This is a genomic window from Amycolatopsis roodepoortensis, assembly GCF_024628825.1.
In the GTDB taxonomy this organism is placed as follows: domain Bacteria; phylum Actinomycetota; class Actinomycetes; order Mycobacteriales; family Pseudonocardiaceae; genus Amycolatopsis; species Amycolatopsis roodepoortensis.
Genome location: NZ_CP102415.1, coordinates 3912394 through 4138752, shown reverse-complemented (window position 1 = coordinate 4138752; position 226359 = coordinate 3912394). Strand labels below are relative to the sequence as shown.

Sequence of the window (226359 nt, the reverse complement as noted above, 5' to 3'; positions counted from 1 at the left end):
TCCGGCGAGCGCGACGATCATCGGGGCGGGGTCGCGGTCGTTCGCGGGCGGCAGGTCCGCGGGCAGCTGGACCGGCTTCGCTTTGTCCGCCTCCGACGGCACGATCGCCGTCAACGCCGCGATCGGGTCGATGACACCGAAGCCGACGAAGTTGTCCCGTCCGCCCGGCGCCGCAGGGTGCTGCGCCGTCGCCTGGATCCGGGTCATCACCTCACGGGCGTTCAGCTCCGGGAACTTCTGGCGCACAAGCGCGGCCACACCGGCGACGTACGGAGCCGCGAAGCTGGTCCCTTGGATGGGACCAGGATCCTTGCCGCCCTCGATGGTCAGGTTGGCCAGGCTGCTGGACCCCTCTGCGGGATCCAGCGAGATGATCTTGGTGCCCGGCGCGGCGACGCTGACCCACGGCCCGTGGACGCTGAACTGCGCGACACCGCCGGTCTCGTCGATCGCCGCGACCGACAGCACGTCTTCGGAGAACCAAGGCGGAGTGACGATCGTCTTGGGCACCTTGGGGTCCGGTTGATCGTTCTGCACGCATTTGTCGCCGACGTTGCCCGCCGCCGCGACGACGACCACATTGCGATTGACGGCGTAGTTCACCGCCGCTTGAAGCTCCTGCTCGCGCGGAGTGATGGTGCCGGTGGCCGTGCGGCAGTTGTCGACAGACATGTTGATGACGTTGGCGCCCTTGTCGACAGCGCGGACCACAGCCTGCGCGAGTGTGGTCAGCGTGCCCGCGGTCTTGCCCTGCTCCTGCTGACGTCCGCCCTTGTCCTGGCCAGGCGCGGTCCCGTCCGCGGCGCCGCCGACAGCGCCGTTCCCCTGGGAGGACGGCGGTAGCTGCGATCCCGGATTGTTCGACGAGGAAGGGGGAGCCGGGTTGTTGGAAGAAGCCGGCGGCTCTTCCTTCTTCTCGACTTCTTCGTAGTTCTGGCTGGACTGCCGGATCGACAGGATCGTGGCGTCCGGCGCCACCCCTCGGAACCCGATGCTCGAGTCGGGCGGGTTCGCGGCGATGATCCCCGCTACTTCGGTGCCGTGACCATCGCAATCTTCGAGCCCAGGCGGCTTGCCTCCGCCGGGTGTCGCGACGTAGTCACCACCCGATTCGACACGGCCCCCGAAGTACGGGTGCGCGGAGACGCCGGTGTCGATCACGGCGACCTTGATGCCGCCGCCGACCGACTTCTTGGCGCCGCGCATCAGCTGATGCACCTTTTCGATCTGCAGGTACTCCTGGCCCCAAGGCCGGTTCTTGATGTCGACCTGGTCGCCGCCGAGCTTGCTGCGCTGGACGCACTCGGTCTTCTTCTCGTAGGTCTTGTCCGGCTTGCCCGTGTCGGCCGGCTTCTTGGACGGGTCCACCCGGGGCGGGATCGCGTAGTAGCCGCCGGCGTCCGGCGCGATGCTGCTTTGCTGCGCCCACGCGGGAAGAGCCACCGACGCCGGCGAGAGAACACCGATTCCGGCCGCCAGCAGCACCGTTCCGGTACGTGCGGCGAGGCCGAGGTGGCGGACGCGCGTCCCCCTGGACTTCCGCGCTACGGCCATCAGAGCATCATCCGATCGGGTCGTCACTTGAAGTTGAGGTGGCGCAGCGTCGTGTAGAGATCCATGACGCCGAGCGCCAGCGGGAGCACCGTCGCGATGAAGACGGCCTCGAAGATCTCCACCGTCCGCCGCAGCGGCGGCGAGAAGCGCTGGTTCGGGAAGATCACGCCGACCACGAGCGCGCCGGCGCCGATCAGCAGCAGCGCGCCGAACACGAACAGGACGCGGTTCAGCGGGCTCGCCGACCACATCCAGCCGAGCAGGATGCCCGCGCCGGACACCATGCCGGTGGTCAGCAGGGCGATGGCCTGCGCGCCGTTCGCGTACGCCCGCGCCCTGAGGAGCAGGACCAGCGTGGCGATCACGCCGAGGATCGGGCCGAAGACCGTCGGGGAAGTCGAGGCGATGATCGCGAACAGCGCCGTGGCCGCGCCGCAGCCGGTCAGCAGGCCGGTCATGTACTCGTGGGCGACCGCGGTGCGGCGTTCGATGGCGCGGTAGTCCGGGAAGCCCGAGTCTTCCTTGAGCTCCTCGGCGCTGCCGGGGACGTGCGGCGTCGGAAGGGCGGCGAGCTTGATCGTCGCGCGCGGCAGGAGCGAGATGCAGGCCAGCGAGAACGCGGTGGCGCCGGCGGCGATCCCGGCGATCGGGGTGTCGATGAGGGTCGCGGCCAGGAACGTCAGCGCCGAGATCGTGGCCGTCGTGGCGGCCGCGATGAAGGTGGTGATCCCGTGTCCGATGACGAGGATGCAGACCGCCGCCACGATGATCACGAGGGCGCTCGCGAGCAGCAGGTTCGCCCACACGGACAGCCCCGGCACGATGTAGAACCCGCTGACGAAGGCCAGCGGCAGACCGCCCGCGGCGGCGATCAGCACGCCGGTCGCCTCGGCCTGGTAGGCCTTGGCCAGCGTCGCGCCGATGGCGACGCACGCGATCGCGCCGACACCGCCAGCGATCGCGGCGGCGAGCGCGTTGCCGCCGTAGAGCGAGCCGCTGGTGAAGAGCGCGAGGGCCGCGAAGAACAGCGCCAGGCCGCCCGCGATGTGCCCGAAGCGGCGGGCCGTCTCCTTGGTCCACGGACGGAAGCTGTCCGGGGACGACTCGGCGATCGCGTCGACGACGTCGTCGTACAGCGGGGGCGGCGGGTTCTCGTTGCGCTTGCGCAGCTGCAGCAGCTCGCCGTCGACCACGCCGAGGGACGCGAGGGTCCGGCTCGGGTCGAGCGGCGCGTCGCCCAGCTTCGCCAGCGCCCAGCCGCCGTGGCGGGCGCCGCCGTCCGGCGTCGCCTCCTTCGCCATCTCCAACAGCATGGGCAGCAGGTCCGCCACCGCGACGTCAGCCGGCAAAGCCACGTCGATCCGGGTGCGTGGAGCGACCACCGTCACCCTGCTGAATACCGTCGTGCCCGTTGCCACTGCCTTCCCCCTGCCCTGAGAGTCTGCTCCCGGGGGAACCTATACCGAACCCGGGTGCCCACATCATCGACTGTCGGAAAAAGACCGGCAAAAGTAAGAGAGACGACCTCCGGGGGCCCTCCGACCGGCTGCCGGCGCGTCGACTTTAGCGGGCTAATCGTGACGCGACGGAGCCCTGGGCCCTCAGGTGCCCCAGACCCCCGGATCGCGATTAGGGGGCTAAACGCACGTCGGGCGTCTGGGCGCCGGATCGCAGTTAGGCCGCTAAACGCACGTCGGCGGAGCCGGAGCCCTACACTCCCGACATGCGTACGGCCCCGGCCGGGGCCGTTCTCGGCGTTGTCCGGATTTCACCGGCCACGTTCGATAGGTTGTCTCGCGCACCAGTACGCGCACCAACGGTGGCCGCCATCGTCGAGTTTGAAGAGGGGTCCTTCGATGAGCACGCTGCAGTTCAAGAAGTCACCGCGTCTGGCGGCGCCGCGGCCGCCGGGCGGCGAGGTGCATCTCGAACCGCCGCCTGAGGTGCCGCGCACCATCCCGGGCAACATCGTCATGAAGCTGCTTCCCGCGGTGATGATCGTCGCCTCCATCGGCATGATGATCTTCATGTTCACCACCGGTGGACGCAATCCCATGATGATGATGATGGGCGGCATGATGGTGCTCAGCACCGTCGGCATGATGGCAGGCGGCGCGGGCAAGGGCGGCGGCGCCAAAAAGGCCGAGATGGACGAGGACCGCAAGGACTACCTGCGCTACCTCGGCCAGATGCGCGACAGGGCCCGTGAGGCCATGGTCGACCAGCGCGCCGCTCTCGAATGGGTCCACCCCGACCCGCAGACCCTGTGGTCCCTGGCCGCGAGCCGCCGCATGTGGGAACGCCGCCAGAACGACCAGGACTTCCTCCACCTCCGCGTCGGCCGCAGCTCGCACCGCCTCGCGACGCGGCTGGTGCCGCCGCAGACCGGCCCGGTCGACGAACTGGAGCCGATCGCCACGCTCGCGCTGCGCCGGTTCGTCCGCGCGCACTCGATCGTCCCGGACCTGCCGACCCAGATCACCCTCCGCGGTTTCGCCGCGGTCAGCATGCAGGGCGACCGCGGCCTCACCCGTGGCCTCACCCGGGCGATGCTGGCCCAGCTGGTCACCTTCCACAGCCCCGACGACGTCCTCATCGCGGTCGCCACGGCGGGCCGCGCCAAGGAGGAGTGGGAGTGGGCGAAGTGGCTGCCGCACGCCCAGCACCCGGCGCTCGCCGACGGTATCGGCCAGCTGCGGATGATGGCGGGCTCCCTCGCGCAGATCGAGCAGTGGCTCGACGAGGAGCTCCGTGACCGCCAGCGCTTCTCCCGCAACGCGACGCCCGCGCCGGACCAGCCGCACGTCGTCATCGTCGTCGACGACGCCGAGGTCACCCGCGAAGAGCAGATCATCCTCGAAGAGGGTCTGGTCGGCGTCACCCTGATCGACCTTTCCGACTCCATCGGCAACCTCGCGGCCCGTCGTGGTCTGCGGTTGGTCGTCGAGGAAGACCGCCTCGGCGCGCGCAGCGCCGGCGGCGTCGAGTGGTTCGGCCGTCCGGACACGCTGAGCGTGGTCGAGGCCGAAGCGCTGGCACGCCTTCTCGCGCCGTACCGCGTCGGCACCGCCGCGCAGGACGCCGCCGAGGAAGAGCCGCTGCTGTCCAACCCCGGTCTGCTCGAACTGCTGGGCATCCCCGGCGACCCGATGACCTTCGACGTCCAGCAGGCCTGGCGGCCGCGTCCGGTGCGAGACCGCTACCGCGTCCCCTTCGGCGTCGGCGAGTACGGCCAGCCGGTCGAGCTGGACATCAAGGAAGCCGCGATGGAGGGCATGGGCCCGCACGGCCTGTGCATCGGGGCGACCGGTTCCGGTAAGTCGGAGTTCCTCCGCACCCTGGTGCTGGGCATGCTCGCCACGCACTCGTCGAGCACGCTGAACTTCGTCCTCGTCGACTTCAAGGGTGGTGCGACGTTCCTCGGTCTGGACGCCGCGCCGCACGTCTCCGCGGTCATCACCAACCTCGCGGACGAGGTCACGCTGGTCGACCGCATGAAGGACGCGCTGGCGGGCGAGATGAACAGGCGCCAGGAGGCGCTGAAGAACGGCGGTAACTTCAAGAACGTCTGGGAGTACGAGAAGGCCCGCGAGAACGGTGCCGACCTCGACCCGCTGCCCGCGCTCTTCATCGTCTGTGACGAGTTCTCCGAGCTGCTGGCCGCGAAGCCGGACTTCATCGACCTGTTCGTCGCCATCGGCCGTCTTGGCCGGTCGCTGCAGATGCACATGCTCCTCGCGTCGCAGCGGCTGGAAGAGGGCAAGCTGCGCGGTCTCGACTCGCACCTTTCCTACCGCATCGGTCTGAAGACCTTCTCCGCCGCGGAATCCCGCGCCGCGATCGGCGTGCCCGACGCGTTCGAGCTGCCGTCGGTGCCCGGTGGCGGTTACCTCAAGTACGACACCTCGACGCTGGTCCGCTTCAAGGCCTCGTACGTGTCGGGTCCGTACCGTCCCGCGGGCATCAAGGCCGCCGGCCCGGTCGCGACCGTGGTCCGCGCGGACAAGCGCCCGCAGCTGTTCGTCCCGGACTTCGTCGAACTGCCGAAGGAACCGGAGCCGCAGCAGATCGAGGCCGCGCCGGTCGAGGAGGCCAAGTCGGAGGAGGCCGTCGAGCCCAGCGAGCTCGACGTGATCGTCTCCCGGCTGATCGGCCAGGGCCCGCCCGCGCACGAGGTCTGGCTGCCGCCGCTCAAGGAGCCGAACTCGCTCGACACCCTGCTCCCGAACCTGAACCCCACCGACGACCGCGGTCTTTCCCCGGTCGGGTTCTTCGGCAACGGACGGCTCCAGGTGCCGATGGGCATCGTCGACCGACCGTACGAGCAGCGTCGTGACCTGCTGTGGGCCGACTTCTCCGGTGGCGCCGGGCACGGTGTGATCGTCGGCGGTCCGCAGTCGGGCAAGTCGACCATGCTCCGGACGCTGATCATGTCGATGGCGCTGACCCACACCCCCGAGGAGGCGCAGTTCTACGCGCTCGACCTCGGTGGCGGTACGTTGGCCGGTCTCCAGGGCCTGCCGCACGTCGGTGGCGTGGCCGTCGCCCGGCGCGAGCCGGACAAGGCCCGCCGGATCGTGGCCGAGCTGACCACCCTGCTCACCGAGCGGGAAGGCCGGTTCGGTGCGATGGGCATCGACTCGATGAACGAGTTCCGCAACCGCAAGCGGCGGGGCGAGATCAAGCCCGAGGAAGACGCCTTCGGTGACGCCTTCCTGATCGTCGACAACTGGAAGGCGCTGCGGGACGACTTCGACGAGCTGGAGACCTCGATCACCAAGCTCGCCACCCAGGGTCTTTCCTACGGTGTGCACGTCATCATCGCGGCGAACCGGTGGGCGGACATCCGGCCGGCGATCAAGGACATGATCGGTACCCGGTTCGAGCTCCGCCTCGGTGACCCGAGCGAGTCGGACATCGACCGCCGGGTCGCGGTGAACGTCCCGGCCGGGCGCCCCGGCCGCGGTCTCACCAGGGACAAGCTCCACCTGCTGACCGGTCTTCCGCGGATCGACGGATCGAGCAACCCGGACGACGTCGCCGCCGGTGTCGCCGACGCGGTCGCGAAGATCAAGGCCGCGTGGAAGGGCCGCCCGGCGCCGCAGGTCCGCCTGCTGCCCGAGATGGTCACCTACGACGAGGTCCTGTCCATCGACACCAAGCGCAACACGAAGCTGGTGCCGATCGGCGTCAACGAGGAAGACCTCCAGCCGATCTACCTGGACTTCGCGGCCGATTCGCACTTCTACGCGTTCGCGGACGGCGAGTCGGGCAAGACGAACCTGCTGCGCCAGATCACCAGGGGCATCACCGAGCGGTACACGACGCAGGAAGCGGTCATCATCCTCGTCGACTACCGGCGCACGATGCTCGGCTTCATCGGCGGGGACCAGCTGCTCGGCTACGCGGTGTCCGCCGCGCAGCTGGAGAGCATGGTCAAGGACGTGCACGGGTCGATGACCCGGCGCCTCCCCGGTCCGGACGTCACGCAGGAACAGCTCAAGACCCGGTCCTGGTGGACCGGTCCCGAGCTGTTCGTCATCGTCGACGACTACGACCTGGTCGCCACGCAGACGAGCAACCCGCTGAAGCCGCTCGCCGAATTCCTCGCGCAGGCGAAGGACGTCGGTCTGCACATCGTCGTCGTGCGCCGCAGTGGTGGCGCGAGCCGGGCGATGTTCGACCCGATCCTCGGCAAGCTCAGGGAGATCGCGGCGCCCGGTATGGTCATGAACGGCTCGCGGGACGAGGGCAACCTGGTCGCCAACGTGAAGCCGAGCCAGATGCCGCCGGGCCGAGGCAACCTCGTGACCCGGAAGCACGGCAAGCAGCTCATGCAGGTCTCGTGGATCCAGCCGGACTGACCTCCCGCGGAACCAGGTGAGGCAAGGGCCGGGCGTGGGGTGACGACGACGATCTGCGGGAGTGGCTTGTGACAGTGCGGGTAGCGGTGGACTTCGGGACATCGAGCACCTGCGTAGTCGCTTCGATCAACGGCCGCGAGCCGCAGGTCGTCGTGGTGGACGGGCAGCCCTTGATGTCGTCGGCGGTCTACGCCGCGCCGGACGGGACGCTGTTCGTCGGCCAGGAGGCGGAGCGGCAGGCGGCGGTGGATCCGTCGCGCTACGAGCCGAATCCGAAGCGCCGGATCGACGAAGGCGACCTGCTGCTGGGCGACAACGTCCTGCGCGTGACCGACGTCGTCCACGCCGTGCTGAAACGCGCGGTGACCGAGGCGCGGCGGCTCGCCGGCGACGCCGAGGTCGAGCTGCTCGTGCTGACCCATCCCGCCGATTGGGGCGCGACCCGCACCCGGCTGCTCCGGCAGGCGGCGAGCGGGCTCGCGCGTCAGGTCGCGCTCGTGCCGGAGCCGGTCGCCGCGGCGGTCTATCACGCGGCGACGTTCGCCCCGGCCGACCTCAATTCCGAACGCACCGTCGAGTTCAGCGGCCGCCCTGGCGACGCGCTGGCGGTCCTCGACCTCGGCGGCGGCACCGTCGACGTCTCCGTGGTGCAGCGCATGCCCGGCAGCCCGGCGGATCGCAGTTCGCCCGCTAAACGCGCCGGGTTCCAGGTGCTGGCCACCCGGGGCGATCCGAGCTTCGGGGGAGCGGACGTCGACCAGGCGCTCCTGGAGCACGTGGGTTCGCTGGTGTCGTCGGCCGACCCGCCGGAATGGCGGAAGCTCGTCGAGGGCCGCGAGCTCACGGACAGACGGCGGCGCCGGGTGCTGCGGCAGGACGTGCGCGGCGCGAAGGAGACGCTCTCGCGGCACGCGTACACCGACGTCCCGATGCCGCCGCCGTTCGCCGACGCGCATGTGACCCGGGAAGACCTCGAGCGGCTCATCGCGGGCCCGCTCGGCCGCGCGGTCGAGCTGACCGTGGCCGCGATCGGCGATTCCGGGCTGCGGCCGAAGCAGCTGACGGCGATCTTCCTCGTGGGCGGGTCGAGCCGGATCCCGATGGTGTCCCGGCTGGTGCACGAGCGGACCGGTGTCGTACCGACGACCCTGGATCAGCCGGAGACCGTGGTCGCCCGAGGTGCCCTGCGCGCGGTGCTGATCGACCCGGACCGGACGGGTTCCCTCGCGGGTTCGGCGGTCTCCCGGGCCGGCGGCGGTCCCGCTCCCGTCGACCGGCGTCCCGAGGCCCCACGCCCCCCGTTCCCTCCCGGCCCGCCCCCGCAGAGCGCGTTTAGCCCGCTAAACGCGACGCGGCAGCAGGGGCCGCCGTCGCCTCCGATGGGACAGCAGGGGATAGCGGCACCCCCGCCGCCGTGGCGGCCGGGTGAGCCCGCCAGGGAGCCCAAGGCCGCCGAGAGCGGCGGGAAGAACAAGAAGCTGCCTTGGATCATCGCGGGGGCCGTGGTGGCCGTCGCGGCGGTTGTCGGAGGCATCCTCTTCGCCGTCAACAGCGGGGAGGCCGAGCCGGAGGGCCGCACGCTCGCCCAGTACGACTACCGCTTCATCGCGCCGCCGGACTGGACACAGACCGACGACCGCGTCGCCAAGCGTCAGGTGGTGATCCACCCCAGCGAATCCCTCACCGGCGACGACCTCGTGGTCGCCCAGGAGAACGTGATGGACTACGACGCGACGGCCGACAGACAGCGGCTCGTCGACGAACTCGCCGCGCTGGCGCGGCTGGAGCCGGACAAGTACAGCGGCTTCAACGGCAACGCGCAGTACGCCGGCAAGACCGTCATCTACTACCGCGAGACCAAACCGAGCGCGCGCGTCGACTGGTACGTCGTCGCGCAGGGAAAGACTCGCGTCCACATCGGGTGCCAGTACGGCACCGGCTCACCGCTCGAACAGCGCGTGAGCGCGGCCTGCGAGCAGGTCGTCAAGACGATGGTGGTCATCAACTGAAGGGGGAGGCATATGCCACCCGAACCCGAGACCGCCGCCGAACACTTCGCGCGTACAGGGCGCGACGCGGTCACCTATGCGCGGCAGGTCGCCCGCACGGCCAAGGCGCGTTACGAACGCCGCCGGGGCGAGAACGCCGAACTGGCGAAGCAATTCGGCAAGGGGCGGCTCGCGGGCGGCGAGACCGCGCCGACCCCCGCCGCCCTCCGGAACGCCGCGAAAAGGTTCCGCGTGGGCGCCGGTCTTCCGGTTCCCGCGTTGCCCTCCGCGGCGGACTTGGTTCCCCTTCGGCCAGAACCGGCGCCCCGACGGCCACGTGTGGGTGACGACGACGAGGACTTTTCGCAGTCGCGAATCATGAGCCGCGGCGATTGAGCCGCCTGTGTGCGTTCGCTAAATCGCGTGGTGAGAGCCATTTTCTCCGCGGGAAACGCAGCGCGCGCGCCGGGTTCCCGCGTCCGGTTCCCGCCGGGAGCGTTAACGCAAGCAACTACTTGAAACCAACGAGCGACAAGAGGGAACCAGACGTGGCAGTGTCTCCGTCGTAGGTCCGTACCAAACGAACTTCACCAAGTACGGATAACCACGAACGAAGGGGGTAGCTCCCATGGCTGGCGGTTTTCAGGGGAATGTCGAGCAGTTCACCCAGGCTGAGAAGCGGGTGACCGAGGTTCGCGTTTCGATGGACCAGAACCTGAGCAAGCTTCGCGACAACATCGAGGCCACCCGCGCGGGCTGGACCGGCGACGCCTCGATCGCGTTCAACAACGTGATGAAGCGCTTCGACGAGGCGGGCCGTGGGCTCAACCAGGCCCTCCAGAACATCGGTGACCTGCTCGAGCAGGCCGGCTCGAAGTACAACGCTTCCGAGCAGCAGCAGCAGGAACTCATCAACTCGGTCAACAAGGGCTTCGGCGTCCTCGGCTGATCTGGCTCCACCCCGCAACAATCCGAGACTTTTCTTTAATCACTGGAGGAATTCATGGGCGAGATGAAGGTCGATTACGCCACGATCCACGCGGCGGCCGACGACTGCAAGAGCACCGGTGGCGAGCTGGAGTCCCTCTTCGGTCAGCTGAAGAGCGACCTCGCTCCGCTGGTCAACACCTGGCAGGGTGACGCGCAGACCGCGTACATCGCCGCGCAGACCGAGTGGGACAACAAGTTCGAGGAGCTCAAGCAGCTGCTCGCGCAGGTCGCCGGCGTGCTGCCGCAGCTGGCCGACGGTTACCAGGCCACGGAACAGGGCGTCACCGGCCTGTTCTGAGTCTTCCGGCTCCGAACGAGCAACGGCGGGCAGGCATCTTCGGATGCCGAGCCCGCCGTTTCGTTTGTGTCAAAGGAAAAGCCGCGACGGGATCCGTCGCGGCTTTTCCTGTCCGGTCGCGGGGTCAGTGCGGCGCGCCGACCTCGAATTCCGGGCTGGTGTTCAGCACCCGGACGGTGACCTTCTTCTGCTGCCCCGAAAGGTCGATCGAGCAGTCGAACGTGGTGCCGTTCTCCACCGGTTGGCCGGAAGGACAGCTCACGTTCTTCACGTCCGGCTCCCCGTAGTGCTCGCTGAGCACACGGACGACACCGTCCTGGACCGACTTCTGGTCGAGCGTGTCGCCCGAGAACGCGCCGAGCAGCCAGGCACCGACGCCGCCCGCGATCACGACGGCCGCCGCGACCCCGCCGATCAGCAACGTCTTCTTGGACGCCTTGGGCTTCTTCGGCTCCGCCCCGAAAGCACCGAGCCCGCCGTACTGGGAAGACTGTGCCTGCTGGGCGGGCTGGAACCCGCCGCCGTACTGTCCCTGCGGGGGAGCGCTCGGAACCTGTTGCTGCGCCTGCCAATCCTGCTGCTGCGGCACAGGCTGCTGCTGCGGTTGCTGCCACGCCGTACCGGGCGCGGGGGCGCCGCTTTGCTGCCAGGGCCCGGAAAAGGAGCCGGTGACGCCGGGCTGCTGCTGCCACTGCCCCGTATAGGAACCGGTGGTCGCCGCGTTCGGGTCGTTCTGCTGCCACTGCCCGGCGTGCGGTCCGGTGGCCTGGCCTTCCTGTTGCCAGCCCTGCTGCTGGTTCGCGGGATTCGCGGGCGGCTGCCACCACTGCTGCGGCTGCTGTTCGGGGGGCTGGCTCATCGGTGGTCACCTCGGGACTTCGGGAACTTCACGGCGTCGGGACGAAAGCGGGCCATGGCTCAGACGCCCTTCAACTCGCTGAAGCGGCGGTTGAAATCGTCCTTGGCCGCCTTGTCCGGCAGCACGGTGATCTGCGAGGCGTCGGGCAGCTTGGGCAGATCCTGCGCGCTCGCCTTGCCGGTGAAGCGGAAGTCGTAGCGCAGCTCGATCTTGTGCCCGCCGCCCTCGATCTTGGCGTCCATCACGATCTGGTTCAGCGTGCCGTCCGAGTTGAGGGAGACGGTGGTGTGCACCGGCGCCTTCTTCATCTCGGCCGTGACCGCCCCGCTGATCGACGGCGGCAGGATCTCCACCCGCCGTTCCATGAACTTCCCGAACGGGATGTCCGCGGTCAGCTCGATCCGGTTCTCCGGAAGGCTTTTGGCGCCCTTCACGATCTTCTTGTCCGCGTTGTAGGACACGGCGATCGCGTCGGCCATCTTGCAGGCGGTGATGATCCCGACCCAGGCGCACGGGATCGCCAGCCCCGCCTCCGACTTCGGCATCGAGACCCAAGGTGTCGGGGCGAGGCTCTTGTAGACGGGGCCGAGGTACACGTACTCGACGGTCCCGTCGGCGGGGGTGTACCAGTCGATGCTGTCGTCCGGGTTCTTCTGCGAGCGCTGACGGCTGACCCGGCCCTCCGGCGAACCGGTGCGGGCCGAGGAGATCGTGCTCCGGATGTACTTCTCGTCGAACCGGAAGTACGCGCCCGACTCGCTGGTGACGTCGCGCTGCTGGCCGATGGTGTCCTGGAGCTTGTTCATCGCCGTTTCGAACTTCGTGCCGACGTAGGTCGCCGCGTCGTCACCCTTCGGCACGGCGGTGCCCGCCCGCCCCTGGCCGCAGGCGGTGGTGAGGGCCAGCACGGCGCTCAGCACGCACAAGATGGTCGTTGGACGTTTGTTCATCGCCGTTCCCCTGAATCGAGTCCCCGCGCGCGGTGCGCGTCCGGATCGTCTCATCCTCTCCCGCGAAGGACGATGCCGTGGGCGGTTCCGCCACACCGGCGGGGTACAGTTGCGGGGCGCCCGCCGGGCGCCGGTCCTAGTATGGGACCCCGGACCGACCCCCGCTTCGCAGTAGGGTCGGGCGTGGGGGTATCTTCATATGTCGTTGTGCGCTGCGGCGCGTAAGCGCTAGGCCCGCACAGAACCCACACGCAATGTTGACGACGAGGTAGACCCTTGCCCACGTACAGCCCCAAGCCCGGCGACGTCACTCGTGCCTGGCACGTGATCGACGCCGAGGATGTCGTGCTCGGCCGGCTCGCGACCGAGGTCGCCACGCTGCTGCGCGGCAAGCACAAGCCGACCTACGCCCCGCACGTGGACACCGGTGACTTCGTCATCATCGTCAACGCCGAGAAGGTCGCGCTCACCGGTAACAAGCGCGAGCAGAAGTTCGCGTACCGGCACAGCGGTTACCCCGGTGGTCTGCGTAAGCGCTCCTTCGGCGAACTGCTCGACACCAAGCCCGAGCACCTGCTCGAGAAGGTCGTCAAGGGCATGCTCCCGAAGAACAAGCTCGGCCGCGCCCAGGCGAAGAAGCTCAAGGTCTACGCCGGTGCCGAGCACCCGCACGCCGCGCAGCAGCCGCAGGCGCGCGAGATCACCAAGATCGCGCAGGTCGCGCAGTGAGTGAGGAACAGTCTGTGACCAGCACCGAGACCGAGGCCGTCGAGGCTGTCGCGACCACGGAGACCGCTCCGGTCGGCGACGCCGTCGCGACCAGCGAGACCCCCGCCGCCCCGCGTCCGTCGCGTGCCGCCGGTGGCAACGCCCAGACCGTCGGCCGCCGCAAGGAAGCCGTCGTCCGGGTGCGCGTCGTTCCCGGTACCGGTGAGTTCAAGCTCAACGGCCGCACGCTCGAAGAGTACTTCCCGAACAAGGTGCACCAGCAGCTCATCCGTGAGCCGCTGGTGACGGTCGACAAGCCCGACTCGTTCGACATCTTCGCCAACCTGCACGGTGGCGGGATCTCGGGCCAGGCCGGCGCGCTCCGTCTGGCGATCGCCCGTGCGCTCGTCGAGGTCGACGCCGACGACCGCCCGGCCCTGAAGAAGGCCGGCTTCCTGACCCGTGACGCCCGCGCCACGGAGCGGAAGAAGTACGGCCTCAAGAAGGCCCGTAAGGCTCCGCAGTACAGCAAGCGCTGATCGCGCCTCTGGCGCAACCCGCGGAAGCGCCCATCCGTCTCTCGGATGGGCGCTTCCGTGTTTCCGGGGTCCTTCGGTCCCCGCTCGCCCCCAGCCCCACCCGTCACACCCGCCCCATGCGCCCCACCCGTGTCACGTTTAGCCCGCTAAAGTCGCGCGCGTCGCGATTAGCCCGCTAAAGGCGAAGCCGGGGGCGCGGGGAGACGGGCAGGGGGACTGGCTAGGTTGTCGTGGTGGTTTTTCAAGGAGGTCGACAGATGGCACGTCTATTCGGTACCGACGGCGTACGTGGCCTCGCCAACGAGGAGCTGACCCCGGAGCTGGCGCTCTCGCTCGCCGCCAGCGCCGCCCGCGTCCTCGCGGCTCACGACCGTTCGCACCGCCCGGTCGCCGTCGTCGGCCGTGACCCGCGCGCCAGCGGCGAGATGCTCGAGGCCGCCGTCGTGGCGGGCCTCACGTCCGCGGGCGCCGACGTGCTCCGCCTCGGCGTCCTCCCGACGCCCGCCGTCGCGTACCTGGTCGGCGCGCTCGAAGCGGATCTCGGCGTGATGATCTCCGCCTCCCACAACCCCATGCCCGACAACGGCATCAAGCTTTTCGCGGCGGGTGGCCACAAGCTGCCGGACGGGATCGAGGACGAGATCGAAGCCGGTCTCGCCGCTCCCGTCACCCGCCCGACCGGTATCGGCGTCGGCCGGGTGAAGGACGTCCCCGACGCGGGTGACCGCTACGTCGAGCACCTGCTGTCGGCCACCCCGCACCCCCTCGCGGGCCTGCGCGTCGTCGTCGACTGCGCGAACGGCGCCTCCTCCTTCGCCGCTCCCGAGGTGTACCGCAAGGCCGGCGCCGAGGTCATCGCCATCCACGCCGACCCGGACGGCGTGAACATCAACGAGCACTGTGGGTCGAATCACCCGGAAGCGTTGCGCGCCGCCGTCGTCGAGCACGGCGCCGACCTCGGGATCGCGCACGACGGCGACGCCGACCGCTGTGTCGCCGTCGACGCCGCCGGTGAGCTCGTCGACGGCGACCAGATCATGGCCGTCCTCGCGCTCGCCCTCGCCGAGACCGGTGAGCTGACGAAGAACACCCTGGTCGCGACCGTGATGAGCAACCTCGGGCTCCACCTGGCGATGCGCGCGCACGACATCAACCTCGTCACCACCGCCGTCGGCGACCGCTACGTCCTCGAGGAGCTCCGCGCGAGCGGGTTCGCGCTCGGCGGCGAGCAGTCGGGCCACGTCGTCCTTCCCGCCTACGCGACCACCGGCGACGGCCTCCTCACCGCGCTGCGTGTGATGAGCCGCATGGCGTCGACCGGCAAATCGCTCGCCGAGCTCGCCGCGGTCATGAACCGCCTGCCGCAGGTGCTGGTGAACGTCCCGGTGGCGGACAAGGCGGCGGTCGCCGTCTCGGCCGCGGTCCGCGACGCCGTCGGCGCCGTCGAGGCCGAACTCGGCGAGGAAGGCCGTGTCCTGCTGCGCCCGTCGGGCACCGAGCAGCTGGTCCGGGTCATGGTCGAGGCCACCGCGCACGACACCGCACAGGCGGCAGCGGACCGGCTCGCGGGAGTCGTCTCCTCCGCCTCGTAACCCCTCTCACGATCTCCCCAAGTCGCTGCGCCGGTGTTACCGGCCCGGTACATTCCGTGTGCGGATACCTAGGGGAGGGTGACGGTGGCCGGTAAAGGGCACAAGGTCGATCCAGCGCAGCTGAACGAGGCAGCGAAGGTCTTGCAGGACTTGCCCAAGCAGGCCTGCGAAGGGCCGATCGGGGCGGTCGAGCAGATCAACCTGAGCGCGGCGAGTTTCGGCCCGGCGCACGGGGACTGCTTCAGCGGGTACTCCGCGAGCATCCAGCGCCTGGCGAAGTGCGCGCGCAGTTATCTCGCGGCTTCGGACGAGTTCGGCCGCAAGCTCGCGGCGTCCAAGGACCTCTACCAGTCCAATGAGGACTCCAACGCCGCCGAGATGAGGAAGCACTGATGCCTCTCGCGGACGTCGGTGGCGACACCGGGCACGACATTCCCAGCCGGGCCGAAGTCGAGAAGATCCTCAACGACCCGAACATCGATCGCGACACCAAACGCGAGCTCGCCCTCAACTACATCGACTACATCGAGGACGAGACGCCGGAAAGCTGCGGGTTCGCCAGCGAAGCCGAGCGGAACGGCTTCCGGGACTACATCAAGTCGATGAACGGTGACTGGATCACCGAGGGCGACCTCAACCTCAATGACGGTTCCCTGGTAGAGGTCCAGGCGGCTTACAAGACCGCGCACGAGAAGTACGACGCGAACCAGGCCGCGGGGCGGCAGGGTGATCGCGACGCGCTGAACCGGGACGCGGCGAAGACCCAGGAAATCGCCGGGCGCGCCACCGAGACGGACCCGGGCTGCGCGAATTCGAACGACATCATGGTCCCCGGCCTGTCGGGGTTCAAGGTCTACGAGATCTTCCACCCGCTCTACGTCCGCGCGCTGAGCCTGGCGGGTGGCGGAGCGGCGGTTTCCCTCAGCGAGCTTCAGCGGCTGTACCACGAGCAGGACAACATCCCGTTCAACCTCTTCAAGACGAGCGCGGAGGAGCTGACCGCGGTCGGCGCGGCCGTCACCGGGTCCGCGCAGGACGTCTCCGGAAAGCTGGGGAATTCGCTCGGCACCTGGGAAGGCGCCGCGGCCGAACAGGCGCGCGCCTACCAGAAGGCCTATTCGGACAAGACCGGTCTGGTCGCCGAAGCCTTCAAGGCCGCGGGTGACGGTCTGCTGCGGACCACCGCTTCGGTGGGCAAGTTCTGCCGCGAAAAGGTCGAGTGGCTGCAGAAGTGGTTCACCGACAACATCGACGGTGCGACGGCGCAGGACATCGAGCGGATCATCCGCATCGCCGACGGCTCGTGCAGCCACAACGACATCGTCCATTGCATCAAGTTCCTGAGTATCGACGCCAAGAACGCCTACAACAAGGACTGGGGCGACATCGACCAGAGCACCATCGACGAGGTCCTCAAACCTCAGGCGGTGGCCTGGCTGAAGAACGTCTTCCTCGGCTGGTTCGGCAAGCACATCGAGAACTTCCAGCTGGTGTGCAAGAACACGCGCGACGCGATCAACGGCGCGTGGAAGGCGTACTTCGATTCGCTGGGCCAGGTGGTCGAGAATCCGTTCGCGGATCTGGGCAAGACCCCGGAAACGGGCGGCGAGAAGCCCGTCGAAAAGCCGGTCGAGAAGGGCGGTGGCGGCCCGCCCGCCAGTGGTGGCGGCGGCCCGTCGCCCGGTGCTGGTGGCGGCCCCGGGCGCATGACGCCGAGCAACACCGTGCTCCCGGAGCCGGAAAAGCCCGAAGTTCCCGGCCAGGAGAAGAACCCGGTCACGGACAAGCCGCTCGACCTCGACCCGGCCACCGGCCAGCCGTATCCGATCGACCCCCGCACGGGTGAGGCGATCAAGAACGGCACTGACGCCGTGCGGCCGGAGCCGGTGACGGTCGAGCAGGGCGACCGCAAGATCTCCATGGCCGAGCCCGGCCCCGACGGGAAGATGGGCATCTCCGTCCAGGACGGCACCGGCCAGGTCAAGGACTACGACCTCGACTTCGGCGACGGCAAGGCCACGCCGGACGCGGCGGGCGGACCCGCGCCCCGGGACGGCGCCGAACAGCTTCCGCCGGCGACACCTGGCCCGGACGGCAAGATCCACATCGAGGACGGCGGCCTCAAGATCACCGCGGAACGGCCGAACGGTCCCGACGGGCCGACGCTGGTGACCGTCGACGACGGTTCGGGACAGCCGTCGAAGTACACGTTGGGCGAGGACGAGTCCGCGGGTGGCCGTCACGCGAGCCAGGACTCCGCACCGCAGCCTGCCGGAAGGCATGCCGCGACACAGCCTGTCGAAGAGCAGGCTGTTCGCTCGCACGACGGCACGTCCGGTGGGGCCGGCGGCGGAGCACCCGCGCCCGGTCAGCAGACCGAACCGGTGGTGGCGGCCGCGGACGGCGACTCCGAATCGACGACCGCCCAGTCGCTGAGCGACCCGTTCGAAGGCGGGGACAACGGTCTTGGTGACACGTCGGATCCGGCTGGGACCGGTGGCGGCGGGGCCGCTCCCTCGACGTCGTCCGGGCTCGGCTCCGCTCCGGGAGGGGGCGCCCAAGATCCGGCCGCGGCCGGTGCGGGGATGATGGGCGGAATGGGCATGATGGGCGGCGGCGCGGCCGGAGGCGGGCAAGGTTCCGGCGAAGACCAGCAGCGCACGTCCAGCGGATACCGGGTCGACGGGGGCCTGTTCGACACCGCGACGACGACGGGCAGCCGGATCAGCGGCTCGCTCGACGACGACGGCGTCATCGGCTTCCGTTAAGGGGAGGGGTCAGTGAATCCTGAGGAGGATCTCGCCGGACTCCGGCACAAGCTGGCCGGGCTGGAGCGCGAGAACGGCGACCGGATGTACCTGGTCGACAACCGGGCGGCCAAGGCGATCGAGGAGACCAAGGCGGCGGGCGAGCAGCTCAAGCAGGAAACGGGCGCGGCGCTCGCGGCCCGGAGCGAGCAGAAGCGGCGCGCGGAGGCCGCGGGTGGCTGGGAGACCGAGTCGACGCTCAGCGAGAAGGTCGAGGACGACGGCGACTTCGGGTTCGAGGAGGACGAGGCCGAGAACGAGCGCCGTGCCGGATATCGGACGGCCGAGGAGCCGCCGATCGCGTATCGGCCGCCTGCTCCGTCCGTTCCCGCGCCGCCGCAGCCCCCTCCGCCTCCGCCTGCGCCGGAAGAGCGTCCGGCCGGGCGGCATCGGCGAGCGGCCGCCGCGCGGGGTGATGACGACGATTTCGCCAACACCGACTGGCTGGCGACCTGAGCGGTCAGGTTCGCAGCGCCACGACGGCCCGCTCGACGCCGTGGAAGACGGCGTGCGTCTTGTACCGCACCTCCTCGGCGACGTGGTCGGGAGTCAGGATCTCGGCAAGGGCGCGAAGCGTGACTTCGCCTTCGGCGACCGCGATTCGCGAGCCGGGGCAGGTGTGCCGGCCGAGGCCGAAGGCGAGTTCGGCGTCGGGGCCCAGCGGGATGGCCAGTTTGTCGCCGGCCGTGAAGTCCTTGCCCGCCAGGGAGAACGGCGTGGTCACGCGGCGGGCGGCGAAGCGGGTCGGGGCGATCTCGTGGATCAGCCCGCGTACGTCGTCGAGGACGTCTGGACGGCGTAGGAGTTCGAGACCGGCGAGGGCGAGGAAGTTCATGGAGTTCTCGTACGCCGCGTGGGCGAGCATCACCGGCGTGATCATCAGCTCGTCTTCGGTGATCCGGCCTGCTTCGTGCGCTTCGCGGAGCAGGGCCAGCCCGCCGCCTTCGACGGCCGTCGCCTTGAGGAAGAACATCGCGACCCTGAGCGCGGCGGTGTCGGCTCCGGCGGGCCCACCCGACCAGACGTCCAGATTCGCGGCGGTCTCCGAAAGGTTCGTCAGCAGCTTCTCGCCGAGTGGCTCGACAGTGCCCAGCACCGCCTCCGTCACCTTGGCCGCCACCGGCCTGGCGAAGTCGGCCACCAGGTCGAAGCGCGCACTCGACTTTAGCGGGCTAATCGTGACGCGCAGGTCTGTGAGCAGGGCATTCGGGAGGGGTTCCACCAGGGCGATGACCTCCTTGACGACCGCGCGGAGCCGCCGGTGGTCCGCGCCGTCCATCAGCAGGAGGTTCGGCGTCTCGGCGGCGGCACCGCCCGGGTTCGAGCTGAGCTCGCGGTCGCGCAGGGCCTTGACGCGATCCGCCGGATCGTCCAGCACGAAGAAGTCGTCCACGTTCGTATGATGCCCATGCGCGGCCGGAGGATGTGCCAGTGCCTTCAAAACCGTCACCAGAAGTGCCCGAGGAAGTGTTGCGGACGCCGCTCGTGCTCCGCCTGCTCGAACGTGCCGACGTCGATCGGCCGGCGTACACGCACCTCGACTGCTCGAACCGGTACGAGCCCGTCGAGGACACCCTGACCTGGGCCGAACTGCTCGTCCACATCCGCGCTGTCGCCGCGAAGCTGCGTGACGTGATCCAGCCGGGAGACCGCGTCGCGATCACGGCGCGGCAGGACCTCTCTTATGTCGTCGCTTTCTTCGGTGCCCTGTACGCCGGCGCTGTCGCGGTGCCGCTGTCCGCGCCGGACGTCCGCGCCCACCGCGAGCGGCTCGTCGGTGTCCTCAACGACTGCGACGCCGACATCTGGCTCACGTCGGAGGCCCTGGTCGAGCGGCTGGCGGAGTTCGCCGCGGCCGAGCCGGTTCCGGCTCCCCGCGAGATCATCGCCGTCGACACCCTGCCGCTGGACCCTGCCGACCAGTCGCCGCCGTCGCCGGTCTCCCCAGAAGACCCCGCTTACCTGCAGTACACCTCCGGCACGACGCGGTCACCAGCAGGCGTGATCATCACGCATCGGGCGTTGTCGGCCGCCTGCTGGCAGATCTGCGACGCCTACGACGTCGACGAGCGGATCACCTGCGTCGGCTGGATCCCGTTCTTCCACGACATGGGGCTGGCGCAGTTGCTCGCCGGGACGATGCACTCCGGCGGCCGGACGGTGTTCATCGCGCCGCTGGAGTTCATCCGGCGCCCGGAGCGCTGGCTGCTGCTGATGTCGTCGTATCCGAACACGCTCACCGCGGCCCCGAACTTCGCGTACGACCTGGTGACCGAGGCCGTGCCCGAGTCGAAGCGCGCCGAGTACGACCTCTCGACGGTGTCGATCGCGCTCAGCGGCAGCGAACCGGTCCGGGCGGCGACCGTCCGGGACTTCCTCGCCGCGTACGAGCCCCACGGTTTCCCGAGGGGCGCGTTCCGGCCGTCCTACGGTCTGGCCGAGGCCACGGTCTACGTCGCCAGCGGCGACTCCAGCGGTCCCGTGGTGACCGAAGTGGACGGCCGGGAAATCGTCGAAATCGGCTGGCCCAGGGGTCAACGGGTCCGCGTCGTGCCCCCGCCGGATCGCGTTTTGCCCGCTAAAGTCGACGCGGGCGAGATCTGGGTCAAGGGGCCCAACGTGGCCGCCGGGTACTGGCGCCGTCCGGAGTTGACCGCGGAGGTGTTCGATGCCGAGCTCGACGGCGAAGGCGGCTGGCTCCGCACCGGCGACCTCGGCATGATCCGCGACGGCAGGCTTTCGGTGACCGGCCGGATCAAGGACCTGATCATCATCGACGGCCGCAATCACAGCCCCCACGACATCGAGGAGACGGTCGCCGCCGCGCACCCTCTTCTCGGGCCCGACCGAGTCGCCGCGTTCTCGGTCGACGGCGATGAGGGGGAGGGCGTCGTCGTGGTCGCCGAACGCGCGCGGAAGGCCCCGGACTTCGACGAGGCCGTGATCGCCCGGGCCGCCACCCGCGCCGTCGCCGAGCGGCACGACGTGCGGCTTCGTGCTTTCTTCCTGGTGAAACCCGGCGGCCTGCCGAGAACCTCCAGCGGCAAGGTCGCGCGTTCCGCGGCCAGAACGCGGTACTGGACCGCGGATGGGACAGAATTCCCCCATGGCAGCTGACGGGAGCGAGTACGTCGACGAGATCAAGGCCCTCGTCTGCGAAACCTTCGACGTCGATCCGGACACCATCGACGAGAACACGCCCTTCGCCGAGATGGGCGTCGACTCCCGGCGTCGCGTCCGGCTCCTGGCGACGGTCGAGGTGGAGTTCGGCATCGACATCGACCTCGACGAGCTGGATCGCCTGGTCGACATCCGCGGCGCGGCCACCGTGCTCGCCGAAGCCGTCGAAGCGGGCGCGAAACCGCGAAAACGCGGTCTACCAGGCTTCTTGCGCCGAAATCGTTTGAGTTAGCAAAGGTGTGAATGTTCCTGCGGTCCGGATGACCGGTGGGTACATTCTGTGTGCATATGCGACGGCACCTGATGCCGCCGGCGTGCGTCGTAGGTAGGACAACGAGGCGGATACAGCGGGACGAAGGGGGCACCGGTCATGCCGGACGGGGGCTACAAAGCCGATTCAGAGGCGATGCTCACGGCGTCGACGTCGTTGGAGCGCGCGGCTGAGAAAACGACGTCCGAGGCGGGGAAGGTGGGGCCGACCCAGGTCGGGCCCGAAAACTTCGGCCGGGTCCACAAGGACTACCAGAAGGGCTACGCCACCGGGATTCTCGCCATTTCCGACGCGATGAAGGGGTACGCGGGCCAGCTCACCCAGCTCGCCGGCGGCGTCAGCACCGCGTCGACCCGCTACACCTCGTCCGACCAGGCGAACGCCGCGGCTGCCAACAAGGCGGGAGCCCAGTAATGAGCCAACCGACGCAAGCACAGATCAACGAGATCCTGAACGACCCGTACGTCACGCAGGGCACCAAAGACGCCTTGCTGATGCCGTTCGGCAACCGGGAAGAGGCGTACAAGAAGGCCGTCGCCGAACGTGACTCGAACGCCGCGGGGGACAAGAAGCAGGCGGCCGACACGAAGCAGGCCGACAAGGACCTCGACGCGATGTCCCGGCCGGCCGCGGGTGGTTCCACCACCAAATCCGACCAGGTGCTCGACCTCGGGAAGCCGGCACTGGACTTCTTCTCCGACTGGGCCGAGCAGGTCTGGAACAAGATGCCGGAGAAGTCGGGCGAAATCAGCTACAAGACCGACATCTGGGACCGGTTCCACGAGAACCGTGAGATCAACTTCCAGAAGATGTTCGACGAGGTCGAAGATCTCGCCGACGCGAAGAAGGTCGTCGAGCAGACCCAGAAGGACGCGACGGCGGCACTGACCACGCTCTTCCACGACTGGAAGGGCGAGGGCGCGACAGCCGCGAAGGTCAAGTACGAGCAGCGGATCCAGCCCGACGCGAAAGAGCTCATCGCGCAGATGGACGGCGCCATCAAGCTGGTGCCGTCGACCATCGACAAGATCTACAGCGCGCTCAAGCTGAAGGTCGACGAAACGCTGAAGCTCCGGGTCGACAAGGTCGCCACGGCGCCGTTGTACATCGCGAAGCAGGTCGTCGAGATCGCGAACGGCAAGGTCGACTCCAAAGAAAAGCTCATGGACGTCGCGTACTGGCTCGATTCCGCGTGCCCGGGCAACAACCTCGCCGAACGCCTGCGTCACGACGACTGCGATCTGAACGACGAGAACAAGGATTACGCGATCGGGGCCGCGAAGCAGTGGCTGAAGGGCTCGTTCGCCACCGAGTTCGGTGAGCGCTTCGAGAACTTCAAGAAGCTCTGCAAGAACGCGACCGAAACGATCAACACGCAGTACCACGAGCTTTCGCGGTTCATGGAGGACTACACGAACCCGTTCCCCGCGCCGGGGTCCGAGAAGCCGCCCATCGACGACGGCAAGGGCAAGGACAAGGGTGGCGGCGGTGACACCGGTGGCGGCACCGGCGGCGGTACGGGTGGCGGAACCGGAGGTGGAAGCGGGAGCGGCGGCGGTGCCAGCACCCCGCCTGCCGCCACGGTCCCCGAGACGCCGAAGCCGGAGGACAAGCCCGCCGAGGGCATGAACCCGGTCACCGGCAAGCCGCTCGAGCTGGACCCCGAGACCGGCAAGCCGTACCCGATCGACCCGGCGACGGGCGAGGCGATCAAGGACGGCATCGACGGTCAGGACACCATGACCGTCCAAAAGGGCGACAACAAGATCGAGATGACCGAGCCGGACAAAGACGGCAAAATGGACATCAAGGTCGACGACGGCAAGGGCAACGAGAAGGACTACAAGCTCGACTTCGACGACCCGAAGGGCGAAGAGGGCAAGGACGGCAAGCCCGGCGAAGAGGGTAAGGACGGCGAGTTCGGGCCGAAGGGCACGGTCAAGGAGGGCGAGCCCGGCCCCGACGGCGTCTACCGGCCCGGCCCGGACGGCAAGATCCACATCCAGGACGGCAACCTCAAGATCACCGCCGAGCAGCCGCAGGGCCCGAACGGCCCGACCGTGGTGACCGTCGACGACGGCAAGGGCGAGCCGACCACCTACACCCTCGACGAAAAGGGTGAGAAGAAGGAGCTCAAGCCCGGCGACACCCTCGAGACCGACGACATCAAGAACGGCCTCGACGACCGGAACCCCGGCAACCCGCAGCCCGGCAAGCCCGAAGACGTTCGTCCCATGCCCGCCCCGGCTGACGGCATCGCCCCTCCCGGTGGCGGCGGTGGCGGCGGCTTCAGTGCTCCCGGCGGAGTCGAGGTCGGCGTCGGCGTCGGTGCTGAAGGGACCGCTTCGGTGTCCGCGGAGGCCGAAGCCGCTGCGGGCGGCGCGTCGGGTTCCAGCGGCGATGGCACCGTTCCGACCGCCGGTGGCGGTGGCAGCTTCGAAAGCGCGATCGGCAGTCCGCTCGAAGGTGCTTCGGCGGGGTCGCTGAACGAAGCGGGTTCGCTGGAAGCGGGCATGCAGTCCGGAGGCGGCGCGCAGCCGGCCGGGGCCGAGGGCGGTCTCGGGATGGCTCCCGGCGGGATGGACCCGGCGCCCGCGAACGCCGGTGCCGCGAGCTCGCCCGCCGGAATGGGCGGCATGATGGGTGGCATGGGCGCCATGGGCGGCGCGGCCGGCGGTGGCGGAGGTGACACGCAGCGCGGGTCGAGCCAGTACCGCGTCGAGGGTGGCATTTTCGAGACCAGTGGCGCGGGCGGCCGGATCAGCGGATCGCTCGACGACGAGGGTGGCGACCGTTCGATCAGCTACGAGCGATGATCGGTAGCCGGGGAACGAGGGAGGACCGATGAGCGCTGTTGACCGGCTGGCGGCCGCCATGTCCAGGCAGGACGCCGCCATCACGGAGCAGTTGGAGCAGCGCGGGCTGCGGGAGCGGCATCTCGCCGACGCCAAGGCCCAGGCGGTGGACACCATGCAGAAGGACGCCGCCATCCATGACAAGTACGCCGCGCACATGCAGGAGCTGGGGAAGCGGAGCAAGGAGGCGGGTGGCTGGCTGACCGGCAAGACGACCGCCGACCGCAGCCACACGATCGGCTTCGACATCGAGGACGACGAAAAGCCGGACGCCCGGTTCGCCGAGTTCGGTGCCCGTGCCGACGTGTCGCGGCCGGCGCCGCCTCCGCCGCCGATTCCGGTCGCGCCGGGGGTGCCCGGAATGCCGGCGACGGTGGACGTCCCGCCTGCGGCGCCGACGCCCGCTTCCAGCGCCGCGGCGCCCGAAGAACCCGGCTCGCCCGCGCGTCGCCGCGGTCGTCACGCCCGTGACGACAAGGGATTCGACGACGACGATTTCTCGAACAACTCGTGGATGGTCGACTGACCGGCTTCACGCACTTCAGGGCCCGGCTCGCTTCCCGCACTTCAGGGCCCGGCTCGCCATAGCCGGGCCCTTTCTTTTGGCCTTCTGGCGCCGCGTCGCGTTTAGCGGGCTAATCGCGATCTGGGCGCCGGGCCGCCAGGGTGCGGGATCGCCTTTAGCGGGCTAAACGCGATCCGGGGGCGCGTCGCGTTTAGCGGGCTAAACGCGATCTGGGCGTCAGGCGGCGGGTTCGTCCTGGAGCTCGATGGGGGCGCGTTTGACGTCGGCGTCCAGCAGGGGCTGGTACTTCGTCGTCCCCGTCAGGTGAGTAAGGAAGAACGCCGTGAACAGCGCCCGCGTCAGCTGCTGGGTCCCGCGGTGCGGCTTCCCGTGCAGCAGCAGCTGGCTCCAGTGCCTGCCCTCGGTGACGCCGAGATGCGACGACTTCCCGAGCGTCCGCAGCTGCACCGGCCCGCCCCACGCGTCCGCGATGGCCTCGGCGTGCCCGACGGGCGGCGCGACCAGGTCTTCGCCCGCCGCGAGGTGCAGGCCGGGCGCGGTCACCGAGCGGGCCGACACGGTCGCCGGCGGCAGCGTCTGCGCTGGGGTGATGGTCGCGACCGCGCGGATCTCGGGCCGCTCGCCGTTCTCGGCGGCCTGCGCGGCGGCCAGTACCGCCGAGCCGCCGCCGGTCGAATGCCCGGCAAGGCCGAGTTTCGCCGGGTCGACGCTGATGCCGTCCGGTCCGAGGCGGACCGTCGTGATCAAGTCGAGCGTCGTGAGCAGGTCACCGGCCAGCAGTCGGTGCGATGGCAGCGGACCGCGCTGGGTGGCCGGGGCCGCCGCGACGATGCCCCAGCTCGCGAGGTGCCGGAGCAGATGCCGGTAGCTCCCGGTCGGCTGCAACCAGCCGTGCCCGAACGCGATCGCGGGCAGACCGAGGCCCGAACGGGGGGTGAACACGACGCCGGGCAGTCCGACCAGGGCGAGGTTGCCGCGCAGAACCTCGTGCGGACCTGGGTGGGACAGCTCCGCGAGCAGCTGCTTGGGCTTGCTGGCCATGCTCGTGACCTTACTGCCCGCGCCCCCGTCCGGCCCGCGCGCCGCCCCGGCGTTCGCCTTTAGCGGGCTAATCGCGCTGCTTAGCGTGCCTAAGCGTCGCGTTTAGCCCGCTAAACGCAGGTGCGGGCGCCCGGGCGAAGGGGCCGAATTTCCGTCGTTAGGCTGGTGGCCGTGTGTGGAATCGTGGGATACGTCGGACACCGCCCGGCCCTGGACGTCGTCATCGGCGGCCTGCGCAGGATGGAGTACCGCGGCTATGACTCGGCAGGCGTCGCGGTCCTCGACGGCGCCGGCGCGCTGAACGTCGAGCGCAAAGCGGGCCGCCTGGCCAACCTGGAGACCCAGCTCGACACGGTCGGCAGGGACACCTTCGCCGGCACCGCCGGGATGGGCCACACCCGCTGGGCCACCCACGGTGCCCCGGTCGACCGCAACTCGCACCCGCACCGCGACGCCTCCCAGCGCGTCGCCGTCGTGCACAACGGCATCATCGAGAACTTCGCCGCCCTGCGCGCCGAGCTCGAGGCCGAAGGCGTCGAGATGGCGAGCGACACCGACTCCGAGACCGCCGCGCACCTGATCGCCCGCGCGTACACCGAGGGCGACACGAAGGGCGACTTCGCGGCGAGCGTCGCCGCGGTCTGCCGTCGTCTCGAAGGCGCGTTCACCCTGGTCGTGACCATCGCCGACCAGCCGGACACCGTCGTCGCCGCCCGCCGTTCTTCGCCGCTGGTCGTCGGCGTCGGCGAGGGCGAGCACTTCGTCGCCTCCGACGTCGCCGCGTTCATCGAGCACACCCGCGAGGCGGTCGAGCTCGGCCAGGACCAGCTCGTCGTGATCACCCGCGACGGCTACGAGGTCACCGACTTCCACGGGGACGCCGCCCAGGCCAAGCCGTTCACCGTCGACTGGGACCTCTCGGCCGCGGAAAAGGGCGGCCACGAGTATTTCATGCTCAAGGAGATCGAGGAGCAGCCGGAGGCGCTGGCGAACACGCTGCGCGGCCACTTCGACGGCGGCCGGATCATCCTCGACGAGCAGCGCATCTCCGACCAGGACCTGCGTGACGTCGACAAGGTCTTCGTCGTCGCCTGTGGTTCCGCGTACCACTCGGGCCTCGTCGCCAAGTACGCCATCGAGCACTGGTGCCGTCTCCCGGTCGAGGTGGAGCTGGCCAGCGAGTTCCGCTACCGCGACCCGGTGCTGGACCGGGCGACGCTGGTCGTCGCCGTGTCCCAGTCGGGCGAGACCGCGGACACCCTCGAGGCCGTCCGGCACGCCCGCGAGCAGAAGGCCCGCGTCCTGGCGGTCTGCAACACCAACGGCGCGCAGATCCCGCGCGAGTCCGACGCCGTCCTCTACACGCACGCCGGCCCGGAGATCGGTGTCGCGTCGACGAAGGCGTTCCTCGCGCAGATCGCGGCGAACTACCTGGTCGGCCTGGCGCTCGCGCAGGCCCGCGGCACCAAGTACCCGGACGAGGTCGCCCGCGAGTTCGCCGAACTCGAAGCGATGCCCGCCGCGGTGCAGAAGGTCCTGTCCACTGTGGACCAGGTGCGCGACCTCGGCCGCCGGATCGCCGACTCGAAGGCCGTGTTGTTCCTCGGCCGCCACGTCGGTTTCCCCGTCGCCCTCGAAGGCGCGCTGAAGCTCAAGGAACTGGCGTACATGCACGCCGAGGGCTTCGCCGCGGGCGAGCTCAAGCACGGCCCGATCGCGCTGATCGAAGAAGGCCTGCCCGTCGTCGTGGTGATGCCGTCGCCCAAGGGGCGCGCGGTGCTGCACTCGAAGCTGGTGTCGAACATCAGCGAGATCCAGGCGCGCGGCGCCCGCACGATCGTGATCGCCGAAGAGGGTGACGAGACCGTCCGCCCGTTCGCCGACGAACTGATCGAGATCCCGGCCGTCCCGACGCTGCTCCAGCCGCTGGTCTCCACGGTGCCGCTGCAGGTGCTGGCCGCCGAGATCGCCCGCACGCGCGGGTACGACGTCGACAAGCCGCGTAACCTGGCGAAGTCGGTCACCGTCGAGTAAGAGACCGGAGGCGTCGTGCAGGGAATCTGGACCACGGAACGGATTCGCGCGGCGGAGGACCGGTTGCTCGCCGTCACTCCCGACGGCGAGCTCATGCGGCGCGCGGCTTTCGGCCTCGCGGTGCACGCCGCCGAAATGCTGGCCGAGCACACGGGTTCGGTGTCCGGACGGCGGGTGACGTTGCTCGTCGGGTCGGGCAACAACGGCGGTGACGCCTTGTGGGCGGGCGCGTTCCTCCGCCGCCGCAATGTGGCCGTTTCGGCGATCCTGCTGAAGCCCGAACGTGCGCACGGCCCGGGTTTGGTCGCCCTGAAGCGTTCCGGCGGCAAGATCGTGTCCCTTGAGGACGGTCCACAGTGGATCAAACGGGCCGACCTCGTCGTCGATGGGATCGTCGGTATCTCGGCGCGTGGGCCGTTGCGGCCGGACGCCGCCGCGCTGCTGGAGCATGTGAGCTCGCCGGTGCTCGCGGTCGATCTGCCGAGTGGGGTCGATCCGGATACCGGCGCGGTCGACGGCCCAGCGGTCGTGGCCGATCGGACCGTCACCTTCGGCGCGCTCAAGCCGGTGCACGCCCTCGCGCCCGCGTCCTGCGGCGAGGTGTCCCTGGTGGACATCGGACTGCGGCTCAGCGAGCCCGATCTGCAGCGGCTCGACACGGCGGATGTCGCCGCCGCGTGGCCGGTGCCCGGGCCGGGCGACGACAAGTACAGCCAGGGCGTGGTCGGGATCGCCGCCGGGTCGGCGACGTATCCCGGTGCGGCGGTGCTCGCGGCCGGGGCGGCGGTGCGGGCGACGTCCGGGCTGGTGCGGTACGCCGGTCATGCGGCGGACGTCGTGCGCGGGCAGTGGCCCGAGATCATCGCGACGGGGTCGGTGACCGACGCGGGCCGGGTGCAGGCCTGGGTGGTCGGGCCGGGGATCGGCACCGGCAACGAGGGGCGGGACGTGCTGCGGTTCGTGCTCGGCCGCGGCGTGCCGGTGTGCGCGGACGCCGACGCGACGACCATCATCGCGCGGTCGCCCGACGTGCTCGACGCACGCGATCCGGACACGCCGCTCGTGCTGACGCCGCACGCGGGGGAGTTCGAACGGCTCATGGGTGAGCCGCCGGGTGCGGACCGGGTCGCGGCGGCGCGGTCGGCCGCGCGGAAGTACGACGCCGTCGTGCTGTTGAAGGGGCACTGCACGGTGGTCGCGGCGCCGGACGGGCGGGCGCTGGTGAACACGCCGCGGGGGTCGTGGCTCGCGACGGCCGGTTCGGGGGATGTGCTGTCCGGTCTGGTCGGCGCGTTGCTCGCCTCTGGACTCGACCCGTGGCTGGCGGCCGGTGCGGCCGCGTACGTCCATTCCCTCGCCGGATCCCTCGCCGCCGATGGCGCCCCGACCTCGGCCTCCGGCATCCTCGCCGCGGTCCCGGACGCCATCCGGTCCGTCCGCTCCCTGACCTCCTGACCAGGGCCACGACCTGCGTTTAGCCCCCTAATCGCGCTCTGCGGGCGGGTGCCCTCAGAGCGCGATTAGGGGGCTAAACGCAGGTCGGCCGGCCGGGGGAGGAAGGTGGCAAGAAATTCGGGAGTTATCGAGTTATGTGTTAACTCCGGGCGAATAATCTGGTAAGAAGCAGGTGTGAGCGCCGACACCCACCCCGCCGAGACCGCGATGGTCCGCGTCGTGAACGGTGTCGCCCATGTCTAAGACCAGGCCCTCGGACGCCGCCGTCGAGCACCGGCGCCAGGAGATCCTCGACCACGTCATCGCCACCGGCGAGGTCCGCATCGACGACCTGACCGCCCGCTTCGGCGTCAGCCTGATGACGATGCACCGCGACCTCGACGACCTCGCCGACCGCCGCCTCCTCCGCAAACTTCGCGGCAAGGTCGAGGCCTACCCCGCGACGACCATGGAGTCCGCCGCCCGCTTCCGCGACACCTTCAACCAGGCGACGAAGGACGCCCTGGGCGAGGCCGCCGCGGCGCACGTCCACCCCGGCCAGACGGTCTTCGTCGACGACTCGACCACGCTCTTCCCGCTCGTCCGCCGCCTCGGCCAGGTCGAAGACCTCACCGTCATCACCAACTCGCTCGAAGCCGCCCGCATCCTCGGCCCGGCCAAGAGCGTCGAGGTCGTCCTGGCGGGCGGCCGCTACCACCACGAGTTCGACTCGTGCGCCGGCCCGGACGTCGTCGGGTTCCTCGACCGCACGCACGCCGACATCGCGTTCGTCTCGGTCGCCGCGGTCGCGGTCGGCCGCCTGTTCCACCCGGTCCAGGACTATGCGGAGCTCAAGAAGGCCGCACTGCGCACGGCCGATCGCAACGTCCTGGTCGTCGACAACTCCAAGTTCGGCCGCACCGCCACCTACGCGTACGGCGACATCGGCGACTACGACCTCCTGATCACCGACGAAGAGGCGCCGACCGAGGAGATCGAGGCGGCGTTGACCGCGGGAACCGCCATCGAGCAGGTCGAATGCGCACCGGAGGGCCCGGAATATGAGTTCTGATCTGGTGGCCGGAATCGACTCGTCGACCCAGTCGACGAAGGTCGTCGTCTGCGACGCGAACACCGGCGAGATCGTCCGCACCGGCCGCGCCTCGCACCCTGACGGCACCGAGGTCGCCCCCGCCGCATGGTGGGACGCGTTCCGCGAGGCTACGGACGGCCTGCTCGACGGCGTCGGCGCCATCGGCATCGGCGGCCAGCAGCACGGCATGGTCACCCTCGACGAGGCGGGTGAGGTCGTCCGGCCCGCGCTGCTGTGGAACGACACCCGGTCGGCGAAGGCAGCCGAAGACCTCAGCGGCGAGCTCGGCCCGGAGAGCTGGGCGAAGTCCGTCGGCTCGGTGCCGGTCGCCAGCTTCACCGTCACGAAGCTGCGCTGGATGGCGGAGAACGAGCCGGAGCTGGCCGATCGCGTCGCCCGCGTCCTGCTCCCGCACGACTGGCTGACCTGGCGCCTGCTGGGCGACGGCGCCGAGCCGGTCACCGACCGCGGCGATGCTTCCGGCACCGGATACTTCTCGCCCGCCACCGGCGAATACCGCCAAGACCTCCTCGCGCACGCCTTCGGTGGCCGCACACCCGAGCTGCCCAAGGTCATCGGCCCCGCCGAAGCCGCCGGCCACACCCCGGACGGGGTCCTGGTTTCGGCCGGAACCGGCGACAACATGGCCGCCGCGTTCGGCCTCGAACTCGCCCCTGGCGACGTCGTCGTCTCGCTGGGCACCAGCGGCACAGTCTTCGGCGTCTCCGAAACCGCTAGCGCCGACCCTTCCGGCATCGTCGCGGGCTTCGCCGACGCCACCGGCCGCTTCCTCCCGCTGGCCTGCACCCTCAACGCGGCCCGCGTGCTCACGGCCACGTCCGCGATGCTCGGCGTGGAACTCGCGGAGTTCGACAAGCTGGCGCTCGCCGCCACACCCGGTTCCGGCGGCCTCACCTTCCTTCCTTACCTCGACGGTGAGCGGACGCCGAACCTCCCGGACGCCAAGGGCACGCTCTTCGGCCTCACCCGCGCGAACATGACGCCCGAGAACCTCGCCCGCGCCGCGGTCGAAGGCATGCTGTGCGGCCTCGCCGCCGGTCTCGACGCCCTGCGCGAGCAGGGACACGAAGTCCGCCGCGTGCTCCTGATCGGTGGCGGCGCGCAGTCGGCCGCCGTCCGCGCGGTCGCGCCGATCGTGTTCGGCGTGCCCGTCGTCGTCCCCGAAGTCGCCGAGTACGTCGCGGTCGGTGCCGCGCGGCAGGCGGCCTGGGCCCTCGCTTCCAGCACGGAACCTCCCCGCTGGCAGGAACAGCACGGCTACACCCCACTCGAGCCGACCGAGGCGGACCGCGCCGAGGGGCACCGGATCCAGCAACGGCATCTCGAAGCCCGCGAACTCGGGCACGGCATTTCCGCGAAACCGAAAGAGGACTGAACCGATGGCCACGATCACCTACGACAAGGCGACCCGGCGCTACGCGGGCTCCGAGCGGCCCGCCGTGGACGCACTCGACCTCGAGATCGCCGACGGCGAATTCCTCGTGCTGGTCGGGCCTTCCGGCTGTGGCAAGTCCACCAGCCTGCGGATGCTCGCCGGCCTCGAGGACATCGACGAAGGCGCCGTGTGGATCGGCGACCGCGACGTCACGCAACTGCCGCCGCGTGCCCGCGACATCGCGATGGTGTTCCAGAACTACGCGCTGTACCCGCATATGACCGTGGGCCAGAACATGGGCTTCGCGCTGAAGATCGCGGGCCGCCCGGCGTCGGAGATCAAGCAGAAGGTGCTCGACGCGGCCAAGCTGCTCGACATCGAGCAGTACCTCGACCGCAAGCCGAAAGCGCTCTCCGGTGGTCAGCGCCAGCGCGTCGCGATGGGCCGCGCCATCGTGCGTGAGCCGCAGGTCTTCCTGATGGACGAGCCGCTGTCGAACCTCGACGCGAAGCTGCGTGTCTCCACCCGTACGCAGATCGCCGCGCTGCAGCGCCGCCTCGGCGTCACCACCGTGTACGTCACGCACGACCAGGTCGAGGCCATGACGATGGGTGACCGGGTCGCGGTCCTGTCGGACGGTCTCCTGCAGCAGTGCGACACCCCGCGCGCCCTGTACGACCGGCCCGCAAACGCTTTCGTCGCCGGTTTCATCGGCTCGCCCGCGATGAACCTGGTCACCGCGAAGCTCACCGAAGACGGCGCCGAGCTGGGCGGCGCGCGGGTGCCGCTGACCCGCGAGATCCTCGCCAAGGCCGACGGCGACACGGTCACCCTCGGCTTCCGTCCGGAGTCGCTCGAGGTGACCACCAGCGAGGACGGCACCGTGCCGGTCAAGGTCGACCTCGTCGAGGAACTCGGCTCGGACGCCTACGTGTACGGCAAGCTGGCCGAGACCGACGCCGAAGGCACGAAGTCGAACGTCGTCACCCGCGTCGACCCGCGCAAGCCGCCGGCCATGGGTGACACGCTGCACCTGCGGATCCGTCCCGACGAGCTGCACGTGTTCTCCGCCACCGACGGGGCGCGCCTGTCCTGAGCCGGTTCGTGGGAAACTGGTGGTCGTTATGACCGCCAGTTTCCCGCGTGCCGAGGTCGTCATCGACCTGTCCGCCATCCGGCACAACGTCACCCTGCTCGCATCCCGCGCTCCCTCGGCCCAGACCATGGCCGTGGTCAAGGCGGACGGCTACGGGCACGGAGCCCTCGAGGTCGCCCGTGCCGCCGTCGAGGGCGGGGCCACCTGGCTGGGCACCTGCTCCCTCGGCGAGGCGCTCGCGCTGCGCCGGGCTGGGATCGGGGTCCGCCTCTTCAGCTGGCTCGATACTCCCGAAACCGATTTCGCGCCCGCGGTCGCCGAAGACATCGACGTCGCCGTCAGCTCCCTCGACGAGCTGGCGCGCGTGGCCGACGGCGCTCGCCGGGCACGCGACTTTAGCGGGCTAAACGCGATCTGCCGGGTGCACCTCAAGATCGACACCGGGTTGTCCCGAAACGGCTGCCCACCTGCGGAATGGCCGGCCTTGGTCAAGGCCGCGGCGGCCGCGAAGCCGCTCATCGAGGTCGTCGCGATCTGGTCGCACCTCGCCTGCGCCGACGAGCCCGGCCACCCGTCCATCGACGCGCAGGCCAAGCGATTCGACGAGGCCTACGACATCGCGCGCGCCGCCGGCCTGAACCCGATGCGGCACATCGCGAACTCCGCCGCCGTGCTGACCAGGCCCGACCTGCACTTCGACCTCGTGCGCCCCGGGATCGCGATCTACGGGCTGAACCCGGTGCCCACCGGCGACGATCTCCGCCCGGCCATGACCTTCAAGTCGTCGGTCGTGCTCACGAAGCGGATCCCGGCAGGCGAATCGGTCTCGTACGGCCACAGCTGGACGGCCGAACGCGACACCACCCTCGCGCTGGTCCCCGTGGGTTACGCCGACGGCGTGCCGCGGTCGCTGTCCGGACGGATGGACGTCCTGCTCGGCGGAAAGCGACGGCCGGTCGTCGGCCGCGTCTGCATGGACCAGCTCATCGTCGACTGCGGAGACGACGAGCCGTCCATCGGCAGCGAAGTGATCCTTTTCGGCAAGGGCGCGTTTGGCGAGCCCACGGCGCGGGAATGGGCGGACAAGCTGGGGACGATCGACTACGAGATCGTGACTTCGATGTACCGCCCGCGTGTCCACCGGACGTATCTGGAGGCAGGCTCGTGACACCTTCACGAAGACTGCTGGCCATCGTCGGCGGCGTCGGGGCCGTGGCCACCGGCACCGCCGCGGCGATCGCCGTCGCCGCACAGCAGCGGCGGCAGAGTGAGGATCCGTTCGTGGACGAGCCGTTGGGGGATCTCGCACCGGATCGGACGTCGACAGTGGCGGCGGAGGACGGCACGCCGCTCGCGGTCGAGGAGATCGATCCGGGCGATGGGGGAGAACCGGAGCTGACCGTCGTCGGTGTGCACGGTTTCGCGTTGTCGAAGCGCTGCTGGCATTTCCAGCGGCGAGACCTCGCGTCGCTGAGGCTGCCGCGGGTGCGTCAGGTGTACTTCGACCATCGCGGGCACGGGCAATCCGGCGCCGCGACCGCCGAGACCAGCACCATCGAGCAGCTGGCGCGCGACCTCGACATGGTCCTGCGTTCGGTGGTGCCGGAGGGGCCCATCGTGCTCATGGGGCACTCGATGGGCGGCATGGTGATCATGGAGCTCGCCGCCGAGCATCCCGAGCTGTTCGAGGACCGTGTCTGCGGCGTCGCGTTCATCGCGACCGCGGCGGGCGAAGTCGGCGCTCGGGGGCTTCCGAGATCACTGCTCTCGAAGTACAACCCGCTCACGCGAGGCGTCGGCGGGCTGGCCGGGTGGCAGCCGGGGCTCGTCGAATTCGTGCGCGCGGCAGGCGGGCAGCTGACCCGGCAGGCCGTGCGCAGGCTGGCCTTCGGCAGCCGTGACGTGTCTCCTCGACTTGTCGACTTCATGCTGGAAATGCTCGAAGTCACGCCGGTGCGCGGGCTCGTGAACTTCGTCGACACGCTCGGCAGCCACAACCGGTACGCCGCGCTCGCCGGGCTGAAGCACGCGCACGTGCTGGTCGTCGGCGGGGATTCCGACCGGTTCACGCCGATCGCGCACGCCGAGCGGATCGCGGCGGAGCTGCCGGACGCGGAGCTGGTGCGCGTCCGCGGCGCGGGGCACATGGTGCAGCTGGAACAACCCGAACTGGTGAACAGCCACCTGATCGACTTGGTGCAACGATGCACCGGCACCGATGGTGAGACTTCCGAACGGCGGACCTGGTGGTGGCAACGCTGATGAATTTCGCTTTCCCGACTCCCGAAGCGACGATGGAATTCGGGCGGGAGCTGGGACGTTCGCTGCGCGCGGGCGACCTCGTGCTGCTCGCCGGGCCGCTCGGGGCGGGCAAGACGACGCTGACCCGCGGGATCGCGGACGGTCTCGGGGTCGGCGGGCGGGTCAGCTCGCCGACGTTCGTGCTCGCCAGGGTGCATCCGGCTGGGGCTTCTGGGGTCGCGCTGGTGCACGTCGACGCGTACCGGCTCGGCGGGGATCTCTCGCAGCTGGACGATCTGGACCTCGACACCGAACTGGAGCGGTCCGCGTTGGTCGTCGAGTGGGGTGAAGGCTCCGCCGAGCGTCTGTCGGACGACTACCTCGTCGTGCGTCTGGAGCGCCGCGAAGACGATGTCCGCATGGTCACCCTGGAGCCGCACGGCACCTGGACGTCCCGCACGCCCGACCTGCGTTTAGCGGGCTAATCGCGATCCGCGGGGCGACTTGCGTTTAGCGGGCTAATCGCGATCCGGTGCCACAGATCGCGATTAGGGGGCTAAACGCAGGTCGGCGCGGGACCGACGACGGAGCGCGCGATTCCCAGGTCCACCAGGTCTTGGGGGCGCAGGCGGAGCCGGTCCGCGAGGGCGGGGACCTCGTCGGCGGGCAGTTTGAGGATCGCCGCGGCCGCCTCGGGCGACGTCACCGAGAAGTAAGCGTTGGGCGTCACCCACGTCGACCCCGGCGCCGCGAACGCCAGCGCGCCCCCGGAACCGCCTTCCCCGATCACGAGGGTCGTGATCGGCACGGCCGCACTCGCGACCGCCTCGAACAACTCCGCGATCGCCCCGCCGGCCCCGGCCCGCTCGGCCGCCTCGTCGTTCGCCGCTCCGGGAGTGTCGACGAGGGTGAGGACCGGGATTCCGAGCCTCGACGCGAGCCGCACCAGACGCGCCGCCGTCCGAAAACCCGCGGGTGACGTCGGTGTCCCGCACTGCGCCGCGTACGCGATCGCTCGGCCGCCGCGCCAGCCGAAGCCACACAAGACACCGGAGTCGACTCCGCCGCATCGATCGCCCGAGACATCCTCGCGCCAGTCGAAGTACACGTCGAGATACTCCGCCGCCCTCGGCCGCTCGGCGGAGCGCGCGGCTTGGACCGCATCCCACCCGCTGTCGGGCAAGTCCGTCGCTCCGAGCGCGCCCGGCGGCTCCGCGGCTTCCGGCGTCGGCGAAGTCAGAAGGCGTAGCCACCGGTCCAGTGCCGCGGGAAGGTCGGCCGACCCCACGATCTGGTCGACCTGGCCCCACGCGAGCTTCGCTTCGGCCGTGTACGCCCCTGGAGAAGCGTCGGCAGGCCGCACGCGGGAACCGGCGAAACCGACCTGCGCCCCGGGCAGCGCGAGAACGACGTCGGCGCTCGCACCGAGAGTCGCCCAGCCGCCGCCCGTCGTCGGGTCGCGCAGCACCGAGATCTGGGGCACCGACCGGGCTCCGGCCGCAGCCCGCGCGATGCGCTGCAACTGCGAAAGCGCCCGCATCCCGTGCTGCATGCGGCTGCCGCCGGTCGCGATCAGCGACACCACCGGCAACCGGGATTCGACCGCCCGCGCGAACGCCGCTTCGACGCGATCACCGGTCCGCTGACCGATCGACCCGCCCAGGAAGCCGAACTCGAACGCGATCACGACCGCCTCGACGTCACCGATCCTGGCGGTCCCGCAGACCACGGACTCGTCTTCTCCGGTCCGCTCTTCGGCGGCTTCGCGTGCCGAGCGGTAACCCGGCCAGCCGATCGGCCCGTCGTCCGGTTCCTCGGAACGCGGAACCTCCAGATCCTCGAAACCGGTCGCGATGTCCTTGATGACGGACCGCGCCGAGGACCTGCTCATCCGAGCGCCCGCTTCATGACCTTGCCCATGTCGTTGCGCGGCAACGCTTCCAGGTAACGAACCACGCGAGGCCGTTTGTGCGGCGACAACAGGCGCGAGACGTGGTCGGCGAGTTCGGACTCCGCCGGGCGTTCTCCGTCGGGCACCACCCAGGCCACGATGCGCTCGCCGAGGTCGTCGTCGGGCTCGCCGGTCACCGCCACCTCCGCGACGCCGGGATGTTCCATGAGCGCGTTCTCGATCTCACCCGCGCCGATCTTGTAGCCGCCGCTCTTGATCAGATCCGTCGCCTTCCGGCCGACGATCTTCACGTACCCGGCCGCGTCGCGCGTCGCCATGTCGCCGGTCCGGAACCAGCCGTCGTCGAAGGCGGCTTCGGTGGCGTCGGGGCGGTTGAGGTACTCGGTGAACAGGTTCGGACCGCGGACCTGGATCTCGCCGACGGTCTCGACCTCCTCGACGGGCTGGCCCGCTTCGTCGACCAGCCGTAGATCGACGCCGCGCAGCGGGACACCGACCGTGCCGGGGACGTGCTCGCCGTCAGCGCGGATGCTGGTGTTCATGAGGGTCTCGGTCATCCCGTAGCGCTCGATCACGCGCCGGCCGGTCGCCGCGGTGATGCGCTGATGGTCGTGGACGGGCAGCGCGGCCGATCCGGAGACGAGCAGCCGGGCGCTGCTGAGCGCTTCGGAGAGCGACGGGTCTTCGCCGACTTCGCCCGCGATGCGGTGGTACATGGTCGGGACGCCGAACATCATCGTCGCTCCGGAGGCGAGTTCGCGTGCGACGCCTTCGGTGGAGAAGCGACCGAGATGCCGGACCGAGCCGCCGCGCCGGAGCGGTCCGAGGATGCCGAGGATCAGGCCGTGCACGTGGAACAGCGGAAGACCGTGGACCAGGACGTCGTCGGCGGTCCATGCCCAGGCGTCCTCGAGCGCGTCGAGGGTGGTCGAGATGGCGCGCCGGGGGAGGACGACGCCCTTGGGCGGGCCGGTGGTGCCGGAGGTATAGACGATCAGCGCCGGGGCTTCGGGGTCCGGTTCCGCGGGGAGATCGACGGGCGTGCCTTGGAGGACGATGTCGCGGCGCGGCAGGCCGCTTAGTCCCGTGGGCAGGTCGGCGCCCGGTTCGGCGAGAACGAGGACGGGCTCGCTGTCGGTGAGGATGTGCGCGAGCTCGCGCTCGCCGATCTTCGGGTTGAGCGGGATGGCGGGGACGCCGGCGAGCAAGGCGGCGACGACGGCGACGCTGGTGTGCACCGACGGTGTCGCCCAGACGGCGACACGGCCGCTCGGGAGGTCGCGGGCGAGAGTGCCGGCGACGGCCGCGAGGTCGTCGTAGGTGAGGGAGGTGTCGCCGAAGCGGAGCGCCTCCTTGGCCGAGCCGCTCGCCAGCGTGGGGAACAACCGATCGGGCACCGTGTGACCTCCTGCTCGACTCCGCCGGCCGGGCGCGTGGCCCTCGCCAGGACCGTACCGCGCTGCCCACCCGCACCCCTGCGACCTGCTTCACACAGTGGACCGACCTGCGTTTAGCCCCCTAATCGCGATCTGTGGGTCTGGCGGGCCAACGTCCACCGGATCGCGTTTAGCGGGCTAAACGCGATCCGGCGCAGGGGGAGCGGTCGCGCCACCCGATCGCGTTTAGCCCGCTAAACGCGCTCCGGGGCGCTGGTCGTAGGCTGGGTAACCGTGCTGGTACTGGCCATCGACACCTCGACCCCGGCGGTCACCGCGGGCCTCGTCGCCCTGGACGGCGACGTCCTCGAGTCGCGCGGCGACCGCGTCACGGTCGACCCGCGCGCGCACGGCGAGCTGATCACGCCCCACGCCCTCGAAGCCGTCAAGGCCGCGGGCGTCACGCTTCGCGACCTCGACGCCATCGTCTGCGGCGTCGGCCCCGGCCCCTTCACCGGCCTCCGCGCCGGCATGGCCACCGCCGCGTCTCTCGCACACGCCCTCGGCATCCCCGCGTACCCGGTGTGCAGCCTCGACGCGATCGCCGCCGACGTCGCCCCCGGCGAAGCGCCCTTCCTCGTCCTCACCGACGCGAGGCGCCGCGAGGTCTACTGGGCCGCGTACGCCGCCGACGGCTCCCGCACCGACGGCCCCCACGTCGGCCGGCCTGCCGAGCTCGAGACCACCATCAAGGTCGCGGCGGGCGACGGCGCCCTCCTCTACGCGGACGCCCTCGGTGTCCAGCCGCTCGAGCCGCGCTTCCCGTCACCCGTCGGACTGGTCAAAGCGGCCGACTTCGACAGCGAGCCCGCCCCGCTCACCCCGCTGTACCTCCGCCGCCCGGACGCCGTCGAACCGGCCGCGCGCAAGAAGGTGACCACGCCGTGAGGCTGGAACCCTTACGCCGCCAGGATATTCCCCGCTGTGTCGAGATAGAGAAGATCCTCTTCCCCGGCGATTCGCCGTGGAGCGCCTACGCCTTCCACGCCGAACTCGACGGCGGCGGCTACTACCTGGTCGCCCGCCCGGATGAAAGCGACGAGGTCATCGGTTACGCCGGACTCGCCGTCGTCGGCCGCCGCGGCGACTACGAGGCGAGCATTCACACGATCGGCGTCGACCCGGCCTACCAGCGCAAGGGCATCGGCACCACGTTGCTGAAGGCGCTCCTCGACCGCGCGGACGAACTCGCCGCGCCCGTCTTCCTCGAAGTCCGCACCGACAACGACGCGGCGATCACGCTCTACGAGCGGCACGGTTTCGAACGTGTCGGCCTCCGGAAGCGCTACTACCAGCCCTCCGGCGCCGACGCCTACACGATGGCCCGTCCGCGGGCCCAGGTCCGAGACGAGGTGGCGGGCTGATGCCGCGCATCATCATGGGCATCGAGAGTTCGTGCGACGAGACCGGCGTCGGCCTCGTCCGCCTGCACGACGACAACACGGTCGAGCTGCTCGCCGACGAGGTCGCCTCCAGCGTCGACCAGCACGCCCGCTTCGGCGGCGTCGTGCCCGAGGTCGCCAGCCGCGCGCACCTGGAGGCGATGGTCCCCACGGTCGAGCGGGCCTTCGAGAAGGCCGGGCTGAAACTGTCCGATGTGGACGCGATCGCGGTCACCGCGGGCCCCGGCCTCGCCGGCGCGCTCCTGGTCGGCGTCGCCGCGGCCAAGGCGTACGCCGCCGCGCTCGACATCCCGCTCTACGGCGTGAACCACCTGGTCGGGCACATCGCCGTCGACACGCTCCAGCACGGCCCGCTGCCCGACCGCTGTCTCGCCCTGCTCGTCTCCGGCGGGCATACGCAATTGCTGCTGGTGGACGACATCGCGTCCGAGATCACCGAACTCGGGTCCACTGTGGACGACGCGGCGGGCGAGGCCTACGACAAGGTCGCCCGCGTGCTCGGCCTGCCGTATCCCGGCGGCCCGCCGATCGACAAGGCCGCCAAGAACGGCGACGGCGCGGCGATCGCGTTCCCCCGCGGGATGACCGGCCCGCGCGACGCCAAGTTCGATTTCTCCTTCTCCGGGCTGAAAACCGCCGTCGCGCGCTGGGTCGAAGGCGCCGAACGCCGCGGCGAGGACATTCCCGTCGACGACGTCGCCGCGTCGTTCCAGGAGGCCGTCGCCGACGTGCTCACCATGAAGGCGATTCGCGCCGCCAAGGAACACGGCGTCGACACGCTGGTGATCTCCGGTGGCGTGGCGGCGAATTCGCGACTGTCCGAACTCGCCGCCGAACGCTGCGCCGAAGCCGGGATCACCCTGCGGGTCCCGCGGCCGCGGCTGTGCACGGACAACGGCGCGATGATCGCCGCGCTCGGCGCGCACGTGGTCGCCGCCGGACGGCCGCGGGCATCGCTCGATTTCTCCGCGAATCCGGCGCTGCCGGTGCAGATCGTCTCGATCTAGCGCGATTCCGCGGCGGTGCGCGGGGCTGGGGCGAGATTGAGCAGTTCCTCCAGCGCGGCCACCGACAACGCGGCGGCATTGCCGTCACCGTAAGGGTTTCCGGCGTGCGTCGGATGGAGGTCGCCACGCAGGACCTTCGCCGCGGTGTCCGCGATGAGGCCGGTGTCCGTCCCGACCAGCCAGGCGCAGCCCGCCTCGATGGCTTCGCGCCGTTCGGTGACGTCGCGGAGCACGAGGACGGGCGTGCCGAACGTCGGCGCTTCCTCTTGGATACCACCGGAATCGGTCAGGACGAGCTCGGCGAGCCGCAGCGCGCGTACGAGGTCGGGATATTCGAGCGGCTCGGTGATCGTCACCCGCGGGGTCCCGCCGAGCGCGGTCGTCACCTGGTCCCGCACCGCCGGATTGGGATGCACCGGGAACAGCACTTGGACGTCGCTGTGCTCCGCGACGATCAGTTCGATGGCCGCGAGCGTGCGGCTCAGCGGCTCTCCCCAGGACTCGCGCCGATGCGACGTCACGAGGACGAGACGTTCACCGGCCTCGGCTATTTCCATCTCCAGCAAGGCGAGCGCGGTGTCCCGCGCCGGGAGATCCCGCTCGGCGATCGCGATCACGGCGTCGACGACAGTGTTGCCGGTGACCGCGATCCGCTGGCGTGGAACACCTTCCGTGCGCAGCGCGGCAGCGGCGGCCGGTGTCGGCGCGAGATGCAGGGCGGCGATCCGCGAGATCATCTGCCGCGTCCCCTCTTCGGGGAACGGCGCGCCGAGATCGTGCGTGCGCAGGCCCGCCTCCAGATGCACGACCGGGATGCCCTGCCAGAACGCGGCGAGCGCGCCGGCCAGTCCCGTCGTCGTGTCGCCCTGGACGACGACCGCGGCCGGGGAGACACGGCGCAGCACGTCGTCGAGCGCGGGCAGCAGCCCGGAAACGAGTTCCGCCTGGGTGCCGGTGGTCCTGGGCGGGGTGTCGAGCCACGCGTCGACCGGCAGTCCGAACGGGATCAGCGCCTGTTCGACCATGCCCTGATGCTGTCCGCTGTGGACGACGAAGGGCCGCAGGTGCGGGTGCTCCGCCAGTGCCAACGCCAGCGGCGCGAGCTTGACCGCCTCCGGCCGCGTTCCGGCCAGCAACATCACATCCACGCGTTCGCGCTCCTCATCCACGTTTCGAGTGTCCCGCAAAACGCGGGTGATGGCCGCCGGCGCGCGAGGGGCCCACGCCGGCGGCCGTTCCGTCCGGGGAAGCGTCAGCTCCCCATCTCGCCGAGCCGTTTCGTGCGGCGGTAGCCCGCGATGACCGCGATGGTTCCGAGAACCAGCAGGATCACCCCGACGGCCAGCCACCAGCCGACGTCGGCCCCGGTGGCGGCGAGGGCACCCACCCCGCCACCGGCGACGCCGACTCCGGCGCCAGGCAACTTGTACATTTCGACCTCACTTCACCCAGGTCAGGCGGTGGTCGCCGGACGCCGGTTGCGGACGACGCGGATACCGACCGGGATGGCGACGGCACCGAGCAGGCCGAGACCGATCCACAGCCCCGCGCCCGAAGCGAGCGGCACGGGCAGACCGGCCGGACCGCAGGTCGCCGACGAGACGATCACGTCACCGGAACCGAGCGGGGTGAGGGCTTCGCCGAGCAGCTTCACGTGGATGGCGTTGACCGTGAGGCTGCCGTCCTGGTTCTTGATCTGCTCGTTCAGGATGATCGTCGCGACGTTGACGGTGCCGAGCCCAACCTTGATCTGCGTGTTCGGGGCGGGCGTCGAGTCGACCGTCCCCGCGCTGCCGAGGTTCGCGCCGACCAGGTTCGTCGCACCCTGCACACCCTTCTGGGTCGCGGTGCAGGTGGCTTCGACGACCTTGACGCCGACGTTACCGAGCGCGCTCTTCAGCAGCGGCAAGCCGACATCGGCGGTGCTGGCCTTGGCGGTCACGGCACCGGAGTTGTCGTCGCGCTTGGCTTCGGTGTTGATCGCGCCGGCGGTGAGCACGCCGGTGAGGTCGACCTTCGCGAGGCTGTTGGCGGTCGGCCCGGAGGTCTTCGCCTCGGCGAGCGGCCCGGCTTTCACCGCGTCGAGGCCGAGGAGCTTCACATCGACCTTGACGCCGTACGCGGAGCCGTCGCCGGGGGCCGCCGAGGCGGGCGCCGCGCCGGCGATGGCCACACTCGCCACCACAGCGGCGAGCAGTCCACCTCGTCGCAAGAGGTGCGTGTTCTTCAACTGGTCCTCCGAATTGATTCGTGGGGGTTTCTCTAGATCTGCGGTCGGCACGAGAGGCGCGACCGTCGCGGACGAATCCTCAGCTGGCCTGACTCGGCTCGCGGATCGTCTATCGCCGAGTGTTTCCTAAATTGAACAGAAAACTGCGAGTATCACCGGATCAGGTGGTCTTGCGGACATTTCCCGCAGGTCGCCGGACGCTTCACTCTTTCGGCCTAGTCAGTTTCTCCACGATCGTGCCGAAAGGGACCATGATCACGTTGGAAATGCGAACCCCGGTCGAAAGGGCCGGTTCCCGCTGACTTACTCTCGTCGGCGAGTTCCTGTCCGCTGCGCCGGATCCCCGTCGTCTGCTGCGTCTTTCCTGAGAGGGTCACCGTGGCCGTTGCGAGCGCTCCCTTGCCGAGTTCCAGCCGGTTTCCGCTGCGTATGGCGGTGCTGGCGGTGCTCGCCGTCGCGGTCGGCCTGGTGCTGGCCGAACGTCTGTACCGGGTTTTCGAAGTCCAGCTCTCCGGCCTGATACTGAGGGTCATCACCACATCGGGTGTCTTCGTCGCCGGTGAACGCGAGACTGTCTACTTTGGGTTGTCGGGCGATACTCCACTCGGGTTAAGAATGACTCCGGAATGCTCGTCGGCATTCATGTTGCTGCCACTGCTGCTGGTGACCGCCGTCATGTTGTATTTCCGGCCGAAAAATGCGAAGCGGCTCTTCACTTCGTTGCTTATTTCCGCGATCGTCGTCATTCTTGTCAATCAGATGAGGGTTTTGGCCATCGTCGGCCTCGTGAACGTGATGGGTATCGACGAAGGCTATTACTGGGGACACACCCTGCTCGGTTCGATGGTCAGCGTCCTCGGCGGCGCGATCGCCCTCGTCCTGTTCGTCTGGCTGAGCACCCGCAAGCCCCGCGCCGAACGCGTGGCCGCCTGATGGGCGGCGGCTCGATCAAGATCCTGCTGGCGATCACGCAGGCGTTCGCGCTCACGATGAGCGTGGCGTTCATCGTGTACGTGGTCGTGATCGTCGTGCCGTACCTGCGGCGCAAACCCGCCCCCGTCGGTGACGCCGCCGACTTCACCTGGCACTTCTTCGTTCCGTGCCGGGACGAACAGACCGTCATCCGGGAAACCGTGCGGTACCTGCGGTCGACGTTCCGGCACGCGCACGTCTGGGTCGTCGACGACGACTCCGAGGACCGCACGGCGCGGGTGGTGAGGTCGATCTGGCGGCGCAACGGCGGCTACGACCCATACCTGCACCTCGTTCCCCGGCGCCGCCCGGAGGCAAGGACGGGCAAGGGCGACGCGCTCAACGCGGCGTACCAGGCGCTCAACGACTGGATGGGCCCGGACGCGAGCCGTGACGACGTGGTCGTCGTGGTCGTCGACGCGGACGGGCGGCCGGCGGCGAACTGCCTGGAGGTGTGCGCCGCGGACCATCTCTTCGGCGACGAGACGATCGGCGCCGTCCAGCTCGACGTCTGGATGGGCAACGCCGACACCCGCCCGCCGGGGAAGAACTGGTTTTCGCGCGCTTTCGGGCTGAAGCTGGCCCAGATGCAGGATCTCGAGTTCCGCACGGCGATCGCGGCCATCCAGACCTCGCGCGGCTTCACGGGCACGATCTCCATGGGCGGCAACGGCCAGTTCACGCGACTGTCCGCATTGGACTCGATCGCCGGGCCGGACGAGCAGCCGTGGCGCGGTTCGCTGCTGGAGGATTTCGAACTCGGCGTGCACCTGCTGACCGCGGGCTGGCGGACCGGCTACACCCCGGATTCCCATGTGAAACAGGAAGGTCTGTACAGCCTGCGGCGGTTCCTGGTGCAGCGCACACGCTGGGGCCAGGGCACGATGCAGTGTTCGCGGTATCTCCGGCGGATCTGGGATTCGCCGCACGTGAGCACACTGGGCGCGGCGGAGATGATGTACTACCTCGCGCAGCCGTGGATGCAGCTGCTCGGCTCGCTGCTGTACCCGATCCCGTTCATCCTGCTGCTCTTCAGCACCGCGGGTGATCCGGCGCAGGTGTGGACCTGGTTCGCCGACGACGGCGCGTGGATCCTGTTCGCCATCTACGGCTCGTTCGGGTTGCTGCCGTTCATCGTCTGGGGCCCGATCTACCAGTTCAAATGCCTGAAGAGCCGCAATGTCCTACGTGGACTGGGGATGGGCTTCGCCTACGCGCTGTACATCTACACGTTCTACATCACGTCGTGGCGGGCGCTGTTCCGGTTGGTGCGCGGCCGCAACGGCTGGTCGAAGACGCGGCGGAACACCGAGCACGCCCCCGGGGTCAAGGTCGCGCTGGACTCCTGACCCCGGGGACGGTTTTCAGAGCGCGGGCAGGATCCGGACGTCGTCCGCCTTCACGAAGGCGATGCGGTGTCCGAACTGGATCTGCACGTACTTCGTCTTGCCCTTGACGACCACGTGGTTCGCCGGGTCGAACGTCGTCGCCGAGTAGTACTCGGAGCCGAGCACGTTGCCGACGGAGTACCGCTGCCCGGCCGAGAACGTGTACGGCAGCGGGACGACCTGCTGCACAGGCACGTTCGCCGGGTAGGCCTCGGCTTCGGGATACGCGCGGCCGAACACCGGCACGGTCGCCAGGCCCGGCTTCGGCGTGACGACCAGGCCGAACGCCGGGCTCGTCGTGCGCTGGTCGCGGAACCAGCCCTTCTGGCCGAGGTACCAGATCGCCGTCCAGCCGTCACGCCGCTCGGCGACCACGTACCGCTGGCCGGTCTCCGCCCGGCTGCCGATGTCGGAAACGGCCATCGTGCTCGCCGACCCGTCCGGGCGCAGGCCGATGTCCTTGAGCAGCGGCGCCGAGTCGCTCGGCTCGCTGCGCAGCACGACCGAACCGGAACCCCTTGCCGGGCAAGGCTTTCCGGCGGCCTCGCAGCCGGTGAACGCGGGCTGGTTCGTGGCGAAGTCCGGGGTGATGGTCACCAGCGGAGAGCCGGGACGGCCGAAACCGGAAAGCGGTGCGCCCATCAGCTCGAAGTAGTGCGCCCAGTCCCAGTACGGGCCCGGATCCCAGTGCATGCCCCGGATCGTCGAGGGGAGCGTGCCGGGAACGTTGTCGTGGCCGAGGATGTGCGCGCGGTCGAGCGGGATGTCGTACTTCCGCGCGAGGTAGCCGACGAGCTTCGCGGAGGTGCGGTACATCGCCTCCGTGTACCAAGTGCCCTTCGCGGCGAAGCCCTCGTGCTCGATGCCGACGGACTTCGCGTTGACGTACCAGTTGCCCGCGTGCCAGGCGACGTCCTTGGTCGGCACGTGCTGCGCGATCTGGCCGTCGGACGAGCGGATCGTGTAGTGCCAGCTCACGTACGTCGGGTCGGTGACAAGGTCCATCGCCGTGTCCCAGTAGCCCTCGGTGTCGTGGATGATGATGTATTCGACCTTCTGGCTCTTCGGCCGGTCCGCCTTGTCGTGGTTGCCGTAGTCGTTGTCCGGCAGCTCCTGGTACGGCGCCGGCACCGAAAGGCACGAGAGCTTCTTCGGGCACTCGATCTTCGGGTCTTCGGCCTGGGCGCGCGCCGGGCTCACCGGTGACGCGGCGAGGGTGACGTTCTGGCCGTCGTCGGTCCTGCGGCTGACGCCCTTGGAGATGGTGTCGAAGACTTCGTCGGCGAAGGACTGCGCTCCCTCCGCGTTCTTCTCGCCGCTGTAGCGCGCGACGGCGGCCCGCCAGTCGCCGGTCTCGCGCTGGTACTTCGCCAGCAGAGCGGCGCCACCTCGGATGTTCTGGGTGGTGTTCGTGCGCAGCGTCGCGACGTCCTGACCGATCAGCGCGGCCGCTTCGTCGATGGTCTGGAGGCCGGGCGGGGGAGGCTTCGGCGCCGGAGTCTCCGGGAGTTTCGCCGGGCGGGCGTCGTCGCCGCGCGGGTCCTCCTCACCTTCGTCGTGATGCGTGCCCGTGCCCGCTTCGCGCAGGTCGGTCAGGTGCATCGGGCCGTACCCGGCGGACGTGCTGGGCGTGCCCGCGTTGAAGTCCCAGCGCGACTCCAGGAAGGAGACGCCGAGCAGGACGTTCTCCGGGACGCCGAATTCCCGCGCGGCGGCCGCGAAGTCCCGCTGACGCTGCTGGTCCGCGGGGGCGGCTTCGGCGGGGACCGCGGCGAGGAGACCGGCGGCGAGGGCGAGGACCGCGAGCCCGGCGGTCCGTTTGGACCGGTGCCGGAGCGGCTCGAGGGTGACGGGACGGAAGGGACGCGGCATGGGCGTATACCCCCAGTGACTAGGTCTGCTGAACAGGACCGACCCCAATGGTCGGAACCTAACCAGAAACCGGCTTGGTCCGTAAGGCCCCTCCAGATCGCGATTAGGGGGCTAAACGCAGGTCGGTGGCAAGGTGGGGGGCATGGAGCTTCTGTGGGAGAAGGACCACGTCTTCCTCGACTTCGACGGGCCGGTGTGCGACGTGTTCGCCAGGCTGCCGGCGAGCGAGGTGGCGGACAGGCTCAAACTCCTCATCGAGCCTGAGGTGATCGCCTCGGCCGATCCGTTCGACGTGCTCCGGTTCGCGGCCTCGTGCGGCCCGAACGCCGCGCATGTCGTCGAGCGGCAGCTCAGTCGCTTCGAGGGGGAGGCCGTCGCGCAGATCTCGCCGTCGCCTGGTGTCGCGGACGTGCTCCGTGATTGGCGCGCGCAGGGGTTCACGGTGACGATCGTCAGCAACAACTCCGTCGACGCGATCCGGGCCTTCCTGGGACTGCACGACCTCGCCGAGCTCGTTCGCGGGATCAGCGCGCGGACGACGAGCGATCCCGAGAGGCTGAAGCCACAGCCGGCGCTCCTCGACGCAGCGGTGAAGGCGCTCGGCACGTCGCCGGCCCAGTGCGTCATGGTCGGCGACTCGGCCGCGGACATCCTGGCCGCCCGCGCCGCCGGCGTCGCTTCGATCGCCCTGGCGAAGACACCCGCCAAGCGCCGAGCCCTCGCCGCCCTGGACCCCGATGCCCTGGTGACCGACCTCGCGGACTTGCGTTTAGCGGGCTAATCGCGATCCGGTGGTGCCGGGCGGAGCAAAACCGCCGGTCAGGGGCTCGACGGGGGAGATTCCCCGGGGTGAGCGGACCCTCCTTGCGAAGCTGGCACTCACATGGCTAGAGTGCTAATTGCACGGCCCGAACACGCCCCGGCACCCGCGACGGCGGGGGTGGTAGGAGCCGTAACTAATCCTGCCAACGCTTTCGACGACCGTGGAGGTCAACCCGGTGAGCGTGAACATCAAGCCGCTCGAGGACAAGATCGTTGTCCAGACGAGTGAGGCCGAGGAGACGACCGCTTCCGGCCTCGTCATCCCCGACACCGCCAAGGAGAAGCCCCAGGAGGGCAAGGTTCTGGCCGTGGGCCCGGGCCGCATCGACGACAAGGGCAACCGCGTTCCGCTGGACGTGGCTGTCGGCGACGTCGTCATCTACTCCAAGTACGGCGGCACCGAAGTGAAGTACAACGGTGAGGACTACTTGATCCTTTCCGCTCGCGACGTGCTGGCCGTCATCAACTGACGTCCGCTCTCAGCGCATGACGCCCCGGGCCCCGCATTGCCGGGGAACGGGGCGTTCGTGTTTTCCGAGCTTTAGAACTGGAAGGTAAGCGGAACAGGCCATGCCCAAGCAGATCAGTTTCGACGAGGACGCTCGTCGCGCGCTCGAGCGCGGGGTGAACAAGCTCGCCGACGCGGTCAAGGTCACCCTCGGCCCGCGCGGACGCCACGTCGTGCTCGACAAGAAGTTCGGTGGCCCGACCATCACCCTCGACGGCGTCACCGTCGCTCGTGAGATCGAGCTCGACGACGCGTTCGAGAACCTCGGCGCCCAGCTCGCCAAGAGCGTCGCCACCAAGACCAACGACGTCGCCGGTGACGGCACCACGACCGCGACCGTGCTCGCGCAGTCGCTGGTGAAGGTCGGCCTCCGCAACGTCGCCGCCGGTGCCAACCCGACCGCTGTCGGCCGTGGCATCGAGGCCGCCGCGGAGAAGGTCATCGCGGTCCTCAAGGAGAAGGCGACCCCGGTCAAGGGTCGCGACAACATCGCCCAGGTCGGCACCGTCACCTCCCGTGACGCGGCCATCGGCGCCCTGCTCGGCGAGGCCGTCGAGCGGGTCGGCGAAGACGGTGTCATCACGATCGAGGAGTCGTCCACGCTGGCGACCGAGCTCGTGATCACCGAGGGTGTGCAGTTCGACAAGGGTTTCCTGTCGGCGCACTTCGCGACCAACCCGGAGGAGCAGAAGGCGATCCTCGAGGACGCCTACATCCTGCTGGTCCGCGAGAAGATCTCGGCGCTGGCCGACCTGCTCCCGGTGCTGGAGAAGGTCGTCGAGGCCAAGAAGCCGCTGCTGATCATCGCCGAGGACGTCGACGGCGAAGCGCTGTCGACCCTCGTCGTGAACTCGCTGCGCAAGACGATCACCGCCGTCGCGGTCAAGGCGCCGTTCTTCGGTGACCGCCGCAAGGCGTTCCTGGACGACCTCGCGGTCGTCACCGGCGGCGAGGTCATCTCGGCCGAGATCGGGCACAAGCTGTCCGAGACCACGCTGGCCCAGCTGGGCAACGCGCGCCGGATCGTCGTCACCAAGGACGACACCACGCTCGTCGACGGTGCCGGCACCAAGGACGACATCGCCGCGCGCGTCGCGCAGATCCGCAAGGAGATCGAGAACACCGACTCCGACTGGGACCGCGAGAAGCTGCAGGAGCGGCTGGCGAAGCTCGGCGGCGGTGTCGCCGTGATCAAGGTCGGCGCGGCCACCGAGACCGAGCTGAACGAGCGCAAGCACCGCATCGAGGACGCCGTGGCTTCGACCAAGGCGGCCGTCGAAGAGGGCATCCTGCCCGGCGGTGGCTCGGCGCTGGTGCACGCGGTCAAGGAGCTCGAAGGCGACCTCGGCCTCGAGGGCGACGAAGCGACCGGTGTCCGCATCGTCCGCGACGCGCTGTCCGCCCCGCTGTTCTGGATCGCGACCAACGCGGGCCACGAGGGCGCGGTCATCGTGAACAAGGTCCAGGAGCAGAGCTGGGGGCACGGCTTCAACGCCGCCACCGGTGAGCTCACCGACCTGCTGGCCGCCGGCATCGTCGACCCGGTCAAGGTGACCCGGTCCGCGGTGGCGAACGCCGCTTCCATCGCCCGGCTCGTGCTCACGACGGAGAGCTCCATCGTCGAGAAGCCGGTCGAGGAGGAGCCCGCCGCGGCCGGTCACGGCCACGCGCACTAGTTCCACCCCTGAAGCGGGGCGGTACTCCATCCGGAGTGCCGCCCCGCTTTGCTGCGCCGCCCGACCTGCGTTTAGCGGGCTAAACGCGATCCGAGGGCGGGAGCGGCGGCCGCACTGACCTGCGTTTAGCGGGCTAAACGCGATCCGGTGCCGGAGACGCGGAAGGGCGGCACCCCACCCGGATGCCGCCCTTCCGCGTCGCCGACTCGGCCGGATCAGCCGTTCGACATGCTCAATTGGCGCTTGTCCGCCTTGATGATGTGCTCGCGTTCCGATTCCGACAGTCCGCCCCAGATCCCGTACGGCTCGTGCACGGCGAGCGCGTGGCTCCGGCACATGGCCAGTACCGGGCAGGCCAGGCACACGGCTTTGGCCCTCGCCTCGCGGCGGGCTCTGGCAGGCCCGCGCTCGCCGTCAGGGTGAAAGAAGGACGCGCTGTCCATGCCTCGGCACGACCCTTCGAGCTGCCAGTCCCATACATCCGCGTTGGGCCCCGGGAGCCTGCGTGTGTCCGCCATCCTGACCGCCTCCGTCATCCGGTCGAAGCGTTTACCTGCTCTGCTGCGCTGCGGATACTCCATTCGGTGCAACGGCGGTAACGTTAGAAGCGCGCCAATACTTGTTCAAGAGATTCAAGACGATTCAGCCGTTAGGCATCCCCCGGATGTGTGAGCGGTACTTTCCGTTCCGGTTGCCGCCGCCCCGGGCTGCCTGGATATTGGGTCGAGTGGGATCTCGGATCAGCAGTGAAGAACCCACCCTGCCGGTGGCCTCGGTCGCTCGTCGGCTCGGGGTCGCGCCGTCCACCCTGCGCACCTGGGACCGCAGGTACGGCGTAGGACCGAGCCGCCATACCAACGGCCGTCACCGTCGCTACGGCAGCTCCGACATCGGCCGCCTCGAACTGATGCAGCGCGCGTTGCTTCGCGGCGCCTCGACGGCTGAAGCGGCGAAGTACGCGCTGGAGCAGATGCCCCGGACGGAGACGGAGCCGCCGGAGGCCGTCGTGGTCCAGGTTGAGGAGCGCGCCGCGGCGCCACCGGCCGAAGATCACGACGTTCCGTCCCGTCTCGCCAGGCGCTTGAGCACAGCCGCGCTCGCGATGGACTTCGGCGCGGTCCAGCGCATGCTCGCCGACACGATCCGCGAACTCGGCGTCCTGCCCGCGTGGACCGGCGTCATCTCGCCGGTCCTGACGGCGCTCGGCGCGCGCTGGCGCGGTGTCAGCGCCGGAGCGGAGGTCGAGTATCTGCTCGCCGAATGCGTGTACGCCGCCCTCGTCCGCGCGACGCCGGTGCTGCGCGAACCGCGTAACCAGCGCCCTGTCCTGCTGACCTGCGTCCCGGACGAGCGCGACAACCTGCCGATGTACGCGCTCGCCGCGGCGCTGGCGGGACGCCGGATCGGCGCCCAGCTGTTCGGGGCCTCCCTGCCCGCCGAAGTGCTCGCCGTGACCGTGCGCCGCAGCGTCCCGGCGGCGGTGGTGCTGTGGTCGGGACGGCGCGCGACGGCGGACCCTCGCCTGTTCGCCAGGGTGTCCCGAGGCCGTCAGCGCAGCAGGCTCTTCGCGTGCGGCCCCGGCTGGGATCCCGCGACCCTCCCGGACAAGATCGAACTGCTCGGCGAACTCACGACCGCCGCCGACCGGATCGAGCACGTTCTTGTCGGTGCGAGGCGATAGAAAGGACGCATGGAATCGTCCTTGCGGTCCGCCGCGTTCGGCGACGGCCTGCCGCCGAGCTCCTTCGCGGTGCCCGCGTCGCCTCGCGGAAGGTTGCTCGCCGCGATCGGGCTCGGCGCCCGCGGCCGGTACGCGGCGGCGGCCACGCTGCTGAACGATTTGCGCACGGGCAAGGATCCGGTGGTCGCGTCGCTGGCCGCGAGCACGCTGGCCTCGCATCGGCGGCAGCTGGGCGGGCACGCGGCGGCACTCGTCCTCGACGGCGAGGCGCTCGCGCGGGTGATCTCGGAGCCGCGAGGCGAGCCCGACCCCGACGGTCTGGACGCCGAGGGGGCGCGGGCGGACGCCCTCCTCGGCCTCGCGGCGGACAATCTGGGGCGCGGCAGGCTCGCCGCCGCCCGGCGGTTGCTCGCCCGTGCGGGCGCGCACACCGGTAGCTGGCGGACCCGGACGAGGGCGGGCTGGGTCGGCGCGGAAATCGAACTGGCGAGTAACATTTCCGCCGCGGCGATCGCACCTGCGGAAATGGCGTGGGAAACCGCGCGCGCCAGGGGTGCCTGCCGTCACGTCGTCAAATCACAGCTTGTACTCGCCGTGACGATCGCGAATGCCGGTTCCGCTGAGCGGGAGCGCGCGAAAGCGCTGGTCGAGAGCGCGCGCGAAACCGCCGAAAAATACGAATTCAATTCACTTCTGTGGGTGGCGTGCCTGGTCGGGGCGGACTTCGGGGCAGGACACGCCGATGAGTATCGATTCAGAGGGGCGGAAGTGTTGCACGCAGTGTTACGGCATGCGGATCCTTGCGGGAGGTGGCTCGCCCGGGAATCTCCGTGGGTACCGCTCTGATGGCGTCTAGCCTGTTGGAGGGCCCATTCCGGCAACCGGGCTAAGAACTTTCAAAAAAAGCCACCGGATCGTGTCAAGGTTCGGGCTAAAGCGTCCGATAGGGGAAGTGGAATGTCACCCGGCTGCAGGAAGGAAACCCCGTGACGACGGTCTTGATCTGCGACGACCGACGCAGTGTCCGCGAAGGGCTCACTCGAGTGATGTCCGCGGTCCCAGGGGTCAGTCGCATCGACTGCGTAGCGCACGGTGACGAGCTGCTGGCCCGGTACTCCCGTCAGCCGGTCGACGTCGTGCTGGTCGGTACCCAGCGCGCCGTCCCGACCGGCGTCGAAGCCACCCGGCGGCTCGTCTCGGCGAACCCCCAAGCGAACGTGATCGTGTTCGGCGCCCCGGACGACGCGGGCAGCATCGCCGCCGCCATCGCCGGCGGAGCCCGCGGCTACCTGCGCTGGGACGCCTCGCGTCCCGAGCTGGTCGCCGCACTGGCGCACACGCTCGCCAGCACCTCGGTGCCGGCGCCGCGTCAGCCGTCCGACCCCGGCGTCCAGCTCACCGAGCGGGAGCTTCAGGTGCTTCGCGGGATGAGCCAGGGCAAGAGCAACGGGCAGATCGGCCGCGAGCTGTATCTGTCCGAAGACACCGTGAAGACCCACGCGCGCCGCTTGTTCCGCAAGCTCGGCGTGCGAGACCGCGCTCAGGCGGTCGCCCACGGATTCCGTCGTGGGCTTGTTTCCTGACAACGCTTTCTTGATTTCAACGGCGAGATCGCACAACGGGTGACGAACGGGCCGGGGGTGTACCCCTGGCCCGTACCTGTGTTCCCTGTCACGCTTCGCGCTTTTGTGTCCACCGCTCGGGCACCCTGGCCCGAGCGAGTCCGCCTCCGGGCGGACCGTCGTACCCCACTGTGTTCCGGCTCGTCGGATTTCGGCCACGAGCGAAAGGGACCAGGAAGATCCGGGTTCAGCGCGCTCGCCGGCAGGCGGCGCGCCGATGACGGCCGTCAACGAAGGCGGCGAGCCCGAGCGGTACGGTAGCTGTCACCGGGTAGTGGATTCCGAAGTCACACGCCGGACTCTTTGCACGCCTATACGTAACACTGGGACTGTTGTCTGCGATGGCCAATGTGGGGGACGGACTGGATGAGCCGGTCGCCGCTGCTGTTGAGGGTGATCCTCAAGCGGTCGAGCGGTTGCTGGCGGCCATCCGTCCTTTGGTAGTGCGGTACTGCCGCGCTCGGGTTGGCAGGCAGGAGCGTTCGTTCGCTTCCGCAGACGACGTTGCTCAGGAGGTGTGTCTCGCGGTGCTCACGGCATTGCCTTCGTACCGTGATCAGGGCCGCCCGTTCCTGGCCTTCGTCTACGGGATCGCCCAGCACAAGGTGGCCGACGCGCATCGCGCCGCGGCCCGCAACCGCGCCGAACCGGTCGCCGAAGTCCCCGACGAGGTCGAGGGTGGCGTCGGTCCCGAGCAGCGTGCCCTTCAAGGCGAGCTGAACGAGCGCATGTCACAGCTGCTGCGTGTCCTTCCCGACAAACAGCGTGAGATCGTGGTCCTGCGGGTTGTCGTGGGATTGTCCGCCGAGGAGACGGCAGAGGCCGTGGGGTCCACCCCCGGCGCCGTCCGGGTGGCCCAGCATCGCGCCCTCGCGCGCCTACGTAAGGTTCTGGCCGCTGAGGAGGTGATCTGAGTGACCGATCGCGACCATCGGTTCTCCCCTGGGACCGATCGTGAACTGACGGCCTTCGAAAGAGGGCTGACGCCCTCGGAAGCCGAGTTCGCAGCCGATCTGTCGGCCGTCCAGGCCGACGACGCGCTGCTCGACGCTCTCGGTGGCTCGGATCCGAAAATGGCCGACGACCTCGGCGATCAAGAGCTCAACGCGCTGCTGCTGGCCTGGCGGCGCGACATCGACAGCGAGCCGCTCGCGGAACTCGTCGACGTCGACACCGCCGTCGTCACCGTGAAGACCGCCGCGCTCGCCCGCAAACACGGGGGAAGACGCCGGCTGCTGGTCCCGGTGGCCGCCGCCGCGGCCGTCCTGGCCATCGCCTTCGCCGGTACCGGTCTCGCCGCGAAGGACGCGCAGCCTGGTGACACGCTCTGGGGACTGACCAAGGTGCTTTACGCCGACCACGCCCGGTCGGTCGAGGCCGCCGCGGCGGCCAAACTCGATCTCGAGAAGGCCAACCTCGCGCTCGCCGGCGGGCGCCTCGACGACGCCCGCAAGGCGCTCGACGAAGCCCAGGCCGCGCTGAGCCAGGTGACCGACGAAGAGAACCGCGATCAACTGCTCGAACAGCACCGCCAGTTGAGTGCTCAGCTGCAGAACCCCGTGCAGCCCTTGCCGCCGGATCAGCAGCAGCCGACGCAGACCCCGGTCGCGACCACACCGCAGCCCACTCCGCAGCCGACCGCTCCGCCGACGTCGCTGCCCGGAGGCGGCAACCCCGGCACGAGTCTGCCGGGCACCACGACTCCCTCGCCGACTCCGCCGACCACGACCAGTGAGCCGCCACCGCCCACGACGTCCACGACGCCACCGGCCTCGGGCAACGACCCCGGTGGCTCGCGTAACGAGCCGTCGCCGGGCGCCGGAGCGCAGGCTCCTGGCGCGGTCGAGACGACGCAGTAGCACCCATCGAACGCCGAAGGGCCTGGTGAGATCCCTCTCACCAGGCCCTTCGTTGTCTCAAATCGCGTTTAGCCCGCTAAAGGCGATCGCCTTTAGCGGGCTAAACGCGATCAGTAGGCGCTTTCGTTGGCCGTGACGCCGTCCGCGAAGCCGCGGCAGTAGTCCCAGCTCACGTAGTCCCCGGGGTTCGGGTCGAACGCGGGCTCGTGCGGCCGCATGCGGCCGTCGGCGAGCAGCTGCTCGAGACTGGCGCGCAGCAGATGCCAGTCGTGGTAGTGGGGTTCGTCGCATTCACCGCAGTCGACCACGATCCCGCGCACCCCGCGCGGTTCGAGGAGCGCCTGGTAGACGGCGAGATCGGAGAGATCGGCCAGCAACTCGGTGCGTTCTTCGTCGCTGATCGGCTCGTCGAGCCGGTCGGCGTCGTCGATGAACGCGCGGGCCGGGTCGTCCGGGTCATCCGCGAACGGGTCTGGGGGCAACGCATCTTGCGGCACGCCTGCACGCTACCGGGCGCCCACCCGGGCCGGGCGGCCGCCCGGCCCGGATATCATGAGGGGCAGGCCCTCGCGTCGCTACAGCGACACGTACATCACCGCTAGGAAGGCCCTTCGCCTGCTATGACCAGCGACAGCGTCACCGCCCCCGTCCCGAGCAAGTTCGCCATGCTCGGGCTGACCTTCGACGACGTGCTGCTGCTGCCGGCCGAGTCCGATGTGGTGCCCAGTGCGGTCAGCACCCGCACCCGGCTCTCCCGCAACGTCACCCTGAACATCCCGCTGGTCTCCGCCGCCATGGACACCGTCACCGAAGGCCGGATGGCCATCGCGATGGCGCGCCAGGGCGGGATGGGCGTGCTGCAGCGCAACCTCCCGATCGACGACCAGGCGGCCGCCGTCGAGGTCGTGAAGCGCTCCGAAGCGGGCATGGTGACCGACCCGGTCACGTGCTCGCCCGAGGACACCCTCGCCGAGGTCGACGCCCTGTGCGCGCGATTCCGGATCTCCGGTGTACCGGTCACGGACGCCGCCGGCACGCTGGTGGGCATCATCACCAACCGCGACATGCGGTTCGAGGTCGACCACACCCGCGCGGTGCACGAGGTGATGACGAAGCCGCCGCTGGTCACCGCGCAGGTCGGCGTCACCGCGGAGGCCGCGCTCGGGCTGCTGCGCCGCCACAAGATCGAGAAGCTGCCGATCGTCGACGGCGCGGGCAAGCTGCGTGGGCTGATCACGGTCAAGGACTTCGTCAAGACCGAGCAGTACCCCAACGCCTCCAAGGACACCAACGGCCGCCTGATCGTCGGTGCCGCCGTCGGCGTCGGACCGGACGGGCACAAGCGCGCGATGGCGCTGGCCGACGCCGGGGTCGACGTGCTGATGGTCGACACCGCGCACGGACACTCCCGCGCTGTAGTCGAGACCGTCGCGTTGCTGAAGAAGGAACTGGGCGACACCGTCGACATCGTCGGCGGCAACGTCGCGACCCGGGCCGGCGCGCAGGCGCTGGTGGACGCGGGCGCGGACGGGATCAAGGTCGGTGTCGGCCCCGGCTCGATCTGCACCACCCGCATCGTCGCCGGCGTCGGCGTGCCGCAGATCTCCGCGATCTACGAGGCCGACCAGGCCGCGCGCCCGGCCGGGATCCCGGTGATCGGCGACGGCGGCATCCAGTACTCGGGCGACATCGCGAAGGCGATCGCGTCCGGCGCGTCCACGGTGATGCTCGGCAGCCTGCTCGCGGGCACCGCCGAATCGCCCGGCGACCTGATCCTGGTCAACGGCAAGCAGTTCAAGACCTACCGCGGTATGGGGTCGCTGGGCGCCATGCAGTCGCGCGGGCAGGCGAAGTCCTACTCGAAGGACCGCTACGCCCAGGACGACGTGCTGAGCGAGGACAAGCTGGTCCCCGAGGGCATCGAGGGCCGGATCCCGTTCCGCGGGCCGCTGGCGAACGTCGTCCACCAGCTGGTGGGCGGGCTGCGGTCGGGTATGGGCTACGCGGGCGCGTCGACGATCCCCGAGCTGCAGGAGGCGCAGCTGGTGCGGATCACCGCGGCCGGGCTGAAGGAGAGCCACCCGCACGACATCACGATGACCGTCGAGGCGCCGAACTACACCACCCGTTAGTCCGCCCCTTAGGACACTTACCCATCCGGTTCCGTTCCCGGGAGACTTGGCCCGCTGATCAAGTCTCCTGGGAGGAACCCGATGTCTTTCACCTCGCGCCGGACCGCGCTCGCCGTCTTCGCCGCCGCTGCCCTCGGGCTCGGCGGCGGGGTGGCGGCTTCCGCCGTCCCCACTGCTTCCGCCGCGCCCTCCGCACCCGAGGCCACGGGTCTTCAGGCATCGCCGGGTGAGCTGTGGAAGCGCACCGAGCTGTACTTCGGGACGACGAAGCCGGGAGGCGGGGAGCTGACCGACGCGGAGTTCACCGCGTTCACCGACAAGGCCGTCACGCCGAGGTTCCCGGACGGGTTCACCGAGCTGACCGGACGCGGCCAGTGGCGCGGGTCGGACGGCGTGATCTCGCGGGAGAAATCGAAGGTGATCGTCGTCGTGTACCCGTTCAGCGACCGCGACGCGAACCGCGAGATCGAAGAGATCCGGACCGACTACAAGAAGGCCTTCGCGCAGGAATCCGTCCTCCGGACCGACTCCGTGGAGAAGGTCTCCTTCTGACCCGAGCGCCTTTAGCGGGCTAAACGCGAAACGGGTGGGGCGAACGGGGCTGGTGTGACTTCCGGCCCGGTTCGGGTGCCCCGTGCGCAGGTCACCCACGCGGCCTAGCGACAATGGGGTGTAACGGTCGTCGGTGAGAAGGGACTTGACGTGCGGGATCTGGTCGAGATCGGCATGGGCCGCACCGCGCGGCGGGCGTATGACCTCGATGACGTGGAGATCGTGCCGTCGCGGCGCACCCGGTCGTCTTCGGTCGTGTCCACCGCCTGGCAGATCGACGCGTACCGGTTCGAACTGCCGCTGGTCACGCACCCCACCGACGCGATCGTGTCGCCGGGAACAGCGGTGGCCGTCGGCGAGCTCGGCGGGCTGGGCGTCCTCAACGCCGAAGGGCTGTGGGCGCGGCACCCGAACGTCGAGGACGCGATCTTCCGCCTCGTCCGGGCGGCCGAGGACACCGAGGACCCGACCGCGATCGTGCGTGAGCTGCAGGAACTGCACTCCGCCCCGATCCGGCTGGACCTGCTGACCGAGGCGATCAAGACCGTCCGCGAGTCCGGGGTCACCGTGGCCGCGCGGGTCAGCCCGCAGCACGCCGCGGAGCTGACGCCGGACCTGCTCGCGGCCGGCGTCGAGATCCTCGTCGTGCAGGGCACGATCATCTCGGCCGAGCACGTCCAGCGTGACGCCGAGCCGCTGGACCTGAAGGACTTCATCGGACGGCTCGACGTCCCGGTGATCGCGGGCGGCGTCAGCGACTACCGCACCGCGATGCACCTGATGCGCACTGGCGCGGCCGGTGTCATCGTCGGGCACGGGGCCAGCCGCGGTGTGACGAGCACCGACAGCGTGCTGGGGATCGGGACGCCGATGGCGACCGCGATCGTCGACGCCGCGGCCGCGCGGCGTGACTACCTCGACGAGACCGGTGGCCGGTACGTCCACGTGCTCGCCGACGGCGGGATGAGCACGTCCGGCGACATCGCCAAGGCCATCGCCTGCGGTGCCGACGCGGTCATGCTGGGCGCGCCGCTGGCCGCCTCGTCCGAGGCGCCGGGGCAGGGGCTCTACTGGACGTCGGCGGCCGCGCACCCGTCGCTGCCGCGTTCGCGCGTGGCGCTTGGGCCGGACTACGCCGTCGACCTGAAGACCCTGCTGTTCGGGCCGTCCTCGGATGCCGAGGGCGTCGTGAACCTCTTCGGCGCGCTTCGCCGCGCGATGGCGAAGACGGGCTACTCGGACCTGAAGGAGTTCCAGCGGGTGGGCCTGACCGTCCGCCGCTGACGCTCGCTCCCGGCCCGGATCGCGTTTAGCCCGCTAAACGCGATCCGGGCCGTTTGACATCTCAGGAGTCACATCAGCCCCATGCGTCCCTCCTGTGTCGCGTTTAGCCCGCTAAAGGCGCTCCGGTGGCCGCGGGCGGTAGTGGGCCGAGCCGAGGGAGCGGGCGATTTTCCGCTGGAGGTCTCGCAGGATCGGGAGGGTTTCGTCGTCCGCGAAGCCCGTGGTGATCGACCAGTCCATCCCGGAGCCGAAGACGTCGCTGGCGAACACGATTTCGGTGGCGATGAGGGTCTTGCGCCATTCCGAGGCGCGTAGCGGTTCTTCGTCGGCCAGCGCCGCGCGCAACCTTCGCGCCTGTTCGAAAAGGTCGGGCACGTCCTCGAAGCCCATCGCGACGGCGAGCTCGTGGGTGCACGCGGCCGGTCCACCCCATTCCGCCAGGCCACAGCGCAGTACCGTGCGCTCGTCACGCGTCAGGTCGATCGCCACCAGGGCATCCGTATCCACCGGTCGATGATGCCCCAGCCACGCTCGTACATCTGGATGGAAGGTAACCGGCCAGTAACTTACCTCTGGTCAGAAGGGGTGGCCGGGGTTACAGTCGAGGGTGTGACTGCGAGTAACACCACCACTGAAGACGACTTCGACTACGACGTGATCGTCGTCGGCTCCGGGTTCGGCGGCAGTGTCGCCGCCCTCCGCCTGACCGAGAAGGGCTACCGCGTCGCCGTCATCGAGGCGGGCCGCCGCTTCGCCGACGACGAGTTCGCGAAGACGTCCTGGGACCTTCGCCGCTACGTCTGGGCGCCGCAGGTCGGCTGCTTCGGCATCCAGCGCATCCACATGCTCAAGGACGTCATGGTCCTCGCAGGCGCGGGCGTCGGTGGCGGCTCGCTGGTCTACGCGAACACGCTGTACCGCCCGCTGAAGCCGTTCTACGTCGACCCGCAGTGGTCCCACATCACCGACTGGGAGTCCGAGCTCGGCCCGCACTACGACCAGGCCAGCCGCATGCTGGGCGTCGTCACCAACCCCAGCGTCACGCCGTCGGACGTGGTCATGAAGGGCGTCGCCGAGGACATGGGCGTGCCGGAGTCCTTCCACCCGACGCCCGTCGGCGTGTACTTCGGCAAGCCGGGGGAGCGTGCGGAGGACCCGTACTTCGGCGGCGCGGGCCCGGCGCGCACCGGCTGCACCGAATGCGGCGCCTGCATGACCGGCTGCCGCGTCGGCGCCAAGAACACGCTGGTCAAGAACTACCTCTACCTCGCGGAGAAGGATGGCGCGAAGGTCATCCCGCTCACCACCGTGAGCGCGATTAGCCCGCTAAACGCAGGTGGGTACGAGGTGAGCATCAAGAAGACCGGGACCACCTCGCGCAGGTTCCGGCACAAGCTCACCGCCGCGCAGGTGGTGCTCGCCGCGGGTACTTGGGGCACGCAGAACCTGCTTCACAGCATGCGCGACACCGCCAAGCTGCCGAAGCTCTCACCGCGTCTCGGCGAGCTGACCCGCACCAACTCCGAGGCCATCATCGGCGCCGCCCGGACGTCGGTGGACGAGGAGCGGAACTTCAGCCGCGGCGTCGCGATCACCTCGTCGATCCACCCCGACGAGAACACGCATATCGAGCCCGTCCGATACGGCAAGGGCAGCAACGCGATGAGCCTGCTCCAGACCATCGCCACCGAAGGCGATTCAGCGGTCCCGCGCTGGCGTCAGGCCGTGAACTTCATGTTCAAGCACCCCGTCCAGACCGTGAAGCTGCTCAACGGCTACCGCTGGAGCGAGCGCACCGTGATCCTGCTGGTGATGCAGAGCCTCGACAACTCCATCACCACGTACACCAAACGCGGGCTCTTCGGCCGCCGCAAGTACACGTCCAAACAGGGCCACGGCGAGCCGAACCCGAGCTTCATCCCCGCCGGGCACGAAGCCAACCTCCGCACCGCCGAGCGGATCGGCGGCATGGCGGGCGGCACCTGGGGCGAGATCTTCGACATCCCGCTGACGGCGCATTTCATCGGCGGCGCCCCGATCGGCACGGCGCCCGACAACGGCGTGATCGACCCGTACCACCGCGTCTTCAACTACCCCGGTCTGTCCATTGTGGATGGCTCGGCGATCACGGCGAACCTCGGCGTGAACCCTTCGCTGACCATCACCGCGCAGGCCGAGCGGGCTTTCTCGTTCTGGCCGAACAAGGGCGAACAGGACAGCAGGCCGCCGCAGGACTCGCCGTACGCGCGCCTCGAGCCGATCGCCCCGAAGAACCCCGCGGTTCCGGCGGACGCGCCCGCGGCGCTTCGGCGGTAACTTGGGGGCGTGACAGCCTCCGAACGCGCACACGTCCTGCTGAACCGCGTCCGCGCCCTGCACGAGGAATGGGCGCGGCTGGCGCGCGGGCTCGACGAGGAGGCCGTGCACGCCCCGAGCGGGTTGCCCGGCTGGACGCGAGCGCATCTGTTGTCCCACCTCGCGCGCAACGCCGATGGCCTGGTCAACCTCCTCACCTGGGCGAAGTCCGGGGTCGAGACCCCGATGTACGCCGGTGAGGCGGCCAGGGACGACGACATCGAGAAGGGTGCGTACCGGTCCGCCGGGGAGATCGCCGAAGACGTCGTCGCGTCCGCGGCGAGGTTCGTCGACGTCGCGTCGACCATGCCGGACGACGCGTGGCAGGTCCGCGTGCGCGCCCGGCAGGGACGCGAGATCCCGGCCGAGTTCGTGCTCTGGCTCCGGCTCTCGGAGACCGCGATCCACCTGGCGGACCTCGATCTCGGCTACGACTTCGCCCGCGTCGCCGAGCTGCTCGGCGCCGAGTTCGAGATCGTCGTCGGCAACGCCATCGGCATGTACGGCGGCGAATTGCCCGCGGTCCTGCTGGTCGCCGTCGGCGCGGACGGGACCCGGCACGAGTGGCGGATGGGCACCGGAGAGCCGGTCACGCTGACCGGCTCCCCGGGCGACGTCCTGGCGTGGATCACCGGCCGCAGCGATGGATCCACTTTGGACGGTACCGCGCCGCCGCTGCCGCATTGGCTGTGACGGCACGGTCCACAAAGGACTACGCGCGGAACGATTCCACGCCGAACTGCTTGGCGATGTCGTCGAGCATGGCGTGCGCGCCCTGCAGGCTCACCGAGGTGAACCAGGTGGTGTCGTTGACGTCGATCTTCTTTCCCTTGAGAGTTCCCCAAAGCGGGTTCGACTGGAACTTCGTCATGGGGTTTTCGGCCTGCTTGGTCTCGTCGGTGTAGCTGGCGATGAAGATCGCCTCGGCGTCGAGCTTCCCGATCTCTTCCTGGCTCAGGTCGTTGGAGATCTTCGCCTTGTTGTCCGGCTGGCCCGCGGGGCGCTGGATCCCGGCGTCGGCCATCACGCTCCCAGGGAACGACGCGGTACTGTAGAGCCGCACCGTCGGCTCCCCTTCGATGAAGCGGACCACGGAGGCGGTCACCGGCTTGCCGAGCTTCGCCTTGACCGCGTCGCCGACCTTGCGGGCGCGCTCCTCGTAGGACTTGATCTTCTGCTCCGCCAAGGCTTCCTTGCCCACCGCCTTGCCGAGCAGCCGGACGTTGTCCTTCCAGGTGGCCCCGGTGGTCTGGCTGAACACCGTGGGTGCGACCTTGCTGAACTCCGCGTAGAACTTTTCGTGCCGCACCTTCGCGGACACGATCAGCTCCGGCTTGATGTCGTACAGCTTTTCGATGTCCGGGCTCTCGAGCGCGCCGATCTCCTTGGCGCCCTCGGCGAACTTGCGGTCATCGCCCAGGTAGTCCGGCAGCTTGTCGTAGTTGCGGTACTTCGTGTACGCCACGACCTTCGTCTCGAGCGCCAGTGCCGCGTCGACGTAGCTGGAGTCGAGCGCCGCGACGGTGGTGGGCTGCTTGTCGATCGTGGTCGACCCCATCACGTGTTCGACGGTCCGCGGGAATCCACTTTGGCCGGTGCCGGTGGAGGCGGATTCCTGTTCTGCGCCACCGCATGCGGAGAGTGCCAGGCAGGCGGTCACGGCGAGGGTGAGGACTGCGCGCCGGGGTGGGGTCATGGGTCACTCTTTCTGTGCGGTTAGGCTTTCCTAACCGGAGCATAGGATGGCGGATGTCCACAGTGGAAGTTCGTGTTGGAAAGGCGACAGCGGGCGCCCTGCTCGTCACCCTTCTGGCTGTGATCTGCGTCGCGAGCATCGCCCTCGGTGCGCGTTCGATTCCTTTGGGTGTCGTCTGGGACGCGATCTTCCATCCCACGGGTGTGCCGGATCACCTGATCGTCCGTTCGTTGCGGGTGCCGCGCACGGTGCTCGGTGTCCTCGCGGGGCTCGCGCTCGGCGCGGCCGGGGCGCTCATGCAGGGCCACACCCGTAACCCGCTCGCGGATCCCGGCCTGCTCGGCGTCACCCAAGGCGCGGCGTTCGCGGTGGTGCTCGCCGTCGTCGTGCTGGGCATCGACGACCTGTACGCGTTCATCTGGTTCGGCTTCGCGGGCGCGCTGATCGCGAGCGCCGTCGTCTTCCTGCTCGGCGCGGTCGGTGGCCGCGGCGCCACACCGGTGACGCTCGCACTGGCCGGGGCCGCGGTGAGCGCCCTGCTCAACGGCGTCATCTCCGCGATCGTGCTCGGCGACGACCGCGGGATGGAGACCTACCGGTTCTGGCACGTCGGCTCGATCGCCGGCCGGGATCCCGCGATGATCGGCCAGATCGCCCCGTTCGTGGCCGCGGGCCTGCTCCTCGCGGTGATCAACACCCCGGGCATGAACACGCTCGCGCTCGGTGACGACGTCGCCGTCGCGCTCGGACGGCGGGTCGGCCGGACGCGGCTGCTCGGGGTCGCCGCGATCACGCTGCTGACCGGCGCGGCCGTCGCCGCCTGCGGCCCGATCGCGTTCCTCGGCCTGCTGGTCCCGCATTTCGCGCGGGCGATCAGCGGGCCCGACTACCGGTGGCTGGTGCCGTTCTCCGCCGTGCTCGGCGCGATCCTGCTGCTGGCGGCGGACCTGCTCGGCCGCGTCGTCGCCTCGGACAACCTGGAGGTCGGCATCATGCTGGCGGTGCTCGGCGTGCCGGTGTTCGTCCACCTCGTCCGCAAGAAGGGCCTGGCACGGATATGACGGCTCCCAAGGTGATCTCGCTCGGCCCGGCGGCCTGGACCGTCCGGCCGAGGACGCTCGCCGTCGTGCTCTTCGCGGCGGTCGCGCTGGTGCTGGTCGCGGCGCTGAACATCGGTATCGGCACCTCCCACATCGGCCTCGGCGACGTCCTGAAGACGCTGTTCGGCGGGGGCACCGCGCGGGAACGCGGGATCATCTTCGACCTGCGGATGCCGCGCACCCTGACCGCGATCGGGGTCGGCGCGGCACTCGGGTTGTCCGGCGCGCTGTTCCAGACCATCGCCAGGAACCCGCTGGCCAGCCCGGACATCCTCGGCATCACCTGGGGCGCGGGCGTCGGCGCGGTCGGCGTGATCGTCGCGGGCGGTACCGGTGGCCAGGTCAGCGGCCTGGCGAGCACGCTGGGCGTCCCGCTCGCCGGGCTGGCGGGCGGCGTGATCGCGGGGATCCTGCTGTACGCGCTTTCGTGGCGGCGCGGGATCGACGGCTACCGGCTCGTGCTGATCGGCATCGCGCTTTCGGCCGTCGGCTACAACCTCGTGTACTGGATGCTGACCATCGGAGACGTCGACAACGCCGCGCGGGCGACGACGTGGATCGTGGGCAGCCTCGCCGACGTCGGCTGGGAATCGGTCGCCCCGGTGCTGCTCGCGCTGGCCGTGCTCGCGCCGATCACGCTGATCGCCGGGCACACCATCGGCGGACTGCAGTTCGGCGACGACACCGCGCGCGGTCTCGGTATCCGGGTCGACGGCGCCCGCGCGACCCTGCTGCTGCTCGGCGCGGCCTTGGCCGCCGTCGCCACCGCGGCCGCGGGCCCGATCACCTTCGTCGCGCTGGCCACCCCGCAGATCGCCTTGCGGCTGGTCCGCTCGGCGCAGCCGCCGCTGTTCGGCTCGATGGTCCTCGGCGCGCTGCTGACCGTCGGCGCGGACTTCGTGGTGCGCGTGACGCCAGGTCTGTCCGGGCTGCCGGTCGGGGTGCTGACGGCGATCCTCGGCGCGCCGTACCTGATCTTCCTGTTCATCCGCAGCCGTAAGGAGGAGCGCGCGTGAACGCCAGACTGCGTGCCCGGGAATTGGAACTCGGCTACGGCGAAACGCCCGTCGTGACCGGGCTGGACCTCGACGTCCTCGACGGGACCGTCACCGCGATCATCGGCCCCAACGGCTGCGGCAAGTCGACCCTGCTGCGCGCGCTGGCGCGCTTGCTCAAGCCACGGCAGGGCGCGGTGCTACTCGACGGCGAGCGCATCGACAAGCTGCCGACCCGCGAGGTCGCCAAGATCATCGGCCTGCTGCCGCAGACGCCGTCCGCGCCCGAGGGACTGACCGTCTCCGACCTGGTCCGGCGGGGACGGCATCCGCATCAGAGCTGGTACCGGCAATGGTCCTCCTCCGACGACGAGGCGATCGAGCGGGCGCTGCGGCTGACCGGGATGGAGGAGCACGCCGGCCGGGTCGTCGACCAGCTTTCCGGCGGGCAGCGGCAGCGGGCGTGGATCTCGATGACGCTGGCGCAGGAGACCGGCCTGCTCCTGCTGGACGAGCCGATCACGTATCTCGACCTGGCGCACCAGATCGACGTGCTGGACCTGGTGTACCGGCTGCACGAAGAACGCGGCACCACCGTGGTGATGGTGCTGCACGATCTGAATCTCGCCGCCCGCTACGCCGACAAGCTGGTCGCCATGCGCGGCGGCCGGATCGTCGCGCAGGGCCCGCCCGCCGAGGTGCTCACCGAGCCGCTACTCGAGGAGATCTTCGGTCTGACCGCGAAGGTCATGGCGGATCCGGTGTCCGGTACGCCCCTGGTCGTGCCGGTGAGCGCACACCTTCGGGGGTAAGGCCGCAACCTGCCCGTCGGCTGGGCGTCTAACAGGCATGGAAAGAAGGGCGTTCCTCAAACTCGCCGGTGCGACGGCGGCCGGGGTGGCCGCGACGGCGTGTTCCGCCGCGCCGCCGGCCCAGGCGCCCAGCTCCGCTCCGGGAACGTCGTTACCGCCGAGCACCGGCGTCACGCCGCCGTCCGGTCCGCCGGACTGGGCGGCGTTGCGGAACAAGGTTTCCCTGCTCTTGCCGGGGGATTCCGGCTACGACAACGTCAAGCGAGTGTTCAACCCGGCCTTCGACGGGCTCAAGCCCGCCGCGATCGCGAAATGCGCCAAACCCGAGGACGTGCAGGCTGCCGTTTCCGCTGCCGCGAGACGAGTTCCCATCGCCGCGCGCAGTGGCGGGCACAGCTACGCCGGATATTCGGTTCCCGACGGTGGCTTGATGATCGACCTCGGTGGAATGTCCTCAGTGGACGTCCAAGGTGAACAGGTCGTGATCGGCGCGGGCGCGAAACTGAAGGACGTCTACGCGACACTCGGCCGTGCGGGCCGTTGCCTGCCCGCGGGTTCCTGCCCCAGCGTCGGGATCGCCGGGCTGACGCTCGGTGGCGGAATCGGTGTGCTAGCGCGGAAATACGGCCTCACCTGTGACCACCTGGTGTCCGCGCGAGTGGTGACGGCGGACGGGGAGATCCGGACCGTGTCGGCGGATTCCGAGCCGGAGCTGTTCTGGGCGTTGCGCGGCGGGGGAGGCGGCAACTTCGGTGTCGTCACCTCGTTCACCTTCCGTACCGATCCGGCGCCGTCGGTCGTTTCGGTGTTCTCCCTGCGGTTCCCGGCGGGCAGCGCGAACGACGTCGTCGCCGAATGGCAGCGTTGGCTTCCCGAAGCTCCGCCTGAACTGTGGGCGAATGTCGTGCTGTCCGGCGGATCGACGGTCGGTGTGCGGATTTCCGGTTGCTACGTCGGCGATTCCGCTTCACTCGCCCGGTTGCTCGACCAGGTCGGTGGGACGCGGACGGTGAAGCAGCTCGACTATCTCGGTGCCATGAAGTACTTCTCCGGCAGTGAGACCCGTCAGTCCTTTGTGGCCTCGTCGCGGATACTCGAAGAACCGGTGGAGCCCTCGAAGCTGACGTCCGTCCTCAAGGGCAGGCAAGGAATGGACCTGCTGGTCGACGGTCTCGGCGGCGCCGTCGCCGACATCGCCCCGGACGCCACCGCGTTCTGGCACCGGAAGGCGATCGGGAGTGTGCAGATCTACAGCCAGGCGGACGTGAACAACCGTTCCGCGGCAACGGATTCCGTCGCGGAGGTGGTGTCGGGTCTCGGGCTGGGCGGGGGCTACGTCAACTACATCGACCCCGCCCTGCCCGACTGGATGACGGCCTACTACGGCGGCAACGTCACCCGCCTCAGGCAGGTGGCGAAGACCTACGACCCGGACAAGGTGTTCGGGTTCGCGCAGGCCGTCACCCCGGACTAGAGGTCGATGCCGGTGAAGACGGTGACCCGTTCCTCGGTGAGGTCGTGCATCGCGGCGAGGACGCCCTCCCTGCCGACGCCCGATCCCTTGACGCCGCCGTACGGCATCTGGTCCGCACGGTAGCTCGGGACGTCGCCGATGATCACGCCGCCGACTTCGAGTTCCGTCGACGCGTAGAAGGCGAGATGCACGTCGCGGGTGAACACCCCGGCCTGCAAACCGTACGCGGATTCGTTGACCGAAGCGAAAGCCTCGTCCACGCCATCCACAATGGACACTACGAGTACCGGTCCGAAGATCTCCTCGGCCCAGGCCTTTGTGGACGGTGGCACGTCGGTGAGCACGGTCGGTTCGACCGTCGCGCCGTCCCGCTTGCCGCCGGTGAGGATCTTCGCGCCCGCGGCGACGGCCTCGTCGATCCACGCGACGATCCGTTCGGCGGCGGCCTCGTCGACGACCGGTCCCACGTCGGTGTTCTTGTCGTACGGGTCGCCGGTTCGTTGTGCCCGCACGGCTTCCACCAGTGCGGGCACGAATTCCTCGGCGACCTCGCGTTCGACGATGACCCGCTGCACGGCGATGCAGGACTGCCCGGCCTGGTAGTTGCCGAAGGTCGCGATGCGTTCCGCGGCGCCTTCCGGATCCGGCCAGTCGCGGAGCACGACGGCGGCCGCGTTGCCGCCGAGTTCGAGTACGACGTGCTTGCGCGGCGCGGCGTCCGCGATCGACCAGCCGACCGGACCCGAACCGGTGAACGAGACGACCGGCAGCCGGGGATCGGCGACCAGCGCCGACGTCTCTTCGTTGCCGAGCGGCAGCACCGAGAACGCGCCCTCGGGCAGGTCCGTCTCGGCCAGGATCTCGCCGAGGATCAGCGCGGCCAGCGGCGTGCGCGGCGCGGGTTTGACGATGATCGGCGCGCCGACCGCGAGCGACGGCGCGACCTTGTGCGCCACCAGGTTCAGCGGGAAGTTGAACGGCGCGATGCCGAGCACCGGGCCGCGCGGGATCCGGCGGGTGAGGGCCAGCCTGCCCTCGCCCGCCGGATCGGTGTCCAGGCGCTGCAGGTCACCGCTGAACCGGCGGGCCTCTTCGGCCGCGATCCGGAACACCGACACCGCTCGCCGGACCTCCGCCTCGGCCCACTTGAGCGGCTTGCCGTTCTCGGCGGTGATGACTTCGGCGATCTCCTCGGCCCGGCCGGCGATGACCCGCGAAACGTGGTCGAGCGCCGCGGCGCGGCTGTGCGCCGAGGACCGCCGGAACTCCTTCGCGACGTTCGCCGCCGCGCTCACCGCTCGTTCGACCTGCTCCGGGCCGGGCACCGCGACGGTGGCGACTTCGCTGCCGTCATAAGGGTGGTGCACGGTGATCGTCGAAGCGCCCTGCTCGGGGCGTCCGGCGATCCAGGCGGGGCGCGGCTCCGGGGTGATCATGTCCATGGGTGACAAGGTATTCGAGGCGGGGCTCGGCGAGCACCTCGAGCATCGCGTTTAGCGGGCTAAACGCGATCCGGCCGTGGGCGTGAGCGATAGAGGTCGCGCAGGAGCAGGACCTCGGCGCCGTGGTGGATGGCCTCCCGGTTGATGTGGAGGACGAGGGTCGCGAGCGGGTACTCCGCATACGGGCCTTCGGCGTCGCCGCAGGGGCGCTGAAGGTCTTCGGCGGTGAGGCCGCGGACGCCGTCCCGCCAGCGTGCGTAGGCGTCGTCGAGTTGCTTCAGTGCTTCTTCGGCGGAGGCCGCGTAGGGGAAGGTCTGGTAGTCGGCGGGCGGGCCGCCGAAGTGCGACGCGTTCCGCATCGCGAAGACGCCGATGATGATGTGGGCGAGGCGCCAGGCGATCGTCGTCACCGGCGGCGGCGATGGCTCCGGATACGCCCAGTCGATCGTCGGCTTGCCGCTCTCGTCCGGCCGGATGCTCCAGCAATCGTCGACGGGTTCCCAGAGGTATTCGTCGTCGGTGAGGGTGTCCAGCCGGGGCCGGAGATGCCGCGTCCAGTGCCAGTCGAGCTGTTCGGAGAGTTCCTTGCTCCAGTCGATGCCCATGTCTCGGACGGTAGGACCCCTCGCGGTCATCCGCTGTCCTGAATCGTGAGGGGGTTGGCGGCGAGGTGACCCGGCCCACCTGGGACGATGGTGGGGAAGCGTACTGCTCTGATCTGGAGGTTTCAGGTGCCCAGTCCCACCGGTCCGGTACTCGTCGTGGACTTCGGGGCGCAGTACGCGCAACTGATCGCGCGGCGCGTGCGTGAGGCGCAGGTCTACTCCGAGGTCGTCCCGCACACCGCCACCGCCGAGGACATCCTCGCCAAGGACCCCGCCGCGATCATTCTTTCCGGTGGTCCTTCCAGCGTGTACGCGGAGAACGCCCCCGCCCTCGCCCCCGGGCTGGTCGAGGCGGGCGTGCCGATCCTCGGCATCTGCTACGGCCACCAGGTGCTCGCGCAGGCCCTCGGCGGGACGGTCGAGCCGACCGGGATCCGCGAGTTCGGCCGCACCGAGGTCCGCGTCGCCGGTGAAGGCGGGGTGCTGCACGCCGGTCTCCCGAGCAACCAGCCCGCGTGGATGAGCCACAACGACAGCGTCACCAAGGCTCCCGAGGGCGCCACCGTGACCGCTTCGAGTGACGGCGCCGCCGTCGCCGGGTTCGAAGACGTCGAACGCCGCTTCGCTGGCGTCCAGTACCACCCGGAGGTGCACCACTCGCCGCACGGCCAGGAGGTGCTCCGCCGCTTCCTGCACGACATCGCGGGCATCAAGCCGCAGTGGACGACGTCGTCCATCGTCGACGACCAGGTCAAGCGCATCGCCGAGCAGGTCGGTGACGGCCGGGCGATCTGCGGGCTCTCCGGCGGCGTCGACTCCGCCGTGGCCGCCGCGCTGGTCCAGCGGGCCATCGGTGACCGCCTGACCTGCGTGTTCGTCGACCACGGTTTGCTGCGCTCCGGCGAGCGCACCCAGGTCGAGCGCGATTTCGTCGCCGCCACCGGGGTGAACCTGGTGACCGTCGACGCGCGGGACCGGTTCCTCGACGCGCTGGCCGGGGTCACCGACCCGGAGGAGAAGCGGAAGATCATCGGCCGCGAGTTCATCCGCGTGTTCGAGCAGGCCGAGCGCGACCTCAAGGCCGAGGGCGACTACAAGTTCCTGGTGCAGGGCACGCTGTACCCGGACGTCGTCGAGTCCGGCGGCGGCGAGGGCGCGGCGAACATCAAGAGCCACCACAACGTCGGCGGGCTGCCCGACGACCTGCAGTTCGAGCTCGTCGAGCCGCTGCGCCTGCTGTTCAAGGACGAGGTGCGGCGCGTCGGGCTGGAGCTCGGGCTGCCGGAGACAATCGTGCAGCGGCAGCCGTTCCCCGGCCCGGGGCTCGGCATCCGGATCATCGGCGCCGTCGACGCCGAGCGGCTCGAGACGCTGCGCGCGGCCGACGCCATCGCGCGCGAGGAGCTCACCGCGGCCGGTCTCGACGGCGAGATCTGGCAGTGCCCGGTGGTGCTGCTGGCCGACGTGCGCAGCGTCGGCGTCCAGGGCGACGGGCGGACCTACGGGCACCCGATCGTGCTGCGGCCGGTGTCGTCCGAGGACGCGATGACCGCGGACTGGACGCGGCTGCCGTATGAGGTGCTGGAGCGGATCTCGACCCGCATCACCAACGAGGTCGCCGAGGTGAACCGGGTGGTCCTGGACGTCACGTCCAAGCCGCCGGGCACCATCGAGTGGGAGTGACCGTTCCTGGTCCGGACCTGCGTTTAGCCCCCTAATCGCGATCTGCCGCCTTTGGGCACCCAGGCGACCGGATCGCGTTTAGCCCGCTAAACGCGCTCTGGGGTCTTGGGGCACCCGGCGCGGCCCGGATCGCGATTAGCCCGCTAAACGCAGGTCCGGGCGCAGGTGGGGGCAAGGCGAAGGCCCCGGCGAGGGGCCGGGGCCTTCGGAGTGGGGTGGAGCGTGAGCGGCGCCGCTAGCGGCGGCTCTTGCGCAGCGAAGCGGCGAGCAGCATGACGCCGACGAAGATCGCCCCACCCGCCATGACCCACCGGAAGTCGAACTGCGGGAGCCACGAGGCGCCGTCCGAGAGGACGTACCCCGACACCAGCAGCGTCGCGATCCCGAAGATCAGGGTGAAGACGTCCACCCCTCGCTTGGCGGGCTGCGACGGCTGGGCCTGCGCGTTGTCGTAGTCGTACTCAGCCACGGCGCACCTCCACGTTCCCGACACCGTTCTCGACCTTCACGGTGATCTTCTGTCCATTGGTGCCCGGCGACGTGAAGTCGACGACCTCCTCGCCGACCCCCGAGCGCGACTGGCCTAGGCAGTCGATGTCGCCCGCGCCCGTCTCGCAGGAGACCTTCACTTCGGCACCCGCCGGCACGAGCACCGTCGAGTTGCCCGCCCCGTTGGAGACCTTCGTGCTCACCGACGCGCCGGCGGGCAGCTTGGTCAGGTCGACGTCGATGTTCCCCGCCGACCGGTGGTACTCCGGGAGCACCTCGGACGCCTGGACGGGCGTCGCCGTCAGGTCGCCGACGCCGCCCTTCACGGAGAAGTTCTCGAACGGGACCGTGGTCAGCGCCATCCCGACGATCGCCAGCGGCACCGCCAGCCCGATCAGCCCGCGGCCGCCCCGGACGAACGAACCGGCCACCAGCCCGATACCGATCACACCCAGGGTGAGCCCGACGACGTGCTGCGGGGTGAACCACGCCTCGCCGTCCAGCCCCAGGACGGTGCCGACCCCGGCGACCAGCACGGCGATCCCGAAGGTCGCGACACCGATCTTCGACTTGCGACCGCGGGGCGCAGGCGGCGCGGGAGGCGGCGGAGGAGTCTGCGGCGGCAGCCCGCCGGACGGCGAAGCGTTCGGCAGGTCCCAAGCGGACGGGTCGGCCGCGAGCGGGTCCCAGCCGCCCTCGGTCGCCGTCGAGGTGGAGGCCGCCGACGCCGACGCCATGGAGAACGCGGCCGTCGGATACGCCGGTGCGGGCATCGTCGGCCGGTTGAACTGCCCGCGGTTGCGGTGCAGCAGATACAGCGCGACGGCCATCAGCGCGAACCCGATCAGCCCGGTGCCGTCGGCCATCCAGCCGCCGCTCAAGGTCCAGGTGAGACCCGGGAACAGCAGGAGCAGCAGCAGCACCGCGAACGCCGGCGAGCTCGACGCGCGCCCACGGCCGATCAGGCTCTCAAACGCGGAAACGGGATCGCCCTCCTGCGGCAGGAACAGCCAGCCCAGCAGGTAGACGAAGACGCCGAAACCGCCGAACACGGTCGCCGCGACCAGCGCGACCCGGACCACGGTCGGGTCGATGCCGTACCGGTAGCCGATGCCCGCGGCGACGCCGGCGAACTTGCGGCCTGCCACCGGGCGGACCGGCCTGCTTCGCCAGAAATCCTTGACGGTCTCCTCGAAGCCGGCCGCGGGGCCGCGCTTCGGAACCTGTGTCTCACTCCCACTCATGCCACAAAGAATGCGCCCCGCCGGGCCCCGCCACATCCGGGAACGTCCCTGAGGTTTCCCCCAGCGGGAAGAGTCAGGGGTTTCCCCGATGGATCGGTACCCCGTGGCATGTGACCATGGAGAACGTGCAGGAATCCGCCCCCAACGACCTCGCCGAACAGGTGAAGCCGACGATCATCGAGCGCCCTCCGGTGCCCGTTCCCGGCAGCCTGTCCCCGGCACCGTTCGAGCCGCCCAAGATGTACCGCCGCCGTTCCGGCCGCGCCATCGCGGGTGTCGCCGGCGGTCTCGCCGATCACCTCGGCGTCAAGGTGCTCTGGGTCCGGACGGCGTTCGCGTTGCTGGCCGCGCTGAACGGCGTCGGCCTGCTCGCGTACGGCCTGCTCTGGGTGTTCGTCCAGCAGCAATCCGGTGAAGTCGAGCCGGAGAAATCCGCGCCGAAGGAGAAGCAGCAGGCGTTCGGCCTGATGGCGCTGGGGGTCGGCCTCGCCGTCGCCAGTGGCACGCTGACCGGCCTGATCAGCGGCTGGGTCGCCATCCCGCTGGCACTGGCGATGATCGGCGCGGCCGTCGTCTGGCGTGAGGCCGACGAGTCGCAGCGCCGCCGCTGGCGCCTCGGTGCCAAGGGCGGTGTCGCCACGGCGTTCCTCGGCGGCGGTGGCTGGTCGGCCGCGATCCGCGTGGTCGCCGGTGTCGCGCTGGTGATGACCGGGATCGGCGTCGTCGTGCTGGAGAGCGGCAGCATCGACCAGGTCAAGTTCGCGCTGGTCGCCGTGATCGCGACGCTGTTCGGGGTGGCCGTGCTGACCGTCCCGTTCTGGCTGCGCCTGGTCCGTGACCTGTCCGACGAACGCATGGCCCGCATCCGCACCGACGAACGCGCCGAGATCGCCGCGCACCTGCACGACTCGGTCCTCCAGACCCTCGCGCTGATCCAGAAGCAGGCGGATTCGCCCCGCGAGGTCGCGAGGCTCGCGCGCGGGCAGGAACGTGAGCTGCGCGGCTGGCTGTACGGGCCGTCGGGGTACGGCAAGAACAAGAAGACCGAGGACGAGGCCGTCAGCGGCCAGCTGTCCGAAGTGCTCGCTGCCGCGTGCGGCGAGGTCGAGGACGCCTTCGCGATCTCGGTGCAGCAGGTCGTCGTGGGGGAGGCCACGCTGAACGAGCCGCTGACCGCGTTGGTCCAGGCGGCGCGCGAAGCGATCGTCAACGCCGCCAAGCACGCGGGTGTCGACGAGGTCAGCGTGTACGCCGAGGTCGAGCCGACCGCGGTGACTGTGTTCGTGCGCGACCGGGGGAAGGGGTTCGACCCCGACGTCGTGCCGAGCGATCGGCACGGGCTCGCCGATTCCATCCGGGGGCGGATGGAGCGGCACGGCGGGAAACTCAAGCTGCGGACCGCACCGGGTGAAGGAACCGAGGTCCAGCTGGAGATGCCGGTCAAGGCGGGGAAGGGCGCGGCGTGAGGTCGCTATGCTCACGGGACAGGGCGAGCGAGGGAGCATCGTGACGGAGAACCAGCAGACGCGGGAGCCGGTCAAGGTCTTCCTCGTCGACGACCACGCGCTCTTCCGCGCGGGTGTGCGCACCGAACTGGACTCGATCACCGACGACGTCCGCGTGGTCGGTGAGGCGGGCTCGGTCGCCGAAGCGGTCGCGGGTATCGCCCGGACCAAACCGCAGGTCGTGCTGCTCGACGTGCACATGCCGGACGGCGGCGGCGCCGAGGTGCTGCGCCGGGTCCGGCCGGAACTGCCGGACGTCGTGTTCCTCGCGCTGTCGGTCTCCGACGCCGCGGAAGACGTGATCGCCGTGATCCGCGCGGGGGCCCGGGGGTACGTCACGAAGACGATCTCGTCGAAGGAGCTCGTCCGCGCCGTCGTGCGGGTTTCGGACGGGGACGCGGTGTTCTCGCCGCGGCTGGCCGGGTTCGTGCTCGACGCGTTCGCCGACCGCCCGGGTTCCGCGCCGATCAGCGACCCGGATCTCGACCTGCTGACCCCGCGCGAGCGTGACGTGCTGCGGCTGCTCGCGCGCGGGTACGCGTACAAGGAGATCGCGTCGGAGCTGTTCATCTCGGTGAAGACCGTCGAGACCCATGTGTCGAGCGTGCTGCGGAAGACGCAGCTTTCGAACCGGTACGAGCTTTCGCGCTGGGCTTCCGACCGGCGTCTCGTCTAGGTGGCGGCTGTCCTCATCGGCCTGGTGGCCGTGTTCTTTCTGGGCATGGGGCTGCTGGGGCTCGCCGCGCCGAAGCGGCTGATCCGGCCGTTCGGCATTTCGCTGGAGTCGGCGACGGCGCGAACCGAGGTGCGCGCGGTGTACGGCGGCTTCGGTGTGGCTGTCGCGGTGCTGCTCGGGTTCGCGGCTTTCGACGTCGGCGGGATCCAGCGGGACGTCGCGATCGCGGTGGCCGTCGCGCTCGTCGGGATGGCCTTCGGACGGCTGGTCGCGCGGTTCGCGGAGCGGCCCGAGCGGTTCTATCCGAGCTGGCTCTACTTCTGGGTCGAGATCGTTCTCGCCGCTCTGCTCGTCCTCGCGACCGTGGCGCCCGACCTGCGTTTAGCGGGCTAATCGCGATCCGGCGAGCCCCCAGGCCCCACCGCATCGCGATTAGCCCGCTAAACGCAGGTCAGCGGAATTCGTGGGTGACTTCGATCTTCCCGACGATGTGTGCGTTGAACTCGGCGAGGTCCTCGGCCGGGACCCACAGCTCGAGGATGGTCTTCCCGCCCGCCTGCTGGACGGGGTACCGCTCGACGAACGCGGTCTCGACCTCGAACCGCGTCACGAACCCGGCGCCGTCGTACCGCACGTTCCAGTCGCGGGCGATCTTGATCGCGTAGTCCTCGTTCAGCACCGGGTAGAAGATCGGCTGCTCCGGCAGCCGCGGCGGCCACTCGCGCCAGCCCGACTCGCGGACGAGGTCGAGCTCGACGGGCCCGGCCGGCCGCCACAGCGTCGTCGTCGCGGTCACGGCGCGGCGTCCCCGGCGGCGGCCAAAGGGCGCTCGACCTGCGGAGTGGTAGCAAAGGTCCCTTGCTCCCTCGGGCGGAGCCGGGTCAGCGCGACCCCGCCCAGCACGACGACCATCCCGGCGATCACCCGCAGGTTCAGCGGCTCGGCCAGGAACACCGCTCCCAGCAGCACCGAAACCACCGGCAGCAGGTAGCCGACGATCGACGCCGCGACGGCGCCCTCGCTCGCGAGGAGCTGGTAGTTCAGCGCGAACGCGATCCCGGTCGACCCGATCCCCAGGATCACGACCGCGACGACCGCGCCGGTGCTCAGGTGCACCGGTTCGAAACCGCCCATCGGCATCGCGAGCAGCAGGAACCCGGTCGCCAGCAGCATCTGGCCGCCGGCCAGCGACATCGGCGAGTCGCCGGTGCCGGTGAGGTACTTGCCCTCGTAGACGAACGCGAAACCGTAGCTCGCGGCCGCCGCGAGGCACGCCAGCGCACCCCAGCTCAGCAGGCCGGAGGCCTCCCACGGCGCGAAGATCAGCAGGATCCCGGCGAGCCCGACGACCAGCCCGGTGACCCGCACCGCGGTCATCTTCGTCCGCGAGCCCATCATCGGAGCGGCCAGCAGAACCCACAACGGCGTCGTCGAGTTCAGCACCCCGGTGATCCCGGAGTCGACGGTCAGCTCACCCCACGCGAACAGCAGGAACGGCAGCGCGTTGTGGAAGAACGCCGCGACGGCCAGATGTCCCCAGATCCGCCGCCCCGACGGCAACCGGTCGCGGCCGAGGTAGCAGAGCCCGATCAGCACCGCCGCGCCGAGCGCCACCCGCGCCAGCACCAGCTGCACCGGCGAGAACGCGCCGAGCCCCAGCTTGATCCAGAAGAAACTCGATCCCCACATGAGCGCCAGCGCGCCGATCCGCAGCAGGGTCTTCGTCTCGCCCACCAGTCCTCCTTAAGTGCCCGGCCCAGCTTCGCCGCGCCGACGCGTAAGGACAAGCGAAAATAACTGCAGGAAGCCTTAAGAAGAACTGTAAGATCGGGGCATGCTGGACGTCCGCCGCATGCAGGTCCTCCGAGCCGTCATCAGTAGCGGTTCGATCACCGCCGCCGCCCGGAATCTCGGCTACACACCCTCCGCGATCAGCCAGCAATTGTCCACCCTGGAAAGGGAAGCGGGCGTCGAACTGCTCGAGCGCGTCGGTCGCGGCGTGCGGCCGACCCCCGCCGGTTCGCTGCTGTCCGAACACGCGGAAACGCTGAGCACCCAGCTCGCGAAGGCCGAAGCCGCGCTCACCGAACTCAAGGAAGGCCGCACGGGCAGGCTCGCGATCCGCTACTTCGCCACGGCGGGCGCCTCGCTGGTGCCCTTGGCCGTCGCCGCCCTGCGCCGGGAGTTCCCCGGTGTCCGCCTCGACCTGAAACTGGTCGAGCCCGACGATTCGATGCCCGAGATCGAGTCGGGCAAGGCCGACGTCGCGATGATCGTGCTCCCCAGCAGCACTCCCCGGATCAAAGGGGTCGAGTACGTCCACCTCCTCGACGACCCGTACCGCGCGATCCTGCCGAAGAACCACCGGCTCGCCCGCAAACGCGTCCTTGATCTCGGCGAACTCGCGGAAGATCCGTGGGTCGGCGTCGACGGCCTTCCCGGCGCCTGCCGCGACATCCTGCTCGACGCCTGTGGCGCGGCCGGGTTCGCCCCGAACCACGTCGTCGAATCCGAGGATTACCAGACGGCGCAAGGGTTCGTGGCCGCCGGTCTCGGTGTCGCGCTGATTCCGGAGCTCGGTCTCGGCGCTCCGCATCCCGGCGTCGCCATCCGCAAGGTCCGGCGGCCGGATCCGGTGCGGTCCATCCACGCCGCCGTGGCCGCGCACGCCAGGGAACACCCCGCGGTGCGGCGGTTCCTCGGCGCGATCCGCGAGGGGGCCGGACAGGTAAGCGGGACTGGCCGAGTGGGCACGAAAACCGGCTGAGCTTGATCGGCCGCGCCGGCGGTCGACAACCTGGCAGGGAACCCGCCAGCGAAAGGACCCCGGTGCGTCCCCTGATCGTCCTGCACGGCTCTTGGCACCAGCCCGCCCATTTCGACGACGTCGCCGGACGCCTGCGCCGGGAAGGCGCCGACGTCACCGTCCCCGACCTCGGTGGGCGTCCGATCGCCGAAACCACCCGGACCGTCCAGGAACTCGTCGACCAGGCGGCCGAACCACCGGTGGTGCTCGCGCACTCCTTCGGCGGACTGACCGCCAGCGGGCTTCAGGGGATTTCACACCTGATCTTCCTGGCCGCGATCGTCAGCGAGCCCGGGGAAACCGCTCAGTACTGGATCGAGCGGATCAAGGAGGAGACCGGTCGCGAACCCGCCCAGGTGCCCTTGACCTTCGACGACAAGGGCCTGACCCATCTCGACCTGGCCGCCGTCCGCGAGGCCATGTACGCCGACTGCACGGACGCCGTCGCCGAGCGGGCGACGGCGTTGCTGCGTCCGGAACCCGTCACGATCTTCGACGAGTCGCCGGAGGGTTCGGCGTGGAAGGACACCCCGAGCACGTACATCGCCTGCACCGAAGACCGGACTCTCGCCCCGGAACTCGTGGCCCACTGCGCCGCGCGCTGCGATACGACGGTGACCTGGCGGGCGAGCCACAGCCCGTACCTCAGCCGTCCGGTCGAGCTGGCGACGCTGGTCCTCGAGCGGCTCTAGATCAGGAACAGTTCCGCGAACAGCACCCCGACGAGGATCGCCGCCACCACGGCACCCGCGACGATCAGCCATTTCCGGGTGTCTGGCGACTTCGCGGCCACCGGCGCGGCGGGCGCGTACTGCTGCGCCGGCGGCGCGTACTGCGGCTGCGGCGGCTGATACTGCTGCGGCTGGTGCTGGGGGAACTGTTGCGGCGCCTGCTGCATCGGCTGCTGCGGTGCCTGCTGGACGGGCATCGGCATCGACGCCGGAACCGTCGGCATGGCGGGCGCGGTCGGCGGGATGAACGCCGTCTGCCGCCCCTCCGTGATCGCGTTCAGCGAGCGCACCGTGTCGGCCATCGTCGGCCGCGCGTCCGGCTCCGCCCGCAGCATCTTGCGCAGCGCGCCCGCCAGCGGCCCGGCGGTCTGCGGCGGCCGTTCCGAGGATTCGCCGTCCTCACCGAACGGCGGCACCCCCTCGACCGCCGTGTACAGCGTCGCGCCCAGCGAGAACACGTCGGACGCCGAGGTCGCCGGTTCGCCGCGCGCCACCTCGGGCGCCCGGTACGCGGGGCTCGGACCGCCGCCGGTGATGCCGATGTCGGTGAGCTTCACGCCGCCGTCGTCGGCCAGCAGGACCGTGCCCGGCTCGACGGTCCGGTGCACCACCCCGGCCTCGTGCATCGCGGCCAGCGCGCGGCCGAGCACGATGCCCAGCCCGGCGGCCTGCTCCGCGGTCAGCCTGCCGTGCTCGGCGAGGAAGGTCGCCATCCCGCGGGACGGGATGTACTCCATCACCAGCCACACGTCCGGCCCGTCGGGCAGGACGTCGTACACCTTGATGGCGGTGGCGTGCTCGAACTTGGCCGCGTCCTTGCCTTCTTGGATCACGACGGCCTTGGCCTGCTCCGCCCGATCCGGCGGCAGGCCGACCGGCAGGTACATGCGCTTCATCGCGACCGTGCGGAGCAGGCGTGTGTCGAACGCCAGCCACACGATGCCCGCCCGGCCGCGCCCGATGGGCTGGTCCAGGCGGTACCGGCCGCCGACGATGGAACCTTCAGAACTCAATTGCAGCCTCGGATCGGATCACGGACTCGCCGGAGGCGATGACGGTTCGGACGGCTCCACGGACTTGCTGGAGCTCGGCGGAGGCGATGTCTTCGAGGAAGTCCTGGAGGAAGTCCTCGTCGGCGTCGGAGGATCCGGCTCCTGCGTCTGCGTCGCCTTGCTCGTCGTCTTCTTCGACGAAGTCGTCTCCTTGGGCGGCTCGGAAGACTCCGTCTCCGTCGGCGCTTCCGTCGTCTCGGGTGCCGAAGACGGCGCTGACGGAGAGGGCTTCGTCGACGAGTTCCCCACCTGCGCGGGCGTCTCCGGGTTGTTCGGGCTCAGCAGCCAGAACCCCAGCGCGGCCAGCGCCACGACCACGACACCACCGATGATCGCGGGCTTCTTCCACGCGCCCGGCTTCTCGTCGTCGTCCTCGTCCACCGGGCTGGTCTGCGCGCGGGTGGGCGGCGGCGGGGGCGGGTTGTCGTAATCGTCGTCGTAGGGGTCGTCGTCGTAGTCGCCCGCGGGGATCGGGACGGCGCGCGTGGGCGCGGGGCCGCCGCCGGGGTGGCCGCGTTCGGCCAGCAACGCCGTTTCGTCGTAGTTGTCGTACCCGTCGTAGTCGTCTTCCGGGTAGCCCGACGCGGGCTGCTGGTAGTCGTCCTCGTCGTCGTAGTACGACCCGGCCGCGTCCTGCTCGTCGAGCAGCGAGCCCGAGTGACCGGCGGCCTCGCTGTCGAGCGCCTGGGTCACGCCGCCGCCGGCGAGCGCGCCCGCGATCGGGGCGGCGAGCACGGTGTCGTCCGCGGGGCCGCCCAGTGGCGTCTCACCCCGTGCGACGGCGGCGAGGAGCTCTTCGCACTCTTCGGCGGTGGGGCGGTGCCGCACCTCCGGGTGCAGCAGCACGGCCAGCACGCTGGCGAGCGGGCCGGACTGACGCGGCGGGATGATCTGCCCGGCCGCGACCGCGTGCAGCAGGCTCAGCGTGTTCTCGCTGAGGCCGAACGGCGGCTGGCCTTCGCAGGCGGCGTAGAGCGTCGAGCCGAGCGAGAAGACGTCGGACTCCGGGCCAGGGTCGCCGCCGATGGCCACCTCGGGCGCCAGGTAGGCGGGGGTCCCGGCGATCATCCCGGTCTTCGTGACCGTGACGTCGTCCTTGGCCCGCGAGATGCCGAAGTCGGTGATCTTCACGGTGCCGTTGGGCGCCAGCAGGATGTTGCCCGGCTTGATGTCCCGGTGCACGATGCCGACCGCGTGCGCCTCGGTCAGCGCCGCCGCGACCTGCGCGCCGATCCGCGCGACCTCCGTCGGCGGCAGCGTCCGCTCCTCCTGCAGCACCTGGGCGAGGCTGGTGGAGTTCAGGTACTCCATGATCAGGCACGGCTGGCCGTTGTCGTCGGTGACGACGTCGAACACCGAGATGGCGTTCGGGTGGTGCAGCCTGGCGGCGATCCGCCCCTCGCGCATCGTGCGCTGACGGGCGTCTTCGGCGTCGTGAGCCTCAAGCCCGGGCTGCAGAAGCAACTGCTTGATCGCCACCGTGCGGCCGAGTACCTCGTCGTGCGCTTGCCACACGGCCCCCATCGCGCCCGTGCCGATCCGCCCGGCGATGCGATATCGACCGGCGACCAGGCGACCCTCGTCGCTCACGCGACCTCCCTTTGGGCTCCGTCTTCACGACGCGGAATCGTCCGCGTGCGCGGTGCGGCCTTCAGCACGCCACAGCGTTGGAGCGTATGCACATGTAGTGGTCTGTGTGCCGGCTTTTCCGAGACCGACTCGTGACAAGGCTAGGCGCTCACTCTGCGCACACACACGCGGCACACTCTGATCGCCCTGGGTGGAGGGCTGTTACACGCGCGGTGTCCGTCACATGTGCTGAGCGGACAGCAGCCGCGCGTCGGTGATCAGGCCGGAGGTCTCGTCGGCGAATTCGAGCACCTGCGTGACCCGCAGCAGGCCGCCGTCCGGGTTGCGCATGGTCACGACGGCGAGGATGGTGCCGTCGGCCTGTTCGTGGAGGTCCTGGATCTGGATGGCGTCCATCGCGCTCCACGCCTCGATCAGCTTGCCCGCCTCCGACTCGGCCAGCACCGGCGTGATCAGCGACATCGCGCCGTAGGGATCGGCGTCGACGGTCTGGTAGAACTTCCGGACCGCGTCGATCTTGTCCTCGGCCGTGCTGACCGCGGCGGGTTTGACGGCGGGCTGCGAGCTGGTGCTGCTGGACGACGAGCCCTGCGGCGGGAGCGAACCCGAGCCGGTGCCCGAAGACGGCTGAGGCGTCGTGCTGGTGCCCGACGTCGCCGGGGTCTCCTGCTTCCGCTGCGGCTCGGTGGAGTCCGGGACGGCGAGCCCGCCGAGCGCGGCGGCTCCGCTCATGGCTTCGGGTGCGGCGGCACCCGGCACGGTGCCCTGCGGCTGCGCGCCGGCGAGCACGCCCGCGGTGACGACGGCGCCCGCGACCAGGAGCCCGGCGGCGACCAGACCGGCCAGCTTGGCCCGCCGGACGGCGCGGCTCTCCGGCTCGTCCACCTCGGGTTCGGGCCGCGCCGGCCGCTCTTCGCGGGTGCGCGCGGGTACGAACTTCTGCGGCTCGCGGAAGACCTGCTCCAGGTACTCGCGGTCGACGCGGGTGTCGTTCAGGATCTCTTCCGGGATGACGTCCTCGACACGTACGGCGTCCTCACGCCGTATGCGCTGTCGATCAAGCACGAAATTCCTCGCTCTGGTCCGGGGCAGGCGCTGGGCCGTTCGGCCGACGCCTCTGGTCCGCGCGGCCGTCTTCTGAACGGTGCGGACCCTGCAGTCGTCAGGTAACCCTGTGCGGACGGCCCACGGCCAGACTCCATCGCCGGAATGCCGTCGCGATACGACGAACGGCAGCTTAGGTCACCCACCCGGACCAGGGACGACCGCTCAACGCACCGCACGTGCAGAGGAACAGGACACTTGCACGTGCGTGGTCGCCTACATGCCGTCGTCGACGATCTTGTCGTCGTCGCCGAAGGTGAACGTGCGCTGTTCCATGGTCTTCGTACCGTCCTTGTGCGTGACCTCGACGGTGTTGACCGTGACGCCGCGGCGCTGGTCGATGCTGACCTTCTTCACCTCGAAGTAGGCGACATCGCGGTAGCGGTCCCGGAGGCCTTCCGCGCCTTCTTCGCGCAGGCCGCCGGAGGTCACCGAGGACGCTTCCTGGGGGTTCGTGGTGACCGTGTTGAGGAAGATCTCGGTGTTGTCGCCCATCGCCTCCGCGTCCGGCTGCGAGGCGTACCAGGGGCCGGGCGTGGTGGTGCGGTTGGCCGGGACGACCGGCGGCTTCTGCGGCCGGTCGCTCGACGACGGCGCGGGCCGCCCCGACGTCACCGGCCCGGAGCTCGAACCGGGTCGCGACGAGTCGGTGCCGGCGGTTTCGCTGTCCGAGGGGGTGCCCGAGTTGACGGAGCTTCGGTCGTCGCCGGTGGTGGACTCGGTCTCGGATTCGGACGGGTTACCCGCCGCGCCACCCTGCGGCGGCGTGGCCGGATGGCCGGCGACACCGTCCTGGGTCAGCGGGCTGCCACCGCGGTATCCGGGCCAGCCGCCCTGGCTCTGCTGCTCCGGGAGGGGTTTGCCGACCAGGTACGAACCGGCGAAGAGCAGGCCGACCACGACCAGCGCAGAGGCCGCCGCCGCGAACCAGGCGGCCTTGCGCCAGGTCTTGGGCGGGGTCACCGAGGCGGGCACCGTACCGAGGTCGAAGGTGCTCAGGCCGTCGACCGGCGGGGCGAGGTAGACGCGGACGTCGTCGGTGTCGTCGACCTCCACCGGCTCGGGACGGCGGGGAGCGGGTGCGGTCAGCGTCACCTTCGTGCGCTGCGCGACCTTCGCGGTCCGTTCCCCGGTGGTGGCCGGTTCGGTGAAGGAGACCTCGACGCGCGCGGGGACCTCGCGAGCGGGCTGGGGGAGCGGCAGGCGGCCGCTCGATGGGGCGTAGCCGGGGCTCGGCGCCCTCCTGTCCCGCGGTGGCGGCAGGGGAAGGGAACCGGTGGAGGGCGGGGCGAACTCACGGTGCGCGTGATGGCCGTGCCCGGTGGGTCGCTGCCGCCTCGGCGGCACGGCCGGAGTCCAGCCTTCGGTACCGCCCGCCCGGTGACGGCCCGCTTGCGTGGCGCCGTCCCGTCCCTGGTGTTCCGCCCAGCCGTTCATGTCCGAGCGACCCCCTCACAGGCCGGCCCTGACGGCGATGTGACACCGGTTAAGCCGAACGGAGCAGCGGGTTCACGGGATCCCTCGCTTGCAGACTCCCAAGCACTCTCGTGAGCAAATGCACGCGCATACGACTGGGGGCGCGCGGGGCCATCGCCCCCGCGCGCCATGCGGGCATCGCCCGACCCAGACGCAAGGGTCCACACGAGGACCACACTAAAAGTTCGACACCCGCAAGTCTTCACCCACTCTGCAAGTTGCAGATGTTTCACTCGGTCGGGCGCGGCCGAATGGGCCTCGGTGACGTTACGGAGTGCTATCGGCGCTGGTGAAGCCGTTCAGTTGCCGCTGCGGTACTTCTGCTGGGTCGATTGCAGGGCTTTCGTGGCGGTGATCCCGCTACCCGCTGCAAGCAGAATGGCGATGATGTCGAGCGTCGTTCCCCCACTCGTGAGCAGCCAGGCGAAAAGCGAGGCGGCGGTGGTACCCCCTGCGATCGGCCAGCGCGTCTTGACGTACTGGGCGATGGGGGTGCCGCCCGCGCGCTTACCCGCCGCGTTGTTCAGCATGGCGAGATAACCGAGATGGCCCAATGCCGCGAGGACACCGGCGATCGCGATGATCACGGCGATGAGGTTAATCATGTGTCCAGTTTGCCCTGTCCCGCGCCGTCGTGGCTCGGGGAACACCCTGAGTTCCGTCTCACGGCACTGGATCGTGACGTCGCCGGATCGCGTTTAGCCCGCTGAACGCGATCCGGGCGCGCCGCGAGGGAGCAAGGGACCTTTTGCTACCACCTACCGCCCCAGCCTGCCCCGCCCGAGGTTGAGCAGCGCCATCGCCAGCTGCCGTCCCTCCGGCCCGAGCTCGCGGTAGCGCGCCAGCACGTCCATCTCGCGGTTGTAGACGATCCTGGTGCCGCCCGCGGCCATCCTGGCCGCACCGATCGTCTTGGAGACTTCGACGCGGCGTTTGACCAGCCGCAGGATCTCGCCGTCGAGGAAGTCGATCTCCTTGCGGAGCTCGCCGATCTCTTCGGCGGTGGCGGTGGGTTCTTCGGCGTCGGGCTTCTGTGTGGTGTTCATCGGGACCTTTCTTCGGTCCGGATTCCCATGCTGGCCCCCGGAACAGCGTAAAGCCCCGGGGTCCGTGGACTCCGGGGCTTCGGGTGATGGCATTTCGGCACTATGCGATCACGGGAGCCGGAGTCCGGGTCCCGTAAAAAAATCGCATCGCGTGGTGCCGCATGCCGCTCATTATGCCACAGCGACGCCGTCCTCCGGCTTGAAGCGGCGGCGTGCTCCGCGGACGCGGGCGTGGACGAGGACGCTCATCGCCAGCCAGAACATCGGCATCGCGGGCCAGAAGAACGGCACCCCAGACGCCGTCCAGCGGACGATCAGCAGCACCGAAAGCACCACGGCGACCGCGAGGTGGATCCGCACCGCCGGATGCCCGAAGACGACCGGGCGCCGCTTCGGCACGGGTTTCGGCAGATCCGACGTGAGCGCGACGAGATCGTCGGTGTATTTGGCGGAATACACAGCGCTCAGCCGGTCTTCCACTTCTTCGAGGGTGAGACGGCCTTCACCGCCGGCGGCCTGGATGCGGGTGGCGATCCGCTCGCGGTCGACGTCGGCGGCCCTGAGCCGGGAGGGAATTCCGTTGGTGTCCATGACGACCGATCCTCCGCCGCGAACACCGCTCGCGCGTCGGACGGCAGGCGGCAACATCGCCTACGCCCGGCGCTGTAGCGTGGACCGGCGATGAACACCCTCTTCGATCTCCCAGCGGACGGTCCGGCCAAGTCCCGGCACTCGGACCTGCTCGACGACCTGAACCCGGCGCAGCGCGAGGCCGTGACCCATGCGGGCTCGCCGCTGCTCGTCGTCGCGGGCGCGGGTTCCGGCAAGACCCGGGTGCTGACCCGGCGGATCGCGTACCTGCTGGCCGAACGGGACGTGCACCCCGGCCAGATCATGGCGATCACGTTCACCAACAAGGCGGCCGCGGAGATGCGGGAGCGCGTGAGCGACCTCGTCGGCCGCCGCGCCAACGCCATGTGGGTGTCGACGTTCCACTCCATGTGCGTGCGGATCCTGCGCCGTGAGGCCAAAACGCTGGAGATGTCGTCGAGTTTCTCCATCTACGACTCGGACGACACGAAGCGGCTCATCACCCTCGTCGCCCGGGATCTCGACATCGATCCGAAGAAGTACGCGGCGCGCACGCTGGCCGTGCACATCTCGAACCTCAAGAACGAGCTGATCGATCCGGAGACGGCGGTCGCCGACGCGGGCAACGATCTGGAACGCCGCGTCGCCGAGGTCTACGTCGAGTACCAGCGGCGGCTGAACCAGGCCAACGCGTTCGACTTCGACGACCTCATCATGCGGACGGTCGAACTCCTGCAGCGGTACCCGGACGTCGCCGAGTACTACCGGCGGCGGTTCCGGCACGTGCTCGTGGACGAGTACCAGGACACGAACCACGCGCAGTACACGCTGGTCCGCGAACTGGTCGGCACCGAGGCGAACGAGGCCGGGATCGAGCCCGCCGAGCTCTGCGTCGTCGGCGACGCGGACCAGTCGATCTACGCCTTCCGCGGCGCGACGATCCGCAACATCGAGGAATTCGAGCGCGACTTCCCGAACGCGCGGACCGTGCTGCTGGAACAGAACTACCGCTCGACCCAGACGATCCTGAACGCGGCGAACGCGGTCATCGCGCGAAACCCCAACAGGCGCGCGAAGCGGCTGTGGACCGATTCCGGTGACGGCGAGAAGATCGTCGGCTACGTCGCGGACAACGAACACGACGAAGCGGCGTTCGTCGCGGGCGAGATCGACGCGCTGGCGGACAAGGGCGAAGCGGACTACTCCGACGTCGCGGTCTTCTACCGCACCAACAACCAATCCCGGGTCTTCGAAGAGATCTTCATCCGCCTCGGCCTGCCGTACAAGGTCGTCGGCGGGGTGCGGTTCTACGAACGGCGCGAGGTCCGCGACATGCTCGCGTACCTGAGGGTGCTGGCGAACCCGGAGGACACGGTCAGCCTGCGCCGTATCCTCAACGTCCCCAAACGGGGTATCGGCGACCGTGCCGAAGCGGTCATCGCGACGTACGCCGAACGCGAGCGCATCTCGTTCGCACAGGCGCTGCGCGGCGCCGTCAATGGCGAGGTGCCGCTGCTGAACCCGCGCTCCGCCAAGGCGATCACCGGTTTCGTCGAGTTGATGGACGAGCTCGGCGAGGTCGTCGAGAGCGGCGCGGAGGTCGCCGACATCCTCGAAGCGGTGCTGGAACGCACGGGCTACCGCACGGAACTCGAGGAATCCGAAGACCCGCAGGACGCGTCGCGGGTGGAGAACCTGACGGAACTCGTCACCGTCGCGCGGGAATTCACCGAATTCACCACCGAGGTCGCCGGTCCGGAGGGCGAACTGCCGGAGACCGAGCCGGGTGTGCCGGAGCCGGGCTCGCTGCCCGCGTTCCTGGAGCGGGTCTCGCTGGTGGCCGACGCGGATTCGGTCCCGTCGCCCGATGGCGGCGATGACGGCGAGGGGCACGACGCGGGCGTGGTCACGCTGATGACCGTGCACACCGCGAAGGGCCTCGAATACCCCGTCGTCTTCGGAACCGGCTGGGAGGACGGGATCTTCCCGCATATGCGCGCGCTGGGTGACCCGACCGAGCTGGCCGAAGAGCGCCGCCTCGCCTACGTCGCGATCACGCGGGCGAGGAAGAGGCTGTACGTCTCCCGTTCGATGGTGCGCTCCGCCTGGGGCCAGCCGCAGATGAACCCGGCCTCGCGGTTCCTCGACGAGCTTCCCGCCGACCTGGTCGATTGGCGCAGGCTCGCGCCTTCCTCGTCCTCCGGTGGTTTCGGTTCGTCCGGCGGATCGCCGCGGGCCGCGACGACCTGGGGGAGCCGCGGCGGTGGCTCGCCGGCGTCGAGGACGGCGAGCACGAGCCCGTTCGGCAAGGGCTGGAAGGACACCGTCGCGCTCAAACTGGACGTCGGCGACAGGGTCAGCCACGACAAGTACGGGCTCGGGACCGTCGTCGCCTGTGACGGCACGGGCCCGCGGGCCACGGCGACGATCGACTTCGGTGCCGCCGGCAAGGTCCGGCTGATGCTCATCGGCAGCGTCCCGATGGTCAAACTCTAGCCCTGACCTGCGGTTTCTCCGCCGCTCGCGAAAACTGTCGGACCCCTCCAGTATACCTGTGTCATCGAACACGAGTTCGATGCGCTGGGGTAGGCTGGACGAGCCGGTGTGCCCCGATCAGGAGGAGGGGGCGCAACCGGTGTGGACGGGGTCTTGTTTGGGGTTCTCTCGAGTGGGGTACTCGAGTATCTGCGGGGTGTTGAAGAAGGGGCGGGAACGGATCGGGGTCCGGAACCGCCGGAAGTGCTCAGGCTGGTCGCGGCCTGGCGCGCGTTACTGCGGACGCACGAACCGGACGGGGCCGGACGGTGCGTCGTATGCGGGCACGCGCGGCGATGGCTGTTCGGGCCGCGGCCAGCCGGGTGCCGAACTCTTCTTAGGGGACTTTTCGCCAGACGGCGGCCGAACGAACATGGCCCGGCCGGTCTCTGCACGGTCTGGCAGATCGCCTTGGGGTACTTCGTCCAGAAGCTGCCCGGGGGCGTCGCGTGAGGCCGCTGAGGGCCTGGAAGACCACACATGCTCCGAGGCCGATGGCCTACGACGCTTCCCGTTGCCCTTGAAGCTGTTGTCTTCGCAGGGGGAAGCGGAGGTCTTGAAGGCGCGCCAGAGCGTCGTCGCCCGGCGCGCCTTCTACGGGAGCGGAGTCACCGGTGTGGTGGAAAGGTGCCGCGTCGAAAGGAAAGCGGAGGCTCGATCAGCCGACGCTCACGCCACGGGCGGCGAGCCACGGGCGCGGGTCGATCTTCTTCGTGCCGTTCTGCCAGACCTCGAAGTGCAGGTGCGGGCCGGTGCTCTGGCCACGGTTGCCGACCTCGGCGATCTCCTCGCCGCACTTGACCTTCTGGCCTTCGCGGACGGAGAACGAGTTCATGTGGCCGTAGACGTGGATGGTGCCGTCGGCGAGCTGGACCTTGACCCAGAGGCCGAAACCGCTGGCCGGGCCGGCTTCGATGACCGTGCCGTCGGAGGCCGCGACGATCGGCGTGCCGATCGGGGCCGCGATGTCGATGCCGAGGTGGCTCGTGCCCCACCGGGCGCCGAAGCCCGAGGTGAAGGTGCCCTTGGCCGGCATGCAGGTCTTGGGGCGCTTGGCCTCTTCTTCGGCCTTGCGGGCCGCTTCGGCCTCACGCTTGACCCGAGCCTGGGTGATGCTGTTGTTCTCCGAGAGCTTCTGGGCTTCGGCGGAGGCGTTCGTCGACTGGCTCGTCGGCAGCAGCTCGGGTGCGCCACCGCCGGCTCCGCCACCGAGGGCGAACGAGGCGCTCGCGTCCTGGGTGCTGGCCAGCGGCGTGACGGCGGCGTCGGAGGATTCCGAAACGGACTTCAGGGTCTGCCCGGCAGCGGCGGCCGCGAAGGCGCCGGCAGCGACGGCTGCGACCACGACACGACCGCGAAGGGCCGAGGACGGGGGCGACAGGCGGTGCGAGCCCCGGACGCGGACGACCGCACCATCCAGTGCGTTCTCGAGCGCCGGGGAAGGAGCTTGGCCGCCGGGGGAGCGGTGTGAAGCCAAGACGGGGCCTTCCATGTTCGGGGAGTCGGATCAAGAGCCCGGGCGGGGGATCCCGGTGAAGAACCTCGGGGGTGGTTCGTTCGGTGCTCTCATTCGTGATCTGACTGTAATGGGGACCCCGGGACAGTAACGAAGCGGCACCCCCGACAGCAAGATCTGGCGGCGCTCTCGGCCGATCGGGCGACGGCGATCTGGCCGTTGTCCAGTGAGGATTACCCAAAGTTAGAGCAGGTTTACTCACAACCGTGTGACTTGCGTTACAAGATCAGAGGGCCGTTCGGGGGTACCGGAGGGCCGGAAAGGAGGCAAACGAGGGAAATAAGCGGTTGCCTGACGGTGTTGAAGGAGGTTTACCCGGACTGGGCCGTCTCAACCCTTCTTCAAGGGCTGGCCGAGCGCCGATGAGACCCAGGGCGCCCCCTGCTGCCGGGCCGCGCCGACCCCGGCTTGCTAGCGTCGCCGTCGATGACTTCGCGCTCACGGCACCCTGGCGACTCCGCCGGGCAAGCCGTCCCCGGTACCGCGTCCGCCGAACTTCTCCGGAGCGAACCGGGCTCCCGCCCGCGAGCGCTCCTGCTGTCGGCGGGGCTGGTGTCGGCCGGTGCGGTCGCGCTGGCGGCCGGCGCGCTGCTGCCCGTCATCCAGGGGGGCTCGCCTGGTTTCACCGCCGCTCCTCTGCTGGTCGTGCTGGCCTTGGCGCCCGCGGCGGCCGTGCTCTACGCGGTGGTCACCGGGCGCTCGGGGCTCGCGGCGGGCCTGGTGCTCGGGCTCACCGCGCTCGCGCCCGGACGGCTGCTGCTGGATCTGCAGCTGCTCGCCGACGGCTCCCTCGCCGCGCGCCCGGAACTGTTCCTCGCCGACAGGCTGCTCGCGCTGCCTCCGGCGGGGCCGGGGCTGTGGCCGCTCGTGGCGGGCCACCTGCTCACGCTCGCGGCCGGCGCGTTCGCCGCCGGGGCCGCCCGCGACGAGGCGGAACTGGCGGGCGAACTCGACGGACGGCGCCGCTGGCGGCTGCTCGGGCCCGTGCTCGGTGTGGCGGGCGGGGTCGGCCTGCTCCTCGCGCCGTTCGGTTCGGGCAACGCGTACCTCCTGGCCAAGAACGCCTTCGAGGGCCCGACCGTCGCGTTGGCCGGATACCTGTTGCTCGCGGCCTTGCTGCCGCTGACCGCGCTCGTGGCGGTGAGTTCGCCCTCGGCCGAGGTCGGCAAGGGCGGATTCGCCGGAGCGGGGCTGGCCGCGCTCGCGGTCGGTGTCCCGCCCGTGATCGCGGGACTGGTCGTGGACCGGCTTTCGGTCGCGCCGGGTTCGGTGGTCGTGACCGTCGCGGGCCTGGCGCTGGTGGGGCTGGCCTTCACCCGGTTCGACGTCGCGGAAGCGGGCGAGGCCGTCACCGGGGACATGGCGGGCGAGGCCAAGCTGCCGGGGCTGTTCTGGTGGCGGCTGGCCACCGGCGGTCTGGCGCTGCTCGCCGCCGCGGCCGCGACGGCGGGTGCGCTGGCCCCGGTGCTGAAGGCCAATGGTCCGGCGCCGGCACCCGAGACACCGGCGCGCTGGCTGCTGCTCGGCGCCGCGGTCGTACTCGCCGTGCCCGCGCTGTTCGTCTTCGTGCCTCGGCTCTCGGCGTTCGCCAGGGGAGTCGTCGCGGCCACGTGGGCGGGTGTCGTCCTCGCGGGCGCGGCGGTGCTGAGCGCGGCCCTGTCCGTGACCGAGGACAAGGCGGTGGACCCGGCGCTGTTCGGCGTCGACCTGCCGGTGCCGCTGCCGGACAAGGTCGGCTTTTCGGCGGGTCCCGGCGTCACGTGGACGTTCATCGCGCTCGTGCTGGCGGCCGTGGCCGCGCTCGCCGCGGTGATCACCGGCGTCGTGGAGCGAGACGTCTCCGACGACGACAACGCGGAACTGGACACCGGCCTCGACGGAACGCGGGCCGGTGGGAACGTGCTCACCCCGCTCGTCGCGGCGGCGGTACTGGCGATCGCCGCGTTCGGCACGCCGGTGTTCACCGCGCCCGGCTACACCGCTCCCGGGCTGTGGTCGGACTTCGGCGCGGCGTCGTGGGGCCTGCTCGGCGCGCTCGCGGTCGTTCTCGGCCTGTACGCACTCGTTCCGCGCTCCCGGCCTGCCGCGGCGGCCTCCGCCTTGGCAGGCGCCGCGCTGGTGCTCGGCCTGCGCGCGGCGGAACTCCCGCTCGTCGGCTCGGAGTACGACGGCTCGTCGGCCGGGATCGGGTTCTGGCTCGCGCTGGCCGGCGCCGTCGTCACCCTCGTCACGGCAGGGATGGCCGTCGCGGGCGCCCGGCGGGCCGGATGACGCGCCGTCTTCTCCGGGTCGTGCTGGCCGAGTTCGACGTCGAGGAAGGCGCGGCCGTCGCTCTCGGGCGGCTGCTGCGCGACGACGGCGTCGAGGTGGTCTACGCCGGGCGTCTCGACACGGTCGACCAAATGGCCAGAACGGTCGAACAGGAGGATCCGGACATCCTCGGTGTCCTGTGCGGCGCGAGCGAACCGGAGGGCCTGGCCGACGCCGTCCCCGGCGTCCTCCTCTTCGCGGTCGGTAACGGCCCGAGCGGGTTCGAGAACGCCTTCGAAAGCCTGGAAAACGCGGCGAACTGGGTCTCCGGTGTGCGGTCTCACACCGTGGAAACACCGTCTGACCGCGTACGGTGACCGACTTCACCAGGTGCGGAGTCCCCTGCTTCTACGCAGGTCGCTAACCTCGACTGGTCCGACAGCGCGGTCCGGCAACGGACCACCACAGTGGCGTGTCGTCAGGAGACTGGAGTAGTGGACCTCTACGAATACCAGGCGAGGGATCTCTTCGCCGCCCACGGAGTACCGGTTCTGCCGGGTGCCGTGGCAAACACCCCCGAAGAAGCCAAGGCCACCGCCGAGAAGATCGGCAACCAGGTCGTCATCAAGGCCCAGGTCAAGACCGGCGGCCGCGGCAAGGCCGGCGGCGTCAAGCTGGCCCAGACGCCGGATGAGGCCGCCGAGAAGGCCGAGGCGATCCTCGGCCTGGACATCAAGGGCCACATCACGCGTCGCGTGCTGGTGGCCGAAGCCTCGGACATTTCCGAGGAGTACTACTTCTCCTTCCTGCTGGACCGTGCGAACCGCACCTTCCTCGCGATGGCTTCCGCCGAAGGCGGCGTGGAGATCGAGCAGCTGGCCGTCGAGCGTCCCGAAGCGCTCGCGAAGATCCCGGTCGACGCGATCGCCGGTGTCGACAAGGCGAAGGCCGTCGAGATCCTGACCGCGGGCAAGTTCCCGGAGAAGGTCGTCGACGAGGCCGCCGACGTCGTCGTGAAGCTCTGGGAGACCTTCGTCTCCGAGGACGCCACGCTGGTCGAGGTCAACCCGCTGGTCCGTGACCCGCAGGACAAGATCATCGCCCTCGACGGCAAGGTCACCCTCGACGAGAACGCCTCGTTCCGTCAGCCGGGCCACGAGGCCCTGGTCGACAAGGACGCGGAGAACCCGCTCGAGGCGAAGGCCAAGGCCAAGGACCTCAACTACGTCAAGCTCGACGGCGAGGTCGGCATCATCGGCAACGGCGCGGGCCTCGTGATGTCCACGCTGGACGTCGTGGCGTACGCGGGCGAGAAGCACGGCGGCGTCAAGCCCGCCAACTTCCTCGACATCGGCGGCGGCGCTTCGGCCGAGGTCATGGCGGCCGGTCTGGACGTCATCCTCAACGACACCGACGTGAAGAGCGTCTTCGTCAACGTCTTCGGCGGCATCACCGCTTGCGACGCGGTCGCGAACGGCATCGTCGAAGCGCTGAAGATCCTGGGCGACGAGGCCACCAAGCCGCTCGTCGTGCGGCTGGACGGCAACAACGTCGTCGAAGGACGTCAGATCCTTGCCGACGCGAACCACCCGCTCGTCACCGTGGTGGACACAATGGACAACGCGGCCGACAAGGCCGCCGAGCTCGCCGCGGCAGGTGCGTGAGATGTCGATCTTCATCAACGAGAACAGCAAGGTCATCGTCCAGGGGCTCACCGGCTCCGAGGGCATGAAGCACGCGACCAAGATGCTGAAGTCCGGCACGAACATCGTGGGTGGCGTCAACGCCCGCAAGGCCGGCCAGACCGTCTCCATCGAGGGCAAGGACCTCACCGTGTTCGGCACGGTCGAGGAGGCCATCAAGGAGACCGGCGCCGACGTTTCGGTCATCTTCGTGCCGCCGAAGTTCGCCAAGGACGCGGTCATCGAGGCGATCGACGCCGAGATCCCGCTCGCCGTGGTGATCACCGAGGGCATCCCGGTGCACGACTCCGCCTACTTCTGGGCGCACGCCGTCGCGACCGGCAACAAGACCCGCATCATCGGGCCGAACTGCCCAGGCGTGATCAGCCCCGGCAAGTCGAACGCGGGCATCATCCCGGCCGACATCACCGGTGCCGGCCCGATCGGTCTCGTGTCGAAGTCGGGCACGCTGACCTACCAGATGATGTACGAGCTGCGTGACATCGGTTTCTCGACCGGTGTCGGCATCGGCGGCGACCCGGTCATCGGCACGACGCACATCGACGCCCTCGAGGCGTTCGAGGCCGACCCCGAGACCAAGGTCATCGTGATGATCGGCGAGATCGGCGGCGACGCCGAAGAGCGCGCCGCGGCCTACATCAAGGACAACGTGACGAAGCCGGTCGTCGGCTACGTCGCGGGCTTCACCGCGCCCGAGGGCAAGACCATGGGCCACGCCGGCGCCATCGTCTCCGGTTCCTCCGGCACGGCCGCCGCCAAGAAGGAGGCCCTCGAGGCCGCCGGCGTCAAGGTCGGGAAGACCCCGAGCGAGACCGCCGTCCTGGCGCGCGAGCTGTACAACAGCCTCTGATCTTTCGGAGACTGACGCTTTCCCCGGCGGGCCGGGCACCCTCACCGGTGCCCGGCCCGCCTCTTTGCGCCCCGGATCGCGATTAGCCCGCTAAACGCACGTCGGGGGCGGACCTGCGTTTAGCGGGCTAATCGCGATCCGGCGGCCGCGTCGCGTTTAGCGGGCTAATCGCGATCCGGTCGTCGTCGAGGGGTTCCGCCGGGAACCTGACCGGGTGTAGAGACGTCTCAGAGCCCGAGGCGTGGGGTGTCCGCGTGTGCGCTAGCGTTCGAGCATCACAGCCGCCTCGTTTGTCCCGGGAGTCCCGCGCGCCCCGGGGTGCCGGTCGAACGACAGGAGAGCATTCGGATGTCCTATCCCAGCGGTGGGCCCGGCTACCCCCAGCAGGGTGGCGGCCAGCAACACCCCAACCCCGGCTCGGGAGCCTTTCCTCAGCAGCAGGCGCCGTCACCGGCCGCCCCGCTGAACCTGGCGTTGCTGCTCGCGCTCGCCGTCACCGTCCTCGGCCTGGTGCAGTTCTTCATCGGCTTCTCCGACGAGGCCGACGCCGCCGGGCAGGTCTCGCTCTTCCTCCTGGTCAGCGGTCTGCTCGCGGCCTTGCACGCGCTGCCGCGCGGCCCGAAGACGCTGCCGTTCGCCGCGCTGTTCAGCGTCATCGGCGCGTTCGGGGCGCTGGACCTGGTCATCGGCTACGGGAGCGGCCGTGAGGACGTCTCGGTCCCCGGCATCCTCACCGTGGTGCTGATCCTCGGCATCCTGCAGATGCTGGTCGCGGTCGCCGCGCTGCTGTTCGAGCACGACGTCATCAAGCTGCCCGCCGCGAAGCCGCAGCAGCAGGCGCCGCAGGCCCCGTACAGCCAGCAGTTCCCGCAGCAGGGCCCGCAGGGTCCGTTCGGCCAGCAGGGTCAGCAGGGCCCGGCCGCCACGCAGGTCCAGCCGTTCCCCGGCTCGGGTCAGCAGGGCCAGCAGCAGGGTGAGCAGTCCGGTCCGTTCTCGCAGCCGGGCGGGTTTCAGCCGCCGGTCACGCAGCCGCCGGGCCAGCAGGCCACGACGTACGCGCCGCAGCAGGGCCAGTTCTTCCAGCAGCCGCCGTCCTCCTCGTCGGAGTCGGGCCAGAGCCAGAACCCGGGCACGCCGCCCGGCGGTTTCGGCAAGCAGAGCTGACCTCTCGCACCGAAGAACACCCGCTGTGACTCTCCGTGTCACGGCGGGTGTTTTTCTTTTCCGGGTTACCCGACCGGGTGGGTTGAGCCACGTGCGCTGTCCGGCGGCGGCGTGCCTCACCCGGACGGCCCAGTCCGGATGTAATGGTGCGGATCATGAAGCTGCTCACCCGCGACGAACGCCCGCCGGGCGAAGAGCCGGTGAGCGACCTCGTCCCCGAGCTGGAGGTCTCCAGGGCGAAGCGGGTTCGTGTGTTGCTCGCGGCGGCCTGCTCGCCCCTGTTGTTCTCCTTCACCGCCATCGCGGTGGTGCTCGCGATGGTTTCGTTCGCCGCGGACCGGTCCCGCTTTTCCGCCACCGGCGCCGTGCTCGCCGCGGGCCCTGGCTGGCTCGCCTCGTGGCAGGTGGAACTCGACCTCGGCGGTCATCCGCTCGGCGTGCTGCCGCTGCTGCCGACCCTCCTCGTCGGCTGGCTCGTGGCGAGGGCGGCCGCGCGCGCCGCGCGCCGGAGCGGCGGCCGGACCCCGGCGGACGCCGTTCCCGTGGTGACGGTGATCGCCGGCGCCCACGCCCTGTTCGGTGTGCTCGTCGCCCTGCTGGCGGGCGGATCACCGGTCGACGTGAACCCGCTGACCGCCTTCTGCGTGCCGGGTCTCCTCGCCGGGCTCGCCGCCATCGCGGGGGTCGCGAAGGTCTGCGGGCTGCCTGCCGCCGTGCGGGAGCGGTTCGACCCCGTGGCCGTCCAAGGCCTTCGGGCCGGCGCGCTCGGCCTCGCCGCGTTGATCGCGTGTGGTGCCGTGGTGTTCACCGCGGCCACCGCGCTCTCCTGGTCCACTGTGGACAGCCTGTTCGAGCCGGGGTTCGGTGCGAGCTTCGGCCTGTTCGTGCTTTCCGTCGCCTACCTGCCGAACGCGGTCGTCGCCGCGCTGTCGTTCACCACCGGGCCGGGTTTCTCGGTCGGTTCGCTGACCGTCGGCATGTTCGGCTATCAGGAAGGGCAGCTGCCGGGAGTGCCGGTGCTGGCGGGGATCCCGTCGCAGCACGCCGTCTGGTGGCCCGCGTTGCTGGTCCTGCCCGCGCTGGTCGGCGCGCTGGTCGGCTGGCGGATCCGCGCGATCGACGAGGACCCGATGCTGCGGATGCGGGCGGTCGCCGTCGCGGGCGCTCTCGTCGCGTTCGGCTGCGTCATCCTCGGGACCCTGTCCGGCGGCAGGCTCGGCGACGGCCCGTTCGACCCGGTCAGCGTGCCGGTCGGGGTCGCGTCGGTGATCGCCTTCTGCTGGATCGTCGTCCCCGGCGGCTTCGTGGCGTTCTTCGCCGGAGCGCACGAGGCCCCCGAACCGCCGGGCGAAGCCGAAGTCGAGGAAGACCTCGTCGAGCCCGAAGAGGCTGAACCAGCGGAGGAAGAAACCGAGGCCGAAGCCGAAGAATCGGCTGAGGACGCCGACGATGCCCTAGCCGAACCGGAGCCCGAAGCAGAGCCGGAACCCGAGCCCGAGCCCGACGGTGCCGCCGACGACGCTGTGACCGAATCCACCGAGGGGTCCGGCGACGAAAGCGCCCCCGGTGACGACCGTTAGGGTTGTCGCGACCAGGTGAAGCGCCGTACGCCCGAGTGCGTACCGCCGTGGCAAGGAGCCCGTTCTGGCTAGTCGGTTGGACCTGCCCACTCCGGTGAAGCTCGTCGTCCTCGCGTCCGGTTCCGGCACGCTGCTGCAAGCCGTGCTCGACGCCGTCGAAAAGCCGAACTTCCCGGCGAAGGTGGTCGCCGTCGGAGCGGACCGCACCGGGATCGAGGCGCTCACCCGTGCCGAACGCGCCGGCGTGCCGTCGTTCGCCGTGCGGATGGCCGATCATCCGGACCGCGCGGCGTGGGACAAGGCGATCACCGAAGCCGTCGCCGCCTACCAGCCGGACCTGGTCGTCTCGGCGGGGTTCATGAAGATCCTCGGCGCCGAATTCCTCGCGCGGTTCCCCGGCCGCGTGATCAACACCCATCCGGCGTTGCTGCCGTCGTTCCCCGGCGCGCACGCCGTGGCCGACGCGCTGGCGATGGCCGTCAAGGTCACCGGGTCGACGGTCCATTTCGTCGACGCCGGAGTCGACACCGGGCCGATCATCGCGCAGGAGCCGGTGGTCGTGGAGCCCGACGACGACGAGCACGTCCTGCACGAGCGGATCAAGGCCGTGGAACGCAGGCTCCTGGTGGAAACGATCGAAAAACTCGGCCGGAGCGGGTGCGCGGTCGAGGGACGAAAGGTGAGGTTTTCGTGAGTACCGCACAGGGACAGCGTCCCGTCCGGCGCGCGCTGATCGGCGTCTCCGACAAGGCCGGTCTGCTCGAACTCGCCACCGGGCTGCACGCGGCGGGTGTCGAGATCGTGTCGACCGGTGGCACGGCGAAGGTCATCGCGAACGCCGGGGTGCCGGTGACGCCGGTCGAAGAGGTCACCGGGTTCCCGGAGTCCCTCGACGGCAGGGTCAAGACGCTGCACCCGCGCGTGCACGCGGGTCTGCTCGCCGACCGCGACCGCCCGGAGCACGTCGAGCAGCTCAAGCAGCTCGACATCGCGCCGTTCGACCTGCTCGTGGTCAACCTGTACCCGTTCACGCAGACCGTCGCCTCGGGCGCGAGCCCCGAAGACTGTGTCGAGAACATCGACATCGGCGGTCCGGCGATGGTGCGGGCCGCGGCGAAGAACCACAACAGCGTCGCCGTCGTGGTCGACCCGTCCCGCTACGAGTGGGTGCTGGAGCGTGTCGCCGCGGGCGGTTTCGAGCTGGCCGATCGCAAGCGGCTCGCCGCGCAGGCCTACGCGCACACGGCGGCGTACGACACCGCCGTCGCCTCGTGGTTCGCGAACGTCTACGCGCCCGCGGACGACTCCGGGTTCCCCGACTTCACCGGCGCTTCGTGGGAGCGCGGCGACGTGCTGCGCTACGGCGAGAACCCGCACCAGAAGGCCGCGCTGTACAAGCACTGGCGGCCGGGCCTCGCGCACGCGGAACAGCTGCACGGCAAGGCCATGTCGTACAACAACTACGTCGACACCGACGCCGCGCGCCGTGCCGCCTATGACTTCGAGGCCCCGGCCGTCGCGATCATCAAGCACGCCAACCCGTGCGGGATCGCGGTCGGCGAGGACATCGCCGAGGCGCACCGGAAGGCGCACGCGTGCGACCCGGTCTCGGCCTACGGCGGGGTGATCGCGACCAACCGGCCGGTGAGCCGCGAGGCTGCCGAGCAGATTTCCGAGGTGTTCACCGAGGTCGTCCTGGCGCCGGACTTCGACGCCGAGGCGCTGGAGATCCTGCAGCGCAAGAAGAACGTGCGACTGCTGAAGCTGCCCGCGATCACGTCGCCGGATCCGATCGAGTTCCGGCCGATCTCCGGCGGCATGCTGGTGCAGACCGTCGACACGATCGCCGCCGAGGGCGACGACCCGGCGAACTGGACCCTGGCGACCGGCGCGCCCGCAGACGAGCGCACGCTGGCCGACCTCGAGTTCGCGTGGCGTTCGCTGCGCGCGGTGAAGTCGAACGCGATCCTGCTGGCGAACGACGGCGCGACCGTCGGCGTCGGCATGGGCCAGGTCAACCGTGTCGACTCCTCGCGGCTCGCGGTGTCGCGTGCGGGCGACCGGGCGAAGGGCTCCGTCGCGGCTTCGGACGCCTTCTTCCCGTTCCCGGACGGGCTCGAGGTCCTGCTGGAGGCCGGTGTCCGCGCCGTCGTCCAGCCGGGTGGCTCGATTCGCGACGCCGAGGTCATCGCCGCCGCCGAGGCCGCCGGGGTCACCCTGTACCTGACCGGCACGCGCCACTTCGCCCACTGACGCCGACCTGCGTTTAGCGGGCTAATCGCGATCCGGCGGGGTGGACAGGACCACGGGCATTTCGGTGCCCGGCCGCGGCGGTCGTGCCATGCTGGCCGCGGATCGCGTTTAGCCCGCGAAACGCAGGTCCGGGCGCGCGTCGCCTTTAGCGGGCTAAACGCGACGCGGACGTAGGCGAATCGGTAGGGGAGGATCGGTGCACCAGCCGCCGCAGGGGTACGGCCAGGGGCCGGGTCACGGCCCGCCACCTGGGCAGGGTTACGGGCAGCAGCCGGGTTATGGCCCGCCCCAGCCCGGGTACGGTCCGCCGCCTGGCTACGGTCCGCCCGGCTACGGGCCGCCGCCCAAGAAGAAAAAGACCGGGCTGATCGTCGGCCTGATCGTGGGCGGCGTGGTCCTTCTCGGCCTGGGCATCCCCGGCGGCATCTTCGCGTCCGAGTACTACTCGTCGGTCGGCAAGGCGCCGGTCTCGCAGCAGCCGCCCGCCGAGTGCGCCCTCTCCCCGGAGATCCTGAACAAGACGTTCACCAGCAGCTTCCAGGGCGTCCGCGACAACGAGATCAAAGCGGGCGACATCGTCACGAAGCAGCAGGGTTGTTCCTGGCTGCCGCCGGAGAGCGACAACGTCCACGACCGCGCCCTCCAGGTCATGGTGTACCGCTACGAGGGGCGGGACGCCGAGAGGCGCGCGTCGGAGTCGTCCACCGGGTCGGCCGCGCCGTCCGAGCGTCAGCAGCAGGTGCAGGGCATCGGGGAGAAGGCGGTCCTCGTCTCCCTCGACACCGACAGCGCCTTCAGCGGCGCGGAGCTGCGGGTCACCCAGGGCGTGTACGTCGTCATCGTCACCTACAAGGGCTGGGACAAAGGGTTCTTCACGAACTCGCCGATCCCGCCCGCGGAGTCCGCCGAAGTGGCGAAGTCCGTGGGTGCGGAGCTCGTGAAGAACCTGCCCCGCTAGGCGTACAGGCCGTTCAGCCAGGCTGTCCACGCCTTCTCGGCTTCGTCCGCGTCGGCGTCTTCGGCGAACAAGTGGTGCCCGATGCCGACAGGCCAGCCCCAGACGTTCCGGCCGTAGAAGCGGTACAGCGCGTCTTCGGTCCTGACGCCGATGAAGGCGGGCGTCAGGTAGTCGACGACACCCTCGACGCCGGGGACATCGAGATACACCCGGTCACCCACTGCCTTCGCGCCTATCGCCGCTCGGACGGCCTCGAACGCCTCCGGGGCCGTCGACGCTTCGGGTGCGTCGGTCTTGAAGTACTTCGCCTGAAGCCGGTTGAAGTGCGTCAGATACTCGCCCAGCGAGTGGTAGTAGAACGACGTGTGCTGCACGCACGCGTCGTATTCGACGTCCCAGTCGTCGAGGACGGTGGTGTGCTCGAAGCGCAGGTAGGTGCCCCCGTCCTTCGGTTCGAGGACGTATTCGAGCGTGTTGAACCAGCCGCTCTCGTCTTCCGCGTAGGTGACGAAGCGCTGTGACGGCTTCCAGACGGTGACCATGCCGCCGTCGGGGGTGAGGCCGGACTCGGCGCCGCCGTCGCGCGGTTCGTACTGGATCGGCCAGAGCCAGCCGCCGCTGCCCGTGGTGATCGCGGCCCAGGTGTCCGCGGGGGTGGTGGGGAGGAAGCCCTCGAAGCGGACCTCGGATTCCTTCGCCATGACTTGTCCCTCTCTCGTCTGCCTTCACAAGAGCGACGCCTGGCCAGGGGCGCTTTCGACAGCCGGATCGCGTTTAGCCCGCTAAAGGCGATGTGACGCGGGTCACATTCTGGGGTGTCGAAGTTCGCCGGACAGCGGCGTCCCTGGGGTGTCCGCGAAGACGACTCGAGGAGAGAGACATGAAGCAGAACACGATCGACGAGATCCTGAACCGCCCGCTCAGCCAGGAGCTCCTGGCGCGCGACCTGGCCCGCCTGGCTTACACCGCGCTCGACGGCACGCCGCGGGCGATCCCGATCGGCATCCACTGGAACGGCGGGGAGATCGTCATGTGCACGTCGACGAACGCCCAGAAGCTGCCGGCGCTGCGTCGCAACCCCGCCGTGGCGCTGACGATCGACACCGAATCGCACCCGCCGAAGGTCCTGCTCCTCCGGGGCACTGTCGAATTGGACTACGTCGACGGCATCCCCGACGAGTACCTGCAGTGGAGCGGCACCTACGAGATGACGCCCGAGCAGCGGGTCGAGTGGGAGGAAAACGTGCGGTCGCTCTACGACGGCATGGTCCGCATCGTGCTGACCCCGACCTGGGTCAAACTCATCGACTTCGAGACGACACTGCCTTCCGCCGTCGAGGAGCTCATCCGCCGGAAGGGTGCCTGAGCTCGTACGCCGGGAAGCGTAGACGAGAAGCCGCGTCTCGACGGATTCCCGCGAAGCCTTGCGCTGCCAGCATTTCCGCCATGACACTCACAGGAATCCTGGCCGCCGCGCTGATCGTCACCGGCGCGCCCGCCATCGCGACGGACGACGTCCGCGTGCACACCGGAGTGATCGACGGCGCCCGGTACCGGGTCGAGGTGCCGTCGAACTGGAACGGCAGATTGCTGCTGTACAACCACGGCATCTACCCGCCGGGCTACGTGCCCGAGGAGATCGAACTCGCCAACCGGGAAGAGGCGAAACCCGTTCTCCTCGGTGAGGGTTACGCGCTGGCCGCGTCGCTCTACAGCAAGCCGAACGGCTTCTCGGCCCGCGAAGCCGTCCACGACCAGACGGCGCTGCTGTCCTGGTTCGATCGCACTGTCGGCCGTCCGGAGCAGGTGTTCACCTGGGGAGCTTCCGGCGGCGGGCTCAACGCGGTCCTGCTGTCCGAGCGGCTTCCGCACCGGATCGACGGCGTGCTGGCGATGTGCGGTCCCGTCGCGGGCGGTTCCGCGTTGTTCGATCAGGCGCTCGACCTGGGGTTCGCGGTCCGGACGCTGCTGGCGCCGGAACTGGAGGTCGCCCGTATCGCCGACCCCGCGGCGAACCTCGCGAAAGCCCGCCAGGTGGTCGCGAAGGCGCTGGAATCACCCGATGGACGGGCGCGGCTCGCCCTCGCCAACGCGTTCGCCGACGTCCCCGGCTGGTCGACGGCGCACCATCCCAGGCCCACCGACGTCGCCGCGCAGATCCGTCAGCAGACGGAGTTCGTTCTGGCCGTCTACGACCAGCTGGCCTGGGGTGCGCACCGGGCCGACCTGGAGGTGCAGGCGGGCGGGAACCCAGTCGGGAACACCGGAGTGGATTACCGCGCCGTGCTCGCCCGGTCCAGTGAACGCGACCTCGTGAAACAGGCCTACCGTGCGGCCGGGCTGGACCTCGGCGCCGACTTGGCCGCGCTCGCCGCCGCGCCCAGGGTCGGGGCCGACAACGCCGCCGCCCGATGGCTCACCCGAGTCGGGACGCCGACAGGACGTGGCCGGCCGCCCGTCGTCACGCTGCACCCCATCGGCGACGGCGTCGCCCCCGAACACGAGCGGACCTACGGCGACCGCGTCGAACCCGGCCGGATCCGGCAGCTGTTCGTGAACCGGGGCGGCCACTGCCAGCACACCGCCGCGGAGGAACTGACGGCGTTGCGCGTGCTGCGGGACCGCGTCGAGACCGGTCGCTGGCCGTCGACGTCGCCGGAACGGTTGAACGCCGAGGCGAACCGGTTCGGCCCGGAATTCCGCTTCCTCTACGACTGGCTGCACGGTGAAGGTGGCACCGCCGCAGCCGCGTTCCAGCGGCACCACCCGGCCCCGCTTCCTCGCTAGGGCTGGTCGCGGAACCGGTCCGTCGCCTCCAGCAACGCGGCCAGGATGCCGGGCTCGTCGTATGCGTGCCCGGCATCCGGCACGATCACCAGCTCCGATTCCGGCCATGCCTTGTGCAGGTCCCACGCGGACACCGCGGGCGTGACGAGGTCGTACCGCCCCTGCACGATCACGCCGGGGATGTCCTTCAGCACGGCGGCGTTTCGGATCAGCTGTCCCTCTTCGAGCCAACCGTTGTGCACGAAATAGTGGTTCTCGATGCGCGCGAACGCCAGCGCATACTCCGGCACGGCGAAATCCGCCACCAGTTCGGGGCGGGGGAGCAGCGTCCCCGTCGCGGCCTCCCAGGTACTCCACGCGACGGCGGCGGGTCCGTGCACCGCGGGGTCGGGGTCGGCGAGCAGCTTCGCGTACAGCTCGACGGGATCGCCGTCGAGTCCGGCGATCGGCGCCGTGAACTTCTCCCACAGGTCCGGGAAGACGTTCGCCGTGCCACCGCGGTAGTACCAGTCCACTTCGGACGCACGCAGCGTGAAGACCCCGCGCAGCACCAGCTCCGACACTCGTTCCGGATGCTTCTCGGCGTATGCCAGCGCCAGCGTCGACCCCCAGGACCCGCCGAACACCTGCCATCGCGAGATGCCCAGCGACTCCCGCAGGCGTTCCATGTCGTCGACGAGATGCCAGGTCGTGTTCGACGAAAGATCGCCCGACGCCGAAGCGTGCGGCAGCGATCGCCCGCACCCGCGCTGGTCGAACAGGACGATCCGGTAGGCGGACGGGTCGAACAGCCGGCGGTGCGACGGCGAGCAGCCGCCGCCGGGGCCGCCGTGCAGGAACACCACGGGCTTGCCGTCGGGGTTCCCGCATTCCTCCCAGTACACGAGGTTGCCGTCACCGGTGTCCAGGTGGCCTGACGCGTGGGGCTCGATCTCCGGGTACATGTGCCTATCCTCGGGCACGCGGCCGGGTTCCCGGAGACGAGGTTTCATTCCCCGTGGTAGCGCAGGCCGGTGCGCTTCAGGACGACCCAGCGTTCACCGGGACGGTCCGCCACGACCGGGTACCACCGCGGAGCCACCGCGGCGGTCAGTTCGCCACCCCGTTCGATGAGGGAGCTCACCGCGGGTTCACCCACCACGATGAGCGCGGACCAGTCGACGTGCGCCAGCAGGTCGTCCTCGGTGACTCCGAACTGTTCCTCCAGCACCGTGACGAGGTCGTGCCCGGTGTCCGGACCGGACCGGACTTCGCTGACGTCAGGCACTTCTTCCACTACGACGGGTTCGTCGTAGTCCTCGTAGTCATCTTCTTCTTCGTCTTCGCGTTCTTCGGACCAGACGTGGTGATCGAGCCGCGAAATGCTGTTGCTCAGGTCGAAGGCCTGCTCGTCGGTCATGACCAACGTCACGGTGTGCCCCTCGGTCAGCGTGAACGTCAGTTCCGCCTCCGGATGACCGCTGGTGCCGGGTTTCGCCTCGACCATCCCCGCCACGGTCCCGGCCAGCGCCGTGGGCGCCGGGCTCGTGCTCCAGTCCAGTGACGGCAGGTTCGCCGCCATCTCCAGCACGCACGTCGCGGCGGTCCAGAACGCGTCCTTGTCCCGGAAGTCCTTGCGGCTGCTGGTCAGGGTCCGTCCGCCGCCCAGCGGATCGGTGCGGGCGTCGACCTGGCCCCGTCCGGTCCCGTTCTCCCAGATCGCGGTGACCGTGACCTGGTTGGCCAGCCGTTTGCGGTAGTTCTCGATATGGCCCTCCCTGGCGAGTTCCCAGCCGTTCACCGTCTCGGGCCAAGCGTCGTCCACTGCGGGTTTTCCTTTCCTGACGCGGTGATTCCGGATATCGGACGTGACAGGTCCGGTGATCGTTCCGGCTCGCTTGACAACCGCTGCGCCACCCGGTCTACTGGAGTCATCGAACACGCGTTCGAAGTGCCGCCTTCCCCGTGGCACGCCGGTGCCGTCCACAAAGGACGGTCTAGGTGTCGTGGGGAGGCGAGGTCCGGTGACAGCGGAGGTGGTCGAGGCGCGGGCCTTGCCGTTGGCGAGGCTGGCGGCTTTGCCAGGAGTGAGCACGGCCAGTGGCGTGGCTTCCGCGGCCGAACACGCGAGGACGACGGGAAGGGTGCTCCCGGTGTCCCCGGCGTTGTCCGGTCTGCTGCCCGCCGCGGGGCTCCGGCGCGGGAGCACCGTTTCGGTGCTGGGGTCCACGTCACTGATGCTCACCCTGCTGGCCGCCGCGACCGCCGGCGGTGCGTGGGCGGTCGCGGTCGGCCTGCCCACGCTCGGGGTGGTCGCCGCCGCGGAACTCGGGGTCGAGGTGGGCAGGCTGGCGCTGGTCCCCCGTCCCGGTGCCGAGTTCCCGGCGGTGACCGCGGCCCTGCTCGACGGTTTCGACCTCGTGGTCGTCGGTCCGGGGCTCGCCAGGTCCGAGGTGGCGAGAAGGTTGTCCGCCCGCGCGCGCAACCGTGGTTCGGTGCTGCTTTCGCTGGGCTCCTGGCCCGGTGCGGAGGTCGAACTGAGCTGTCGTCGCACGCGATGGACGGGCTTCACCGGCCGCGGCGCGGGCTACCTGCGCAGCCGTGAGGTGGAGGTACGGGCGGGTGGCAGGGGCGCGGCCGCCCGGCCGACGTCGGCCATGCTGCGGTTCCCCGGCCAGGGCGAGGTCGAGCGGGCGGACTTCCCCGCGACCAGGTGGGGGACGGCGTGAACCTGCCTGTACGCATGCTGGTGCTGTGGTGCCCGGACTGGCCCGCGGTCGCCGCCGCGGCCGTCGCGGGTGAACCCGTGGGCCGTCCCGCCGCGGTCTTCTCGGCGAACCGTGTGGTCGCCTGCACCGCGGTGGCCAGGGGATACGGCGTCCGCCGCGGGATGCGGCGGCGCGAGGCCCAGTCCTGCTGCCCGGAGCTGGCGGTCTTCGGCGAGGACGACGGTCGTGACGCCCGGCTCTTCGAGTCCGTCGCACGGGCGGTGGAGGAGCTGGCCGTCGGCGTCGAGGTGGTACGTCCGGGGATCGTCGCCGTCCCGGTCGACGGCGCGGCCGGGTACTTCGGCGGTGAGCACGGCCTGCTCGAAAGACTGGTGGACGAGGTGTCCGTGGCGGCGGGAGTGGAGAGCCAGGTCGGCGTCGCCGACGGACTGTTCGCCGCGACGCTCGCCGCCCGCCGTTCGACGCTGGTCGAACCCGGTGGCACGGCGGAGTTCCTGGCCCCGCTGCCCATCCGCGAGCTCGATCAGCCCGAGGCGGGCCGCGCCGAGCTGGTCACCCTGCTCAAACAGCTCGGCTTGCACACGCTGGGCGCCTTCGCGGCCCTCGACGAAAGCGACGTCTCCGCGCGCTTCGGGGCGGAAGGAGTGCTCGCGCACCGGCTGGCGCGAGGACGGTCCGAACGTCCGCCGTCGCGTCGGCGGCCGCCACCGGAACTCTCCCTCGCGAAGGCGTTCGACCCGCCGATCGACCGGGTCGACGCCGCCGCGTTCGTGGCGAAAGGGCTCGGCGAGCGTTTCCACGCCGGGCTCGCCGCGCACGGGCTGGCCTGCACCCGGCTCGGTATCTACGCCACCACCGAGACCGGTGAACAGCTCGGCCGGGTGTGGCGCTGCGCCGAACCGCTGACCCCGCTCGGCGTCGCGGACAGGGTGCGCTGGCAGTTCGAAGGCTGGCTGAAAGCCAAGGACCGCCCCCATTCCGGAGTCGTGCGGTTGCGGCTGGAGCCGGAGGAGACGGTCGAAGGGCGGTCGCTGCAGCTCGGGTTGTGGCAGGCGGGCGCGACAGGTGTGCTGCGACCGTCCACAGAGGACGAAGGCGTGTCCGGCGAGCGGGCGGGCCGCGCGCTGGTGCGGGTGCAGGGCCTCCTCGGTCCGGAGAGCGTCTTCACCGCGGTGCTCGACGGCGGCCGCGATCCCGCCGAGCGGGTCCGGCTGGTGCCGTGGGGCGACAGGCGGGAGAAATCGGCGCAGGCGGACGCGAACTGGGCGGGGCGGCTCCCGTCGCCCTCCCCGGCGACGGTGTTCGCCCGCCCGGTGCCCGCTCAGGTGCTGGACGAGAACGGGCGCGTCGTGGAGATCACCACGCGACGCCGGGTCACCGCCGCTCCGTTCCTCGTGAGTTTCGAGGGTGGTGAGCCGCGCGAGGTGATCGCCTGGGCCGGGCCGTGGTTCGTCGGCGTCCGGGCCGGGGCGGGGCACGCCCGGTCGGGGACCCGGATGCGGTTGCAGGTGCTGCTGGCCGACGGGCAGGACGCCGAAGAGGCGGTGCTGCTGCGCTTCGAGCACCACAAGAATCCGATGTGGACACTGGAAGGGAAGTACGACTGACCATGGACGAGGAGTACACGCGGCTGGTGCGACGCTGGCTGGAAGAGCCGGCCATCCCGGTACAGCGTGCCGAGCTGGACGCCGCTTGGGCGGCCTGCGTCCCGCGCGCGGAAGTGTTCGTCCCCGCGCCGAGAAGCTCGACCGAGAATCGGTGACCGATGGGCTGGAACAACCCTCCTCGGCCGTGGAAGGATCTCGCCCGCGAGCTCGCGGGCGAGGTTCCGCCCGGCGACGGCGGTGACAGCCCCGCCTGGAGTGCCAAGCGGCAGGGCTATCAACGGCCCGCGGATCTGACCGGGCTGATCGGCGAAGACGACGGCGCCACCGCGTGCCGGGTGCCGTACGCCGAACTGCACTGCCATTCGAACTTCAGTTTCCTCGACGGGGCGAGCCACCCCGAGGAGCTGGTGGAGGAGGCGGCGCGGCTGGGCCTGGACGCGATCGCGCTCACCGATCACGACGGCATGTACGGTGTGGTCCGCTTCGCCGAGGCGGCGAGGGAGCTGGGCGTGCACACCGTCTTCGGCACCGAGCTCAGCTTCGGCCTTTCGGGGCCGCAGAACGGATTCGCCGATCCCGAGGGTGAGCATCTGCTCCTGCTCGCCAAGCAACAGGACGGGTACCTGAGCTTGAACCGGGCGATCACCGCCGGCCAACTGTACGGCTTCGACAGGCAGTCGTTGTCCCCCAAGGAAAGGGCGGAGAAAGGCAGACCGGTCTATGACCTGCGCGCGGTCGCCGAGGAGGTACGCGGGAAATGCGTGGTGCTCACCGGGTGCCGCAAGGGCGCGGTGCGCAAGGCGCTCGTCACCGAAGGCCCGGCCGCGGCCGTGGTGAGGCTGAAGGAACTCATCGACTGCTTCGGCAGGGAGAATGTCTACGTCGAGCTCATCGACCACAGCCTTCCCCTGGACAGCACGCACAACGACCTGCTGAGCGAGATGGCCGACGAGTTCGGCCTGCCGACGGTGGCGACCACGGCCGCGCACTACGCCCGGCCGGAGCGGGCTCCGCTCGCCGACGCGCTCAGCGCCATCCGCGCCCGGCGGGGCCTGGAGGACATGGAGGGCTGGCTGCCCGCCGCGGGGACGGCGTTCCTGCGGTCGGGAGAGGAGATGGCCGAGATCTTCGAGCGGTACCCGGGCGCGGTGCAGCGGGCGGCGCTGCTCGGCCGGGAGTGCGCGTTCGAACTCCATCACATCAAGCCGGAGCTGCCGCCGTTCGACGTTCCGAAGGAGCACGCCTCCGAAGCGTCCTACTTGCGCCACCTCACCAAGGAAGGTGCGAAGAAGCACGAGAAGAACAAAGACGCCGAGTACCGCGAAAAGGCCCGCAAGCTGATCGACCACGAGCTGGACATCATCGAAGAGCTGGGTTTCCCCGGCTACTTCCTGATCGTCTGGGACATCGTGAACTTCTGCCGGGAGAACAAGATCCTCTGCCAGGGCCGGGGATCGGCCGCGAACTCGGCCGTCTGCTACGCGCTCGGCATCACCAAGGTCGACGCCGTGCGCTACGGCCTGCTCTTCGAACGGTTCCTCGCCCCGGATCGCGACGGCTACCCGGACATCGACCTCGACATCGAATCCGACCGCCGTGAGGAGGCGATCCAGTACGTCTACGAGAAGTACGGTCGGCTGAACACCGCGCAGGTGGCGAACGTGATCACCTACCGGGCGCGGTCCGCGGTCCGGGACGCGGCGCGGGCGCTGGGGTACACGCCCGGCCAGCAGGACGCGTGGAGCAAGCAGATCGACCGCTGGGGCGCGTTGCGGGCCACGGAAAAGGACCACGATCACGACATCCCGGAAGAGGTCGTGGAGCTGGCCTGCGCGCTCGAAGACTTCCCCCGGCATCTGGGCATCCATTCCGGCGGGATGGTGATCTGCCGTCAGCCGGTGAGCGAGGTCGTCCCGATCGAATGGGCCCGTATGGAGAACCGCAGTGTCGTGCAGTGGGAGAAGGACGACTGCGCCGCCGCCGGGCTGGTCAAATTCGATCTGCTCGGGCTCGGGATGTTGTCGGCGCTGCACTACATGATCGATCTGGTCCGTGATCACAAGGGGGAAGAGGTCGACATCTCCGAATTGGATCTCAAGGATCAGAACATCTACGAAATGCTCTGCCGGGCCGACGCGATCGGCGTCTTCCAGGTGGAGAGCCGGGCGCAGCTGGCCACGCTGCCCCGCTTGCGCCCCAAGAAGTTCTACGATCTGGCGGTCGAGGTCGCGCTCATCCGGCCCGGCCCGATCCAGGGCGGTTCGGTGCATCCCTACATCCGGCGCAAGAACGGCCAGGAGAAATGGGATTTCGACCATCCGAAACTGGCCAACGCGCTGGGGAAGACCCTCGGTGTCCCGCTGTTCCAGGAACAGATGATGCAGATCGCCCTCGACATCGCCGATTTCACGCCGGCGGAGGCGGATCAGTTGCGGCACGCCATGGGGGCGAAACGTTCCGAGCAGAAAATGGAGCGGCTCAAACGGCGTTTCCTCGAAGGCGCCGCGAAGAACGACGTCGAAGGCGAGCTCGCCGAGAAGATCTTCGGCAAGCTCAAGGCGTTCGCGAATTTCGGCTTCCCGGAGAGTCACGCGCTGAGTTTCGCCCTGCTGGTGTTCGCGAGCGCGTACTTCAAGTACTACCACCCGGACGCGTTCCTGGCGGGTTTGCTGCGCGCGCAGCCGATGGGGTTCTACTCGCCGCAGTCGCTGGTCGCCGACGCGCGGCGGCACGGGGTGCGGGTGCTCGGCCCGGACATCAACGCGAGTCTTCCGCACGCGACGCTGGAACCCTTGCCGGAAGGGGGAAGGCTGCTCGCCGTGCGGGGAGGCCTGTCCACCGTGCGGATGATCGGCGAGAACCTGGCGAAGAAGATCGTCGAGGAGCGGGAAAGCGGCGGCCCGTTCGCGGATCTGTCCGAGGTCGCCCGGCGGGTGCGGCTGACCAGGCCGCAGGTCGAGGCGCTGGCCGCGGCCGGTGCCTTCGGTTGTTTCGGCGAGAGCAGGCGCAGCGCGCTCTGGGCGGCGGGGGCGGTCGCCGGCGAAAGCCCGGAGAAATTGCCGGGACTCATCACCGGGGCCAAGGCGCCGATGTTGCCGGGAATGGACGAAATCGACGTCGCGGCCGCGGACGTCTGGGCCACCGGGGTGTCGCCGGACAGCTTCCCGACCCAGTTCATCCGGGAGCACCTCGACGGACTCGGCGTCGTCACGGCGGCGGGCCTGCGCGAGATCCCGCACGGCACACACGTGCTGACCGGCGGCGCGGTGACCCATCGCCAGCGGCCGGCGACGGCGGGCGGCGTCACCTTCATGAACCTCGAAGACGAGACGGGGATGATCAACGTGATCTGTACGATGGGGGTGTGGCAGCGCTACCACCGGGTCGCCCGCGGCAGCCCCGCGCTGCTGGTCCGGGGTGTGGTCGAGCGCACCGGCGAGGTGGTGAACGTCCTCGCCGAACAGATCCGGCACCTGCCGTTGCGGATCACCGCCAAGTCCCGTGACTTCCGCTGAACCCTCTTGACGATCATCGGGAGGCCGTGCTGAAGTGTTTCCAGCGTCGCAGTGCACCCGGCAAAGAGACCGTCGCGGGCATGGAGGCGCCGGACCATGGGAAATCATGGAAACCCCTTCTCGGACGAACGGCCGGTTGACGGCGTTCGGAAATCAACTCGTTCAGGTTCACAACTGGCTGCGTAAAGAGCTGGCCAGGCTGCATGACGATCTGGAGTCGGTCGCGGCCGGGCGGGCCGAGCGGCTGCGCGATCTCCGGGCTCATTGCCTCACCTTCTGCTCCGCGCTGACCAGGCATCACACCGGCGAGGACGGTGGCGCTTTCCTTGTGCTGGCGGAGCAATTCCCCGAATTGCGGCCGTCGCTCGAAGAGCTCGCGCACGACCACGAGGTCATGACCGGGATCATCGAACGGATCGAAGAGCTGGTCGCCGATGTCGGCCCCGGGTCGAGCCAGGCCGAGATCCTCGACATCCAACGGGAACTGGACGGGCTCACGGCGATCATGGAGACGCATTTCCGCTACGAGGAGAAGCGGATCGTCGAGGTGCTCAACGCGCTGGACATGCCGGAGTGGCAGGAAACGAAGCCTTCTTTCCTGCTGAAATCCCATTAGGACATGATCTGACCTATACGGGTCATAGCGTTCTTCTCATCGCACACGACGACTGAGGAGAACTCCGATGACCAACCCGATCCCCGACGGCTACCACTCGGTCACCCCGTGGATCATCTCGCGTGACACCGCGGGCGTGATCGACTTCCTCAAGCGCGCCTTCGACGCCGAGCCGCTGGGCGACCCGGTGTACGTCGAGGGCGGGAAGATCGGGCACGCGGAGGTTCGGATCGGCGATTCGGTCGTCATGCTGTTCGATTCGCGGGACAACTGGGTCGACACTCCGGCGTACCTGCGGCTCTACGTCGAAGACAGCATCGAGACGCAGCGCCGGGCGATCGAGGCGGGCGCCAAAGAGGTCACGAAGCAGACCGAACTCTTCTTCGGCGACCGTGTCGGCCGGGTGCTCGACCCGTTCGGCAACCTCTGGTGGATCCAGACCAGGGTGGTCGACCTCGACTACCCGGAGATGGAGCGCCGGATGAACGACCCGAAGTTCATCGAGGCCATGAACTACGTGGCGAGCTCGGAGATCATCCCGAGCCGCTGATTTCGGTAGGGTGGTGATCGCGACGCGGAGGTGAGCCGGTGGATCACCACCCACTCCGGGGCAACCCCGGGGAGTACGAAGTCAGCGAGACAAGGCGCCCCGCGCGAGCGCGGCATGCTCCGCGTGCGAGTCCGCGCGGATGACAGGAGAAAGAGTCACCTCCGCGTCGCTCCTCGAACCCCTGCCGCCGGTCTGGCGGTTCCAGGTGGCCCGCTGGGCGACCTTCGACGAGTGCGCCGCCGGGCTCGGCCTGACCCCCGGCGAACTGTCGTGGTTCGCCGACGCGAAGGGCTGGAACAGGCGTGCGGCCGGGCCGATCCGGCACTACACCTACCGCTGGATCCCGACGGCTTCGGGCGGGGTGCGGCTCATCGAGCGGCCGAAGCCTCGCATCGCCGAACTGCAACGCCGGATCGTGCGGCACGTCGTCGACGCGCTGCCGGTGCACGAGGCCGCGCACGGATTCCGGCGCGGCCGGTCGCCGATGTCGTGCGCGGCACCGCATGCCGGCCGGGAGACCGTGGTCCGGATGGATCTCGAAGGGTTCTTTCCGACGGTGTCCGCGCGCCGGATCTCGGCGTTGCTCGCCCTCGCCGGCTATCCGTCCGTCGTGGCCGAGGCGCTGGCGGGTGTGCTCACCACGGCCGTTCCGCCGGGTGTGCTCGCCACCGTGCCCGACGGCCGGCGGGATCCGGCGCGCGTGCGGCTGCTGAGCAACCTGGCGGCCACGCATCTTCCGCAGGGCGCGCCGTCGTCGCCCGCGGTCGCGAACGCCGTCACACACCATCTCGACCGGCGGATCGACGGCCTCGCCCGTGCGCTGGGCGCGGTCTACACGCGGTACGCCGACGATCTGGCGTTCTCCGGGGATTCCCTGCCACTGCACCGGTTGCTGCCCGGGGTCCGGCGGATCGTGACCGACGAGGGTTTCCGGCTCCGGGACGATAAGACGTCGATCGCCGCCGCGCACCAGCGGCAACGGGTCGCGGGACTGGTGGTCAACAGTGCGCCCGCCGCGACACGCGCCGACTACGACGCCCTGCGCGCGGTGCTCCACAACTGCGTCCGGACCGGCCCGGAGGAACAGAACCGGGCTGGCCACCCGGACTTCCGCGCCCATCTGCTCGGCCGGATCGGCTGGATCGCCGCGTCTTCGGAGCTCCGGGCGGCGAAGCTGCGCGACTTGTTCGGCGGCATCACCTGGTCGTGAGCGGGTATGCGATCCTGGACGGGTGATCGAGACTGCGGAGGACTACCGAGAAGCCGTTCTTTCCGAGCAGTGGTGGGAAAAACGCGGTTTCGTCGGCTGTGATTTCACCGAAGCCGACCTGCGCGGGCTGCGCACCCAGGGCTGCACCTTCGATCAGTGCGACTTCACCAAGGTCGACTTCGAAGGCTCGCGCCACGAGGCGTCCGCGTTCCGCTCGTGCACCTTCGACCGCAGTGTGCTGGCCAGTACGCGGTGGAGCTCCTGCTCGATGCTTGGATCGTCCTTTGTGGACTGCCGGTTCCAGAAGATCGCCTTCACCGAATGCGATCTCTCGCTGGTGTCGCTCAGCAAGGCTCGATTGTCCAAAGTGGACCTCGGTGGCCTGCGGCTGCGTGAGGCGAACCTGCTCGACGCGGATCTGACCGGCGCCGACCTGCGTGGCGCGGACCTCTCCGGCGCCCGGCTGGCGGGCGCGAAGCTCGACGGCGCGGACCTGCGCGGCGCGCGGCTCGACGCCAACGGCCTGGTGCAGGCGAACCTCGCCGGGGTCCACGTGGACACCGAGACCGCGATCGCCTACGCCGCCGCGCACGGTCTCGTCATCCACTGAAACGGGCCGTTCCTGGCGAATTTCGCCAGGAACGGCCCGTTCATAGCGCCTGGGGGGGGGCTCAGTCGATCGGCGGTTCGCCCGGGTCCAGCTCGATGAGGTCGCCCTCGGCGAGCAGTTCCTCGATGGACGCCGGCAGCAGGTACGCGGACCCGCCACCGGGCTGGTTGAACCACGGGATCGCGACACCGGCGAGGGCTTCGAGCGGACGCTGCACGCGGTAGACGTGGTACGGCCGGTTCACCCACTCCGGCACGAGCGAGCGCTCCTCGAACGGCGTCCCGGCCGCGTAGGTCAGGTTGCCGTTCGGGCCGCCGAAGCGGTCCAGCTCGCTGCCCGCGGGCAGCTCACGCAGCTCCTTGCCGCGGAACAGCGTCAGCGGCGGCTCACCGTTGAGCGGCGAGATCGGCCAGTTCTGCTTGGCGTCCGGCGCCCCGGCGCTCGCCGCCGCGGCCGGACGGGCCGGTTCCTCACGCCGCATCGGCGGCGCCGGAGGCGGCGTCACCGGCGGCTCGCGCCGCGGCGGCGCGGGCGGCGGGCTCGCGAGCACCGGGTTCGGCCGCGCTGGGGGCGCGGGCGGGACCGGCGCGGGGGCGGGCTCGTCGTCCAAATCGTCCCCGAGCAGCTCTTCGGCCGTCGTGAACGCGGTCTGTTCCTGTGCCGGGATCGACTCCCGCGGCGGCACCGGATGCGAACCGGTCGCGATCTCGGGGGACAGCGTCGCCATCACGGGCGGCGCGGGAGCGGGTTCCTCGACCGGTTCCTCTTCGGCGGCGGGCTCTTCCGCGGGCGGCGGAGCGCCGTTCGGGTTCAGCAGGACCTTGCCGAGCATGAACGCGGCCGCGTCCTCGGCGTCGCCGAACACCGCCGGATTCGTCAGCTTCCCGTCGTACCAGCCGACGCGCCAGCCGCCACCGTCGACCTGCTCGACACTCCAGCCGTGCTCGGCGGGCGAGCCGATGCGGTAGACGTCGCCGGGCACGTCGAGTTCGTCGAACTTCGCCTGCAACTCGTTCAGCACCGGCTCGGGGTGCTCGGCGCGGCGCGGCGGCGCTTCCTCGCGCCGCGGCTCGGGCTCCGGGTGGGGCACGGGGGCGGTAGCAAAGGTCCCCCGCTCCTGCGGCGGGCCGTCGACCTGCGTGATCTCGGTGTCCGACGGCGGGGGCGCCACGTCCGGCTCCGCGTCGTGCGTGAGGAGGGGCAGCTCGGGGCCGGCGTCGGCCTGCTCGACCGGCGTGTAACCGGTGGTCGTCTCCTCTTCCGGCGGCGCGTACGGCTGGTCTTCTTCCTGCCGGGCGTACGCGTCCTGTTCTTCCTTGAGCGGCGGCTGCTCGTAGGCGCCGGCCTGCGGGGCCCGCGCGTACGTGGTCGCCTCCGGGTCGGCGAGCTGCGGCTCGGGCTCGGTGCCCTGCCGCTCCTCGTCGGTGAAGGCGTCCTGCTCGGACGCGTACGGCTCTTCGTAGCCGTCTTCGTACTGCTGCTCGGCGGCGGCTTCGTGGAAGTCCTGCGCCTGGTAGTCCTGGGTGTCGTAGTCGTCTTCGTACCGCTGGGCCTGCTCGGCCTGGTCCGGGACGGTGGATTCGGCGGACGGGACGGCCGCCGCCGCGGCGACCGGAGCGGCGGCAGCGGCGGCCACCGCGGCCTGGTCCGGACCCTGCTGGTGCGGCGGCGGGACGGCCTGGTTCGGGCCGGGGCCCGCGGGGCCGCCCGGTCCGGGCTGGCCGGGCGCGGCCTGCTGGGGCGGCACCGGGCCGTTCTGCGGAGGACCCTGCGGAGGCGGGCCCGCGGGCGCGCCGTTGTTGGGGCCACCCGGGCCGTTGGGGCGCTGCTGCGGGGGCTGATTCCCCCGGGTGAGGTACCCCGCCGCGGCCTGCAGCGTCGGGCCGTCGACCTCGGGCAGCGTGAAGTCGTTCTGCCGGACGTGCTCGATCAGGTCGAGCTCCGGCGAGACGCCGTATTGGCGCAGGTAGAAGTTCACGGCGGCAGGCCAGATCCACTGCCCGTCACTGTGGAAGGCGACCGGGACGGTGGCCTCGGGGGTCTGGGCGAGCCGGTCGATGTCGTAGCCGCGTTCGGTGACCACCAGCGGCGCGTGGTCGAGGTACTCGAGCAGCCTGTCCTGCTCCTCGATCTCCAGGTCGGGCCGGTTGATCACCGGACGCCCGGCCGGGCCGATGGTGTCGAAGATGCGGGCGATGCGGAAATGCGGTCCTGGCTGCTCGGGGCCGAGGCCGGACATGCGCCGGATCAGCCATTCGGGCACGTTCTCCTCGGAGCGGGGGAACATGCGCAGCTCGTCGGAGAGCGCCTGCGGCGGCGGCGCGAGACGCCACTGCGGCTCGTCGCGGTTGTACTCGAGGTTGTAGCTGGACGGGTGGTCGAGCTGGTAACGGGCGTTGAACCAGGTGCCGCGGCCGTCGCGATACATCCCGGCACGAAGTCTGCCGAACAGTGTCGCGATGTCGTGCGTCGCGACCCATTCGTGTGAGGTGCCGTCCTCGGTGATGATCTCCCCGGTCATCTCGTGGTACCTGCCGACGGCTCGGTACTCGGCGGTCACCTTCCGCCAATCACGCGGAGCGGCCCGCAGCAGGGCGAGGCCGATCTGTTTGACCAGGGTGTCCTGCTCGGTCGCGTTCAACTGAGTCGTCGGTTGTGCCACGGTCACATTTTGACCGTATCCGCGCTCCTGTGCACCCCGCATGTGGGTTTTGCCGCTATTGACTCGCCGGAAGACGCCCTGACCTGGTGCCGGGTCACTCACCCGGGATACTGACCGAGTGAACCGAATCGCCCGCGAGACCCTGAAGGACGAGGACTGATGGCGGTGGCCGGACAACGGCGTGACCGTGGGGCACTGCTCCATCACCTGCCGTTCCTGCTGGTGATGCTGGTGGTGGCGGTCGCCGCCCTCCGGATCGGCCAGTACCACTGGCGGCAGGGGGCCGCGCTGATCGGCGGCGCGCTGCTGCTCGCCGGGCTGCTGCGGGCGGTACTGCCCGAAGTGAAGGCCGGGCTGCTGGCGATCCGGGGCAAACCGGTCGACGTCCTGACCTACGGCGCGCTTTCCGTCTTGATCCTGTTCATCGCGCTCACGATCACCGGCGGGCCCCTGTCCTGATGCGCGTGAAGGCCCCCTTCCCTCGACTGAGCCGAGGGAAGGGGGCCTTCACGCGCATTGAGCGCTCAGGAAGCCATGGCGGGCGCGAGCCGGGCTTCGCGGCGGTCCATCCCGCCGGACACCACGGCCAGCGAAAGCCCCAGGACGGCCAGCGACGCGCCGACCCAGTTGGGCGCGACCAGGCCGAGCCCGCCGGCGATCACCAGGCCGCCGAGGTAGGCGCCGATGGAGTTCGCGATGTTGAACGCCGACTGAACGGCCGCGGAGACCAGTGACGGCGTTCCGCCCGCCTTCTCCATGATCCGCGCCTGCATCATCGGGCCGATCATGAAGCCGGCGAGACCGACGAAGAAGATCGTCACCGCCGCGCCGACCTTGCCGTTCGCGGTGAAGGTGAAGATCGCCAGCACCGAAGCGAGCGCGATCAGCGAGACGTAGAGGCTCGGCATCAGCGCCTTGTCGGCGAGCCTGCCGCCGAGGTAGTTGCCGATGGTCATGCCGACGCCCGCCAGGGACAGCAGCAGCGTGACGTCGGACGGCGAGTAGCCGGTGACGTCGGTCAGCATCGGCGCGATGTAGGACAGGCAGGCGAACACGCCGCCGAGGCCGAAGGTGACGATCGCGAGCGCGAGCCACACCTGCGGGCGGCGGAAGGCGCCCAGTTCGCCGCGCAGCGACGGCTCGACCGGTTTGCCCTGGTGGGGGACCAGTTTCGCGATCGCGGCCATGGCGACCAGGCCGATCACGGCGACGACGCCGAAGGTCGCGCGCCAGCCGACCTTCTGGCCGAGCAGCGTGCCCAGCGGGACGCCGACGACGTTGGCCAGGGTCAGGCCCATGAACATCATCGAGACGGCCTTCGCGCGTTCGCCCGGCTTGGCCAGGCTGGACGCGACGACCGCGCCGGCGCCGAAGAACGCGCCGTGCGGCAGGCCGGCGAGGAAGCGGAACGCGACACCGAACTCCTGGTTCGGCGAGAGCGCGAAGAGGGCGTTGCCGAGCGTGAACAGCCCCATCATCGCCAGCAGCATCGTCTTGCGCGGCAGGCGGACGGCGGCGGCGGTGAGCAGCGGGGCGCCGACGACGACGCCGAGGGCGTAGCCGGAGATGAGGTACCCGGCGGACGGGATTGACACGCCGAAGTCCGCGGCGGCTTCGGGCAGCACGCCCATCATGACGAATTCGGTGGTCCCGATGCCGAAGGCACCGATGGCGAGCGCGAGCAGCGCGACGGGCACGGCTCTCCCTTCGAGGGTCGTACGTGAGTAAACGATTACTCGCCCAGTGTCGCGGATGGGGAGCTGAATCGATTTAGGTCTCGGACACAAAAGAAGACAGCGTGTGCGGCCCCGCTGTCCTGTGTCCAGTTCAACCGATCGAGGGTGCCTTTGTCATCCCGGTTTCGGGTGAGGCTGGCCACCCTCAGCGGCGGGCGGCGAGCACCCCTTGGAGCAGGCCGGGGAACAGCTCGTCGAGATCCTTGCGGCGCAACGAGTTGTAGCGGGCGGTGCCCTGCTGGCGGCCCATGATGATGCCCGCTTCGCGCAGCGTGCGCAGGTGATGGGTGAGTGTGGACTTGGTCACGGCGACGTCGAATCCGCTGCACGAGATCTCGGTGCCGGGCTCGGCCAGCTGGCGGACCATGTCGAGGCGGACCGGGTCCGCGAGCGCGGCGAGGACCGCCTCGATCCGGATCTCGTCCTGATCGGGATAGACGTACTGCTGCGTCGCGGCCATTCGTCCATAGTACGACGCCCCTCGAACTTCCGGCGAGTTCGTAGTACGGTCTCCATCGAACTACGACAACCATCGAACAACGACCCCATGTCGCCTTTAGCGGGCTAAACGCGATCCGGCGCCGACCTGCGTTTCGCGGGCTAAACGCGATCTGTGGGGTCTGGAGCTGGGGAGTCATGACCTTCGCACCACCCAGGACCGCGGTGCTGGCGCTCGGTACCTTCGCGGTCGGCACCAGCGGCTACGTCGTCGCCGGGCTGCTGCCCGCGCTGACCGGCGAGCTCGCGGTCTCCGAGACGGCCGCCGCCCAGCTGGTCACCGCCTTCGCCATCGCGTACGCGGTCGGCTCACCGCTGTTCGCCGCGGTCACCGGCCGCTGGGAGCGGCGCACGCTCCTGGTCGCCGCCCTCGTCGTCACCGCCGTCGGCAACGCCCTCGCCGCCCTCGCGCCCGGCTACGTGACCCTGCTCCTCGCGCGGGTCGTCACCGCGATCGGCGCGGCGGTCTTCACCCCGGCCGCGAGCGCCGTCGCCGCCGAGCTCACTTCGCCGGAACGCCGGGGCCGCGCGGTCGCGCTCGTCTTCGGCGGGCTCACCGTCGCGACGATCCTGGGCGTCCCGCTCGGCAGTGTCCTTTCGCAGAGCGTCGGCTACCAGGCCGTCTTCGCGCTCGTCGCGGTCTTCTCGCTCCTTGGCGCCGTCGCGGTCCGGCTGGTCCTGCCCGCCGTCCCGGCGCCACCTCCGGTCCGGCTGGCCGAACGGTTCACCGTCGCCAAGGATCCGCGCGTCCTCGCCATGCTCGGCGCGACCGTGCTCGGCTGCCTCGCCGCGTTCTCCGTCTACACCTTCATCTCGCCGGTCCTGTCCGCCACCGCGGGCGTCCACGGCACGACGGTCAGCCTGCTGCTGCTCGTCTACGGCGCGGGCGGCGCGCTCGGCAACGTCCTCGGCGGCCGCGCGGCCGACCGCTGGGGCGCCAAGGGACCGCTGCTGGTCGTGTTCGGCGGGATCACCGTCGTGCTCGCGCTGCTTCCGCTGATCGCGACCACCGTCGCGGGCGCGGCGATCGTCCTCTTCCTGTGGGGCCTGGCCACCTGGTCGGTCAATCCGCCGATCCAGCACCGGCTGATCGAGCTGTCCAAGCAGAACGCCGGGCTCGTCCTCTCGCTCAACGCGTCCGCGATCTACCTCGGCGTCGGCCTCTCCGGCGTGGTCGGGGGAGCGGTGCTGAGCGGCGGCGGGCCGCTCCTGCTGCCCGAGGTCGCGGCGGTGCTGACCGCGCTCGGCGCGGCCGTGGTCGTGGCGGGCTGGCGGAACCGCGTGAAGCGGCCCGCATTGGCCGAATGACGTCTATTCGGCGCGCGACTGGACTTCGCAGTCGGGGCCGGGGAACACCAGCCCTTCGTGTCCGTCCGCGAACCGGACGAGATACGGCGGGGCGCCGTGTTCACCGCGTACCTCGAGGATCTCGCCGCGTTGTTCGGCCGAGCCCACCGTGCGTCCGTGCACGTGGATCTCGTCTCCGACGGTCGCCTGCATGAGAACCACCTCCGACGCCTTCAAGGTTAGGAGCGTCGGGGTGATCTCGCTACAGTGTCGGCATGATCCTCGAAATCCTTGGAGGCGCGACGCCTCACGTCCGGTGAGCCCGTCGATCCGGGTCCGCACGCCGTCGGAACTGCGTGCGGCCAGAAGAAGGAAAGCCCACTCCTGCTGGGGACATCTCGTCGCCGCGCCGCTGTGGCCATTGCACGGAGCGAACCTCGGCACGCTGCTGCGAACCTGTGACGCGGTGGGTGCCTGCCTCGCCGTGCCGCGGTTTCCGTGGGTGCCCGAGGCGCTGCGCCGGGGGAACACGTTGCGCCGTCCGGCTTGTGTGCACTGGGTGCACGATCCGCCCGGCTGGCTGGCGCGGGAAAAGGCGGCGGGCACGGCGATCGTCGGTGTCGAACTCGCCGACGAGGCCGTGCGTCTCGCCGATCTCGTGCCCGCGCGGGGCCGGACGATCGCCGTGCTCGGCCACGAGCAGCAGGGCATTCCGCCGGACGCGCTCGACCTTCTCGACACCGTCGTCGAAATTCCCATGGTCGGCACCGGTGCGAGCCTCAACGTCGCCGTCGCCGGCAGCCTCGTCCTGTACAAATTGGCGGGCCTGCTGTGACCGTCGCCGATAAGCTGCCCGGATGACCGACGTACTCGACAAAGTCGCCGGGAAAAGCGGCGAATTGGTGCTCCGCCGGGCAGGGGACGACTTCGAGGTCATCGCCAACGGTGTCTTCCTGATGGACACCCGGAATGGTGAATCCGAACGGTTGCTCGTGTCGGTGGCGGCGGATCTGGTGCCGGGCGAGGCACGGATGCTGATCGGCGGTCTCGGCGTCGGCTATTCACTGCGCGCCGCGCTGGACCATCCCGGTGTCGGCGAGGTCGTGGTCGTCGAGCGCGAGCCCGCCGTGATCGGCTGGAACCGCGAGGGGCCGCTCCGGGACGTCCACGACGACGCGCTGTCCGACGAACGGGTCACCGTCGTCGAGGCCGATCTGGTGAAGTGGCTGCGCCGGACGGAAGAACGGTTCGACGCGTTGTGCCTCGACATCGACAACGGTCCTGAATGGACGGTCACCGACGGCAACTCGAAGCTCTACCGGGACGAAGGGCTCGACATGCTCGCCGAACGGCTGCGTCCCGGCGGCGTGCTCGGGGTGTGGAGCGCCGAGTCGGTGCCGTCGTTCAGGAAGCGGTTGCGGGCGCGGTTCGGTGAGGTGCGGGAGCTGAAGATCCCGGTGCCGCAAGGGGAACCGGACGTGCTGTGGTTCGCGCGGGTGTAGCGGACGCCGCACGGGTCAACGCCCGCTGGTGCGACACGGTGTGCCGGACGGGCACCTTCACCGCCCGCGTCTGGAAGTCGGCCCGCCGGACACCGCCGTTGTATCCGGACGCGATGACCCTGACCCCGGACGCGACGGCGGCGGAGGTGCTGGACGGGATCGACACCTCGCCGGGCTGCGCGGTGAAGGACAGCTTCGCCTGCCTTGATCTCGCGCCGCTGGGTTTCGAGGTGCTCTTCGAGGCCACCTGGATCACCTGTACGGCGGGGCCACCGCTCGAACCGGGCTGGTCCCGGGTCGCCGACCCCTTCGACGACCCGTCCGTCGCCGTGTGGGCGAGCGGTGCCGCCGGAGTGACGGCCAACCGGGACGGCGACTTCGCCGGACTGTCCAATTTGTACACTCAGGGCGACCTGGACGACGCCTGGCGCGGCGCGACCTCGGCCGTCGCGGCCAGCTTCCCCGGTTTGCCGATCACCGGCTACGAACGCGGCGAGGATCTCGACGCCGCCCTCCGCAACGGCTACACGGCGCTGGGTCCGCTGCGGGTCTGGCTGAAATGATCGCCGTATGGAGATCACGACCTGGCACCTCGAGCAGACCTCGCCGGACGAGCTGAGCGCGGCGAAACCGCCGTCCGTCCCGGTGACGGTCACCCGCGCCGAGCTGGTCAGCCCGGAACTGAACCGCTACCTCTACACCGCCGTCGGCGGCGACTGGTTCTGGATCGACCGGCTCGGCTGGACGTGGGCGCAGTGGGTCGAGTGGCTGGACAGGCCGGGGGTCGAGACCTGGGTGGCCTACGCGCAGGGGACGCCGTGCGGTTATTTCGAGCTTGACGGCAGCGTTGACGGCGGTCTTGATGGCACAGTCGAACTCGCGTACTTCGGCCTGATGTCGTCGTTCGTCGGCAAGGGCGTCGGCGGGTACCTGCTGACCGTCGCGTTGCGGGAGGCGTGGGCGCTCGCGGAGCGCTGGCCGGGCAAGACGCCGACGCGGCGCGTCACGGTCCACACCTGCACCACGGACGGCCCGGCCGCGCTCAAGAACTACCAGGCACGCGGCTTCCGGCTGTTCCGCACCGAGGTCGGGCAGGCCGAACTGCCCGCCGAGACACCGGGACCGTGGCCGGGAGCCGGGAAGAAGTAGTTACTCCGCAGGAGCCTTGGCGGCGGCCTTCGCCGCCTTCTTGAACGCGCGCACCTCGCCGAGGGTCTTCGCGTTGGTGACGTCGGCGATCGAACGCCGCGAGCCGCGGTCGCCGTACGCGCCAGCGGCCGCGCGCCAGCCCTTGGGCTGCACGCCGAGCTGTTTGCCGAGCAACGCGAGGAAGATCGCGGCCTTCTGGTCGCCGTAGCCGGGCAGCGCCTTGAGGCGTTTGAGGACTTCGGGGCCGTCCGGCTTGGGGCGTCCGGCCGTCCAGATCCGGGAGGCGTCTCCGTCATAGACCTCGACGACGTGCTGCGCGAGATCCTTCACGCGGCGGGCCATCGAGGCGCCGTAGCGGTGGATCGCGGGCGGGATCACGCACAGCTCGACGAAGGTTTCGGTGTCCATCGCGTGGATCTTCCCGATGTCGAACCCGTCCATCCGGTCCGCGATCTTCTGCGGGCCGCGGAACGCGTGTTCCATCGGGAACTGCTGGTCGAGGAGCATCCCGACGAGCAGCGCGAACGGGTCTTCGGTGAGCAGCCGGTCCGCTTCCTCGTCCCCGACCAGGTGCAATGCGCGCGTCATGCGCCCAGGATCTCACGACCGGGCCGATCCGCGCGTCCTCATCCTTGTGGGTCGACCAGCAGGTCCGCGGCCGCCGTGGTGATGGCGGCCGAGACCGCCGCCAGCGCGGGGGAGTCGAGTTTCCACTGCTGCCAGAACAGCGGTACGTCGATCGGGTGGTCGGGGTCGAGGCAGACGAAGCTGCCGTCGCGCAGCCGGTCGCCGATCTGCGCGAGCGGCACCATGCCCCAGCCCATCCCGGCCGCGACGGCGTCGAAGAACCCTTCGGACGACGGGACGTAGTGCCGCAGCCGGCTCGCGATCGTGCCGCGCTCGCGCGCGAAGCGGTCTTGCAGGTCGTCACGGCGGTCGAAGACGACGACGGGCGCTTCGGCGAGGTCGAGGTCCGTGCCGAGTGCCGGGCTCACGACGGCCAGGTAGCGCATGTGCCCGAGCCGGTGGACCGAACACCCCGCGACCGGATCGGGTGACGACGTCACGGCGGCCATCACCAGGCCCTCCCGCAGCAGGGTCGTGGTGTGGTCCTGGTCCTCGCGATGCAGTTCGAAGCAGATCTTGTGCTCGGGCGGCACCCTCGTGAGGGCGGGCAGGAACCAGGTCGCCAGCGAATCGGCGTTCACCGCGATCGTCAGCCGGACCGGCTCGTCGCCGGTGGTCAGGCCGAGTTCGGCCCGGGTGTCGGCCTCCAGCAGCGCCATCTGACGGCCGAACCGCACCACCGCCTGCCCGGATTCGGTCAGGCGCACCGGTTTCGTGCGGATCAGCAGGACTCGGCCGGTGCGCTGTTCGAGCGCCTTGACGCGCTGGCTGATCGCCGACGGGGTCACGTGCAGTGCCGACGCCGCCGCGTCGAAGGTGCCTTCGTCGGCGACCACCAGCAGCGTGCGGACCAGGTCGAGGGGCAGATCTGTCATCACGAACGCTAATCTTACGTAAGAATCTTTAGCTGTACTGTTGACGATTCGCTTCCTAGTGTCGTCCGTATGGGAGACGTTCTGTTCAGCGCGGTCGCCGGGTTCGGCGCCACCATGGCCCTCATCGTCGCGATCGGCGCGCAGAACGCCTTCGTGCTGCGCCAGGGCATCCGGCGCGAAGCGGTGCTCGTCGTGGTGCTGATCTGCATCTTCTCCGACGCCATCCTGGTCAGCCTCGGCGTCGGCGGGGTCGGTGCCCTGGTCGGGATGTCACCCGAAGCGCTGACCATCGTCGCGCTGATCGGCGGCGCCTTCCTGCTTTGCTACGGCGCCCTCGCGGCCCGCCGTGCGTTCAAGCCGTCGAAGCTGGAGACCGGCGGCCCGGAGACCGGCGGATCGTTGCGCCGCATCGTGCTGACCACGCTGGCCATCACCTGGCTGAATCCGCACGTCTACCTCGACACCCTCCTCCTGCTCGGCGCCATCGCGGCCGGGCACGGCAGCGACCGGTGGGCGTTCGGCGTGGGCGCGGTGTCGGCCAGCGTGATCTGGTTCCTCGCGCTCGGTTTCGGCGCGCGGCTGCTCAGCGGGTTCTTCCGCAAGCCGTCGTCGTGGCGGGTGCTGGACGGTCTGGTCGCCGCGACGATGATCGGCCTTGGCGTGGCGCTGGTGGCCGGCGCCTGATCACGGCAGGCGGGCCAGCATTTCGGCGGGGAGCACCAGATCGGCCGCGGCCGCCGAATCGCGGATGGTCGCGGGCCTCGTCGAGCCGGGGATCGCGATCATCGACGGCGACTTCGCGAGCAGCCAGGCCAGGCACACCCGTTGCGGGCTGACCCCGAGTTCTTCGGCCACGGCAAGGAATTCCCCGCCGATGCCGCGAAGGGGGCCCCACGGCAGGTACGTGAGCCCGAGTTCGGTACACAGGGCCAGTTCCGGTTCGTGCGCGAGCTGCGCGGGCGCGTGCTCGTTCTGCACCGAAACCAGGGTCTCTCCGAGGATGTCGCGCGCTTCGAGGATCTGCGCGCGGGAGACGTTGGAGATCCCGGCGAGGCGGATCTTGCCTTCGTCGGCCAGCTCCTTGATCGCACCGACGGACTCCGCCCACGGCACGTTCGCGTCGGGCTTGTGCAGCTGGTAGAGCCCGATGGCGTCGACGCCGAGCCGCTTCAGCGAGCCTTCGCAGGCGTTCCTGAGGTGCTCGGGAGTTCCGGTGACGGTCCACGAACCGTCACCGGGACGGCCACGACCGCCCTTGGTCGCGACGAGCACCCCGTCCGAGTCGCCGCGGACGGCCAGCGCGGCGGCGATCAGCTCCTCGTTGTGCCCGATTTCGCCCGCGTGCCAGTGGTAGGAGTCGGCCGTGTCGATCAGCGTGACACCGGCGTCGAGCGCGGCGTGGATGGTGGCGATCGCGCGGTCGCGATCCGGGCGGCCCTCGATCGACAGGGGCATCGCGCCCAGGCCGATCGCGCTCACTTCGACGTCTCCGATGCTGCGGTAACGCATGGGGGTCAAGCCTTTCTGACGTCTTCGATGGCTTCGCCGAGCCAATCGGTGGTGGTGGAGAAGGAGAAGCCGAGGCCGGTCGCTCGCGAGGTGTCCAGGACTGCGTACCGGTCGAAGGAGAACGGTGAGGCGTCCCGCTCGACGGCCCGGAACCGGGGCTTCGTGCTGATGGCGGCGGCGAGATCGAGCACCGACAGTTCGCCGTGCGAGCCGGCGTTGACCGGCCCGGTGAAGTCCGCGAGCGTCGCCCAGGTCAGGAAGTCCGCGATCTCACTCGCGTGGATGAACGTCGACGGCCGCGGTTCCGCGTGGACGTCCACGGCGTCCCCCGCGTCCAGCCGTTCGACGTAATGGCGCAGCCGCCCGGTGAAATCCTCGCCGCCGAGGACGTGCGCGACGCGCACCGAAGCGAACGGCGTGTCCGCCGCCGCGAAGACCGTCTCGGCCTGTCGCTTGCCTTCGCCGTAGTCGTACGAAGCCGCCCCGAGGTCGACCGGCACGGGGGAGACCAGCGATTCGGTCATCGGCGTCTCCGTCCGGACCTGGTCGTAGACCTCGATCGTGGACGTCATCACGTAGCGGTCCGCGCGGAACACGCGGCTCGCGATCTCCGCCTGGACCGGTGTGTAGCAGACCTGGTCGAGGACGACGTCGAAGGAGCGGGAACCCAGCGCGGCCTTCAGTCCGGCTTCGTCGTCGCGGTCCGCTATCAGGTGGGCGACGCCGTCCGGAGCAGGCGCGGACCCGCGGTTGAGGACGGTGACGTCCGCGCCGGCGTCACGCAGCCGCTCGACCACCCCGCGGCCGAAGTACCGGCTTCCGCCGAGAACGAGCACTTTCTTCATGTCCACCAGTGTTACGGTGGCCATCCGGGTGGTTGAAGGGGAGAACATGGGTGAAACGGCGGAATCGCTGAAAGAATCTCGGTCGAATCGGAGTTTCGCTGAAAGTTCACTGGACGTGATCGACCGGCGACTCCTCGAACTCCTCCAGGAGGAAGGCCGGATCACCCTGAGTGAGCTCGGGCGACGTGTTTCGCTGAGCCCCGCCGCGGTCGGCGAGCGCGTCAAACGGCTCGAAGCCGACGGCACGATCACCGGCTACGCGGCGCTGGTTTCGCCGACCGGGATCGGCCTGGGGCTGCGGGCGTTCGTGCGGATGGCGCCGCACAGCGGGTTCACCGTCCGGCATCCGCGGACGCGGAAGATCATGGACCGGCCGGAGATCCTCGAACTCCACCACGTGGTGGGCGAGGACTGCTGGATCCTGAAGATCGCCGTGCGCGACACCAGTCACCTGGAAGAGCTACTGGAGGACCTTTCCGTGCTGGGCGCCACGACGACGTCGATCGTCATGTCCAGCCCGATCGAACGCCGAGTCCTGCTGCCTTTGTGATCAGTCATAAGAACTGGCGGGTAAGTCTGGTCTTTCTCCTGGTTCAGGTCGTCGGTTTGTGACGCATGATGACTCGCATCCCATACTGACGAGTAACCGGAGGCGGGTATGCGGGCTCGGATCCTCACCACGCTGATCGCGGCCTTGACGTTCACGATCGCCGTCCCGGCGGCGGCGAACGCGGCGCCGTCCAGCGGCTGGAACGACTGGTCGTGCCGGCCGAGTGCGAGCCATCCCGAGCCCGTGGTGCTGGTGCACGGCCTCGGCGGGAACGCGACGACCAACTGGTTCCACCACGCGCCGAAGCTCAAGGACGCCGGGTACTGCGTCTATTCGCTGACCTACGGCGCCACCGTCCTGGGTGGACAGTTGTTCGGCGGGCTCGCCTCGATGCGGAAGAGCGCCGTCGAACTCGGCGCGTTCGTCGACCGGGTGCGAGCGAGCACCGGCGCGGACAAGGTCGACATCGTCGGGCATTCCGAGGGCACGACGATGCCCGCGTACTACCTCAAATTCGAGGGAGGCGCGGAGAAGGTGAAGCATTTCGTCGGCTTCGGCTCGAACTTCAAGGGCACGACGCTCAACGGCTATTCCGAGCTGGCCAGGGCCGTGCTGTCGCTGCCAGGGATCGATCTCCTCGCCGACGGCGTGTGCGGGGCGTGCCGCGAATACCTGGCGCCGTCGGCGTTCCTCGACGACCTCGCCCGCAACGGCGTGACCGTGCCGGGGCCGACCTACACGAGCATCGTCAGCCGCCACGATCGAGTGGTCACGCCGTACACCAGCGGTGTGCTGGACGAGCCGGGCGCGACCGACATCGTGCTGCAGGACCGTTGCGGCGCCGACGTTTCCGGGCATCTGAGCCAGGCGATCGACCCGAACGTGACGAGCCTGATCCTCAAGGCGCTCGATCCGGAGAACGCTCCCGCGCCGAAGTGCGTGCCGTTCTTCGCGCCGCTGTAAGGATCAGGGCCTGGTCGCGTGCACCACGAACACCGACCGGACCCGATCCTCGGTCTCGACGTCGAGACGTTTCACGGTCACCTCGGTGAAGCCGGCTTCGGAGGCCAGTTCCGCCGCGTCGTCCTCGGTCTCCGGCAGCTTCAGGTCGGTGGGGACGATGGCGGCGAACGCCTCCGACGGCCGGAACGCCGACGCGAGCGGCAGGCTGAAGCCCACCCTGCCGCCCGGGCGCAGCGCCCGCAGCCAGTCGCGGAGCGCGGCCGCGCCGAGGAAGTGCAGCGAAGACGCGCACAGCACGGCGTCCGCTCCCTCGTCCTCCACCGGCGACGGAACCGCGGAAGCGACCTGCCAGGTGATGCGCTTGCCGGGATCGTGCTCCGCCGCCTTTGTCTCGGCCTGGGCGATCATGCCCGGCGAGATGTCGATCGCGAGCACTTCGCCCGGGTCCAGCCGCAGGGCGGCGTACGCGGCCACCCCGGTCCCGGTCGCGACGTCGAGAACGCGCTCGGGCGCCGTGCAGCCGAGGCCGTCGACGAGCGCGTCGGCGACCAGGCCGTGAAAGGTGTCTTCGTCGTAGCGCGCGGCGATGCCGTCGAACAGCCCGGCCGCGATCTCTTCGCTCACGACGGCGACCCTATCCGGGAGGCGGCGGCGTCCGGCGAAACCGAGGTCGGTGCGGTGGTACCAGGCCAGTTCCGGATCACCTTCGAGCCAGCAGAGCAGGACGTCGACGCCGTCGAGCTCAGCGGGGAAGTCGATCAGGAGCGGGGCGAATCCCTTCAGCTCCGCGCCCGTCCGCTGGACGGTGGTCATCAGGTCGTCCAGCCGGGCCTGCGCGGCCTTCCATTCCGGCATCCCGCCGAGCGAGGTCTCGCGGCCGCCGGGGCGCAGGGACGCGGCGAGCTCGGCCGCGTCGGCGCGGAGGCGGATCAACTCGTCGAGCACGGGGCGTAGCCGGGCGAGCTCGGCGCGGGCTTCGGGAACGGTGAACAGACCCATGCGCCGATGGTCCCAGCACGCTCAACGGCGCCGCCGGGCGAGTCTCGACGCGAGGCCCGCTCCGATCAGGAGGAAACCCGTCGCGAGCAGCCCGCCGATGAACAGCCAGCTCGTGACGCCGTAGGTGACGTCGTTCTGCGGCAGGTACTTCACCAGCCGGAAGCCCCATTCCGGGACCGCGATCGTCGCCACGCCGGGGGCGACACCCCAGACCAGGCCGCCGAGGATCGGGCCGGTCGCCGAGAGCGCGCCGAGCAGCCCGACCGACAGCAGCAGGATCCCGCCGCCGACGAGGAGGCCGATGCTGAGGACGTCACGCTGGGTGCTGAGCGTCGCCTGGACGAGCATCTGCTGCCGCAAGCCGCCCCAGGCCAGCAGGCCGAGGGCGACCGGCGTCAGGATGAGTCCACCAGCACCGCTGAGGACGCGACGCACGCCTCGGCCGGCGCGCGTGTCTTCGGGGCTCAGGTCGTCGTCGAAGGGCTCGTACGGTTCGTACGACTCGACGTCCTCGTACGGCCTTCGCGGATCTCGCGGGTTTTCGGGTTGCTCGTACTCCCCGTACTCCTGGTAGTCCTCGTCGTCGTACTCCGCGGCGTACCGGTGCGATGACATCGGCGGGTCACCTCCCTGCCCCGGACTACGGACGCGAGCCCCCTCCGGTTCACTTCGATCACCGCGGATCGCGTTTAGCCCGCTAAACGCGATTTGAGCGGCGCCGCGAGAGGGTGCCGACCAGGCCGGCCCCGATGAGCAGGAAACCGCTCCCGACCAGCGCGCCCATCACCAGCCAGGTCACCAGGCCGACGCCGAGGCCGCTGCCGCCGACGTCGTAGATGAGGCTCATGACGTCGCGCGGGCTCAGGAGGAACGCCACGCCTGGCAGCACACCCCACACCAGTCCGCCCAGCACCGGCCCGAGTCCGGACAGCGCCCCGAGGAACGCGACGCCGAGCAAGAGCAGGCCGCCCAGGAACAGGAGGACGATGCCGAGCGGATCCTCGGTGATGGACAAGGAGCGCGAGAATCCCCGCTGGAGCAGTGAGCCGCCGTAGATGGTCAGGCCGAGCGCGACCGGCGTGAGCAGGACACCGCCCAGCCCGCTGATCACCCGGGGCACCGCGCGCCCGTTTTGCCTAGGCTGGGCGTAGGGCTCCGGTGCCTGAGGCTGCTCGTACGGAGGCACGGCGTAGGGGTTGGTCGACATGGGATCGCCCTTTCCGGTGGGCCGGCGGAGGAGTGTTGTTCGATGATGACGCGGTCGCCGTCGTTCCCGTGACGGCCGGATGGCCGTCGTGCGACCGGGTGACGTCGGACACATCCGCCTCGTGGAGACTTGATACCGACCACTACTGGAACCATCCAGCACCGTTAAGCAGTACGCTTGTACCGCTACCGGAGAGACTGAAGTAGAACGCGAAGATCCGCGGAAGGAGCACCGCTGCTCATGGCCAAGATCAAGGTCCAGGGCACCGTCGTCGAGCTCGACGGCGATGAGATGACCCGCATCATTTGGCAGTTCATCAAGGACAAGCTGGTCCACCCCTACCTGGACCTCAACCTCGAGTACTACGACCTGGGCATCGAGGAGCGGGACCGCACCGACGACCAGATCACCATCGACTCGGCCAACGCGATCAAGAAGCACGGCGTCGGCGTCAAGTGCGCCACGATCACGCCGGACGAGGCGCGGGTCGAGGAATTCGGCCTGAAGAAGATGTGGCGGAGCCCGAACGGCACCATCCGCAACATCCTCGGCGGCGTCGTCTTCCGCGAGCCGATCATCATCAACAACATCCCGCGGCTGGTCCCCGGCTGGACGAAGCCGATCATCATCGGCCGTCACGCCCACGGTGACCAGTACAAGGCCACCGACTTCAAGGTCCCCGGCCCGGGCACCCTGACGCTGACCTACACCCCGGCCGACGGCTCGCAGCCGATGGAGTTCGAGGTCGCGCAGTACCCCGAGGGCGGCGGCGTCGCCATCGGTATGTACAACTACCGCAAGTCCATCGAGGACTTCGCGCGCGCCTCGCTGCAGTACGGCCTGGACCGCGAGATGCCGGTCTACCTGTCGACCAAGAACACGATCCTCAAGGCCTACGACGGCATGTTCAAGGACGTATTCCAGGAGATCTTCGACGCGGAGTTCAAGACCGACTTCGACGCCAAGGGCATCACCTACGAGCACCGCCTCATCGACGACATGGTCGCCGCGGCGCTCAAGTGGGAGGGCGGCTACGTCTGGGCGTGCAAGAACTACGACGGTGACGTGCAGTCCGACACGGTCGCGCAGGGGTTCGGCTCGCTGGGCCTGATGACCTCGGTGCTGCGCACCCCGGACGGCAAGACCGTCGAGGCCGAGGCCGCGCACGGCACGGTGACCCGGCACTACCGCCAGCACCAGCAGGGCAAGCCGACCTCGACCAACCCGATCGCGTCCATCTACGCGTGGACCCGTGGCCTCGAGCACCGCGGCAAGCTGGACTCGAACCCGGAGCTGATCGGCTTCGCGAACAAGCTGGAGCAGGTCGTCATCGAGACCGTCGAGAGCGGCAAGATGACCAAGGACCTCGCCCTGCTCGTGGGCAAGGACCAGCCGTTCCAGACCACCGAGGAGTTCCTCGCGACGCTGGACACGAACCTGGCCAAGAAGATCGCCCAGGGCTGAGTCGCTTAAGCGCCTGAAGGCCCCCTTCCTCTTGTGGAAGGGGGCCTTTCGCGTTGTGACGGTCGGTAGTACGAAGGCCGTCCGGTTGGCGCCTCCGGGTGGTTGGCAATCCGGGATCTGGGCGGCCGCCCCGGCTTCTGCCACTCTGGACCGGACGGAAAACGATTCCCTTGTTCGAGGAGTGACCACCATGGCCATCTCGAAACCGATGTTGTTCATCGGCGGCGGACTGGCGCTGATCGTCGTCGTCGCCATCTCGGGACAGGACAGGGAGTCGAGCGCGTCGAGCCCGACCGGTTGCCAGGTCGTCGTGACCGCCGACGTGCTCAACGCGCGCGACGCGCCCGGCGGGCAGAAGATCGTCGGCAAGTACGTCAAGGACACGAAGATCGACGCGCAGCCGGTGGTCGAGAACGGCTTCCGCAAGATCGCCGAGGGCAAGTGGGTCTCGGTCGAGTTCGCGCCCCCGGTGGACGGCGCGAAATGTGGCCCTTGACCTGCGGTTTCGCGTTTAGCCCGCGAAACGCAAGTGGCCTCTGACCTGGGGGATCGCGTTTAGCCCGCGAAACGCAGGTGGGGTGCTCTGACCTGCGGGATCGCGTTTAGCCCGCTAAACGCAAGTGCGCCTGCGGATCGCGATTAGGGGCTAAACGCAGGTGGGCGCCCTCCTCGGCCGCCAGCACCTCCCCGCTGAACTCCTCCCGCGCCTCGGCCACCGAGATCGCGCGGTCGGAACCGGGCCAGAAGTGGGTCAGCAGCAGCCGCCGGGCGCCGCCGCGCTCGGCCCAGTACCCGGCCTCGCCCGCCGTCGACACCAGACGCGGCGTCTCGTCGGGCGACGGGCCCTGAAGCGTGGCGTCGGCGATGACGAGGTCGGCGTCGCGCGCCAGTTCCGCGAGGATCGGACTGGGTCCGCTGTCACCGGTGTACGCGACGGTGAGCCCAGACGCGGTCAGGCGGACGCCGTAGTTCGGCACATGGTGCGGAAGCAGGAACGTGGTCATCCGGAACGGCCCGACCTCACGCGGCGGACCGAGTTCGCGCACGTCGAAGATCGTCGTCGGATGCGGCCGCGGCTCGAGCGCTTCGAGCCGGCGCACCGTTCCCGGAGTGCAGTGCAGCGGGATCCTCGGCTCGTCCGGCAGCCCGTAAGCGCGAGCCCGGCCGAGCGCGCTCACATCGGCGCAATGATCGGGATGCTCGTGCGTCACCACCACCGCGTCGACCCGGCCGCCCGGGCAGTGTTCGAACAGCCGTGACGCGGCGCCGTAGCCGAGGTCGAGCACGACCTTGAAACCCTCATGGACCAGGAGGAAGCCGGCGCAGGCCCGGCCGGGTTCCGGCCAGGCGCCGCAGCTGCCCAGCACGGTCAGCTCGCTCATGCGCGCAGTCTCCCAGTGCCGATTCTGTCGGACCCCCCGGGTAGCGTGCGAAGGGTGCTGACCGTCTCCACTGTGAATGTCAACGGCCTCCGTGCCGCCGCGAAAAAGGGCTTCGTCGAGTGGCTGGGCTCGACGAAGGCCGATGTCGTCGCCTGCCAGGAGGTCCGGGCCGAGCTCAAGGAGCTGCCGGCCGGTGCCGCCGCGCCCGAAGGCTGGCACGTGGTGCACGCGCCGTCGGCGCAGAAGGGGCGCAACGGCGTCATGCTGTTCAGCCGGGCGGAGCCGGAAGAGGTCCGCATCGGCTTCGGCGAGCCCGAATTCGAGGACAGCGGCCGCTACGCCGAGATCCACCTGCCGAACGTCGTGGTCGCGAGCCTGTACCTGCCCAGCGGTGACGTCGGGACCCCACGCCAGGACGAAAAGGAGCGCTTCATGGCGGCGTTCCTGCCGTACCTCGTCGACCTGCGCGCCAAGGCCGAGGCCGGCGGCCGCGAGGTCGTAGTCGTGGGCGACTGGAACATCGCCTACGACAAGATCGACCTGAAGAACTGGCGCGGAAACCAGAAGAGCTCGGGCTTCCTGCCGGAGGAGCGGGAGTGGCTCGGCCGCGTGTTCAGCGAGGCCGGCTACGTCGACGTGCAGCGCAAGCTCGACCCGGAAGGTCCCGGCCCGTACACCTGGTGGTCGTACCGCGGGAAGGCGTTCGACAACGACACCGGCTGGCGTATCGACTGCCAGATCGCTACCCCCGGCCTGGCCGAGCGGTGCACTTCCGTCGTGGTCGAGCGCGCCGAGTCCTACGACCGGCGCTGGTCCGACCACGCGCCGGTGACGGCGACGTACTCCGAATAGCCCGGCCGGTCATGGAGACGAACGAAGCCAGGCGTATCGAGGCGACGAACGCCGAGCGCTACGCGATGTCCGGCCAGTACGGGTGGGAGTTCAGCCCGGACGCACCGAACATGCTGGAACGGTGGACGGTGCTGCCGTTCAACCAGCGCGGTGACAAGCGGATGGCGTTCGGCGCGCTGAGTGGCGCGTACCAAGGGCTGCGGTTCAGCGTTTTCGACTACCACCGCCGCCCGACGGTCACGAGCGTGCACACGCGGTGGACCAACAAGAAGGTCAACGAGCTCGACACGATCTCCATCGACACGGTCTGGGTAGTCACCCTGCCCGCCCCGATGCCGAACTTTCAGATCGTGTCGAGCATCGAATCCGCCTGGGACGTCGAGCAGTACCCGGAGCCCGCCACCGCGGACCGGAAGTTCAACCGCTGGTACAAGCTGATCGACACCGACCCGAACGTCGCGATCGGCGTGCTCACGCCGCAGGTCGCCGCCACCATGCGGTCGTTGAAGCTGCACACCTGGTCGCTGGTGGGCGCGGAACTGGTCTACGTCGAGAATCCGACCTTCGGCCGGACCAAGCCGGATGACGTTCTCTCGACGTTGGGGCGACTCGCGCAGCTGGTGTCGCTGTTGCCGTTCCACCTCGGCGGCGGCCAGCCTGCCGCGCCGCCACCTCCGCAGCAACCCCAGTACCCGAACCAGCCGTACCCGCCGCAGAACCCCGGCTATCCGCAGCAATACCCGCCTCCGCCGCAGTACGGACAGCAGCCGTATCCGCCGCAGCATCAGGGGTATCCGCCGCCGCAATATCCGCCGCAGCAGTACCCACCACCGCAGTACCCGCAGCCCGGGTACCCGCCCCAGGGATATCCGCCGCCGGGGTACCCGCCGCGCGGTTACTGACGGGACTTCGCACTCTCCGTCCACACCGGACTCTCGACGAAGTGGTTGTCGAACTTTTCCTGGCTGTCCAAGAGATCCTGGACGGTCGCCTCGCCATGCCCGACCTTCTCCAGCAGGCGGAAGTAGCCGAACCGTTCCACGCCGGGGACGAACACGATGAGGACGTCCGCCGCCGAGTCGACCGCCGCGCGGAAAGCGTGCGTGGTAAGTGGCGGGACGACCAGCATGTCGCCTTCGGAAACAGTGACGATCTCTTCTCCCACAAGGACTTCCAGCTTCCCGCCGAGCATGAAGAACATCTCGGAGGAGCCGGTGTGGTAGTGCGGCGCCGCTCCATCCGCGCCGACGCCTAACCGTGTTCGCGCGCTGCTCAGGGCTCCGCCTGTGGTCGAGACGTCGGCGAGCAGCGTGACAAGGGTGCGGGCCGCGCCGACGGTCTCGGCTTCCGCGGCGCGGACGAGGACGGGTTCACGGGTTTCGATGCGCTGGGTCATGCCCGAGATGGTTCCACCGCTGATAGTTCGCTGTCAAACTATCTCCCGTCGAATAGACTGTGTCCGTGAGCAAAGAACGGAATGCGGACGCGATCGACGCGGTCGTCGGCGCGTGGCGGCGCGAACGGCCGGAGCTGGACTTGACCGCGATCGGGGTCGCCGGGCGCCTCGGCCGCGTGGCGATGCTGACCACTCCCATGGTGGAAGCCGTGTTCGCTGAGTACGGCTTGAAGCAGGGGGAGTTCGACGTGCTCGCGGCGCTCAGGCGGTCCGGGAAGCCGTACACGCTGATCCCGTCCGAGCTTTCCGCGACGCTGATGATGTCCAGGGCCGGGATGACCAGCAGGATCGACAGGCTCGAGTCGGCGGGGCTGGTCGAGCGGGCGCTGGATCCCGAAGACCGGCGCAGCTTCCGGGTCACGCTGACCGAGCGCGGGTTCGAAGTTGTCGACGCCGCGATGACCGAGCATACGGCGAACGTCGCGAAGCTGCTGTCGCCACTCGGCGAGGACCTCGACGTTCTGGACGCGTCGCTGCGACGGCTGCTGGCATCCCTCGAAAGCTGAAGAAGCCCTTCACCGCGTCACGTGCGGCGAAGGGCCCCTTCAGTGCTTTAGCTGGATCAGCAGTACAGGTTTCCGCCCGGGCTCACGCCGAGGATCCCGGTGAACTGCTGGTACTTGTTCACGCGGCTCTGCACCTGTGCGGGGTTGCCGCCGTTGCACTCGATGCTCCCGTTGATGCTCCGGATGGTCTCTCCGAAGCCGCGGCTGTTGACCATCGCGTTGTGCGGGGTCATCGTGCCGGGACCGTTCTGGGTCATCCAGTACCAGATGCCGGTCTTCCAGGCGACCGCCGCGTCGTTCTGCACCAGCCACGGGTTGGTCAGCAGCGGCAGGCCCAGCGCGTCGCCGGCGGCCTTGTAGTTGAAGTTCCAGCTCAGCTGGATCGGGCCGCGGCCGTAGTACGCGGCGTTGCCTGCCGGGCAGCCGTAGGACTGGCTCGTGTCGCAGTAGTGCGGGTAGTTGGCCTCGTTCTGCTCGACGATATGGACGAGGCCGCCGGTCTCGTGGCTGACGTTCGCCAGGAAGGCGGCCGCTTCCTGCTTCTTCACGGTGTCGCTGCCCGTGCCGGCGAAGGCCGGATATGCGCTCAGGGCGGTGACCAGGCCGTTGTAGGTGTAGAAGGGGTTCCGGCTCGGGAACATCTGGTTGAACTGGGCTTCGCTGACCACGAAGCCGGACGGGTTCGGCGGGTTGGTCGTGCCGCCGCCGCAGGCGCCCTGATCGGCCCAGACCTGCGCCGTTCCGGGGGTTTCGTTCTGTGTCCACCACTTCGCGGACCAGTTGTGTCCGTTGTAGGAGGCGGTGTTGCCGCCCCAGTAGACCGAGCTCGCGTTCCACGGCGCCACGCAGTCCGCAGCGGAGGCGGACTGGGCCGGGACGACCACGGCGACCGTCGTGGCGGCGAAGGTGGCGGCGACCGCCGCGAGAATACGTCGAAGAGACATCGGTGGCTCCTTCGTACGAGGGGACCATGCAGGGGAGATTGGTCTATACCTTTTAAGGGGTATGGCCAACAGGTATAGACCATTGAGGACAAGAAACCAACCGTGGGAAGTCGGATACTGCCTGTTCGGCCGCGTGTGACAGTCGAATGGCCTAACCCTGTCCGGTTTTGTCAGAAACCGATCTTGAGCACGGCAACTCTGAGAAGAGGGGTGCTCGAAACATCCCCCCTGTGAGGGGCTAGTCTCGTGCCCCGAGTTGATCAGAACCCACAGGTCTTGACACGCTCGGTAGTTTTTTGACCAGCAGCCTGGAAATGCTCACTCGTTCGGGTTAGCGTTCCGGTTCGGCAAAGTCACGTCACGGGAGGCACTCCGGTGCGGAACCCAGTTCATCTCCTGATGCGATCGACCCTGCTCGCGGCGAGGGCCGCGGCGGTCATCGCGATCCCGGTCGCGCTGCTCATCGCGGGCGCGGTACCGGCGTCGGCCGCGGACATGACGTCGCGGTCGGAGATGGCGTTCGGTCTTCTGGGCCCGGTCGGCTTGATCGCCGTCGCGCTCGGCGTCGTCGGGATGGCGTTCGGCGTGTTCCGTCAGCGCCGCAAGGCCCGCGCGGCGGCCGTCCCCACCACCCCACCCCAGCCCGCCGCCCCGCACGTCGCCGCGATGGCCGAGGCCGTGCTCGCGGACGAGGCCCTCACTCGCCAGCAGCGCCCCTGACCTGCGCCTTCCAGGCTCAAATCGCGTTTAGCCCGCTAAACGCGACGCGCGCCCGGATCGCGTTTAGCCCGCTAAACGCGGGTCGGTGGCGGATCGCGATTAGGGGGCTAAACGCGGGTCGGCGGATTTTTGGGTAGGTACACCTAGTCCCGCCCGGATTGTTTAGCCGCTCGTTGATCGCCACGCTCGGGTCCATGACGGTGACACGGCGTCGCAGCCGGCCCGGTGACCCCTTCCCCCGCGCCCTGGACCGGGCGATCACGGACAGCGGCCTCGGCCTCGACCGGATCCGGCACCGGCTCGCCCTGGAAGGCGTCCGGGTCAGTGTCGCGACCTTGAGCTACTGGCGGACCGGAAGAAGCCGCCCCGAGCGGTGCGACTCCCTCAAGGCGGTCGCGCTGCTGGAGCGGCTCTTCGAACTTCCGCACGGTTCCTTGCTGAACCGCCTGGGCCCGCGTCGCCCCCGGGGACGGTGGGGCGACGCGGGAACCGGTTCAGACGCCGGAGTTGGTGCGGATCCAGCTACGGAAGTAGGGGACGTCCACGTAGATCGACGGCCCGGTCGCGCAGGTGCTGCTGTTGTTCCCGGCGCGGCTCGTCGCGCCGACCAGCTGCCAGACACCGTTGACCTGCTTCACCTGCGGGCCGCCCGAGTCGCCGTAGCAGGCACCCGAGTTGCCGTTGGGGTTGTTGGTGCAGATCTCGCTGGCGCCGTTGATGCCGAGGCAGCGGCTGTCGGCGACGATCGAGGTGTTCAGCTCCTGGAGGTTGATCGGGGCGCCACAACCACCGCGGACGGGGCAGGTCTGGCCCCAGCCGATGATCCGCGTCGCGGTGCCAACGGCCCCGGACGAAGCGGCGATCGTGACCGGCGCCTGCGACACCGCCGTCGAGAGACGCAGCAGCGCCAGGTCGGCGCTCGGGTGGGCGATGCGCTGGGCCACGCGGGCGACGGTGCCGCCGCTGGTGCGGTTCGTGGTGCCGACGCGCACCTGGTACGGCGTGCCGCAGTGCGCCGCGGTGACCACCCAGGTCGAGCTGATCAGTGAGCCACCACACTGGTGGCTGCCGGAGCTCGACTGCTGGGACACCATGAACGAGTAGACCTGGGTCGCGTTGCCGCCGCCGACGATGTTCGGCTGGACGCCTCCGGTGGGCTCGGCCGCAGCCGCGACGCCGGAAAGCGAGAAGACGGCCGCGGCCGCCATGGCCAAGCCCATCAGTAGGGATCGTGCCTTCATCTGGGTTCTCCTTCGGTGTGGCCGGAAGATCCGGTGCCATGAACGCTAGGAATCGGGCACCCTGGCCAGAACCGTCGGAAGTATGTGGCGTTTAACCGTTTAGACCGTTCGGCCGGGGCGAGGCCGCGTGACCCGCCGTGGCGTGGCCTGAGAGAATCCGGGCGTGTCCGACGAACAGAAGCGCCCGCGCGTGCTCTCCGGGATCCAGCCGACCGCCGACTCGTTCCACCTCGGCAACTACCTGGGTGCGCTGCGGCAATGGGTGCGGCTGCAGGACACCCACGACACCTTCTACATGGTCGTCGATCTGCACGCGATCACCGTCGAGCAGGATCCGAAGGTGCTGCTGGACCGCACCCGCCGCTCGGCCGCGCAGTTGCTCGCGCTCGGCGTCGACCCGGCCCGCAGCGCGCTGTTCGTGCAGAGCCACGTGCCCGAGCACGCCCAGCTCGGCTGGGTGCTGGAGTGCCAGACGGGGTTCGGCGAAGCGAGCCGGATGACGCAGTTCAAGGACAAGGCCGCGAAGCAGGGCACCGATCGCGCCAGCGTCGGCCTGTTCACGTACCCGGTCCTGCAGGCCGCCGACATCCTGCTGTACCAGGCGAACGAGGTCCCCGTCGGCGAGGACCAGCGCCAGCACCTGGAGCTGACGCGCAACCTCGCGCAGCGGTTCAACAACCGCTACGGCAAGACGTTCACCGTGCCGGAGCCGCATATCGTCAAGGACACGGCGAAGATCTACGACCTGCAGGACCCGACCGCGAAGATGAGCAAGTCCTCGTCGACCGGCAACGGCCTGATCGAACTGCTCGAAGACCCGAAGAAGTCGGCGAAGAAGGTGCGCTCGGCGGTCACGGACACCGGCCGCGAGATCGTCTTCGACGCCGAGAACAAGCCGGGCGTTTCGAACCTGCTGACGATCCTCTCCGCGCTGACCGATCAGCCGGTCGCGGAACTCGAGAACTCCTACCAGGGCAAGGGATACGGCGACCTGAAGAAGGGTGTCGCGGAGGCCTTCGTGGACTGGGTGACGCCGGTGCAGGAACGCGTCCAGTCCTATCTGGATGACGTCGCCGAGCTCGACAAGGCCTTGGCGCTCGGGGCGCAACGGGCGAGGGAAGTCGCTTCGGTGACGTTGCGGAACGTCTACGAGAACATCGGGTTCCTTCCCCCGGCAGGCTGATTCGCGCTGCGATGTCGTCGCCGGATGGTTAGCGTTTGACGGTGGCGAATGATGACGGCGCGAAGCCGGAACAGGACAAGCTGTTACCGCGCCTGAGGCGGAAGTACGGCTGGCTCGATCACCTCATCCGGGCCAACGACGCCTTCACCGAGCGCTACGGCAACCACTACGCCGCCGCCATCACCTACTTCAGTGTGCTGTCGGTGATCCCGATCCTGATGGTCGCCTTCGCGATCCTCAAGATCGTGCTCGCCGGCGACCAGGTGGTGACGAACCAGCTCGTCGACGGCATCAAGAAGTCGGTGCCGGAAGGGCTGAGCGATCTCGTCGGCAGCATCATCAAGGCGGCGCTGGACTCCGGCGGCGGCATCGGGGTGTTCGGCCTGTTGCTGGCGCTGTATTCGGGCGTCGGCTGGATGACCAACCTGCGTGACGCGCTGACCGCCCAGTGGGGCCAGGAAAAGCAGCAGTTGCCGTTGGTGTCGACGACGATCAAGGATCTGCTGTCCCTCGTGGGGCTCGGTCTCGCGCTGGTGATCTCGTTCGGCCTCACCGCGGCGGGCAGCGGCGTCGGGCGGTTCCTGCTCGAACTGGTCGGTCTTGAGAACCAGGGCTGGGCCGTGTTCCTGTTGAAGGTCGCGACGATCCTGCTCGGTCTGCTCGCGAACACCCTGGTCTTCCTGTGGGTCATCGCGAGGCTGCCTCGTGAGCACGTCGCGCTGCGCAGCGCGGTCAAGGGCGCGATCTTCGCCGCGGTCGGATTCATCGTGCTCCAGCAGGCCGCCACCGTTTACCTCGGCAGCGTCACGAAGTCACCGGCGTTCACGTTGTTCGGCCCGGTGATCGGTCTGCTCGTGTTCGCGAACCTGGTGTCGCGCTTCCTGCTGTTCGTCACCGCGTGGACGGCGACGGCGAAGGAGAACATGAAGACCGTCGTCGAGCCGCCGCCCCCGGTGCTGATCCACCCGAGGGTGACCGTCCAGCAGGGCCCGGGACTCGGCGCCGTCGGCGGGGCTTTCGCGACCGGCGCGCTGCTGGGCTGGTTCGGCCGCCGCAAGTCCTGACGTTATTCGCCCGCCATGGCCTTCTTGCGCTGGTGGCCGATGACGAACGACGCCACGATGATCAGGAAGACCACCAGCGTGATGATCCACCCCGTCACGCCGAACGGGTCTTCGGCCGCGGCCGCTGCTCCGCTGTTCGACGCGCCGTCGGCGTTCGGCGCGGCGTTGGCCGGGTCCGCGTTCACGGCTTCCGGCGACCGGTATTCGATGCGCCCCACCGATTCGGCCTTGGCATCGCGCAGCGCGATGCCGTAGTCGAGCAGCTTCGCGGCCTGTTCGGTGACCCTGGTCGGTCGCTGCTCGGCGCGCAGCATCACGACCCCGACCCGGTGACCGTTCCGGACCGCGCTGCCGGCGTAGGTGTGGCGCGCGTCGTCGGTGAAGCCGGTCTTCCCGCCGGTGAAGCCGGGATAGCTGCCGAGGAGCTTGTTGTCGTTGTAGATCGTGACGACCGGTTTCCCGCCGGTGGCCGGGACTTCGAAGCTCTTGGTCTTGACCACCTTGGCGAATTCGGGGTTCTTCATCGCGTAGTGGAAGATCAGGCTCATGTCGTAGGCGGAGGTCGACATGCCGGGGCCGTCGAGCCCGGACGGTGTCGCGGCCCGGGTGTCGGTGGCACCGATGCGGGTGGCCAGCGCGTTCATCTTCGCCAGCGTCGCGTCCAGGCCGCCGAGCACGGTGGAGAGCGCGTGCGCCGCGTCGTTGCCCGAGTGCATCAGCAGTCCGTGCAGCAGCTGGTCCACTGTGTACTGACCGCCGGCGCCGATACCCATGCAGGTGCACTCCTGCTCGGCGTCCTCCTTGGTCGCCACGACGATCTTCCCCGGCGGGAGCTCGGTGACCACGACCAGCCCGAGCAGGACCTTGATCAGCGACGCCGGACGCTGGCGGGCGTGCGGATCCTTCGCCGCGATGACGTCACCGGTTTCGAGATCCTGCAGCACCCACGCCGCGGAGGTGTTCCCCTCGGGCGGGTTCAGCGCGCGCTTCGGGAGCACGAGCCCGCATTCGGCCATCCGGTCCCCGCCGACCGGGACCGGCGGCACCGGCAGCGGCGCCGGAGCGGCCTCGCCGGGGCGCGGCTTCTCGGAGGTGTCGACGGGCGGGGGAGGCGTGACCTTGTTCGCGCACGGCTGCGCCTGGGCTGGTGGCTTCGGGGTGGCTGTGGCCACCGGCGTCACCGCGAGGGCGAGCACACCGGAAACGAGGACCAGGAGCAACCGGGAGATAGCGCTGTGCACCCGAGCAATGTAGCGCCGCCGGGCTCGCTGCATACTCAGGGGCATGCGCATTTCGCGAGGTACTTCGATGTTCCTGCTGGGTTTCGGCGTGTGGTCGTGGATCATCTGGATCACGTTCGCCAAGAACCTCTGGGACAGTGACCGCGCCTGGGCCGCGGACGGCTCGCCGACGGCCTACTTCATCGTGCACGCGGTGCTGACGGTCGTCTCGTTCGTGCTCGGCACCATCATCGGGCTCATCGGTCTGCGCACGCTTCGTGGCGCCAAGTCACGGGACGCGGAGAAGGCTGACGCCTGATCGGGTTTTGTCGTCCTTTTGACGGTGTTGGCCGGGGTCCGGCTCGCTTACGTTCACTCCACCGAATCATGGAGGTGGAATGTCCCGGATCAGACGCCTGCTCGTCCCCGCGCTCGTCGCGGCGGCGGCGGGAAGCGTGTTCTCGGCTCCGTCGGCGAGCGCCGCGCCCGCGCCGCAGTGCGACACCGCGAGCGCCCCGTTCAACTACGTGGTGCTCTACGACCCGCGCACCCCGGAGCGCAAGGTCGACAACGAGCTGCGCGCCAAGTGCGGCGAGAAGGTCGCGTACTACCCGGAGATCGGGGTCGCGGTGGCGACCTCGCGCAACGCCGACTTCCAGGCGAAGATCGGCGTGTTCCGCGCCTATTCGGGCGGCCGTGACGTCGCGTTCCCGCCCGCGGCCACCACCCGCTCGACCCGCTCCGCCGTGGTCGACACCAAGGAGAACGAAGAGACCACCAGCGTCGCCGTCGAGCAGGACCTGTCGGCCCAGCAGTGGGACATGCGGGCGATCCAGGCTCCCGAGGCGAACAAGATCTCCGGTGGCAGCCGCTCGGTGACCGTCGGCGTGCTGGACTCCGGCATCGAGCCCACCCACCCCGCGCTGAAGGCCGCCCTCGACCCGAAGGTGTCGGCTGGCTGCAACAGCGGCGCGCCCGACACCACGCCCGCCGCCTGGGCGCCCACGAACTCCGACCACGGCACGCACGTCGCCGGCACGATCGCGGGCAAGGACGCCGCGCGCGGCTTCACGGGCGTGGCGCCCGGCGTCAAGCTGGCGTCGGTGAAGGTCGTGAACGACGACGGCCTGATCCTCCCCGAGGCCGCGGTGTGCGGGTTCATGTGGGCGGCGAAGCACCGCTTCCCGGTGACGAACAACAGCTACTACATCGACCCGGGCATGTTCTACTGCTCGAAGGAGCCGGGCGACGCGGCCGCGTTCGAAGCCGTCCGCCGCGCGGTGACCTACTCGACCGGCCGTGGCGTGCTGAACGTCGCCGCCGCCGGCAACAGCGGTTTCGACCCGGACAAGCAGACCACCGACCCGAACCGCCCGCACCCGGTAGACACGAGCTGCGGCATCCTGCCCAAGGCCATCGACGGCGTCGTCAACGTCTCGGCCATCGGCTACGCGGGCACGAAGTCGTCGTACAGCAACTACGGTGACGACGTTTCGGTCACCGCCCCCGGTGGCGACCGCGCCCAGCTTCCGCCTGAGGGCCAGGGTGTCGGTTGCCCGCTGTCGACCATCTTCAACGGCGGCTACGGCGCCAAGTGCGGCACCTCGATGGCGTCCCCGCACGCCGCCGGCGTCGCCGCGCTGCTGGCGTCCCGCTACCGCCACGCTTCGCCGCGGCTGCTGACCTGGCTGCTGGAGCACCAGGCGGACACGGTCCCGTGCGGAACCGCGGCGCCGGTCTGCGAAGGCCCGGCGAAGGACAACTCGTACTACGGCCACGGCCGCGTCAACGCCCTGGACGCGGTGAAGTAGTTTCTCGCGTTCGCCGGGGCCGGTCCACCTTCGTGGGCCGGCCCCGGTTTCGTTTTCGGGAACTTTCGCCGGATTCGCGATGGGGTCTTTCTCGCTACGTTATGAGCACCTTCGGCAGTGGGGAGTTCACGATGTCGTTGTCCGGTCGGTTGGTTCCCGTGGTGGTGGGGCTGGCGATGCTCCCGCTCGTCAGCGCGCCCACGGCGGTGGCGGCGCCGGTGGCGCCCTGTAGCGAGGAACCGCGGGAGCTGCCCATCAACGAGTTCACCGACTATCGCGAGATGGTGCGGGAGCTCGGACGGCTCGAACGGGTGAGCCAAGGGCGGGTGAAGGTCAAGGAGGTCGGGCGGTCGAACCGCGGCCGGGTGATCCATCAGGCGACCGTCGGGACCGGGCCCAAGGTGTTCGTGGTCTCCAGCGAGATCCACGGGAACGAGAAGACCGGCACCGACGCCCTGCTGCGCATCCTCGACTACCTCGGCACGTCGGAGTCGCGGGACGCCGAGCGGCTGCGGAAGACCATCACCTTCGTCGCGGTGCCGAAGCTGAACCCCGACGGCGCCGAACTCGACCGGCGCGGCAACGACCTGTCGTGGGCCGAGGTGCAGCGGAAGTTCCCCCAGCTGAAGGACCGGCCGCCCACCTGGAACTACCTCAGCGACGTGCTCCAGGGCGACGACTACCGCAAGCGGCCGGGTTTCGACGTCAACCGTGACTTCAATCCCGAGCTCGACTACGTCCCGCGCGCGGAGGACGTCCCGGGTGCGCCGGATCAGCCCGGCTGGTTCATCACGCCCGAGGCGCGGGCGCTGCGTTCGGTGTACCTGGAGCTGACCGCTTCGCGGGGCAAGGTGCCCGACGTCTACGTCGATCTGCACCACCAAGGCGCCTGCGTCCGGCAGGAGGGCAGCAACCGGCTGCTCGACGTCGGCATCGACTACCCGCCGTTGCCCGACAAGTTCTTCGGACCCGGCCAGAAGTACGCGAAGTACCGCGACGTGTACACAAAGGACGAATCGCGGCAGCTGGCGATCAGCGCCTTCAACGGGATGACGTCGCGTGGCTTCGTCGGGGCGCGGTATCCGCACGCGCCGGACCGGGATCTGCCGGGACAGGCGCGGTGTTCGTTCGCATTGAACGGGACCGGGACGGTGCTGTTCGAGGTGCGCGGGCAGACGCAGACGCTCGGGCAGCAGCACCGGGAGCGCTTCACGCGCGCGGTGATGGCGGGGCTGTACAACATGCTGCGGGACGTGAGCACGGGTGCTGTCGGGTACATCGACCCGGAGGCTTTCGACCGGCTGCCGGGTACCGCCGACTCCGGTGCCCTGGCGCGGGTCCTGGAGTAGCGGTAGCGCGTGAAGGCCCCCTTCCCTCGGCTCAGCCGAGGGAAGGGGGCCTTCACGCGGCGTCGGAGTCGGCGACGCGGACTGCGGGGCGTGGGCGAGCAGAGGCGACTTCGTGCGCGGCGATCAGCTCACCGACCACCCCGACCGGGTCGTTTCGGAGCCGAGACGGAAGGGTCTGCACGACGAGGATGCCCGAGGCCGTGTAACGCGTGTTCCGGTTCAACGTTCGTGAGTAGTCGGCCCGCCTGAAGTGGAAGTCGAACGAGTCGATTTCCCAAGCGAGGCCGATGTCGTCCCACCAGGCGTCCGGGCGACCCAGGTATTTGCCGCGCTGATCGAAGACTTTGCAGTTCCAATGGCTCGGAGGCGTAGGCAACCGAAGGCTGAGTGTGCGCGCTCGGGATTCAGCCATCGAACGGATATCGATCCAGCTCGAAAGCAGCCGGCGCGGAATGGCGGTTCCTCGTTGAGTGCCGTGATCGAGTTCCCGGAGGAGATCTGACGGTGAGCAACGCCCACTTTGGACCGCTTCGATCAGTACTTCTTCCACCAGGTCTGTTTTACGAAGCCGCCGGACAGCATCTGTGGTCGCGCGTACCAGAGGCGCCGTCGGTACGTCACCGATCATCTTCGGCTCCGGGAATCGGAGTGTTCGCTCCATGGTGACGAAGCCGGTGCTGCGGACCTTTCGTTCATGAGGGATGAGCATGTGCAGATCGTCGCCTGCAGGGAGGGCCGCAGGGCGTAATCCATGCAGACGACAGGCGGCGACGCCGGTGAGCATGCTTTTGGCGCCGCTGTAGAGCAGTGCGGCGGTGATCAGTTCTTCGGGTTTCGGTTCTGCGTTGTGCAAGAGCACGATCCCCGGTAACGGGCGTTGCCAGGGGCCGCCTGGTAGACAGCGCGCGTAGATCGTGCTGCTGCTCATGTCTTCCGACTCCAAGTCGGCGACTCGGATGACGCCGTTGCGGCTTCTCGCCAGCAGCAGTTCGGGATGCTGAGCCCATCTCCCCCTGTTGACCATGATGATCAGAATGAGCGTGGCGTTACCGTTCGCGCCAGACGCTTTTCCTGGCCCTGTGGATAACTGGCTCCTTGTGGATAACTCCTGAAGCGCGTGAAGGCCCCCTTCCCTCGGCTCAGCCGAGGGAAGGGGGCCTTCACGCGCAAAGCGCCAACCAGAAGCGTCAGACGCGCTTGAAGAGCAAAGCGCGCTTCACTTCCTGGATCGCCTTCGTGACCTGGATGCCACGCGGGCAGGCGTCGGTGCAGTTGAACGTCGTCCGGCAGCGCCAGACACCCTCGGAGTCGTTCAGGATGTCCAGACGCTCTTCGGCGCCTTCGTCACGCGAGTCGAAGATGAACCGGTGCGCGTTGACGATCGCGGCCGGGCCGAAGTACGAGCCGTCGTTCCAGTACACCGGGCACGAGGACGTGCAGCAGGCGCACAGGATGCACTTGGTCGTGTCGTCGAACCGGTCGCGGTCGGCCTGCGACTGGATCCGCTCGCGCGTGGGCTCGTTCCCGTAGGCGATGAGGTACGGCTTCACGGCCTTGTACGCCTCGAAGAACGGGTCCATGTCGACGTAAAGGTCCTTGAGCGTGGTCAGACCCTTGATCGGCGCGATGGTGATGGTCGTCTTCTTGCCGTTGGTTTCGAGCAGATCCTTCATCAGGACCTTGCACGCCAGCCGGTTGATGCCGTTGATCTGCATCGCGTCGGAGCCACAGACGCCGTGCGCGCACGAGCGCCGGAACGAGAACGTCCCGTCGATGTAGTCCTTCACGTAGAAGAGCAGGTTCAGCAGCCGGTCGGTGCGCTGCGCCGGGACGTCGTAGGACTCCCAGTGCGGCTCGGTGTCGATCTCGGGGTTGAACCGGAGGATCTTCAGCGTGACGGTGATCGGCGTGTGGTCGGAGGACACGGCCTCCGACTTCTCGGGGGTGGCCGTGGTCATCAGTACTTCCGCTCCATCGGTTCGTAGCGGGTGAAGGTCACCGGCTTGTAGTCCAGGCGGACGTCGGCGGTGAGGCCTTCGCCCTCCTTGTAGGCCATGGTGTGCCGCATGAAGTTCGTGTCGTCGCGGTTCGGGTAGTCCTCGCGCGCGTGCCCGCCGCGGGATTCCTTGCGCGCCAGGGCGCCGACGACGAGGACCTCGGCCAGTTCGAGCAGGAAGCCCAGCTCGACGGCTTCGAGGACGTCGGTGTTGTACCGCTTTCCCTTGTCCGACACGGTGATCCGGCTGTACCGCTCCTTCAGCGCCTGCACGTCGGTCAGCGCCTGCTTGAGCGTGTCCTCCGTGCGGTACACCGAAGCGTGCGAGTCCATCGTCCGCTGCAGCTCGGTGCGGATGTCGGCGACGCGCTCGTCACCGTGCTCCGAAAGCAGCAGAGCCAGCTGGTCCTCGACGACCTTGGTCGGGTTCTCCGGCAGCTCGATGTGGTCGTGCGCCAGCGCGTACTCGGCGGCCGCGATGCCGGCGCGACGGCCGAACACGTTGATGTCGAGCAGCGAGTTGGTGCCGAGCCGGTTCGAGCCGTGCACGGACACGCACGCCACCTCGCCCGCGGCGTACAGGCCGGGGATGACGTTCTCGTTGTCCCGCAACGCTTCGCCGTGGACGTTGGTCGGGATTCCGCCCATCACGTAGTGGCAGGTCGGGAACACCGGCACCGGCTCGGTGACCGGGTCGACGCCCAGGTACGTCCGCGAGAACTCCATGATGTCCGGGAGCTTCGCGTTCAGCGTCTCTTCCGGGATGTGCGTGACGTCGAGGACGACGTAGTCCTTGTTCGGCCCGCAACCGCGGCCCTGCAGCACTTCCTGCACCATCGACCGGGCGACGATGTCACGCGGCGCGAGGTCCTTGATGGTGGGGGCGTAGCGCTCCATGAACCGCTCGCCGTCGGCGTTGCGGAGGATGCCGCCCTCACCGCGCACGGCCTCGGAGATGAGGATGCCGAGCCCGGCCAGGCCTGTCGGGTGGAACTGGAAGAACTCCATGTCCTCCAGCGGCAGGCCCTTGCGGAAGATGATGCCGAGGCCGTCACCGGTGAGGGTGTGGGCGTTCGACGTCGTCTTGAAGATCTTGCCCGCGCCGCCGGTGGCGAACACGATCGACTTCGCCTGGAAGACGTGCAGCTCGCCGGTCGCCAGCTCGTAGGCGACGACGCCGGAAGCGGCCGGGTTGCCGTTCTCGTCCGGGGTCAGCACCAGGTCGAGCACGTAGAACTCGTTGAAGAACTCGGTGCCGTGCTTGACGCAGTTCTGGTACAGCGTCTGCAGGATCATGTGCCCGGTGCGGTCCGCGGCGTAGCAGGCGCGGCGCACCGCGGCCTTGCCGTGGTCACGGGTGTGCCCGCCGAAGCGGCGCTGGTCGATCTTGCCCTCGGGCGTCCGGTTGAACGGCAGGCCCATCTTCTCGAGGTCGAGGACCGCGTCGATGGCCTCCTTCGCCATGATCTCGGCGGCGTCCTGGTCGACCAGGTAGTCGCCGCCCTTGATCGTGTCGAAGGTGTGCCACTCCCAGTTGTCCTCTTCGACGTTCGCCAGCGCGGCGCACATACCGCCCTGGGCGGCGCCGGTGTGCGAACGCGTCGGGTAGAGCTTGGTGAGGACCGCGGTGCGGGCACGCTGGCCGGACTCGATGGCCGCGCGCATGCCGGCGCCACCGGCGCCGACGATCACCACGTCGTACTTGTGGAACTGCATAGGGATGACTCCGCTTAACGTGTGGTGGGCGTCAGTTGGCCGAGATACCGGGATCGAAGGTGAAGATCACCATCGTGCCGACGGCGAGGATCAGCACCATCGAGACGTAGAGCACGATCTTCAGCCAGAACCGGGTGCTGTCCTTGCGGGCGTAGTCGTCGATGATCGTGCGCAGCCCGTTGCCGCCGTGGATCTCGGCGAGCCAGAGCATCGACAGGTCCCAGAACTGCCAGAACGGCGAGGCCCAGCGGCCGGCGACGAAGCCCCAGTTGATGCGGTGCACGCCGCCGTCGAGGATGTTCATGATGAACAGGTGGCCGAGCACCAGCACGATCAGGGCGAGGCCCGAGATGCGCATGAACAGCCAGCTGTAGAGCTCGAAGTTGCTGCGGCGGGCGGCCGGGCGCTTCGGCGAACGCGGCTTGTCGAGTGCGAGAACTTCGGTTGCCATGGTCAGTGCCCCCCGAACATAACTTCGACGGTGCGCTTCATCATGAAGAAGGCACCGGGAATCATCACCACGACCCAGATGGCCAGGATGGTCCAGAGCATCGGCTTCTGGAACTTCGGTCCCTTCTCCCAGAAGTCGACCAGCATGACCCGGATGCCGTTGAGCGCGTGGAACAGCACCGCGCCGACGAGGCCGACCTCGAGGAGGTTGACCAGCGGGGTCTTGTAGGTCTCGATGACCTCGTTGTACGTGTCGGGCGACACGCGCACGAGCGCGGTGTCGAGCACGTGCACGAAGAGGAAGAAGAATGTCAGCACGCCGGTGATGCGGTGCAGCACCCAGGACCACATACCGGGGTCGCCCCGGTAGAAGGTCCCTTGCCGGCGTGAGGCACCCGCCCGATCGCTCGCGGCCGCCTCGGTGGCGGTGCTAGCCGTGGTGGACATCGGTGAACGGCCTCCAACGTCATGGCTTGGGCCCGCTGACCGCTGGTTTCCGCGCCTGCCGCCGGGACGTCCACCTGGGGACGGCTCCGGCGACGGTGCCGAGATCATGGTCATCGAGCGTGGATAAACAGGATGCTAGACCCGCACCTCACGGTGGGCTCACCTCCGGGTTCCTCTGTGTGATGGACCAGACATCGGGCCCCTTGCCCGATCGGGTGACGCGGGCCGGTAACTCACCGGTTCGTCCACTGTGGACGCGCGACCGGGCGGCCGGGCCGCCTGAACGGTGCGTGACGATCTTCGCCGTCTCACCCGGCCACGGGGCCGGGTGCTGCCTGCGATTACTCCGTTGTGGTCACCGTGAGTACTCCATTCGTCGCGCTCACGACTCATGAGTAAACGTTTGTGTTACGTAGCGTGCCTTTCCTATGGCGGCAAAGCGGCCGTTAGGTACCGTCTCCCGGTCGAACCCGGCAGTGTCGCCGGGTCGCTTTCTTCGGACCATCCGCTGGATCAGCGGGGAGGGAGACACACGTTGCGTCGCATGCGTGGAACCGCGCTGGCCGCCGCCGCCATGGCCGGTGCTCTGGTACTGGCCGGATGCGCGAAGGATTCAGGTGCGGGGAACAACAGCAACAACAACGCCGGCTCTGGGGACCAGTCCGCCAGCTGCGTGACGGCGCCGAAGCCGCCCGCCGCGGCGGCCGCCTCGACCAGCTCCGCGCAGTCGACTGAGAAGGTCGACGGCAGCAAGCTCAAGGTCGCGCTGGCCTTCGACGTCGGCGGTCGTGGCGACGCGTCGTTCAACGACTCCGCCGCCGCCGGTACCGACAAGGCGAAGGCCGAACTCGGCGTCACCACGGTCACCGAAAGCACCGCCGCCGCGACCGAGGACGAGGCCGCGAAGTCGCAGCGTCTCGACCAGCTCGCTACGCAGGGCTTCAGCCCGATCATCGCGGTCGGCTTCGCCTACGCCAAGGCCGTCGGCGCCATCGCGCCGAAGTACCCGAACACCCAGTTCGCGATCGTCGACGACGACTCCGTCAAGGCCCCGAACGTCACCTCGCTCGTCTTCGCCGAGGAGCAGGGCTCGTTCCTGGCCGGTGTCGCCGCCGCCTACAAGTCGAAGAAGTGCCACGTCGGCTTCGTCGGTGGGGTGAACACGCCGCTGATCCAGAAGTTCGAGGCCGGCTTCCTCCAGGGCGTGAAGGCCGCTTCGAGCAAGGCCAAGATCGAGGACGAGTACCTCACCCCGGCCGGTGACTTCTCCGGGTTCCAGGACCCGGCGAAGGGCAACGTGAAGGCCGCCGCGCAGATCGCCAAGGGCGCGGACGTGATCTACCACGCCGCCGGCGCCTCCGGTAAGGGCGTGTTCGAGGCCGCGAAGTCCAACAACGCCATGGCCATCGGCGTCGACTCCGACCAGTACAACCAGAAGACGGTCGAGGCGTCGAAGGACGTCATCATCACCTCGATGCTCAAGCGCGTCGACGTGGCGGTGTTCGACTACCTGCGCGCGCTGGCGAAGGGTGACCTGACGTCGCTGCCGAAGCGGTTCGACCTCAAGGTCGACGGCATCGGCTACGCCACCTCCGGTGGCAAGGTCGACGACATCAAGGACGTCCTCGACGGCTACAAGGCGCAGATCGTCTCCGGGGCGATCACCGTCTCGGACAAGCCGCAGAAGTAAGCTCGACCAGGCAGCGGGGCTCGGGAGGGTAACCCCTTCCGAGCCCCAACCTGTTTACCCCAGAACTGGATGGCTTTTCCATGAGCGCTCCCCAGGCCGAGGTCACCGACGCCCCCGACCGGGGTGAACCGGCCGTGCAGCTGACCGGGATCACGAAGCGGTTCCCCGGTGTCGTGGCCAACTCCGACGTCAACCTCACCGTCACCAAGGGCGAGGTGCACGCCGTCTGCGGCGAGAACGGCGCGGGCAAATCGACCCTGATGAAGATCCTCTACGGCATGCAGCAGCCGGACGAGGGCGACATCGCGATCAACGGCGAACCGGTGAAACTGCGCAACCCGCAGGACGCCATCAAGGCCGGCATCGGGATGGTCCACCAGCACTTCATGCTGGCCGACAACCTGACCGTCGGGGAGAACGTCTTCCTCGGCGCGGAGAACCTGCACGGCATCGGCCGCGCGGCGCGGGCGAAGCTGGCTGAACTCGCCGAACGCGTCGGCCTGCGCGCCCGCCCGGACGCGCTGCTGGAAGAGCTCGGCGTCGCCGACCGCCAGCGCGTGGAGATCGTCAAGGTGCTCTACCGCGGCGCGCGGATCATCATCCTCGACGAGCCCACCGCGGTGCTCGTGCCGCAGGAGGTCGACGCGCTGTTCGAGACCGTCCGCGCCATGCAGAAGGACGGTTTCACCTTCATCTTCATCTCGCACAAGCTCGACGAGGTGCGCGCGATCGCCGACACGGTCACCGTGATCCGGCGCGGCACCACCGTCGGCACGGCGGATCCGAAGACGATCACCTCGCGCCAGCTGGCCGAGATGATGGTCGGCTCGGAGCTGCCCAGCCCGGAGACCCGCGAGTCCACCGTGACCGATCGGCCCGTGCTCCGCCTGGACGACGTCTGCCTGAGCGTCGAGGGGTCCGAGCGGAACGTGCTCGACCACATCTCCTTCACCGTGCACGCGGGTGAGGTGCTCGGGATCGCCGGCGTCGAGGGCAACGGCCAGACCGAACTCGTCGAGACGATCATGGGCATGCGCAAGGGCGGCGGCCGGATCGAACTGACCGAGGTCGACGGCAAGGTCGTCGAGCTGCACAAACTGGGGACGCTCGCCCGCCGCGAGGCCGGGATCGGCTACATCGCCGAAGACCGCACGCGGCACAGCCTCCTGCTCACGCAACCCTTGTGGGTCAACCGGATCCTCGGCTACCAGACGCGCGAGCCGGTCGCGAAAGGACAGTTGCTCGACATCGCCGGCGCGCGTGAGGACACCCGCCGCATCGTCGAGGAGTACGACGTCCGCACGCCGGGTATCGACGTCCCCGCGGCCGCGCTTTCCGGTGGTAACCAGCAGAAACTGATCGTCGGGCGCGAACTTTCCGGTGATCCGGTGCTGCTGATCGCGTCGCATCCGACGCGCGGTGTCGACGTCGGCGCGCAGGCGCTGATCTGGGAACAGATCCGCCAGGCGCGGGCGGCCGGGCTGGCCGTGTTGCTGGTGTCTGCCGATCTCGACGAGCTGATCGGGCTTTCCGACACCATTCAGGTCATGCTGCGCGGACGACTGGTCGGCGAGGCCGACCCCGCGACCGTGACCCCGCAGGAACTGGGCTCCGCTATGACGGGTGCCTCCGAAGACACTGAAGAAGGTGCAGCGTGAGTTCCTGGCGTACGAGGCTGCTGCCGCCTCTGCTCGCGATCGTTTTCGCGGTCATCCTGACGGCCATCGCGCTGATCATCTCGGGAGCTGATCCGCTCCAGGCCTACGGCACGATGATCGGCCAGCTCTTCAAGGGCTCGACCGCCGTCGACACGGTGAACCTCGCGACGGTCTACTACCTGTCCGGGCTCGCGGTGGCCATCGGCTTCCAGATGAACCTCTTCAACATCGGTGTCGAGGGCCAGTACCGGTTCGCCGCCATCGTCACCGCCATCATCGGCGGGGCGCTGCAGCTGCCGCCGGTGATCCACGTGCTGGCGATCCTGGTCGTCGCGGTGCTCAGCGGCATGCTGTACGCGGCCATCCCGGCCGTGCTGAAGGTGACCCGGGGTGTTTCCGAGGTCATCTCGACGATCATGCTGAACGCGATCGTCGGCGGCATCGTGGCGTTCCTGGTCAACGCGGACCAGTTCGGCGTGCAGACCGGCAACAACATCGCCACCCGCGAGATCGCCGAAACCGGCCGGATCCCCGGTATCCCGATCGGGTCCGGTGAGCTGTTCGGCTTCGTGGTCATCGCGGCGCTGATCGGCGGGGCCTACTGGTTCATGCTCAACCGGACCCGGTTCGGCTTCGAGCTCAAGGCCTCCGGTGAATCGACGACGGCCGCCGCGGCGGGTGGTGTCAACGCCAAGAAGATGACGCTGATCGCGATGCTGCTTTCCGGTGGCGTCGCCGGCCTGGTCGCGATGCCGGAACTGCTCGGCCGCGACTTCAGCTACGGCATCACCTCGACCCAGATGTACGGCTTCACCGGGATCGCGGTCGCCCTGCTCGGGCGTAACCACCCGGCCGGGATCGCGCTGGGCGCCCTGCTGTGGGCGTTCCTCGACCGGTCCGCCGTTTCGCTGGAACAGATCAACGTGTCCAAAGAGATCGCCACGATCATGCAGGGCGTGATCGTGCTGTCGGTCGTCATCGCGTACGAGATCGTGCGCCGCGCGGACCTGGCCGCCGAACAGCGTCGCGTCGGTCGCGCGCTGGCAGGCAACGGCCGCAAGGGTTCCAGCGTGTCCGAGGGAGGTGCGGTGTGACCACCGCGGACGTTCTTTCGCCCAACACGGGCGGGACCACCATGCCGGTGAAACCGCCGAAGCGCCGTATCCCCGGCTGGCTCAAGGGCGCCATCTGGGGACTGCTGGCGGTCGGCGTGCTCGCGATCGCGTCGTACGCGACCGGCGTCAACACACTGACCTCGACCAACACCGCGCACACCGCGCTGCGGCTGGCGCTGCCGATCCTGCTGTGCGCGCTCGGCGGCCTCTGGGCCGAACGCGCGGGCGTGATCAACATCGGCCTCGAAGGCATGATGATCCTCGGCACCTGGGGTGCCGCCTGGGGCGCGTACCACGGCGGCGTCTGGGCCGGGCTGATCGCGGCGGTCGTGTTCGGCGCGCTCGGCGGGCTGCTGCACGCCGTCGCGACGGTGACCTTCAACGTCAACCACATCGTCTCCGGTGTGGCGATCAACCTGCTCGGTCTCGGCGTCGCGAAGTACCTGGCGAACCTGGTGTTCACCCCGCTTTCGGGGAACCCGCGCCAGTCGCCGCCGGTGCCGAAGTTCGACACCTATTCGGCGACGTTCCTCTCGGACTGGCTCTCGGACCTGGAGAAGATGCAGCGCGTCTTCATCTCCGACCTCGCCGGCATCCTCAACGGCCTGGTCACCGAGGTCGCGCCGCTGACGATGATCGCGATCGCGCTGGTCCCGATCAGCTACCTGGTGCTGTGGCGGACGCGGTTCGGCCTGCGGCTGCGGTCCTGCGGCGAGAACCCGGTCGCGGCCGAATCCCTCGGCGTGAAGGTCTACCTGCACAAGTACATCGCCATGATCATCTCCGGCGGGCTCGCCGGAATGGGTGGCGCGTCGCTCGTGCTGCTCGCCGGCGGTGCGGACTACCTGGAGAACCAGACCAACAACCGCGGCTACATCGGCCTCGCGGCGATGATCTTCGGCAACTGGCGGCCGGGCGGCCTGCTCGGCGGCGCGGCGCTGTTCGGTTACGCGGACGGCCTCCAGCTCGCCGGTGGCGGCACCGCGGTGCTCGCGCTGCTGTACGGCGCGGTGATCCTGCTGGCCGTGATCGTGGCGGTGCAGTTGTTCCGCCGTCAGTGGATCGCTTCCGCGCTCGGTGTCGTCGGCGCCGTCGCGCTGTACGCGATCTACTGGACCAACGACGACCTGCCCAGCGACCTCATCCCGTACACCGCGCACTTCGTGACGCTGATCGTGCTGGCGGTGGCTTCGCAGCGGCTGCGGCCGCCCAAGGCGATCGGCGCCACCTATCGGCGAGGTGAGGACTGACATGGCGGAGTACGACTGGGAAGCCTTGCGCGCTCAAGCCGTCGAGGCGGCGAAGGCGGCGTACGCGCCGTACTCGGGTCTGCACGTGGGCGTCGCCGCTGTGGTGGACGACGGCCGGATCGTCGTCGGCTGCAACGTCGAAAACGCTTCGTACGGCTTGGGAATGTGCGCGGAATGCACGATGGCGGGGCAGCTACGGCTGACCGGCGGCGGCAAGCTCGTCGCCGTCGCGTGCCGCAGCGGCGCCGGTGATCTGCTGATGCCGTGCGGGCGCTGCCGTCAGATCCTGTTCGAGCACGGCGGATCCGACTGCCTGGTGGACACCCCGAGCGGCATCCTGCCGATGTCGGCGGTGCTGCCGGACGCGTTCGGGCCGGACGACCTGCCGTGAGCGCGTTCGCCGCCGTCGACGTCATCCGCGCGAAGCGGGACGGCGGACGGCTGTCCGACGAGCAGATCGACTGGACGATCGACGCGTACACGCGCGGCGACCTCGCCGAGGAACAGATGGCCGCGCTCGCGATGGCCATCTTCCTGCGGGGGATGGATTCCGGCGAGATCGCGCGCTGGACCGGCGCGATGATCTCGTCGGGGGAGCGGCTGGATCTGAAGGTCAGCCGTCCGACGATCGACAAGCATTCGACCGGCGGGGTCGGCGACAAGATCACGCTTCCGCTGGCTCCGCTCGTCGCGGCTTGTGGCGCGGCCGTGCCGCAGCTGTCCGGGCGCGGGCTCGGGCACACCGGCGGGACGCTGGACAAACTGGAGTCGATCCCCGGCTGGCGTGCCTCTTTGTCGACATCGGAGATCATCCGGCAGCTCGACGAGGTCGGCGCGGTGGTCTGTGCGGCCACTGAGGGGCTGGCTCCGGCGGACAAGAAGCTGTACGCGCTGCGGGACGTGACTTCGACGGTGGAGTCGATCCCGCTGATCGCGAGCTCGATCATGAGCAAGAAGATCGCCGAGGGTTCGGCCGGGCTCGTGCTCGACGTGAAGACGGGTTCGGGCGCGTTCATGAAGACGCTTCCGCAGGCCCGTGAACTCGCGCGGACGTTGGTGGAGATCGGTACCGCGCACGGTGTCGCGACGACGGCGCTGATCACGGACATGAACGTGCCGTTGGGACATGCCGTCGGCAACGCGATCGAGGTCGCCGAATCGGTCGAGGTGCTGCGCGGCGGCGGTCCTTCCGACGTCGTCGAGCTGACCGTGGCTTTGGCGCGGGAGATGCTGGCGCTGGCGGGATTGTCCGATGTGGACCCGGCTGAGGTGCTGGCTTCTGGCCGGGCTTACGAGACTTGGTGCCGGATGATCGCCGCTCAGGGCGGGGACCCGGAGGCCGCTCTGCCGCGGCCTAAGCACGTGCACGTGGTTCCGGCGCCCGCCGATGGAGTTTTGTCGCGTTTGGACGCTTATGCGGTCGGGGTCGCCGCTTGGCGGCTCGGCGCCGGGCGGGCGCGCAAGGAGGACCTGGTGCAGGCCGCGGCCGGCGTGCTGTGCCTGGCGAAGCCGGGCGATGCCGTGTCGGCCGGGCAGCCGTTGCTGGAGCTGCACACGGATACGCCGGACGCTGTTCCTTCGGCTCTCGCTGCGCTCGAAGACGCCTACGCGGTCAGCTCCGCTGGGCCTTCGGCCTCCGCTTCGCTCGTCCTGGAGACCGTGCGGCCCTGACCTGCGTTTAGCGGGCTAAACGCGATCCGGTGGGCCTGGAGTACATGAAGGCCCCCTTCCTTGCGCCTAGGTACAGGAAGGGGGCCTTCATGTACTTCTGGTGTGCTCCGCCTGGCGTTCGGTCCTTCCCGATGACTCGAAGGGCACCTTCGAGACATCCCTGCGCGCGCTCACCACGGCCGCCCTCCCGGCCCAGCGCTCCCGGCGCCGACCTGCGTTTAGCGGGCTAAACGCGATCTGTGCGGCGGGAGGGACGTTCGGGTGGCGCCTCCCGGGCCCGACGCGTTGCGAAAGCCACTTTCGCAACCTTCAGCGTTGCGAAAGTGGCTTTCGCAACGTCAGGGCCTCGCGGATCGCGATTAGCCCGCTAAACGCAGGTCGGTGGCCGAGGGGGCCGGATCGCGATTAGCCCGCTAAACGCAGGTCGGTGCGGAGCACGGCCGGAAAAGCGTGAAGGCCCCCGTCCCAGGCGAAGCCGTGGGAAGGGGGCCTTCATCGCGCGAAGCGAGAGAGCGTCAGTCGGTGGTCTCGTCGGCGCCGTCGGCCTTCGCCTTGGCGTCGGCCGCCTTGGGCGCCCGGCCGTTGCGCGAGCTGCGGCGCGGCTGACGCGGGGCGGGCGGCGGCGGCGAGATCTGCTGCATGGCCGGGCCACCGCCGAGCATCAGCTCCGCGAAGGTCGCCATGGCCTCGTCCAGCTGACCACCGATGCGGCGCACGGACTCGTCGTTGCTCTTGCGCACCAGCGAGTCGACCGAGTCGGTGTCCGGCTGCTTCTGCAGCGTGCTCTCGACCTTCGACAGGCCGGAGCGGATCGAGCCGTCGAGGTCGCCGAGGCGCCCGGTGAAGCCGTCCTCGACCTTGTCGAGCCGCTCGGCCAGGTCGTCGAGCCGCGAGGTGACCTTCTCGAGGCGGTCGCCGAGGCCGTCGAGCCGCTCCGACGCGTCGATCATCTCGCCGGTCTCGGTCAGCGCGGTCTTCAGCGCCTCGGTGTTCGCGGTGAGGCTTTCCTTGGTCGCCTTGTCGAGGTTCTCGACGCGGGTGCGCAGCTCGCGGTCGACGGTGTCGACGCGGTCCCGCAGGGTCGACTCGGCCTGCTCGACGCGCTCGCGCACCGGGCCGATCACCGACTGCGGCAGCGCGTCGGTCTTCACGTCCTGCTTGTCGAGGTGCGCGCCGAGCTCGTCGAGACGGCGGTGGATGTTCTGGAGCTTGTCCTCGAGCCCGTCCATCCGGCCCCCGACGCCTTCGAGGCGCGCGGCCATCCCGTCGAGGCGGCCGTCGAGCTGAGCGAACGGCTTGGCCAGCTTGTCGACGATGCTTTCGACGGCGCGGGTCAGCGCGGCGATCGCGGTGTCCTGCGCTTCGAGTCGCGACATGGTCTCGTCGAGACGTTCGGCGAGCACGCTGGTCTCGGTGCGGTCGGGCATCTCCGAGAGCCGCTTGCGCACCGCGCCGAGCGAGTCGACGGGGGCCAGACGTGCGTAGATGTCGTCGAGCGCGTCGAAGATCTGCTGCTGTTCGCTCTCACGCACTTCGGCCGCGCGCACCAGCATGTTGCGCATCCGGTCGAAGGACGGGGCTGCAATGTGGTTGTCAGTGGTCACTGCGGTGTCCTTCGTGGGCGGGGAAATGGGAGGGACGTGACGTGAAGCTTATCCATTGCGGAATTGCTCTGCGTATGGCCCCCGGGTATCGGACAATGCCGAGCTCTGCCCTGATGGCCGATTCAGCCGGTGATCCACAAAGCCGAGGGTTAAGTCAAGCATGAGACTTACCGCCATGTAGGGGAATGACAGGCTGGTTACCGTTACGTATGTCCTCTGAAAGCAGCAGACCACGCGTCCCGGAGGCGGTACTGGCCCGCGCTCCCAAGGTTCTCCTCCACGACCACCTGGACGGCGGATTGCGGCCGGCCACGGTCGCCGAGCTCGCCGAGCAGACCGGGTATCAGGCTCTGCCGACCGGCGATCCCGTCGAACTGGGCCGCTGGTTCCGCGACGCGGCCGATTCCGGCTCCCTCGTCTCGTACCTTGAGACGTTCGCGCATACCTGCGGCGTGATGCAGACCGAGGAAGCGCTGGTCAGAGTGGCCGCCGAAGCGGTGGAAGACCTCGCGGCCGACGGCGTCGTCTACGCCGAGGAGCGTTATGCCCCCGAACTCTTCGTCGAACGCGGTCTGTCACTCGATGCGGTGGTCGAGGCCGTTCAGGCCGGATTCGCCGAAGGTGAACGGAGAGTGGCGGACGGCGGCGGCCGGATCCGCGTCGGGACGTTGCTCTGCGCGATGCGCCAGCACGCCAGGGCACTCGAGATCGCCGGGCTCGCCGTCCGCTACCGCGACGCCGGTGTGGTCGGGTTCGACATCGCCGGACCGGAAGACGGATTTCCGCCGACCAGAAATCTCGACGCATTCGAGTTCCTGCGGACGAATAATGCGCATTTCACGATTCATGCCGGGGAGGCGTTCGGGCTCGCGTCCATTTGGGAGGCGATTCAGCATTGTGGCGCGGAGCGGCTGGGCCATGGCGTGCGCATCGTCGACGACATCAAGACCGACAGCGACGGCACGGTCCATTTGGGACGGTTGGCCGCCTACGTCCGCGACCGGCGGATCCCGCTCGAGATCTGTCCCACGTCCAATGTCCAGACGGGAGCGGCGCGCTCGATCGGCGAACATCCCATCGGACTGCTCGCCAGGCTGCGGTTCCGGGTCACCGTCAACACCGACAACCGGCTGATGAGCGGCTGCTCGATGACCAGCGAATTCGCGGCACTGAACGAGGCCTTCGGCTTCGGGCTGGCCGATCTCGAGTGGTTCACGATCAATGCGATGAAATCCGCCTTCCTCGATTTCGACCAGCGGCTGGACATCATCAACACGGTCATCAAGCCCGGCTACGCGTCCTTGCGTTCGTTAGCATAGCCAACTATTGTTCACTATGTAGGAGTTTGTTCCCATATAGTGAAACGGTGGCGAAGATGACGCAGGTCGTGGACGTGAGGATCGGCGGCAAACGACGCTGGCTCATCCTCGCGCTCGGCCTCGCCGCGCAGACCGCGAGCTGTTCGTTCCTTTACGGGATCCCGTTCCTGGTGCCGTCGATGCAGCGTGCGGAGGGGCTCTCGCTGGCCGAAGCGGGCACCGTGGTCGCGGCGCCGAGCCTTGGCCTGTTGTTCACCTTGATCTTGTGGGGTGCGGCGGCGGACCGTTACGGAGAGCGTTTGGTAATGGCCATCGGGCTCGGCGTCTCGGGGTTACTCCTCGTGTACGCGGCCGTCGGTGACCACTCGCTCGTGACCCTCTTTGGGGTGTTCCTGCTCGCCGGCGCGAGCACCGCGTCAGTGAACGCCGCGAGCGGCCGGGCCGTCCTCGGCTGGTTCGGCCCGGCCGAACGCGGCCTCGCGATGGGCATCCGCCAGATGGCCCAGCCGCTCGGGGTAGGCGTCGCGGCCTTCGGGCTCCCGCCGCTCGCGGACCGCTGGGGATTCCAGGTCTCGCTCATGCTGCCCGCGCTGACCGCGATCGGTGTCGCACTCCTGGTCGCCTGGCTGCTGGTCGATCCGCCGCGACCGGAGGCCCCGGCGGGCAAGACGGAGAAACCGCCGTCGCCGTACCGGAAGCCGGCCTTGTGGCGGGTCCACGGCGCGAGCGCGCTGCTCGTCGTCCCGCAGTTCGCGGTGTCCGCGTTCACCCCCGTGTACCTGGTGACGGTGCACGGCTGGACGCCGGCGTCCGCGGGCTGGTTCGCCGGCGCCGTCCAGATCCTCGGCGCGCTGGGCCGGATCGCGTCGGGCTACTGGTCCGACCGCGCGGGCAGCAGGCTGCGGCCGATGCGGCAGCTGGCGGTCGCGAGCGCGGCGGTGATGCTGCTGGTCGCGCTCGGGGACGCGACGTGGCCGTGGCTGGTGCTCCTCGCGCTCGTCCTGGCCGCGGTGATCACCGTGTCCGACAATGGGCTCGGGTTCACCGCGTCGGCGGAGATGGCCGGGCTCGCTTGGGCGGGGCGGGCGATGGGCACGCAGAACACCGGGCAGAACATCGCCGCGGCACTGACGCCGCCGCTGCTGGGCTTGGTGATCGGCGATTCGCGGTACGCGCTGGCGTTCTGCGTGGCCGCGGTCTTCCCCGCGCTGGCCGTGGCGCTGGTGCCCGTCAGACACGAAAAGAGCCCCTCAGGACGAACCTGAGGGGCCCTTTCGCGGGATGAATCAGATGACCGTGAGCCGGTTCTCGAAGGTCTCGACGAGCTTGCGCCACTCCGACTGCTCGGCGTCGAACGGAGCGCTCGGCTCGAGGCGCGACGGGTCCGGCCGCAGCACGAACGACACCAGCCAGCCGAGGCTTTCGTTGGCGGCCAGCGCGGTTTCGACGCTGTCGTCGTCGGCCCACTCGGCGGCGTCGGTGATCAGCTCGACGGCCAGCTCCAGCTGCGTCGGGTCGATCGCCTCCGGGCCCTCGGCGATGTCCTCGGCGATCCCGTTCAGCACGTAGGTGTTCTCGGTGTCGACCTCGATCTCGAGCTCGCCCGCGGTGGCCTTCGTGGTCACTTCGTCCCAAGTGGACACTTCGGCGAGGTCGTTGCCTGCCAGGTCCTTGCCGTCCGCGATCGCGCGGATGAGGGCCTTCTCGGAGGTGAAGACGTCGATCTCGCCTTCGCTGCCGAGGAAGATCGGCTTGTCGTCGAGGTAGCAGCGCAGCGTGTAGTACTCGGCGCCGGAGGTGATGATCTTGATCGGGTCGATGCCGACCTCGCCCCAGAAGCCGACGGGCTCGTCGTCGTCCTCGTCCTCGTCGTCGACGTCCACGAGGTCTTCGTCGACGGCGGCCGCTTCGGCCTCGGCGGACTCCGCGAGGAAGGTCGCGAGCTCCTCCGCCGTCTGCTCCAGCACCTTCTCGTCGACGTCGGGGACGGTCACGAGACCGTCGATCGCGTCGAGCACGGTGTCCCACTTCTCGGAGACCGCCTGCGACAGGTCCGCCCAGAGGCGCTCGCCGTCACGGCCGGAGAAGGGCAGCGTGCCCTGGTCCAGCAGCGAGAAGCTCTCGTGCGCGTCGAGGACTTCGTGGACCTCTTCGAGCTCGCACACGTCCGCGAGCGAACGCACGATGCCGATGATCTCGGCCAGCTCGCCGAGCGTCCACTGGTCCGGCTTCTCGGCGACCAGCTCGGGGACGCCGACCAGGTCGTAGGTGTGGTCGTCGTCCGGGATGAGCTCGGGCACGTTCAGCGCCGGGACGACCTCCCACGCGGGGTGGTCGAGCAGGTCGTGCTGCTCGGAGGTCCGCACGAAGGCGGCGAGATGCGCGGCGTCCGGGAAGGCGTACAGGTCTTCCTCGTCGCCGAGGAAGGCTTCCCACTCCTCGCCGTCTTCCCGCCAGCGCGGCGCCCAGAGGGTGACGACGTCACCCTGAGGCAGGCCGAGTTCGATCGGGATGATGTCCTGTGCCATTCCTAAGCCCTCTCGGATTACCGCCTGTGTGCGCGCGACCGGGTGATGCTGCCCGATAGGTGCGCGGTACCGCGAAGCCTACGGGTTTCCGGCGGAGGGCGCGATCACCCCTGGGCAAGAAGCGACCAACGGATGGCACGATAGGTCTTCTGATGACACTTACAGACCTCCTGCCTGCGGATCCCGACCCCGACTCGCTGTTCGAAGCCTTCTCCACCTGGACGGCCGAGCGCGGGTTGGAGCTGTACCCCGCGCAGGAAGAGGCCATCATCGAGGTGGTCTCCGGAGCGAACGTGATCCTGTCGACGCCGACGGGCTCGGGAAAGAGCCTGGTCGCCGTCGGAGCGCACTTCACCGCGCTCGCGCACGGCCGCCGCAGCTACTACACGGCCCCGATCAAGGCGCTCGTCTCGGAGAAGTTCTTCCAGCTCATCGAGATCTTCGGCGCCGAGAACGTCGGCATGATGACCGGTGACTCGGCGGTGAACGCCGACGCGCCGATCATCTGCTGCACGGCGGAGATCCTGGCGAACATGGCGTTGCGGTTCGGTGCCGACGCGCCGGTCGGCCAGGTCGTCGCGGACGAGTTCCACTTCTACTCGGAGCCGGATCGCGGCTGGGCCTGGCAGGTGCCGCTGCTGGAACTGCCGAAAGCGCAGTTCGTGCTGATGTCGGCGACGCTGGGCGACGTCTCGTTCTTCGAAAAGGATCTCACCCGCCGGACCGGCCGCCCGACCGCGGTGGTCACCTCGGCGCAGCGGCCGGTGCCGCTGACCTTCCGCTACGCGCTGACGCCGTTGCACGAGACGATGTCCGAGCTGCTCAACGGCGGGCAGTCGCCGGTGTACGTCGTGCACTTCTCGCAGGCCGCGGCGATCGAGCGCGCGCAGACGCTGATGAGCATCAACGTCACCTCGAAGGCGGAGAAGGAGGCCATCGCCGAGATGCTCGGCGACTTCCGGTTCTCGGCCGGGTTCGGGAAGACGCTGTCGAGGCTGGTCCGGCACGGGATCGGCGTGCACCACGCCGGGATGCTGCCGAAGTACCGGCGGCTGGTCGAGCAGCTCGCGCAGGCCGGGCTGCTGAAGGTGATCTGCGGGACCGACACGCTCGGCGTCGGCATCAACGTACCGATCCGCACAGTGGTCTTCTCGGCGCTGACGAAGTACGACGGCGTGCGGCAGCGGCATCTCAAGGCGCGCGAGTTCCATCAGATCGCCGGCCGTGCGGGCCGTGCGGGCTACGACACCGATGGTTACGTCGTCGTGCAGGCGCCGGACCACGTCGTCGAAAACGCCAAGGCGCTGGAGAAGGCAGGCGACGATCCGAAGAAGAAAAAGAAGATCGTCCGCAAGAAGGCGCCCGAAGGGTTCGTCAACTGGACGGAGAGCACCTTCGACCGGCTGATCGCGGCCGAGCCGGAGCCGCTGACGTCGAGCTTCCACGTCAGCCACTCGATGCTGCTGAACGTCATCTCCCGGCCGGGCAACGCGTTCGACTCGATGCGGCATCTGCTGGAGGACAACCATTCCGACCGTCCCACCCAGCGGAAACTGATCCTGCGCGCGATCGCGATCTACCGCGCGCTGCTCGCGGCCGGGGTGGTGGAAAGGCTCGACGAGCCCGACGAACAGGGGCGCATCGTCCGGCTCACCGTGGACCTGCAGTTCGACTTCGCGCTGAACCAGCCGCTTTCACCGTTCGCGCTGGCGGCGATCGAGCTCCTCGACGTCGATTCGCCGTCCTATCCGCTCGACGTCGTGTCCATTGTGGAATCCACTGTGGACAATCCGCGGCCGGTGCTGTCGCAGCAGCAGTTCAAGGCGCGCGGCGAGGCCGTGCAGGCGATGAAGGCCGAGGGCATCGAGTACGACGAGCGGATGGAACTGCTCGAGAACGTCACGTACCCGAAGCCGCTGGAGGAGCTGCTGGAGGCGGCGTATTCCCGTTACCGGCAAGGGCATCCGTGGGTCGAGGACTACGAGCTCAAGCCGAAGTCCGTCGTGCGCGACATGTACGAGCGCGCGATGAACTTCGTGGAGTACATCGGTTTCTACCAGCTGGCCCGCTCGGAAGGGCTGGTGCTGCGGTACCTCACCGACACCTACGACTCGCTGCGGCACACGGTGCCCGACGAGGCCAAGAACGAGGGGTTGCAGGACCTCATCGAATGGCTCGGCGAACTGGTGCGCCAGGTCGACTCCAGCCTCCTCGACGAGTGGGAAGCCTTGCGGCATCCCGAAGAGGAAGGCCCGGTTTCGACGCGGCCGCCGTCCGAGCCGCCCGCGGTCACGCGGAACGAGCGGGCGTTCCGCGTGCTGGTGCGGAACGAGTTGTTCCGCCGAGTGGAGCTGGCGTCGCGGCGTGCCTACGACACGCTGGGCGAGCTGGACGCCGCTTCGGGCTGGGACGCGGACGCGTGGGAAGACGCCATCGAGGACTACTTCGACGAGCACGAAACGCTCGGCATCGGGCCGGACGCGCGCGGACCGAAGCTGCTGATCATCGAGCAGGAGAAGGAGATCTGGCGGGTGCGGCAGATCTTCGACGATCCGGCGGGTGACCACGACTGGGGCATCAGCGCCGAGGTCGACCTGGCGGCATCGGACGAGGCGGGCTCGGCGGTCATCCGGATCACGGCGGTGGACCAGCTGGGACTTTCGGCCGGGTGACGAGCAGCAGCCGCCGGCGCCGGACCAGCTGAACGACCAGCACGATCAGCGACAACGCCGGCAGCGGATAGCCCAGGAGCAGGCCCACCGTGATGTCGGTGAGCGGCGCGAGGACGGCGACGACGAACACCCACGTCGGCGCCGTCGGCAGCTTCGCGCCCGAGCGGACCTTGCCCCACGGCTTCGCCACCGAAAGCCACGCCTGGAACGCCAAAGCGCTCGCCATCAGCGCCGTCCCGGCGGTCAATGCCAGCGGCGGCGGCTCACTGCCGACGGAATCCCGTAAAGCGCCCGACAGCAGGAAGATCCCGGCGTAGAGCTGGACGAGCGTGATCGCGAACTTCGCCAGCACCCACCAGTGCCGGGCGAATCCCCACGCCGTCGCCGCGGCGAGCATGACACCGGTGAACGCGGACGCGTTGGCGAGCGGCGCCAGCAGGAACGTGTCGATCTCGTGCGCCATCGACGTCGCGGCGACGCGGATCCCGCCGTCCTCGCTCGTGCGGCCGATCACCAAGAGGGTGAACAGCGCCAGCGCTTGTCCCATCCAGCCGACCGAAGTGACGACGTGCAGCCATACGGTCAGCTGCCGCCAGGTCCTCGTCCCCATGCCGGACACGGTCGCCTGAACCACCGGCCCGGCGCATCGGGGACGACCCTGAAATCACACCGGAAGGGGCGGGAAGCAGGCCTGGGCGTCGTGGCCGTCGAACCAGAGTCCGACCATGAACGCCATCGTCGCCTCCATGAGCGGGGCCCGGTCGAGGCCGCCCGCGACCAGAGGAGTGCAGCCGATGTCGCGGACCAGTTCGCTCACTTCGCCGACCTTGTCGCCGCAGATCGGCACCGCCAGCGGACGCCCGTCGAACACCGGCGGGGTCATCCGCCAGACGTCCACGTGGCACAGGTTGAACGCCTTGACCACGTGCGCGCCCGGTGCGGCGGCGGCGATCCGGGCGGCCTGGTCGGGGACCGTGAGCGTGGCGCCGGGGCCGACCGCGTTGGTGCAGTCGATCAGCACCTTCCCGGCGAGATTCCCCGCGGCGGCAAGGACTTCTGGTACCGACGCGGCGGGAACGGCCAGCAGGATCACGTCGCCGGCGCGGGCGGTCTCCTCCCAATTCCCCACCAGCGGGGAGATCCTGGCGGCCTTGGCCCGGTCGCGGGCGGCGACCGTCACCTCGTGCCCGGCCCTGGCCCACTGGCCGCCGAGCGCCTCCGCCATCCCGCCCGCGCCGAAGATACCGATACGCATGTGCTGCTCCCTAAGATCGAGTGGACAGCACGACGGTAGAAAGCCGCGCGGGTACCGAATGGTTACCGGAGGTCCGATGAACGACGTCTTCCTCGCCGATTGCCGGGCCCGGCTGGCCTTCGACCTGATGGCGAACACGTGGAACCCGGTCGTGCTGTGGGCCTTGCGCGAAGGGCCGCTGCGCCCGGCCGAACTGCGGCGACGGCTCGGCGGGATCAGCACGAAGGTGCTCACGGAGACCGTCCGGCGGCTGGAGTTCAACGGTCTGGTCAGCAGGCGCGACTGCGGGCGGACGGCGAAGGTCGAGTACTCGCTGACCGATCTCGGGGCCACGTTGCTGGCGCCCATCGAAGCCTTCGGGGAGTGGGCGTTCCGGCACGGTGACGAGGTGATGGCGGCGCAGGACGAGGCGACCCGGTTACGCGATCTCGCGTGATTGAAGGCGTAACTCGCGTGATTGGGGGCGTAACTCGCGGTTAGGCGGGCGGGCGCGCCTCGGCCAGCTTGAGCAGCGGGACGGCCGCGGCGGCGTCGGTGATCAGCGTCGAGACCATGCCCGAGCGCAGGACGGCATCGATCGCTTCGGCCTTCGGTTCGGTGTAGCCCAGCGCGATCACCTCGGGGACCGCCAGCAGGTCCTCGGCGCTGATCGCCAGGACATGGTGCGCGAGGCCGGTGGACATCGGGGTCCCGTCGGCGTCGAACAGGCGTGCGGAGACCTCGGCCTTGGCGCCGCGTTTCGCGATCGCGCTCCGCTCGGCCTCGTCGAGCGCGTCGTAGACCGTCGACTCCTCGGGTTTCCACGCGCCGATGCTGACGACGGCCTTGGTCAGGTTCTTGAACTGCCCGAAGGTCTCCGCGATGCCGGGCTGCCTGCGCAGCGTTTCGGTGGTGCGGCGGTCGGGGAGGACGAGCGGGCCAAAGATCGGGTACGGCTCGCCGCCGGACACCGACGCGACGCGGCTGACCGTCTCCACCGAACGGTCGCGCATGTCCATCCCCGCCTGCACTCCGCACAGTTGCACGATCGGGCATTTCGGCAGTGACTCGATCGCGTCGGTCATCGCGTTCACCGAACGTGCCCATGACAGGCCCAGGACGTCGCCGGGAGTGACGATCTCGGTCAGGAGGCGGGCGGCGAGCGTGCCGATCTTGCGACGGGCCACTTCGCGGGATTCCGGTTCCGGCGCTCGTTCGAGCACGAGGACCCGGTCGAGCCGGTACGCCGCGCGGATCTCCTCGGACAACACGAGATCGACCGGCGCCGGCAGCCGGAACTCGACCCGGACGATGCCGCTTTCCCTGGCCGTGTCCAGCATTCGCGCGACCTTGAACCGGCTGATCCCGAACTCGTCGGCGATCTCGAGCTTCGACGCGCCCTGCTCGTAGAACCGCCGGGCCACCGCGGCCAGGCGAAGCGACTCCACCAGGCCAGGACCCTGCTTCTTCCCGCTCATTTGAGCACTATACCGCGAAATCAACCCGAAAGGTTGACGTAACAACAGGGAAAAGTTCACCATGCCTGGACATGCAGTCCGAAGCATAGGCCCGTCCCGCTCATTTGAGCGGAGAGAAGAGGAGCTGGCATGCGTGCCGCGATCGTGGACAAGCCCGGGGAGATCAGGGTCGGCGAGGTACCCGATCCCAAACCGGGGGATCGCCAGGTCGTCGTCAAGGTGGGTGCCTGCGGGATCTGCGGGACCGACCTCCACATCGCCGACGGGCACTTCCCGCCGACGCCCTATCCGATCGTCCCCGGCCACGAGTTCGCCGGCGAGATCGTCGAACTCGGCGCGGACGTGCCGGGTGGCTGGAAGATCGGCGATCGGGTGGCCGTCGACCCGTCGCTGTTCTGCGGCTACTGCAAGCCTTGCCGGTCCGGCCGCGGCAACCTCTGCGAGAACTGGAACGCGACCGGTGACACCGTGAACGGTGCCTTCGCCGAGTACGTCGCCGTCCCTTCGGCGAACTGCTACCGCATGCCGGACACGATGACCTGGGAGCAGGGTGCTCTCGTCGAGCCGGTTTCCTGCGCGGTCCACGGCGTGCGCCGGATCGGCGTCGAGGCGGGTGAGCGGTTCCTCGTCGTCGGGGCGGGCACGATGGGGCTGATCATGCAGCAGTTGCTGCAGCGCGCGGGCGCCCACGTCACGGTGGTCGACCGCAACACTTCCCGCCTCGGCAGGGCGATGGACCTCGGCGCGGCCGCGGTCGCGGGCGACGTGAAGGACCTCGACGACGAGAAGTTCGACGCCGCCGCGGACTGCACCGGCGCCGCGCCCGCCATCGAAGCCGCTTTCGACTCGCTTCAGCGCGGAGGCCGCCTACTGGTCTTCGGTGTCGCGCCCGCCGAAGCACGCGTCGCGCTTTCGCCGTTCCGGATCTACAACGACGAGATCACCGTCGTCGGCTCGATGGCCGTCATGAACAGCTTCGGTGCCGCGCTCGACCTGGTCGCCGACGGCGCCGTCGACACCGCCGCGCTGCTCACCGACACCCTGCCGCTGGAGCAGTACCCCGACGCTCTCGCCCTCATGCGCAGCGGCGCCGGCCTGAAGGTGCAGGTAATACCGGGAGGCGAAGGTGCGTAAAGCAGCCGCTCTGCTCTCGGTCCTCTTGCTGACCCTCACCGGATGCGCCGGTGCGGGCGCGCTCGGGACCGGTGACCGGACGCTCGTCGTCGCGATCGTCGCGAACCCGCAGATGAAGGACGCCATCGAGCTTTCCGGCGAGTTCGAGAAGGCGAACCCCGGCGTCAGCCTCAAATTCGTGTCGCTGCCGGAAAACCAGGCGCGCGCGAAGATCACCGCGTCGACGGCCACCGAAGGCGGCGAGTTCGACGTCGTCATGATCAGCAACTACGAGGCGCCGCAATGGGCCGCGAACGGCTGGCTCGAGAACCTCGGCCCGCATATCGCGGCGAACCCCGCGTACGACGCGGACGACTTCATCCCGAGTATCAAGGAATCCCTGTCGCACAACGGATCGCTCTACGCGGTGCCGTTCTACGGCGAGTCGTCGTTCCTGGCCTACCGGAAGGATCTGTTCGAGCAGGCCGGGATCACCATGCCCGCCAAGCCGACCTGGACGCAGATCGCCGAGTACGCCGCGAAACTCGACGACAAGGCCAAGGGCATCGCCGGGATCTGCCTGCGCGGCAAGCCCGGCTGGGGTGAGAGCCTCGCGCCGTTCACCACGGTCGCCAACACCTTCGGCGCGCAGTGGTTCGACAAGGACTGGAACGCGAAGCTGACCAGCCCCGAGTTCAAGGCCGCTGCCGAGTTCTACGTGAACCTGGTGCGGAACCACGGCGAGGTCGGCGCGTCGAGCGCGGGCTTCTCCGAATGCGGAACGCGGTACACGCAGGGCCAGGCCGCGATGTGGTACGACGCCACGGTCATGGCGGGGACGAACGAGGATCCGTCGGCCAGCAAGGTCGTCGGGAAGTCCGGTTACGCCCCGGCGCCGGTGGAGAAGACTCAGTCCAGCGGCTGGCTCTACACGTGGGCGCTGGCGATCCCGAAGGTCGCGAAGCACAAGGACATCGCCTTCAAGTTCATGTCCTGGATGACCGACAAGGCGTACGTGCAGCGGGTCGCCAAGGAATTCGGCGACTGGAACCGCGTCCCGCCAGGCGTGCGGAAATCGACCTACGACATCCCGCAGTACCGCGAGGCCGCCAAGGCCTACGCGCAGCCGACGCTGGACGGGATCGCGGACGCCGACCAGCGCAAGGCGATGGTGAATCCGGTGCCCTACCCGGGAATCCAGTTCGTCGGCATCCCCGAGTTCCAGGATCTCGGCACCCGCGTGAGCCAGCAGCTCTCCGCGGCGATCGCGGGGCAGATCACCGTGGACGAAGCACTCGAACAGTCACAGGAGTACGCGCAGACCGTCGGCAAGTCGTATCAGGAGGTGCAGTGATGGCCACGATCTCCGCTCCTGCCCGCCCGGAGCCCGCCCACGCGAAGAAGGCGGCTCCGAAACGCGGCACCGATACGCCGTTCAAACGACGGCTGCCGTTGCTGCCCGCGCTGCTTTTCGTCGTCGCCGTGACGCAGTTGCCCTTCGTGCTGACGGTGTTCTACTCGTTCCAGTCGTGGAACCTGGTGCGGCCGGGTTCACGGCATTTCGTCGGGCTCCAGAACTACATCGATGTCTTCGCCGACTCGACGTTCCTCGGCGCGCTGCTGAACACCGTGGTGCTGACGGTCGTGTGCGTGTTCTTCTCGCTGCTGCTCGGCCTGGGGCTGGCGATCCTGCTCGACCGCAAGTTCCTCGGGCGCGGAGTGGTCCGCACCCTGCTGATCACGCCGTTCCTGATCCTGCCCGCGGCGGGCGCGCTGCTGTGGAAGACGACGATGTTCGACCCCACCTACGGGTTGCTGCACTTCGTGTTCGGTACCGACGTCGACTGGCTTTCGGAGTTCCCGCTGGCCGCCGTGATGGCCCAGGTCGTCTGGCAGTGGACGCCGTTCATGATGCTGCTGATCCTGGCCGGGTTGCAGAGCCAGCCGAAGGACGTGCTGGAGGCCGCGTCGGTCGACGGTGCCGGCCGCTGGCGGACGTTCACCGCGATCACGCTGCCGCATCTGAGCCGGTTCCTGCAGCTGGCGACGCTGCTGGGCGCGATCTACATCGTGAACAGCTTCGACGCGATCTTCCTGATGACGCAAGGCGGCCCGGGGACGGCCAGCACGAACCTGCCGTTCTACATCTACCAGCGGGCGTTCCAGGGTTTCGACATCGGGCAGTCGTCCGCGATGGGCGTGATCGTCGTGATCCTGACGATGATCGTCGCGACCTTCGCGCTGCGGCTGATGTTCCGCACGTTCTCGGTACAGGGAGGCGCGAAATGAAAAGCCGTTTCGGCCCCGGCGCGCTGACGGCCGCGACCTGGGTGATCGCGATCCTGTTCGTGTTCCCGCTGCTGTGGATGATCCTCACGGCCTTCAAGCAGGAGGCCGACGCCTACACCGACCCGCCGCGGCTGTTCTTCACCCCGACGCTCGACCAGTTCGCGGGCGTGCTCGAACGCGGCTTCCTGCCGTACCTGTCGAACTCGGCGTTCGTGACCGTCGTTTCGACGCTTTTCGTGCTGCTGCTGGGAATCCCGGCGGCGTACGCGCTCTCGCTGGCGCCGGTGAAGGGGACGAGCAACGCGCTCGGCTTCTTCCTGTCGACGAAGATGCTGCCGATCGTGGCGGCGATCATCCCGCTCTACGTGATCTCGCAGAACACCCAGCTGCTGGACAACGTGTGGGCGCTGATCATCCTGTACACCTCGATGAACCTGCCGTTGGCGATCTGGATGATGCGGTCGTTCTTCCTGGAGGTGCCGCACGAGATGATCGAGGCGGGGCGGATCGACGGGGCGACGCTGCCGATCCTGCTGCGGAAGATCATCATGCCGGTGGTCGCGCCCGGGGTGGCCGCGACCGCGCTGATCTGCGTGATCTTCTCGTGGACCGAGTTCTTCTACTCGGTCAACCTCACCGCCGCGCGGGCCGGGACGGTGCCGGTGTTCCTGGTCGGGTTCATCACCAGCGAGGGCCTGTACTGGGCGCAGCTCTCCGCGGCCGCGCTGCTGGCGTCGCTGCCGGTGATGATCGTCGGCTGGATCGCGCAGAACCACCTGGTGCGGGGCCTGTCGATGGGCGCGGTCAAGTAGCGCCTCGGTCGCGGTGGTCGTGAGTGGCGTTTCGGGTTAGAACCCGAAACGCCACTCACGACCCCCACGCCTCACGCAAGCGACAAGGCCTGCCCCGGGCAGATGTGCACGGCGGTGCGGGCGTTCTCCTCGGCCTCTTCGCCTTCGGGCTCGGCGTTCAGCACGATGACCGTCCCGTCGTCCTCGCTCTGGTCGAACAGGTCGGGGTCGGTGAGCACGCACTGGCCCGCGCCAACGCACTTCCCGGTGTCCGCGATGATCTTCATGGCTCCTCCTACCAGGTGACCGGAAGGGCGTGGAGGCCGTAGATCGTCGAATCGTGCTTGAACGGCAGTTCGTCGACCGGAACGGCGATCCGGAGGCCCGGTACTCGCCGGAACAACGTATCGAAGACGATCTGGAGTTCCAACCTCGCCAAGTTCTGCCCGAGGCATTGGTGCACCCCGAATCCGAAGGCGACGTGATGGCGCGCGCCGCGTTCGATGTCGAAGGTGTCCGGGTTCTCGAAGCCGTCAGGATCGTGGTTGCCGGCGTTGCTCAGGCCGACGACGCCTTCACCCGCGCGGATGAGCGTTCCGCCGATCTCGACGTCCGCCGTGGCGAAGCGTGAGGTCGCCGTCTCCGCGATGGTGAAGACCCGCAGGAGTTCCTCGATCGCGGCGAGGGTCTTGCCCGGGTCCGCCTTGATCTTCGCCAGCTGGTCGGGGTTCTCCAGCAGGGTCACCGTGCCGAGCGAGATCATGTTCGCCGTGGTCTCGTGCCCGGCGATGAGCAGCAGGAACGCCAGCCCGACCAGTTCGCCGTGGTCGGCCTCGCCCGTTTCCCGTTGCTTCAGGATCTGACGGCCGAGGAGGTCGTCCTCGGTGGCGTTCGCTTCCTTCTTGGTGACGAGCTCGTCGAGATAGTTCTCGAGCGACTCGAAAGCGGTCATCCGTTCTTCGGCGGTGACCTCCCGGCTGAGCATCCTGGAACTGCAGGACTGGAAGAACTCGTGGTCCGAATAGGGGACGCCGAGCAGTTCGCAGATCACCAGGGACGGAACCGGCAGGGAAAGCGCCTGGACGAGATCGGCGGGTTTGGGTCCGGCGAGCAGGGCGTCGAGATGTTCGTCGACGATCTGCTGAATTCGCGGTTGAAGCGCTTTCATGCGCTTGACGGTGAATTCCCCGACGACGTCCCGCCTGGCCCTGCTGTGTTCCGGCGGGTCCATCGCGATGAGGGACGGGCGGAACGGCTTGTCCTCACGGCGGATCTGCCGCGCGACCATCAGCGGGAACGACGGACTCTGCCGGTCGGAACTGAAATGCGGGCTGCTCAGCATTTCGCGGATGTCTTCGAGCCGGGTGAGTGCCCAAGCCGTTTGCCCGGAAGGGAGACCGACCCGGGAAACCGGACTTTCCCGGCGAAGCCGCTCGTATTCGGGCGGCGGCGAAAACGGGCATTTCCGGGCCAGTGGCAAGGTCGCGGTGGTTTCCTCGACGTCGGTCATCGGGTTGTCCTTCCCCAGATGTCGGGTGGGTTCGGGCGAAATCGGACAGGGGGCCCCAAAAAACGTATGCGGATGGATTCATTCCGCTTATGTCACCAAGGTACTCAAGCGGAGGCGGGTCGTCCACTCGCGAAGGGGTGGTTTCCCGGGAGGCGTGAAGGGCACGCCCTTACGTGCGAGAATCACGGCCCTGAAGGACCCTTCGAGAGGCGAGGATCATGACAGCCGACCCCGAGACCCGCTTGCGCGCCGACGCGCGCCGGAACCGGGATCAGATCCTGGCCGCCGCGAGAGTCATCTTCGCCGCCCAAGGCGCCGAGGTTCCGATGGAGGAGATCGCGCGCTCGGCCGGTGTCGGCGTCGGCACCCTGTACCGGCGGTTCCCGGACCGCGACGCGCTGATCCGGGCGGTCGCCGTCGACAACTTCGACCGGGTCCTCAGGGACGCGAAGGCCGCGAGGGATCAGGAGGCCTCGGATTGGGAGGCGCTGATCCGGCTGCTGCACCAGTCGATGGAGTTGCAGCTGAGCATCCAGCTCGCGATGGTGTCGCCCCGGGCGCTGGCGATCCTGAAGAGCGATCCCGCGATCAAGGCCCTGCGTGACGAGTTGCTGCTGGTGATGGACGCTTTCGTCCGCGGGGCGCAGGCGGAGGGCAGGCTCCGGACGGACGTCGCCACCGGTGACGTCGCGATCCTGTTCGCGACGTTGCTGCGGCAGATGCCGGGCAAGGGCGAGGAGGTCGCGCGGATGGCGACGAGGCGATGCATCGGGATCATGATCGACGGCCTGCGGGCCGTCGGCACGAACGAGCCGCTGCCGGGGCGGGCGCTGACCGGGGCCGATCTCGATCCGTGAGGTCTTGGCCGGCCGGTGATGCGGCGAAGGGGGTTGCGAAAGCCACTTTCGCAACCTTCAACGTTGCGAAAGTGGCTTTCGCAACGCCGGCGGCCGTCGAGCCATGTCGCGAAAGCCACTTTCGCGACGTCTGATGTCCTGAAAGTGGCTTTCGCGACATCGGCGCGACCCCGACACCGTGAAGGCCTCCTTCAAGACCGGCAAAGGAGTGAAGGAGGCCTTCACGGACTTCAGGTGTCCAACTGTCCGAAAAAGGTGGCTTAGACGCCCAGCGGATGCCAGACGGTCTTCGCCTCCAGGTACCGCCGCAGCCGCGCGATGTCGGCGTCCGCGGTCCAGTCCGGCTCGGTGTCCGGAACGGTCAGGACCCGCTTGACGGTCCCCGCGGCCTCCCGCGCCAGATCCGCCCGCGCGGACGGATCGGCACCGGTCGGGTCGAGGGCGTTGACGTCCCCGTGCGACGCGAGCCACGAGCCCAGCTCCGACGCGCGGCCGGTCAGGAGGTTCGCGACCCCGCCGGGCAGATCGGACGTCGCCAGGACCTCCGAAAGCGTGATCGCGGGCAGCGGCCGGTCCGCGCTGGAGACGACCACCGCGGTCGAGCCGGTCGCCAGCACCGGGGCCAGCACGCTCACCAGGCCCAGCAACGACGACTGCTGCGGCGCCAGCACGCCCACGACCCCGGTCGGTTCCGGCACGGTGAAGGAGAAGTACGGGCCCGCGACCGGGTTGGCCCCGCCGAGCACGGTCGCGATCTTGTCCGTCCAGCCCGCGTACCAGACCCAGCGGTCGATCGAAGCGTCCACAATGGACTGAGCCTTCTTGGTCGCGACGCCTTCGGACGCCGAAACCTCCGCGACGAACTGCTCGCGGCGGCCTTCCAGCATCTCCGCCACCCGGTACAGCACCTGGCCGCGGTTGTACGCCGTCGCCGCCGACCAGCCGCCGAAAGCCTTGCGGGCGGCGGAAACCGCGTCACGGACGTCCTTGCGGGACGCGTGCGAGGCGTTCGCCAGGAACTTGCCCTTGCTGTCGGTGACCGGGTACACGCGGCCGGATTCCGAGCGGGGGAACTTGCCGCCGATGTAGAGCTTGTAGGTCTTCGCCACCGAAATACGGTCAGACATCGAGGTAGGCCTCCAGTCCGGTGCGTCCGCCTTCGCGGCCGAAACCCGACTCCTGGTAGCCGCCGAACGGCGCGGCGGGATCGAAGCGGTTGAACGTGTTGGCCCAGACGACGCCGGCGCGGAGCTGGTTCGCCATCCAGAGAATGCGCGAACCCTTCTCGGTCCAGATTCCGGCCGAAAGCCCGTACGGCGTGTTGTTCGCCTTGGTGACGGCCTCGTCCGGAGTGCGGAAGGTCAGCACCGAAAGCACCGGCCCGAAAATCTCTTCGCGGGCGATGCGCATCGACTGCTGAACGTCGGAGAACACGGTGGGAGCGAAGAAGAAACCGCGTTCCGGCACCGGGCACGGGCTGGTCCAGCGCTGCGCGCCCTCGGCGTCGCCGGACTCCACGAGCCCCTTGATCTTCGCGAGCTGTTCGGCGGAGTTGATCGCGCCGATGTCGGTGTTCTTGTCCAGCGGGTCGCCCAGCCGCAGTGTCGAGACGCGGTAGCGCAGCTTTTCGAGCAGCTCTTCGGCGATGGACTCCTGCACCAGCAGGCGCGAGCCCGCGCAGCACACGTGGCCCTGGTTGAAGAAGATCCCGTTGACGATCCCCTCGACGGCCTGGTCCAGCGGCGCGTCGTCGAAGACGACGTTCGCCGCCTTGCCGCCCAGCTCCAGCGTCAGCTTCTTCGCGGTGCCCGCGATCTGGCGCTGGATGGCCTTGCCGACCTCGGTCGATCCGGTGAAGGCGACCTTGTTCACGTCGCCGTGGCCCACGAGCGCGGCGCCGATGTCCCCGGCGCCGGGCAGGATGTTCACCACGCCGGGCGGGAGTTCGGCCTGCTGGCAGATCTCCGCGAACACGAGCGCGGTCAGCGGCGTGGTCTCCGCGGGTTTGAGCACCACGGTGTTGCCGGTGGCCAGCGCGGGCGCGATCTTCCAGGCCAGCATCAGCAGCGGGAAGTTCCACGGGATGACCTGGCCCGCGACACCGAGCGGCTTCGGGTTCGGGCCGTAGCCGGCGTAGTCGAGCTTGTCGGCCCAGCCGGCGTGGTAGAAGAAGTGCGCGGCGGCCGTCGGCACGTCGGAATCGCGCGATTCCTTGATCGGCTTGCCGTTGTCGAGGCTTTCCAGCACGGCCAGTTCCCGAGACCGCTCCTGGATCAGGCGCGCGATGCGGAACAGGTACTTGGCGCGTTCGGAGCCCGGCATTTTCGACCAGACGTTGTTGTATGCCTTGCGCGCGGCCTTAACCGCACTGTCCACATCGGACACCGACGCGGTGCCGACCTCGGCGAGCACCTCTTCGGTGGCCGGGTTGATCGTCTTGAGCGGCTCACCCGAGCCGTCGACGAATTCGCCGTTCACGAACGGCCGGTAATGCGGTTTGAGGTTCGCGAGGTCGCGCGATTCGGGCGCGGGCGCGTACTCGAAGATGCCCATGGATCAGTCCACCGTCACGTAGTCGGGACCGCTGTAGTGGCCGTCGGCCTGGGTGCGGCGCTGCAGCAGGAGGTCGTTGAGCAGGCTGGACGCCCCGAACCGGAACAGATCCGGGTTCAGCCACTGCTCGCCGGCGACCTCGTGCACCGCGACCAGGTACTTGATCGCGTCCTTGGTCGTCCGGATGCCACCGGCCGGTTTGACGCCGCGCAGTTCACCGGTCTGGACGAACCAGTCGCGGACGGCCTGCAGCATCACGTGGGTGACCGGCAGCGTCGCGGCGGGCGAGACCTTGCCGGTGGAGGTCTTGATGAAGTCGCCGCCCGCCAGCAGCGCGAGCCAGGACGCGCGGCGGACGTTGTCGTAGGTGGCGAGCTCACCGGTTTCGAGGATGACCTTGAGGTGAGCGCTGCCACAGGCGGCCTTGATGGCCTGGATCTCCTCGAAGACCTCCAGGTACCGGCCTTCCAGGAACGCGCCGCGGTCGATCACCATGTCGATCTCGGCGGCGCCCGCGTCGACGGCGATCTTGGTGTCGGCCAGCTTGATCTCGCGGCTCGTGCGGCCGGCAGGGAAGCCCGTGGCCACACTCGCGACGTGGATGCCGGTGCCGCGAAGCGCCTCGACAGCCGTCTCGACCATGTCCGGGTACACGCACACGGCCGCGACCCGCGGGGTGTCCGGGCGTTCCGGATCCGGCCGCATGGCCTTCGCGGCGAGCGCGCGGACCTTGCCCCGGGTGTCGGCGCCTTCGAGGGTCGTCAGGTCGACCATCGAAATGGCGGTGTCGATCGCCCAGAGCTTGGCGGCCTTCTTGATGCTGCGCGTGCCGAGTCCCGCGGCCCGCTGCTCGACGCCGACCTGGTCGACACCAGGCAGCCCGTGCAGGAACCGGCGCAGGCTCGCCTCGTCGCGAGTCGCGTCCGCCAGCGGCGACGGGGTGTCCGTCGCCACTGACGAGCTGGTCGTAGCTGTCATACGGGTGAGTGTAAGCGGCCTACAGGCTGGGCACCGGGGCCTGGGCGGCCGCCCTGGTCGGGACCACCGGCGAGCAGAACTCGGAGATCATCGGCAGCTGACGTTTGAGCGCGGCCTCCGGCGACGCTGTGAGGTCCACGGTGGCCAGCGTGGAGATGTTCTTGCCCGAGTCGTCGTGGAAGCTGAGGGTGGCGAACCCCGGTAGATCGCCGCCGTGTCCCCAGACGGAGATGTCCTCGGCGCAGGCGCCCGCCGTCTTGAGGTTCAGCTTCATCAAGCCGAGGCCGTACTCCATGCCGCCGCCCACCGGGACCGTCTTCCTCATCTCGGCCACCAGATCGGCGGGCAGCAGGCGCCCGCCGAGCAACGCCTCGAAGAAGCGGTTGAGGTCCTTGGCCGAAGACACCATGCCGCCCGCGCCGAAGTAGCGCGAGTAGTTGTAGGTGGTGACGTCGGTGAGGCCGCGCGGCGCGTCGTACAGCTGCTCGTAGCCGCGGGCTGCCGGGCGGAGCAGGAACGGGAAGTCGCGGGGGAGTGAGGTGTCGCGCAGGTGCAGCGGCCCGGTGACACGCTCGGCGAGCGCGCGTTCCAGCGGCTTCCGGGTGACCTTCTCGACCAGCAGGCCGAGGACGTTGTAGCCGGTGTTCGAGTACGCCCAGCCCGTTCCGGGTTTGAACTGCAACGGCTGCTTCGAGACGCTCAAGCGGATCTGGTCGTCGCTGTCGAAATGCTCGAAGCGTTCGGTGTCGACCTCCGGCCCGGACGCCCAGGTGTCCTCGGGGGCGAGATCACGCGGTAGACCGCTGGTGTGCTGCAGCAGCTGGCGGACGGTGATCGGCTCCGGATACGGCAGCAGCCCAGGCAGGTAACGCCGCACGGGCTCGTCCAGCCCGACGCGCTTTTCCGCCACGAGCTGCAGGACCAGCGTCGCGACGAACACCTTCGACACACTCGCGATCCGCCAGCGGCCCGACGCGTCGGGCTTGCCCGGCCGGTCGATGTCCGCGACGCCGCTCACGCCGCGGAATCCGTCGGAGACGGCGACCATGCCGGGGATGCCCGCGGCGACGGCCGCGTCCATCGCGGTCTGGCGCGGATCGGCGTCCTCGGCGGCCACCGCCGGGAAGGCGGTGACGGAAAGCGTTGCGGCACAAACGATCGCGACGAAACTTCGGCGCATCGGACCATCCCCCCAGTGTGTGTTCAGCCTTCGATTCCAGGCACGTCCTTCTTGCGTGGCTTCCGCTTCACGACGACCCCACCCCAGAATGCCAGGCCGGTGACCTTCACGGTGGGCGCCGTCGGCGGCGCCGGGGGAGTCCCGGCACGATCCTCCAGTTCGAAGGCGCCCATGAAGCCGATTCCGGTGACGTCCACGTTGATGTCGTCGGGCACGATGATGTCGATCCCGCCCATGATCGCGACCGCGGTGATCGTCGAATGCTTCTCGGCGAACCGCGCGTGCCGCAGGTCGAGCTCGGCGCCGCCCCAGAACGCGAAACTGTTGTGCTGCGGCGGGACCACCCAGCTGCCCTTGCGCGACGCGCCCGACATGACGGCGATCGAGGCGCCGGAGCCCGGATGCCCGCCGATCCGGTCGTCGGGCAGGCCCAGCGCGCGCGAGGTCGCCGGCTCGATCGCCGACCGCGAATGCTGCGGCAGATCCGCGGTGACCGGTTTGAGGTCTCCGACGGTCTTGGCCGCGTAGACGACGGTGAGCCGTTCTTCCAGCTCGTTGATGGTGATGCGCCCTTCGGACATCGCCGCGTGCAGCACCTGCGCGACCTGCTCGCGGTCGGCGTCGGAGATGCGCATCTGTTCGGGGCCCGGCAGGGCCGGCTCTTCACTCACCTGGAGGAGCCTAGCGCCGAGGAGAAGGCCGAGCGTCCATCTTATGGTCGACAGTGGCATCCTCCCGTGATGGGGAACTCACTACCCGGCGCCGTCGAGCTGCCGGACGGGATCAAGGTGCGCGGACGGGGCCTGGGTCGTCCCTGGCCAGACGGGCCCTCGCCGGATTTCGGACTGTATCTGGGCGGCGCGAAGCTGCGCCGGGCACACGATCACAAAATGGACTGGGAGCGGGCGTGGATCCGCTGGCCCGACTTCCTCCTGCCGACGGACTGGGCGGACGCGCGGCGCCGGATAGTCGACCTGCACAGCCGGGCGGCGGCGGGCGAAGGCGTCGAGGTCGCCTGCTACGGCGGAGTGGGGCGGACCGGCACGGTGCTGTCCTGTCTCGCCACCCTTTCGGGGCTGAGCGCGGACGAGGCGGTGGCGTGGGCGCGGGCCAACCACGACAAGCGTTCGGTGGAGACGCCCTGGCAGCGCCGCTGGGTCGGCTGGTTCGCGCGGCAGGCGTGACGGGCTAAATTGACCGGCATGGATGTGCACGTCGTTGATCACCCGCTGGCCAAGGCCAGGCTCTCCACCATGCGCGACGCGCGCACCGACAGCGCCGCCTTCCGCGCGGCGCTGCACGAACTGACCGTCATGCTGGTGTACGAAGCCACGCGCGACATGCCCGTGCGGATCGAGCGGATCCACACCCCGGTGGCGCGCACCGACGGCTACGCGCTGGCGAGTCCGCCGCTGCTCGTGCCGGTGCTGCGGGCCGGGCTCGGGATGGCGGACCAGGCGCACAAGCTGATCCCGGACGCCCAAATGGGCTTCGTCGGTCTCGCGCGCGACGAGGAGACGCTCAAGCCGACGCCGTATCTCGAGTCGCTGCCCGAATCGCTCGCCGACCGGCCGGTGATGGTGCTCGACCCGATGCTGGCGACCGGCGGGTCGATGGAGTACACGATCCGGCTGCTCACCGACCGCGGCGCCACCGACGTCACCGCGATCTGCGCGCTGGCGGCTCCCGAAGGCATCGAGCATCTGAAGAAGACCGGGCTGCCGCTGCGGGTGGTGACCGCGAGCATCGACGAGCGGCTGAACGACTCCGGGTTCATCGTGCCGGGTCTCGGTGACGCCGGGGACCGGCAGTACGGGGCCGTCTGACGCCGCCGGATCGCGTTTAGCCCGCTAAACGCGATCCGGCCGATTCGCAACAACTCCGCCGTCGCCGGCCACTGACAGATGTGACCAGAACAGTGACCGGAACGGTGGGGGTGCCGGTGGACTCGTGCGAACCTCCTCCCGACAGGAGCGACACGGAGCTTTGGCGGGCGGCCGCGGGCGGTGACCACGCGGCGTTCACCGAGCTGTTCGAACGGCATGTGCAGCCGGTGTGGAACCACGCCTACCGGCTGACCGGGTCGTGGGCGTCGGCCGAAGACCTGACGTCGACGACGTTCCTCACCGCCTGGCGGCGCCGGGCGGACATCACGCTCATCCGCGACAGCGCGCTGCCCTGGCTGTACACCGTCGTGGGCAACCTCGCGCGCAGCGAACACCGCAGCACCGGGCGGCGGCTCCGGCTCGTCCGGCGCCTGCCGGAGCCCCGGTCGGTGTCCGACCACGCCGACAGCGTCGTCGACCAGCTCGACGGCGAAGACCGCCTTCGGCAGGTGCTCGCCTTGGTCGCGAAGCTGCCGAAATCGCAGCGGCAAGCCGTCGAACTCTGCCTGCTCGGCGATCTCTCCTTCGCCGACGCCGCCGAACTGCTCGGCGTCGCCGAGGTGACCGTTCGCGCCCACATCTCGCGGGCCCGTACGCAGCTGCGGGCCGCCCTGGAGGAGAAATGACCGACGACCTCGGCCTGCCCGGCAGGCGCGAACTCCCCCCGGAAGTGCTCGACAACCTGCGGATGTCCCTGCGCGAGGGAATGGGAAAACCCGAACGGCGGCGATGGCCGATCGTCGCCGCCGCGGCCGCCGTCGTGCTGGTCCTCGCGGGCGCTCTGGTCACGACCGTGCTCATCCGGGAACCGGACGGGCAGGGTCCCGTCGTCGCGAACCCTGACTTCTCCCTCGACTGGCCGAAGGCGGAGGAGGCGATGAACCGGTGCTGGGCCGTCGTCCAGTCCGAGGGAAGGGCCGCGAGCTTCCCGGCGCGGAACGAATGGGTGCCGCGGTTCACCGTCGTTTCGTACTCGGTGACCGTCGTGGCGGTGACGGTGGACGACAAGCCCTTCTTCTGCGAGACCACGCTGATGACGGCGACCGTGTCCGACCCGGCCGCCGCGCCGCCCTACACGCACGGCGGGACCGCGGCCCTGCTGACGACCCGGGCCGGGACGGTCGCGGGTATCGCCGATCCCGAATGGCCGCAGTTGGAGATCACGGGCCAGAACGAGGCATCGATGTCCTTGCGGGAGATCCCGATCTACCGGCCGGGGAACCTGTTCGTACACATCGCGCCGATGAAGCCGTCGCGGACCACCTACGCCGTCGGGCCGACGCCCGGGAAGCAATCCCGGCCGGTCCGATATCAGGCTCCATACCCCCTTCGGCCCGCGCCGGAGCCCGCCGTGTCGAGGCTCGACAAACCGGTGTTCCCGGTTCCCGACCGGGCCACGCCGGCGGGAGAGTTCTTCAACACCTGCACGATGGCCGCCTCCGAAGCCGTGGCCGACGAGGATGCTTACGAGGCCGGCGCGTTCCTCGAGGGCGATGATGCCGGGGTTGTCGTCGCCCGGCTGGGAGACCGGGCGATCGTGTGCCAGGGAGGGCGCGGATACGGGGACGGGAAGACCGAGTTCTACCGGGTCTTCAATGACCAGCCGCGGACCTCGGAGCCGGTGTACGCGTTGCGGGCCGAAACGGTCGGCAGGGTGGCGGGGAAGATCCAGAACGCGTACCTGGGGGTCGTGCCCGCGGCCGCGGCCGCGGTGAAGCTCGACTTCGGGACCGGGAAGACGGTCGATGCGACTGTCGGTGCCGGGGCCTTCGCGGCGTGGGTGCCGGACGGGGTCAGTCAGGACTACGAGCACGCGAAGGTGGGGGTCACCGTCCTGGACGCGGCTGGGGCGACCTTGTACCAGGGGACGCTTCCGCTCTACTGACCTGCGTTTAGCGGGCTAAACGCGATCCGGCCTGGTTGGGTTGCGCGTGAAGGCCCCTTCCCTCGGCTGAGCCGAGGGAAGGGGGCCTTCACGCGCTATGGGTCGCCGGGGAAGGGGTCCTTTACGGAGCTAGGCGCAAGGGTGGGGGCCTTCACGTACTTGAGCGTGGCCGGGCGGACCTGCGTTTAGCGGGCTAAACGCGATCCGGTGACGGCTGCCGACGTAGTGAAGGCCTCCCTCCCTACCGTGAAGGTGGGCAAGGAGGCCTTCACGGCATCCGCAGCGGGGGGCAGTCCAGCACAGATCGCGTTTAGCCCGCTAAACGCGGGTCACCGGCGCAGCCAGCCGGAGGCGTTCACCCGCAGCGCGGTCTCGTAAGCCGTGCTCACGGTGTACTGCTCCGGAAGGTTCCCGTTCAGCTCCAGCGACACGAGCCCGTGCACGAATCCCCAGCAGGCCACCGTGACGACCTCGGGCGGCACGTCGAGGAAGACGCCGTCGGCGACGGCCTTGCGGATCGTCCCCTCCAGCGGCGCCATCGTGGCGCGGGCGCGCTCGGACATCTCCTCCGCCGGTTCGAAACCCGGCACCGACTTCGTGAACATGATCGCGTAGAGATGCGGGTCGGCGAGCGCGCTTTCCCGGTACGCGACGCCGAGCCGCACCAGGTCCTCGACCGGGTCGCCGCTCAGCGTGACCCCGGCCATCCGGCGGCCGAAGCGGCGGAAGCCCTCGGTGAACAGGGCGCTGACGAGGTCCGTTTTCCCGCCGAAGAGTGAATAGACCGCGGTGGTGGACGTGCCGACGTCGGCGGCCAGTTTGCGGAGGCTCAGCGCCTTGGGGCCGTCGGCCGAGATGAGCTCACCGGCGCGGTCCAGCAGTTTCAGCCGGAGGTTCTCGTCGTGCGTCCTGGGACGGGGCATGCGCGGAGAGTATCGCAACGCTGTTATCGATCGCTCGGATTCGGAGTTGACCTGGAGCGCACTCCAGGTCGTAGTGTCGTTCGCATGAGCTACTCGATAGCGGAAGCCGCGCGACGTAGCGGACTGTCCATCGACACTCTCCGGTACTACGAGCGCATCAAACTCGTCGAGCCCCCGGCGCGGGACGCGGCCGGGCGCCGCGCCTACAGCGATGACGACCTCGGGTGGCTGGCGTTCCTGACCAAGCTCCGCCTGACCGGCATGCCCATCAAGCGGATGCGGGAGTACGCCTCCCTGCGCCATCACGGCGCGGCGAGCGCGGGCAGGCGCAAGGCGATCCTCGTCGACCAGCGCAAATCGGTCGCCGACCGGATCGCCGAGCTGCAGACCTGCCTCGACATCCTCGACTACAAGATCGACCACTACGACCAGGTGGAACGCAAGGTGCTCGGCACCGGAGCCACCGTGGAGGGAATTTCAGCGTGATCAGCACCAGGAGGCTCGGCGGCCTGGAGGTCGGGGCCCAGGGTCTCGGCTGCATGGGGATGAGCCAGGCCTACGGCGTCCGCGACGACGACACGGAGTCGATCGCCACCGTCCACCGCGCGCTCGAACTTGGCGTGACCCTGCTCGACACCGCGAACGTCTACGGCGCCGGAGCGAACGAAGAGCTCGTCGGCCGCGCGATCGCGGGCAAGCGGGACCAGGTCGTCCTGGCGACCAAGTTCGGCATCGTCTGGGATCAGGACGGCGGGATGTCCGCGCGCGGCGACGCGGCGTACGTCAAGCAGAGCTGCGAAGAGTCCCTTCGACGGCTGAACGTCGACCACATCGACCTGTACTACCAGCACCGGGTCGATCCGAACACGCCGGTCGAGGAGACCTGGGGCGCGCTCGCGGAGCTGGTCCAAGAGGGCAAGATCCGTTACGCCGGGATCTCCGAGGCCAGCGCCGAGACGATCCGCCGTGCCCACGCCGTCCACCCGGTGACGGCGTTGCAGAGCGAGTGGTCGCTGTGGACTCGCGGCATCGAAGGCGAGATCCTCTCGACCGTTCGCGAGCTGGGCATCGGCATCGTGCCGTTTTCGCCGCTGGGCCGCGGTTTCCTCACCGGTGGCGTGACGTCGGTGAAGGAACTTCCGGCGGACGACCTGCGCCGCGGGCTGCCCCGGTTCGCCGAGGGCAACTTCGAGCGCAACATGGCGATCGTCGAGGCGTTGCGCGCGCTGGCCGAGCAGAAGGGCGTCACCGCCGGGCAACTCGCGCTCGCGTGGGTGCAGGCGCAGGGTGACGACGTCGTGCCGATCCCGGGCACCAAGCGCCGCAAGTACCTCGAAGAGAACGCCGCCGCGGCGGAGCTGAAACTGTCCGAAGTGGACATCGAAGCCATCGAAAAGGCCGCGCCCGCCGAGGCGTTCGCCGGTGAGCGTTACCCGGAGCGGCTCGCCCGCGCCGCCGGTAAGTAAAACCCCACAGAATTGCGAGAGAGATCATGACGGGTTCCACCCTGCCCACCCGCAGGCTCGGCACGCTGGAAGTCGGCGCGCAGGGGCTCGGCTGCATGGGCATGAGCGAGTTCTACGGCCAGGGCGACGACACCGAATCGATCGCGACGATCCACCGCGCGATCGAACTGGGCGTCACCCTGATCGACACCGCCGACATGTACGGCTTCGGCCGCAACGAGGAACTGGTCGGCCGCGCCTTGGCGGGTAAGCGGGATCAGGTCGTGCTGGCGACCAAGTTCGGCATCGTGCGCGACGAGGCGGATCCCGCGAAACGCGGGATCCGGGGCGACGAATTCTATGTGCGCCAACAGGTCGAGGCTTCGCTTCGCCGGTTGAACGTCGACCACATCGACCTCTACTACCAGCACCGCGTCGACCCGGACGTGCCGATCGAGGAGACCGCGGGCGTCCTGTCCTCGCTGGTCGAGCAGGGGAAGATCCGGCACATCGGGCTGTCCGAGGCCGGTCCGGACACCATCCGGCGGGCGCACGCCGTGCATCCGGTGACGGCGGTGCAGACGGAATGGTCGCTGTGGTCGCGCGACATCGAGAACGAGGTCGTCCCGGTCTGCCGTGAGCTCGGCATCGGGCTGGTGCCGTATTCCCCGCTGGGCCGCGGTTTCCTCACCGGCCGCTTCAAGTCCAAAGAGGACTTCGCGGACGGGGACTTCCGGCAGACGACGCAGCCTCGGTTCGCCGAAGGGAATCTGGAACGGAACCTGGCGATCGTCGAGGCGTTGCGCGCGCTGGCCGAGCAGAAGGGCGTCACCGCCGGGCAACTCGCGCTCGCGTGGGTGCAGGCGCAGGGTGACGACGTCGTGCCGATCCCGGGCACCAAGCGCCGCAAGTACCTGGAAGAGAACGTGGCGTCCGTCGGCCTGAAGCTGACCGCCGAGGACGTCGCCGCGATCGAGGCGGCGGTCCCGGCCGACGCGGTCGCGGGGGAACGCTACCCCGAAGCGGCCATGCGCCTGCTGTCCCGCTGAACACGGCAAAGCCGGCGCCCCCGTTCGAGGGGCGCCGGCTTTTCGTTGTCAGAGCAGGGAATTGACCGCGTCGACGACACCGTCGACGGCCACGGTCTGCTGTTCGCGGGTCGCGAGCCCGCGGACGGTCACGTTTCCGGCGTCCCAGTCTTCCTGGCCGACGATCACCACGGCACGGGCCCCGGCCTTGTCCGCCCGGGTGAGCTCCTTGCCCAGCTTGCGGAGTTCGACGGGCGTGGACGTGCGCAATCCGGCCTTCCTGAGCCGCCCGGCGACCTCGCGCGAGGCGTCGGTGAGCTCTTCGATCACCGGGATCACCACGACGTCGACCTCGCTGCGCGGCTTCGGGGTGAGGCCGTGCGTGTCGAGGAAGTCGATCAGCGTGACGTCGCCCATGCCGAAGCCGATCCCGGGGATCTGCTGCGACGTGAACAACGACGCCAGGTCGCTGTACCGGCCGCCGCCGAAGAGGGCGCGACGGTTCTCCGGAGAGGTGTCGAAGACCTCGAACACGGTCGACGTGTAGTACGCCAGCCCGCGCACGATCATCGGATCGAACGTGATCAGGTCCGCGGCGCCGCTGTTCAGCACCTTGACCAGGTTCGAGTTCTCCTTGACCTGCTCCGGCAGCTCGTCGAGCAGGGCCGCGCCGGAGGTCAGGATCTCGGTCAGCTTCTCGAACTGCTTGTCGGTCAGCCCGATCTCGGCGGCGGTGTCGCTCAGCTTCGTGCGGTCGGACTTCTCCCAGCGGTCCACCAGGGTGAACACCTGCGGCAGCTGCTCCGGGGTCACGCCGACGATGTCGGTGAGCGCCGAAGAGAGCAGATTCCGGTCGTTGGCCCGCACCTGGAACATGTCCGGCGTGGCGCCGAGCGCGCTCATCATGTCGTGGACGAGCTCGAAGATCTCGATCTCGCAGTTCGCGCTGTCCGAACCGAAGATGTCCGCGTTGATCTGCCAGTGCTCGCGGACGCGCCCGCGCTGCGGCCGCTCGTAGCGGTGGCAGTTCGGGTGGCTGTACCAGCGCACCGGGAACTGCAGCGATTTGGCGTTGCCCGCGATCATCCTGGCGACCGACGGCGTCATCTCCGGGCGCAGCGCCAGCCGCTCGCCGCCCTTGGTGGTCAGCGTGTACAGCTGCTGGTCCGCGATCTCCTGCCCGGACTTCCGCTCGTAGATCTCGGCGGGTTCGAGGATCGGCCCGTCGTAGCGGAGGAAACCCCGGAGTTCGAGCACGTCGTAGAGATGGCCGAACACCTGCGTCCGGACGGACATCTCGGCGGGCAGGAAGTCGCGGGTCCCCTTGGCGGGGGCTGTCGGCAGGTATTCAGGCACGTCAACAAGCTTAACCAGCGAAGGCGACGCCGTACGCGGTGGTCAGGATCGCCGCTCCGAGCAGCACCGCACCGGCACTGGTGACCCGCCCGCCGAGCTTGCCCTTGCCCGGTGCCAGGTGCAGGAAGAAGCCGCCGGACTGGGCGAGCACACCGAACAGCAGCAGGAAGCAGACGATCCAGAGCGCGGTGCTCGGGAGCCCTGTCTGCCCCAGGATCTGCAGCGCGACCAGCGCGAGAACCAGCAGGACGCCGGCATGCGCGTGGCCGGCGCGGAACATCCCGCGCTGGTGTTCGGTCAGTTTCCGGTCACGCAGGACGCCCATCAGCGCGTAGCCGCCGTACATCACCGTGGGCAGTGAAACGAGCGCGATGACGGTGAAGAGCCTGATCGGGCCTTCCATGGTTGTTCCTTTCGCCGCAGGGGAGGTCAACGGTAACACCGTTTTAAAACACTGTCACCAAAGTTGTCGTCCCGCTTTCGGGAGTCGGTCGGGTTGGTCGTGAGTGGCGATTCAGGTTCTCTTGCCGTCAAGACGCTGCCGGGTGTGGCGAGGGGGACTTTCGCTGCATCGGACGCGGGAATCCCCTGTGTCCCCCGCGGCCGCGGTGCTGGTGTCGCGAAAGCCACTTTCGGGACATCAGGCGTCGCGAAAGTGGCTTTCGCGACACGTCTTGACCACGAGGCGCCCGTCGGCGTCGAGTAGACCGGACTCGATCAAGCCGAGCCGCTCGCCACCATCCCGCGAGCAAGGACCAGGCGAACGTTCCGGAGTGCGGAAAGGTCGGCGAGCGGATCGCCGTCGACCACCAGGACGTCGGCGCTCAAACCGGGGGCGAGCCGCCCGGTGACGTCGGAGAGGCCGAGCCCGGCGGCGGAGTCCTCCGTCGCGATTTCGAGGATCCGGCGCCTGCCGAAACCGAGCCATTCGTAGAGTTCGAGGGCGCCGACGGGATCGTCGAAGACCGACCCGGGCAGCCCGGCGTCCGTCCCCGCCAGCAGCGGGACACCCAGTTCCTCCAGCCAGGACAGCCGTCCGTAGACGGTCTTCGCGAGTTCCTCGCCCATGCGCTCGGCCAGCATCCGCCAGTTGCGGCTGCTCGTCGAGCACGCCGCGATGCCTTCGGCCGCCATACGCTTGGCGACGCCCTCGCGCCGGTCCTGGCGCTGGGGCCCGGTCATCCAGGTGCAGTGCTCGATCGTGCGGACACCCGCCTCGACCGACGCCTCGATCGCGTCGGAGCCGTGGGCGTGCGCCGCGACCGGGAGCCCGTGGCGCGCCGCGTGCTCGACGATCAGCCGCAGCGCCCGGACGTCGAACTGCGATTCCCACATGTCCGCGCCGCCCTCGGTGATCTGGCCGCCGCTGGCCATCACCTTGATCACGTCCGCGCCGGCGGCCGCGTTGGCGTCGATCACGGCCCGGATCGCGTCGTCGCCGCCGACCTCGCCGCCGAAGAAATGGCAGTGTCCTTTGAGGACGGTCAGTGGTGCTCCCGCGGTCAGCAGGCGCGGCGCGGCGGATCCTTCGAGCTCGGCTCGGACCCGCGCGCCCAGCGCGTCACGATCGCCGAGATCCCGCACCGTCGTGACGCCGCTGCGCAGCAGCTGTCCCAGCCGCTTCTTGGCGCCCGCGCGGAGGGCGTCGTCGCCGCTCGCCAGGAAGTTCGGCAGCATCTCGCGGGAGGCGTCGAAAGCCAGGTGCACGTGGGCGTTGAACAGGCCGGGCAGCAAAGTCGCACCGGGAAAGTCGAGCCGTTCGGCGTCCGGCGACGACCGGGCCACGACTTCGACGCGGGGGCCTGCCGCGAGGATCCGGCCGCCCTCGACGAGAACGGCGCCGTCTTCGACCGGCGTGCTCGGGCGCGGCAGGACGCGGCCGGCCGTCAGCAGCAGTTGCGCGGTCATGCCTCGCTCCTGGAAACGGCGGCGGACAGGGCCAGCAGCGGCCGGACGTCGGATTCGATGTCGGAAGCGCCGCCCGGGAGCACGAGTTTCGCCCGCCCGTCGGTCTCCTCACCGGCGGTCTGCCTGGCGATCGCCGTCTTCAGCGCCTCCGCCGCCGCCCGCGGGTCGTCGGCGGCGAGCGCGGTGAGATCCGTTTCCAGATAAGGGCTCAGCTGCACGAGCCCGTCCCGGATCTCGATCACGCGGCGGTAGTACCGGCGGTGGACCGTACGCGGGCGCCACCGCTCCCACCTGCCTTGTGGCGTGGTCCGGAGCACGATGTTCGGGTAGATCCCGGCCAGCGCGGTCCACAACGGGGTGAGCTCGTCGTGGTGACGCCGGTGCTGACGGCGGCGCCGCAGCGCGGCGAACCGCGCGCGGGCGCCGGGGTAGGTGATCCCGGCCAGGAAGAGCACGATCCCGAGGAGTACCAGCGGGACGGCGACGGTGAGCAGCAGCGGGATCGACGGCCCGAACGCCCACGCGATCACGATGTAGAGCGCGCGGAACACACTGCCGACGGAAAGGCAGATCAGCCCGGCGGCGCTGAGTTTCAACCCGGTCTTCAGATGGCGGTCCGCGGTGCGGATGTAGCGGAAGATCCACCAGGCGCAGGCGGAGAGGCCGTAGATCAGGTAGATCCCGGCGCCCAGGTAGAACAGCGCCACGCCGGGGATGTGAACGAGCTTCGGGCTCAGCGCGAGCCCGCGCACCTCCGCCGGGGTGAGGGACATGGCGACCAGCATCAGCGCGATCGCGCCGGACAGCGGGATCAGTTCGAACAGGACGCGCTTCGGACGGCGCGGGCCCAGCGCGGAGCCGAGGAAGACGATCAACAGCGCGCACACCCCGATGGCGAGCAGGATGTTGTTGACCAGGCGGCCCGTGCCCTTGCCGGTCAGGCCGTCGAGCCAGGCGACGATCACCTTCTGCTGGGCGAGGAAGGAGCCGGCGACGCAGACGATCGTGATGGTGATCGCCCAGTTCGGCAGCAGCCGCGGCGCCCGGTACGTCTGGTAGATCCGCCAGGCGAGCGCGGTCGCGAACAGCACCATCGCCACGACGTTGATGGGGGAGAACAGTGAGGTCACAGCCACCCTTGATGGTCGCCCAGCGCGCCTTGGACACGGCGGACGTCATCGTCGTCGGCGCGACGGGGAATCGTGTAGTTCAAGACCGACGCCCATTCGAGGATGATGGTCGCCACGGTCTCGGCTTCCCATTCGTGCGCCTCATCGTAGGAGGTGCGGCGTAAGGCGCGGTGTACCGCGTCGCCGTCGAGCCCGGTGGCGGGGCCGCGCAGGAAGTCGGCGGGTTCGGCGTCGCCGCCGGGATGGTGATCGGCGAGCATATGCCCGAGTTCGTGCAGGATGATGTGATCCTGGTGGGACTTCGTGGTCTCCTGCTGGAAGAAGATGTAGTCCGCCGAACCGGTGGCGATCCAGCAGCCGAACGGGCCGGGGACCTCCAGCGGATACGGCATCAGCCGGATCGGCCTGCCCCGCTGTTCGCCGAGCCGCTCGCAGAGCACGCCGACGTCGAGCGGCGGCTCGATGTCGAGCTTGTTCAGCATCTTGCGGCAGCGTTTGCGGAGCTCCCGTTCCTTCATCGGCTTTCGTCCGGCTGGTCGCGCTCGGCCCGTTCGTATCGCTCGACGAGCTCCAGCAGGTCCATCACCTGGCGACGGCCCTGCGGGGAAAGCTCCTGCGCGCGCATGGCCATGAGCTTCGCCTCTCCGACGGGCTGCGCTTCCTGGTCTTCGAAGAAATAGGTGATCGGAACGCCGAACAGTTTCGCCAGCGCCTCGACGTAGTGGATCTTCGGATTGACGCGTTTACCCGTGGCGAGCTGCTGGAGGTACGCGGGCGACATGGTGGGCCCGCCGGCGCGATCGATCGCCGCGGACAGCTCGCGATAACTGTGCGGGGCGCCTTCGTTCGCGCGCGCCGAATCGATCAGCGCGCTCAGTTTCTGGGCGAAGGTCTGGTACGGCGACATGACCCCCCATCCGTTCACTGGTCCCGTTCCGTAGTGGGAGTGTAACGCGATACAGCCTGTCCGCAGCTGTTGACAGCGCATGTATGCAGTGGTTTACAGTTGTCAAGCGGTTTCGTGCCGTGTCCGGTCTCTCACTCCGGAATCCGTGCCCTGGGGGTGTACGGACGCCGGAGTGAGAGCCGTTGTTCCCGGTGGGTGCACAAGATCGTGCCGGATGTAGTACGCTGAGGCGGCCAAGGTCGATCGCCGTCACGGCGAACCCTTGGTCTCGGCCTGTTGCCGGAGGTCGACCCCCAGGGCTTCCGGTGACAGGCCCCTTACTTTTCTCCCGAAACGCCTCAGGGCATCAGGGTGGCGGCCAGGGTGCCGCCCAGTTCGAAACAGGCTTCCAGATCCGCCTTGCCCGGTTCGCCGGTGACGAGCACCGGGGAAGCCGCGCTCTCCCACCCGAGTCCGGTCGTGATGGCCTCGATCCCGCGCACGGTGCCGGACGTGTCGTTGTTGCCGTGCACGAAGAACCCGAACGGCCGTCCCCGCGTGGAATCCAGGCACGGGTAATAGACGGTGTCGAAGAAATGCTTCAGCGCGCCGGACATGTACCCCAGATTCGCCGGGGTGCCGAGCAGGTAACCGTCGGCCTCCAGGACGTCGGGCACGGTCGCGCCCAGCGCCGCGCGGCGCACGACGTCGACGCCCTCGATGTCCGGATGGTTCGCGCCGGAAAGCACGGCTTCGAACATCGCCTGCGTCGAGGGCGACGGCGTGTGGTGGACGATCAGCAGCTTCGGCATGTCAGGCCAGCCGGGACTCGATGTCGGTTCGCAGCGCGGACAGCCGCGCGTCCGCGGCCGCGCGCGCCTCCGCGAGATCACCGGAGACCGGCTCCTTGATCTGCAGGTACGCCTTCAGCTTCGGCTCCGTCCCGGACGGCCTGATCACGACGCGCAGGCCCTCGCCGGTCAGGCGGAGGACGTCGGCGTCGGGGAGGAGGTCCTCCATCGTGACGTCGGTGCCGCCCAAGGACACCGGGGGAGTGGCGCGCAGGCCTGCCATCAGCCGCTCGCGCACCGACAGATCGGTGACCCGCAACGAGACCTGATCCGTCACGTGCACCCCGTGCTTCACGGACAGTTCGTCGAGGACGTCCCGCGGCCCGCGGCCCGCGGCGCGCAGGGAGGCGGTCAACGACGCGGCGAGCACGGCGGCGGCGATTCCGTCCTTGTCGCGCACGAAACCGGGGTTCACGCAGAGGCCGAGAGCTTCTTCGTAAGCGAAGACGAGCCCTTCGCCCGCGCGGACCAGCCATTTGAACCCGGTCAAGGTCTCCGCGTAGCGCGCCCCGGATTCCTTCGCGATTTCGCCGAGCATCGACGACGACACGATCGTCGTGGCCACCAGCGGATCCGCACTATCCACAGTGGACAGAACATGCCAGCCGAGGAGGACACCGGTTTCGTCGCCGCGCAGCATCCGCCACGAACCGTCCCGCTCGCGCACGCCGAGCGCGCAGCGGTCGGCGTCGGGGTCGAGCGCGATCGCCAGCTCCGCGTCCACTTCGGACGCCAGCGCCAGCAAAAGGTCCGTCGCGCCCGGTTCCTCCGGATTCGGGAAGGCGACCGTCGGGAAGTCGGGATCGGGTACGGCCTGCTCGGCCACCAGGTGGAGGTCGCCGAAACCGGCGCGTTCGAACGCGGCGCGCAGGGTCTCCGCGCCGACGCCGTGCAACGCCGTCGCGGCGATCTTGACCTCGCGCTCCGGGCCACGCGGCAGAAGCGCGACCTTCGCGAGGTACGCGTCCAGGAGTTCGTCGCCCAGCACCTCGGCGCCCGGCTCGCGGGGCACGCTGATCGCCGGGGGAGCGGCTTCGATGGCCCGCTCGATGAGCCCGTCCGATGGCGGGACGATCTGTCCGCCGGACGCGTCGTAAAGCTTGTAGCCGTTGTCGGCCGGGGGATTGTGCGACGCGGTGATCTGGATGCCCGCGACCGCGCCGAGTTCCAGCACGGCGAACGCGAGCACCGGGGTGGGCAGCGGGCCGGGCAGCGTCTTCACCGCGAACCCGGCGGCCGTCAGCACCTCGGCGGCGGCCTTGGCGAAGGCCTCCGAACCGTGCCGCGCGTCGCGGCCGACCACCACGACCCCGCCCGAATGTCCTTGCGCGGCCAGCCAGGCCGCGACCCCGGCCGTGGTCCGGGTGACGACCGCGACGTTCATCCCGTTGGGGCCCGCGCGCACCGGGCCGCGCAGCCCCGCGGTGCCGAATTCGAGCGGGCCCGCCATCCGGTCCGCGAGCTCGTCCGCCGCACCGGCTTCGCCGCCCATCGCGCGCGCGAGGATGTTCTGCAGCTCGACGCGGGAATCGTCGTCCGGGTCGTCGGCGATCCAGCGGAACGCCCGATCCCGCAGCTCCGAAGTCAAGGAAGTCGTCACCGAGTCAGCCTACGGGTACGTTGGGGAGGGTGCGATTGATCTTCACTTCTCTGGTGAGTCATGGTCATCTCTATCCCCTACTACCGCTCGCCGTCGCCGCTCGCGACGCCGGGCACGAAGTCCTGTTCGCCACGGGTGACGACATGCTCCCGGTGGTCGAAAAGGCCGGGCTGGCCGCGGAAAGCGCCGGATTCGGCATGCACGAGGCGTTCGCCTCGTTCTTCGGCCCCGACGCCCAGCCCCGTGCCAAGGACGCCCCGCCCGAGTCCTTCTATCCGGTCATCGGGCAGGTTTTCGGGAACGTGCTGCCGCGGCGGTTCGTCGCCGATCTCACGCCGGTGCTGGAACGGCACCGCCCCGATCTCGTCGTCTACGAAAGCGGCAACGCCGGGGGCGCCATCGCCGCCCGGCTCGCCGGGATCCCCGCGATCGGGCACGGTTTCGGCCGGTTCTCGCCGGGCGAGGTCATGGACATCATCCACGACCGTCTCGCGGAATTCGCGGCGGAAGTCGGTTTCGAGGGCGTGACACTGCCGTCCTTCGGCGACCCGGTCGTCGACATCTGTCCGGAATCGGTGCAGGCGCCCGATTTCCTGGCGAAAGCGAACAGGATCCCGTTGCGTCCCGTCGGCTGGGCGGAGCCGGGAGATCTCCCGGCGGGCGTGGCGGGACGCGACACGAGCCGTCCGCTGATCTATCTCACCCTCGGCACCGCTTTCGGTGACGAGGACGTGTTGAAGCGGGCTATCGGCGGGCTGGCGCGGATCGACGCCGACGTCATCGTCGCGGCGGGGCCCACGGTGCAGCCGGAGCAGCTGGGTGAAGTCCCCGGCAACGTCCGCGTCGAGGTGTGGGTGCCGCAGGTCGACCTCCTGCCGCACGTCGATCTCGTGGTCCACCACGGCGGCAGCGGGACGACGCTGGGGGCCTTCGGCGCCGGGCTGCCGCAGCTGGTGCTGCCGCAGGGGGCGGACCAGTTCACGAACGCCGAAGCCGTGGTCGCGGCCGGTGTGGGCGCGCGGCTGCTCGGTGGCGACGCCGTCGAGGACGTCATCTTCGAGCAGGCGCGAAAGCTGCTCACCGACGAAACGGTCCTCGGCGCGGCGCGTAAACTCGCCGACGAGGTCGCCGCGATGCCGTCACCCGCGGAGGTCGCTCAGCGGCTTCCCGAGTTCGCCGGCTGAGAAGCGCGTGAAGGCCCCCTTCCCTCGGCTCAGCCGAGGGAAGGGGGCCTTCACGCGCAAAGAAGGGTGTCAGGCGCGGGCGACGAGTTCCTTGAGCAAGGTGCCCATGCGGGTGGCGGACTGGCGTCCCGCCTCCAGGACCTCTTCGTGGTTCAGCGGTTCCCCGGTCATCCCGGCCGCCAGGTTGGTCACCAGCGAAAGCCCGAACACCTCGACCCCGGCGGCGCGGGCGGCGATGGCCTCCAGCACCGTCGACATGCCGACGAGGTCGGCGCCGAGCGTCCGCAGCATGTGGATCTCCGCCGGCGTCTCGAAATGCGGCCCGGTCAGCCCCGCGTAGACCCCTTCTTCCAGCGAAGGGTCGATCTCGCGGGCGAGGTCGCGCAGCCGCTTCGCGTACAGATCCGTCAGGTCGACGAAGTTCGCGCCGACGATCGGCGAGCGCGCGGTCAGGTTCAGGTGGTCGGAGATCAGCACCGGCTGCCCGACCCGGAAGCCCTCGCGCAGGCCGCCCGCGGCGTTGGTCAGCAGCACCGTCCTGGCGCCCGCCGCCGCGGCGGTGCGCACGTTGTGCACGACCGGGTCGGTCCCCTTGCCCTCGTAGAAATGCGTGCGGCCCAGCAGGATCAGCGCGCGCTTCTCGCCGACGCGGACCGACCGGACGGTGCCCCCGTGCCCGACCGCGCCCGGCGCGACGAATCCGGGCAGTTCGCCCAGCGGGATCTCCGCCTCGGGCTCCCCGATGACGTCCGCCGCCGGGCGCCAGCCCGAACCCAGCACGACGGCGATGTCGTGCTTCTCGACGCCGGTGCGTTCGGCGATGGCGGCGGCCGCCGCGACCTCGTTCTCACTCATGCGACGAGCGTATCCGGACGGTTCTCACGAGCAGGAACGCCACCAGCCCGAATGGGGACAGGAAGATCGTGAGCGCCAGGATCGGGCCGGTCACCAGCGGGTGGATCCGGTGCTCGCGGGATTCGAGGTACATCCAGCGGGCGATGAACAGGTCGAAGGCGATCAGATGGGCCCAGATCGTGGCCGCCCCGTACGGCGTGCCGGTGAACGCGCTCAGCACGTCGAGGTCGGGCCTGCTCACCGCGGTCCAGAGTTCGCCGAGATGCGCGATGGCGAGCACGAAGTACGGGATCAGCGGCAGCAGCGGCGTCCAGGGCGAGGACATGATCCGGCGGGTCCACGACCAGCCCGGCAGGAAGATCATCAGCAGCCAGAACGGCGTCGCCAGCGGGAAGGTCCAGGTGAACAGCGTCTCGACGCTCATCGCGACGATGCCTCCAGCTCCCGCGCCGGCCGCCCGATCGCGATTAGCCCGCTAAAGGCGACGCCCGCCACGAGCAGGGCGAAGGCGGTCAGGGTCTGGGAGTCGGGGGCGACGATCGACTGGCCGCGCAGCGCCTGCCAGGTGAGCAGGGCGAGAAGGCCCGCGTAGCCGGCGCCGGCGATCACGACGAGCCGCAGCCTGAGGACGTCGTCGCGAAGCCGCGGGTAGCGCGCCGCCAGGACGCCGAGGGCGAACGCGAGCAAGGGGAGGACCTGAAGCCCGTGCAGGCCGAGGAAATGCGGGATCCGCAGGTCGCCGCCGACCGTGCTCCAGCCGAGGATCGGCAGGCCGGGGCCACCGTCGGGGAGCCCGACGGTATGCGCGCCGACCATCGCGGACTGGCCGGTCGCGTCGAGCATGGCCTGCTGTTCCGGGGTCGGGTCGGTCATCAGCGTGGCCAGCGAGAGCCCGAGCACGCCGAGGATCGCGCCGATCTTGGCCGCCCACGCCGTCGCCCGATCGGGGAGCCGGAGGAACAGGACGGCGATCGTCAGCACGAGGTTGACCACCCACAGCACGGCGATCGTCCCGGCCATGACGGCGAAGATCGTGGCGTCCAGCGGGGTCTCGTTGTTGAAGTGACTCGCGCGGACGCGGACGGTCTGGACCACCATCAGCGCGTACTCGATGGTGAAGCACACGACGAGGATGTTCGTCAGCCAGTACGCGGTCCGCCGGAACTTCGGCAGGAGCGAGACGAGCCAGCTCCAGGTGAAGAAGTACAGCGCCGCGGAGACGGCGAATTTGAACAGTTTCGCCCAGAGCGGCGCGCCGTTCAGCGTCCGCTGGTCGATCAGCATGGCCAGCACGCACAGGACGGTGATCACGGCGAAGGCCTGGGCCAGGCGATACGAACCGCGGTGCCAGGTGCGGGTTCTCTCGCGGAGATCGGTCAAGATGGTCATGGGTCCCTCCCAGAATGGATAGTCAAGCTCTCCGTTATGGGAACCTAAGCTATCCATCCTGAGAAATCTTCAGGGATGACCCTGGAACCGTCCCCGAGATCGGAGAACGCACGCGTGCGGATGGCCGAACTGAGCGAGAAAGCCGGGCTCCCGGTCGCCACGATCAAGTACTACCTGCGGGAAGGGCTGCTCCCGCCGGGTGAGCGGACCAGCCCCAACCAGGCGAAGTACGGCGAGGGGCACGTCCAGCGGATCAAGCTGATCAGGGCGCTGATGGAGGTCGGCGGCCTGTCGCTCGCGACGGTCGGCGAGGTGCTCGCCGCGGTCGACGCCGGGGAGGCCAGCCCCCACCACATCCTCGGCATCGCCCAGCAGAGCATCACGCCACCGCGGCAGGTCGCCGACGACGAAGCCCGCGAATGGGCGCTCGCGACGGTCCGGGACCTCACCGAGCGCCGCGGCTGGCCCTGCAAAGAGGACGACCTGGTCATCCAGGCGCTGGTCGGCGTCCTGTGCACGATCCGCGAGGTCGGGCACGGCTGGTACCTCGACCACCTCGACGACTACGCCGAGATCGCCGACCGGACCGCCGACCTGGACTTCGAAGCGATCGCCGGGCTCGAGTCGCTGGAACAGATCATCGAGATCGCCGTCGTGGAGACGCTTCTCGGCGACAGGCTGCTCTCGGTGTTGCGGAGGCTGGCGCAGCAGCGTGCCTCGAAGGCCTACTTCGCCCAGCACGCCGACGGCGAAGCCGATCAAGCGTGATTGGAGACGTAACTCGCGTGATTGGGGACGTAACTCGCGTGATTGGAGGCCGAACTCCGAGTTACGGCTTCAGACACGCGAGTTCCGTGTTCGATCACGCGAGATCGGGCTAGCCGTCGACGATGAACGAGAGCGCCACCGGCTCGAAGATCCCCGTCTTCGCCGAGTTCTCCTGCTCGATCGGCGACGTCACCGAGAGGATCCACAGATCGGTGCCGCCGGCGAACAGGTCCATGTACGTCGTGCGCGTGATGCTCTCGTTCACGGCGTCGCGGCCCCCGGCGGCGCGCTCGGTCGTCCGGTAGGTGTACCGCTGGCTGCCCTCGCCCCGGCCGGGCACGGTGGCGGGGTCGCCGATCGGGGCGATCTCCGGATGCTGGCTCTTCAGCCAGCCGAAGTAGGCGGGCGGCGGGCTGTCGGCCAGGAAACCGGTCAGCCGCTCGACCCGGATGACCTGGCGGCCGTCCGGCGAGACGTACTGGACCACGGTGCTCGGCACCCCTCGCGTGACGTGCGGCGCGACGAACTTCAGCCAGCCTTCCGGGACACCGATGCTGAACCGGCCGCCCTTGAGGCCGTTCACCGTGCTGGCGTCACCCTGCTGTGTGATCAGTTTCGGCGGCGGCTGCGTGACGATCGTGTCGCCCTGCTGCACCTTCTCCGGTGGCCGCAGGTCCTGCCCGCCGACGGCCCTGGCCAGCACGAATCCGCCGCCCGCGGCCAGCAGGAAGAGGACGACCGACGCGAGCGCCAGCACCACCGTGGCCACGGTGGACCGGCCAGGCGGGCGAGGCGGGGCCGGCGTGACGGTCGGCATCGGCGCGAGTTCGACGGGAGGCGCCGGCGCGGGCTGGTTCAGGAACGGCAGCGGGCCGGGGTCGGCGGCGAGTTCGGAACTCGTGCCCTCGCCCGGCTTCTCCGGCGCGACCGGCTTGATCACCTGGGTGTCGGTCGCGTCGAGATGCGCGGTGGTCTTCTTGCCATCGGGCGTGTGGAACAGCTCGGCGGGGAAGAGGTCGATGAGCGTCTTGGCCTGCAACGGATACAGCCGTCGCCGCACCTCGCGCAGGGTGATGCGCTTCGACGGCTCCTTCTTCATGAGCGCGCCGATCACGTCGGCCAGCGGACCGGGGGCGGGCTTCGGCACCTTCCCGTTGACGACCTTGCCGACCGTTTCGAGCGGGTCGCCGTCGGCGTCGTAGGGCGGCGAGCCCTCGATGGCGGCGAACAGCGTCGCGCCGAGACCCCACAGGTCGGCGGCGGGGACGACGGCGCCGCCGGACGCGACCTCGGGCGCGATGTAGGCGGGCGAGCCCAGCATCATCCCGGTCCTGGTCATGGTGGCTTCGGAGACGTTGCGCGCGATGCCGAAGTCGGTGAGCTTGATGCGGCCGTCACCCGCGACGAGGACATTGCCCGGTTTGACGTCACGGTGGGTGATGCCGGCGGCGTGCGCGGCTTCGAGCGCGGACGCCACCGCGATACCGACCGCCGCCGCCTGCTCCACCGTCAGCGGCCCGTGGTCGCGCAGGATGTGCGCGAGACTGCGCGACGGCAGTAGCTCCATGACCACGAACGGTTCGTCGTTCTCGCGCGCGACGTCGTGCAGGATGATCACGTTCGGGTGACTCAGAACGGCGATCGCACGGGCTTCGCGCAGGGTCCGTTCGCGCAGCTCGTCGGCCTGCGAGGCCGGGACGCCGGGCGGGAGGCGGACCTCCTTGACCGCGACGGGACGGTGCAGGAACTCGTCGTAGGCCGACCAGACCGTGCCCATCGACCCTGATCCGATGACCGAGCGCAACCGGTATCGGCCGGCGACCACTCGCTTCTCGTCGCCGGGACTCTCGCTGGGCTCGGGGGTGTCGGACGGCACGGCCCAATTGTGTCGTATGCCCGTGTGCGGGACCCATGCGCCGTGCCCTGTCGGAGTGAACGAAGCCACTGGAACACCGGTACGGAGCCGGTCCAGGTGGTCGTGAGTGGCGATTCGGGTTAGAACCCGAATCGCCACTCACGACCCACCACGCCGCCGCCCGGGCCGGCCCCTCAGGCGCGACTAGCGTCACAGGTGACGCCACTTGTGGGCCGTTAGCATCGGTGGCTATGACGGAAGTGGCCGAGACGGAGTCAGTGCCGACCCGCGGCGAGCCCGACGCGCCCGAGGAGCTGGAGCTCGCGGCGGAGTTCCCGGAAGCGAGCCGGGACCAGTGGCGGGAACTCGTGGCCGGAGTGCTGCGCAAGAGCGGCGCCATCGACGAGTCGTTCGACGGCCTGCCCGAAAGCAAGCTCGTCACCCGGACGTACGACGGCCTGGAGATCCAGCCGCTCTACACCGCCGAAGACGCCGTCGAGGGGACGGGTTTCCCCGGTCTTCCGCCGTTCGTGAGAAGCGCCCGGCCCGAGGGCGCGGTGACGACCGGCTGGGACGTCCGCGCCCGGTACGCGCGCCGTGACGCCAAGGCCACGAACGCCGCGATCCTCGCCGACCTCGAAGGCGGCGTCAGCTCCATCTGGCTGCGCGCCGGTGCGCATGGCGTACCCGTCGCCGATCTGGGCGACGTGCTGAACGAGGTCTACATCGACCTCGCACCCGTCGTCCTCGACGCGGGTGACGAGTACGAAGCCGCCGCGAACGAGTTGTTCGCCCTTTTCGCCGAACGCGAGATCCCGGCGAGCGCGGTCACCGCGACGCTCGGCGCCGACCCGATCGGGTCGGCCGCGCGCACCGGTTCGGCGCATCCGCTCGCCCCCGCCGCGGAACTGGCGGCGCGGGTCGCCGTCAGTCACCCGAAGGTGCGGACGATCGTCGCCGACGGCCTGCCGTTCCACGAGGCGGGCGGCTCGGACGCGCAGGAACTCGGCGCGACCATCGCCGCGGGTGTCGCGTACCTGCGGGCGCTCACCGAAGCGGGGCTGGACGTCGACACCGCGGCCGCGCAGATCGAATTCCGGATCGCCGCCACCGCCGACCAGTTCCTCACGATCGCCAAGTTCCGTGCCGCGCGGCGGTTGTGGGCGCGCGTCACCGAGGTCTCCGGCGGCAAGGCGTCCGGCATGCGGCAGCACGCGGTCACCTCGCCCGCGATGCTGACCCAGCGCGACCCGTGGGTGAACATGCTGCGGACCACGCTCGCCTGTTTCGGTGCCGGGGTCGGCGGCGCGGACGCGATCACCGTGCTCCCGTTCGACGCCGCGATCGGCCAGCCGGACGCGTTCTCCGCGCGGATCGCGCGCAACACGCACGCCGTGCTGCTGGAGGAGTCCAAACTGGCCGGTGTCATCGACCCGGCCGGCGGCTCCTGGTACGTCGAGAACCTCACCGAGGACCTGGCCAAGGCCGCGTGGCGCGAGTTCACCGCCATCGAGGCGGCGGGCGGGATCGAGGCCGAACTGGCCTCCGGCGCGCTCGCCGCACGGCTCGCCGAGACCTGGGAGAAGCGGTCGAAGCGGCTCGCGACCCGCCGTGATCCGATCACCGGCGTCAGCGAATTCCCCAACCTGACGGAGAAAACCGTCGTCCGCGACGCCGTCGAAGACCTGCCGGGCGGCGGCCTGCCCCGGCATCGGTACGCCGAAGCGTTCGAGGCCCTGCGGGACCGGGCGGACGCGCAGCCGAGCCGTCCTCGCGTCTTCCTCGCCACGCTGGGCCCGGTCGCGGCGCACACCGCGCGGGCGAGTTTCGCGGCGAACCTGTTCCAGGCGGGCGGGATCGAGGCCGTGAACCCCGGCGCGCCCAAGGACATCCCAGCCGTCGTAGCGGAATTCCGGGCCAGCGGAACGAAGATCGCCTGCCTCTGCGGAAGCAACACCTCCTACGCGGAGGAAGCCGACAGTGTCGCGAAGGCACTGAAGGAAGCCGGTGCCACGTCGGTGCTGCTCGCCGGAAAACCCGGTGACCACCCGGACGTCACGGGCTACCTGTACACGGGCTGCGACGCCCTGGAAATCCTGACCGGCACGTTGACCGAGCTCGGAGTGCAGTGATGACCATCCCGAACTTCGCCGGAATCGAGCTGGGCGGCCCCGAGCCCGCCGGCCGTCCTCAGTGGACCGAAGCGCTGCACGCCGCCACCGGCAAGGGGCCCGACGCCCTCGCCTGGGAGACGCCCGAAGGCATCGGCGTCAAGCCGGTCTACACCGCCGACGACCTGTCCGGAGTGGACTTCCTCGGCACGTATCCGGGTATCGCGCCGTATCTGCGCGGCCCGTACCCGACGATGTACGTCAACCAGCCGTGGACCATCCGTCAGTACGCGGGTTTCTCCACCGCCGAGGAATCGAACGCCTTCTACCGCCGGAATCTCGCCGCCGGGCAGAAGGGCCTTTCGGTCGCCTTCGACCTCGCGACGCACCGCGGCTACGACTCCGACCACCCGCGCGTCGCCGGTGACGTCGGCATGGCTGGCGTCGCGATCGACTCGATCTACGACATGCGCCAGCTCTTCGACGGCATCCCGCTCGACAAGATGAGCGTTTCGATGACCATGAACGGCGCCGTCCTGCCGGTGCTCGCGCTGTACGTCGTCGCGGCCGAGGAACAGGGTGTCACGCCGGACAAACTGGCCGGGACCATCCAGAACGACATCCTCAAGGAGTTCATGGTCCGCAACACCTACATCTACCCGCCGCAGCCGTCGATGCGGATCATCTCGGACATCTTCTCGTTCACTTCGCGGAATATGCCGAAGTACAACTCGATCTCCATCTCCGGCTACCACATGCAGGAGGCGGGGGCGACCGCCGATCTGGAGCTGGCGTACACCCTCGCGGACGGCGTCGAGTACATCCGGGCCGGGGTCGAAGCCGGGCTGGACGTCGACAAGTTCGCGCCCCGGCTGTCCTTCTTCTGGGCGATCGGGATGAACTTCTTCATGGAGGTCGCGAAACTCCGCGCGGCGCGGCTCCTGTGGGCGAAGCTGGTGAAGGGCTTCGAGCCCAAGAGCTCAAAGTCTTTGAGCCTGCGGACCCACTCGCAGACGTCGGGCTGGTCGCTGACCGCGCAGGACGTCTACAACAACGTCGTCCGCACCTGTGTCGAGGCGATGGCGGCGACCCAGGGACACACGCAGTCCTTGCACACCAACGCCCTCGACGAGGCGCTGGCGCTGCCGACCGACTTCTCCGCGCGCATCGCGCGGAACACGCAGCTGCTGCTGCAGCAGGAATCCGGCACCACGCGCGTCATCGACCCGTGGGGTGGCAGCGCGTTCGTCGAGAAGCTGACCTACGACCTCGCGCGCAAGGCGTGGGGCCACATCACCGAGGTCGAACAGGCCGGCGGGATGGCGAAGGCGATCGACGCCGGAATCCCGAAGCTGCGCATCGAAGAGGCGGCGGCGCGGACGCAGGCGCGGATCGACTCCGGCCGCCAGCCGGTGATCGGCGTCAACAAGTACCAGGTCACCGACGACGAGCAGATCGACGTGCTCAAAGTGGACAACGCCGGTGTGCGCGCGCAGCAGCTGGAGAAGCTGCGGCGGCTGCGCGAAGAGCGCGACGAGGACGCCACGCAGGACGCGTTGCGGCGGCTCACGGCGGGTGCCGAGTCCGACGGCAACCTGCTCGCGCTGGCCATCGACGCGGCGCGGGCGAAGGCCACCGTCGGCGAGATCTCGGACTCGCTGGAGAAGATCTGGGGGCGCCACTCCGGCCAGATTCGTACCATCTCCGGTGTGTACCGCGAGGAGGTCGGCAAGGCCGAGAACGTCGAGCAGGCGCGCGAACTGGTCGAGAAGTTCGCCGAGGAAGAGGGCCGCCGTCCCCGGATCCTGGTCGCGAAGATGGGCCAGGACGGCCACGACCGCGGCCAGAAGGTGATCGCGACCGGCTTCGCCGACATCGGCTTCGACGTCGACGTCGGCCCGCTGTTCTCCACGCCCGGCGAGGTCGCGCGGCAGGCGATCGAGGCCGACGTGCACGTCATCGGCGTCTCGTCGCTGGCGGCCGGGCACCTTTCGCTGGTCCCCGCGCTGCGCGCCGAGCTCGCCGAGCAGGGCCGCGAGGACATCATCGTCGTGGTCGGCGGCGTCATCCCGCCGCAGGACTACGAAGAGCTGCGCGCGGCGGGCGCGGCGGCGATCTTCGGCCCCGGCACGGTGATCGCCGAAGCGGCGATCGACCTCATCGGACAGCTGACCGCCCAGGAGTCCTGAACCTTGCCGCGCAAGATCGACGTCGGGGCGCTCGCCAAAGGCGTCCTCGCGGGTGACCGTGGCCTGCTGTCCCGGGCGATCACGCTCGTCGAGTCCAACCGGGAGGACCACCGGGCGCAGGCGCAGGAGCTGCTGGTCGAGCTGCTCCCGCACGCGGGCGGTGCGCGGCGCGTCGGCATCACCGGCGTCCCCGGTGTCGGCAAGTCGACCTTCATCGACCAGCTCGGCACGGATCTGACCGGGGCCGGGCACAAGGTCGCCGTGCTGGCCGTCGACCCTTCGTCGACGCGGACCGGCGGCTCGATCCTGGGCGACAAGACCCGGATGGCGCGCCTCGCGGTGGACCCGAAGGCGTTCATCCGCCCTTCGCCGACTTCGGGCACGCTCGGCGGCGTCGCGCGGGCGACCCGCGAGACGATCGTGCTGATGGAAGCGGCCGGATACGACATCGTGCTGGTCGAGACCGTCGGGGTCGGGCAGTCCGAGGTGACCGTGGCGAACATGGTCGACCACTTCCTGTTCCTGACCCTGGCCCGCACCGGCGACCAGCTGCAGGGCATCAAGAAGGGTGTCCTCGAACTGGCGGACGTCATCGCGGTCAACAAGGCCGACGGCGACCACGAACGCGACGCGAAACGCGCGGCCCGCGAGCTCGCCGGCGCGCTGCGGATGATCTACGGGCGCGACGCCGAGTGGACGCCCCCGGTGCTGACCTGCAGCGCGCTCACCGACGTCGGACTCGACGACGTCTGGGCCGAAATCGGCCGCCACCGCGACGTCTTGACCGCTTCGGGTGAACTGGACGAACGGCGACGGCGGCAGCAGGTGGAGTGGACCTGGTCGATGGTCCGCGAGCAGCTACTCGGACGGCTCGCTTCGCATCCGGACGTGCGAGCGGTCGTTCCGGACGTCGAACGGGCGGTCCGGGACGGTGAACTGACGCCGACGCTGGCCGCGCAACGGATTCTGGAGGCGTTCTCCGGTCCTCCGCGTGGCGGCTGACGCCGGAACCCGGCAGAGTGCAGAATCGGGTTCGCGCCACGCCGTCGAAAGGGAGTCATGCCGAAAAGGTCTCGTCTCGGGCAGCTTGCCGGGCTCGTCGCCGCCGGGCTGGTCGTCTGCGCGCCTGTCGCGCAGGCTGCGCCGTTCTCGGAGATCCAGGCATCCGCGCCGGTGATCGCGCAGGCCGCGGGCGTGCACGAGGTGCCGTCTCAGGCGCCTCCGGGGCCGGTGCTCGACCCCGCCGAGACCGACAAGGCCAACAGCCAGGAGACCAAGCGGAAGATCATCGCGGGCGTCGCCGCGGCCATCCTGCTCGGTCTGGTGATCCTCGGCAGGCGCGCGCGTTCCAAGAAGAAGAAGTCCTGAACCGCTACCGGTAAGTAGAAGGACTCTCCGCTTAGCCCGGGCCGAACTCTCGCAGCCGTTCATCGCAGATCCACTACCGGCCGTCTCCGCCTCGATCACTCGACGAGCGGCTTGTCATCTGCATGGTGCACGATCTACCGCAAATGCGTATCACAGATCGAACGGCACCCAGCGTGCCTTCAGCGACCACTCGTACGGTGGTAGACGAAGGTGACAGTGTCGCGGGAGGAGGTGCGGCGTGACGGTGCTCGATTCACGTCCGGACATTCCAGGCGACCCCGAGGGTCGCGTCGTTGCCCCTATAGAGGCGCCCACCGCGCTGATTTCCGAGGCCGGCGTCAGCATGGCACCTGTGCATGACCTTGGTGCCGGACGCGGCCCCTTCTGGCTCGACGACTGGCTCCGCGCGAACGCCACCGACGTCGTCGCGTGGCGCCGTCACATCCACGCGCACCCGGAGCTCTCCCGCCACGAGTTCGCCACGACCGAATTGGTCATGTCCCTGCTCCGCTCGGTCGGACTCAAGCCATGGGTGCTCCCCACGGGCACCGGCGTGGTCTGCGACATCGGCAGCGGCGACCGCTGCGTCGCGCTGCGCGCCGACATGGACGCCCTGCCGCTGACCGAGGCCACCGGGCTCCCGTACGCCTCCAAGACCGACGGCGCCGCGCATATGTGCGGGCACGACGCGCACACCGCGATCCTGCTGGGCGCGGCGCGGGCGCTGGCGGGCGCGCCGGAGCTGCCCGGCCGCGTGCGGTTGATCTTCCAGCCCGCCGAGGAGGTCATGCCCGGCGGCGCGCTGGACATGATCGCGGCGGGCGCGATGGAAGGCGTCGAGCGGATCTACGGGCTGCACTGCGACCCGCGGCTCGAGGTCGGCAAGGTCGGCCTGCGCGAAGGCGCGTTGACCTCGGCCGCCGACCTCATCGAGCTGCGGCTCACCTCGCCGGGCGGGCACACCTCGCGGCCGCACCTGACCGCGGACCTGGTGCACGCGCTGGGCACCGTGATCACGTCGCTGCCCGCGGTGCTCTCGCGCCGCGTCGACCCGCGATCCGGGACCGTGCTGGTCTGGGGCGCGGTGCACGCCGGGCAGGCCGCCAACGCCGTCCCGCAGGACGGGGTGCTGCGCGGCACGCTCCGCACCGCGGACCACGAGGTCTGGACGATGCTGGAGCCGCTCGTCGCGGCTTCGGTGGAGTCGCTGCTCGCGCCGACCGGGGTCGGGTTCTCGCTCGACTACCGCCGCGGCGTGCCGCCGGTCGTCTCCGATCCGGAGTCGCACGCGCTGATGCGGGCCGGCGTCGAGGCCGCGCTGGGCGAGACCGCCGTGGCCGGTACCGAACAGTCGTCCGGCGGCGAGGACTTCGGTTGGTACCTGGAGCACGTCCAGGGCGCCTTCGCTCGCCTCGGCGTCTGGTCCGGTGAAGGCCCGATGGCCGACATCCACCGCCCGACCTTCACCCTCGACGAGCGTTCGCTGCTGTGCGGTGTCCGCACGCTGGTCCACACCGCCCTGGCCACCCTGGCCTGAGTTACGCCTTCAATCACGCGAGTTACGGCCCCAATCACGCGAGTTACGTCCCTGTGCACGGGTGTTCGGTCCTGTCGGACCCGAACACCCGTGCACAGAGTTGTCCACAGGCTGACCGAGTTATCCACAGCTCGGGAAACGTGCCCTTCTCAAGACTGATCCCGTCGCCGATTCTCGAAGATGTGATCAACTGGGGAGGACTACATGGGGCGGTCTTGCGTAGCGAGGCCGACAAGATCTTGGGGCGGCGTGCCGTCATCGAAGGGCTGGAGCGCGGTGTGCTGGCTCAGCCTTGGCGAGGCGTGATAGTCCACGCGGCAGATCTGCTCAAGTTGCCGACTCTGGCGCAGGCGGCACTGCTCGCGGTCGGGCCACCAGCGGTGCTTTCCGGCGCTACTTCTCTTGCCTTGCATGGGATTTCGGCTGCCGACAGCACGGTCGTCCACCTGACCGTGCCCTACTCGAGACGAGTCCAATCGAGGTCTGGGCTGATGGTGCACCGGGCGGAATTCCACCCGGCCGACGTGCTCGAACTGGACGGGCTTCCCGTGTTCCCGTTGGACCACGCGCTGGCCGACCACCTCTGCGACGGCGACAAGCGAACAGCGTTCGCCGCGCTCGAAGAGGCGCTGCACAACCTCGCGCCGGACCACCGGGGAGTCCTGCGCGCCAACGTCCGGGATCGCATCCTCGACCGCCGGGACCGGCGAGGTATCCACAGGGCACAGATGCTGCTCGCGCACGCGACGGGCGAGGCCGAATCACCGTCGGAGAGCATTCTTCGCTTGATCGTCGTGGAGGCCGGACTGCCGGTTCCGGTCGCCCAGTACGAGGTGACCACCATCGATGGGCGAAAGCTGTACGTGCTCGACCTGGCGTGGCCTGAGCTGCGTATCGCCCTGGAGTACGACGGCTACGCAGCACATGAGGGCAGGAAGGACTACGACGCGGAGCGGGACGCCCGGATGGCGGCGCGCGGGTGGATCACGATCCGCGCGACAGCGGCTGATCTGCGGGATCCACAGCGGTTGCTGGCGGAGTTACGCGGAGCGTTCGAGCGTCGTACGGCGCGACTCGCGTGATTGGGGGCGTAACTCACGTGATTGAAGGCGTAACTCGCGTGATTGGGGGCGTAACTCGCGGGTCAGCCGGAGATGCCTTGGCAGGGGCGGGTGCGGAGGGCGTCGACGTAGTCGGCGGGGGCGCCGGCGGCCTCGGCCGCGTCGGCCAGCACGCCGAGGTACCGCGCGGACGGGAGGCCGCCCTCGTAGGCGTCCAGGACGTACAGCCACGCCAGCACGGAGCCGTCCATGGTCTGCACGCGGAGCCGGATCTTGGAGTGGATGCCCAGCTCGCCGCCTTCCCAGCGGTCGAGGTTGGGTTCGTCCAGGGAGGTGACGTCGTACAGCACCACGAAGACCCGGGAGCCCGGGTCTTCGACGATGGTCGCCAGCGCGCCTTCCCAGCCGAGGTCTTCGCCCCCGAAGGTCAGCCTCCAGCCCTCCAGCCAGCCGGTGCCGGCCATGGGCGAGTGGGGAGCGCGCTCCAACATCTGGGAGGGCTCCATATTGGATCCATACGCGGCATACAACGGCACGGCCACAGCCTAGCGACCCGGCGGTCACCCGGCTGGACGCACATGCCGTGTCCGGCCACTCAATCCGCCCAACGGTCGCCCGCGTACGGTAAACGCAGTCACAGACACCGCTGCGAGGAGGAGACCAGTGACCAAGATCGTGATCATGGGCGGAGGCCCCGCCGGTTACGAAGCGGCACTGGTCGCGGCACAGCACGGAGCCGACGTCACGATCGTCGAACGTGACGGCCTGGGCGGCGCGTGCGTGCTCTACGACTGCGTCCCGTCCAAGACGTTCATCGCCTCCTCCGGCGCGCTGGCGAACATGCACGACCTCCGCGAGCTCGGCATCAACACCGACATGGCCGACACCAGCGTCGACCTGCCGACCGTCCACGGCCGGGTGAAGGGCCTCGCGCTCGCGCAGTCCGCCGACATCCGCGCCCGGGTCCAGCGCGAGGGCGTCCGCGTCGTCATCGGCCAGGCCCGTTTCGACGACGAAGAGACCGGCCTAGCCACGCACAAGGTCGCCGTCACCGCCCCCGACGGCTCGACCGAGGTGCTCGACGCCGACGTCGTCCTCATCTCGACCGGCGCCACCCCGCGCGTGCTGCCCGGCGCCGTGCCGGACGGCGAGCGCATCCTCGACTGGCGCCAGCTCTACGACCTGCGCGAGCTGCCCGAGCACCTGGCCGTCATCGGTTCGGGTGTCACCGGCGCCGAGTTCGCCTCGGCCTACACCGAGATGGGCGTCAAGGTCACCGTCGTGTCCAGCCGCGACCGCGTGCTCCCGCACGAGGACGCCGACGCCGCCGCCGTGCTCGAAGAGGTTTTCTCGCAGCGCGGCACCACGGTCGTCAAGCAGGCTCGCGCCGACAAGGTCGAGCGCACCGAAAAGGGCGTCGAGATCCACCTCTCCGACGGCCGCGTGATCGAAGCCAGCCACGCGCTGATGACCGTCGGTTCGGTGCCCAACACCACCGACATCGGCCTGGAGAAGGTCGGCATCGAGCCCGGCCCCGGCGGCTTCATCGGCGTCGACCGCGTTTCCCGCACCAGCGCGCCCGGCATCTACGCCGCGGGCGACTGCACCGGGGTGCTCATGCTCGCTTCCGTCGCCAGCATGCAGGGCCGCATCGCGATGTGGCACGCGCTCGGTGAGGGTGTCGCGCCGATCAAGCTCAAGACCGTCGCCGCCAACGTGTTCACCCACCCCGAGATCGCGACCGTCGGCATCAGCCAGCAGGCGATCGACTCGGGTGAGGTGCCCGCCCGCACCATCATGCTCCCGCTCGCGACGAACGCCCGCGCGAAGATGGAAGGCCTGCGACGCGGTTTCGTGAAGCTGTTCTGCCGCCCCGCCACCGGCGTGGTCGTCGGTGGGGTGGTCGTGGCGCCGACGGCGAGCGAGCTCATCCTTCCCATCGCGCTCGCCGTCCAGAACCAGCTCACAGTGGAACATCTGGCACTGACATTTTCGGTGTACCCGTCGCTGTCGGGATCGATCACCGAGGCGGGCCGCCAGTTGATGCGCCACGACGACTTGGACTGATCGCGCCCGGCGAAGCAACCAGCGCGGGGGCGCCCGCGTCTAGCGCGTGTCGGGGTTTCGTTGACAGCTAGGGGTTTTCCGTGATTCGCAGGGTTCTCGCCGGAGTGGTGGCGATCGGTGCGACGGTGCTGGCGGGGTCGCCCGCCGGTTTCGCTCAGCAGCCCGAGCCGGATCCCGGGGTCACGGTGCAGCTCAACGACGACACCGCCTACGAACTCGGGCTCGTCAACAAGTACGTCCACGGCGACTCCAACGTGGCGCTGGCGCGATGCCCCGGCGGCGACGGGCTGAAGGCTCCGGCGTCGACGACGTTCTCCTCGCCGGTGCTGAGCATCGGGAAGTACGACTACGGCCCGCTCATCGGGGTTCCGGCGAACGTCAGCGCCGAGGTCGAGCTCAAGGACGGCACGGCGCCCGGCAGCTATCCGCTGACCGTCGACTGCAACGGAAAGTCTTATACGGCAACGTTCACCGTTCCTCCCCGCCAGGTGAGCGCGGTGCCTTCCGGTGCCGCTCACGCGGGCGACGGCAGCATGGCGTCCTGACTTCGTGACCCGGCCGGGGCAACCGTCCGGCCGGGCGCGGCGTTTGTCAGGAGTGGCGTGCCGCGGGAGGTGGACATGACAGCGAAATGGTGGCGACGGGCACCGCTGGTGCTCGCGGTCGTCCTGGTGGCGGTCCTGGCGACACTGGCGATCGTCTTGTCCGGTCCAAGGGAGACAGCCGCCCCTCCGGTGAGTGCGGGGCAGGCCTCGGTGGAGCCGAGTGCCGAGCCGGAAACGTCCGCCGGGATGCCGAAGGCCGATCCCGTGTCGATCGACGTGCCGAAGATCGAGGCGAAGTCCAGCCTGATCCCGCTCGGGCTCAACGCGGACAACACCATCGAGGTGCCACCGATCACCCAGCCGTTGCAGGCGGGCTGGTACGTGCACGGGCCGACCCCGGGGGAGGTCGGGCCGTCGGTGATCCTCGGGCACGTCGACGGGAACCAGCAGAAGGGCATCTTCTTCCGGCTGAAGGAAATGGCGCCCGGCGACAGGATTTCGGTCGCTCGCAAGGACGGCACGACGGCGGAGTTCGCGGTGACGAAGGTCGAGCGGGTGGCGAAGGACAAGTTCCCCACCGACGCCGTCTACGGCGACACCGCCGAGCCGGAACTGCGGCTCATCACCTGCGGCGGGGTCTTCGACAAGGCGTCGCGCAACTATCTCGACAACATCATCGTTTTCGCCCGGTTGCTCACGCGCTGAAGGCAACCGATTCCCCTTCCCGATGGTGTTCTCGATGCGAGGGCTCGCATCGAGGGAGAAAGATCATGGGAATGAAGGGAATCGTCGCGAGCGCCGGTCTGCTCGCGATGACGGCGGGAGTGCTCCTCGCTCCTCCGGCGTCGGCCACCGCGCCGCCGCCGGAACTGTCGGTCCGCCCGGCGAAGGTCCTGCCGGGGGAGGAGCTGCGATTCAGCGCCACTTGCTTCGGCACGTTCACCGCCGTGACGTCGGCGGGCCTGACCGGTCCGGTCACGCTCGGCGGACGCCCGGGCTCGGGAAACCATGCCGGGTACGGGAAAGCCGCGGCGAAGAGCGGCAAGTTCAAGGCGAGTTTCCGTTGTGAGGGCTGGCCGGGCCGGCCCGGCGCCAGTGGGACGGCGACCGCCGAGTTCGAGATCGTCTGCCCGCCGCCGAAGACGACCACACCCACCACGCCGCCGTCGAGCAGCAAGCCTCCGTCCAGCAGCCAACCGCCGTCCAGCAGCGCGCCGTCGTCGAGTTCGGCACGGGTCGCCCCGGCCGCGTTGACGAAGCCGTGCGGCACGCCGGGCAAGCCGCCCCAGGTGAAGGTCACGCCCGCCGGTGCTCCGCAAACCGGCGGCGGCGTTTAGTCCTCTGAATGCGCCAAGTGAATGCGCCAAGCGCGTGAAGGCCCCCTTCCCTCGGCTCAGCCGAGGGAAGGGGGCCTTCACGCGCGAAACGCAGGTCAGTCTTCGTCGACCCAGTCGAAGGTCTTCGTGACCGCCTTCTTCCAGTTCCGGTACTCGGACTCGCGGCGGGCCTCGTCCATCGACGGGTCCCACTGCTTGTCCTGCGCCCAGTTGTTGCGGATGTCGTCCTCGCTCTCCCAGAACCCGACCGCGAGACCGGCCGCGTAGGCGGCGCCGAGCGCGGTGGTCTCGTTGACCACCGGCCGGATCACGGGCACGCCGAGGATGTCGGCCTGGAACTGCATGAGCAGCTCGTTGACGACCATCCCGCCGTCGACCTTCAGCGACTTCAGCGGCACACCGGAGTCGGCGTTCATCGCGTCGATCACCTCGCGCGACTGGAAGGCCGTCGCCTCCAGGACCGCCCGCGAGATGTGCCCCTTGTTGACGAACCGGGTGAGGCCGACGATCGCGCCGCGGGCGTCGGAACGCCAGTACGGCGCGAAAAGACCCGAGAACGCCGGCACGAAGTACGCGCCGCCGTTGTCCTCGACGGTGCGGGCGTGCTGCTCGACCTCGGCCGCCGAACCGATCAGGCCGAGGTTGTCCCGCAGCCACTGCACGAGCGAGCCGGTGACCGCGATCGAGCCTTCGAGCGCGTACACCGTGTCGTTCGAGCCGATCTTGTAGCAGACCGTGGTGAGCAGCCCGTTGTCCGACATGACCTTCTCGGTGCCGGTGTTGAGCAGCATGAAGTTGCCGGTGCCGTAGGTGTTCTTGGCTTCACCCGGCGAAAGGCACGCCTGCCCGAAGGTCGCCGCCTGCTGGTCGCCCAGGATGCCCGAGATCGGGACCCCGGCCAGCGCGCCCTTCTCCCGGACCTTGCCGTAGGTCTCCGAAGACGACCGGATCTCCGGGAGCATCGACAGCGGGATCGTCATCTCCTCGGCGATCTCGCTGTCCCAGGTCAGCGTGTCGAGGTCCATCAGCATGGTCCGCGACGCGTTGGTCGGGTCGGTGACGTGCACGCCGCCGTCGACCCCGCCGGTCATGTTCCACAGCACCCAGGTGTCCATGTTGCCGAAGACCAGGTCACCGGCTTCGGCCTTCGCGCGGGCACCGTCGACGTTGTCGAGGATCCACTTGATCTTCGGGCCGGAGAAGTAGGTCGCCAGCGGCAGGCCGACCTTCGCGCGGTAGCGCTCCTGCCCGCCGCCGAGCGCGCCGAGGTCGGCGACGATCTTGTCGGTGCGGGTGTCCTGCCAGACGATCGCGTTGTACACCGGCTTGCCGGTGGTGCGGTCCCAGACCAGCGTGGTCTCGCGCTGGTTGGTGATGCCGACCGCGGCGATGTCGCTCGCGACCAGGTCGCCCTTGGCGAGCGCGCCCGCGGCGACGGCCCGGGTGTTCTCCCAGATCTCCTCGGCGTTGTGCTCGACCCAGCCTGCCTTCGGGAAGATCTGCTCGTGTTCCCGCTGGTCGACGGCGACCACCCGGCCGGAGTGGTCGAAGATCATGCAGCGGGTCGACGTGGTGCCCTGGTCGATCGCGGCTACGTACGAAGTCATCGAAGCTCCAGTCTCAGGTCAGGTTGTGGACGGCGAGGAACAGCAGGGCGGCCAGGGCACCGCCGACCAGCGGGCCGGCGACCGGGACCCAGGAGTAGCCCCAGTTCGGGTTGGCCTTGTTCTTGATGGGCAGCAGGAACGCGTACGCGATGCGGGGGCCGAGGTCGCGGGCCGGGTTGATGGCGTAACCGGTCGGACCACCGAGGGACTGGCCGATGACCAGCACGACGAACGCTACACCCGCGTAACCGAGCGCGGAGTTGCCGAAGGTCGGGGTGCCGCCCTCACCCGTGGCGTTGGCGTAGACCGGGCTGAGCAGGATCCAGGCGACCAGCACGAAGGTGCCGATGATCTCGGTGACGAGGTTCCACGCCTTGTTCGGGATCTGGGGCGCGGTCGAGAAGATGCCGAGCGTTTCGTCGCGCTGCGGGTGGTCGTCGAACTGCAGTTTGTAGGCGGCCCAGCAGAGCACGGCGCCGAGGATCGCGCCGACCATCTGACCGGCGAAGTAGATCGGGACGTCCGCCCACTTCGTCTTGTCCGCGATGGCGAGGCCCAGTGTCACCGCGGGGTTCAGGTGCGCGCCGCTCGGCGCGGCGATGCTGGCACCGGCGAAGACCGCGAACGCCCACCCGAGGGTGATCATCACGACGCCGCCGTTGTGGCCGTTGTTCTTACGCAACACGTGGTTGGCGACCACGCCGTTACCCAACAGGATCAGGACCGCCGTTCCCAGCAGCTCCCAGACGAATATGGCTCCTGCACTCACCGCTTGACCTCCACTTTGGACATTCCGCGCAGGGTCGAACACGGTGTGCTACGGCGCCCTTGCCGACCCACGTCCGTGGCACGTTACCGTCGCGTATTTGTTCCTTCCAGGCATCGCGGGAACCAATCCTTCCAAGATCGACGAGGGTTACGCCACACGTGTCACCCGCATAACGGACCGGTCGCGGCCGATCGTGCGATGCTGGAGCCACAGCGGCACAAGGAGGAATGTCACGTGGCAAGCTCTCAGCGCGAAGCCGAAAACAGCCCCGCCCGGCTGGGACCGCTCAAGCGGGAAGAGTCTTGGCAGCGGCTGGGTGAGGACAAGTTCGACCTCGTCGTCATCGGCGGCGGAGTGGTCGGGGCGGGCACGGCGCTCGACGCCGCGACACGCGGCCTGCGGGTCGCCCTCGTCGAAGCGCGCGACCTCGCCTCTGGCACGTCGAGCCGGTCCAGCAAGCTCTTCCACGGCGGGCTCCGTTACCTCGAACAGCTGGAATTCGGCCTGGTGCGGGAGGCTCTGCGGGAACGCGAGCTCATGCTGACGACGATCGCCCCGCATCTGGTGAAGCCGGTCAGCTTCCTGTACCCGCTCACCCACCGGGTCTGGGAGCGCCCGTACACCGCGGCCGGCCTGCTGATGTACGACACGATGGGCGGGGCGCGGTCGGTGCCCGGCCAGAAACACCTGAGCCGCGCGGGCGCGCTGCGGATGGTCCCGGCGCTGAAGCGGTCCGCGTTGATCGGCGGGATCCGTTACTACGACGCGCAAGCCGACGACGCGCGCCACACGATGACCGTCGCCCGCACCGCCGCGCACTACGGCGCCGTGGTGCGCACCTCCACCCAGGTGGTCGGTTTCCTCCGCGAGGCGGACCGGATTTCCGGGGTCCGCGTGCGCGACGTCGAGGACGGCCGCGAGACCGAGATCCACGCCTCCGCGGTGGTCAACTGCACCGGCGTGTGGACCGACGAGCTGCAGCGCCTTTCCGGCGGCCGCGGCCGGTTCCGCGTGCGGGCGAGCAAGGGCGTGCACATCGTCGTCCCGCGCGACCGGATCGTCTCGGAATCGGGCATGATCCTGCGCACCGAGAAGTCCGTGCTGTTCGTCATCCCGTGGCGCAACCACTGGATCGTCGGGACCACCGACACCGACTGGAACCTCGACCTCGCGCATCCCGCCGCGACGAAGCACGACATCGACTACCTCCTCGAACACGTCAACACCGTGCTCGCGACGCCGCTGACGCACGACGACATCGAGGGCGTCTACGCGGGACTCCGGCCGTTGCTCGCGGGGGAAAGCGAAGAGACGTCGAAGCTTTCGCGTGAGCACGCGGTCGCGCGCGTCGCGCCGGGGCTGGTCGCGATCGCGGGCGGCAAGTACACGACGTACCGGGTGATGGCGGCCGACGCCGTCGACGCCGCGGCCGTCGACCTCCCCGGCAGGCCGCAGTCGTCCATCACGGACAAGGTGCCGCTGCTGGGCGCCGACGGGTACCACGCGCTGGTCAATCAGGCCGACCACCTGGCCAGCGAACACGGGCTGCACCCGTACCGTGTGCGCCACCTGCTCGACCGGTACGGCTCGATGGTGCACGAGGTCCTCGCGCTCGGCGAAGGACGTCCGGAACTGCTGAAGCCGCTGGAGCACGCTCCGGACTACCTCGGTGTCGAGGTCGTCTACGCGGCCAGCCACGAGGGCGCGCTCCACCTGGAAGACGTGCTCGCGCGGCGGACGCGGATCTCGATCGAGTACGCGCACCGGGGCGTCGACTGCGCCGCGCAGGTCGCCGCGCTGGTGGGCGAGGTGCTCGGCTGGTCGAAGGACGAGGAGAACCGCGAAGTCGAGGTGTACAAGGCGCGGGTCGACGCGGAACGGGAGTCCCAGTCGCAGCCGAGTGACGAGGCCGCCGACGCGTTGCGCTCGGCCGCGCCGGAAGCGCGTTCGGGGATCATCGAGCCGGTGAGTTGATCGTCCATGCCGCGTGGTGTGCCACGCGCGCAAGGATCATTGCCTGATCCGGTGAATCTGGCATAGCGTCGGCCGTCCCAGCCCGCGCGGCCGAAGGTCCCGCTATCGCGGTGGCAGGGCCCTTGTCCGCGAACGGGAGAAGTTCGATCAGCGCCCTGCCGACGTCGATCGCGGCCGCGGGCTCCTTGATCAGGCACAGATACGGAAGGCGGCCCTGTGGTGTTTCTCGACTCGGCGACGTGGACGGACCGGATCTTCGCCGGAGGTTCCTGGGTGCCCGGGACCGGTGGCATCCGCGACGTCACGGAGCCCGCGACCGGAGCGGTGCTGGGAAGCGTGGGGATCGCCTCGGCCGAAGACGCCGCGAAAGCGGCGGAGACGGCGGCCGAGGCGCAGCGGGCCTGGGCGGCGACGTCACACGTCCAGCGAGCCGCCGTCCTGCGCAAAGCCGCGCGGCTGTGGTCCGAGCACGCCGACGAGATCAGCTGGTGGAACGTCCGCGAGGTTGGCGCCGTGCCGGGTGTCGCGGGCTTTTCGCTGCACGTCGCGGAGCAGGAGTGCTACGAAGCGGCGGCTCTGCCCGGACGCCCGTACGGCGAGCTCCTGCCGAGTGAGGAGCCGCGTCTTTCGATGGCGCGCCGCGTCCCGGCCGGGGTCGTCACGGTGATCTCGCCGTTCAACATGCCGATCATCCTCGGCATCCGTTCTGTCGCCCCGGCGCTCGCGCTGGGGAACGCGGTCATCCTGAAGCCGGACCCGCGCACCGCCGTCACCGGCGGCGTGGTCCTCGCGCGGATCTTCGAGGAAGCCGGCCTGCCGCCGGGGGTGCTGCAGATGCTGCCGGGCGGCGCCGACGTCGGCGAGACGCTGGTGACGCATCCTGCGGTCCGGGTCATCTCGTTCACCGGGTCGACCGGCGCCGGGCGCAAGGTCGGCGAACTCGCCGGGAAGCACCTGAAGCGGGCACATCTCGAACTGGGCGGGAACTCCGCGCTCATCGTGCTCGACGACGCGGACGTCGACGAAGCCGCCGGAGTCGCCGCGTTCGGCTCCTTCTTCCACCAGGGCCAGATCTGCATGACCACCGGGCGGCATCTGGTGCACGAGCGGCTCTACGACGACTTCGTCGAGCGGCTGGCGGCGAAGGCGGCCGCGTTGCGGGTGGGCGACCCGGCGCGGGAGGAGGTCGCGCTCGGGCCGATCATCGACGCCGGGCAGCGGGACAAGATCCACGAGCTGGTCACCGCCAGCGTCTCGGCGGGGGCGCGGGTCGCCGCCGGCGCCGAGTACGACCGGCTGTTCTACGCCGCGACGGTGCTCGCCGACGTGCCACCGACGGCGCCCGCCGTGGCCGAGGAGATCTTCGGCCCGGTCGCGCCGGTCGTGCGGTTCTCCGACGCGGAGGAGGCCGTCCGCCTCGCGACGGCGAGCGAGTACGGGCTCTCGCTGGGGATCGTCACGCGCGATGTCCTCAAAGGACTGGAGCTCGCCGACCGCGTCCCGACCGGGATCGTGCACATCAACGACCAGACGGTCAGCGACGAGGCGAACAGCCCCTTCGGCGGCGTCGCCGCTTCGGGTACCGGAAGCCGCTTCGGCGGCGCGGCGGCGAACATCGAGGCGTTCACCGAGACCCGCTGGGTCACCGTCCGGAACCCGCCGCCCACCTACCCCTTCTGACGGGCGGATCGCGTTTAGCCCGCTAAACGCAGGTCAGGCGGTGCGGCGCCAGCGGATGAGGCGTTCCCCGGTCGGGGCCGGGTCGAGTTCGGGCCCGACCAGGGTGAACCCGCATTTGCGGGCGACCGAGGCGGACACCTCGTTGGTCTCCTCGTAGCGGTAGCTGACTTCACGCAGGCCGAGCCCGCCGAAACCGAAACGCAGGGCCGCGTTGAGCGCGGTGCTCGCGATCCCCTTGCCCCGCGACGCCGCGCGCACCCAGACCGACGCCTCGGCGTACCCGGCGTCCAGATCGAGGTCCCGCAGTCCGACCTCGCCCAGCAGATCCCCGGTCGTCGGCTCGGCCACCGCCCAGGAACAGCGCTCGTCACCCGCCCACTGGGCGGCGCGCAGCGCGACGTACTCGGTCGCCTCGTCGAGGTCCCGCAAGCGGTAGTTCAGCACGTACTTGCGGTGCGTCGGGTCGGCGAAGGCCGCGACCAGCGCCGGACGGTCGTCGAGGGCCTTGTCCGCCCGAAGTTGCCGCAGGTAGTACTCACCCGCGTTGATCTCCACCGGTTCCACCCTTCGAGGGTAACCACCCCGGCCGGAGATCAAGGTTCGTAGGGCCACGGGCCGCTGAGCGGGGTCACGCGGGTCGCCATCGGTCCGCTCGGGCCCTGCTCGATCGCGAACGACACGCGCTGACCGGCGTTGAGATCCTTGAAGCCCCGCATCTGGATCTCGGAGTAGTGAACGGGGATCTCCTCCGGGCCGGCGGGCGGTGCCGTCGAGTTCCGGCGGCCGCGCCACCAGCGCCGACGTGGGACCGGGGGAGTGGCCCAGCCGTCCGGTCTGACGGCACCCACGCCTTTCTCCGAGTCGAACCAGAGGACGATCCCCTCGGCCATGACGATTCCTCCGAAGCTCGGCGGTGAGGCTTCCGGATCAGCGGCGGCGGCTCATGATCAGCGCGACCGCCAGCGGCAACAGGAACACCAGGAAGGTCCCACGGGTGAAGAAGAACAGTGCGATCGCGACCGCGGCGGCGATCGGCACCGCGCTGGCCGTCAGCCATTTGGACGGCTGGACCTCGTTCTTCGCGGACGCCTGCGCGACGCCGGGCATCGGAGGCAGGGGGAGCAGCGCGCTCGGGCGGGGCGAGGGCAGGTCCGTGAACAGCGGTTCGAGCTCGCTGACCATCCTCGCCGCGCTGACCTTCGCCGACCGCGAGCCGAACTCGTCGAGGTCGAGTCTGCCGGTGCGGACGTGCTCTTCCAGCGCTTCGAGCGCGTCTTGGCGTTCGGCGTCGCTCAGCCGCATGTCCGGTCTCTCGGCACTCACGTCCCGAGTCTACGGCCGGATCAGCCGTCGAGTTCCCGTCGGCGCTGCTTCCCGAGCTTCTTGTGGGAGTTCTCCCAGCCCTTGCCCCAGATGCCCTCGCCGACGGCGCTGATCCCGATCGGGACGAGGATGAACCACCAGGTGATGCCGGTGGTGATGATGACCGCGATGGTGGCGATGAACAGGATCGGCAGGAGCGCGCCCATGACGCGCTGTAGCGGGGAGATACCCGCCCAGGGTGATGCCGGTTTCTCCGGTTCAGCGACGGCGGTCCCGGGCGTGTCGTAGCGCGGATGCGGTTCGGGCAGGTCGGCGAAGATCTCGGACAGCTCGCCGCGCGTCTTGGCGGTGGTGACCCGGGCGGACCGCTCGCCGAACTCGTCGATGTCGATCCTGCCGACGCTCATGTGCTCGCCGAGCGCGGTCAGCGCGGACTCGCGATCCTGATCACTGATCCGCAGCCGCGGAGACGGAACCTCGCTCACCCTTTCGAGAATAGGCCGGGTGAGGCCCGGTCAACCACGATATTCGTCAGGCTTTTCGCCTCGGCGCGAACGTGCTGTCGCGGGTCGCGCCATGCCCTCCACCCTGGTCACGCGTTCGGGAATCGGACGGAACGAGAAACTAGGGTCGCGTCGGCGGCCGGGATCGCGGTCGCCGCGCCGTCAAGATCTGGGGCACGGTGCGATCCGCACGTTCGACTCGAACGGACCGAAGCCCGGCACCGAATGGCGGCGGCTGAGGCGTCCACTGCTGACCCGGCGCTCCCGGTGAGTCCACAGTGGACTCACCGGGAACGTGGTCAGTCCTTCAGCTCGAACAGCTGGGTGCCCTGCGTCACCGCGGCGCCGACCTCGACCGAAAGGCCGGTCACGGTGCCCGCCTTGTGCGCGGTGACCGGGTTCTCCATCTTCATCGCTTCGAGCACGACGACCAGTTCGCCCGCTTCGACCTGCTGGCCCTCTTCGACGGCGACCTTGACGATGGTGCCCTGCATGGGCGCGGTGACCGCGTCGCCGCTCACCGCCGCCTTGGTGCCGCCCGCGCGCTTGCGCGGCTTGGCCTTGACGGCCGTCCCGCCGCCACCGCCGGCGTCGAGCGAGAAACCACCGGGGAGCGACACTTCGAGACGGCGGCCGCCGACCTCGACGACGACGTTCTGCCGGGGCGGCTCTTCGGTCTCGGCGGCTTCCGGTGCCACGAACGGCTCGATGGTGTTCTCGAACTCGGTCTCGATCCAGCGGGTGTGCACGCTGAACCCGTTCTCGTCGCCGACGAAGGCCGGGTCTTCCACGATCACGCGGTGGAACGGCAGGACCGTCGCCATCCCGTCGGCGACCATCTCGGCCAGCGCGCGGCGGCTGCGCTCGAGCGCGTTCTGCCGGTCCGAGCCGGTGACGATCAGCTTCGCGAGCATCGAGTCGAACTGGCCGCCGATCACGCTGCCGGACTCGACACCCGAGTCGACGCGGACGCCGGGGCCGCTCGGCGCGACGAACTTCGTCACGGTGCCGGGCGCGGGCAGGAAGCCGCGGCCGGCGTCCTCGCCGTTGATGCGGAACTCGATCGAGTGGCCGCGGGGCTCCGGGTCCTCGGTGATGCGCAGCTTCTCGCCGCGCGCGATGCAGAACATCTCGCGCACGAGGTCGAGGCCCGTGGTCTCCTCGGACACCGGGTGCTCGACCTGGAGCCGCGTGTTGACCTCGAGGAACGAGATCGTGCCGTCGACGGCGACGAGGTACTCGACGGTCCCGGCGCCGTAGTAGCCGGCTTCCTTGCAGATCGCCTTCGCGGATTCGTGGATGCGCTTGCGCTGCTCGTCGGTCAGGTACGGGGCGGGCGCCTCCTCGACCAGCTTCTGGTGGCGGCGCTGCAGCGAACAGTCACGGGTGCCGACGACGATGGCGTTGCCGTGCTGGTCGGCGAGGACCTGCGCCTCGACGTGACGCGGCTTGTCCAGGTAGCGCTCGACGAAGCATTCGCCGCGGCCGAAGGCGGAGACCGCCTCGCGCGTCGCGGATTCGAAGAGCTCCGGGATCTCTTCTCGGGTGCGGGCGACCTTCAGCCCGCGGCCGCCACCGCCGAACGCCGCCTTGATCGCGACCGGCAGGCCGTGCTCGTCGGCGAAGGCGACGATCTCGTCGGCGTTCGCGACGGGGTCCTTCGTACCGGGCACGAGCGGGGCACCGGCGCGGAGCGCGATGTGGCGCGCGGTGACCTTGTCGCCGAGGTCGCGGATGGACTGCGGGCTCGGCCCGATCCAGGTCAGCCCGGCGTCGATCACGGCCTGGGCGAAGTCCGCGTTCTCGGAAAGGAACCCGTAGCCGGGGTGGACCGAGTCCGCGCCCGACCGCTTGGCGGCGTCGAGCAGCTTGTCGAAGACGAGGTAGCTCTCGGCCGCGGTGGTGCCGCCGAGGGCGAAGGCCTCGTCCGCGAGACGGACATGGGGTGCGTCACGGTCCGGGTCGGCGTAGACGGCCACGCTGGTCAGCCCGGCGTCCTTCGCCGCCCTGATCACCCGTACCGCGATCTCCCCGCGGTTCGCGATCAGGATCTTGGTCACCGGACCACCTGTGCCGGCCTGCTCGGTCACGCCGTACCTCCTGCGTTCGCACGTCGGGCCGCCCCGATGCGGCTCCGCAGCAGTTTACGGAAGTTCGCGCCCCGATTAGTGAGAGCAAGGCCACCCAGTGACCTTTGTTTATACCAGCGCGGAGCGGTGCCGCAGTTCTTCCGGAAGGTCGGAATCGAGCACGATCAGGTCGTACGGCTGGGCCTGGTGGACCCGGCCGAGGTGCTCGGATTTGACCAGCGCCCACGGCTGATGCGGACCGCAGCACTCGACCAGCCGCTGCACGGAACTGAAGGCGATCAGCGCCATCCGGCCGTCCTTGGTCGCGCGGAGTTCGATCTCCGCGCTCGTGAAGTCCTTCGGCTTCTTCGCCGTCGGGAGGAACAGTGCGCTGGGCAGTGCGGGGTTCGTCACAGGAACAACATAGACGTGCACTCTGCGCTAGATCACTTACGCTCTCGGATATGCGGACTCAGGAAGCGGGGGCGCCGCGATCCGTGCTGCTCACCGCGCTGCTGGCGGTGGTGGTGACGGCGGGCGTGATCGTGGCCGTCGTCCTGCTCCGGCCCGCCGCGCCGACCCCCGCCGGCGACCCCGGCGTGCCTCCGGTGTCCGACGGTGTCCCGAGCGCGCCCGGCGTCAACTGCGGCGCGGCGGCCTGCCGGGAGATCGGCGCGATGACCGTCGGCGGGCTGCCCGTCGTGCTCCTGGCCGACGACGCGGGCAAACAGGGGGTGCTCCGGATCGGGGCGGACTCCGTGTACCCGCTGATGCTCAACGACCGGGGGGTCACCCTGAAGGGCGATTCTCTGCGCTGCGTCGACGGCGCGACGCCGGTGTGCCTGGTGCGCGGCGGCGTGGGCGGTGGTTCGGCGGGCGAGTTGTTCGTCGCGCGCGGTGGGATCTGGCGGGACACCGGGAAGCCCTATTTCTCCGACGCCGGGACGGTCGCCCTGAACGACGTGACCGCCGACGGGATCGCGGACGTCATCGTCGTGCGGCACGAATGCCCGGGCGCGCAGTCCGGCTCGGCGCGGTGCCAGGCGGCGCCCGTGCTCGCGGAGGTCTACGACGTCGCGCGCGGCTCGGTGGGCTGCACGCGCCGGTACACCGCGCCGTCGGAGCTTCGGGGATGGCCGGATGTGCGGCTGACGAAGGCGGATCTGCGGGCCTGCCCCTGAGGGGGAGCAAGGGACCTTTGCTACCACTTCTGGCGGGAGAAACCCACACAGTCACCGCCCCGCCTGCGAAAGAGCCCAAGCGCGTGAAGGCCCCCTTCCCTCGGCTCAGCCGAGGGAAGGGGGCCTTCACGCGCTCAAAGAGGCGTCACGCACCCGCGGTGGCAGGCTCCTTCGCGGAAGTAGCCGCTTCGCCGTCAGCAGTAGGCGAAGGGTCCGTAGGCGAGTTGAGCACGTCGTCGTCCAGCAGGCCTTCGCCCCGGGCGACGACCACCGGCACGACGATCTGGCCGGCGACGTTGGTCGCGGTCCGCATCATGTCCATGATCGGGTTCACCGAGTAGATCAGCGCGATCCCGAGCGCCACCTGCTGCGCGTCGAGCCCGATGAACGCGGTGGTCAGGGTCAGCGCGGTCAGCCAGCCGGTGGTGCCCGCGGTGGCCAGCGCGCCGAGCACGGCGACCACGACGATCCCGACGTACTGCCAGATGTTCAGCGAGACACCGGAGAGGTTCGCGATGAAGATGGCGCCGATCGCGGGGAACACCGCGGCGCAGCCGTCCATCTTCGTGGCGCTGCCCAGCGGAGTCGCGAAGGCGGCGTACGCGGGCTGGACGCCCAGGTTCACGGCGGACTGCCGGGTGAGGGGCAGCGTCGCGGCCGAAGACTGCGAAGCGAACGCGAACTGGATCGCCGTGCCCGCCTTCGAGAAGAACTTCAGCGGGCTGACCTTCGCCACGAACTGCAGCAGGATCGGGTAGACCACGAACAGGACCAGCAAGCAGCCGACGTACACCGCGAGCGTGGTGGTGAACAGCGGCCGGAACAGGGCGTCACCGTAGTTCGAGACCGCGGCGCCGATCAGGCCGATGATGCCGATCGGGGCGAGCCGGACGATCCAGCCGAGGTAGCGCTGGATGATCTCGAAGACGCTGGTGGTGAAGTCGACGAACGGCTTGGCCTTGTCGCCGAGGCTGTAGGCGGCCGCGCCGATGAGCACGGCGAGGAACAGCACCTGCAGCGTCTCGCCCTCGGTGAAGGCGGTGAAGAAGTTCTTGGGCAGCAGGCCTTCGACGAAAGCGCTCCAGGAACCCCAGTTCTCGGTGCTCTTGGCGGCCTTGTCCGCGTTCTTCGCCGTCGCGGCCACCCCCTCGCCGAGACCGCCGCTGCCCGGGTTGAACAGCTTGGCGACGGCGATGCCGATCAGCGACGCGATGAACGACGTGATCGCGAACCACAGGACGGTCTTGCCGCCCAGCCGCGCGGCCTTCCTGCCGCCGCCGAGATTGCGCAGGCTGTTGATGCCGACCACGATCGCCGTGAAGACCAGCGGGATCACCGCGATCTGCAGCAGCGTCGTGAAGATGGTGCCGATCTGGTCGAGCAGGTCGGTCAGCCAGCTCGCCTCGGTCGTCCTGGCGAGCACGCCGAGCAGGGCGCCCACGACGAGCGAGCCGAGGACCGCCGCCGCGAAGACCTTTGGCCTTGTATAGGTCCGAATGAAAGACACGGGGCGACTCCGGTGCGTGAAGGTTTCCTGATTTCCCGAACGTGAAGAACGTTCGGCGAGGCAGGACTCTTCCGGATCACCCGTTCGTGTGGGAGTCGTCTCAGGATGCGGGACGCGTCCACAGATCGATGACGCTCACGCCGACCTCGGCCAGCAAACGCCGGGTCAGCGGCAGGCTGATCCCGATGACGCTCGAGAAGTCGCCGTCGATTCCCTCGATGAACCAGCCGCCGAGCCCGTCGAGGGTGAATCCGCCCGCCACCTGAAGCGGCTCCCCGGACGCGATGTACGCCTCGATCTCTTCTTGTGAAGGTGTGCCGAAGCGA

Annotated in this window: 219 protein-coding genes (2 of these 219 cut by a window edge); 129 read left to right on the top strand and 90 right to left on the bottom strand. The window is 69.3% G+C overall.

The genetic code is table 11. From position 1 onward, the window contains the following. A protein-coding gene (mycP, locus tag NQK81_RS19320; protein ID WP_257489256.1) for a type VII secretion-associated serine protease mycosin crosses the window boundary here: on the bottom strand, positions 1 to 1554 show its 5' portion. Its footprint begins 99 nt before the window's first position; only the first 1554 of its 1653 coding nucleotides appear in the window; it begins with the start codon at positions 1552 to 1554; its stop codon lies beyond the left edge, outside the window. Positions 1555 to 1577: 23 nt separating this feature from the next. Further along, positions 1578 to 2942: a type VII secretion integral membrane protein EccD gene (gene eccD, locus NQK81_RS19315; RefSeq protein WP_126733359.1), complete on the bottom strand. Its 1365-nt coding sequence runs from the start codon at positions 2940 to 2942 to the stop codon at positions 1578 to 1580. A gap of 468 nt (positions 2943 to 3410) precedes the next feature. Here eccD and eccCa point away from each other — a divergent pair, with 468 nt between their 5' ends. From eccCa to NQK81_RS19290, 5 genes are all read left to right on the top strand, one after another. Beyond that, positions 3411 to 7418: a type VII secretion protein EccCa gene (gene eccCa, locus NQK81_RS19310; protein WP_257489255.1), complete on the top strand. Its 4008-nt coding sequence runs from the start codon at positions 3411 to 3413 to the stop codon at positions 7416 to 7418. A gap of 68 nt (positions 7419 to 7486) precedes the next feature. Beyond that, complete coding sequence (locus tag NQK81_RS19305) at positions 7487 to 9427, top strand: type VII secretion-associated protein (RefSeq protein WP_257489254.1); 1941 nt, start codon at positions 7487 to 7489, stop codon at positions 9425 to 9427. 12 nt (positions 9428 to 9439) lie between these two features. After that, positions 9440 to 9802: a hypothetical protein gene (locus tag NQK81_RS19300; protein WP_126733362.1), complete on the top strand. Its 363-nt coding sequence runs from the start codon at positions 9440 to 9442 to the stop codon at positions 9800 to 9802. 232 nt (positions 9803 to 10034) lie between these two features. Further along, positions 10035 to 10355 (top strand): WXG100 family type VII secretion target, encoded by a 321-nt coding sequence (locus NQK81_RS19295; protein ID WP_091597926.1) that lies wholly within the window; start codon positions 10035 to 10037, stop codon positions 10353 to 10355. A gap of 54 nt (positions 10356 to 10409) precedes the next feature. After that, positions 10410 to 10694, top strand: coding sequence for a WXG100 family type VII secretion target (locus tag NQK81_RS19290; protein ID WP_125679971.1), 285 nt, complete (start codon positions 10410 to 10412; stop codon positions 10692 to 10694). Positions 10695 to 10818: 124 nt separating this feature from the next. Here NQK81_RS19290 and NQK81_RS19285 read toward each other — a convergent pair whose 3' ends face one another. Together NQK81_RS19285 and NQK81_RS19280 are read right to left on the bottom strand one after the other, a co-directional pair. After that, positions 10819 to 11553 (bottom strand): DUF4333 domain-containing protein, encoded by a 735-nt coding sequence (locus NQK81_RS19285; protein ID WP_257489253.1) that lies wholly within the window; start codon positions 11551 to 11553, stop codon positions 10819 to 10821. Positions 11554 to 11612: 59 nt separating this feature from the next. Next, positions 11613 to 12503, bottom strand: coding sequence for a hypothetical protein (locus tag NQK81_RS19280; protein ID WP_126733364.1), 891 nt, complete (start codon positions 12501 to 12503; stop codon positions 11613 to 11615). A 276-nt stretch (positions 12504 to 12779) separates the two neighbouring features. Here NQK81_RS19280 and rplM point away from each other — a divergent pair, with 276 nt between their 5' ends. The 6 genes from rplM to NQK81_RS19250 all read left to right on the top strand — a co-directional run bounded on the left by rplM (position 12780) and on the right by NQK81_RS19250 (position 18605). Then, complete coding sequence (gene rplM / locus NQK81_RS19275) at positions 12780 to 13232, top strand: 50S ribosomal protein L13 (protein WP_005166833.1); 453 nt, start codon at positions 12780 to 12782, stop codon at positions 13230 to 13232. A gap of 14 nt (positions 13233 to 13246) precedes the next feature. Beyond that, positions 13247 to 13750 carry a 30S ribosomal protein S9 gene (gene rpsI, locus NQK81_RS19270; RefSeq protein ID WP_034304312.1) on the top strand — a complete coding sequence of 168 codons (504 nt, stop codon included), beginning with the start codon at positions 13247 to 13249 and terminating at the stop codon, positions 13748 to 13750. 257 nt (positions 13751 to 14007) lie between these two features. Then, on the top strand, positions 14008 to 15342 hold the full coding sequence (glmM, locus tag NQK81_RS19265) for a phosphoglucosamine mutase (RefSeq protein WP_257489252.1): 1335 nt from the start codon (positions 14008 to 14010) through the stop codon (positions 15340 to 15342). Between the two features lie 84 nt (positions 15343 to 15426). Beyond that, positions 15427 to 15735 (top strand): type VII secretion target, encoded by a 309-nt coding sequence (locus tag NQK81_RS19260; RefSeq protein WP_126736594.1) that lies wholly within the window; start codon positions 15427 to 15429, stop codon positions 15733 to 15735. After that, positions 15735 to 18110: a hypothetical protein gene (locus NQK81_RS19255; RefSeq protein ID WP_257489251.1), complete on the top strand. Its 2376-nt coding sequence runs from the start codon at positions 15735 to 15737 to the stop codon at positions 18108 to 18110. Before NQK81_RS19260 ends, NQK81_RS19255 begins: the two co-directional genes overlap by 1 nt. Positions 18111 to 18122: 12 nt before the next feature. Further along, entirely contained in the window at positions 18123 to 18605 is a 483-nt protein-coding gene (locus NQK81_RS19250) for a hypothetical protein (protein ID WP_257489250.1), read from the top strand. 4 nt (positions 18606 to 18609) lie between these two features. On the opposite strand, the gene NQK81_RS19245 is transcribed toward NQK81_RS19250, so the two are convergent. Beyond that, complete coding sequence (locus NQK81_RS19245) at positions 18610 to 19542, bottom strand: cytochrome P450 family protein (protein ID WP_257489249.1); 933 nt, start codon at positions 19540 to 19542, stop codon at positions 18610 to 18612. A 62-nt stretch (positions 19543 to 19604) separates the two neighbouring features. Between NQK81_RS19245 and NQK81_RS19240 the strand changes: the two genes are divergently transcribed. From NQK81_RS19240 to NQK81_RS19220, 5 genes are all read left to right on the top strand, one after another. After that, the gene (locus tag NQK81_RS19240) at positions 19605 to 21266 is read left to right on the top strand and encodes a fatty acyl-AMP ligase (protein WP_257489248.1); all 1662 of its coding nucleotides are present in this window, start codon (positions 19605 to 19607) and stop codon (positions 21264 to 21266) included. After that, the gene (locus NQK81_RS19235; protein ID WP_020633351.1) at positions 21256 to 21561 is read left to right on the top strand and encodes an acyl carrier protein; all 306 of its coding nucleotides are present in this window, start codon (positions 21256 to 21258) and stop codon (positions 21559 to 21561) included. Before NQK81_RS19240 ends, NQK81_RS19235 begins: the two co-directional genes overlap by 11 nt. Positions 21562 to 21699: 138 nt before the next feature. Beyond that, positions 21700 to 22014 carry a hypothetical protein gene (locus NQK81_RS19230; RefSeq protein ID WP_016331125.1) on the top strand — a complete coding sequence of 105 codons (315 nt, stop codon included), beginning with the start codon at positions 21700 to 21702 and terminating at the stop codon, positions 22012 to 22014. After that, entirely contained in the window at positions 22014 to 24416 is a 2403-nt protein-coding gene (locus NQK81_RS19225) for a collagen-like domain-containing protein (RefSeq protein WP_257489247.1), read from the top strand. The genes NQK81_RS19230 and NQK81_RS19225 overlap by 1 nt, the downstream gene beginning before the upstream one ends. 28 nt (positions 24417 to 24444) lie before the next feature. After that, complete coding sequence (locus NQK81_RS19220; protein ID WP_257489246.1) at positions 24445 to 24981, top strand: hypothetical protein; 537 nt, start codon at positions 24445 to 24447, stop codon at positions 24979 to 24981. A 216-nt stretch (positions 24982 to 25197) separates the two neighbouring features. Here NQK81_RS19220 and NQK81_RS19215 read toward each other — a convergent pair whose 3' ends face one another. Continuing rightward, positions 25198 to 26022, bottom strand: a complete 825-nt coding sequence (locus NQK81_RS19215; protein WP_257489245.1) for a dienelactone hydrolase family protein — start codon at positions 26020 to 26022, stop codon at positions 25198 to 25200. Positions 26023 to 26193: 171 nt separating this feature from the next. Between NQK81_RS19215 and glmS the strand changes: the two genes are divergently transcribed. From glmS to tsaE, 8 genes are all read left to right on the top strand, one after another. Then, entirely contained in the window at positions 26194 to 28056 is a 1863-nt protein-coding gene (glmS, locus tag NQK81_RS19210) for a glutamine--fructose-6-phosphate transaminase (isomerizing) (RefSeq protein ID WP_257489244.1), read from the top strand. A 15-nt stretch (positions 28057 to 28071) separates the two neighbouring features. Next, a complete protein-coding gene (locus NQK81_RS19205; protein WP_257489243.1) occupies positions 28072 to 29511 on the top strand; it encodes an NAD(P)H-hydrate dehydratase in 1440 nt (479 codons plus the stop codon). Between the two features lie 235 nt (positions 29512 to 29746). Then, complete coding sequence (locus tag NQK81_RS19200) at positions 29747 to 30562, top strand: DeoR/GlpR family DNA-binding transcription regulator (protein ID WP_257489242.1); 816 nt, start codon at positions 29747 to 29749, stop codon at positions 30560 to 30562. Next, a complete protein-coding gene (gene xylB, locus NQK81_RS19195) occupies positions 30552 to 31979 on the top strand; it encodes a xylulokinase (protein WP_257489241.1) in 1428 nt (475 codons plus the stop codon). Before NQK81_RS19200 ends, xylB begins: the two co-directional genes overlap by 11 nt. Before the next feature lie 4 nt (positions 31980 to 31983). After that, complete coding sequence (locus NQK81_RS19190; protein WP_034304347.1) at positions 31984 to 33075, top strand: ABC transporter ATP-binding protein; 1092 nt, start codon at positions 31984 to 31986, stop codon at positions 33073 to 33075. Between the two features lie 28 nt (positions 33076 to 33103). Continuing rightward, positions 33104 to 34243 carry an alanine racemase gene (gene alr / locus NQK81_RS19185; RefSeq protein ID WP_257489240.1) on the top strand — a complete coding sequence of 380 codons (1140 nt, stop codon included), beginning with the start codon at positions 33104 to 33106 and terminating at the stop codon, positions 34241 to 34243. Further along, positions 34240 to 35337, top strand: coding sequence for an alpha/beta fold hydrolase (locus NQK81_RS19180; RefSeq protein WP_185927336.1), 1098 nt, complete (start codon positions 34240 to 34242; stop codon positions 35335 to 35337). The genes alr and NQK81_RS19180 overlap by 4 nt, the downstream gene beginning before the upstream one ends. Next, a complete protein-coding gene (tsaE, locus tag NQK81_RS19175) occupies positions 35337 to 35801 on the top strand; it encodes a tRNA (adenosine(37)-N6)-threonylcarbamoyltransferase complex ATPase subunit type 1 TsaE (protein ID WP_185927337.1) in 465 nt (154 codons plus the stop codon). Before NQK81_RS19180 ends, tsaE begins: the two co-directional genes overlap by 1 nt. 71 nt (positions 35802 to 35872) lie before the next feature. On the opposite strand, the gene NQK81_RS19170 is transcribed toward tsaE, so the two are convergent. After that, entirely contained in the window at positions 35873 to 37207 is a 1335-nt protein-coding gene (locus tag NQK81_RS19170; RefSeq protein ID WP_257489239.1) for a carboxyl transferase domain-containing protein, read from the bottom strand. After that, positions 37204 to 38625, bottom strand: a complete 1422-nt coding sequence (locus tag NQK81_RS19165) for an acyl-CoA synthetase (protein WP_257489238.1) — start codon at positions 38623 to 38625, stop codon at positions 37204 to 37206. Before NQK81_RS19165 ends, NQK81_RS19170 begins: the two co-directional genes overlap by 4 nt. Before the next feature lie 273 nt (positions 38626 to 38898). Between NQK81_RS19165 and tsaB the strand changes: the two genes are divergently transcribed. Genes tsaB through tsaD form a run of 3 tightly spaced genes read left to right on the top strand, consistent with a single transcriptional unit; the run spans position 38899 to position 41074 of the window. Then, complete coding sequence (gene tsaB, locus NQK81_RS19160) at positions 38899 to 39552, top strand: tRNA (adenosine(37)-N6)-threonylcarbamoyltransferase complex dimerization subunit type 1 TsaB (protein WP_257489237.1); 654 nt, start codon at positions 38899 to 38901, stop codon at positions 39550 to 39552. Beyond that, positions 39549 to 40028: a ribosomal protein S18-alanine N-acetyltransferase gene (rimI, locus tag NQK81_RS19155; RefSeq protein ID WP_257489236.1), complete on the top strand. Its 480-nt coding sequence runs from the start codon at positions 39549 to 39551 to the stop codon at positions 40026 to 40028. Before tsaB ends, rimI begins: the two co-directional genes overlap by 4 nt. Next, the gene (gene tsaD / locus NQK81_RS19150; RefSeq protein ID WP_257489235.1) at positions 40028 to 41074 is read left to right on the top strand and encodes a tRNA (adenosine(37)-N6)-threonylcarbamoyltransferase complex transferase subunit TsaD; all 1047 of its coding nucleotides are present in this window, start codon (positions 40028 to 40030) and stop codon (positions 41072 to 41074) included. Before rimI ends, tsaD begins: the two co-directional genes overlap by 1 nt. On the opposite strand, the gene wecB is transcribed toward tsaD, so the two are convergent. The 3 genes from wecB to NQK81_RS19135 form a co-directional block, all read right to left on the bottom strand. Then, positions 41071 to 42222: a non-hydrolyzing UDP-N-acetylglucosamine 2-epimerase gene (gene wecB, locus NQK81_RS19145; protein WP_257489792.1), complete on the bottom strand. Its 1152-nt coding sequence runs from the start codon at positions 42220 to 42222 to the stop codon at positions 41071 to 41073. The two genes, tsaD and wecB, sit on opposite strands and share 4 nt — an antisense overlap. A 104-nt stretch (positions 42223 to 42326) precedes the next feature. Then, positions 42327 to 42506: an LAXTG motif-containing small protein gene (locus NQK81_RS19140; protein WP_007031099.1), complete on the bottom strand. Its 180-nt coding sequence runs from the start codon at positions 42504 to 42506 to the stop codon at positions 42327 to 42329. Between the two features lie 21 nt (positions 42507 to 42527). Then, complete coding sequence (locus NQK81_RS19135) at positions 42528 to 43304, bottom strand: choice-of-anchor protein CoaP (protein WP_192747861.1); 777 nt, start codon at positions 43302 to 43304, stop codon at positions 42528 to 42530. 429 nt (positions 43305 to 43733) lie between these two features. Here NQK81_RS19135 and xrtP point away from each other — a divergent pair, with 429 nt between their 5' ends. Beyond that, positions 43734 to 44237, top strand: coding sequence for an exosortase P (xrtP, locus tag NQK81_RS19130; protein ID WP_034304374.1), 504 nt, complete (start codon positions 43734 to 43736; stop codon positions 44235 to 44237). Beyond that, complete coding sequence (locus NQK81_RS19125) at positions 44237 to 45625, top strand: XrtP-associated glycosyltransferase (RefSeq protein ID WP_034304376.1); 1389 nt, start codon at positions 44237 to 44239, stop codon at positions 45623 to 45625. The genes xrtP and NQK81_RS19125 overlap by 1 nt, the downstream gene beginning before the upstream one ends. Before the next feature lie 15 nt (positions 45626 to 45640). Here NQK81_RS19125 and NQK81_RS19120 read toward each other — a convergent pair whose 3' ends face one another. Then, positions 45641 to 47536, bottom strand: coding sequence for an N-acetylmuramoyl-L-alanine amidase (locus tag NQK81_RS19120; protein ID WP_257489234.1), 1896 nt, complete (start codon positions 47534 to 47536; stop codon positions 45641 to 45643). 142 nt (positions 47537 to 47678) lie between these two features. On the opposite strand from NQK81_RS19120, the gene NQK81_RS19115 reads away from it, so the two are divergent. The 3 genes from NQK81_RS19115 to groL all read left to right on the top strand — a co-directional run bounded on the left by NQK81_RS19115 (position 47679) and on the right by groL (position 50542). After that, on the top strand, positions 47679 to 48317 hold the full coding sequence (locus tag NQK81_RS19115) for an HAD family hydrolase (RefSeq protein ID WP_257489233.1): 639 nt from the start codon (positions 47679 to 47681) through the stop codon (positions 48315 to 48317). Between the two features lie 217 nt (positions 48318 to 48534). Beyond that, a complete protein-coding gene (groES, locus tag NQK81_RS19110) occupies positions 48535 to 48828 on the top strand; it encodes a co-chaperone GroES (protein ID WP_009072407.1) in 294 nt (97 codons plus the stop codon). Positions 48829 to 48928: 100 nt separating this feature from the next. Then, a complete protein-coding gene (gene groL / locus NQK81_RS19105; protein WP_126736616.1) occupies positions 48929 to 50542 on the top strand; it encodes a chaperonin GroEL in 1614 nt (537 codons plus the stop codon). A 215-nt stretch (positions 50543 to 50757) separates the two neighbouring features. On the opposite strand, the gene NQK81_RS19100 is transcribed toward groL, so the two are convergent. Next, on the bottom strand, positions 50758 to 51078 hold the full coding sequence (locus NQK81_RS19100) for a WhiB family transcriptional regulator (RefSeq protein ID WP_126736617.1): 321 nt from the start codon (positions 51076 to 51078) through the stop codon (positions 50758 to 50760). Between the two features lie 230 nt (positions 51079 to 51308). On the opposite strand from NQK81_RS19100, the gene NQK81_RS19095 reads away from it, so the two are divergent. The 5 genes from NQK81_RS19095 (at position 51309) to NQK81_RS19075 (ending at position 55704) form a co-directional block, all read left to right on the top strand. Beyond that, complete coding sequence (locus NQK81_RS19095) at positions 51309 to 52223, top strand: MerR family transcriptional regulator (protein WP_371878909.1); 915 nt, start codon at positions 51309 to 51311, stop codon at positions 52221 to 52223. Between the two features lie 9 nt (positions 52224 to 52232). After that, positions 52233 to 53069, top strand: coding sequence for a hypothetical protein (locus NQK81_RS19090; RefSeq protein WP_257489230.1), 837 nt, complete (start codon positions 52233 to 52235; stop codon positions 53067 to 53069). Between the two features lie 140 nt (positions 53070 to 53209). Then, positions 53210 to 53806, top strand: coding sequence for a response regulator transcription factor (locus NQK81_RS19085; RefSeq protein ID WP_003073605.1), 597 nt, complete (start codon positions 53210 to 53212; stop codon positions 53804 to 53806). Between the two features lie 380 nt (positions 53807 to 54186). Then, entirely contained in the window at positions 54187 to 54759 is a 573-nt protein-coding gene (locus NQK81_RS19080) for a sigma-70 family RNA polymerase sigma factor (protein WP_026467317.1), read from the top strand. After that, positions 54760 to 55704 carry an anti-sigma-D factor RsdA gene (locus NQK81_RS19075; RefSeq protein ID WP_185927339.1) on the top strand — a complete coding sequence of 315 codons (945 nt, stop codon included), beginning with the start codon at positions 54760 to 54762 and terminating at the stop codon, positions 55702 to 55704. A 110-nt stretch (positions 55705 to 55814) separates the two neighbouring features. On the opposite strand, the gene NQK81_RS19070 is transcribed toward NQK81_RS19075, so the two are convergent. Then, on the bottom strand, positions 55815 to 56201 hold the full coding sequence (locus tag NQK81_RS19070; RefSeq protein ID WP_005166667.1) for a DUF5319 domain-containing protein: 387 nt from the start codon (positions 56199 to 56201) through the stop codon (positions 55815 to 55817). A 123-nt stretch (positions 56202 to 56324) separates the two neighbouring features. On the opposite strand from NQK81_RS19070, the gene guaB reads away from it, so the two are divergent. From guaB to NQK81_RS19055, 3 genes are all read left to right on the top strand, one after another. Next, a complete protein-coding gene (gene guaB, locus NQK81_RS19065) occupies positions 56325 to 57836 on the top strand; it encodes an IMP dehydrogenase (RefSeq protein WP_126736620.1) in 1512 nt (503 codons plus the stop codon). An 81-nt stretch (positions 57837 to 57917) separates the two neighbouring features. Continuing rightward, positions 57918 to 58388 carry a DUF3574 domain-containing protein gene (locus NQK81_RS19060; RefSeq protein WP_126736621.1) on the top strand — a complete coding sequence of 157 codons (471 nt, stop codon included), beginning with the start codon at positions 57918 to 57920 and terminating at the stop codon, positions 58386 to 58388. 150 nt (positions 58389 to 58538) lie between these two features. Then, positions 58539 to 59672 (top strand): GuaB3 family IMP dehydrogenase-related protein, encoded by a 1134-nt coding sequence (locus NQK81_RS19055; RefSeq protein WP_126736622.1) that lies wholly within the window; start codon positions 58539 to 58541, stop codon positions 59670 to 59672. A gap of 111 nt (positions 59673 to 59783) precedes the next feature. Here NQK81_RS19055 and NQK81_RS19050 read toward each other — a convergent pair whose 3' ends face one another. Then, the gene (locus NQK81_RS19050; RefSeq protein WP_257489229.1) at positions 59784 to 60179 is read right to left on the bottom strand and encodes a hypothetical protein; all 396 of its coding nucleotides are present in this window, start codon (positions 60177 to 60179) and stop codon (positions 59784 to 59786) included. Positions 60180 to 60281: 102 nt separating this feature from the next. Between NQK81_RS19050 and NQK81_RS19045 the strand changes: the two genes are divergently transcribed. Next, positions 60282 to 61988 carry a GMC oxidoreductase gene (locus NQK81_RS19045; RefSeq protein ID WP_257489228.1) on the top strand — a complete coding sequence of 569 codons (1707 nt, stop codon included), beginning with the start codon at positions 60282 to 60284 and terminating at the stop codon, positions 61986 to 61988. A gap of 9 nt (positions 61989 to 61997) precedes the next feature. Next, entirely contained in the window at positions 61998 to 62720 is a 723-nt protein-coding gene (locus tag NQK81_RS19040) for a maleylpyruvate isomerase N-terminal domain-containing protein (RefSeq protein ID WP_257489227.1), read from the top strand. A 19-nt stretch (positions 62721 to 62739) separates the two neighbouring features. Here the strand turns inward: NQK81_RS19040 and NQK81_RS19035 are convergent, their stop codons facing one another. Continuing rightward, the gene (locus tag NQK81_RS19035) at positions 62740 to 63723 is read right to left on the bottom strand and encodes an ABC transporter substrate-binding protein (RefSeq protein ID WP_257489226.1); all 984 of its coding nucleotides are present in this window, start codon (positions 63721 to 63723) and stop codon (positions 62740 to 62742) included. A gap of 53 nt (positions 63724 to 63776) precedes the next feature. On the opposite strand from NQK81_RS19035, the gene NQK81_RS19030 reads away from it, so the two are divergent. Genes NQK81_RS19030 through NQK81_RS19015 form a run of 4 tightly spaced genes read left to right on the top strand, consistent with a single transcriptional unit; the run spans position 63777 to position 68104 of the window. Beyond that, on the top strand, positions 63777 to 64784 hold the full coding sequence (locus tag NQK81_RS19030; protein ID WP_257489225.1) for a FecCD family ABC transporter permease: 1008 nt from the start codon (positions 63777 to 63779) through the stop codon (positions 64782 to 64784). Then, positions 64781 to 65839: a FecCD family ABC transporter permease gene (locus tag NQK81_RS19025; RefSeq protein WP_257489224.1), complete on the top strand. Its 1059-nt coding sequence runs from the start codon at positions 64781 to 64783 to the stop codon at positions 65837 to 65839. Before NQK81_RS19030 ends, NQK81_RS19025 begins: the two co-directional genes overlap by 4 nt. After that, positions 65836 to 66630, top strand: coding sequence for an ABC transporter ATP-binding protein (locus NQK81_RS19020; RefSeq protein ID WP_126736626.1), 795 nt, complete (start codon positions 65836 to 65838; stop codon positions 66628 to 66630). Before NQK81_RS19025 ends, NQK81_RS19020 begins: the two co-directional genes overlap by 4 nt. 37 nt (positions 66631 to 66667) lie before the next feature. Beyond that, positions 66668 to 68104: an FAD-binding oxidoreductase gene (locus NQK81_RS19015; RefSeq protein ID WP_257489223.1), complete on the top strand. Its 1437-nt coding sequence runs from the start codon at positions 66668 to 66670 to the stop codon at positions 68102 to 68104. On the opposite strand, the gene NQK81_RS19010 is transcribed toward NQK81_RS19015, so the two are convergent. Both NQK81_RS19010 and NQK81_RS19005 read right to left on the bottom strand, forming a co-directional pair. After that, a complete protein-coding gene (locus NQK81_RS19010) occupies positions 68101 to 69546 on the bottom strand; it encodes an aldehyde dehydrogenase family protein (RefSeq protein WP_257489222.1) in 1446 nt (481 codons plus the stop codon). The genes NQK81_RS19015 and NQK81_RS19010 overlap by 4 nt on opposite strands. A gap of 59 nt (positions 69547 to 69605) precedes the next feature. Then, entirely contained in the window at positions 69606 to 70151 is a 546-nt protein-coding gene (locus NQK81_RS19005) for a DinB family protein (RefSeq protein WP_257489221.1), read from the bottom strand. Between the two features lie 126 nt (positions 70152 to 70277). Here NQK81_RS19005 and guaA point away from each other — a divergent pair, with 126 nt between their 5' ends. Then, on the top strand, positions 70278 to 71834 hold the full coding sequence (gene guaA / locus NQK81_RS19000; RefSeq protein WP_257489220.1) for a glutamine-hydrolyzing GMP synthase: 1557 nt from the start codon (positions 70278 to 70280) through the stop codon (positions 71832 to 71834). A gap of 235 nt (positions 71835 to 72069) precedes the next feature. Here guaA and NQK81_RS18995 read toward each other — a convergent pair whose 3' ends face one another. After that, positions 72070 to 72303, bottom strand: coding sequence for a hypothetical protein (locus NQK81_RS18995; protein WP_257489219.1), 234 nt, complete (start codon positions 72301 to 72303; stop codon positions 72070 to 72072). Continuing rightward, positions 72296 to 73567 (bottom strand): PspC domain-containing protein, encoded by a 1272-nt coding sequence (locus tag NQK81_RS18990; RefSeq protein ID WP_257489218.1) that lies wholly within the window; start codon positions 73565 to 73567, stop codon positions 72296 to 72298. The genes NQK81_RS18995 and NQK81_RS18990 overlap by 8 nt, the downstream gene beginning before the upstream one ends. A 110-nt stretch (positions 73568 to 73677) precedes the next feature. On the opposite strand from NQK81_RS18990, the gene NQK81_RS18985 reads away from it, so the two are divergent. The 3 genes from NQK81_RS18985 to NQK81_RS18975 are packed head-to-tail and all read left to right on the top strand — an operon-like array spanning position 73678 to position 76141. Next, positions 73678 to 75033: an ATP-binding protein gene (locus tag NQK81_RS18985; protein ID WP_192747876.1), complete on the top strand. Its 1356-nt coding sequence runs from the start codon at positions 73678 to 73680 to the stop codon at positions 75031 to 75033. Positions 75034 to 75073: 40 nt separating this feature from the next. Continuing rightward, complete coding sequence (locus NQK81_RS18980) at positions 75074 to 75748, top strand: response regulator (RefSeq protein WP_005165099.1); 675 nt, start codon at positions 75074 to 75076, stop codon at positions 75746 to 75748. Next, positions 75749 to 76141: a DUF4345 domain-containing protein gene (locus NQK81_RS18975; RefSeq protein ID WP_257489217.1), complete on the top strand. Its 393-nt coding sequence runs from the start codon at positions 75749 to 75751 to the stop codon at positions 76139 to 76141. 58 nt (positions 76142 to 76199) lie between these two features. Here the strand turns inward: NQK81_RS18975 and NQK81_RS18970 are convergent, their stop codons facing one another. Together NQK81_RS18970 and NQK81_RS18965 are read right to left on the bottom strand one after the other, a co-directional pair. Further along, the gene (locus tag NQK81_RS18970; protein ID WP_126736633.1) at positions 76200 to 76544 is read right to left on the bottom strand and encodes a hypothetical protein; all 345 of its coding nucleotides are present in this window, start codon (positions 76542 to 76544) and stop codon (positions 76200 to 76202) included. Then, positions 76541 to 77482, bottom strand: a complete 942-nt coding sequence (locus NQK81_RS18965; protein WP_126736634.1) for a DMT family transporter — start codon at positions 77480 to 77482, stop codon at positions 76541 to 76543. Before NQK81_RS18965 ends, NQK81_RS18970 begins: the two co-directional genes overlap by 4 nt. 100 nt (positions 77483 to 77582) lie before the next feature. Here NQK81_RS18965 and NQK81_RS18960 point away from each other — a divergent pair, with 100 nt between their 5' ends. Together NQK81_RS18960 and NQK81_RS18955 are read left to right on the top strand one after the other, a co-directional pair. Continuing rightward, on the top strand, positions 77583 to 78515 hold the full coding sequence (locus tag NQK81_RS18960; protein ID WP_126736635.1) for a LysR family transcriptional regulator: 933 nt from the start codon (positions 77583 to 77585) through the stop codon (positions 78513 to 78515). A gap of 62 nt (positions 78516 to 78577) precedes the next feature. Further along, complete coding sequence (locus NQK81_RS18955; RefSeq protein ID WP_257489216.1) at positions 78578 to 79246, top strand: alpha/beta fold hydrolase; 669 nt, start codon at positions 78578 to 78580, stop codon at positions 79244 to 79246. Here the strand turns inward: NQK81_RS18955 and NQK81_RS18950 are convergent. From NQK81_RS18950 to NQK81_RS18920, 7 genes are all read right to left on the bottom strand, one after another. Beyond that, positions 79243 to 80298, bottom strand: a complete 1056-nt coding sequence (locus NQK81_RS18950; protein WP_257489215.1) for a serine/threonine-protein kinase — start codon at positions 80296 to 80298, stop codon at positions 79243 to 79245. The two genes, NQK81_RS18955 and NQK81_RS18950, sit on opposite strands and share 4 nt — an antisense overlap. 18 nt (positions 80299 to 80316) lie before the next feature. Continuing rightward, on the bottom strand, positions 80317 to 81927 hold the full coding sequence (locus NQK81_RS18945) for a serine/threonine-protein kinase (protein ID WP_257489214.1): 1611 nt from the start codon (positions 81925 to 81927) through the stop codon (positions 80317 to 80319). A gap of 219 nt (positions 81928 to 82146) precedes the next feature. Beyond that, entirely contained in the window at positions 82147 to 82992 is an 846-nt protein-coding gene (locus NQK81_RS18940; protein ID WP_257489213.1) for a hypothetical protein, read from the bottom strand. Positions 82993 to 83247: 255 nt separating this feature from the next. Then, positions 83248 to 84468: a hypothetical protein gene (locus NQK81_RS18935; protein ID WP_257489212.1), complete on the bottom strand. Its 1221-nt coding sequence runs from the start codon at positions 84466 to 84468 to the stop codon at positions 83248 to 83250. A gap of 338 nt (positions 84469 to 84806) precedes the next feature. Then, positions 84807 to 85112, bottom strand: coding sequence for a hypothetical protein (locus NQK81_RS18930; RefSeq protein WP_257489211.1), 306 nt, complete (start codon positions 85110 to 85112; stop codon positions 84807 to 84809). Positions 85113 to 85265: 153 nt separating this feature from the next. Then, positions 85266 to 85553: a chorismate mutase gene (locus NQK81_RS18925; RefSeq protein WP_016331191.1), complete on the bottom strand. Its 288-nt coding sequence runs from the start codon at positions 85551 to 85553 to the stop codon at positions 85266 to 85268. Positions 85554 to 85724: 171 nt separating this feature from the next. Further along, positions 85725 to 86144, bottom strand: a complete 420-nt coding sequence (locus NQK81_RS18920) for a DUF1707 SHOCT-like domain-containing protein (RefSeq protein WP_257489210.1) — start codon at positions 86142 to 86144, stop codon at positions 85725 to 85727. Positions 86145 to 86234: 90 nt separating this feature from the next. On the opposite strand from NQK81_RS18920, the gene pcrA reads away from it, so the two are divergent. Further along, positions 86235 to 88640: a DNA helicase PcrA gene (pcrA, locus tag NQK81_RS18915; RefSeq protein ID WP_126736642.1), complete on the top strand. Its 2406-nt coding sequence runs from the start codon at positions 86235 to 86237 to the stop codon at positions 88638 to 88640. Between the two features lie 697 nt (positions 88641 to 89337). Here pcrA and NQK81_RS18910 read toward each other — a convergent pair. Next, the gene (locus tag NQK81_RS18910; protein ID WP_126736643.1) at positions 89338 to 90024 is read right to left on the bottom strand and encodes a M23 family metallopeptidase; all 687 of its coding nucleotides are present in this window, start codon (positions 90022 to 90024) and stop codon (positions 89338 to 89340) included. 597 nt (positions 90025 to 90621) lie between these two features. On the opposite strand from NQK81_RS18910, the gene NQK81_RS18905 reads away from it, so the two are divergent. The 9 genes from NQK81_RS18905 to NQK81_RS18865 all read left to right on the top strand — a co-directional run bounded on the left by NQK81_RS18905 (position 90622) and on the right by NQK81_RS18865 (position 100953). Next, entirely contained in the window at positions 90622 to 92466 is a 1845-nt protein-coding gene (locus tag NQK81_RS18905; RefSeq protein WP_257489209.1) for a hypothetical protein, read from the top strand. Continuing rightward, positions 92463 to 92822 (top strand): hypothetical protein, encoded by a 360-nt coding sequence (locus NQK81_RS18900; protein WP_257489208.1) that lies wholly within the window; start codon positions 92463 to 92465, stop codon positions 92820 to 92822. Before NQK81_RS18905 ends, NQK81_RS18900 begins: the two co-directional genes overlap by 4 nt. Before the next feature lie 117 nt (positions 92823 to 92939). Next, positions 92940 to 94109, top strand: a complete 1170-nt coding sequence (sucC, locus tag NQK81_RS18895) for an ADP-forming succinate--CoA ligase subunit beta (RefSeq protein ID WP_126736646.1) — start codon at positions 92940 to 92942, stop codon at positions 94107 to 94109. A gap of 1 nt (position 94110) precedes the next feature. Then, positions 94111 to 94998 carry a succinate--CoA ligase subunit alpha gene (gene sucD, locus NQK81_RS18890; protein ID WP_005165134.1) on the top strand — a complete coding sequence of 296 codons (888 nt, stop codon included), beginning with the start codon at positions 94111 to 94113 and terminating at the stop codon, positions 94996 to 94998. A 348-nt stretch (positions 94999 to 95346) separates the two neighbouring features. Next, entirely contained in the window at positions 95347 to 96162 is an 816-nt protein-coding gene (locus NQK81_RS18885) for a DUF5336 domain-containing protein (RefSeq protein ID WP_257489207.1), read from the top strand. A gap of 143 nt (positions 96163 to 96305) precedes the next feature. Then, positions 96306 to 97742: a cell division protein PerM gene (locus tag NQK81_RS18880; protein WP_257489206.1), complete on the top strand. Its 1437-nt coding sequence runs from the start codon at positions 96306 to 96308 to the stop codon at positions 97740 to 97742. Positions 97743 to 97818: 76 nt separating this feature from the next. Next, positions 97819 to 98436 (top strand): phosphoribosylglycinamide formyltransferase, encoded by a 618-nt coding sequence (gene purN, locus NQK81_RS18875; RefSeq protein ID WP_257489205.1) that lies wholly within the window; start codon positions 97819 to 97821, stop codon positions 98434 to 98436. Then, positions 98433 to 99995, top strand: coding sequence for a bifunctional phosphoribosylaminoimidazolecarboxamide formyltransferase/IMP cyclohydrolase (purH, locus tag NQK81_RS18870; protein WP_192747891.1), 1563 nt, complete (start codon positions 98433 to 98435; stop codon positions 99993 to 99995). Before purN ends, purH begins: the two co-directional genes overlap by 4 nt. Positions 99996 to 100191: 196 nt before the next feature. Then, complete coding sequence (locus NQK81_RS18865) at positions 100192 to 100953, top strand: hypothetical protein (protein ID WP_257489204.1); 762 nt, start codon at positions 100192 to 100194, stop codon at positions 100951 to 100953. Here NQK81_RS18865 and NQK81_RS18860 read toward each other — a convergent pair. Continuing rightward, complete coding sequence (locus NQK81_RS18860) at positions 100950 to 101654, bottom strand: SRPBCC family protein (protein WP_257489203.1); 705 nt, start codon at positions 101652 to 101654, stop codon at positions 100950 to 100952. The genes NQK81_RS18865 and NQK81_RS18860 overlap by 4 nt on opposite strands. Before the next feature lie 179 nt (positions 101655 to 101833). Between NQK81_RS18860 and NQK81_RS18855 the strand changes: the two genes are divergently transcribed. Next, complete coding sequence (locus tag NQK81_RS18855; RefSeq protein WP_257489202.1) at positions 101834 to 102319, top strand: pyridoxamine 5'-phosphate oxidase family protein; 486 nt, start codon at positions 101834 to 101836, stop codon at positions 102317 to 102319. Positions 102320 to 102399: 80 nt separating this feature from the next. After that, positions 102400 to 103740 carry a DUF6351 family protein gene (locus NQK81_RS18850; RefSeq protein ID WP_257489201.1) on the top strand — a complete coding sequence of 447 codons (1341 nt, stop codon included), beginning with the start codon at positions 102400 to 102402 and terminating at the stop codon, positions 103738 to 103740. Here the strand turns inward: NQK81_RS18850 and pip are convergent. Together pip and NQK81_RS18840 are read right to left on the bottom strand one after the other, a co-directional pair. Then, entirely contained in the window at positions 103737 to 104684 is a 948-nt protein-coding gene (pip, locus tag NQK81_RS18845) for a prolyl aminopeptidase (protein ID WP_126736656.1), read from the bottom strand. The two genes, NQK81_RS18850 and pip, sit on opposite strands and share 4 nt — an antisense overlap. Before the next feature lie 44 nt (positions 104685 to 104728). Beyond that, a complete protein-coding gene (locus NQK81_RS18840) occupies positions 104729 to 105544 on the bottom strand; it encodes a hypothetical protein (RefSeq protein ID WP_257489200.1) in 816 nt (271 codons plus the stop codon). Positions 105545 to 105743: 199 nt separating this feature from the next. Between NQK81_RS18840 and imuA' the strand changes: the two genes are divergently transcribed. The 8 genes from imuA' (at position 105744) to NQK81_RS18800 (ending at position 114556) form a co-directional block, all read left to right on the top strand. Then, a complete protein-coding gene (gene imuA' / locus NQK81_RS18835; RefSeq protein WP_257489199.1) occupies positions 105744 to 106448 on the top strand; it encodes a DnaE2-dependent mutagenesis accessory factor ImuA' in 705 nt (234 codons plus the stop codon). Positions 106449 to 106462: 14 nt separating this feature from the next. Beyond that, complete coding sequence (locus NQK81_RS18830) at positions 106463 to 108055, top strand: DNA polymerase Y family protein (protein WP_257489791.1); 1593 nt, start codon at positions 106463 to 106465, stop codon at positions 108053 to 108055. 2 nt (positions 108056 to 108057) lie between these two features. Further along, complete coding sequence (locus NQK81_RS18825) at positions 108058 to 108210, top strand: hypothetical protein (protein ID WP_257489198.1); 153 nt, start codon at positions 108058 to 108060, stop codon at positions 108208 to 108210. A 3-nt stretch (positions 108211 to 108213) separates the two neighbouring features. Further along, the gene (locus NQK81_RS18820; protein WP_257489197.1) at positions 108214 to 111570 is read left to right on the top strand and encodes an error-prone DNA polymerase; all 3357 of its coding nucleotides are present in this window, start codon (positions 108214 to 108216) and stop codon (positions 111568 to 111570) included. A 106-nt stretch (positions 111571 to 111676) separates the two neighbouring features. Further along, positions 111677 to 112186, top strand: coding sequence for a hemerythrin domain-containing protein (locus NQK81_RS18815; protein WP_257489196.1), 510 nt, complete (start codon positions 111677 to 111679; stop codon positions 112184 to 112186). Positions 112187 to 112253: 67 nt separating this feature from the next. Further along, positions 112254 to 112736, top strand: coding sequence for a VOC family protein (locus NQK81_RS18810; RefSeq protein ID WP_257489195.1), 483 nt, complete (start codon positions 112254 to 112256; stop codon positions 112734 to 112736). 139 nt (positions 112737 to 112875) lie between these two features. Continuing rightward, positions 112876 to 113946 carry a reverse transcriptase family protein gene (locus tag NQK81_RS18805; protein WP_257489194.1) on the top strand — a complete coding sequence of 357 codons (1071 nt, stop codon included), beginning with the start codon at positions 112876 to 112878 and terminating at the stop codon, positions 113944 to 113946. A gap of 22 nt (positions 113947 to 113968) precedes the next feature. Continuing rightward, positions 113969 to 114556 (top strand): pentapeptide repeat-containing protein, encoded by a 588-nt coding sequence (locus NQK81_RS18800; protein ID WP_257489193.1) that lies wholly within the window; start codon positions 113969 to 113971, stop codon positions 114554 to 114556. A gap of 61 nt (positions 114557 to 114617) precedes the next feature. Here NQK81_RS18800 and NQK81_RS18795 read toward each other — a convergent pair whose 3' ends face one another. After that, positions 114618 to 117224, bottom strand: a complete 2607-nt coding sequence (locus NQK81_RS18795; protein WP_257489192.1) for a TNT domain-containing protein — start codon at positions 117222 to 117224, stop codon at positions 114618 to 114620. Between the two features lie 153 nt (positions 117225 to 117377). Here NQK81_RS18795 and NQK81_RS18790 point away from each other — a divergent pair, with 153 nt between their 5' ends. Continuing rightward, positions 117378 to 117677 carry a DUF3017 domain-containing protein gene (locus tag NQK81_RS18790; RefSeq protein WP_257489191.1) on the top strand — a complete coding sequence of 100 codons (300 nt, stop codon included), beginning with the start codon at positions 117378 to 117380 and terminating at the stop codon, positions 117675 to 117677. Between the two features lie 65 nt (positions 117678 to 117742). Here NQK81_RS18790 and NQK81_RS18785 read toward each other — a convergent pair whose 3' ends face one another. Both NQK81_RS18785 and NQK81_RS18780 read right to left on the bottom strand, forming a co-directional pair. Then, positions 117743 to 118915: an MFS transporter gene (locus NQK81_RS18785; RefSeq protein ID WP_126735327.1), complete on the bottom strand. Its 1173-nt coding sequence runs from the start codon at positions 118913 to 118915 to the stop codon at positions 117743 to 117745. A gap of 184 nt (positions 118916 to 119099) precedes the next feature. Further along, complete coding sequence (locus tag NQK81_RS18780) at positions 119100 to 119414, bottom strand: ArsR/SmtB family transcription factor (RefSeq protein ID WP_034304518.1); 315 nt, start codon at positions 119412 to 119414, stop codon at positions 119100 to 119102. 176 nt (positions 119415 to 119590) lie between these two features. Between NQK81_RS18780 and NQK81_RS18775 the strand changes: the two genes are divergently transcribed. Next, positions 119591 to 120760: an MFS transporter gene (locus NQK81_RS18775; RefSeq protein WP_257489190.1), complete on the top strand. Its 1170-nt coding sequence runs from the start codon at positions 119591 to 119593 to the stop codon at positions 120758 to 120760. Positions 120761 to 120763: 3 nt separating this feature from the next. On the opposite strand, the gene NQK81_RS18770 is transcribed toward NQK81_RS18775, so the two are convergent. Then, the gene (locus NQK81_RS18770; protein WP_126735321.1) at positions 120764 to 120952 is read right to left on the bottom strand and encodes a DUF1918 domain-containing protein; all 189 of its coding nucleotides are present in this window, start codon (positions 120950 to 120952) and stop codon (positions 120764 to 120766) included. 103 nt (positions 120953 to 121055) lie between these two features. Between NQK81_RS18770 and NQK81_RS18765 the strand changes: the two genes are divergently transcribed. The 4 genes from NQK81_RS18765 to NQK81_RS18750 are packed head-to-tail and all read left to right on the top strand — an operon-like array spanning position 121056 to position 123390. Continuing rightward, a complete protein-coding gene (locus NQK81_RS18765; RefSeq protein ID WP_257489189.1) occupies positions 121056 to 121574 on the top strand; it encodes a TrmH family RNA methyltransferase in 519 nt (172 codons plus the stop codon). Positions 121575 to 121596: 22 nt separating this feature from the next. Next, positions 121597 to 122241 carry a spermine/spermidine synthase domain-containing protein gene (locus NQK81_RS18760; RefSeq protein WP_257489188.1) on the top strand — a complete coding sequence of 215 codons (645 nt, stop codon included), beginning with the start codon at positions 121597 to 121599 and terminating at the stop codon, positions 122239 to 122241. Next, positions 122223 to 122804, top strand: coding sequence for a hypothetical protein (locus tag NQK81_RS18755; RefSeq protein WP_257489187.1), 582 nt, complete (start codon positions 122223 to 122225; stop codon positions 122802 to 122804). Before NQK81_RS18760 ends, NQK81_RS18755 begins: the two co-directional genes overlap by 19 nt. Before the next feature lie 7 nt (positions 122805 to 122811). After that, a complete protein-coding gene (locus NQK81_RS18750) occupies positions 122812 to 123390 on the top strand; it encodes a GNAT family N-acetyltransferase (RefSeq protein ID WP_257489186.1) in 579 nt (192 codons plus the stop codon). On the opposite strand, the gene NQK81_RS18745 is transcribed toward NQK81_RS18750, so the two are convergent. After that, on the bottom strand, positions 123391 to 123978 hold the full coding sequence (locus tag NQK81_RS18745) for an HhH-GPD-type base excision DNA repair protein (RefSeq protein ID WP_126735314.1): 588 nt from the start codon (positions 123976 to 123978) through the stop codon (positions 123391 to 123393). It lies immediately after the preceding gene. A gap of 38 nt (positions 123979 to 124016) precedes the next feature. Beyond that, positions 124017 to 124895 carry a LysR family transcriptional regulator ArgP gene (locus NQK81_RS18740; RefSeq protein ID WP_126735312.1) on the bottom strand — a complete coding sequence of 293 codons (879 nt, stop codon included), beginning with the start codon at positions 124893 to 124895 and terminating at the stop codon, positions 124017 to 124019. A 66-nt stretch (positions 124896 to 124961) separates the two neighbouring features. Between NQK81_RS18740 and NQK81_RS18735 the strand changes: the two genes are divergently transcribed. Continuing rightward, positions 124962 to 125576, top strand: coding sequence for a LysE/ArgO family amino acid transporter (locus NQK81_RS18735; RefSeq protein ID WP_257489185.1), 615 nt, complete (start codon positions 124962 to 124964; stop codon positions 125574 to 125576). Here NQK81_RS18735 and NQK81_RS18730 read toward each other — a convergent pair whose 3' ends face one another. Beyond that, entirely contained in the window at positions 125577 to 126401 is an 825-nt protein-coding gene (locus NQK81_RS18730; RefSeq protein WP_257489184.1) for an aldo/keto reductase, read from the bottom strand. It abuts the gene before it with no gap. Positions 126402 to 126406: 5 nt separating this feature from the next. Next, complete coding sequence (locus tag NQK81_RS18725; protein WP_257489183.1) at positions 126407 to 127246, bottom strand: NAD-dependent epimerase/dehydratase family protein; 840 nt, start codon at positions 127244 to 127246, stop codon at positions 126407 to 126409. Between the two features lie 115 nt (positions 127247 to 127361). Between NQK81_RS18725 and NQK81_RS18720 the strand changes: the two genes are divergently transcribed. Both NQK81_RS18720 and NQK81_RS18715 read left to right on the top strand, forming a co-directional pair. After that, positions 127362 to 127796: an Lrp/AsnC family transcriptional regulator gene (locus tag NQK81_RS18720; RefSeq protein ID WP_257489182.1), complete on the top strand. Its 435-nt coding sequence runs from the start codon at positions 127362 to 127364 to the stop codon at positions 127794 to 127796. 108 nt (positions 127797 to 127904) lie between these two features. Further along, entirely contained in the window at positions 127905 to 128759 is an 855-nt protein-coding gene (locus NQK81_RS18715) for an alpha/beta fold hydrolase (RefSeq protein WP_257489181.1), read from the top strand. A gap of 3 nt (positions 128760 to 128762) precedes the next feature. On the opposite strand, the gene NQK81_RS18710 is transcribed toward NQK81_RS18715, so the two are convergent. The 3 genes from NQK81_RS18710 to NQK81_RS18700 form a co-directional block, all read right to left on the bottom strand. Continuing rightward, entirely contained in the window at positions 128763 to 129758 is a 996-nt protein-coding gene (locus NQK81_RS18710; protein WP_257489180.1) for a DUF2203 family protein, read from the bottom strand. Between the two features lie 21 nt (positions 129759 to 129779). Then, entirely contained in the window at positions 129780 to 130373 is a 594-nt protein-coding gene (locus NQK81_RS18705) for a hypothetical protein (protein WP_257489179.1), read from the bottom strand. Positions 130374 to 130455: 82 nt separating this feature from the next. Next, positions 130456 to 130869: a hypothetical protein gene (locus NQK81_RS18700; RefSeq protein WP_257489178.1), complete on the bottom strand. Its 414-nt coding sequence runs from the start codon at positions 130867 to 130869 to the stop codon at positions 130456 to 130458. 336 nt (positions 130870 to 131205) lie between these two features. Between NQK81_RS18700 and NQK81_RS18695 the strand changes: the two genes are divergently transcribed. Beyond that, a complete protein-coding gene (locus NQK81_RS18695) occupies positions 131206 to 132429 on the top strand; it encodes an NADP-dependent isocitrate dehydrogenase (protein WP_007032065.1) in 1224 nt (407 codons plus the stop codon). Between the two features lie 190 nt (positions 132430 to 132619). After that, a complete protein-coding gene (locus NQK81_RS18690; RefSeq protein ID WP_257489177.1) occupies positions 132620 to 132925 on the top strand; it encodes an SH3 domain-containing protein in 306 nt (101 codons plus the stop codon). A gap of 106 nt (positions 132926 to 133031) precedes the next feature. Here the strand turns inward: NQK81_RS18690 and NQK81_RS18685 are convergent, their stop codons facing one another. Further along, positions 133032 to 133811: an MBL fold metallo-hydrolase gene (locus NQK81_RS18685; protein WP_257489176.1), complete on the bottom strand. Its 780-nt coding sequence runs from the start codon at positions 133809 to 133811 to the stop codon at positions 133032 to 133034. Positions 133812 to 133856: 45 nt separating this feature from the next. Between NQK81_RS18685 and NQK81_RS18680 the strand changes: the two genes are divergently transcribed. Together NQK81_RS18680 and NQK81_RS18675 are read left to right on the top strand one after the other, a co-directional pair. Then, positions 133857 to 134663 (top strand): exodeoxyribonuclease III, encoded by an 807-nt coding sequence (locus NQK81_RS18680; RefSeq protein WP_126735288.1) that lies wholly within the window; start codon positions 133857 to 133859, stop codon positions 134661 to 134663. Positions 134664 to 134674: 11 nt separating this feature from the next. Next, positions 134675 to 135565, top strand: coding sequence for a hypothetical protein (locus NQK81_RS18675; protein WP_257489175.1), 891 nt, complete (start codon positions 134675 to 134677; stop codon positions 135563 to 135565). Here the strand turns inward: NQK81_RS18675 and NQK81_RS18670 are convergent. Next, positions 135559 to 136059, bottom strand: coding sequence for a cupin domain-containing protein (locus tag NQK81_RS18670; protein WP_257489174.1), 501 nt, complete (start codon positions 136057 to 136059; stop codon positions 135559 to 135561). The two genes, NQK81_RS18675 and NQK81_RS18670, sit on opposite strands and share 7 nt — an antisense overlap. A 65-nt stretch (positions 136060 to 136124) precedes the next feature. Here NQK81_RS18670 and NQK81_RS18665 point away from each other — a divergent pair, with 65 nt between their 5' ends. Beyond that, positions 136125 to 136625 (top strand): MarR family winged helix-turn-helix transcriptional regulator, encoded by a 501-nt coding sequence (locus tag NQK81_RS18665; protein ID WP_257489173.1) that lies wholly within the window; start codon positions 136125 to 136127, stop codon positions 136623 to 136625. Between the two features lie 56 nt (positions 136626 to 136681). Here the strand turns inward: NQK81_RS18665 and NQK81_RS18660 are convergent, their stop codons facing one another. After that, the gene (locus NQK81_RS18660; protein WP_126735277.1) at positions 136682 to 137569 is read right to left on the bottom strand and encodes a glycoside hydrolase family 19 protein; all 888 of its coding nucleotides are present in this window, start codon (positions 137567 to 137569) and stop codon (positions 136682 to 136684) included. 399 nt (positions 137570 to 137968) lie between these two features. Between NQK81_RS18660 and NQK81_RS18655 the strand changes: the two genes are divergently transcribed. Further along, on the top strand, positions 137969 to 138289 hold the full coding sequence (locus tag NQK81_RS18655; protein ID WP_257489172.1) for a hypothetical protein: 321 nt from the start codon (positions 137969 to 137971) through the stop codon (positions 138287 to 138289). Positions 138290 to 138783: 494 nt separating this feature from the next. Here the strand turns inward: NQK81_RS18655 and NQK81_RS18650 are convergent, their stop codons facing one another. Further along, a complete protein-coding gene (locus NQK81_RS18650) occupies positions 138784 to 139530 on the bottom strand; it encodes a S1 family peptidase (protein WP_126735275.1) in 747 nt (248 codons plus the stop codon). Between the two features lie 163 nt (positions 139531 to 139693). Between NQK81_RS18650 and trpS the strand changes: the two genes are divergently transcribed. Further along, positions 139694 to 140713, top strand: coding sequence for a tryptophan--tRNA ligase (gene trpS, locus NQK81_RS18645; RefSeq protein WP_257489171.1), 1020 nt, complete (start codon positions 139694 to 139696; stop codon positions 140711 to 140713). Positions 140714 to 140748: 35 nt separating this feature from the next. Further along, on the top strand, positions 140749 to 141777 hold the full coding sequence (locus NQK81_RS18640) for a YhjD/YihY/BrkB family envelope integrity protein (protein WP_257489170.1): 1029 nt from the start codon (positions 140749 to 140751) through the stop codon (positions 141775 to 141777). A gap of 2 nt (positions 141778 to 141779) precedes the next feature. On the opposite strand, the gene NQK81_RS18635 is transcribed toward NQK81_RS18640, so the two are convergent. Next, positions 141780 to 143018, bottom strand: coding sequence for a D-alanyl-D-alanine carboxypeptidase family protein (locus tag NQK81_RS18635; RefSeq protein WP_257489169.1), 1239 nt, complete (start codon positions 143016 to 143018; stop codon positions 141780 to 141782). Positions 143019 to 143061: 43 nt separating this feature from the next. On the opposite strand from NQK81_RS18635, the gene NQK81_RS18630 reads away from it, so the two are divergent. The 3 genes from NQK81_RS18630 (at position 143062) to NQK81_RS18620 (ending at position 146157) form a co-directional block, all read left to right on the top strand. Beyond that, positions 143062 to 143316: an SCO4848 family membrane protein gene (locus NQK81_RS18630; RefSeq protein WP_026467335.1), complete on the top strand. Its 255-nt coding sequence runs from the start codon at positions 143062 to 143064 to the stop codon at positions 143314 to 143316. Positions 143317 to 143395: 79 nt separating this feature from the next. Further along, the gene (locus NQK81_RS18625; protein ID WP_192747929.1) at positions 143396 to 144808 is read left to right on the top strand and encodes a S8 family peptidase; all 1413 of its coding nucleotides are present in this window, start codon (positions 143396 to 143398) and stop codon (positions 144806 to 144808) included. Between the two features lie 131 nt (positions 144809 to 144939). Beyond that, positions 144940 to 146157 carry a M14 family zinc carboxypeptidase gene (locus tag NQK81_RS18620; protein WP_257489168.1) on the top strand — a complete coding sequence of 406 codons (1218 nt, stop codon included), beginning with the start codon at positions 144940 to 144942 and terminating at the stop codon, positions 146155 to 146157. A 52-nt stretch (positions 146158 to 146209) separates the two neighbouring features. On the opposite strand, the gene NQK81_RS18615 is transcribed toward NQK81_RS18620, so the two are convergent. From NQK81_RS18615 to sdhC, 5 genes are all read right to left on the bottom strand, one after another. After that, positions 146210 to 147181, bottom strand: a complete 972-nt coding sequence (locus tag NQK81_RS18615; protein WP_257489167.1) for a hypothetical protein — start codon at positions 147179 to 147181, stop codon at positions 146210 to 146212. A gap of 163 nt (positions 147182 to 147344) precedes the next feature. Continuing rightward, positions 147345 to 148115, bottom strand: a complete 771-nt coding sequence (locus NQK81_RS18610; RefSeq protein ID WP_034304588.1) for a succinate dehydrogenase iron-sulfur subunit — start codon at positions 148113 to 148115, stop codon at positions 147345 to 147347. Beyond that, complete coding sequence (gene sdhA, locus NQK81_RS18605) at positions 148115 to 149869, bottom strand: succinate dehydrogenase flavoprotein subunit (RefSeq protein WP_125732332.1); 1755 nt, start codon at positions 149867 to 149869, stop codon at positions 148115 to 148117. Before sdhA ends, NQK81_RS18610 begins: the two co-directional genes overlap by 1 nt. A 31-nt stretch (positions 149870 to 149900) precedes the next feature. Continuing rightward, complete coding sequence (locus tag NQK81_RS18600; RefSeq protein WP_034304594.1) at positions 149901 to 150320, bottom strand: succinate dehydrogenase hydrophobic membrane anchor subunit; 420 nt, start codon at positions 150318 to 150320, stop codon at positions 149901 to 149903. 2 nt (positions 150321 to 150322) lie between these two features. Then, entirely contained in the window at positions 150323 to 150766 is a 444-nt protein-coding gene (gene sdhC, locus NQK81_RS18595; RefSeq protein ID WP_081809635.1) for a succinate dehydrogenase, cytochrome b556 subunit, read from the bottom strand. Between the two features lie 544 nt (positions 150767 to 151310). On the opposite strand from sdhC, the gene NQK81_RS18590 reads away from it, so the two are divergent. The 6 genes from NQK81_RS18590 (at position 151311) to NQK81_RS18565 (ending at position 158150) form a co-directional block, all read left to right on the top strand. Beyond that, the gene (locus tag NQK81_RS18590) at positions 151311 to 152456 is read left to right on the top strand and encodes a BMP family lipoprotein (RefSeq protein ID WP_126735264.1); all 1146 of its coding nucleotides are present in this window, start codon (positions 151311 to 151313) and stop codon (positions 152454 to 152456) included. Between the two features lie 80 nt (positions 152457 to 152536). After that, on the top strand, positions 152537 to 154114 hold the full coding sequence (locus NQK81_RS18585) for an ABC transporter ATP-binding protein (protein WP_257489166.1): 1578 nt from the start codon (positions 152537 to 152539) through the stop codon (positions 154112 to 154114). Continuing rightward, positions 154111 to 155208: an ABC transporter permease gene (locus NQK81_RS18580; protein WP_126735262.1), complete on the top strand. Its 1098-nt coding sequence runs from the start codon at positions 154111 to 154113 to the stop codon at positions 155206 to 155208. The genes NQK81_RS18585 and NQK81_RS18580 overlap by 4 nt, the downstream gene beginning before the upstream one ends. After that, the gene (locus NQK81_RS18575) at positions 155205 to 156479 is read left to right on the top strand and encodes an ABC transporter permease (protein ID WP_185927262.1); all 1275 of its coding nucleotides are present in this window, start codon (positions 155205 to 155207) and stop codon (positions 156477 to 156479) included. The genes NQK81_RS18580 and NQK81_RS18575 overlap by 4 nt, the downstream gene beginning before the upstream one ends. 1 nt (position 156480) lies before the next feature. After that, complete coding sequence (locus NQK81_RS18570) at positions 156481 to 156870, top strand: cytidine deaminase (RefSeq protein WP_257489165.1); 390 nt, start codon at positions 156481 to 156483, stop codon at positions 156868 to 156870. Beyond that, positions 156867 to 158150: a thymidine phosphorylase gene (locus NQK81_RS18565; RefSeq protein WP_257489164.1), complete on the top strand. Its 1284-nt coding sequence runs from the start codon at positions 156867 to 156869 to the stop codon at positions 158148 to 158150. The genes NQK81_RS18570 and NQK81_RS18565 overlap by 4 nt, the downstream gene beginning before the upstream one ends. Before the next feature lie 515 nt (positions 158151 to 158665). Here NQK81_RS18565 and NQK81_RS18560 read toward each other — a convergent pair. Continuing rightward, positions 158666 to 159754, bottom strand: coding sequence for a PA containing protein (locus NQK81_RS18560; protein WP_257489163.1), 1089 nt, complete (start codon positions 159752 to 159754; stop codon positions 158666 to 158668). A gap of 209 nt (positions 159755 to 159963) precedes the next feature. On the opposite strand from NQK81_RS18560, the gene NQK81_RS18555 reads away from it, so the two are divergent. Beyond that, positions 159964 to 161073 carry an adenosine deaminase gene (locus NQK81_RS18555; protein WP_257489162.1) on the top strand — a complete coding sequence of 370 codons (1110 nt, stop codon included), beginning with the start codon at positions 159964 to 159966 and terminating at the stop codon, positions 161071 to 161073. A 56-nt stretch (positions 161074 to 161129) separates the two neighbouring features. Further along, positions 161130 to 162338 carry an MFS transporter gene (locus NQK81_RS18550; protein WP_257489790.1) on the top strand — a complete coding sequence of 403 codons (1209 nt, stop codon included), beginning with the start codon at positions 161130 to 161132 and terminating at the stop codon, positions 162336 to 162338. A gap of 21 nt (positions 162339 to 162359) precedes the next feature. Here NQK81_RS18550 and NQK81_RS18545 read toward each other — a convergent pair whose 3' ends face one another. Next, entirely contained in the window at positions 162360 to 163601 is a 1242-nt protein-coding gene (locus NQK81_RS18545; protein ID WP_257489161.1) for a SatS C-terminal domain-containing protein, read from the bottom strand. 152 nt (positions 163602 to 163753) lie between these two features. Between NQK81_RS18545 and NQK81_RS18540 the strand changes: the two genes are divergently transcribed. After that, positions 163754 to 166273 (top strand): DEAD/DEAH box helicase, encoded by a 2520-nt coding sequence (locus NQK81_RS18540; protein ID WP_126735257.1) that lies wholly within the window; start codon positions 163754 to 163756, stop codon positions 166271 to 166273. On the opposite strand, the gene NQK81_RS18535 is transcribed toward NQK81_RS18540, so the two are convergent. Together NQK81_RS18535 and NQK81_RS18530 are read right to left on the bottom strand one after the other, a co-directional pair. Further along, positions 166236 to 166883, bottom strand: a complete 648-nt coding sequence (locus NQK81_RS18535) for a hypothetical protein (protein ID WP_257489160.1) — start codon at positions 166881 to 166883, stop codon at positions 166236 to 166238. The genes NQK81_RS18540 and NQK81_RS18535 overlap by 38 nt on opposite strands. 54 nt (positions 166884 to 166937) lie before the next feature. Next, positions 166938 to 167528 carry an NADPH-dependent F420 reductase gene (locus tag NQK81_RS18530; RefSeq protein ID WP_257489159.1) on the bottom strand — a complete coding sequence of 197 codons (591 nt, stop codon included), beginning with the start codon at positions 167526 to 167528 and terminating at the stop codon, positions 166938 to 166940. Positions 167529 to 167604: 76 nt separating this feature from the next. On the opposite strand from NQK81_RS18530, the gene NQK81_RS18525 reads away from it, so the two are divergent. Further along, on the top strand, positions 167605 to 167964 hold the full coding sequence (locus NQK81_RS18525) for a winged helix-turn-helix transcriptional regulator (protein ID WP_257489158.1): 360 nt from the start codon (positions 167605 to 167607) through the stop codon (positions 167962 to 167964). A gap of 40 nt (positions 167965 to 168004) precedes the next feature. On the opposite strand, the gene NQK81_RS18520 is transcribed toward NQK81_RS18525, so the two are convergent. Beyond that, positions 168005 to 168985: a sugar-binding transcriptional regulator gene (locus tag NQK81_RS18520; RefSeq protein WP_126735253.1), complete on the bottom strand. Its 981-nt coding sequence runs from the start codon at positions 168983 to 168985 to the stop codon at positions 168005 to 168007. A gap of 129 nt (positions 168986 to 169114) precedes the next feature. Here NQK81_RS18520 and NQK81_RS18515 point away from each other — a divergent pair, with 129 nt between their 5' ends. From NQK81_RS18515 to NQK81_RS18500, 4 genes are read left to right on the top strand one after another with little or no spacing between them, the layout of a single operon-like run. Next, positions 169115 to 170119 (top strand): zinc-dependent alcohol dehydrogenase family protein, encoded by a 1005-nt coding sequence (locus NQK81_RS18515; RefSeq protein ID WP_126735252.1) that lies wholly within the window; start codon positions 169115 to 169117, stop codon positions 170117 to 170119. Continuing rightward, the gene (locus NQK81_RS18510) at positions 170112 to 171452 is read left to right on the top strand and encodes an ABC transporter substrate-binding protein (RefSeq protein WP_257489157.1); all 1341 of its coding nucleotides are present in this window, start codon (positions 170112 to 170114) and stop codon (positions 171450 to 171452) included. The genes NQK81_RS18515 and NQK81_RS18510 overlap by 8 nt, the downstream gene beginning before the upstream one ends. Then, on the top strand, positions 171452 to 172387 hold the full coding sequence (locus tag NQK81_RS18505; RefSeq protein WP_038519394.1) for a carbohydrate ABC transporter permease: 936 nt from the start codon (positions 171452 to 171454) through the stop codon (positions 172385 to 172387). The genes NQK81_RS18510 and NQK81_RS18505 overlap by 1 nt, the downstream gene beginning before the upstream one ends. After that, positions 172384 to 173199 (top strand): carbohydrate ABC transporter permease, encoded by an 816-nt coding sequence (locus tag NQK81_RS18500; RefSeq protein ID WP_257489156.1) that lies wholly within the window; start codon positions 172384 to 172386, stop codon positions 173197 to 173199. Before NQK81_RS18505 ends, NQK81_RS18500 begins: the two co-directional genes overlap by 4 nt. Positions 173200 to 173270: 71 nt before the next feature. On the opposite strand, the gene NQK81_RS18495 is transcribed toward NQK81_RS18500, so the two are convergent. Both NQK81_RS18495 and NQK81_RS18490 read right to left on the bottom strand, forming a co-directional pair. Next, entirely contained in the window at positions 173271 to 173465 is a 195-nt protein-coding gene (locus tag NQK81_RS18495; RefSeq protein ID WP_126735249.1) for a ferredoxin, read from the bottom strand. 8 nt (positions 173466 to 173473) lie between these two features. Then, on the bottom strand, positions 173474 to 174688 hold the full coding sequence (locus NQK81_RS18490) for a cytochrome P450 (RefSeq protein WP_257489155.1): 1215 nt from the start codon (positions 174686 to 174688) through the stop codon (positions 173474 to 173476). A 218-nt stretch (positions 174689 to 174906) separates the two neighbouring features. Between NQK81_RS18490 and NQK81_RS18485 the strand changes: the two genes are divergently transcribed. After that, positions 174907 to 175545, top strand: coding sequence for a TetR/AcrR family transcriptional regulator (locus NQK81_RS18485; protein ID WP_257489154.1), 639 nt, complete (start codon positions 174907 to 174909; stop codon positions 175543 to 175545). 260 nt (positions 175546 to 175805) lie between these two features. Here NQK81_RS18485 and NQK81_RS18480 read toward each other — a convergent pair whose 3' ends face one another. From NQK81_RS18480 to NQK81_RS18460, 5 genes are read right to left on the bottom strand one after another with little or no spacing between them, the layout of a single operon-like run. Then, positions 175806 to 176672, bottom strand: coding sequence for an aldehyde dehydrogenase family protein (locus tag NQK81_RS18480; RefSeq protein ID WP_257489153.1), 867 nt, complete (start codon positions 176670 to 176672; stop codon positions 175806 to 175808). Next, positions 176665 to 178098 carry an aldehyde dehydrogenase family protein gene (locus NQK81_RS18475; protein WP_192746711.1) on the bottom strand — a complete coding sequence of 478 codons (1434 nt, stop codon included), beginning with the start codon at positions 178096 to 178098 and terminating at the stop codon, positions 176665 to 176667. Before NQK81_RS18475 ends, NQK81_RS18480 begins: the two co-directional genes overlap by 8 nt. Positions 178099 to 178101: 3 nt before the next feature. Further along, on the bottom strand, positions 178102 to 179076 hold the full coding sequence (deoC, locus tag NQK81_RS18470; RefSeq protein ID WP_257489152.1) for a deoxyribose-phosphate aldolase: 975 nt from the start codon (positions 179074 to 179076) through the stop codon (positions 178102 to 178104). A 19-nt stretch (positions 179077 to 179095) separates the two neighbouring features. Continuing rightward, positions 179096 to 180256, bottom strand: a complete 1161-nt coding sequence (locus tag NQK81_RS18465; RefSeq protein WP_257489151.1) for a serine hydrolase domain-containing protein — start codon at positions 180254 to 180256, stop codon at positions 179096 to 179098. Between the two features lie 23 nt (positions 180257 to 180279). Further along, a complete protein-coding gene (locus tag NQK81_RS18460) occupies positions 180280 to 180891 on the bottom strand; it encodes a DUF1707 SHOCT-like domain-containing protein (protein WP_126735368.1) in 612 nt (203 codons plus the stop codon). Between the two features lie 105 nt (positions 180892 to 180996). On the opposite strand from NQK81_RS18460, the gene NQK81_RS18455 reads away from it, so the two are divergent. From NQK81_RS18455 to NQK81_RS18440, 4 genes are all read left to right on the top strand, one after another. Further along, complete coding sequence (locus NQK81_RS18455; RefSeq protein WP_257489150.1) at positions 180997 to 181440, top strand: protein-tyrosine phosphatase family protein; 444 nt, start codon at positions 180997 to 180999, stop codon at positions 181438 to 181440. A gap of 18 nt (positions 181441 to 181458) precedes the next feature. After that, entirely contained in the window at positions 181459 to 182082 is a 624-nt protein-coding gene (gene upp, locus NQK81_RS18450) for a uracil phosphoribosyltransferase (RefSeq protein ID WP_034304667.1), read from the top strand. A gap of 92 nt (positions 182083 to 182174) precedes the next feature. Continuing rightward, complete coding sequence (locus NQK81_RS18445; protein WP_257489789.1) at positions 182175 to 182768, top strand: RNA polymerase sigma factor; 594 nt, start codon at positions 182175 to 182177, stop codon at positions 182766 to 182768. Then, positions 182765 to 184027 (top strand): hypothetical protein, encoded by a 1263-nt coding sequence (locus NQK81_RS18440; protein ID WP_257489149.1) that lies wholly within the window; start codon positions 182765 to 182767, stop codon positions 184025 to 184027. The genes NQK81_RS18445 and NQK81_RS18440 overlap by 4 nt, the downstream gene beginning before the upstream one ends. 329 nt (positions 184028 to 184356) lie before the next feature. On the opposite strand, the gene NQK81_RS18435 is transcribed toward NQK81_RS18440, so the two are convergent. After that, positions 184357 to 184950: a TetR/AcrR family transcriptional regulator gene (locus tag NQK81_RS18435; RefSeq protein WP_126735240.1), complete on the bottom strand. Its 594-nt coding sequence runs from the start codon at positions 184948 to 184950 to the stop codon at positions 184357 to 184359. A gap of 84 nt (positions 184951 to 185034) precedes the next feature. On the opposite strand from NQK81_RS18435, the gene NQK81_RS18430 reads away from it, so the two are divergent. The 3 genes from NQK81_RS18430 to NQK81_RS18420 are packed head-to-tail and all read left to right on the top strand — an operon-like array spanning position 185035 to position 187444. Next, positions 185035 to 185436, top strand: coding sequence for a MerR family transcriptional regulator (locus NQK81_RS18430; RefSeq protein WP_126735239.1), 402 nt, complete (start codon positions 185035 to 185037; stop codon positions 185434 to 185436). Next, on the top strand, positions 185433 to 186416 hold the full coding sequence (locus tag NQK81_RS18425; RefSeq protein WP_257489148.1) for an aldo/keto reductase: 984 nt from the start codon (positions 185433 to 185435) through the stop codon (positions 186414 to 186416). Before NQK81_RS18430 ends, NQK81_RS18425 begins: the two co-directional genes overlap by 4 nt. A 26-nt stretch (positions 186417 to 186442) precedes the next feature. Then, entirely contained in the window at positions 186443 to 187444 is a 1002-nt protein-coding gene (locus NQK81_RS18420; RefSeq protein ID WP_257489147.1) for an aldo/keto reductase, read from the top strand. A 48-nt stretch (positions 187445 to 187492) separates the two neighbouring features. Here NQK81_RS18420 and hisS read toward each other — a convergent pair whose 3' ends face one another. The 8 genes from hisS to NQK81_RS18380 all read right to left on the bottom strand — a co-directional run bounded on the left by hisS (position 187493) and on the right by NQK81_RS18380 (position 195154). Next, a complete protein-coding gene (gene hisS, locus NQK81_RS18415; RefSeq protein ID WP_257489146.1) occupies positions 187493 to 188779 on the bottom strand; it encodes a histidine--tRNA ligase in 1287 nt (428 codons plus the stop codon). A 10-nt stretch (positions 188780 to 188789) separates the two neighbouring features. Beyond that, positions 188790 to 189182, bottom strand: coding sequence for a hypothetical protein (locus NQK81_RS18410; RefSeq protein WP_257489145.1), 393 nt, complete (start codon positions 189180 to 189182; stop codon positions 188790 to 188792). 314 nt (positions 189183 to 189496) lie between these two features. Then, positions 189497 to 190687, bottom strand: a complete 1191-nt coding sequence (locus NQK81_RS18405) for an amidohydrolase family protein (protein ID WP_257489144.1) — start codon at positions 190685 to 190687, stop codon at positions 189497 to 189499. After that, positions 190684 to 191817 carry an MAB_1171c family putative transporter gene (locus NQK81_RS18400; RefSeq protein WP_257489143.1) on the bottom strand — a complete coding sequence of 378 codons (1134 nt, stop codon included), beginning with the start codon at positions 191815 to 191817 and terminating at the stop codon, positions 190684 to 190686. The genes NQK81_RS18405 and NQK81_RS18400 overlap by 4 nt, the downstream gene beginning before the upstream one ends. Then, on the bottom strand, positions 191814 to 192335 hold the full coding sequence (locus NQK81_RS18395; RefSeq protein WP_126735233.1) for a hypothetical protein: 522 nt from the start codon (positions 192333 to 192335) through the stop codon (positions 191814 to 191816). The genes NQK81_RS18400 and NQK81_RS18395 overlap by 4 nt, the downstream gene beginning before the upstream one ends. Continuing rightward, entirely contained in the window at positions 192332 to 192724 is a 393-nt protein-coding gene (locus tag NQK81_RS18390; protein ID WP_126735232.1) for a helix-turn-helix domain-containing protein, read from the bottom strand. The genes NQK81_RS18395 and NQK81_RS18390 overlap by 4 nt, the downstream gene beginning before the upstream one ends. Before the next feature lie 338 nt (positions 192725 to 193062). Continuing rightward, positions 193063 to 193515, bottom strand: a complete 453-nt coding sequence (locus NQK81_RS18385; protein WP_192746698.1) for a flavodoxin family protein — start codon at positions 193513 to 193515, stop codon at positions 193063 to 193065. Position 193516: 1 nt separating this feature from the next. Next, positions 193517 to 195154 (bottom strand): phospho-sugar mutase, encoded by a 1638-nt coding sequence (locus NQK81_RS18380; RefSeq protein ID WP_257489142.1) that lies wholly within the window; start codon positions 195152 to 195154, stop codon positions 193517 to 193519. 29 nt (positions 195155 to 195183) lie between these two features. On the opposite strand from NQK81_RS18380, the gene NQK81_RS18375 reads away from it, so the two are divergent. Next, positions 195184 to 196338 (top strand): glycosyltransferase, encoded by a 1155-nt coding sequence (locus NQK81_RS18375; protein ID WP_257489141.1) that lies wholly within the window; start codon positions 195184 to 195186, stop codon positions 196336 to 196338. Positions 196339 to 196407: 69 nt separating this feature from the next. On the opposite strand, the gene NQK81_RS18370 is transcribed toward NQK81_RS18375, so the two are convergent. The 3 genes from NQK81_RS18370 to NQK81_RS18360 are packed head-to-tail and all read right to left on the bottom strand — an operon-like array spanning position 196408 to position 198582. After that, positions 196408 to 197193 (bottom strand): purine-nucleoside phosphorylase, encoded by a 786-nt coding sequence (locus NQK81_RS18370; protein WP_257489140.1) that lies wholly within the window; start codon positions 197191 to 197193, stop codon positions 196408 to 196410. After that, positions 197186 to 197617, bottom strand: coding sequence for an ABA4-like family protein (locus NQK81_RS18365; protein ID WP_126735228.1), 432 nt, complete (start codon positions 197615 to 197617; stop codon positions 197186 to 197188). The genes NQK81_RS18370 and NQK81_RS18365 overlap by 8 nt, the downstream gene beginning before the upstream one ends. After that, positions 197614 to 198582, bottom strand: a complete 969-nt coding sequence (locus NQK81_RS18360) for a hypothetical protein (RefSeq protein ID WP_257489139.1) — start codon at positions 198580 to 198582, stop codon at positions 197614 to 197616. The genes NQK81_RS18365 and NQK81_RS18360 overlap by 4 nt, the downstream gene beginning before the upstream one ends. 75 nt (positions 198583 to 198657) lie before the next feature. Between NQK81_RS18360 and NQK81_RS18355 the strand changes: the two genes are divergently transcribed. Then, positions 198658 to 199350 carry a MerR family transcriptional regulator gene (locus NQK81_RS18355; protein ID WP_257489138.1) on the top strand — a complete coding sequence of 231 codons (693 nt, stop codon included), beginning with the start codon at positions 198658 to 198660 and terminating at the stop codon, positions 199348 to 199350. Positions 199351 to 199459: 109 nt separating this feature from the next. Here NQK81_RS18355 and NQK81_RS18350 read toward each other — a convergent pair whose 3' ends face one another. Continuing rightward, the gene (locus NQK81_RS18350) at positions 199460 to 201226 is read right to left on the bottom strand and encodes a serine/threonine-protein kinase (RefSeq protein WP_257489137.1); all 1767 of its coding nucleotides are present in this window, start codon (positions 201224 to 201226) and stop codon (positions 199460 to 199462) included. A 230-nt stretch (positions 201227 to 201456) separates the two neighbouring features. On the opposite strand from NQK81_RS18350, the gene NQK81_RS18345 reads away from it, so the two are divergent. The 6 genes from NQK81_RS18345 to NQK81_RS18320 all read left to right on the top strand — a co-directional run bounded on the left by NQK81_RS18345 (position 201457) and on the right by NQK81_RS18320 (position 209492). Next, the gene (locus NQK81_RS18345) at positions 201457 to 203337 is read left to right on the top strand and encodes a methylmalonyl-CoA mutase family protein (protein ID WP_257489136.1); all 1881 of its coding nucleotides are present in this window, start codon (positions 201457 to 201459) and stop codon (positions 203335 to 203337) included. Further along, positions 203337 to 205505 (top strand): methylmalonyl-CoA mutase, encoded by a 2169-nt coding sequence (gene scpA / locus NQK81_RS18340; RefSeq protein ID WP_126735224.1) that lies wholly within the window; start codon positions 203337 to 203339, stop codon positions 205503 to 205505. The genes NQK81_RS18345 and scpA overlap by 1 nt, the downstream gene beginning before the upstream one ends. Positions 205506 to 205508: 3 nt before the next feature. Further along, positions 205509 to 206507 (top strand): methylmalonyl Co-A mutase-associated GTPase MeaB, encoded by a 999-nt coding sequence (gene meaB, locus NQK81_RS18335; RefSeq protein ID WP_257489135.1) that lies wholly within the window; start codon positions 205509 to 205511, stop codon positions 206505 to 206507. 57 nt (positions 206508 to 206564) lie between these two features. After that, positions 206565 to 206873, top strand: a complete 309-nt coding sequence (locus NQK81_RS18330; protein ID WP_126735222.1) for a hypothetical protein — start codon at positions 206565 to 206567, stop codon at positions 206871 to 206873. A gap of 238 nt (positions 206874 to 207111) precedes the next feature. Further along, positions 207112 to 208410: an amidohydrolase gene (locus tag NQK81_RS18325; protein WP_257489134.1), complete on the top strand. Its 1299-nt coding sequence runs from the start codon at positions 207112 to 207114 to the stop codon at positions 208408 to 208410. A 239-nt stretch (positions 208411 to 208649) separates the two neighbouring features. Further along, on the top strand, positions 208650 to 209492 hold the full coding sequence (locus NQK81_RS18320; protein WP_257489788.1) for a DUF559 domain-containing protein: 843 nt from the start codon (positions 208650 to 208652) through the stop codon (positions 209490 to 209492). Between the two features lie 62 nt (positions 209493 to 209554). Here NQK81_RS18320 and NQK81_RS18315 read toward each other — a convergent pair whose 3' ends face one another. Beyond that, positions 209555 to 210007 (bottom strand): gamma-glutamylcyclotransferase family protein, encoded by a 453-nt coding sequence (locus NQK81_RS18315; RefSeq protein WP_185927259.1) that lies wholly within the window; start codon positions 210005 to 210007, stop codon positions 209555 to 209557. A gap of 127 nt (positions 210008 to 210134) precedes the next feature. Between NQK81_RS18315 and NQK81_RS18310 the strand changes: the two genes are divergently transcribed. The 4 genes from NQK81_RS18310 to NQK81_RS18295 all read left to right on the top strand — a co-directional run bounded on the left by NQK81_RS18310 (position 210135) and on the right by NQK81_RS18295 (position 213420). Then, positions 210135 to 211538: an NAD(P)H-quinone dehydrogenase gene (locus tag NQK81_RS18310; protein WP_063272373.1), complete on the top strand. Its 1404-nt coding sequence runs from the start codon at positions 210135 to 210137 to the stop codon at positions 211536 to 211538. A gap of 104 nt (positions 211539 to 211642) precedes the next feature. After that, complete coding sequence (locus NQK81_RS18305) at positions 211643 to 212083, top strand: hypothetical protein (RefSeq protein WP_371878907.1); 441 nt, start codon at positions 211643 to 211645, stop codon at positions 212081 to 212083. A 75-nt stretch (positions 212084 to 212158) separates the two neighbouring features. Next, complete coding sequence (locus NQK81_RS18300) at positions 212159 to 212788, top strand: class F sortase (protein WP_257489133.1); 630 nt, start codon at positions 212159 to 212161, stop codon at positions 212786 to 212788. Between the two features lie 65 nt (positions 212789 to 212853). Continuing rightward, positions 212854 to 213420 carry a hypothetical protein gene (locus tag NQK81_RS18295; protein WP_257489132.1) on the top strand — a complete coding sequence of 189 codons (567 nt, stop codon included), beginning with the start codon at positions 212854 to 212856 and terminating at the stop codon, positions 213418 to 213420. A gap of 95 nt (positions 213421 to 213515) precedes the next feature. Here the strand turns inward: NQK81_RS18295 and glpK are convergent, their stop codons facing one another. Next, positions 213516 to 215027 (bottom strand): glycerol kinase GlpK, encoded by a 1512-nt coding sequence (glpK, locus tag NQK81_RS18290; protein ID WP_257489131.1) that lies wholly within the window; start codon positions 215025 to 215027, stop codon positions 213516 to 213518. Positions 215028 to 215040: 13 nt separating this feature from the next. After that, positions 215041 to 215796, bottom strand: coding sequence for an MIP/aquaporin family protein (locus NQK81_RS18285; protein ID WP_185927257.1), 756 nt, complete (start codon positions 215794 to 215796; stop codon positions 215041 to 215043). Between the two features lie 234 nt (positions 215797 to 216030). Here NQK81_RS18285 and NQK81_RS18280 point away from each other — a divergent pair, with 234 nt between their 5' ends. Next, entirely contained in the window at positions 216031 to 217770 is a 1740-nt protein-coding gene (locus NQK81_RS18280) for a glycerol-3-phosphate dehydrogenase/oxidase (RefSeq protein WP_185927256.1), read from the top strand. A 216-nt stretch (positions 217771 to 217986) separates the two neighbouring features. Beyond that, positions 217987 to 219450 carry a benzaldehyde dehydrogenase gene (locus tag NQK81_RS18275; protein ID WP_257489130.1) on the top strand — a complete coding sequence of 488 codons (1464 nt, stop codon included), beginning with the start codon at positions 217987 to 217989 and terminating at the stop codon, positions 219448 to 219450. Positions 219451 to 219483: 33 nt separating this feature from the next. On the opposite strand, the gene NQK81_RS18270 is transcribed toward NQK81_RS18275, so the two are convergent. The 6 genes from NQK81_RS18270 to NQK81_RS18245 all read right to left on the bottom strand — a co-directional run bounded on the left by NQK81_RS18270 (position 219484) and on the right by NQK81_RS18245 (position 223759). Next, positions 219484 to 220014, bottom strand: coding sequence for a GNAT family N-acetyltransferase (locus tag NQK81_RS18270; protein WP_126735215.1), 531 nt, complete (start codon positions 220012 to 220014; stop codon positions 219484 to 219486). Between the two features lie 29 nt (positions 220015 to 220043). After that, the gene (locus tag NQK81_RS18265) at positions 220044 to 220340 is read right to left on the bottom strand and encodes a cold-shock protein (RefSeq protein ID WP_257489129.1); all 297 of its coding nucleotides are present in this window, start codon (positions 220338 to 220340) and stop codon (positions 220044 to 220046) included. A 37-nt stretch (positions 220341 to 220377) separates the two neighbouring features. Beyond that, on the bottom strand, positions 220378 to 220752 hold the full coding sequence (locus tag NQK81_RS18260) for a DUF1707 SHOCT-like domain-containing protein (RefSeq protein ID WP_192746941.1): 375 nt from the start codon (positions 220750 to 220752) through the stop codon (positions 220378 to 220380). 41 nt (positions 220753 to 220793) lie between these two features. Further along, entirely contained in the window at positions 220794 to 221258 is a 465-nt protein-coding gene (locus NQK81_RS18255; protein ID WP_126735213.1) for a DUF1707 SHOCT-like domain-containing protein, read from the bottom strand. A gap of 317 nt (positions 221259 to 221575) precedes the next feature. Continuing rightward, complete coding sequence (locus NQK81_RS18250; protein WP_257489128.1) at positions 221576 to 223366, bottom strand: acetyl/propionyl/methylcrotonyl-CoA carboxylase subunit alpha; 1791 nt, start codon at positions 223364 to 223366, stop codon at positions 221576 to 221578. A 108-nt stretch (positions 223367 to 223474) separates the two neighbouring features. Further along, positions 223475 to 223759, bottom strand: coding sequence for an SAV_915 family protein (locus NQK81_RS18245; protein ID WP_126735211.1), 285 nt, complete (start codon positions 223757 to 223759; stop codon positions 223475 to 223477). Between the two features lie 83 nt (positions 223760 to 223842). Between NQK81_RS18245 and NQK81_RS18240 the strand changes: the two genes are divergently transcribed. Continuing rightward, on the top strand, positions 223843 to 224526 hold the full coding sequence (locus NQK81_RS18240; RefSeq protein WP_257489786.1) for a hypothetical protein: 684 nt from the start codon (positions 223843 to 223845) through the stop codon (positions 224524 to 224526). 145 nt (positions 224527 to 224671) lie between these two features. Here the strand turns inward: NQK81_RS18240 and NQK81_RS18235 are convergent, their stop codons facing one another. Next, complete coding sequence (locus tag NQK81_RS18235; protein WP_257489127.1) at positions 224672 to 226033, bottom strand: dicarboxylate/amino acid:cation symporter; 1362 nt, start codon at positions 226031 to 226033, stop codon at positions 224672 to 224674. A gap of 100 nt (positions 226034 to 226133) precedes the next feature. Next, positions 226134 to 226359: the 3' portion of a Maf family protein gene (locus NQK81_RS18230; RefSeq protein ID WP_257489126.1), read on the bottom strand. The gene runs 401 nt beyond the window's last position; 226 of the gene's 627 nt are visible here — the last part of the coding sequence; its start codon lies beyond the right edge, outside the window; the stop codon is at positions 226134 to 226136.

What these genes read in the sequence shown, in the direction of transcription:
- eccCa (WP_257489255.1), top strand. Translation starts at nt 3,411, where the DNA reads ATGAGCACGCTGCAGTTCAAGAAGTCACCGCGTCTGGCGGCGCCGCGG.
- NQK81_RS19300 (WP_126733362.1), top strand. Translation starts at nt 9,440, where the DNA reads ATGCCACCCGAACCCGAGACCGCCGCCGAACACTTCGCGCGTACAGGG.
- NQK81_RS19295 (WP_091597926.1), top strand. Translation starts at nt 10,035, where the DNA reads ATGGCTGGCGGTTTTCAGGGGAATGTCGAGCAGTTCACCCAGGCTGAG.
- NQK81_RS19290 (WP_125679971.1), top strand. Translation starts at nt 10,410, where the DNA reads ATGGGCGAGATGAAGGTCGATTACGCCACGATCCACGCGGCGGCCGAC.
- NQK81_RS19285 (WP_257489253.1), bottom strand. Translation starts at nt 11,553, where the DNA reads ATGAGCCAGCCCCCCGAACAGCAGCCGCAGCAGTGGTGGCAGCCGCCC.
- NQK81_RS19280 (WP_126733364.1), bottom strand. Translation starts at nt 12,503, where the DNA reads ATGAACAAACGTCCAACGACCATCTTGTGCGTGCTGAGCGCCGTGCTG.
- glmM (WP_257489252.1), top strand. Translation starts at nt 14,008, where the DNA reads ATGGCACGTCTATTCGGTACCGACGGCGTACGTGGCCTCGCCAACGAG.
- NQK81_RS19255 (WP_257489251.1), top strand. Translation starts at nt 15,735, where the DNA reads ATGCCTCTCGCGGACGTCGGTGGCGACACCGGGCACGACATTCCCAGC.
- NQK81_RS19235 (WP_020633351.1), top strand. Translation starts at nt 21,256, where the DNA reads ATGGCAGCTGACGGGAGCGAGTACGTCGACGAGATCAAGGCCCTCGTC.
- NQK81_RS19230 (WP_016331125.1), top strand. Translation starts at nt 21,700, where the DNA reads ATGCCGGACGGGGGCTACAAAGCCGATTCAGAGGCGATGCTCACGGCG.
- NQK81_RS19225 (WP_257489247.1), top strand. Translation starts at nt 22,014, where the DNA reads ATGAGCCAACCGACGCAAGCACAGATCAACGAGATCCTGAACGACCCG.
- NQK81_RS19220 (WP_257489246.1), top strand. Translation starts at nt 24,445, where the DNA reads ATGAGCGCTGTTGACCGGCTGGCGGCCGCCATGTCCAGGCAGGACGCC.
- NQK81_RS19215 (WP_257489245.1), bottom strand. Translation starts at nt 26,022, where the DNA reads ATGGCCAGCAAGCCCAAGCAGCTGCTCGCGGAGCTGTCCCACCCAGGT.
- NQK81_RS19200 (WP_257489242.1), top strand. Translation starts at nt 29,747, where the DNA reads ATGTCTAAGACCAGGCCCTCGGACGCCGCCGTCGAGCACCGGCGCCAG.
- xylB (WP_257489241.1), top strand. Translation starts at nt 30,552, where the DNA reads ATGAGTTCTGATCTGGTGGCCGGAATCGACTCGTCGACCCAGTCGACG.
- NQK81_RS19190 (WP_034304347.1), top strand. Translation starts at nt 31,984, where the DNA reads ATGGCCACGATCACCTACGACAAGGCGACCCGGCGCTACGCGGGCTCC.
- alr (WP_257489240.1), top strand. Translation starts at nt 33,104, where the DNA reads ATGACCGCCAGTTTCCCGCGTGCCGAGGTCGTCATCGACCTGTCCGCC.
- tsaE (WP_185927337.1), top strand. Translation starts at nt 35,337, where the DNA reads ATGAATTTCGCTTTCCCGACTCCCGAAGCGACGATGGAATTCGGGCGG.
- NQK81_RS19170 (WP_257489239.1), bottom strand. Translation starts at nt 37,207, where the DNA reads ATGAGCAGGTCCTCGGCGCGGTCCGTCATCAAGGACATCGCGACCGGT.
- tsaD (WP_257489235.1), top strand. Translation starts at nt 40,028, where the DNA reads ATGCCGCGCATCATCATGGGCATCGAGAGTTCGTGCGACGAGACCGGC.
- NQK81_RS19140 (WP_007031099.1), bottom strand. Translation starts at nt 42,506, where the DNA reads ATGTACAAGTTGCCTGGCGCCGGAGTCGGCGTCGCCGGTGGCGGGGTG.
- xrtP (WP_034304374.1), top strand. Translation starts at nt 43,734, where the DNA reads ATGGCGGTGCTGGCGGTGCTCGCCGTCGCGGTCGGCCTGGTGCTGGCC.
- NQK81_RS19125 (WP_034304376.1), top strand. Translation starts at nt 44,237, where the DNA reads ATGGGCGGCGGCTCGATCAAGATCCTGCTGGCGATCACGCAGGCGTTC.
- NQK81_RS19120 (WP_257489234.1), bottom strand. Translation starts at nt 47,536, where the DNA reads ATGCCGCGTCCCTTCCGTCCCGTCACCCTCGAGCCGCTCCGGCACCGG.
- NQK81_RS19115 (WP_257489233.1), top strand. Translation starts at nt 47,679, where the DNA reads ATGGAGCTTCTGTGGGAGAAGGACCACGTCTTCCTCGACTTCGACGGG.
- groL (WP_126736616.1), top strand. Translation starts at nt 48,929, where the DNA reads ATGCCCAAGCAGATCAGTTTCGACGAGGACGCTCGTCGCGCGCTCGAG.
- NQK81_RS19100 (WP_126736617.1), bottom strand. Translation starts at nt 51,078, where the DNA reads ATGACGGAGGCGGTCAGGATGGCGGACACACGCAGGCTCCCGGGGCCC.
- NQK81_RS19090 (WP_257489230.1), top strand. Translation starts at nt 52,233, where the DNA reads ATGGAATCGTCCTTGCGGTCCGCCGCGTTCGGCGACGGCCTGCCGCCG.
- NQK81_RS19080 (WP_026467317.1), top strand. Translation starts at nt 54,187, where the DNA reads ATGGCCAATGTGGGGGACGGACTGGATGAGCCGGTCGCCGCTGCTGTT.
- guaB (WP_126736620.1), top strand. Translation starts at nt 56,325, where the DNA reads ATGACCAGCGACAGCGTCACCGCCCCCGTCCCGAGCAAGTTCGCCATG.
- NQK81_RS19060 (WP_126736621.1), top strand. Translation starts at nt 57,918, where the DNA reads ATGTCTTTCACCTCGCGCCGGACCGCGCTCGCCGTCTTCGCCGCCGCT.
- NQK81_RS19035 (WP_257489226.1), bottom strand. Translation starts at nt 63,723, where the DNA reads ATGACCCCACCCCGGCGCGCAGTCCTCACCCTCGCCGTGACCGCCTGC.
- NQK81_RS19030 (WP_257489225.1), top strand. Translation starts at nt 63,777, where the DNA reads ATGTCCACAGTGGAAGTTCGTGTTGGAAAGGCGACAGCGGGCGCCCTG.
- NQK81_RS19025 (WP_257489224.1), top strand. Translation starts at nt 64,781, where the DNA reads ATGACGGCTCCCAAGGTGATCTCGCTCGGCCCGGCGGCCTGGACCGTC.
- NQK81_RS19015 (WP_257489223.1), top strand. Translation starts at nt 66,668, where the DNA reads ATGGAAAGAAGGGCGTTCCTCAAACTCGCCGGTGCGACGGCGGCCGGG.
- NQK81_RS19010 (WP_257489222.1), bottom strand. Translation starts at nt 69,546, where the DNA reads ATGGACATGATCACCCCGGAGCCGCGCCCCGCCTGGATCGCCGGACGC.
- NQK81_RS19005 (WP_257489221.1), bottom strand. Translation starts at nt 70,151, where the DNA reads ATGGGCATCGACTGGAGCAAGGAACTCTCCGAACAGCTCGACTGGCAC.
- NQK81_RS18990 (WP_257489218.1), bottom strand. Translation starts at nt 73,567, where the DNA reads ATGAGTGGGAGTGAGACACAGGTTCCGAAGCGCGGCCCCGCGGCCGGC.
- NQK81_RS18960 (WP_126736635.1), top strand. Translation starts at nt 77,583, where the DNA reads ATGCTGGACGTCCGCCGCATGCAGGTCCTCCGAGCCGTCATCAGTAGC.
- NQK81_RS18935 (WP_257489212.1), bottom strand. Translation starts at nt 84,468, where the DNA reads ATGAACGGCTGGGCGGAACACCAGGGACGGGACGGCGCCACGCAAGCG.
- NQK81_RS18930 (WP_257489211.1), bottom strand. Translation starts at nt 85,112, where the DNA reads ATGATTAACCTCATCGCCGTGATCATCGCGATCGCCGGTGTCCTCGCG.
- NQK81_RS18925 (WP_016331191.1), bottom strand. Translation starts at nt 85,553, where the DNA reads ATGAACACCACACAGAAGCCCGACGCCGAAGAACCCACCGCCACCGCC.
- NQK81_RS18920 (WP_257489210.1), bottom strand. Translation starts at nt 86,144, where the DNA reads ATGGACACCAACGGAATTCCCTCCCGGCTCAGGGCCGCCGACGTCGAC.
- pcrA (WP_126736642.1), top strand. Translation starts at nt 86,235, where the DNA reads ATGAACACCCTCTTCGATCTCCCAGCGGACGGTCCGGCCAAGTCCCGG.
- NQK81_RS18905 (WP_257489209.1), top strand. Translation starts at nt 90,622, where the DNA reads ATGACTTCGCGCTCACGGCACCCTGGCGACTCCGCCGGGCAAGCCGTC.
- NQK81_RS18900 (WP_257489208.1), top strand. Translation starts at nt 92,463, where the DNA reads ATGACGCGCCGTCTTCTCCGGGTCGTGCTGGCCGAGTTCGACGTCGAG.
- sucD (WP_005165134.1), top strand. Translation starts at nt 94,111, where the DNA reads ATGTCGATCTTCATCAACGAGAACAGCAAGGTCATCGTCCAGGGGCTC.
- NQK81_RS18885 (WP_257489207.1), top strand. Translation starts at nt 95,347, where the DNA reads ATGTCCTATCCCAGCGGTGGGCCCGGCTACCCCCAGCAGGGTGGCGGC.
- NQK81_RS18880 (WP_257489206.1), top strand. Translation starts at nt 96,306, where the DNA reads ATGGTGCGGATCATGAAGCTGCTCACCCGCGACGAACGCCCGCCGGGC.
- NQK81_RS18860 (WP_257489203.1), bottom strand. Translation starts at nt 101,654, where the DNA reads ATGGCGAAGGAATCCGAGGTCCGCTTCGAGGGCTTCCTCCCCACCACC.
- NQK81_RS18855 (WP_257489202.1), top strand. Translation starts at nt 101,834, where the DNA reads ATGAAGCAGAACACGATCGACGAGATCCTGAACCGCCCGCTCAGCCAG.
- NQK81_RS18850 (WP_257489201.1), top strand. Translation starts at nt 102,400, where the DNA reads ATGACACTCACAGGAATCCTGGCCGCCGCGCTGATCGTCACCGGCGCG.
- pip (WP_126736656.1), bottom strand. Translation starts at nt 104,684, where the DNA reads ATGTACCCGGAGATCGAGCCCCACGCGTCAGGCCACCTGGACACCGGT.
- NQK81_RS18830 (WP_257489791.1), top strand. Translation starts at nt 106,463, where the DNA reads ATGCTGGTGCTGTGGTGCCCGGACTGGCCCGCGGTCGCCGCCGCGGCC.
- NQK81_RS18825 (WP_257489198.1), top strand. Translation starts at nt 108,058, where the DNA reads ATGGACGAGGAGTACACGCGGCTGGTGCGACGCTGGCTGGAAGAGCCG.
- NQK81_RS18820 (WP_257489197.1), top strand. Translation starts at nt 108,214, where the DNA reads ATGGGCTGGAACAACCCTCCTCGGCCGTGGAAGGATCTCGCCCGCGAG.
- NQK81_RS18815 (WP_257489196.1), top strand. Translation starts at nt 111,677, where the DNA reads ATGGAAACCCCTTCTCGGACGAACGGCCGGTTGACGGCGTTCGGAAAT.
- NQK81_RS18810 (WP_257489195.1), top strand. Translation starts at nt 112,254, where the DNA reads ATGACCAACCCGATCCCCGACGGCTACCACTCGGTCACCCCGTGGATC.
- NQK81_RS18805 (WP_257489194.1), top strand. Translation starts at nt 112,876, where the DNA reads ATGACAGGAGAAAGAGTCACCTCCGCGTCGCTCCTCGAACCCCTGCCG.
- NQK81_RS18790 (WP_257489191.1), top strand. Translation starts at nt 117,378, where the DNA reads ATGGCGGTGGCCGGACAACGGCGTGACCGTGGGGCACTGCTCCATCAC.
- NQK81_RS18780 (WP_034304518.1), bottom strand. Translation starts at nt 119,414, where the DNA reads ATGGCCGCGACGCAGCAGTACGTCTATCCCGATCAGGACGAGATCCGG.
- NQK81_RS18775 (WP_257489190.1), top strand. Translation starts at nt 119,591, where the DNA reads ATGACCTTCGCACCACCCAGGACCGCGGTGCTGGCGCTCGGTACCTTC.
- NQK81_RS18770 (WP_126735321.1), bottom strand. Translation starts at nt 120,952, where the DNA reads ATGCAGGCGACCGTCGGAGACGAGATCCACGTGCACGGACGCACGGTG.
- NQK81_RS18760 (WP_257489188.1), top strand. Translation starts at nt 121,597, where the DNA reads ATGACCGACGTACTCGACAAAGTCGCCGGGAAAAGCGGCGAATTGGTG.
- NQK81_RS18750 (WP_257489186.1), top strand. Translation starts at nt 122,812, where the DNA reads ATGGAGATCACGACCTGGCACCTCGAGCAGACCTCGCCGGACGAGCTG.
- NQK81_RS18745 (WP_126735314.1), bottom strand. Translation starts at nt 123,978, where the DNA reads ATGACGCGCGCATTGCACCTGGTCGGGGACGAGGAAGCGGACCGGCTG.
- NQK81_RS18735 (WP_257489185.1), top strand. Translation starts at nt 124,962, where the DNA reads ATGGGAGACGTTCTGTTCAGCGCGGTCGCCGGGTTCGGCGCCACCATG.
- NQK81_RS18730 (WP_257489184.1), bottom strand. Translation starts at nt 126,401, where the DNA reads ATGCGTTACCGCAGCATCGGAGACGTCGAAGTGAGCGCGATCGGCCTG.
- NQK81_RS18725 (WP_257489183.1), bottom strand. Translation starts at nt 127,246, where the DNA reads ATGAAGAAAGTGCTCGTTCTCGGCGGAAGCCGGTACTTCGGCCGCGGG.
- NQK81_RS18715 (WP_257489181.1), top strand. Translation starts at nt 127,905, where the DNA reads ATGCGGGCTCGGATCCTCACCACGCTGATCGCGGCCTTGACGTTCACG.
- NQK81_RS18710 (WP_257489180.1), bottom strand. Translation starts at nt 129,758, where the DNA reads ATGGGTCTGTTCACCGTTCCCGAAGCCCGCGCCGAGCTCGCCCGGCTA.
- NQK81_RS18705 (WP_257489179.1), bottom strand. Translation starts at nt 130,373, where the DNA reads ATGTCATCGCACCGGTACGCCGCGGAGTACGACGACGAGGACTACCAG.
- NQK81_RS18695 (WP_007032065.1), top strand. Translation starts at nt 131,206, where the DNA reads ATGGCCAAGATCAAGGTCCAGGGCACCGTCGTCGAGCTCGACGGCGAT.
- NQK81_RS18690 (WP_257489177.1), top strand. Translation starts at nt 132,620, where the DNA reads ATGGCCATCTCGAAACCGATGTTGTTCATCGGCGGCGGACTGGCGCTG.
- NQK81_RS18685 (WP_257489176.1), bottom strand. Translation starts at nt 133,811, where the DNA reads ATGAGCGAGCTGACCGTGCTGGGCAGCTGCGGCGCCTGGCCGGAACCC.
- NQK81_RS18675 (WP_257489175.1), top strand. Translation starts at nt 134,675, where the DNA reads ATGGAGACGAACGAAGCCAGGCGTATCGAGGCGACGAACGCCGAGCGC.
- NQK81_RS18670 (WP_257489174.1), bottom strand. Translation starts at nt 136,059, where the DNA reads ATGACCCAGCGCATCGAAACCCGTGAACCCGTCCTCGTCCGCGCCGCG.
- NQK81_RS18660 (WP_126735277.1), bottom strand. Translation starts at nt 137,569, where the DNA reads ATGTCTCTTCGACGTATTCTCGCGGCGGTCGCCGCCACCTTCGCCGCC.
- NQK81_RS18655 (WP_257489172.1), top strand. Translation starts at nt 137,969, where the DNA reads ATGCGATCGACCCTGCTCGCGGCGAGGGCCGCGGCGGTCATCGCGATC.
- NQK81_RS18650 (WP_126735275.1), bottom strand. Translation starts at nt 139,530, where the DNA reads ATGAAGGCACGATCCCTACTGATGGGCTTGGCCATGGCGGCCGCGGCC.
- NQK81_RS18630 (WP_026467335.1), top strand. Translation starts at nt 143,062, where the DNA reads ATGCGCATTTCGCGAGGTACTTCGATGTTCCTGCTGGGTTTCGGCGTG.
- NQK81_RS18625 (WP_192747929.1), top strand. Translation starts at nt 143,396, where the DNA reads ATGTCCCGGATCAGACGCCTGCTCGTCCCCGCGCTCGTCGCGGCGGCG.
- NQK81_RS18620 (WP_257489168.1), top strand. Translation starts at nt 144,940, where the DNA reads ATGTCGTTGTCCGGTCGGTTGGTTCCCGTGGTGGTGGGGCTGGCGATG.
- NQK81_RS18615 (WP_257489167.1), bottom strand. Translation starts at nt 147,181, where the DNA reads ATGGTCAACAGGGGGAGATGGGCTCAGCATCCCGAACTGCTGCTGGCG.
- NQK81_RS18610 (WP_034304588.1), bottom strand. Translation starts at nt 148,115, where the DNA reads ATGACCACGGCCACCCCCGAGAAGTCGGAGGCCGTGTCCTCCGACCAC.
- sdhA (WP_125732332.1), bottom strand. Translation starts at nt 149,869, where the DNA reads ATGCAGTTCCACAAGTACGACGTGGTGATCGTCGGCGCCGGTGGCGCC.
- NQK81_RS18600 (WP_034304594.1), bottom strand. Translation starts at nt 150,320, where the DNA reads ATGGCAACCGAAGTTCTCGCACTCGACAAGCCGCGTTCGCCGAAGCGC.
- sdhC (WP_081809635.1), bottom strand. Translation starts at nt 150,766, where the DNA reads ATGTCCACCACGGCTAGCACCGCCACCGAGGCGGCCGCGAGCGATCGG.
- NQK81_RS18590 (WP_126735264.1), top strand. Translation starts at nt 151,311, where the DNA reads ATGCGTGGAACCGCGCTGGCCGCCGCCGCCATGGCCGGTGCTCTGGTA.
- NQK81_RS18585 (WP_257489166.1), top strand. Translation starts at nt 152,537, where the DNA reads ATGAGCGCTCCCCAGGCCGAGGTCACCGACGCCCCCGACCGGGGTGAA.
- NQK81_RS18570 (WP_257489165.1), top strand. Translation starts at nt 156,481, where the DNA reads ATGGCGGAGTACGACTGGGAAGCCTTGCGCGCTCAAGCCGTCGAGGCG.
- NQK81_RS18555 (WP_257489162.1), top strand. Translation starts at nt 159,964, where the DNA reads ATGTCCTCTGAAAGCAGCAGACCACGCGTCCCGGAGGCGGTACTGGCC.
- NQK81_RS18550 (WP_257489790.1), top strand. Translation starts at nt 161,130, where the DNA reads ATGACGCAGGTCGTGGACGTGAGGATCGGCGGCAAACGACGCTGGCTC.
- NQK81_RS18545 (WP_257489161.1), bottom strand. Translation starts at nt 163,601, where the DNA reads ATGGCACAGGACATCATCCCGATCGAACTCGGCCTGCCTCAGGGTGAC.
- NQK81_RS18540 (WP_126735257.1), top strand. Translation starts at nt 163,754, where the DNA reads ATGACACTTACAGACCTCCTGCCTGCGGATCCCGACCCCGACTCGCTG.
- NQK81_RS18535 (WP_257489160.1), bottom strand. Translation starts at nt 166,883, where the DNA reads ATGGGGACGAGGACCTGGCGGCAGCTGACCGTATGGCTGCACGTCGTC.
- NQK81_RS18530 (WP_257489159.1), bottom strand. Translation starts at nt 167,528, where the DNA reads ATGCGTATCGGTATCTTCGGCGCGGGCGGGATGGCGGAGGCGCTCGGC.
- NQK81_RS18525 (WP_257489158.1), top strand. Translation starts at nt 167,605, where the DNA reads ATGAACGACGTCTTCCTCGCCGATTGCCGGGCCCGGCTGGCCTTCGAC.
- NQK81_RS18520 (WP_126735253.1), bottom strand. Translation starts at nt 168,985, where the DNA reads ATGAGCGGGAAGAAGCAGGGTCCTGGCCTGGTGGAGTCGCTTCGCCTG.
- NQK81_RS18515 (WP_126735252.1), top strand. Translation starts at nt 169,115, where the DNA reads ATGCGTGCCGCGATCGTGGACAAGCCCGGGGAGATCAGGGTCGGCGAG.
- NQK81_RS18505 (WP_038519394.1), top strand. Translation starts at nt 171,452, where the DNA reads ATGGCCACGATCTCCGCTCCTGCCCGCCCGGAGCCCGCCCACGCGAAG.
- NQK81_RS18500 (WP_257489156.1), top strand. Translation starts at nt 172,384, where the DNA reads ATGAAAAGCCGTTTCGGCCCCGGCGCGCTGACGGCCGCGACCTGGGTG.
- NQK81_RS18495 (WP_126735249.1), bottom strand. Translation starts at nt 173,465, where the DNA reads ATGAAGATCATCGCGGACACCGGGAAGTGCGTTGGCGCGGGCCAGTGC.
- NQK81_RS18490 (WP_257489155.1), bottom strand. Translation starts at nt 174,688, where the DNA reads ATGACCGACGTCGAGGAAACCACCGCGACCTTGCCACTGGCCCGGAAA.
- NQK81_RS18485 (WP_257489154.1), top strand. Translation starts at nt 174,907, where the DNA reads ATGACAGCCGACCCCGAGACCCGCTTGCGCGCCGACGCGCGCCGGAAC.
- NQK81_RS18480 (WP_257489153.1), bottom strand. Translation starts at nt 176,672, where the DNA reads ATGTCTGACCGTATTTCGGTGGCGAAGACCTACAAGCTCTACATCGGC.
- NQK81_RS18475 (WP_192746711.1), bottom strand. Translation starts at nt 178,098, where the DNA reads ATGGGCATCTTCGAGTACGCGCCCGCGCCCGAATCGCGCGACCTCGCG.
- deoC (WP_257489152.1), bottom strand. Translation starts at nt 179,076, where the DNA reads ATGACAGCTACGACCAGCTCGTCAGTGGCGACGGACACCCCGTCGCCG.
- NQK81_RS18465 (WP_257489151.1), bottom strand. Translation starts at nt 180,256, where the DNA reads ATGCGCCGAAGTTTCGTCGCGATCGTTTGTGCCGCAACGCTTTCCGTC.
- NQK81_RS18460 (WP_126735368.1), bottom strand. Translation starts at nt 180,891, where the DNA reads ATGCGCATCTCCGACGCCGACCGCGAGCAGGTCGCGCAGGTGCTGCAC.
- NQK81_RS18455 (WP_257489150.1), top strand. Translation starts at nt 180,997, where the DNA reads ATGGGGAACTCACTACCCGGCGCCGTCGAGCTGCCGGACGGGATCAAG.
- upp (WP_034304667.1), top strand. Translation starts at nt 181,459, where the DNA reads ATGGATGTGCACGTCGTTGATCACCCGCTGGCCAAGGCCAGGCTCTCC.
- NQK81_RS18440 (WP_257489149.1), top strand. Translation starts at nt 182,765, where the DNA reads ATGACCGACGACCTCGGCCTGCCCGGCAGGCGCGAACTCCCCCCGGAA.
- NQK81_RS18435 (WP_126735240.1), bottom strand. Translation starts at nt 184,950, where the DNA reads ATGCCCCGTCCCAGGACGCACGACGAGAACCTCCGGCTGAAACTGCTG.
- NQK81_RS18430 (WP_126735239.1), top strand. Translation starts at nt 185,035, where the DNA reads ATGAGCTACTCGATAGCGGAAGCCGCGCGACGTAGCGGACTGTCCATC.
- NQK81_RS18420 (WP_257489147.1), top strand. Translation starts at nt 186,443, where the DNA reads ATGACGGGTTCCACCCTGCCCACCCGCAGGCTCGGCACGCTGGAAGTC.
- NQK81_RS18410 (WP_257489145.1), bottom strand. Translation starts at nt 189,182, where the DNA reads ATGGAAGGCCCGATCAGGCTCTTCACCGTCATCGCGCTCGTTTCACTG.
- NQK81_RS18405 (WP_257489144.1), bottom strand. Translation starts at nt 190,687, where the DNA reads ATGACCGCGCAACTGCTGCTGACGGCCGGCCGCGTCCTGCCGCGCCCG.
- NQK81_RS18395 (WP_126735233.1), bottom strand. Translation starts at nt 192,335, where the DNA reads ATGAAGGAACGGGAGCTCCGCAAACGCTGCCGCAAGATGCTGAACAAG.
- NQK81_RS18390 (WP_126735232.1), bottom strand. Translation starts at nt 192,724, where the DNA reads ATGTCGCCGTACCAGACCTTCGCCCAGAAACTGAGCGCGCTGATCGAT.
- NQK81_RS18385 (WP_192746698.1), bottom strand. Translation starts at nt 193,515, where the DNA reads ATGCCGAAGCTGCTGATCGTCCACCACACGCCGTCGCCCTCGACGCAG.
- NQK81_RS18370 (WP_257489140.1), bottom strand. Translation starts at nt 197,193, where the DNA reads ATGAGTGAGAACGAGGTCGCGGCGGCCGCCGCCATCGCCGAACGCACC.
- NQK81_RS18365 (WP_126735228.1), bottom strand. Translation starts at nt 197,617, where the DNA reads ATGAGCGTCGAGACGCTGTTCACCTGGACCTTCCCGCTGGCGACGCCG.
- NQK81_RS18360 (WP_257489139.1), bottom strand. Translation starts at nt 198,582, where the DNA reads ATGACCATCTTGACCGATCTCCGCGAGAGAACCCGCACCTGGCACCGC.
- NQK81_RS18355 (WP_257489138.1), top strand. Translation starts at nt 198,658, where the DNA reads ATGACCCTGGAACCGTCCCCGAGATCGGAGAACGCACGCGTGCGGATG.
- NQK81_RS18345 (WP_257489136.1), top strand. Translation starts at nt 201,457, where the DNA reads ATGACGGAAGTGGCCGAGACGGAGTCAGTGCCGACCCGCGGCGAGCCC.
- scpA (WP_126735224.1), top strand. Translation starts at nt 203,337, where the DNA reads ATGACCATCCCGAACTTCGCCGGAATCGAGCTGGGCGGCCCCGAGCCC.
- NQK81_RS18330 (WP_126735222.1), top strand. Translation starts at nt 206,565, where the DNA reads ATGCCGAAAAGGTCTCGTCTCGGGCAGCTTGCCGGGCTCGTCGCCGCC.
- NQK81_RS18300 (WP_257489133.1), top strand. Translation starts at nt 212,159, where the DNA reads ATGACAGCGAAATGGTGGCGACGGGCACCGCTGGTGCTCGCGGTCGTC.
- NQK81_RS18295 (WP_257489132.1), top strand. Translation starts at nt 212,854, where the DNA reads ATGGGAATGAAGGGAATCGTCGCGAGCGCCGGTCTGCTCGCGATGACG.
- glpK (WP_257489131.1), bottom strand. Translation starts at nt 215,027, where the DNA reads ATGACTTCGTACGTAGCCGCGATCGACCAGGGCACCACGTCGACCCGC.
- NQK81_RS18265 (WP_257489129.1), bottom strand. Translation starts at nt 220,340, where the DNA reads ATGGCCGAGGGGATCGTCCTCTGGTTCGACTCGGAGAAAGGCGTGGGT.
- NQK81_RS18260 (WP_192746941.1), bottom strand. Translation starts at nt 220,752, where the DNA reads ATGCGGCTGAGCGACGCCGAACGCCAAGACGCGCTCGAAGCGCTGGAA.